We start from the raw sequence: 224,839 nt of genomic DNA on the forward strand, positions 1-224,839 counted from the left end.
CGCAGCAGCCGCCAGAGACTGTCGGCCGGCAGCGGGCAGCCGTGCAGGCGCAGCGCCTCGCTCAGGGTGATTCCGGGGATGTACTCCGTGGCGAACCACGGCGGTTGCACGACGCGGTCACTGGCGAGCAGCCGCGCGCTGACCCCGGCGGGCAGCCGCGCCAGGTTGTCGAGCTCGTGCCCGAAGTGGCGCAGGAAGTCGTGGTCCTCGGCGAGGGCGGGCAGCACCTGCTTGACCGCGGCGTACTGCCCCGCCGCCGTACCGAGGTAGACCCGGCCCATGCCGCCCGAGCCGAGGACGCCGAGAAGGGCGAACGAGCCGATCCGCCGCGGATCCGACGGCTCGAGAGGCTTCGCCCCGCTGGCGCTCACATCAGAGTGATCTTCTAATCCCCCGTGCATGGCCGACAGGCTAGCGGAGAGCGGACCGGTCTCCGCATCCTCCTCAGGAGTCGGGACGGGCCGGCCGGCGCCGCCCCAGCGCCACGGCGACGACGAGGTACGGCACGGCCAGCAGCGCGAAGACCACACCGTGCGACGCGCGCGGCGACAGCGCCGCGTAGGCGCCGTAGGCGGCCAGGGAGGCCAGGCTCGTGCCCAGGCCGGTCAGCGAGGTGACCGTCGCGCGGCTCGGCCCGGTGATCGCCGCCTGGAGGCGTACGTCGGCGAGCACGTCCGCCAGTTGGAAGACGAGGAACGCGGCACCGACCAGCACGAAACCGGAGGGCCTGCCCGACAGGGCGCCCGCCGCGAGCGCGCACGCCGCGGCGGCGACCAGCGTGCCGAGCGCACGTGGGGAGAGCCGTTCGCCTGCCGTCACCAGCAGCGAGCCGAGCGTCACGCCGACCCACGCCACCAGCACGAGCAGTGGAACGGTCTCGGTCGCGACCCCCGTGGAGGCGGCGAGCAGCGGCAGGTACTCGTCGAGCGCTCCCCACAGCGAGGTGATCACGACGGCGAGCAGCATCGCGTGCCGGACGGGCCGGCTGCCGCGCACCTCGGACAGGCCGGCCCGCAGCGTCGCCAGGTAGCCGGGCTCCTCCGCGCCCTCGGGGCGGGTGCGGTCCCGGTGCTCGGGCAGCGTCGCGCCGACCGCCGCGCACAGCACGCAGGCGGCGATGCTCACGCCCCACACCAGGGCGTGCCCGCCGACGACGAGGGCGGGGGCGGCGGCCGCGGTGGCGGTGGCCGCCGCGGCCATGCTCACGGCGGCCGCCCTGCCCATGAGCCGGCCGTACCGGTCGGCGGCGCCGAGCCGTTCGAGCTCGTCGTGGACCAGGGCCTCCATCGAGCCCGAGCGCAGGGATCCGCCGACGGCCCAGAGCGTGAAGCCGGCGGCGTACGCGGCGTACGACGGGGTGACGGCCCACAGCGCGAAGCCGGCGGCGGACAGCAGCGGACCGGCGACCATCATGGCCCGGCGCGAGACGGCGTCGGCCCAGACGCCCGACGGGACCTCCACCAGCAGGCCGACGACGCACCAGACGGCGAACAGGGACGAGATCTCGGCGGTGGTCAGGCCGTTCTCGGCGAACAGCAGCGCGTACAGCGGGTAGAGCAGGACGAAGTCCTCGAGGCCCGCGTAGGCGTAGAGCCTGCGCGCGAGGGCGCGGACGCGGGGGTCGGGGGAGCCGGAGGAGACCGGCCGGCCGGACGGGCACGGCGAAGCGGTGAGCATGGTGTGTGGTCCTTCTGCGGAACGGACGGGGACGCCGGGTGCTCACCCGCGCGGCGGCCCGCGACAGCCCGTTCCGGGACCTGCTGCCGTGGATCAATGTCGTCGTCGGCTCATACGGTCGAGGGTACGCCGCTGCGTGTCCGGCGGCTCCCCGTTTTCGCGTCCCGCGGCATCTGCCGTGATGCGGCCGGGAGTTGACTCTTCCCCGGGATCCAGCAAGATCGTCACCCGGCATCACTCACCGCAGGGAGGAATCCGGCGTGACCTTCGGGGGACAGAATCCGTACGGCCCGACGTGGCAGCCGAACGGGGGCCCGCCGCCGCCCACCGTGCCGCCGCCGTATGTGCCGCCGCACCCCTGCGTGCCGCCGCCGTACGTGCCGCCTCCCTCGCCGTACGGACCACCGCCGTACCGGCCGCCCGCCACCACGCTGTGGCAGCGGTTCCGCGAGGACGAGTGGCCGCCGCTGCGGGAGGTGATGAGCCGTCTCCCGGTTCCCGGCTGTGCGTGGGTCGCGATCCTCTTCTGCGTCTGGCCGGTGCTCTTCATGGTGATCTGCTACCCGGTCGCCCGCTCGGCGCGGCGGACGGCCCGCTCGGTCTTCCCCGTGCACAGCCACCGCCGCATCCAGGACCCGGACGCCCTGCGGGTGCAGAAGATCCGCGCCTGGATCGCGCTCGCCGCGTCCTTCGCCATCCTGGTCGCGTACGGCACCGAGGCGGACTGGTCGCAGGCGCAGGACCAGGCGCTCTTCCGGCTCGCGGTCACGCCCTGGCTGCTGCTGCTCACCGCCCCCGTCGTGATCGCCGTCCTGTTCCGCCTCGCGCCCGCCCACGCGCGGGCGGCGATGCGCGCGCGGGTGCGGCCCGCCGTCCGCCTGGCGCTGCGGTACTTCGGCGCCTTCACGGCGGTGCCGATCCTGTTCGCCGGGGTCATGTTCCTCAGCCGGGCCCTGCCCGACGGCGTGCTCAGCACGCTGCTCACCTTCGCGCTGCTCCTGCCCGTCCTGTGGGTGCTGTTCTTCGTCGCCTTCGCTTCGTCGACGGTCGTCCGGGGCGCGTTCGACACCGCCGAGATCCATGCCGCGCTCCCCGCCCTGCTGACGGGCGTGCTGGTGTGGGAGCTCGCGGCGATCAACCTGGTGACGGCCGGCATGCCGCCCGGCCCGCCGCTCGTCCAGATCTGTGCCGTGATCGGCGGCCCGGCGTCGGTGTCGGCGGTGGCGTGGTGGGAGATCGACCGCCTGCGCACCCGGTACGGAGTGACGCTGCGGGGGCAGGGTGCGTGAGGCGCGATGATTTTCGAACGGCCCGGCAGTCTCTTCTGCCGTACCCACCACAGTGAGGAACAGGAGCGAGTCCCGTGCGCATAGTGACAGTTGAGTTCATGAGCCTGGACGGCGTCGTGCAGGCGCCTGGCGGTCAGGGTGAGGACACCGACGGCGGCTTCGCGCACGGAGGTTGGACGCATCCGTTCTTCGACCCGGAGGTCGTGGGCGGCACCTTCGACGACGCGCTGTCCAAGGCCGAGGCGCTGCTGTTCGGGCGCCGCACGTGGCGGACGATGGCCGCGGCGTGGCCCGACCGCGCCGGTGACCCGTTCGCCGACCGGATGAACTCCCTCCCGAAGTACGTCGTCTCGCGCACGCTCGGCGACGACGAGCTGACGTGGGACAACACCACGCGCATCCCCGGCGACGAGGCCGTGGCCCGGATCCGGAAGCTGCGCGAGGCCGACGGCGGCGACCTGCTGGTCATGGGGAGCTCCGAACTGGCGCGCACCCTCCTGGGCGAGGGTCTGGTCGACGAGCTCCGGCTCATGATCATGCCGGTGCTCCTCGGCGGCGGGAAGAAGATCTTCCCCGACGACGGTGCGCTGCGGACGCTGGAACTGGTCTCCACGGTCACCAGCGGTACGGGCGTGAACGTGTGCACCTACCGGCCGGTGGCGAAGGCGTAGTCCGGGCGGGCCCGTTCGAGGGGGAAGGGACCCGGCTTCACGCGCGGGTGAAGCCGCCCGGTTCACTCGCGGGTGAAGGTGCCCAGGCCGTTCGTGTCGAGGCTTTCCACCTTCACCCGCGACGCCTGTCCGTCGTCGCCGACGGTGAACGTGACGCCCGTGCGGCCGACCGCGTTCTCACCCACTGTCTCGAAGCTGAACGTGTCACCGCTGTAGTGGGTGAGCGCGAACCGCAGGGGCTTCCGCCCCAGATGCAGTGACAGCGCGCCGTCGTCGGCGGTGACCGTCAGCGGGCCGTAGTAGTCGTTGCGGTACGTCCCGGTGTACACGTCGTCGGCCCTCGCGTCGGCGGCGCCCGACGGCGGCTTCGTGTAGTCGGTGGGGGAGCGGCCCGCCTGCTCCTCCTTCTCGTAGACCTGGCCGATCAGGGACAGCCAGTCCTGCGTCGGCCCGCCCTGCTGTGCCGTGTCGAAGAAGTTGAAGGCGACGGAGTCGGCGAGACCCACCGGGCTGCCGTTGGTGAGGACGACGATGCCGAGCTGCTCGGCAGGCAGCATCGTCACGCTGGTGTTCGCGCCGAGCCCGAACGCGCCCGAGTGGCTCAGGCGCAGACGGCCCTGGTCGTCGTAACTGACGTTCCAGCCGAGGCCGTAGAAGCCGGCCCGGTCCGTCGGGGGCGCGGGCGGCTGGGAGACGATCTCCGGAAGGTGGGTGCGCTGCAACTGCTCGGCGGGGACGATCTGCTCGCCCGCGAGCTTGCCGTTCGCGAGTTGCAGGCGGAGCCACCGCGTCATGTCACGGGCCGTGGAACTGACCCCGCCGGCCGGGGACTGGGCGTCGGCGTCGCGGACGAACTTCGCCTCCCAGTGGCCCTGCGCGTTCTCGACGTGGGTGACCGCCTTGTTCGCGGCCTTCTCGTAGTCGGCGAAGGACGAACTGGTCGCCGTCATGCGGGCCGGCCGGTACAGCGAGTCCTCGGCCAGCTTCTCCCACGTCGTGTCCTTCGCGTCGGCGACCGCCTCGGCCGCCGCGGTGAAACCGAAATTGGTGTACGCGTAGCTCGCGCGGAATGGCGACAGAGGTTCGAACCGCAGGTGGCCGAGGATGTACTGCTGGTCGTAGCCGAGGTCTTCGAGCAGGTCACCCGCGTGGTCGGGCAGCCCGCTGCGGTGGGACATCAGATCGGCGACCGTCACGTGCCGCGTCACCCACGCGTCCTTGAGCGCGAAGTCGGGCAGATGCCGGGTCACGGGGGTGCCCCAGTCAAGGGCCTTGTCGCCCACCGCGTCGGCGACGACGGTCGAGGCGACCGGCTTCGACAGGCTGGCGAGCTGGAACACCGTGTCCGGGGACACGGCGCCCGCCTTGCCGACCTCACGCTCGCCGAAACCCTTCAGGTACACGACCTTGTCCTTGTGGACGACGGCGACGGCGACACCCGGTACGCCGGTCTTCTCCATGCCCGCCCGGATCTGCCCGCCGAGCTTCGCGACGGCGTCGGCCACCTGCTTGTCCGTGATCATCGGGGCGACGGCCCGGGGGGCGGCAGCGGAGCGGGGCGGCGGGCCGGCCGCGGCCGTCGTCGCCGTCGTGGCGTACGTCGCCGCCAGGACAGAGGCCAGACCTGCCGCGACGTACACGCGTGGCCTGCCCCTGCGGTGCCTTCCGTACCGTCGGACACCCATGCGTTCCATTCAACGCCCGGCGGCTGCCTCTGTCGCGCGGGGCGGTTCCGGGTACGCCGTGAGGGGAGGGCGCTGGTCCGGGCGGCGGGCCCACAGCAGCGCGCCCGCGCACAGGACCGCGCCGCCCAGGAGCCACGCGGGCGGGCCGGCCGGCAGGGCGCCCGCGACCACACCCGCCAGCGCGCCGACCGACTGGAGCGCGAGGGACCGCACGGACAGGGCCGTGGCGCGGACTGCGCTGTCGACGCGGTGGTGCAGCAGGTCGTTCTCGTTGGGTCCCGCCGAGCCGAGGCCCAGGTAGATCAGGCCGTAGCCGAGGGCGGCGAGCGCGAGGGCCACCGGTCCGTCCGACGCGGCGGTCGCGCCGAGCAGGATCAGACCGGCGGCGCTCAGCCCGATGCTCGCGAGCACCGCGTGTTCGCCGCTGCCCGTCACCCGGGCCGCAAGGGGCGCGAAGTGGCTGCCGATCGCGGTGCAGACGAACCCCGCGCAGGCCAGGGCCGCGAACAGCACGGCACCGGACTCGGGCGCGCCCGTCAGGCCGGCGGCGCGGCCCGGGGTGAGCAGTTCGACGGTGGCCAGGCCGGCACCGGCCGCGCCCGCCGTCATCAGGAGACGCCGGACCAGGGCGTCCCCCGCCCCCAGACGCAGTCCGCCGAGCACGGTGGCGGGTACGCCGCGGAGCACGGCGCGCAGCGTGGTGCGGGGCCGGGGCGGCTCGGGGAGGGCGAGCAGCACGTACGCGACGTAGCCGGCGCCGAGGGCCGCGCCGAGCAGGGCCGGGGCGGAGAGCGGCAGCAGCACGCCGCCGGTGGCCGCGCCGAGGTCGGGGCCGAGGCGGAGGAGGAGCGGCAGCCCGCCGCCGACGAGGGTTCCGGCGGCCAGCGCGGCGGCGGAGGCGGTGCCCGCGCGGGCGAGCCCGGTGCGCAGTTCGGCGCCCGGACCGGAGTGGGCCTGGACCGTGTCGACGTACCACGCCTCCGCGGGGCCGCTGGACAGGGCGCGGCCCGAGCCCATCAGGAGCATGGCGACGGCGAGCGTCCAGACGGTGGTGCCGAGCGCGAGCACGGTGAGGGCGGCGGCGTTGAGCAGCCCGGCGGTGGCGAGGACGGGCCGGCGGCCGACGACGTCGGCGAGGCCGCCGGTGGGCAGCTCCATGACGGAGACGGTGACCGAGTGGACGGCGAAGAGCGCGGCGACGACGGCGAGGCTCATGCCGCGCTCGGTCATCAGCAGGACCTGGGAGGGGATGTAGAGGCCGACCGGGAGCCAGAAGAGCCCGGTGGCGGCGACGAAGCGACGGCGTGCGGAACGGGGGTCGAGAACCGTCACGGGTGCTCCTCCCCGGCGAGGGGCAGGGCCCGCCGGCGCCGCTCCCGGCCGTTGCGGCTGCCGGCCTCGTCGATGAAGGCCTGCTGGGCGAGGACGCGCAGGTGGTAGCTGGTCGACGCGGACGACTCGCCGGTGCGCAGGGCGAGTTCGCCGGCGGCGGCGGGGTCGTCCTGCCGCAGCATCCCGGGCAGCCGGATGGGCAGCGGGTGCGTGAGCACCTTGAGGGCGGGGCCGTCCTGCCGGGGGTCGAGGACGCGGCGGCGGAGCGGTATGTCGTCGGGCACGGGGTGAGAGTAGTTCGCTACGCGAGCCCGGTTGCGGGGCTCTGCCCCGGACCCCGCTCCTCAAGCGCCGGAGGGGCTGCGATGGGCGCGGACCGGTCCGCCAGCGCCGCGCGCAGGTGGCCGTTCGAGCGGGTCAGCAAGGCGGACGCCGTGCCCGCGTCGACTCCCCCCAGAATCACCAGGATCGCGTTCTTCACCTCTCCTCCCGTCGCCTCGAGCGCCGCCTCGATCTCCTCGTCCGCCGCCCCCGTCGCCAGCGACACGATCCGCCGGGACCTCGCCCGCAGCTTGTCGTTCGACGCGCGCACGTCCCACCATCAGGTTTCCGTACGTCTTGCCGAGGCGGATCATCGTGATCGTCGAGATCATGTTGAGGACCAGCTTCTGCGCCGTGCCCGCCTTCAACCGCGTCGAGCCCGTGAGCAGTTCGGGACCGACCACGACCTCGACGGCGTGGTCCGCCGCCGCGCCCAGCGCGCTCGCCGCGTTGCAGGACAGGCCGATCGTCAGCGCGCCCAGCGATCGCGCGTGCTCCACCGCGCCGATCGCGTACGGCGTGCGGCCCGACGCGGAGATGCCGACCACCGTGTCGTCCTCGGTCACCTTCAGCGCGTCCAGGTCCGCCGCCGCCAGCTCCTTGCTGTCCTCCGCACCCTCGACCGCCGTGAACATCGCCGTCGGGCCGCCCGCGATCAGGCCCGTGACCTCCGACGGGTCCGTGTTGAACGTCGGCGGGCACTCGCTGGCGTCCAGGACACCGAGGCGACCCGCCGTGCCCGCCCCCGCGTAGATCAGCCGGCCGCCTCGGGACATGCGCTCGGCCGTGGCGTCGATCGCGGCGGCGATGACGGGCAGTTGGGCGGCGACGGCGGCGGGGACGGTCTCGTCCTCGCCGTTCATGAGGCGCGCGATCTCCAGCGTCGGCAGCCGGTCGATGTCGGAGAGCTCGGGACGGAACGCCTCCGTCGTGAGCGTGGCGAGCTGGGCGCGGAGTTCACCGTAGGTGGGGGTCATGAGGAGCGGCTCTGCTTTCTCGGGACGTACGGCGTGTGGGGGGTCAGCGGGTGCGCGGGCTGTGGCGGTGCGCGAGAGCCTCGTACGACGCGGCGAGGGCAGGCGCCGCCGACTCGTACGTGCGCTGTGCCACGCCGATGAACAGGCAGTCGACGACCAGTAGTTGGCTGGTGCGGGAGGACATCGCGGCCGGGCGCAGTTCGCTCTCGCGCGCGGTGGAGGTCGTGAGGATGTGGTCGGCGTACTGCGACACGGGGCCGTCCGGGCGGCCGGTGATCGCGATCGTCGTGGCGCCCCGGTCGAACGCCACCCGCAGCGGCTCGATCACGTCCCCCGTCGAGCCGGAGTGCGTGATGGCGACGGCGACGTCGCCGGAGCGCAGCTGCACGGCGTTGGTCACCGCGAGGTGCGGGTCGCTGTGCGCGTGCGCGATCAGGCCGATGCGCAGCAGCTTCTGGGCGAGGTCCATGCCGACGAGGGAGGAGGCGCCGACGCCGTAGATGTCGATGCGGCGGGCCGTGGCCGCGGCGGCCACGGCCGCGCCGAGCTGCACGGTGTCGAGGCCGGCGGCGGTGTCGGCGAGCGTCTGCTGCTCGTCGTACGCGAGCTTGGCGACGACGTCCCCGATCGGGTCGTCGACGGCGATGTCGGTGGTGAGGGCGGGCGCGCGGCCCGACTCCTGGTGGGCGGCGAGACCGGCGAGCGCGAGGCGCAGATCGCGGTAGCCGGGGTAGCCGAGGAGGCGGGCGGTGCGGACGACGGTCGCCTCGCTGGTGCCCGTGAGCTCGGCGAGTCCGGTGACCGTGAGGGCGGCGCAGCCTGCCGGATCGTCGGCGACGGCTTCGGCGACCCGCTGCATGGAGCGGGTCATGGACGGCGAGAGCGTGCGCACCTTCGCCGCGAGGGCGGCGGGAGGGGGAACCTCCCGTGTGCCGGGAGCGGCGGGGAAGGGTGCCTCACCGCTGAAAATTTCCTTCACTGGATTGGTCACATCTGAAAGATATTTTCGTATTTCGGGTGCCGTCAAGACCCGGAGACAATGGGGACATGGATCGGACGAACCCACTGGAACAGGCACTGCACGCCGCCCGCGCGCTGGTGCTCGCCGACCTCGCCGCCCGCGACGTGGCCGACGCCGGTGTCGTGTCGCTGGTCGAGGAGGCGGTGTCGCACCGCCGGTGGTGGGCCGAGCAGTGGCCCGAGGGCGTCGCGTACGTCGCGGGGCTCGTCGCCCAGGACGTCCAGGACGCTCTGCTGGAACGGCACGGCCGCTGGCCGCTGTGCCCTGTCTGCGACGCGGGCGACCCGCACGCGCTGGAGATCGAGCCCGAACTGGGGGCGGACCCGCACTGGGTGTGCGGCAAGGCCGGGGTCGTGGTGGCGCCGGTGGGCGGCCTGCGGTGACGGTCTACATCGACCCGCCGAGCTGGCCGGGCCACGGCCGCATGTGGTCGCACATGGTCAGCGACGTGTCCTTCGACGAACTGCACGCGTTCGCCGAGTCGATCGGCTGCCCGCGCCGCGCGTTCGAACGCGACCACTACGACGTGCCCTCGCACCGGTACGCGGACGCGGTGGCGGCGGGGGCGGTCGAGATCGGTTCCAAGGAGCTCGTACGCCGCCTGACCGACGCGGGCCTGCGCAGGCCCAAGAACCGCCCGTCCGCCTAGGGCCTGTCGTCAGGCGTGCTCGGTCAGGGCCGCCGCGCCCCGCGGGTCCGCGGCCGAGCCCGTCACCAGACGGGACCTGCTGTGCAGCCGCAGCGACACGGCGACGAGCGCGATCGCCACGACGGTCATCGCCGCGCCCGCCCACGCCGTCGACGCGAAGCCGAGGTCCGCGTCGATGACCGTGCCGCCGAGCCACGGGCCGCCCGCGTTGCCCCTCACGACGCGGCCAGCAGTTCCAGCTCCACCGTGAGGTTGTGGCGGGCGGGCTCCTCCCACTCGCGCGCGCCGTACGGGGTGTGGAACAGGCGCGGCAGCCGCAGCAACTGGCGCAGCACCGCCGCCCGCCCGTCGCGGAACGCCTCCTCGGGGACGAACGCGTACTCCTCGCGCACCGCCGCCGCATAGGCCGCGTACGCCTCCGGGGCCGCGGCCAGGATCGCCAGATCGGCGTCGCACAGGACCTGGCCGTTGCGGTCGTCGCCGGCCGGGTCGTGCGTGACGGTGAGGCGGACGAGCCGGGCGACCTCGGCGGTGGCACCGGCGCTCACCCCTGCCTCGGGAAGGGCACGCTCGGCGAGCCGGGCGGAGCGCTCCTCGTTCTCGGAACGGTCCGGCAGGTACACCGCGTCGTGGAACCAGGCCGCGAGACGCACGAGGTCGGGGTCGGCGGCGTGGGAGGCCAGGGTGTCGACATGGTCCAGCACCGCGATGAGATGCGCCGTGGTGTGGTAGCGCCGCTGCGGTTCGGCCCAGCGGCCGAGGAGGTTGTCGGCGTAGGGCACGGGATCGGGCCCGTCCGCCCCTTTGCGGACGGCGATGAGGGCCTGGGTCCAGCGGGCACGGAGATCGGCGGCGGCGTCGCTCATGTGCCGACTCTAGAGTGGCTCCCGCGCGGAGCGGCACGGGCGGGGCCCCGACCCGGCTGACGTACGGACGCCCATGCGGTTGGCTGGGCGGCATGGAATGCGTACGAGACGCCGAACTGCCCGGGCTTCTGCTGCGCACCGAGCGCGACGCCCTGACCAGGGCCCGGAAGACGGTGCCGCTGCTGGCCCTGCTCGACGGGCGCGACGAGCCCCTCGTCCTCGGCGCCGACAGCCCGCAGCCCGCCCGCTACACCGGCGACGCGGCCACCCTGATCAGGCTGTACGCAGGGAGGCCGCTCACCGGGACGCGGTACGGACTGACGGGTGCGACGGAGCGGGAGCTCCTCATCTTCGACTGAGGGGGAGGGGCTTCACCCGGCCGCCTTGAAGCTGCGGAGTCGGAGGGAGTTGCCGACGACGAACACGGAGGAGAAGGCCATCGCGGCTCCGGCGATCATCGGGTTGAGGAGGCCGGCGGCGGCGAGGGGGAGGGCCGCGACGTTGTAGGCGAAGGCCCAGAACAGGTTGGACTTGATGGTCCCGAGCGTCTTGCGGGAGAGACGGATGGCGTCGGCGGCGGCGTTGAGGTCGCCCCGTACGAGGGTGAGGTCGCCGGCCTCGATGGCGGCGTCGGTGCCGGTGCCCATGGCGAGTCCGAGGTCGGCCTGGGCGAGTGCGGCGGCGTCGTTGACGCCGTCGCCGACCATGGCGACGCTGCGGCCCTCGGCCTGGAGGCGCTTGACGACGTTCACCTTGTCCTCGGGCATGACCTCGGCGACGACCTCGTCGATGCCGACCTCCTTCGCCACGGTCTCGGCGACGGCCTTGTTGTCGCCGGTGAGCAGGATCGGGGTGAGGCCGAGGGCGCGCAGCCGCCGGATGGCTTCGGCGCTGGTGTCCTTGACGGCGTCGGCGACCTCCAGGACGGCGCGGGCCTCGCCGTCCCAGGCGACCGCGATCGCCGTGCGGCCGGCGGCCTCGGCCTCGTGCTGGGCGCGGGCCAGGTCGGCGGGCAGTTCCATGGCCCACTCGGCGAGGAGCTTGGTCCGGCCGACGAGGACGGCGTGGCCGTCGACGATGCCCTGGACTCCGAGGCCGGGGATGTTGGCGAAGTCCTCGGGGGTGGGCAGGGGGCCGACCTGGTCCAACGCCCCGGTCGCGACGGCCTGGGCGATGGGGTGCTCGGAGGCGTGTTCCAACGCGCCCGCCAGCCGCAGGACTTCGGTCTCGGTGGTGGTGCCGGCGGTGTGGACGGTGAGCAGGGTCATCCTGCCGGTGGTGACGGTGCCGGTCTTGTCGAGGACGATGGTGTCCACCTTGCGGGTGGTCTCCAGCACCTCGGGTCCCTTGATCAGGATGCCCAGCTGGGCGCCGCGGCCGGTGCCGACCATGAGCGCGGTCGGCGTGGCCAGGCCCAGGGCGCAGGGGCAGGCGATGATCAGGACGGCGACGGCGGCGGTGAAGGCGGCGGTCCAGCCCGCGCCGTTGCCGAGCCAGAAGCCGAGTGTCGCGAGGGCGAGGCCGATGACGACGGGGACGAAGACGGCGGAGATCCTGTCGGCGAGCCGCTGGGCGGCGGCCTTGCCGTTCTGCGCGTCCTCCACCAGCTTGGCCATGCGGGCGAGCTGGGTGTCGGCGCCGACGCGGGTGGCCTCGACGACCAGGCGGCCGCCGGCGTTCAGGGTCGCGCCGGTGACGCCGTCGCCGACGGTGACCTCCACGGGAACGGACTCGCCGGTGAGCATAGAGGCGTCGACGGCGGAGGCGCCCTCGACGACGGTGCCGTCGGTGGCGATCTTCTCCCCGGGACGCACCAGGAACCGGTCCCCCACCTGGAGTCCGGCCGTGGGGATCGTCTCCTCCCGGCCGCCGCGCAGGACCGTGACCTCCTTGGCGCCCAGTTCCAGCAGCGCCTTGAGGGCGGCCCCCGCCTTGCGCTTGGAGCGGGCCTCGAAGTACCGCCCGGCCAGGATGAACGCGGTGACCCCGGCGGCCGCCTCCAGGTAGATGTTCCCGGCGCCGTCGCTGCGGCCGATCGTCAGCTCGAAGGGGTGCGTCATGCCGGGCGTGCCGGCGGTCCCGAAGAACAGGGCCCACAGCGACCACAGGAACGCTGCCGAGGTGCCGACCGAGATCAGGGTGTCCATGGTGGCCGCGCCGTGGCGGGCGTTGGTGAACGCGGCGCGGTGGAAGGGCCAGGCGGCGTAGGTGACGACCGGGGCGGCGAGGGTGAGGCTGAGCCACTGCCAGTACTCGATCTGCAGGGCCGGGACCATCGCCATCGCGATGACGGGCACGGAGAGCACCACGGCCGTGATCAGGCGCTGGCGCAGGGGTGCCAGTGCGTCGCTCTCCGGTGCTTCACCACTCTCCTCGGGAGTGACCCGGGGCGGGGCGGGCTCGTGGGCGGTGTAGCCGGTGGCCTCGACGGTCACGATCAGGTCCGCGACCTCGGTGCCGTCGGCGAAGGTGACCTTCGCCTTCTCGGTCGCGTAGTTCACGGTCGCCTCGACGCCGTCCATGCGGTTCAGCTTCTTCTCGATACGCGCCGCGCACGAGGCGCAGGTCATCCCGCCGATGGCGAGTTCGACCTCGCGTGCTGCGGTGGTGGCCGGGTGGGCGGCTGCGGTCGGCATTCCTGCTCCTCATCGACGGGGTGATACCCCAGGGGGGTATCTTCGGCTCACCTCTTGTATACCCCCTGCCCGTAAGAGGCGCAAGGGGTGAGGGTCGGCGTGACCGGGGAACCCGGGTGCCGGAGTGCGGTGTGCGGCTGCCGTGAGGGTGCGATGGGTACTAGGCTGGGATATTGGACTAGACCTCTCGGCCCGAAGGGGCCGGGTACCGCCGCAGCCGTCTCTCCTGGAGGAATGGGCCCATGAGCAACCGTGCACTCCTGGAGGTGATCGCCCTCGACGCGGAGGACGCGGTCGCAGCGCGTTCCGGAGGGGCCGACCGGCTGGAGCTGGTCGCCGACATGGCGGCCGACGGTCTGACCCCGGCGAGAGAGACCTTCGCCCGCGTCCGGGCGGCCGTGGACATCCCGGTGCGCGTCATGCTCCGCCTGACGGACGGGTTCTCGGCGGGCGGTCCGGAAGACGTCGACGCGCTGGTCCGGGCGGCGGAGGGGCTGCGGGCGGAGGGCGCGGACGAGTTCGTGTTCGGCTTCCTGGACGACCACGGCCACCCGGACCTCGTGACCGTCGAACGGCTGGTGGCGGTGCTGGGCGGCTGCCGCTGGACGTTCCACCGGGCGATCGACCGCGCGGCGGACCGCGACGCGCTGCGCAAGCAGCTGGCGGACGTGCCGGGCCTGGACACGTACCTGACGGCGGGGTCCCCGGAGGGCGTCGACGACGGGCTGCCGACGCTGCTCGCGGAGGCGGCGCGGCGGGGCGAAGCCGGCTACGAGGCGGCGCTCCTCGTCGGAGGCGGCCTGCGCCTCGCCCACGTTCCGCAGCTGCGGGCGGCGGGAGTCCGGGCGTTCCACATCGGCGGCGCGTCCCGCCCGGCGGGCTGGTCCCGCCCGGTGTCACCCGAGGCGGTCGCGGAGTGGCGCGAGGCGCTGGACGTGTAGGGGTGTGGCCGGGGGCGCATGACGCCCCCAGGGAGTCGGCCAGTGGCTGAGGGGTACCGGTCCGCTCTACAGCACGTCCGCGGTGTGCAGCGCCGCGTAGGCCGGGATGATCAGGGCGCAGGCGAGCCACCAGGAGATCAGGCGGTAGCCGACCGACAGGCGGAAACCGGCGATGGCGACGGCCCCCCACGCCAAGGACATCAACAGGGAGGGAATCGCGTCCTGGAACCTTTCCGCGGTCGTCCGCTCACCGAACCCCCACCCGGCGAAACTTGCCGCGACTACGGACGCGAACAAAAAAAACCCCAGAAAGGCCAGTCCCAGCACCCAGCGAATGATCCGTATGCCGACCTTCTGTTGCTCGTTCATGTCATCTTTCCTGTGTGGTGACCGGCCGTGGACCGGCGCGGGACCTTCGGCCGAAGCCGCAGGCCGGCGCCGGTCCACGGCGCATTCGGCATTTTCTCAGCGGGTGTACTGGTACTGCTGTGCCGAGCAGCCGCCCATCCAGCCCGCGAGGCACTTCGGGTCTTCCAGCGCGTGATCGAAGACCAGATTCAGGTAAGAGGTCCCGTCGGAGTACTGGTCGTAACGGTAGAACTGGTGATTCGGCATCTTGTCATGGGCACCGTAGATCCAGTGCGAACCGTTCTGATAGAGGTCCTGCTGGTTGTCGTAGCTGATATCGGCGATCCCGGTGCAGTACGGGTTGCCGACATTGTGCTCGATCACCGTGCGGGCATACCGGCCGTCGTTCTGCAGCGGCCGGATGACGAAGCCGTCGCCGCCGGCCGTGCGCTGGGAGTCGTAGTAGTAGGTGCTTCCCACCTTCCGGTAGCGCTTGGTGGGGCTGACGCCCTTCGACGTCCAGGTCGAGGCACTGGTCCAGTAGTGGTTGGACGCGGCCTTGGTGCGGTTCTTCCCGGTGTCGTAGCCGGTGCTCCGGCCGTCGCCGGAGAACCAGGGGGCGTTGTCGTCGGCCGACTCGCAGGGGAAGCCGAAGCCCCAGCTCTCCCCCTGCAGGTAGCTCATGGGGATGTACGTCTCGTACGTCGTACGGGACGTCGTCAGGGTGCGGACGTTCGCGGGCAGCGTGTCGCCGGGCCGGGCATCGCTGGGGGTCTGCGACACGTCCGTGGTCGCCGGGGTCACCTCGACGCCGTAGGTGGAACGAGTGACGGTGTCCTCGGCGATCTCCTCGGCGGGCCGGACCAGCTCGGCGTCGATCGTGTACTCGGCGTTCTCGCCCAGCGCCGTCTCGGTCTGCAGCTGGGTGACGGCGGTCGTGGTGAGCTTCGTGCCGTCGGCCGTGACCTCGTAGTCGGCCGCGTCCGGCAGGGCGCCCCAGCCGACGGTGGTGCCGGTGGCGGTGGTGACGGCGGTGAGGGGGGTCAGGCCCGAGGCCGCGTCGGGGACGGTGGCCAGCGCCTTGGCGACCAGGCGCGGGCCCTGCTCGGTCAGCGCGACGACGAGGACGGAGACGGAGGTCGGGGCCTGGACGGGAAGCGTGGCGGCGGTCTGCCCGCCGCGCCAGAGCACTTCGTGTGCCCGGTCGTCGATGACGAGGTAAGCGGTGGCGCCGGAGACGGAGGACCAGCTCAGCTCGACGCTGTCGTCGGTGACGGAGACGGCCGCCGGGGCCGCCGAGGTGGCGGCCTGCGTCGGCATCGCGCCACCGAGCAGCAGGCCGGCGGCGAGCACCGGCGCGAGGAAGGCCCGGCGCAGCCGCCGGGCGGGGTGGGGTCTCATGATGTCGCTCTTCTCACTTTCGTTCAGGCCGTGGTGCGGGAGAGGACCTCGCCGGTGCGGGCGTCGATCTCGACTCGGTCCGCGTCCGGGACGCGGGCCTCGGACCAGCCCGTCGGGGCACGGTCGAAGGTGACCGTCCAGCGGCTGGCGTTCCAGGTGTCGGCCACCACCGTGGCGGCCGTGGTGCGGTCGCCGGTCAGCTCGCGGGCCGTGGCCTCGGCCTGCTCCGCGGTCACCGGGAAGGCGGCGCTGTCGGCCGTGCCCCGGGCGGCGGAGAAGCTGACGACCGCGCCGGTGCGCCGGTCCAGCTCCACCGTCACCTCGCGCGCGGCGTCCCGGCCGTCGGCGACGGTCCGCCAGCGCAGCAGCCGCACCGCGTCGCCTTCGATGTGGCTGGTGGTCTCGTCGGTGACCAGCCGCCAGTCCGCGCCGAAGCCGGGGACGTTGGCCTTCGCGAAGTCCTGGGCGGCGGTACGGGCCTCGGCGGCGGAGAGGGTCACCTCGCCCTCGGTCGACGCAGTGCCCACGGCGTCCAGGACGGTGCCGTCCTGCCGCTGCCGGTACTGGACGCCCTCGGCAGTCGTCACATCCGTCAGCTCGGCGCCGTCCGGGCCCTCGGCGGTGGTGGACGCGGTGGGGGTGAGCCGGCTGAAGGTGGTGAAGGGGAGGGTGGCGAGCGGCTGGCTGTTCAGCGGCTCACCGTTCCCGGCGGGCTTGAGCCGGACGTCGGCCGGGTTGCCGACGGCGCCCCGGATCACGTAGTTGTTCCAGCCCCCGGCGCTGCCCTCCTTGGCCACCAGGTCGGTACGGGCCCGGTACAGCGCGGTGCTGATCGTCACGCCGGTCTTGGTGTGGTAGCCGAAGCGGTCCCAGAAGTAGTTGCCCGAGTAGTTGGTCAGGCTGATCGACGTTCCGGAGGTGGTCGCCGGGAAGTAGACAAGGCCGCTGAAGCTGATGACCGAGTCGACGCCCCGGGACACGGCGGCGTCGTTGAAGTTGCCCCACGGGCCGTTCAGCGAGGTGTAGCAGCCCGCCAGCACCATCAGCCGCATGTCGTCGACCTCGACGTACGGGAAGTACTCGGAGACGAAGCGGAGGTTGGCGTACGGGCTGACCACGTCGGTGGCCGTACCGGCGGCCAGGATCGCGTCCTCGGCGTCGGTGGGGCCCTCGTCGGTCTGGAAGATCCCGGCGTTGGCGTGGCCGAACAAGCCGAGGACGGCGGCCCCCGTGCCGTCGTTGAAGGTGTTGGTCGCGCTGCGGCCGCCCGTGTGGCCGAGGGTGTCGTAGCCCATCGCGTTCGCGGCGCTGGTGAAGCTGGTGACGCTGTAGCGGCTGTCCAGGCCGTCGTTGTAGCGCTGCCCGATGTTCACGCCGGACGCGGCCTGGGACGGGGACGACAGCAGAGTCGCCGACGCCACAACTGCCAGCGTGAGGGCGAGCCCGCCGCGCAGGGCGCGCGTCACGCCGTCGCTGCCCCCTCCGGTTCTGCTGTGAGCCACTGAGTGACCTCTCCTTCGCAGCTGTTGCCACTGCTGGTGGCACTGTCAGCCGCTCTACGGGGAGAGGCGGGGCTTGCGTCGCACGGATTCGCGATTTATTCGGTGGCCTCTTCGACGGCTCGTGGAAGGGTGGTGCCAGTGGCCTCGGCGGACGCCGCCGAAGCCGCGTCCCCGGCGCCCAGAACGTCCGGCTCCGGCAGGGCGGGCTCTGTGACCTCCGGCAGCCTGGGCGCACCCGGCAACGCCGGACCGGCCACCTCCGGCAGCCTGGGCGCACCCGGCAACGCCGGACCGGCCACCTCCGGCAGTCCCGGCGCTTCCGGCAGCCCCGGGCCGCCCGGCTCCCCCTGCGTTCCCGGTGCCCCCGGAGTGCCCGTCCCGTTGTCGCCCGGACCAGGTAGCGCGCCGCCGTAGGGCAGCCCCGCACCGGGGTCGGCCGCCGGGGTGGCCGGACCCTTCGGCGCCCCCCGCTCCAGGACCGTCTGTGCCGTCCGGCTGCCCGGCTCGGCCGACCCCGGCACCGGGCGCCCCGGACCGCTCCCCGGCGCGGGGGCGGCCGCACCTGGGGCGAGCAGGGTCAGCCCGGCGACCGTCAGCGCCACGGTGGCCGTCATCAGCGGCGCCGCTCCGGCCGGTACGCCACCGCCCACCGAGGTCGAACGGCTGCCCCGCCACGGCCACAGCAGAACGGCCAGGGTCCCGGCCAGCACACCGCGCAGCGTCTTGCGGGCGCGGGCCAGCAACGACTGAACGGCCCGATAGCTGAGCCCCATCCGCTGCGCGATCTGCCCCAGCTCCAAGCCCTGCGCCTGCAGACCGAGCGCCTCGGCCTGCCGCCCGGGCAACTCCTCCCGGCCGCGCCGGGTGAGCCAGTGCGCCTCGGCCCGGTCGCACACCCGGTCCTCGACGGTGACGTACCCGGGCAGCCCCCACGCCGCCCGCCGGTGCACCTCCGCCTCCCGGACGACCTGACGGTGCCGGTCGACGCACAGCCGCATCGTCACCGTGGTCAGCCAGCCGCCGAGCCGTTCGTCGTCCAGCTCCGGCCGCTCCATGGCCCGCACCATCGCCTCGTGCACGGCGTCCTCGGCGTCCTCCAGGCTCGCCGACCGCCGCCGGGCCACCCGCAGCAGCGCCTCCCGGTGCCCCCAGATCCGCTGCCACCTCTCGGCCCGCTCCTGTTCCCCCGCCGCCCCGGCCTTGCCGTACGTGATCACGGGCCCCGCTCCCTTCCGCCGCGCGTCGGCACTCGGCCGTCCGTACTTCCGCACGGAACCTAACCAGCCGGAAGTGGATCAGAAGGGCCGGGGCCCGGTGAGCGTCGTCCGGATGGCGACCGAAGCAGCGCTTCCCTGTCACACCCTCGACCGGGCCCGCGCCGCGCCGACCCTCCCCGTCAGCCCAACTGCACCGGCAGCGGCTGGGCGTGCAGGACCGTCAGGCCCGAGACCGCCCTCGTCAGCGCCACGTACAGGCGGCGCAGGCCCGTGCGTTCGTCCGGTTCGGCCGAGACCACCGCGGCCGGCTCGTCCAGGACCACGTAGTCGTACTCCAGGCCCTTCGCCAGCGACGCCGGCACCAGCGTCAGGCGGGTGTCGGGGGTCGTCTCCTCGCCCGGGGACAGGTACGGCAGGCCGGCCGACGCCAGTGCCGCGGCCAGTGCCGGCACGCGGGCGTCCGAGGCGATCAGGCCGATCGAGCCCTCCCGGGTCAGGGACTCCAGGCAGGCCGAGACGACCGCCGCGTCCAGGTCCGACACGGCGCGGACCGCCAGAGAGCCCGGGTTCTCGCGCACCGAGGAGACCGGGGCCAGGCCCGGGGACATGTGGGGGAGGAGGCGGGAGGCGTACGCGATCACCTCGCGCGGCACGCGGAAGCCCGCCGTCAGCTCCTCGACCGCCGCCTCCGGCTTGCCGAGGTGGGACAGCGCCTCCGCCCACGACGCCGTCGCCCACGGCGTCGTCCCCTGGGCCAGGTCGCCCAGCACCGTCGCCGAACCCGTCGAGCAGCGGCGGCCCACGGCCCGGTACTGCATCGGCGACAGGTCCTGCGCCTCGTCGAGCACGACGTGCCCGAGCGAGTGCGTGCGCTGCACCAGGTCCGTCGCCTCGTCGATCAGCACCGCGTCGGCGGGGGACCACTGCGCGGACTTCACGCTGCGGGGCGGCTTCGGGAACAGGATCGTGGCCTGCTCCTCGGCGGTGAGGATCCCGTCGGCGTGCGCGGCGAGGAACTCCCCGTCGGACAGCAGGCGCAGGACGAGCTTGGCCGGGTCCACCGGCGGCCAGATCGCCTTGACCGCCGCCTTCACCGCCGCGTTGCGCGCCACGGCGTCCTGGACGCGGTCGTCCGGGGCCTCACCCGCCTGTTCCATGCGGACCAGCACCGCGTGCGCGATCCGCTGGGGCAGCGCGTCGCGCGCCGCGCCGTACCGCACGTTCCGGTCCAGCAACTCGCGGACGATCTCCACCAGTTCGTACGCCGGGATACGCCAGCGTCGCGACCCGCGCACGACCATCAGCGGCTCGGTCGGCAGCGTGACGTGCGAGCGGACCGCGCGGCGCAGCACCTCGGCCATCCGCGCGTCCCCCTTCACGACCGCCGCCGCTGCCGTGTCCTCGCCGCGCACCTCCACATGGGCGACGAGGTCGTCGACGGTGGACTGCCTGACCTCCAACTCACCCAGCGCCGGGAGCACCTGCTCGATGTAGTGGAGGAAGGAGCGGTTCGGCCCGATGACGAGGGTGCCGGTGCGGGCCAATCGTTCCCGGTGGGCGTAGAGGAGGTACGCGACACGGTGCAGGCCCACGGCCGTCTTGCCGGTGCCGGGCCCGCCCTGGACGCACACCGTGCCGGACAGGCCGCTGCGGACGATCTCGTCCTGCTCGGGCTGGATCGTCGCCACGATGTCCCGCATCGGGCCGACGCGCGGCCGCTCGATCTCCGCCTGGAGGAGCTTGGAGGTCTGCTCGGCCTCCGAAGGGTCGGTGAGGTGCTCGTCCTCGTACGCGGTGAGCTCGCCGCCCGTGTAACCGAAGCGCCGCCGCAGGCCCACGTCCTGCGGGTCCTTGCGCGAGGCGCGGTAGAACGGCTGGGAGACGGGGGCGCGCCAGTCGATGACCATCGGGTCGCCGACGGCGTCGTGCACGTGCCGGCGGCCGATGTAGAAGCGCTGCCCTTCCTGCGCGGTGTGCAGGTAGTCGAGGCGGCCGAAGAACAGCGGGGTGTGCGACAGGTCGGCCAGCGCCTTGATGCGCTCCTCGATCTGGGCTTCCAGGACGACCGCGTTGACCCAGTTCGCGGTCACGTCCTTGATGTCGAGCGACTCGACGTCCTCGCGCATCGCGCGCAACGCGGCGCGTGAGGCGGCCAGATGGGCCCGCTCGCGTCCGAGCGGATCGCCGTCGGCCGTGGGCGCCGCCGTGGCGGAAGTGACGTCGGGTACTGGGGCGTGCGCGGGCACGGGTTGCCTCCGGGCTGATGCTGTGTGGTCACGACATGGCAGACCGGCCGGTTTCCGTCCGGGCGGTGGCGCTCCTCGGGGGGAGGCGGGAGAGGCCCCGACCGCGTCGGGGGCAAGCCCGCGATTGTAGTCAGGGCCCCGAAGGGAGGCGAACGGTTTTTCCGGGGGGCGGTCCTCCCCGTAGGGGACGCTGTCGGTCGGGAGCAGGAGGCGCCCCGGTGCGCGGTTCAGCCCGCAGAGCGATGCTCCGGACGGGTGACGAGGCCACCATGGAGACATGAGCACAGCGACTTTCGCCCCAGGCACCACGCCCCCCGGCGGCGCCACCGCCACGGGCGCCGTCCACCACTCGTCCCACCGCGTCGGCAACGCCCTGCGCGCGATCAAGGTCTTCGCCGAGGCCGTGTTCTCCGTGGCCGTCCTCGGCGAGTACGCGGAGGAGGCGGGCGTCCGCCGTCGGTGACCCAGCCCGGCCGTGGCTGACCAGGGCAGGGGCCGTTGGTGGTCGCTGCCGGGGGTGGTTTCCTCGGGCTCGGCCGAACCCGGCGGCGGACGCCCTCGACGCCCGCCCTCAGTGGACCGGGTCCGCTGGGCCCTCCGCCTCGCCCGCCAGGAGTTCGTCCGCGTCCACGATCCGGTACGCGTAGCCCTGCTCGGCCAGGAACCGCTGGCGGTGCGCCGCGAAGTCCTGGTCGATCGTGTCCCTCGCCACCACCGAGTAGAAGTGCGCCTTGTGGCCGTCCGCCTTCGGGCGCAGGACGCGGCCGAGGCGCTGCGCCTCCTCCTGGCGCGAACCGAACGTGCCCGACACCTGGATCGCGATCGTCGCCTCCGGGAGGTCGATCGAGAAGTTCGCGACCTTGGAGACGACCAGCACGCTGATCTCGCCGTTGCGGAAGGCGTCGAAGAGTTTCTCGCGCTGCGCGTTCGACGTCTCGCCCTTGATCACCGGGGCGTCCAGGTGCTCGCCCAGCTCGTCGAGCTGGTCGATGTACTGGCCGATGACCAGGATCTGCTGCCCCGCGTGCTTGCGGACCAGCTGTTCCGCCACCTTCCGCTTCGTCGCCGTCGTCGCGCAGAAGCGGTACTTCTCCTCCGTCTCGGCGGTCGCGTACGCGAGCCGCTCCGAGTCGGTGAGGTTGACCCGTACCTCCACGCAGTCGGCGGGCGCGATGTAGCCCTGCGCCTCGATCTCCTTCCAGGGAGCGTCGAACCGCTTCGGCCCGATCAGCGAGAAGACGTCCGACTCCCGGCCGTCCTCGCGCACGAGGGTCGCGGTCAGGCCGAGGCGGCGGCGCGCCTGGAGGTCGGCGGTGAACTTGAAGACCGGCGCGGGCAGCAGGTGCACCTCGTCGTAGAGGATCAGACCCCAGTCGCGGGAGTCGAACAGCTCCAGGTGCGGGTAGACGCCCTTCCGCTTGGTCGTCAGCACCTGGTAGGTGGCGATGGTGACCGGGCGGATCTCCTTCCTCGTGCCGCTGTACTCGCCGATCTCGTCCTCGGTCAGCGAGGTCCGCCGCACCAGCTCGTGCTTCCACTGCCGGGCGGAGACGGTGTTGGTGACCAGGATCAGCGTCGTGGCCTTGGCCTGCGCCATCGCCCCCGCCCCGACCAGCGTCTTGCCGGCGCCGCAGGGCAGGACGACGACACCGGAGCCGCCGTGCCAGAAGCCCTCGACGGCCTGCTTCTGGTACGGGCGCAGCGCCCAGTCCGTCTCGTCGAGGTCGATGCGGTGCGCCTCGCCGTCGACGTAGCCCGCGAGGTCCTCCGCCGGCCAGCCCAGCTTCAGCAGCGTCTGCTTGATCTGCCCGCGCTCGGAGGGGTGCACGGCCACCGTGTCCGGGTCGATCCGGGAGCCGACGAGCGGCTGGATCTTCCTCGACCGCAGGATCTCCTCCAGCACCGGCCGGTCGGTGGTCGTCAGGACGAGCCCGTGGGTGGGGTGCTTGGTGAGGGTGAGCCGGCCGTAGCGGGCCATCGTCTCGGCGACGTCGACGAGCAGGGCGTGCGGGACCGGGTACCGGGAGAACTCGACCAGCGCGTCCACGACCTGCTCGGCGTCGTGCCCGGCGGCGCGCGCGTTCCACAGACCGAGCGGGGTGACCCGGTAGGTGTGGATGTGCTCGGGCGCCCGCTCCAGCTCCGCGAACGGCGCGATGGCGCGACGGCAGGCGTCCGCCAGCTCGTGGTCGACTTCGAGAAGGAGGGTCTTGTCGCTCTGGACGATGAGGGGACCGTTCACACCTGCGCCCTTTCGGTAAGGCTCGGGGCCGCTTGAGGCCGGTGAGGCCAAACCTCAAGTGTGCCGCATGCCGGCAGAGACGGGCTCAGGCCGAGTCGTCGGCCAGTTCCGCCACGCCCGTGATGCGGTGCAGCGGATACGTGCGCACCTCGTCCGCCGTGTGGTCGTACGCCGTCACGAAGCCGCCCTCCACCCGGACCGGGGCGATCACGCGCTGGCTGGCCGCGCCGTCCGCGTTGACGTAGCCGATCCAGACCGCCGAGCCGGTCATGGCCGCCGCCTGCACGGTGGCCAGGGTCTCGGCGGGGGTGGTGCGGGGCATCTCGCCGTCGGGGACGGGCACGGCGGCCTCGGCGACCGGCTTGCGTTCCACCGTGGCCGCGAGGTCGCCGGCCCGGATCGCCTTCACCGCCGCGCCGAGCAGCGTGGCGTCGGGCACCGGCGGCCCGTCCGGGACCGGGGCCGGTGCCGTGCGCGGCGGGGTGCGGCGGGCGTGGGCGCGGGTGATCACGACATCGCCCTCGGCCGACTCGGCGGCCGGCGCGTACCCCATCGCCCGCAGCCCGTCGAGCAGTGCCGCCGGGTCCGCCTGGGCGGCCAGGACCGTGGGCGCGAGGCGGCGCAGACGCAGGCCCTGCGAGCGCTTGTCCGCGAGGATCTCGGCGAGGAGCGCGTCGTCGTCGCAGCGCACGTACGCGGAGGCGGCGCCGACGCGCAGGTGGCCGTGGCGGCGGGCGACGTCGTCGATGAGGTAGGCCAGCGGCTGCGGCACGGGCGTACGGGAGTGCCTGGTCAGGAACGTGTGCAGGTCGGCCGCGGCCCGCCCGGCGTCGAGCGCGCGGCGCACGGAGGCGGGCGTGAAGCGGTAGACGGTCGCGCCGCCCTTGGACTCCACGTCGGCGAGGACGGCGAGCGTCTCGGCCAGCGGCCGCTCCAGCGGGCCCGGGGCGACGGCCGTCAGGTCGGCCTGGAGGAGGACGTGGTCCAGCGGCTCGGGCAGGAGCGGGGCGAGGAGGGCGACGGCACGGGCCCGGCGCGCGGCGGCGCAGGAGTCGGAGGCGCCGGAGTCGGAGGCGCCGTCGGCCGCGGCACGGTAGGCGACGGGCCTGGGGCGCGGCACGTCGGACCCCGCTGTCCCGTCGCCCGCGCCGTCCGGGTCCGGCAGGTCGAGCAGCGCGCGGGCGTGGGAGGCGAGAGCACCGCGACCCGTCACGCCCAGCAGCTCCGCCTCCGTGAGCGTCCAGGTCGCCATGCGCGCCCGCAAGGTCTGGCCGCCGCTCACCGAGTCGCCCCGCTCGCCCCGCAACGGCCGCTCCCAGCGCAGCCGGTCCAGCAGCGTCTCCGGGTCCGGGACCGTGCCCGCCGGGAGGGACGCCATCAGCTCCAGCACCCGCAGCCGGACGGCGGGCGCGGCCGAACGGTCCAGGTCGGGGCCGAGAGCGGAGAGTGTGCGGCCCTTGGAGTCCTGGCCGCCGACGAGCCCCGGCGCACGCGTGGCCGACAGCCAGGCGACCGCGAGCTGCGCCCACCGCTGCGCCGGGGGCAGCTCCAGCCACTCGTCGTACGCGGGCGTCGGGGCGTACCGCTCGTCGGCCTCGCCGTCGGATGCCAGCAGACCGGCCGCGTAGGCCAGTTCGGCCCAGAACGCGGCCAGCTGCTCGGTCGTGTCAAGCGCTGCGGCCGTCCGCTTGAGGTCGCGTACGGACAGACCGCCCGCGCGCAGTACCGGGCGGGCCGCCCTCGTGCCAGTCCTTCAGCAGGTCCTCGACCGTCGTCAGCGCCGTGAACGCCTGCCCGGCCGCCGCACTGTCCACAACCTGTGGACGGCGCTCCGCCGCCTGCGCCACCGACGGCGGCACCGGCTCCGGCACCCGGTGCGCCCGGCCCGCCCGCAGATGCAGCGCCGCCTCCCTGGGCAGCACCACCGTGCGCGGCGACGCGGGCAGCAGCAGCCCGCGGTCCCGCAGCCACTGCACGGGCGGCGCGGGGGAGGACGTCACCTCCCCGTACGGCGGACCCCACACCAGCCGGTCCAGCACCGCCAGCGCCTGCGGCGGAGCCGTGTCCAGCAGCAGCGCCATCCGGCGCCGGTCCGTGAACAGCGCCGTCAGCGCCGCCACCGCGGACACCGGGTCGTGCGTCGGCGGCAGTCCGGCCGCCGCGAGGATCTCCTGCAGCCTGCCCGGCGACATGCCCGCCGTCGCCTCGGCGACGGACGGGCCGAGACCGGTGGGCGAGGGGCGTGTGGGGGACGGCGCGAGCAGTTCGCGGGCGGTGCGCACCAGCCGCAGCCGGTCGTCAGCGCCCCACACCAGGGCCTGCGTGCGCAGGACGCCCAGCGCACCGGGCAGCGCCGCCTCGACCTCCGGGTCGCCCTCGTCGCCGGCCATCAGCGCGAGCAGGCTCTCGTACGGGGCGGGGTCCGGTGCCACGGCCAGCGCCTCGGCGGTCTGCAGCGCGAACCGGTCGAGCCGCTCCAGGGCACGGACGACGGAGGCGCGGGTACCGGCCCGGGTCGCGAGCTGGCTGACGTCGGTCGGCACCGGGCTCAGCAGATCGGGCCGGGCACGCAGCAGCGCGGCCAGTTCCTCGTCGGTGCGGGCGCGCAGCGCTTCCGCCAGCGTGCGCGGGGCGGCGCCGCCGCTTGGTTCGGGCTTGGTCCCCATCCGCCCCACGGTAGCCCCTGGAGCGCTACCGTCGGGGACAGGGCGGGCCCGGGGAAGGGGCCGTGATTCGTGGGATACGCCGGGAGCGCAGGGGAACGTCCGTGGGGATCGAGAGCGATCAGCTGGTCTACGACTACCTGAGCCGGGTCGGGGACCTGGCCCAGCAGGCCCAGCTTCCGTCGGGCGCCAGGATGCGGCTCGTGTCGTCGCTGCGGGGCGAGATCGACAAGCAGAGGTCGCGGTCCGGCGGAGACAGCCCTGCGGCGGTACGCCGGATCCTCGGGCGCCTCGGTGCGCCGGAGGCCCTCGTGGCCGCGGCGGCGGAGGAGGCCGTGCCCTCGCCGCCTCCCGGCGCGCCTTCGTCCGCGCCTTCGTCCGCGCCTTCCGCTCCGCCGTCGCCGTCGCCTTCGCCGGACACCGGTGGTCGGCGGCCGGCGATGCCGCGGCAGCGGGGGTGGCGCCGCATCCCGCGCCCGCGCACGGACTCCGCGCCCCGGGAGACGGCCGCGTCGCCGCCGCACCTGGCCGGGATGGACGAGCTCGGCCCCTCGGGCTCCGAGCCGGACTGGTGGCGGATCGAACCGGGGCCGTTCGGGGCGGGAGAGCGGGTGGCCGGGTTCGTGGGCGGCGTGGAGGTCCCCGAGATACTGAAGCCGCCGCCGGAGGAGGCCGACACCGAGCCCGACGGCGAGTCCGATGGCGATCCGGCTCCCGGCGAGGACGAGGCGGCGGATGAGGCCGTGCCGGTGCGGCGGCGGTGGCTGCCGCGACGGGAGCGGGGCGGGCCCGCCGACCTGGTGCTGCTGCTGGCCGCCGCGCTGTTGCTGGTCGGCGCGGCCCTCGGCTCGCTGCTCGCCCTGGCGGGCGGCTGGCTCCTCGCGTACGGCTCACGCCGCCTGTCCACCGCCCAGTCGAAACTGGCGGTCGCGGGCCTCCCGGGGGCGGCCGCGGCGGCCGGAGCCGTATGGCTGTGGGGCCGCATCAACGGCCACTGGGGCCCGCCGATCCCGGACGACGGCATGCGGGAGGCGCTGACGGGGACGTGGCCGTGGGTGCTGCGGGGGGCGGCGGTGGCGTCGGCGCTGTACCTGCTGTGGCGGCGGAGGAGGGCGCGGGCGTAGCGCGTGTGTGGCGCTGCCACCGGACCCCCGCGCCTCAAACGCCGGCGGGGCGGATTTCGCTGCGCGAAATCAGCCCGTCCGGCGCTTGAGGACACCGCGCGAAGCGCGGTACGGGGTCCGGGGCTTGCCCCGGTTACGGGAAGGGGCGGGCAGGGGAACGGCTCCGCGCAGCGGCACTCCCCCGTCACCTCACTTCGTCAGATCCGCCTGCAGCTCGTCCAGGATCTTCGCCGCCGCCGTGTACCCGATGCCCTGGATCCACAGCTCGTCCTCCACGGCGAACACCTTGTCGTTCTTCACCGCCGACATGCCCTTCCACAGCGCACTGTCCAGCGTCTGCGTCTGCTTCGCCTTCTTCGGGTCGCCGTACGTCGAGTGGAAGACCACGTCCGCGTCCGCCAGGTCGATCTTCTCCGGGCTCACGTCGTACGAGAAGCCGTCCTTGGCCTTGTCCGTCACGGCCGGGCGGCCGAGGCCGACGTCCGCGAGGATCGTGGAGATGTAGTTCTGCTTGCCGTAGATGCGGATGTCCGCGCCCTCGACGAAGCGGACCACGTTCACCTCGGTCGCCGCCGCCTTCTCCTTGCCGCCGAGCGCGTCGGTGACCTTCTTCGCGTGGGCCTCGTACTCCGCGACGGCCTTCCCGGCCTCGGCCTTCTTGCCGAGCGCGTCCGCGTGGAGCTGGAAGTTCTCCTTCCAGGGGTAGCCGGTCGTCTCCGTCATCACCGTCGGGGCGATCTTCTTCAGCTCGGCGTACTGCGCGCCGTGCCGGACCTTGGACGTCAGGATCAGGTCGGGCTTCAGCGCCGCGATCGCCTCCAGGTTCGGCGTCATCATCTCGCCGACGTCCTTGATCCCCGCGACCTTGTCCTTCGGCAGGTAGGGCAGGAAGCCGGACGTGCCGTCGGCGTGCGTCGCGCCGACCGGCTCGACGCCCAGCGTGATAGCGGAGTCCAGCTCGGCGGTGTCGAGCACGACGACGCGCTTCGGGGCGTCGGGGACCTCGACGTCTCCCATGGCCGTCTTCACCGTGTGCGTGCCGCTGCCCGCGGACGGGTCCGCGGAGCCGGACTTCGAGGACGAGTCAGACGACCCGCACGCGGTGAGCGTCATCGCGGCGGCCAGTGCGAGGGAACCGGCGGCGAGGCCGTGGCGGCGGAGGGACGTGGTCATGAGGAGGAGACCCTTTCGGTCGGGGGGACGGGGGGTGTCTGCGCGGGGGTGTAGGGCGCGGCGGGTACGACGAGCGGCGAGCCGGTCACCGGGTCGGGGACGACCACGGACTCCATTCCGAAGACGTCGCGGACGAGTTCGGCGGTGACGACGTCCCCCGGCCGGCCCTCGGCCACGATCCGGCCCGCCTTCATGGCGACGAGATGGTCGGCGTAACGGGCGGCCTGATTGAGGTCGTGCAGGACGGCGACGACGGTGCGGCCGCGCTCGTGGTTCAACTGGCGTACGAGATCGAGCACCTCGACCTGGTGGGCGATGTCGAGGTACGTCGTCGGCTCGTCCAGCAGCAGCAGATCCGTCTCCTGTGCGAGCGCCATCGCGATCCACACGCGCTGGCGCTGGCCGCCGGAGAGCTCGTCGACCGGGCGGTCGGCCAGGGCGGTGACGTCGGTGCGTGCCATCGCGTCGGTGACCGCGCGCTCGTCCTCGTCGGACCACTGCTTCCACCACGCCTGGTGCGGCTGGCGGCCGCGCGAGACGAGGTCGGCGACGGTGATGGCCTCCGGTGCGACGGGCGACTGCGGCAGCAGCCCGATCGCCTGCGCGATCCGTTTCGTCGGGATCCTCGCGAGCTCCTGGCCGTCGAGCAGCACCGCGCCGCCCTTCGGCTTCAGCAGCCGCCCAAGGGCCCGCAGTGTCGTCGACTTGCCGCAGGCGTTGGGGCCGACGATGACGGTGACCTGGCCGTCGGGCACGGCGAGATCGAGGTCGTGCACGACCGTGCGGTCCTCGTAGGCGAGCGTCAGCTCGCGCGCCGTCAGCCTGCTCACGAATTGCCTCCAGCGGTACGACCGGTGTGGCTGCGGACGATCAGCCAGATCAGATACGGGGCGCCGACGGCGGCCGTGAGCACGCCCACGGGAAGCTCGGTCGGCGAGAACAGCCGCCGGGCCAGCAGGTCGGCGAGGACGACGATCACCGCGCCCATCAGGGCGGAGCAGAACAGCGGGATCTGCGCGGTGCGGGTCATGCGGCGGGCGATCTGCGGCGCGAGCAGGGCGACGAAGTCGACGGGTCCTGCGGCGCCGGTGGCGACGGACGCGAGGACGACACCGAGGAGCACCAGCCCGAGCCGTACGCGCCCCAGCCGCACGCCGAGCGCGGTCGCCGTGTCGTCGTCCATCGCGACGGTGCGCTGCGCGCGGGCCGCCCACAGCACGGCGGGCAGCAGGACGAGCAGCGTCCAGCCGAGCGGCGCGGCTTCTTCCCAGCCGCGGCCGTTGAGGGAGCCGGTCATCCAGATCTGGGCCTGCTGGGCGACGAGATAGTCGCCCTTGGTCATCACCAGGGTGGTGACGGAGCGCAGCGCGATCGCGAAGCCGATGCCGATGAGGACGAAGCGGGTGGCGTGCAGGCCGCCGCGCCAGGCGAAGACGTACACGAGCGCGGCCGCGACGATGCCGCCGGTGACGGAGAGGTACGGCAGTGCCGTGTACGAGGTGACGCCGAAGGTCAGCGCGGTGACCGTGAGCGCGCTCGCGCCCTGGCTGATGCCGATGATGTCGGGACTGGCGAGCGGATTGCGCGCGACGGTCTGGATGAGCGCGCCGGCGACCCCGAAGGCGGCGCCGACGAGCAGCCCGACGACGAGCCGGGGCAGCCGGAGGGTGCCGACGACCAGCTCGTCGGGGGACGGCTGCCCGAGCAGCACCTTCAGCACCTCGGCGGGCGCGACGAAGCTCTCGCCGACGCTGAGGTAGGCGACGCAGGCGGCGGCGAGCGCGGCGGTGAGCCCGACGGCGGTGAGCGCGGCGCGCCGGTGCAGCAGGAAGCTGGCGCGCCCGGCGCGGGCGAGGGCGTAACCGGCGGGGCGGACGGGGGTGAGGGTCTCAGCGGTCATGCGTCCTCCTCGTGCGCGGGGCCGGGTCCGGGGCCGAGCCCCCACGCGGCGGAGCCGCGCATCGACACTGCGGGGAGGGGCGGGTAGGGGGAGACGTCACGCCGGCACCGCCTTGCGGCGGACCAGCGTCACCAGGAACGGCACGCCGATCAGCGCCGTCATCACGCCTGCCGGTATCTCGCTCGGCGGGAACACCACGCGGCCCACCGCGTCGGACACCAGCAGCATCACCGGGCCGATCAGCGCGGCCATGGGCAGGACCCAGCGGTGGTCGCTGCCCACGATCGCGCGGGCGATGTGCGGGACCGCGAGGCCGATGAACGCGATCGGGCCCGCCGCCGCCACGCCCACGCCCGTCAGCACCGTCGCGCCGACGCCGCCCACGATCCGTACCGTCGCCACGTTCTGGCCGAGGCCCTTCGCGACGTCCTCGCCGAGGGCCAGCGCGTCCAGGCCGCGGGCCACCGCGACCACCAGCACCGTGCCCACCAGCAGGAAGGGCCAGACCTGGTGCACGATCTCCGCGTCGCGTCCGGCCACCGAGCCGACCTGCCAGAAGCGGAACTCGTCCAGCGCCGCCGCCTTCGTCGTCAGGACGCCCATCGTCACCGACACCAGCAGCGCGTTGATCGCCGCGCCGCCCAGCGCCAGTTTCACCGGTGTCGCACCGCCGCGGCCGCTGGAGGCGATCGCGTACACCGCGACCGACGCGAGGGCCGCGCCCGCGAACGCGAACCAGACGTACCCCGTGAGCGTGTGGATGCCGGCGAACGCGATGGCCAGCACCACGCCCACCGACGCGCCCTGGCTGATGCCGAGGATGCCCGGGTCGGCGATCGGGTTGCGCGTGATGCCCTGCAGGGCCGTGCCCGCGATAGCCAGCGCCGCGCCGACCATCAGACCGATCAGGGTGCGCGGTACGCGCAGCTCCCGGACGACCTCGGCGTCCGGGCCGCTTCCGTCGCGCAGCAGGGCGTCGAGCACCGCCGACGGCGCGACCGCGCGCGCCCCGACGGCGAGGCTGAGCAGGACCGCCAGCAGCAGAGCCGCCACGGCCGCCGCCGTCCAGCCGATACGGCGGACGGCCTGAGCGCGTCTGGCTGACATGAACACCTATCGCAGAGAGGACCCAGGGTTGGTAAGGCTTGGCTAAGTCTATGCGTCCGGAATTCGCCGCCCCCGAGGGGGCCGCAAGCCCCGGGCACAATGGCCGGCATGGCCATTCACAGCGCACCGCAGCCGCCCACCGTCGGGTTCGACCTCGACATGACCCTCGTCGACTCGCGCCCCGGCATCCACGCCGCCTTCCGGGCGCTGTCCGCCGAGACCGGGGTGTGGATCGACGCGGACCTGGCGATCACCCGTCTCGGGCCGCCGCTGGAGCAGGAGTTGGCGCACTGGTTCCCGGACGAGCTGATCCAGGAGATGGGCGACCGCTACCGGGAGATCTACCCGGAGTACGCGATAGCGCCGAGCCTCGCGCTGCCCGGCGCCCGCGAGGCCGTCGAGGCGGTCCAGGAGCTCGGCGGACGCGCGATCGTCGTCACCGCCAAGCACGAACCCAACGCCAAGCTGCACCTCGCCCACCTCGGCATCGCCCCGGACGAGGTCGTCGGCTGGCTGTGGGCGGAGGCCAAGGCGGAGGCGCTGCGCGAGCACGGCGCGAGTGTGTACGTCGGTGACCACATCGGCGACGTACGCGGCGCGCGGGTCGCCGGCGCGCTCTCGGTGGCCGTGCCGACCGGGCCCTGCGACGCGGACGAACTGCGCGGGGCGGGCGCGGACGTGATCCTGGACGACCTCACCGCGTTCCCGGACTGGCTGCGGAGCCGCGCCCGGTCCTGACACCACCGCACCGCCGCGCCGGGGTCGCCCCCGCCCCCGTAAACCGAATGCTGTTGCGGTCGTTACCGCGACCGAGCGGATTTGGCCTGACGCCGCTGCGCCGCGACCGACCGCAGCACCCCGGCCGCGGCGATCAGGAATCCGACGCCCATCAGCATGCTCACGGCGTACGCCACCGTCGGGAAGGGCTCGGTGCCCAGGAACAGCGGGGCGACGGTGACGAGAGTGGCGACGGCGCCGACGACGAAGACGATGCCGCCGACGCGCACCAGCACGTCACCCGGGGCGGGAGCGGCTGCGGGAGGAGTAGCAGTCATTCGGCCAGGGTAGTTCCCTTGCGCGTAGGAACCGATCGGGGACGTCTTGTCAGCAGCCTCTGGACCATTAGCCTTGGGGGTGGCGGGTCAGGCGACCCGCTGTAGTGCTATCCAGAGCCGTTTTTTCGGCGCCCGCCCGCGGTGCCCACAGCGCCCGACGAGTACGAGGACGAGGACAGACGTGCCCACCGGCAAAGTCAAGTGGTTCAACAGCGAGAAGGGCTTCGGCTTTCTCTCACGCGATGACGGCGGCGACGTCTTCGTGCACTCCTCCGTGCTCCCTTCCGGCGTGGATGTTCTCAAGCCGGGCCAGCGCGTCGAGTTCGGCGTGGTGGCGGGCCAGCGCGGCGACCAGGCGCTGTCGGTGACGCTGCTCGACCCGACCCCCTCCGTGGCGGCCGCCCAGCGGCGCAAGCCGGACGAGCTGGCGTCCATCGTGCAGGACCTGACGACCCTTCTGGAGAACATCACGCCGATGCTGGAGCGCGGCCGCTACCCCGACAAGGTGCAGGGCAAGAAGATCGCCGGCCTGTTGCGGGCGGTCGCGGACCAGCTGGACGTGTGACGCCCGGCGCTCAGACGAACGACAGCGCATTCCGGCCGAGGGGCGGTACGAGCCCCTCGGCCGCCGCGCGTGTCAGCAGGCCGCGCACGGCCGCATAGCCGTCGTCGCCCAGGTTGTGGGTGAACTCGTTCACGTACAGCCCGATGTGCTGGTCCGCGACGGCCGGGTCCATCTCCTGGGCGTGCTCCAGCACGTACGGCCGGGACGCGTCGGGGTCGTCCCAGGCCATGCGGACGGACGTCCGCGCGGCGTCGGCCAGCCGGTGCAGCATCTCGGGTCCCAGCGAGCGCTTGGCGATGATCGCGCCGAGCGGGATGGGCAGCCCCGTCGTCCGCTCCCAGTGCTCGCCCATGTCCGCGAGCGCGTGGAGCCCGTACTGCTGGTAGGTGAAGCGGGCCTCGTGGATGACGAGCCCGGCGTCCACCTTGCCGTCGCGTACGGCGGGCATGATCTCGTGGAACGGCATCACGACCACGTCGCCGACCCCGGCCGGGACGACGTCGGCGGCCCAGAGCCGGAACAGCAGGTACGCGGTCGAGCGCTCGCTCGGCACCGCGACCGTCCTGCCCTCCAGGGCGGTGCCCGGTTCGCGGGTCAGCACGAGCGGGCCGCAGCCGCGGCCGAGAGCGCCGCCGCACGGGAGGAGCGCGTACTCGTCGAGGACCCACGGAAGCACCGCGTACGACACCTTCAGGACGTCGAACTCGCCACGCTCGGCCATGCCGTTCGTGATGTCGATGTCCGCGAACGTCACGTCCAGTTCGGGCGCGCCCGGGATGCGTCCGTGCGCCCAGGCGTCGAAGACGAACGTGTCGTTCGGGCAGGGCGAGTAGGCGATCTGCAGGGTCACGGTTGCTCCTGGAGGACGGGGGCGAGCTGCTGGAACGCACCGCGCAGCGCGCCGAGCGCCTCGCCGATGCGCCAGGCGGCGCGGTCGCGGGGCCCCACGGCGTTGGAGACGGCGCGGATCTCGACCACCGGCACGCCGTGGGCGGCGGCGGCCTCGGCGACCCCGAAGCCCTCCATGGCCTCCGCGGCGGCGCGGGGGTGACGTGCGGTCAGCTCGTCGGCGCGGGCCGCGGTGCCGGTCACCGTGGAGACGGTGAGGACGGGCGCGTGCACGGCGCCGACCGCTTTGGCGATGCGCGCGGACAGCCGGGCGGGCGGCAGGTGGACGGTGCGGCCGAAGCCGAGCGCGTCGACGGGGAGGAAGCCGTCGGGGGTGTCGGCGCCGAGGTCGGCGGCGACGATCGCGTCGGAGACGACGAGAGAACCAACCGGGCAGTGCGCCGCGAAGCCGCCGCCGATGCCGGCGGAGACGACGAGGCCGTACGGCTCGGGCGCGGCCGTCAGCGCGGTGGCGGTGGCCGCGGCGGCGGCGGCCGGTCCGACGCCGGCGACGAGGACGTCGAGCGAGGGCGTACGGGTGAGGGCGTAGCCGCCGGGGAGGACGCCGGGGTCCCCCGTGGCGACGGCTTCGGCCTCCGCCGCCACGGCGGTCACGACAAGGACGCGCACGAGGGTGCCCTCCGGGTCCTGCGGGTCCTTTGGGTCAGGAGGCCTTCTCGAACTGGAAGCGGTAGATGCCGATGACCTTCTTGCCCTTCGTCTCCATGATGTTGACGTCGGCCTTGCTGGTCGGCTCGCCGGTCTGCGACGAGAAGAAGGCGTTGCCCGGGATGGTCCGGTACGACTTCTTGTACGGCTCCTGCTCGACGGGCTGCACGCCGAAGAGCAGCGTCCAGCCGTTGTCGGCGATCTCCGGGTCGACGCCGAGGCGGACCTTGTCGTCGACGGCGAACTTGATCTTGGTGGGAGTGCCCTTGGTGAGGCACTTCTGGATCTCGGACTCCTTGAGCGCCTCGCCGTCGTTGTAGCAGGTCGCTTCGGTGTGGACCGAGTCCGATCCGACCGTCACGGTCGCGAGCGGGGTCGGCTTGTCACCACAGGCGGAGAGGACGAGGAGCCCGGCGGAGACAGCGCCGAGAGCGGCAGCGGTCCGGCGGTGCTTGCCGGAGAAGAACGCAACGGTCATGGCCCGAAGGCTATCGGGCGCGACGGGCACGGCGGCGCGGGGGTACGGCGCGGCGGCCTTTTCAGCCCGGTGGCCTTCGCCGGCGGGCTGCTTCCGCCCCGACCGGGCGCACCCGGGTGCGCTGCGCACGTGGGGCGTGTGGTTCCAGCCCGTCTGGGGCCCTGCCCACGGCCGCCAGGCCGTGGGGGGAGATCGAGGACATGCCTACGAGGGCATGCCGTGCCACCGGGTGGTGGCCGGGTTCGATACCTCGGCCGGGTTGCCGGGGCCGCTGCCCCGGACCCCGCGCCTCAAGTGCCGACGGGGCTGGATTTGCCGGGTCCGCGAGCGTGGCGGAGCCCTGCGGGGGCCGGACGGGTCCGGCGGCGCGGCGCACCCGCGGGGCTCTGCCGCGGAGCTCGCGCCTCAAGCGCCGACGGGGCTGGATCGGGCCGGTCCGCAGGCGCAGCCCCCGGCGGGGCTGGAGTCCGCCGGGCCCGTCGGTGCAGCGCACCCGCGGGGCCGGAATGGCCCGGTCCGCGAGCGCGGCCGGGTGGGTCACGCCACGCGGGGGCGGGGGGCGTCGGTGCGGCGGGCGGCCGAGAACAGGCCGGGGCCCGCCGACACCGCACCCGCCGCCACGATCGCCGCCGCCACCGACATCCCCAGCGAGCCGTTCAGCGGCAGCGAGATGCCGATCGCCCCGCCCAGCACCCACGACATCTGCAGCAGCGTCTCCGAGCGCGCGAACGCCGACGTACGGACCTGTTCCGGCACGTCCCGCTGGATCAGCGCGTCCAGTGACAGCTTCGACAGCGCCTGCGTGAAGCCCGCCGCCGCGCCCAGGATCGCCACCATGCCCGCGCCGAAGAACACCGCCGCCAGGATCGCCGCGGTCAGCACCAGCGCCAGCATCGTCGCGATGATCAGCTCAGGGCCGCGCGCCTTCAGCCACGCGCCCACCGCCGTGCCCAGCGCGTTGCCCACGCCCGCCGCCACGCCCACCATGCCCAGCGACACCGCGGCCGACTGGCCGCCCAGGGGATGGTCGCGCAGCAGGAACGCCAGGAAGAAGATCAGGAACCCGGACAGCGCGCGGTGCGCCGCGTTCGCCTGGAGGCCGTGCAGCACCGAGGGCCCCACCGTGCGCAGGCTCGGCTTCTTCTCGCCGTGCGTCAGCATGTGCGCCTTGCGCTCACCCTTCGCCGAGTCCACCTTGGGCGGCATCGTGAAGGCCCAGTAGGTGCCCAGCAGGAACAGCGCGCACGCCCCGTACAGCGGCCACTGCGGCCCGATCTGCTGCAGTCCCACCCCGGCGGGCGCGGCGATGCCCGTGGCGAGCAGGCCGGCGAGCGTGACCCGGGAGTTCGCCTTCACCAGCGAGAACCCCGGTGGCAGCAGTCGGGGCACGACGGCGCTGCGCACCACGCCGTACGCCTTGGACGACACGAGTACGCCCAGCGCGGCCGGATACAGCTCCAGGTCACCGGTCGCGACCGCGCCCGACAGCAGCAACGCCAGCAGCGCGCGGGCGAGCATCGCGCCCGCCATCGCCGCACGCCGCCCGTGCGGGAGGTGATCGAGCAGCGGGCCGATGACGGGAGCGAGCAGCGTGAAGGGCGCCATCGTGACGGCGAGGTAGAGCGCGACCCGGCCGCGGGCCTCGTCCGTCGGCACGGAGAAGAACACGGTGGACGCGAGCGCGACGGTGATCAGGACGTCACCCGCGCCGTTGACCGCGTGCAGTTCGATCAGTTTTCCGAGGCCCGACTCGCCCGCCCCATGCGCGTGGGTCGCCTTGCGGATGCCGCGCGCGGTGCCGGTGAACGGCAGGTGCAGGGCACGCCCGACCTTCCGGCCCGCTCGTCGGAGCGGCCCGGACGTCTCGGACGACCTCGCGGCTGCCACCTCGTCATAGTGCCCCAAGCCCCCTCGGCGCGAACCGTGCTCCGCGCCGACGGGCCGCGTGTTGGCCGCCGATCGCGTCCGCGATGCGGACAGCGCGGCCCGTCGGTTCGTCCCGTGTTGCGACGGGCAGGTGGGCGGGGAGCTGCGAAGGGGGTAGCGTGCGTAGCGCGCCACCGGCGGTTGTTCTCGGCCGCGCGCCTCTTCGGCATCCCGCAGAATGGATGACGTCAGGTGTGCCCGAAAACGGATCGGTCCGGGCGTGGACGTCGATGCGGCCCTCTGGTCCGCTCCGCCCACGGCCTCGTACCTGTCGGCCTGGCAGGCGCACCCGTGAGACGGCGTAGGAGAGAAGCGAGACCTGTGAGTGCGACGACGCGAAGCCGTACCCCCGACCGTCTGTGCGCCGAGGCGGTAGACCTCGCCCGGGAGGCGGCCGAGGAGGCCGCAGCACCGGGAGTGGTGGGCGAGCATGTCTCCCTCGTCTCCGAGGGAGACCGGGTCGTCACCCACTTCTTCGAGTGCAAGGAACCGGGCTACCGGGGCTGGCGCTGGGCCGTCACGGTCGCCCGCGCGTCCCGCGCCAAGGTGGTCACGCTCGACGAAACCGTCCTGCTGCCCGGTCCCGACGCACTCCTCGCGCCGGAATGGGTGCCGTGGAGCGAGCGGCTGCGGCCGGGCGACATGGGGCCAGGGGACCTGCTGCCCACGGAGGCGGACGACCTGCGGCTGGAGCCCGGCTACACGGGGGAGGACGAGCCCCCGCCGAACTCGGTGCTCGCCGAGCATCCGCCCTCGCACGACCTGGCCGAGCGGGTCGACGCCGAGGACGCCGAGCTCACCGACCGCAGGCCGGCGATCGAGGCGACCGACAACACCGGGCGCGGCCAGATCGCGGCGCTCGCCGAGGAGCTCGGCATGCGCCGGGCCCGGGTGCTGTCCCGGTACGGGCTGCACACGGCGGCGGACCGCTGGGACGAGGCCTTCGGCCCGAAGACCGCGATGGCGCAGGCGGCGCCGGCGGCGTGCGTGACGTGCGGTTTCCTGGTGCCGATCGCGGGGTCGCTGCGGCAGGCGTTCGGCGTGTGCGCGAACGAGTTCTCGCCGGCGGACGGACGCGTGGTGTCGCTGGCGTACGGCTGCGGTGGTCACTCGGAGGCGGCCGTGATGCCGAAGCCGCCGGTGCCGCCGCCGCCGGTGCTCGACTCGATGGCGGCGGACGAGTTCCCGCTGCGGCCGGCGCGCGACAGCGGGTCGGTTTCGCCGGAGACGGACGCGGAGTCGGAGGACCTGGGCCACTCCTAGCCTCTCCGGCCGGCAGGTCCGCCCTCACGGGGTCCCACCCGCGGGGCGCTGCGATCAAGCGCGCTGCGCCCGCGGGGGCCGGGCGATTTCAGCCTTGGCGGCGCTGAGCCCTGCGGGCCGAGGCAACTCCAGCCCGCGGTCTGCGTTGCGCGTGGGGGTGGGGCTGTCGGCCGGTCAGGGCACGCCCTGTGGGCGTGTCCTCCATTTCCCCGTACGGCCTGGCGGCCGTGGGTGGGGGCCCCGGCGAAGCCAGGGGGAGTGCCCCTAGCCGGGTGGGAGCAAGCCCCGCGGGGCGACGTCTGTGGCGCGGGTGCAGCTCAGCCTTGGCGGGTGCTGCGCCCTGCGGGCCGGGCGATTTCAGCCTCGTCGGCGTTTGAGGCGCGGGGCTCGGGGCGGAGCCCCGCGAGGGGGTTGCGCCGTCGGGCACGGCTGCCGACCGGTGGGCAGGGCATTCCCCCCACACCCGCCAGGGCCCCGCCAGGGCGTAGGGGGAATGTCCTCCATCGCCGGACGGGCTGAAAGGCACGCCCCCGCAGCGGCCCGCCACGTTAGGGAACTCCCGTACGCGGTACCTTCGGCCCCAGCAACCACACACAGGCCGCCGCAGGCATGCGGCACCGGCAGGGCGGAGTCACAGCGTGAGCGTCAGGACGACCGAGTGGGCCGACCCGTTCGGGACGGCGCGGCTGCGGCGCGGTGTGCTCGACGCGTGGGCGGCCAGCCCGGCCCGCTTCCGGGAGGACGCCAACGCCGAGGAGGACCTCGCGCTCGGCGGCTACCGGGACCGGCTCGTCGTCGAGCTCGCGCAGAACGCCGCCGACGCCGCCGCCCGCGCCCAGGTGCGCGGACGGCTGCGCCTCACGCTGCGGCCGGGCACGGGCGGCGAGCCCGCCGTGCTGGCCGCCGCGAACACCGGCGCGCCGCTCGACGCGACCGGCGTCGAGTCGCTGAGCACCCTGCGCGCCTCCGCCAAGCGCGAGGGCCACGAGACGTCCGTCGGCCGCTTCGGCGTCGGCTTCGCCGCCGTGCTCGCGGTCAGCGACGAGCCCGCCGTCGTCGGCCGCCACGGGGGTGTGCGCTGGTCCCTGGCCGAGGCGCGGGAGCTCGCCTGGCAGGCGGCCGGGGCCAGCCCGGGGCTCGGCGACGAGCTGCGCCGCCGTGACGGCCATGTACCGCTGCTGCGGCTGCCGCTGCCCGCCGAGGGCAGCGCGCCCGAGGGGTACGACACGGTCGTGGTGCTGCCGTTGCGGGACGGGGCCGCGGTCGATCTCGTGGAGCGGCTGCTCGCAGGGATCGACGACGCGCTCCTGCTGACGCTTCCGGGACTCGCCGAGGTCGTGGTCGAGACGCCGGACGGCGTACGGGAGTTGCGGCGCAGCACGCACGGCGCGTACGTGCGGGTCGAGGACAGTGCGCGCGGCGAACGGCGCTGGCGGGTGGTGAGCCACGCCGGGCCGGTCGAGCCCGCGCTGCTCGCCGACCGGCCCGTCGAGGAGCGGCTGCGCCCGCACTGGTCCGTCACCTGGGCCGTGCCCGTCGAGGTTGACGGCGCCCCGGCCCGCCCGGGCACCGCGCCCGTCGTCCACGCGCCGACGCCCACCGACGAACCCCTGGGCGTACCCGCGCTGCTGATCGCCTCGCTGCCGCTGGACGCGACGCGCCGGCACCCGGCGCCCGGACCGCTGACCGACTTCCTCGTGGAGCGTGCGGCCGACGCGTACGCCGAACTGCTCGGCGAGTGGCAGCCGGTGAGCACCGGCACGATCGATCTGGTGCCCGGCCCGCTCGGCAAGGGTGAGCTGGACGGGGCGCTGCGGGCGGCGATCCTCACGCGGCTTCCGCGTACGGCGTTCCTGGAGGCCGCCGCGCCGCGGGAGCAGGCGGACGACGACTCCGGTCTGCCCGGCCGCGAGGCGCCCCGGGCGCTGCGGCCCATGGAGGCGGAGGTGCTGGAGGGCGCGGGCGCGGAGACCGTACGCGTCATGGCCGACGTGCTGCCGAGCCTGCTGCCCGCCGGTCTCGAGCGCCGGGTCGAGCTGCGCACGCTCGGTGTCGCGCGGGTGCCGCTGACGGAGGCGATCGACCGGCTCGCCGGTCTGGAACGCGAACCGGGCTGGTGGCGCAGGCTCTACGACAGCCTCGCGGGCGTCGACCCGGACCGGCTGTCGGGTCTGCCCGTGCCGCTGGCTGGGGGCACTCCCCCTGGCTTCGCCGGGGGGACCCCCACCCAGGCCGGAGGCTCTGGGGGAAACAGGACGACCATCGGCCCCCGCCAGACGCTGCTCCCTCTCGCGGACACCCCGCCCCACCTGGCCCGTCTCGGGCTGAAGGTCGTCCACCCGGACGCCGCTCACCCCCTGCTGGAGAAGCTGGGCGCGTTGCCCGCGACCCCGCGTGCCGTGCTGACGACGCCGCAGGTGCGGGCGGCGGTGGCGGCGTCGCTCGACGAGGGCGAGATCTGGGACGAGGAAGCGGACACCCTCGACGCCGAGGAACTGGCGGAGACGGTCCTCGCGCTCGTACGGGACGCGGAGCTGGAGCCCGGTGACGAGCCGTGGCTGGGCGCGCTGGCGCTGACGGACGAGGACGGGGAGCTCGCGCCCGCGGGCGAACTCGTGCTGCCCGGCAGCCCGTTCGCCTCGGTCATGCGCGAGGGCGAACTCGCGCTGTGCGACGCCGAACTGGCCGAACGCTGGGGCGAGCAGCCGCTCGCCGCCTGCGGCGTCCTGGCGAACTTCTCCCTCGTCCGGGCCACGGACGTCGTCCTCGACCCCGACGAACTCGAGCCCCGCGAGGGCGACTTCGCCGAGCCCGACGACGCAGGGCTGCTCGACGCGGTCGACGTGTGGTGCGAGGACGTGCTCGACCGGCTGCCCGACACGCCGGTGCCGCCGGTCGCCACGGAGATCGTCGCGGTGCGCGACCTGGACCTGGTGGACGACGACCGCTGGCCGCAGGCCCTCGCCCTGCTGGCGCAGCCGCCGCTGCGGGACGCGCTGACGCAGCCCGTACGCATCCTGCTGCCCGACGGCACGACGGAGACGGTGCGGCCGTACACGGCGTGGTGGCTGCGCGACCATCCGGTGCTCGACGGCCGCCGCCCCGCCGGCCTGCGCGCGGCGGGCGCGGACCCGCTGCTGGAGGGCCTGTACGAGTCGGCCGACACGACGGGTTTCGAGGACGCGCAGGTGCTGCACGCCCTCGGCGTACGGACGTCCGTCGCGGCGCTGCTCGACGAGCCGGGCGGCGCGGCGGAGCTGCTCGCCCGCCTCGCCGACCCCGGCCGCCAGGTGCGCGCCGACCGGCTGCACGCCCTGTACACGGCGCTGGCCGACCTCGACCCGGAGCAGGTCACGCTCCCCGACGAGCTGCGCGCCGTGGTGGACGGCGAGGTGGTGGTCGTGGACGCGGGGGACGCGGTCGTGGCGGACACCCCGGACCTGCTGCCGCTCACCGCCGGGCTGCCCCTGCTCCCGGTGGCGCCCTCGCGCGCCGCGGACCTGGCCGACCTGTTCCAGGTACGCCGCCTGAGCGAGGCGGTCACGGCGGAGGTCACGACCGAGGGCGAGGTGCACGAGGTCCCCGAGTCCGTACGGACCCTGCTGGGCCCCTCCACGCCCGCGACGTACGTCGAACACGAGGAGCTGATGGCGGGCGGCGTCGAGCTCGACTGGCGCCGCACCCCGGACGGCGTGCTGCACGCGGCGACGCTGGAGGGCGTGGCGGCTGCCCTGGCGTGGTCGACGGCCCAGTGGCCGCGCCGCTTCGAGGTGGCGGCGCTGCTGGAGGACGCGTCCCGGACGACGGAGCTGGAACGGGCGCGCTGGTTCGACGCGTAGCGGCTGCCGCCGGGGCGGACTCGCCACCAACGTGTCAGGATGCGCTGGTGGACGATCTCATACGTGCCTGGGAACGCATCGAGACCTGGCTTGGGGAGCACCAGTGCACCAGTGCTCTGTCCGAGCTGCACCCGCCTGCCTCCGAAGAGGCCATCCAGTCTCTCCGGGACGCCATCCCGTACCCGCTCCACCCGCATCTCGTGCAGTGGCTCGGAATCCACGACGGCGCCCCCCTGTACGACGCTCCCATCTGGCCGGGCGGCTATGTCCCGTACGGCATTGACGGACTCGAGGGCGGGCCGGAGTACATGGAGGAGATGCTCGAAGAGTTCAACGAGCAGCGGGACGAGGATCCCGCGCACTGGATTCTGGATCCGTGGGCGGACCCGCTGTGGCTCCCCATTGCCGGTACGAACACGGGGGAGAGCCTCCTCATCGACCACCGGCCCGGCGACACCTACGGCAACATCATCGAGATCGACTATGAGGGCAACGAGGTCACCGCAGTCCGCTGGAAGAATCTGGGGGAGATGATCGGGCTGATGGCCGAGTCCCTGGAGTCCGGATCCCCTATGCCGTACTCGCGCCGGTACGCGCTCGTTCCTCAACTGGACGAAGGCCCACCCAGGCACCTCACCTGGAAGTTGGAGAAGGCCTAGTAGTGCTTGGTCAGGTTGGTATCGCTGTGGGTATGTCGCGGTGACAGGTGGGGCAGGCGCCGGTCCAGACCGCGAGGAGTATCTGCATCTCGCGGACGACCTGGTAGAGGCTCAGGCCGGCGCCGTCTCTTTTGGGGTCCGGGCCAGTCGCTGGAGCGTGCAGAAGGCGTGGGCGGCGGAGACGAGGGTGACGTGGTGGTGCCAGCCGTTCCAGGTGCGGCCCTCGAAGTGGGCCAGGCCCAGGGCTTGCTTCATCTCGCGGTAGTCGTGCTCGATGCGCCAGCGGAGCTTGGCCAGCCGCACCAGCGTGGTGAGTGGAGTGTCGTCGGGCAGGTTGGAGAGCCAGAACTGCACCGGCTCCGGCTCGGCGGCGGGCCATTCGGCCAGCAGCCAGCACGCGGGCAACTCGGCTCCCCCGACGGCCTTGCGGATCTCGCGTCCGGCGGGCCTGATCCGCAGTGCCACGAACCGCGAGTACATCCGCTTGAACCCGCTGCGGCCGCTGCCTGGGCGGGAGCCCTCCCGCCACTGCACCGGCCGGGCCGCCTGCTTCCCCGCAGCGATGATCAGCTCCTTCACGCTCTTCGGCGCCTCGGGGTAAGCCGGCTGGGGCGGGCGCCCGCGACCACTGTGGGGCGGGATGTGAAGCGTCGCGTCGTGTGGGTGGGCAGTGACGGTGGTCGAGCTGCCCACTACGTAGTGCAGCCCGCGTTCCTCCAGGCCGAGCCGGAAGGCCGCAGTGTCCCCGTAGCCGCCGTCGGCCACGACCAGGGGCACATCGATGCCCCAGGACCGGGTCTCGTCGATCATGTCCAGGGCCAGCTGCCACTTCTCGACATGGCCCACATCCGGCGGGATGCCGCACCGCTCGCGACGGGCCACCTTGCCCGGGTCGGCCTGCGGCGAGGCGGGATCCCAGCTCTTGGGCAGGAACAAGCGCCAGTCGATTGCCGCCGAGGCGGTGTCCGAGGCCAGGTGCAAGGACACGCCCGCCTGGCAGTTGGTGACCTTGCCTGCGGTGCCGGTGTACTGCCGAGACACACAGGCCGAGGCGTCACCGTCCTTGAGGAAGCCTGTGTCATCGATGATCAGCGCGGTCGGGTTAATCGCTGGAGCCATCTTCCATGCGAGTCGGGCTCGGACATGCGCCGCCTCCCACGGGCTGGTGGTGATGAAGTGGGCCAGGGCCTGCCGGTTGCCGTCCTCACCCAGCCGGGCGGCCATCGGTTCCACCGATTTGCGCTGCCCGTCCAGCAGCAGTCCCCGCAGATAGACCCCGCCCCACCGACGCTGATCCGCCCGCGCGAACGGCTCGAACACATCCGCCGCGAAGTCCTCCAGACGGCACCGGACTTCATCCAACTCCTCAGGTGTCACACCCGGTCAACGACGCAGCCCCTCAACGGGACACGCCACCGACGAATGAACCTGACCAAGCACTACTAGCACCAAGGACGTGAGAAGACCCCCTCCCGCCGACCGGTAGGAGGGGGCTTCTTTCTGTCTACTTGCTACGGCCTGACCAGACCGGGGACATCGATGAAGTAGGCGTCATTGTCCAGCATTCGGTTCTTGGTGTAGAAGCCCGAGAGGCGGGAGCCGGCACGCTCGTTCTGGGCACCGGCCATGGTGGCGCGGGCGCACTTCTCCTTGTACGTGGGTGCCGTGTTCGGCGCCCTCAGGTCGTCGTAGAGACGCCACTTGCCGTCAGCGTCCTTACGGGCATACGCCTGGAGACACTGTGAACCGTTGGTGACACCCGCCTGCGATCCACCGCTCTCCTTGGAGGCCGCGAAGGCATACTCGTCGCACTGAGTCGCCTTCTTGTCACCGGTCGCCAGCGGGTGCAGGACCAGCGCGTACTGACCACTGTCCGGGCAGACGACAGCGCGGTTCGCGTCTCGCCTGGCCGGGTCGAACTCGCGGTGCAGCGGACTGTTGTGTGCCTTGCTGCCGGGGTGCCAGTCGAGCTTGTCGCGCATCTCCATGTAGTACAGCGCGGCACCTTCGGCGTACTTGTGCTTCAGCTCGAACGTCGGCGTGTACTTGGGGAACACACAGCCGACGGACGCCGCGTTCGGCATCATCTGGTCACAGCGGATCTGGTCCCAGAACACCCAGCTCGGCTCGGTGACCTTCACCGCGCCAGGAGCAGCGGACGCCTTGAAACCGAGGAAGCTGCCTCGGTCGAACTCCTGGGACTTGCCAAGGGCAGCCGTCTTCCAGGTGAACTTGCGCGTCTGGACGGTCTGCTCGGTCACCGGCGAGGTGGTGGTCCAGGAAGTCGGTCCGGTGAATTCGGGGCCGACGAACGCCCGATCGCAGACGGTGTCACCGCCACACGTGGCGTCCCAGTAGTCGAGGGTCACCGTTCCCAGCGCACCGTCGATGGACAGCGGAGCGATGAAGTTCCGCTGGTGCCAGGCACCCGTGTTGTCCAGTTTCATCTCTTCGCGGACGAGGAAGATGGCGGTGCCGATGTGCTTGGGCGGCTGGTTGTTGCTGATCTGCCACCAGTCGGCCACGACACCGACCTTGTGGCAGCCTTCACGGCGGGTGAGCGTGTATCCGCCGATCGCCGGGTCACTGCACCAGGAGACGAGAGGATCGGTGGGCGCCGGCAGTGCCATCGCCGCCCTTGCGATCCCGGCGTCGTACTGACGACTCTGGCACATCTCGATCTCGGGGTTGTCGGTCGTGTAGCAGTTGTCCCGGCTTCCGGGCTCCGGAGGAGCGCCATGCGGGCTCGGCTGCTTCTCGGGAGTGTCCTCCGCCTCGTAGGGCTCCTCGTCCGGGATGGGGTCGGGGTCGGCGCCGCCGTCCGGGACGGCGGTGTCGCCGCTGATCGGCGCCTTGCCGGTGCCGTAGTCGTAGACCTTCTGCGATCCCTTGTTGTCGGCCCGGTCGACGGCACGGCCCTCGGTACGGTTCATGCCCCGCTCGTCCGGTGTGCCCGTCACCGTGGTGGGCTGACCGGCCACGGCGGGCTTCTCCGCAGTCCAGGCACCACCGTTGGTACGGCTCTCGATGCCTCGGACATCGTCACCGGCCGGAGGTGTGATCTGGAAACTGCCGGCGCCCTTGTTCGGCGTCCACGCGCCCTCGGGGTAGTCGGTCGAGGCGATCTTCGCCGGGGCCACCGGTGCGGTGGTGTCGACGACGAACTGGGTCCACGGCGACCAGTTCAGGTTGTAGTGCGTGCCGTCGTAGGCGTTGGTGCGGAACTTGTAGGTCCGGCCGTCCTTGAGCTGCCCGGCGGGCACCGTCACGCTCACCGGCTTGCCCTGGTCCCCGTACGGGGACAGGAGCAGGCCCTCGCCGAGCGGCGTGGTGATGGGCGTGTTGGTCGCGGCGTCGTAGACCTGGAAGGTGCCGTTGACCTGGTCGCCGTCCGGGTCGGTGAACGTGTCGCGCAGGATCGGGGTGGTGGTGTTGACCGCCCAGACACCGGCGTAGGACTTGAACGGGGCGCCGGCCTGGCGGGCCGTGCCGTCCGAGGGACGGTAGTTGTACGTCACCGACAGCTTGGGCTGGTTGGCCGCGTTGTTGGCCGAGTTGACCCGCTTCCACGCCCGGGTGTCGTCCGTCGCGGCGCGCAGGCCCATGTGACCGCGGGTGGCCTTGGCGGACGCCCAGGTCTGGACGAGGGCGTCGACGTCGGCGTTGACCCAGCCGTCGGCGCCGCAGGACGGGTTGCCCTTGGTCTCGGTGGAGGAGTGGTACTGCTGGTTCCACGCGGGCTGGCTGGTCCAGCGGGACGCGGTGGACGGGGCACTGGTGTCCCACACGGTCCAGCTCTGCGCGGTGCAGTCGGTGTTGCCCGAGTGGAAGTTGTACAGCGACAGGTTGGTGTCGACGATCAGTGCGTCGGCGATGGCCGAGGTGTTCCAGGTGATGAAGGAACGGGCCGTGCGGTAGGTGCCGTCGGCGTTCTTGGTGCCGGGGTTGCCGAAGTCCAGCTCGGTGTCGGCCGACCAGTCGACGGTCTCGCCCTGCTGGACGTAGGTGTCGAAGGTGTTCGACAGCGCCGAGGTCGACGGGTCGACGGTGACCGGGTACACGGTCTTCAGGTCGGCGAGGAACGCCGGGTCGGGGGTGACGACGAGGTCGATCAGGCCCTTGCCCTTGTCGACGACCTTCATTCCGACCCGGGCCCGGTTCTCGTGCTTCCCGGACCGCTTGTCGACCGATGCGTCCCACATGACCGGGGCGGGCATGGTGGCTCGTGCGGCGCCGGTCTTCGCGTCGGCGAAGGTGACCGAACCATCCTTGTGGGCCTTGGCCTTGAGGCCCTTGGCCCGGACCGGGAGGGTGTACGAGTAGCCGCCGGCGGCAGGCCGCTCGCGTATCTCGACGAACTGCTCGAAGCCGGTGCGGGTCGCCTCGACGATCACGTCGGCGCCCGGCACGGCCTCGCGGTACCGGGCCGTGGTGCCGTCGATCGCCGGGGCGGGCAGTCCGCCCTTCCACTGCAGGGTCACGCTCTCGTCGCCCTGGCCGAGGGTGACGAGGTCGCGCGGGGCGGCGTCCTTGGCGGCGTGTAAGGAGGTGGCCCTGGTGCCGCCCTTGCCGCCGAGGCGCAGGCCCTTGGGGTGGTTCTTCGCCTGGACGCTGCCGCCCGCGCCGCGCGCGAGGGTGACGTCGACCTTCTGCCACGTGCCGCCGCGCCGGACGCGTTCGGGCCCGGAGGTGAACTCGGTGGTCAGGGTGCCGTCGGGGTTGGCGACGGTGTACGAGGTCTCGGTCGTCTCGTCGGTGACGACGACCTTCTCGCCGGTCTTCTCCGCCTCCAGGATCGCCCACGCCTTGGAGCCCTTGGCGTGACGGGCGGCCCACGCCATGTCGGAGGCGAGGATCTCGTCCTGGGACGGCTGATGGCTCTGGAGCAGTGCTTCCTTCGGCTGGGGCGTCGCCGCGACGGCCGTACCGCCGGCGACGAACGCGGCCTCGGCGACGAGCAGCAGCGCTGCCGCGGCCGCCGTGCGGGACATCCGTCTGCGCCGTCCGTGCCCGGAGATCTGTGTGTCAGGAGACACGAAGTGATGCCTTCCTCTTGGAAATTCAAACACATGTGCTGGGCGCACTGGTGAAGGACGCTATGCGCGTCAAGAGGAGGGCAGAAGGGCACTTCTGGCCGTCCGGGCGGCTTCGGATCGCGCAGGCCGTGGCGGCGTTGGTCCTGCAGAGGGGCGGTGTCTCAAACATCGGATTGATCACATGGCGCCGCGGGACGGGGTTGTCCTCAGCGTCCTGCCGGTGGCCGATTCACGGGCGATCAGTGAGCGCCCCGAGAGCGAACCGTGGATGTCTGACGAATCGCAGCCAAAGCCTCAGATGTCGCCAAGTCGCCGTGTGCCGTGGGGAATTCTGACGCGAAATAGGCGTCCGGGCTCAGTGCCCGCCGCGCGGCTCCATGCAGCCGCCTTCCACGTAGTGGCCGTGCGTCTCGACGGTCACCGGGTCGCGCAGACGCAGCGAGGCGGGGACGGCGATGGCGTCGGGGTCCGCGGCCTGCGCAGGCACGGGCCCGGGGTCGAGGGCCGGCGGCACGGCGCGTACGGGGGCCGGGAACGCCGCCGCCTCGACCGGCGCCGGTGCCGGGGCCTGAGGTCGTCTGATGGAGGCCGCCACGCCCACGGTGACCGCGCTGCCTCGGTGCTGCGCCCGGGCGTTGGCGAGCACGGTGCAGTCGGCCGTGAGGCGGTGCGGACGTGGATCACGCCAGAGGCCGGAGTTCCGACGGGGGCGCGCAGGGGCGCGTTGGACTGCCGTTCAGCCATCGGGAGGGTGTCTCCTCCTGATGGGTGAGGCCCCTCGATCGGGATTGCCGTCCCGGCCGGGGGCCGTCATAGGTCTGGGTTTGTTGCGGACGCAACCGCCGACTTCCCACCCCCGGCAAGCCAGTCGCTCGTCCGGGTGACGGAGGGGAGGGGAGGGGGCAGGTGGTTCTTTCCCCAGGTTCTTTGGGGGAGTTCGTGGCCCACCGCCCCCTCGCGAGCGAGGTCCCGGCGGCTCGGCAGGACCGGTGTGCCGACCGGGTCCCGCTCCGCTCAGTCCCGGTCGGCGGCCTTCAACTCACCTATGAACGCCGCCCAGGACGCGGTCGCGAAGGTGATCGACGGGCCGTGCGGGGCCTTGCTGTCACGTACCGGAACCACGCCGGGGATTGCGTCCGCCACCTCGACGCAGTTGCCGCCCTCCTGATTGCTGTAGCTGCTCTTTCGCCAGGCGGCGTCGTGCGGACCGGGAAGGGAGATTCGCGCCACGGTAGTCGTCCTCCATCGCGGATCGGATCATGTCGAGCGACATGAACGGGGGCAGCGCCGCGGCCCCCAGCCGATCGTAGGTCAACGCGAGATGCCCGACCTCGGCCGGATCCTCGAAGAGCTGGCCGTGGTGCGCGCCTTCCGTGTAGGCCACTTCGGTGCCGTTCGGCAGGGTCAGCACGGTGAGGGAGCCGCCGAGCATGTCGTGCGCGCCCGCTGCGAACGGGAGGACCTGCACGGTGACGTTCGGCTTGGCGGCCGCCCTCGCCAGATGGGCGAGCTGGCGTCGCATGACGTCGTCGCCGCCGACCGGCCGCCGCAGTACCGACTCGTCGAGGATCACCAGGAGGTCCGGCCGTTCCGGAGACAGGAGCCGCTTCTGCCGCTCGAGGCGGGCGGACAGCCTCTCCTCCAACTGCTCCTCGCTCTTGAGGGAGAGGCCGACGCTCAGGACGGCGCGCGCGTACTCCTCGGTCTGCAACAGGCCGGGCACGACATGGCACGCGTACTCGCGAATCGCGGCGGCCTGCGCCGAGTACGCCATGAACGTCCGCGACCAGTCCGGGAAGGACTCCCGGTAGACGTGCGGCCACAGGTCCACCAGTAACCCGTCCGCACCGAGCGCCGCATCGAGCGCCCGCGCGAGCTCCAGCGTCGGCTTGGCGCCGGACGACCGCTCGACCTGGGTGATCCGGGTGCTGACGACGTGGGTCCTCGCACCGAGTTGGGCCTGCGTCAGACCGGCGGCCGTGCGCAGTCTGCGGACCTGTGAGCCGAAGAGGGCGGCCATCGAGGCCTCGGGCTCAATTGCTTTGGCCATGGGCTTACTTCCGTTCCTTACGGCCTGCGGTGTAATGCTGCATGCCCTTCCGAGCGTAGGTCCGCCCGACGACTCTTGAACACGGAACGTCACCATCCGTACACGACGGATGGTGCCCCGAGACGAGAGACCGAACGGGATGGGCGACGCGGTGCTGAAGACCACGACCACATCGGGCGAGAGTCCCGACCAGAAGGCTGCGGCAGAGGAACGGCTCGGCGAGAGCGCGGAGTTCGCGGCGCTGTTCGCCTCGACACCCCGGGGTGCGCGGCTCGCCCGTCGGGTCGCCGTGCGGCACTTGGCCGAATGGGGCCATCCCTCCGACTCGGACCTCTCGTGCACCGTCGCCCTGCTGGTGGCCGAACTCGCCGGCAACGCCGTACGTCACGGGCGCGTGCCCGGCCGGGACTTCAAGCTCCGGTTGACCCTGGACGCACGGCGGGTGCGTGTCGAGATCTCGGACGCGTCCTCGGTGCGTCCGCCGACCGTCGTGCACGCTCCCGCTGCCGACGACGTGTCGGGCCGCGGCCTGGTCCTCGTGGACGTCCTGGCGGACCGCTGGGGTGTGGAGCCTCGTCCTGCCGTCGGGAAAACCGTCTGGGCGGAAGTGGCGGCCGAGGTGACCCGAGGGCGCTGAGCCGGCGATGGGCCCCACGCCCGCGCCGCCGGGATCGATGGCACGGGCGGGCACCGAGGCCAGGGCACCGTCGTGCGGCGACCGTGACAATCCGGTACGGCGCGCGGACCCCACGCGCGGCCAGGCGACCGGAAGTCGATTGCCGAGCACGAGGCGGGCGGCTGGCGTCGGGGACGTGACTGCCGGGTCGGCCATGGGCCACGCACGAGTGGGGCGCCCGGCCTCGGCGTGAGCACGGGGCGGGCCAGAGCCCCGCCGTTGCCTCTCCGTCTCCGATCTGTCCCTTGAGGAACCCGGACCTGGAGAGTCACGGCTCGGCGGCCGGGGCGCGTACTTCGACGACCCGTCCGGCCACAACATGGAGATGATGACCCGGCCCTACGCCCGCCCGTAGCGGGCGAAGCAGAAGGCCCCGCAGCCTGCCGGATCCTGGCGGACCGCGGGGTCACGCCGGCACCCGCCGCCCCACCACACGCCACGCGAACTCCAGCAGCGCCGCGCCGCCCGCCGCGATCGCCACCGCCGTCCACGGCATCGTCACGCCGACCAGCTTCAGCGCGAAGAAGTCCTGGAGCCACGGGACGACCAGCACCAGCAGGAAGCCCGCGCCCATCGCCGCCACCAGGCCGATCCGCCACCATGTGTAGGGCCGGGCGATGATCGCCAGGACCCACATCGCGACCAGGAACAGCGTCAGCGTCGCCGCGCTCGTCTCCGCGTCCAGCGCGCCCGGGCCGCTGTAGTGCGAGCGCGCCAGCAGGTACGTGGAGAACGTCGTCGACGCCGCGATCAGGCCCGCCGGGATCGCGTAGCGCATGACCCGCCGTACGAAGTGGGACTTCGCCCGCTCCTTGTTGGGCGCCAGGGCGAGGAAGAAGGCCGGGACGCCGATGGTGAGCGTGGACAGCAGCGTCAGATGCCGGGGGAGGAACGGGTACTCCACCTGGGAGCAGACCACGAGGATCGCGAGGAGGACGGAGTACACCGTCTTCGTCAGGAAGAGCGTGGCCACGCGCGTGATGTTGCCGATCACCCGGCGGCCCTCGGCCACCACGGACGGCAGCGTCGCGAAACTGTTGTTGAGCAGGACGATCTGCGCCACCGCGCGCGTGGCCTCCGAGCCGGAGCCCATCGAGACGCCGATGTCCGCGTCCTTCAGCGCGAGGACGTCGTTGACGCCGTCGCCGGTCATCGCGACCGTGTGGCCGCGGGACTGGAGCGCGCCCACCATGTCGCGCTTCTGCCGCGGGCTGACCCGGCCGAAGACCGCGTTCGCGTCGATCTCCGCGCCCATCGCCGACCGATCGGCCGGCAGCCGGCGGGCGTCGACCGTGCGGTCCGAGCCCGGCAGCCCCAGCTTGTCCGCGACCGCGCCGACCGCGACCGCGTTGTCCCCGGAGACGACCTTCGCCGCGACGTTCTGGTCCGCGAAGTAGCGCAGGGTCGCAGGCGCGTCCGGGCGCAGCCGCTGTTCGAGGACGATCAGGGCCGCCGGTTTCGCGCCGTCGGCCGGGGACGGCGCGTCGAGTTCCTCGGCGGCCTTGGTGAGCAGCAGTACCCGCAGGCCCTGCTGGTTGAGGGCGTCGGTCTCGTCGAGGACCGGGTCGTCGTCCGGCAGCAGGACGTCGGGCGCGCCCAGCAGCCATGTGGACGTCTCCCCGTTGCCCTCGCTGAAGCTCGCCCCGCTGTACTTGCGCGCCGAGGAGAACGGCAGCGACTCCGTGCAGCGCCACTCCTCGCTGTCCGGATACGCCTCGATGATCGCCTGCAGCGAGGCGTTCGGCCGGGGATCGGACTCCCCGAGTGCACCGAGCACCTGCCGTACGTACGCCTCGTCCGTCCCGCCCAGCGGCCGCACCTCCGTGACGTCCATCCCGCCCTCGGTGAGCGTGCCCGTCTTGTCGAGGCAGACGACGTCGACGCGGGCCAGGCCCTCGATCGCGGGAAGCTCCTGGACGAGGCACTGTTTGCGGCCGAGGCGGATCACGCCGATCGCGAAGGCGACGGACGTCAGCAGCACGAGCCCCTCGGGGATCATCGGCACGATGCCGCCGACGGTGCGGGCGATCGAGTCCTTGAGGTCGGTGTCCTCGGCGACGAGCTGGCTGATGATCAGGCCGATCGCGGTCGGGACCATCATCCAGGTCACGTACTTGAGGATCGTGGAGATACCGGAGCGCAGCTCGGAGTGGACGAGCGTGAACCGCGACGCCTCCTCCGCGAGCTGGGCCGCGTAAGCCTCCCGGCCCACCTTCGTCGCCGTGAACGCGCCGCCGCCGGCCACGACGAAGCTGCCGGACATCACCTGGTCGCCCGGCTGCTTGAGCACCGGGTCGGCCTCGCCGGTCAGCAGCGACTCGTCGATCTCCAGGTTGTCGGCCTCGGCGAGCTCGCCGTCGACGACGACCTTGTCCCCCGGCCCGAGTTCGACGAGGTCGCCGAGCACGATGCCGGACGTCGAGACGGTGGAGGCGACCCCGTCGCGCCGTACGCGCGGTTTCGCCTCGCCGATGACGGCGAGGGAGTCGAGGGTCCTCTTGGCGCGCAGTTCCTGGACGATGCCGATGCCGGTGTTGGCGACGATCACGAAGCCGAAGAGGCTGTCCTGGATCGGCGCGACGAAGAACATGATCACCCACAGCACGCCGATGATCGCGTTGAAGCGGGTGAAGACGTTGGCGCGGACGATGTCGACGGCCGAGCGCGAGCTGCGCACCGGCACGTCGTTGACCTCGCCGCGGGCCACGCGCTCGGCGACCTGGTCCGTGGTCAGCCCGGTCGCGGGCGCGGTGGCCGAGGTCTTGGGGCGCGGTGGCTGCCGGGGGTGTACGGGGTCGAGTTCGGCACCCGCGTCGATGACGGGTCTGCGGGGCTCCTGGCCGTCCATGTCGATCTCCGCCCGCTGCGTCATGGTTTCGACGGTACGGCGGGCGCGGCCGCTTCACCCCCCGGGCGGGCGGAGGACCGGACCGGGGAGGACGTGAAGGGGCCTGGGGTACTACGGGCCGGGTCGTTCGACGGGGTCCGCGGGCGGGCCTGCGGCCGCTCGCGGACCGGGGTCGTCGCGTCAGGCCTGCCCGGCCTCCCGCGGCCCGGCCGCTTCGGCCTCCCGTGCCGCCCGGTCCCGCTTGATCGCCGCGTCCCGGCGGCGTACGTACCAGATGCCGATCAGGCCGAGGCCGCCGCCGGCCAGGCAGGTCCACACCCACCAGGTCAGGTCGCGGTCGGCGAACCAGCCGTAGAAGGGGACCTGGACGAGGAACATGACGAACCACAGGATCGTGCCGCCGGTGATGGTGGCGACGACCGGCCCCTCAAGGGGCTCGGGTGCCTCGTGCCTGGGGGTCCATTTCGCCATGCGCACAGTGTAGGTCCGGGGGTGGAGGCGGCTGCGAGGGCTGGTCCCGCAGGGGTCTACGCGCGGAGATACCGATCTTCAACTTTATATGTTCATACTGAACGGGTTTGCGTCAGACCGGTTTCCTCCGTACGAACCTCCGTACGAGCCCCCCACGGAGCCGGGTGAGAAAGGTCCCGCATGTCCCCCACAGCCACCGCCGAGGTCGCTTCCCCCGGCCTGCCTCCCACGCCCCCGCAGCCCGTCGGCGGGCTGGACCGCTTCTTCAAGATCTCGGAGCGCGGCTCCACGGTCGCGCGCGAGGTCCGCGGAGGGTTCGCCACCTTCTTCGCGATGGCCTACATCCTCGTGCTGAACCCGATCATCCTCGGCAGCGCCAAGGACATGTACGGTCACCAGCTCGACGGCGGCCAGCTCGTCACCGCCACCGTCGTCACGGCGGCGTTCTCCACGCTCCTCATGGGCGTCATCGGCAACGTCCCGATCGCGCTCGCCGCCGGACTCGGCGTGAACACGGTCGTCGCCCTCCAGCTCGCGCCCCAGATGGCGTGGGCCGACGCGATGGGCATGGTGGTGCTCGCCGGCTTCGTGGTGATGCTGCTGGTGGCCACCGGCCTGCGCGAACGCGTGATGAACGCGGTGCCGCTCGGGCTCCGCAAGGCGATCGCCATCGGCATCGGCCTGTTCATCATGCTCATCGGTCTCGTCGACTCCGGGTTCGTCACCCGCATCCCCGACGCCGCCCACACCACCGTGCCGCTCCAGCTGGGCACCGGCGGTCACCTGCTCGGCTGGCCGGTCCTGGTCTTCGCCCTCGGCACGCTGCTCACGCTCGCGCTGATCATCCGCAAGGTGCCGGGCGCCATCCTCATCTCGATCGTCGTGATGACCGTCCTCGCGGTGATCGTCAACGCCGTGGCGGACGTCGCGTCCTGGGGTCTGACCACGCCCGAGTGGCCCGGCAACCCGGTCTCGACGCCCGACTTCGGGCTGCTCGGCCAGGTCAGCCTGTTCGGCGGCTTCGAGAAGGTCGGTGTGCTGACCGGTGTCCTGTTCGTCTTCACCGTGCTGCTGTCGTGCTTCTTCGACGCGATGGGCACGATCCTCGCCGTCGGCGACGAGGCCGAGCTGATGGACGAGGACGGCAACTACCCCGGTATCAACAAGGTGCTGGTCGTCGACGGCCTCGCCGTCGCCGCGGGCGGCGCCGCCTCCTGCTCCGCCAACACCTGCTTCGTGGAGTCCACGGCCGGTGTCGGCGAGGGCGCCCGTACGGGACTCGCGTCCGTCGTGTCGGGTCTGCTGTTCTCGCTGGCGCTGTTCCTCACGCCGCTCGCGACGATGGTCCCGTCCCAGGCGGCGACGCCCGCGCTGGTGGCGGTCGGTTTCCTGATCCTGGCCGGTTCGGTCAAGGACATCGACTGGAGCGACTTCACGATCGCCGCGCCCGCGTTCCTGGCGATGGTGATGATGCCGTTCACCTACTCGATCACGCACGGCATCGGCCTCGGCTTCATCGCGTTCAGCGTGCTGCGGCTGGCGACGGGGCGCGGGCGCGAGGTGCCCGTCGCGATGTACGCGGTGTCGGCCGTGTTCGTCTTCTTCTACGCGATGCCGGCGCTCGGTCTGACGTGAGCCGGGGCCGTCAGGCCATCCCGTAGAACTTCTCCGTCTCGTCGACGGCCGCCTTGAAGCGCTCGTCGAAGTCGTCGCGAATGAGCGTCCGGACCACATAGTCCTGGACGCTCATTTGTCGTTTGGCGGCGTGCTGCCGGAGCCGGTCGAGCAGCTCACCGTCGATCCGCAGGCTGAGCACTGTCGATCCCATGCGAGCCAGGGTCGCCGCACCGCCGGAGCCCGCGCGTCACTTTCGGACTCCCTCTCACCCATATGGGTGATACATCGATCACAGTCGTGACCGGTGGAGTAGAAGGGGACTGGTCTTTAGCGAGGGTAATGAGTTACGCTAATGAACATGCCTGACCTGTCCCACGGCACTGACGCCGACGTCGCCGCCGTGAACTCCCTGCGCTCCGCCGTCATGCGGCTGGGCCGGCGCCTGAAGCACCAGCGCGTCGACGAATCGCTGAGCCCGACCGAGATGTCCGTGCTCGGCACCCTGGCCCGCTGCGGCTCGGCCACCCCTGGTGAGCTGGCCCGCAAGGAGCACGTCCAGCCGCCGTCGATGACCCGGATCGTCGCGCTGCTGGAGGCCAAGGGACTGGTCCGGCTGGAGCCGCACCCCGAGGACCGCCGGCAGAAGGTGGTCAGCCAGACCGAGCAGGCCGAGGCCATGCTCGAAGAGAGCCGCCGCAAGCGGAACGCCTGGCTGGCGTCCCTCGCCGAGGGCCTCGACGAGGACGAGTGGGCCACGCTGCGCGCCGCCGCCCCCGTACTGGAGAAGCTCGCACATCTGCCGTGACCGCCGACGCCGAGGAGGCGAACCCCTTTGAGTACGGGATCCGGAGCAGACTCCGCCCCCGCACCGACCGCCAACGACTCCACAACCGACCGACCCGACCGCAAGCAGACCATGTTCAGCTCGCTGAGGATCCGTAACTACCGGCTCTTCGCGACCGGACAGGTGGTCTCCAACACCGGCACCTGGATGCAGCGCATCGCCCAGGACTGGCTGGTACTGAGCCTGACCGGATCCGCCTCCGCCGTCGGCATCACCATCGCGCTGCAGTTCCTTCCCATGCTTCTGTTCGGCCTGTACGGCGGCGTGATCGCGGACCGGATGCCCAAGCGGCGGCTGCTCCTCGTCACCCAGGCCGCCATGGGCCTCACCGGCCTGGCGCTCGCCGTGCTCACGCTCAGCGGCCACGTCCAGGTCTGGCACGTCTACCTCACGGCGTTCCTGCTCGGCCTCGTCACCGTCGTCGACAACCCGGCACGGCAGTCGTTCGTCGCCGAGATGGTCGGCCCCGACCAGCTGCGCAACGCCGTCTCGCTGAACTCCGCGAACTTCCAGTCCGCGCGGCTGGTGGGCCCCGCCGTCGCCGGTGTACTGATCACCGCCGTCGGCAGCGGCTACGCCTTCCTGCTCAACGGGCTGTCCTTCGTCGCGCCTGTCGCCGGCCTGCTGATGATGCGGCCCTGCGAGCTCCACAAGGTGGAGCGCGCGCCGCGCGGCAAGGGCCAGCTGCGCGAGGGCCTGCGCTACGTCGCGGGCCGGCCCGAGCTGATCTGGCCGATCGTGCTCGTCGGCTTCATCGGCACCTTCGGCTTCAACTTCCCGATCTGGCTGTCGGCCTTCGTCGACGACGTCTACCACTCCGGCGCCGGCACCTACGGCCTGCTGAACACCCTGATGGCGGCCGGTTCGCTGGCGGGCGCCCTGCTCGCCGCCCGGCGCGGCACGTCCCGGTTGCGGATGCTCGTGGGCGCGGCGGTGCTGTTCGGTGCGCTGGAGGTCGTGACGGCGTTCGCCCCGGCCTTCTGGATCTTCGCGGCGCTGATGGTCCCCATCGGCATGTTCGGCCTGACGGTCAACGTCACGGCGAACTCGAGCATCCAGATGGCGACGGATCCGCTGATGCGGGGCCGCGTGATGAGCCTGTTCATGATGGTGTTCACGGGCGGTACGCCGGTGGGCGCGCCGCTGGTGGGCTGGGTCACCGACACGTACGGCGCGCGCGTCGGCTTCGCGGCGGGCGGCGCGGTGGCGGCGCTCGCGGCGGCGGGCGTCGGCGTGATGCTGGCACGGGTCGGCGGCCTGCGCCTCTCGGTGGGCTGGCACCGCGGCCACCCGCAGGTGCGCTTCGTGGAACGGGAGCGCCTGGCGACTGCGGCGTAGGCGGCCCGGGGGCCGCGGGTACGGGGGCGTTTTCCCCGACCCCGCCCCTTCCCGAAACCGGGGCGTCGCCCCGGGCCCCGTACCGCGCTTCGCGCGGTGTCCTCAATCGCCGGACGGGCTGGATTTCGCTGCGCGAAATCAGCCTCGCCGGCGATTGAGGCGCGGGGGCCACGGGGGCGGAGCCCCCGCGTGGGGGGACGCGGCACACTGGGCGCATGAGACTCTTCGCCGCCGTCCTCCCGCCCGCCCCCGCCGTCGACGAACTCGGGCTCGCCGTCGACCGGTTGAGCAGCTTGGCCGGGGCCGACCGGCTGCGGTGGACCGGGCGGGAGGGGTGGCACTTCACGCTCGCGTTCATGGGGGAGGTCGGCGGCGACCTCGTGCCCGAGCTGCGGGAGCGCCTCGCGCGGGCCGCGCACCGGACCGAGGCGTTCCCCCTGCGCCTGCACCGCGGCGGGCGCTTCGGGCGGCGCGCCCTGTGGGCCGGAGCCGCCGGCGGGCTGGACACGATGCGGCTGCTCGCCGAGCGCGCCGACGCGGCCGCCCGCCGCTCGGGCATCGACATGAACGAGCACCGCAGCTACCACGCCCACCTGACCATCGCCCGCGCCCGTGAGGACACGGACCTGCGCCCCTACGTCGAGGCGCTCGACGACTTCGAGGGCTCCCCCTGGCACGTGGAGGAGCTCTCGCTGGTCCGCAGCAACCTGCCGGGCGGCGGCGTGCCGGGCGCGGGGCCCCGTTACGAGGTGGTCGATTCCTGGCCGCTGAAGCCCGCGGGTTAACCTCGACGGGTGAACCCGAAGACCCGGAACCAGATCATGGCCGCCGTTCTGGTGCTGATGTTCGTGATCGTCGCGGTGGCGGCCCTGGCCGGCAAGTAGCCCGGCCACGGCCGCCATGGCGCGGTGGCGGCGTCACCAGGCGAAGGCCTCCGGTGACGGCCCCGGTCCCGGGAAGATCTCGTCCAGGGACGTGAGGACCTCCTCGGACAGCTCCAGTTCGACCGCCCGCAGCGCGGACTCCAGCTGGCCGGCCGTGCGCGGGCCGACGATCGGGCCGGTCACGCCGGGGCGCGTCAGCAGCCACGCCAGCGCCGCCTCGCCCGGCTCCAGACCGTGCTTGTCGAGCAGGTCCTCGTACGCCTGCACCTTCTCGCGCACGGCCGAGTTCGCCAGCGCGTCGGCCGAGCGGCCGCTCGTGCGCCGGGCCCCCTCGTTCTCCTTCTTGATCACGCCGCCGAGCAGCCCGCCGTGCAGCGGCGACCAGGGGATGACCCCGAGGCCGTACTCCTGTGCGGCCGGGATGACCTCCATCTCGGCGCGGCGCTCCGCGAGGTTGTACAGGCACTGCTCGCTGACCAGCCCGTACGAGCCGAGCCTGCGCGCGGTCTCGTTGGTCTGGGCGATCTTCCAGCCGGGGAAGTTGGAGGAGCCGGCGTAGAGGATCTTGCCCTGCCCGATCAGGACGTCGATCGCCTGCCAGATCTCCTCGACGGGGGTGCGGCGGTCGATGTGGTGGAACTGGTACAGGTCGATGTAGTCGGTCCGCAGCCGCTTCAGCGAAGCGTCCACGGCGCGGCGGATGTTGAGGGCGGAGAGCCGGTCGTGGTTGGGCCACGGGTCGCCGTCGGCGGCCATGTTCCCGTAGACCTTGGTCGCGAGCACGACCTTGTCGCGGCGGTCGCCGCCCTTGGCGAACCAGTTGCCGATGATCTCCTCGGTGCGGCCCTTGTTCTCGCCCCAGCCGTAGACGTTGGCGGTGTCGAAGAAGTTCAGGCCCGCGTCGAGTGCGGCGTCCATGATGGTGTGGCTGGTGGTCTCGTCGGTCTGGGGCCCGAAGTTCATCGTTCCCAGGACGAGTCGGCTGACCTTGAGTCCGGTGCGTCCGAGCTGCGTGTACCTCATGTGTCCCAAGCCAACTGCTTCGAGTCCACTCCAGGCAAGGGCGCGCGGCCCGGTGTCACGGGTGGCGGCGGCCGGTGTCCGCGTCCGCGCAGTGCAGTCGGGCCGTGGTGCCGTCCTTGCTCCGGGACAGGAACAGCACCCGGTCGCTGCCGAGGGGGACAGGGGTGTTGCTCCACAGGTTCGTGGGCGCGACCCAGCGGACCTCGCCGTCGACGACGCCCGCGACCGCCTCTTTCCCGCCGACGAACAGGTGCCCCGGTCCGGCGGCCGGCTCGGACGGACTGCGCAGCGTCCGGCCGTCCGGCGCCGTGAGCGGGACGGAACGCAGTCCGCGGCGGCCGCCGCTCGCGTCGGCCTCGTAGAGCCGGTCGCGCCAGGTGACGGCGTACAGCCGGTCGCCGACGCAGGCGGCGGGGCTGTTGAAGGACGTGAAGCGCCACCAGCCGAGGTGCGGGCTCGCGAGTGGTTCGGCGGTGTCCCGACCCGCGTACGCGTACAGCAGGGCCCCGCGCTTCAGGGACGCGGAGAACAGGGCGCGGCCCCCGTCGAGGAGTACGGGGTCGTAGGCGAAGCGCTGCACGGTCCGCTTCGGGAAGCGGGTGCGGGACACGCGGCGTCCAGGGCGGTGAACGCGCTGCGCTCAAAGTCCCGTTGGACGGGCAGCACGATCGTGTCGTTTGCCCGTGCCAGGGCGTGGGAGCGGGGATCGGTGAGCTGCCTGCTGCACCACAGGAGGTGGCCGCTGTTCGCGTCCAGGGCGGCGATGCGGCCCCCCGTCAGGGGTACGTAGACGGCGCCGCCCGCGACGACGGGCCCGAGCAGCGTCCCGGCCGGGGCCCGCAGGGTCCACAGGCGGCCGCCGTCCTGGGAGGTGACGGTCAACTGCGGTATGTCATCGGCCACGTGGGACTCCATCGGACGCGGGACGGCGGAGACGTGCGTGGGGGATGCTGTCTGCGGAGGGTAACGCCCGAGTCGGGAGGAGCCCCAGCCTCCGCTATTCGCGGGGGAATTCGGAGGTGGTGAGGGTGAGGCCGACGGGGGTGTGGGTGAGGTCGACGTCGGTGCCGAAGGCGACGGTGGTCTCGGTGGTGTAGTCGCCGTCCTTGGGATCGGTGTAGAGGTGAACCTTGCCCTGGTACGGGTCGGCGATCAGGAGGACGGGAACTTGGGCGACGGCGTACGCGGCCTTCTTGGGGCCGTAGTCGTTGTGGCCGGTGCCCTTGGAGATCACCTCGGCGACGAACTCGACGTCCTGATAGCGCCAGCGGCCTTCGGGTGTCTTGTTCGCGCCCTCCGCCATGACGGTCACGTCGCTGGCGAATCCGTTGAGGTGGCCTGGGTAGTCGACGCGCACGTCGGACTTCACGCGCTTGCGCGGATACTTGGTCCGCAACTGCTCGTAGATATCCGCGATGATCTCCCAGTGGTTGTCCCGCTGTGGCGACATGAAGACGGCCCCCTCGACAACCTCGACCTTGAATCCTTCGGGGGCGGATTCGAGCCACCTGAACATCTCGTCCAAGGTTCGCTCGTCGTTGTCTTCGGCCATGTCGATCCTGTCGGTCTCTGCGACATCTGCGACGGTCATCGTGGCGCTCCTCCCCGGCTGCCGCTCGAACGCATGCAGCCGCGCAGTGCAACGATACGCACGGTGACTGGGTTACGTCTTTGATTGCCGTCGCACCTCTGCCGTCATGCGCCGCCCAGCCAGCCCGCCGCGTCCAGGGGAAGCTCTCCGGCCCGGTCACGGTGCGCAGGGCGTCCTCCAGGTCGCGCAGGCGGTCGGCGCCCATCGAAGCCGCCCACTCCGCGCGCAGTTCGTCGAAGATCGCGGCCGAGCGGGCCAGGGCGTCCAGGCCGTGCGGGGTGAGGCGGATCAGCTTGCGGCGGGCGTCGGCGGGGTCGTCGGCGCGTTCCGCGTAGCCGAGAGTGACCAGGCGGTCGACGGTCTTGCCGGCCGCCGTCGCCCGGCTCGCCACCTCGCCCCACCTGCTCGACGGCTTCCTGACGCTCAGCGCCGCCTTCGAGCGGACCACGCTCGAACCGTTCGCCCGCGAGACCGTCGTCATGACCGTCGCCGTACGCAACGACTGCCACGTCTGCATCGCCATGCACACCGGCAAGCTGCGGGCGCTCGGCGCGGACCGCGAGCTGATCGCGGCGCTGCGCGAACAGCGCCCACTGCCCGACGAACGACTCGAAGGCGTACGGCAGTTCGCGCTGGAGGTGCTGCGCACGGCGGGCGCGGTCGGCGACGCCGAGCTGCGCGCCTTCCTCGCCCACGGGTTCACCCCGCAGAACGCCCTGGAGGTGGTCATGGGCATCGGCACGTACACGATGTCGACGCTCGCCAACCGGCTGGTGCGGGCCTAGCCGCTCCTGTGGCAGGGGGGCGGATTCCGGCCGTTGTCGGGGCGCGCGGGAGTGCGCCCCTTCCCTTCTCCGGAGCTCCGTGCCGCAATGACGTCCGCCAGCCCGTGACCCCCACACGAAGGCGGGATCCCCCATGAAACACAGCACCCTGCTCCTCACCGCCCTGCTCGCCACCGGCACGCTCGCGACCGCGACCACGGCATACGCCGCGCCTCGGGTGACGCCGGAGACGGCGACGCTGTCGTTCGACTGCGGTTCCTACGGCTCCGGTACGGCGACGCTCAAGGCCACGCAGGACGGCACGGCCGCGACGATCGAGGTCTCGACGGAGGCGATCAAGGCGCCCATCGCCCTCTCGGAGAACTCGGTCGAGTCCACGCTCACCCTCACCAGGAACGGCTCCGGCACGACGACGTTCACCGGCAACGCCAACCCGGCGATCCCGGCCGGCGGCGCGGTCTCGACGGGCCCGCTGAACGGCACGGTCGCCTCGGGCGACAGCCTGGAGGCGACGTCCCTGACGGTGGTGGTCTTCGGCGTCACGGCGCAGTGCACGGCGACGTCACCGCAGAACCCGGGGCCGTTCGTCTTCTGACGCCTCGCCCGCACCCGTCCGCCGTGCCCCGTTCGGCGGACGGGCGCCCGCAGGCGTCACCGCGCCGCCCCGGGCGCGGTGACGCGAGCCGGGCGCCCGTGTCCCGGACGCGGAAGCCTGCTTCGGTGTCAGCCCGGCAGTTTCAGGTCCGTGCAGCCGTGTTGCTCCGCCGAGCGCTCGGCGAACGCGGTGAGCGCCGACCGGGCGAAGCCGGGGACCTCCTCGTGCGCGTACTGGGCGGCGGAGATCGTGAAGAGCGCGCGGGCGCTGGTGCCGGGGCACTTGGCGGTGGCCCAGGAGAAGTCGTTTCCGGACCGGCCCGCGTCCCGGGTGGACTCGTAGTCCGGGTACTGGGCCTGCGCGAAGGGGCCGAAGAAGGCGCTGATCTGGAACATTTCCACCGATGAGGCCCCCGTCTCGCCCAGCACGCAGGTCTCCAGCAGGGAGGAGTCCGTCGTCGGTGTCTCCTTGATCCAGTGGATGCTGTCCAGGTCGCGCATCGGGATGCCCGCGCACGTTCCCTTCGCCTCGAAGCGGGACTTCTCCTCCGGCTCCGCGGGGACGTCCGGGATCGGGCCTCCGGTCTCGGCCTCGCAGTTCCAGTGTTCGGCCGCCCTGACCGCGGTGGCCGCGACGAGCTCGGCGGTGCCACGGCCCGCCACCGCGTCTCCGATACCGGACGAGTTCACGACGACGGAGGCGTCCTGGTTGCCGCAGTCCAGTACGACGGCGGTGCTCTTGAGGTTGGTGTAACCGTGCCAACCGCCGCCCAGCGCCATCGGCAGCGTGCCCGTCCTCTCCGGGCGCAGATCGTCGAACACGCCCCGGCGTCCGTCGTCGTCGCGGGCCGTTTCGGGGATGCGGGCGATGGTGAGCGCGGTCTTGCCGACCCAGCAGAACTCGTAGCCGTCGGACCCACCGATGTGCAGGTCCTTCGGCAGGCCCTCCTGCGTGTCGTAGTCGGTGAAGACCGCCGACTCCTCCGGCGGGATCAGCCCCTCGCAGTACGAGGCCAACGCCTCCTCGTAGCGCCAGCGCTTGCCCGTGTCGCTGAACTGGTACCAGGCGTAGCCCGCGACGGCGACGAGCGCCAGCGGCAGTGCCACGTACTGCGCCAGGCGGCGTATGACGGTCATCTGCTTGCTCTCCCCGGTTTCGCGGTGTCCCGCCGCACCGTATCCCTCAGGCGGCGGCCCGGTACGGCCGGCCCAGTCCCCACGCCTGGTGCATCGCGTCGGCGAACGCGGCCGCCAGTTTGTGCTCGCCGGTCGGGCCCGGGTGGGTGCCGTCGTAGGTGTCGCGGTGGATGTCGTACGACGGCGGGCGCGAGGCCAGCAGGATCGGGGACGCCGGTGTGTCCAGGTCCGCGACCGCCTTCGCGAGGAGCACGTTGAAGCGGTCGCACTCGCCGGCGAACGGGGCGTCGGACTCGGCGCGGACGTTGGGGATGACCGGCAGCAGGACCATGCGCACGTGCGGGTCGGCCTCGCGGGCCCGGGCGATGAACTCCCGGGCGTTCGCGGCCGTCTGGTCGCTGTTGGTGTAGAAGCCGAGGTCTATCAGGCCGAGGGAGACGAGGAGGACCTCGGCTCGGCAGGCGGCGACCGTCTCCCCGATGACGGGGGCCATGTGGAGCCAGCCCTCGCCCCAGCCCGCCAGGTGGCGGCGGGCCTCCGCGGGGAAGGACGGGTCGGCGTACGCCGTCGACAGGGGGGCGTTCGCCCCGGTGTCGTACAGCGTGGTGCGCGGGCCGACGATCTCGTACGGCTCGCCGAGGGACGTGAGGTGCTGCCACATCCGGTAGCGCCAGCTGTAGTCGCCGGCGCGTCCGATGGTCATGGAGTCGCCGACGAACAGGAAACGCATGGGCGTCATCATCGCCGAACCCGTCGGTAACCCGTCAGTGGTCCGCGATGTGAGGCTGGACACGGCCCCGCCCCGCAGGGGCAGGATGGGGCGATGGCGACCGACACCGTGGTGCACCGGCTCGATCTCGGCTACTTCGTCCGCTCGGCTGCCGAGGCGGGCGGCCCGCATCCGCGGGTCGAGCCCGTGCTCGCGTATCTGGTGCGCACCGACGGCGAGTTGATCCTCTTCGACACAGGGGTCGGTGCGGGACACGACGGGGTCGAGGCGCGGTACCGGCCGCGGCGCAGGCCGCTCGTCGAGGCGCTGGGCGCAGTCGGGGTGCGACCGGAGGAGGTCTCGCTCGTCGTCAACTGTCACCTGCACTTCGACCACTGCGGCGGCAACCCGCTGTTCGCCGGGGTGCCGCTGCTGGTGCAGCGGGTCGAGCTGGCGACGGCCCGGCGCGGCGACTACACGCTCGACCACCTGGTCGACTTCCCCGGCGCCCGCTACGAGGAGCTGGACGGCGAGGCCGAGATCCGGCCGGGGGTGCGGGTCGTGCCCACGCCGGGGCACACCGACGGGCACCAGTCCCTGGTGGTCGAGCGTCCCGGCGGGGCATACGTGCTGGCCGGACAGGCGTATGACACCGCGGCTGATTTCGGTGCGGCCGACCTCGCGCGGCGGGCCGCCCGCGACGGCGTGGCGCAGCCGCTCCCGCCGTACCCCGCCTGGGTGGAGCGGCTGGCCGGCTTCGACCCGGCGCGGGTGCTGTTCGCGCACGACTGCGCCGTGTGGGAGCCGTCGGGCCACTGACGGGTCGCTGAACGGTCACTGACGGATCAGCAGCGGCACCAGTCGTTCGACCTGCTCGCGCGGGTCCGGCGCGCCGGGCCACGTGGTCATCAGCAGGTGGTGGACCGTGCCCACCAGGGCGAGCGCCGCGGCCGCCGTGTCCAGACCGGCGGGGACGCGGCCGAGGGACCGCTCGGCGTCCAGGTAGCGGGTGACGGACTCCTGGATCGCGGCGAAGCCCGGCGCTCCGGACGCCATCGCGTCGCGGAAGCGTTCGGCGGCGCCGGGGCGGGTGAGGGCGAGGCCCGAGACGTCCGGCCCGGTGGCGGTGAGCAGGGCGGTGGCGACGCCGGAGAGGTTGGCCGCGACCGTGTCCGTGCCCGCGCGGGCCGGGAGGTCCGCCGCGAGCGCGGCCGTGCGGGCGAGGCGGTCCAGGACCAGTTCCGCGACGAACTCGTCCAGTCCGCCCGCGAAGTGCGCGTGCAGCAGGCCCTTGGAGCAGCCCGCCTCGTCCGTTACCGCCCTGCTGGTCAGGGCGCCGGGGCCAGCCGCGGCGACGACGCGTTCGGCGGCGGCGAACAGCCGCTCGCGGGCGTTGGGTACGGCGACTCCGCGCGGTGACATCCGGATCCCTTCCAGGGGCATGGACAGTATGGGCGTTTGCCCATACTGTTTGGGCGTACGCCCATACTAGTCGGGAGGCACTGTCGTGCAGAACGTCGTCAACACCGAGCAGGAGCAGGCGTGGAACGGTGACGAAGGCGCCCACTGGGCCCGCCACCAGGACCGCTGGGACGCCGTCAACGAGGGGTTCAACGAGCCCCTGCTCGCCGCCGCCGCCATCCGCGCCGAGGACACCGTCCTCGACATCGGCTGCGGCGCGGGGGCCACCACACGCCTCGCCGCCCGGCGCGCGGTCCGGGCCACGGGCCTGGACCTGTCGGCCCCGATGCTGGAGCGCGCCCGCGCCTCCGCCCGCGCCGAGAACCTCGGCAACGTGGTCTTCGAGCGCGGCGACGCCCAGTTGCATCCGCTGGAGGGCCGTGCCTTCGACGTGGCCATCAGCCGCTACGGCGTCATGTTCTTCGCCGACCCCGTCGCCGCCTTCGCCAACATCCGCGCCGGCCTGCGCCCCGGCGGCCGAGCGGCGTTCGTCGTGGCCGCGGACGGCGGGGACAACGAGTGGCTCCAGGCCCTCGCCCGGCTGCGTGGCCTGCTGCCCCTGGGCGGCTTCGGGGCGACCGGCGGGCCGGGCATGTTCTCGCTCGCCGACCCCGACCACATCCACGAGGTGCTGTCGGGGGCCGGCTTCGACGGGATCGCGGCCGAGTGGGTGGAGGCGTACGGGAGGTGGGGGAGCGACGCCGAGGACGCCACCGCGTTCCTGCTGAGCTCGGGACCCGGGCGGCATCTGCTCGCCCAGGTCGACGAGGCCACGGGCGAGCGGGCCCGGCGCGAACTCGCGGACGTCCTGCGCGCGTACGAGAAGGACGGCGCGGTCCGGCTGCGCAGCACGGCCTGGCTGGTCACCGCCGTACGCCCGTAGCGACGCGGGGCGGAGGTGGCAGGCTGGGGGCATGCGTTCGCTTCCGTACGTCACCGGCCTCGCCGCCGCGCTCGTCCTCGCCGCCGCCGTGCCCGCCGCGGCGGACGACGACGGGTTCACCATCGAGGACCCGAGGATCACCGAGTCCAGCGGGCTCGCGGCGAGCCGGGCGCACCCCGGGATCTACTGGACGCACAACGACCAGGACGAGCCCCGCGTCTTCGCCGTCGACTCGGCGACGGGCGAGACGGTGGCGACGATCACCCTGCGAGGCGTGGGCACGCCGCGGGACATGGAGGCGATCTCCGTCGGCGCGGACGGGAACGTCTACGTCGGTGACATCGGCGACAACCTCGACGGCGGCTGGGACCACGTGTGGATCTACCGCTTCCGCGAGCCGTCGCGGCTGCGCGACCAGACGGTGGACGCCACGCAGTTCGTCGTGAAGTACGCCGACGGGCCGCGTAACGCCGAGGCGCTGATGGTGCATCCGAGGACCGGCCGCGTGTACATCGCCTCGAAGAACGAGGACGGGGGCGGGCTCTACGAGGGCCCGGCGACGCTCAGCGCGTCGGGGACCAACACCTTCCGGAGGATCGGCGAGGTGCCGTGGGTGACCGACGGCGCGTTCTCCCCCGACGGCGAGGAGCTGGTGCTGCGCTCGTACTTCAGCGCCCGCGGCTACGCCTGGGAGGACGGCCGCCTCGGTGCCGACCACCGGGTGCGCGCTCCGATCCAGGGGCAGGCGGAGTCGGTGACGTACACGCTCGACGGCAAGGCGCTGCTGTTCGGCACGGAGGGCGAACGGAGCCGCGTCGAGCGGGTGGAGACGCCGACGCGTGACGAGGGCGGTTCCGGCGGCGGTGGCACGGCACGGCCCAGTGGCGACGACGCGGCCGGCGCCGGCGGCGGGGGCGAGGAGGCCGGCGCGACGACGTACGGTCTGCTCCTGCTCGGCGGCGGGGCGCTGCTGGTGTTCGCCCTGCGCCGCCGGAAGCGTGGCTAGGTCCCGGCCGTTCGCCTGCCGCTCGCGGTCCGGCGCTTCCAGCGGCTCAGTCGGTGACGGGTTCGTCCGGCGTCCGGCGCTGTCCCGCCTTCAGCAGCTCGGCCGCGTCGAGCTTCACCTCGGCGCCGATGGAGGCGGGAAGGGTGATCTGCTGGCCGGGGGCGTAGACCTCGTGGCTGTCGTATCCGTCGGGGAGGGGGGCGGTCAGGACGTGCACGCGGGTGTGCTTGCGGTCGACGATCACATAGACCGGGATCTTGGCCCGGGCGTAGGCGACGACCTTGTTCCGCAGGTCGTTGCGGTAGTTGCTGGATGTGACCTCGACGACGAGCCGGAAGACGGCGGGGTCGTAGCAGTTGTTCCGGATCAGGTGCTCGTCGATGTCGGCATCCACGATGGCCATGTCGGGGATGGCGTAGTCCTCGGGGCCGTCCGGAAGCCACAACCCCACGCCCTGGAGTACTTCGGTTTCCCCGCCGTCCAGTCCGGCCAGCATGAATGGACGCATGATCCTGGTGAGCGCCCTGGCATGCGCGCTGTCCCGAGAGGGCGTCACGGTGAGGATGCCTCCGATGATCTCGACTCGGTGGCCGGGAAGCAGCTCCATGAGGCGGTTGGCCTCTTCGAGCAGCGTCGGCGGCTCGCCGTCACAGGGGTCGCAGGGGTGCTCGACTGCTGCGGCAGACATGCGGGCCTCCTGGTGGCTGGTGTCGAGAGCATCATCGTAGGGCGCGGGGCCGTCAGGTGTCCGGTAGGCAGATCGTCATACCTTCGAGTGATCATCGCGCCGCTGCCGCTGACCTGGGGTCTTTCTCCCGTCTCGACCCCTCGCGCCACCGGGTCGAGACTGGAGAGGAGGCCGGGGAACCCGGTGCCGGGACCGCGTTCGGCAGTGGAGGAAACATGACGGCAGCCACCCGCGAGGACACCCCTGTAGCCATCGAAGGCGGTGGCGTGGAACTCCGTATGACGGAGGTCGGCGGTGACATGACGGCCGCGTTCGTCCGCTTCCCCAAGGGCACCGACATGACCGAGGCGGTCAAGGGCCTGCCCGGTGACATGTGCCAGTGCCCGCACTGGGGATATCTCTTCTCCGGGCGGCTGAAGATGCGCACCGCCTCCGGCGACGAGATCTACGAGGCGGGCCAGGCCTTCTACTGGCCGGCCGGGCACGTGCCGGAGGCGCTGGAGGACTGCGAGTACCTGGACTTCTCGCCGACCAAGGAGTTCAACGAGGTCATCGACCACGTCAAGGCGCACATGGGATGAGGGCCGGCGGGGGCGCGGGCGACGCGAAGGGCCCGGCGGTGTTCGGCGACGCTGCGTCGTGTTCGGCCGCCGGGCCCTTCGTCGTACAGTCCGCCGTTACAGCTTCTCGATCACGTAGTCGATGCATGCCGTCAGCGCCTCGACGTCCGCCGGGTCGACCGCCGGGAACATCGCGATGCGCAGCTGGTTGCGGCCCAGCTTGCGGTACGGCTCGGTGTCCACGATGCCGTTCGCGCGCAGCGCCTTCGCCACCGCCGACGCGTCGATCTCGTCCGCGAAGTCGATCGTGCCGATGACCTGCGAGCGCTTCGCCGGGTCCACGACGAACGGGGTCGCGTACTTCGACGCCTCGGCCCAGCCGTAGAGCGTGCGCGACGACGTGGCCGTGCGGCGCACCGACCAGTCGAGGCCGCCCTGGCCGTTGATCCACTTCAGCTGCTCGTTCAGCAGGAAGAGGGTGGCCAGCGCCGGGGTGTTGTACGTCTGGTTCTTGCGGGAGTTGTCGATCGCCGTCGGCAGGCTGAAGAACTCCGGCACGTGGCGGCCGGACGCGTGGACGCGCTCGGCGCGCTCGATCGCGGCCGGGGAGAACACGGCGAGCCACAGTCCGCCGTCGGCGGCGAAGGACTTCTGCGGGGCGAAGTAGTAGACGTCCGACTCGGCGATGTCGACCGGCAGACCGCCCGCGCCCGAGGTGGCGTCGACCAGGACCAGCGCGCCCTCGTCGGCGCCGGCGACCCGCTTGACCGGGGCCGCGACACCGGTCGAGGTCTCGTTGTGGGTCAGGGCGTAGACGTCGACGCCCGCCTCGGCCTGCGCCTCGGGGTGCGTGCCGGGGTCGGAGGAGATCACCGTCGGCTCGGCCAGCCACGGCGCCAGCTTCGAGGCCTTGGCGAACTTGGACGAGAACTCGCCGAAGGACAGGTGCTGGGACTTGTTCTCGATCAGCCCGTACGTCGCGATGTCCCAGAAGGCGGTGGAGCCGCCGTTGCCCAGGATCACCTCGTAGCCCTCGGGCAGGGAGAACAGCTCGCGCACACCGTCGCGCACCTCACCGACCAGGTTCTTGACCGGAGCCTGGCGGTGGGAGGTGCCGAGCAGGGAGCTGCCGGTGGCGGCCAGGGCGTCCAGCGCCTCCGTACGCACCTTGGAGGGGCCCGCGCCGAAACGGCCGTCGGCGGGCTTGATGTCAGCGGGAATCTGGATATCAGCCACGAGCCGGAGCGTATCCCCTCAGGCCGCCCGACGCCGACCCGGTCCGGAGCATGAGACGGGCCATGAGACGGGCCATGAGGCCGACGGCACGGCCCTGAGCTGCGGGATCAGCCGGCGAGCTCCTTGAGGTGCTTGAGCAGGGCGATCAGGACGAACTTGCTGGAGGAGTGGTCCCGGGCGTCGAACTCGACGAGGGGGACGTCCGGCCCGAGGGTCAGCTCCCCGCGGATCTCGTCCTCCGATCGGAAGGGACCGCCGAAGTCGTTGACGGCGACGATGAACGGCGTGTCGCGGCCCTCCAGGCAGTCGATCGCGTACCGGGCGCCGTCGAGCGCGCGGGTGTCGACGAGGACGACGGCGCCGGTCGTGCCGTCCAGGAGCGGGTCCCACAGAAAGCGGAACCGGTCCTGCCCGGGCATGCCGAAGAGGTGGAGCACCGTGCGCTCGTCGAGAGTGAGACGCCCGAAGTCGAGCGCGACCGTCGTCACCGTCCGGCCCGGCACGGCGGCGGGGACGCTGATCGGCTCCTCCGTGTGCAGGGGGCGGATCTCGCTGACGGACCGCACCATCGTCGTGCTTCCCGTGCCGGAACCACCGGCCACCACGATCTTCATCGCGCTGAGCTGTGCCCCGGCGCAGGTCATCGTTTCTCGTCGGTGCCGGTCATCGAACGGTGCCTTCCGGGGATGCGGTGGGGAGTGTCGAAGCCGCTGCATGCTGATCAAGTGGAGGTCACTATAGGAGAGTTGGCGATCACTTGGGCAAGGGGTCCGGCGCGTCTCTTTCCGTTCTCCGCCGGACTCCGTGCGCGACCGTGACCGGCTCGCCGGAGGAGACGCAGGTGTGAGGCGTGCAGTGCGGGTCATCCTGGGAGACATGACAGGGGATACGCACGACGTGGCGCGGGCGCTCACAGCCGCCGTGCGCGGCGACGTCGACTTCGGCGCCACGGCACGGGCCCTGACGACCATGGACGCCTCCAACTACCGGCGGGTCCCCGACGGCGTGGTGGCGCCGCGCGACGCGGACGACGTGGCGGCGGCGCTGGCGGTGTGCCGCGAGCACGGGGTGCCGGTGGTGGCGCGCGGCGCCGGTACGTCGATCGCCGGCCAGGCCACGGGCGTCGGCGTCGTCCTGGACTTCACGCGCCACATGAACGCGATCGTCTCCGTCGACCCCGGGGCCCGTACGGCCGTCGTGCAGCCGGGAGCGGTGCTGGACACGCTCCAGGCGGCGGTGCGGGCGCACGGCCTCGCCTTCGGGCCGGACCCGTCGACGCACAGCAGGTGCACGATCGGCGGGATGGTGGGGAACAACTCGTGCGGCGCCCACTCCGTGCGCTGGGGCACCACGGCGGACAACATCCGCAGCCTGAAGGCCGTCACCTCGACGGGTGCCCCCGTCACCCTCGGCCGGGGCAGCGGCCCCACCGGCGTCCCGCCCGGCCTCGACGACCTCGTCCGCGCCAACCTGGCGCTCCTGCGCACCGGTTATCCCGACGGCCTGCCGCGCCGGATCTCCGGCTACGCCCTCGACGCGCTGCTTCCCGAGAAGGGCGCCGACCTCGCCCGCGCCTTCTGCGGCAGCGAAGGCACCCTCGCCGTCCTGACCGAGGTGACCGTCGGCCTGGTCGAGACCCCGGCCGCCCGCGCCCTCGCCGTGCTCGGCTACCCCGACGAGAGCGCCGCCGCCGAGGCCGCCCCCGGCCTCCTGCCCCACCGGCCGCTGACCGTCGAGGGCATGGCCGACGACCTCGTACCGGACGCGGCGGGCCTGCCGCGCGGCGCGGCCTGGCTGTTCGTCGAGACCGGCGGCGACACGGCCGCCGAGGCGCGTTCGCGCGCGGCGCGGATCGTACGGGCCGCCGACGCGCTCGACGGCACGGTCGTCGACGACCCGGCCGGCATGCGGGCGCTGTGGCGCGTTCGCGAGGACGCGGCCGGCACCGCGACCCGGACGCCGGACGGCGGCGAGGCGTGGCCCGGCTGGGAGGACTGCGCCGTCCCGCCGGTGCGGCTCGGGCCGTACCTGCGCGACTTCCGCGCCCTGCTCGCCGCGCACGGCCTGCGCGGCACCCCCTACGGGCACTTCGGCGACGGCTGCGTCCACGTCCGCATCGACTTCGACCTGATGAGCCGGGAGGGGGTGGCGCGCTTTAGGGCATTCTCCGAACAGGTGGCGGACCTCGTCGTCGCGCACGGCGGGTCGCTGTCCGGCGAACACGGCGACGGCCGGGCGCGCGCGGAGCTGCTGCCACGGATGTACGGGCCCGAACTCGTGGGCGTCTTCGGCGCCTTCAAGGACCTGTGGGATCCCGACGGCCTGCTGAACCCGGGCGTGCTCGTCCGCCCCGGCCCGCTCGACACCGACCTCCGCTTCGACGTGCTGCCCAGGCGGCCGGTCGATGTCGCGTTCGGCTACCCGCACGACGGCGGCGACTTCGCGGGCGCGGTGCGGCGCTGTGTCGGCGTCGCCAAGTGCCGTACGGAGCAGCCCGCGGCCGGCGGCGGCGTGATGTGCCCCTCGTACCGGGCGACCGGCGAGGAGCGGCACTCGACGCGGGGGCGGGCCCGGCTACTGCACGAGATGCTGGCGGGCGAGATCGTCACGGACGGCTGGCGGTCGGCGGAGGTGCTGGACGCGCTCGACCTGTGTCTGTCGTGCAAGGGCTGCCGCAGCGACTGCCCGGTGGGCGTGGACATGGCCACGTACAAGGCGGAGTTCCTGCACCACCACTACGCGGGCCGCCGCAGGCCCGCCGCGCACTACGCGATGGGCCGGCTGCCGGAGTGGCTGCGGCTCGCCGGGCCGTTCGCGCCGGCCGTCAACGCGCTCGCCCGCTTCGGCCCGGCGGCCGCGCTGGCCAAGCGGATGTGCGGGATCGCGCCGGAGCGGCGGCTGCCGGTCCTCGCGCCCCGTCCGCTGAGCCGCCTGCTGCGGGACCGTCTGCGGGAGCGCACGGGGGTGTTCGCGAGGAGCCGTACGACGGTGCTGTGGCCGGACACCTTCACCGACCGGCTGTCGCCGTCCGTGGGCATGGCGGCGGTACGGGTCCTGGAGGCGGCGGACGTCGGGATCGTGGTGCCGCCCGGCCGGGTCTGCTGCGGGCTGACGTACGTCTCCACGGGCCAGCTGGACCGGGCACGCTCGGTCATGCGGCGCACCCTGGACACGGTGGAGCCGCTGCTCGAACTGGGCGCGCCCGTCACGGTACTGGAGCCGAGCTGCGCCGCGACGCTGAAGACGGACCTGCCGGAACTGCTGGGCGGTGATCCGCGGGCGGCCCGGCTCGCGGCCTCGGTGCGGACGTTCGCGCAGACCCTCGGGCAGTGCGCCCCGGACTGGAGCCCGCCGCGTCTGGACCGCCCGGTGGCGGGCCAGACGCACTGCCACCAGCATGCGGTGCTGGGCGACGCGGCCGAGCGGGCGCTGCGCGAGAAGGCCGGGCTGAGCGGGGAGCTGAGCGGCGGCTGCTGCGGCCTGGCCGGCAACTTCGGTTTCGAGGCGGGCCATTACGAGGTGTCGGTGGCGTGTGCGCAGGAGCAGCTGCTCCCGGCGGTGCGGGCGGCGTCGCAGGAGACGGTGCTGCTGGCGGACGGCTTCTCCTGCCGGACCCAGCTGGACCAGCTGACCGACCGCCGGGCGCGGCACCTGGCGGAGGTCCTGGCGGACGGTCTGTGAGCGTTTCCCCTTCGAGGGCCTGCGCGCCGTGCGCCTTGGCGGGCGCGGGCTGCGGGGCTGCGCCCGCACACCGCCTCCAAGCGGACCAGCCAGTCGCCCACAGGCCGGGCGCAGGTAAGGGCCGCAGGATCCCGTCAGTGGGGCGAGGTCGCCACCTGGCGGGCCAGGTGCAGCAGGGCGGTGATCGCCGGGTGCGGTGACGTGGCGCGCCAGGCGAGCAGGACCGGGACCGGCGGGGCGTCGGTCAGCGGGCGGTAGGCGACGCCGGGGTTGGCGTGCAGCTCGGCTGTGGAGGCGGCCGAGACGCCCGCGCCGCGGCCGGCCGCGATGGCGGTCAGCCAGTCGTCGGTGTTGCCGACGGTGAGCGTGTCGGCGGGCCGGGCGTCGGGCGGCCACAGATCGGGGGTGGTCATGCCGGAGACGGTGTTCAGGACGACGGGCCCGGTGGCCACGTCGGCGAGCGTGAGCGTGGTGCGCGCCGCGAGCGGACCGTCCGCCGTGACCGCGGCGACGCGCGCCTCGGTGAACAGCAGCGCCGTGACCAGGCCCGGCGTGTCGACGGGACCGCGCAGGACGGCGGCGTCGACCCGGCCGCTGGTCAGCCCGGCCGTGCGGTCGTCGATACGGAGCAGTTCGAGCGGTGTCTCCGGGTGCTCGCGCCCCCAGCGGCGCAGCAGCGGCGTGGTGTACGGGCCGAGAGCGGCCCAGGCGTGGCCGAGCCGCAGCGGTGTGCGCAGCAGCCGGCCCGCGTCGAGGGCCTCGTCGAAGGCGGCGACGGTGGCGGCCGCCTTGTCGCGGAACGCCCGCCCCTCGGCGGTCAGCGCGAGGTGGTGCGTGGAGCGGTCGACGAGCCGGGTGCCGAGGTGCCTCTCGAGGGCGGCGAGCGAGCGGGAGACGCTGGGCTGGGTGAGGTTCAGCCGGGCGGCGGCCCTGGTCACGCTCGACTCCTCGGCGATGGCGAGGAAACAGCGGAGGTGACGCAGCTCGATGCTCATACGTCCCGAGCATAAGCGCAGCGAGATCCGCATTTCACGGGGCACGTGCGGGTCCGTAGCGTGGAGGGGATGGTCGTGGGACGAGGTGAGCAGGGAGGCCGGGCGGTGAACGAGGCGGGGTCCGCGCACGGACGTACGGGCGTACCCACGGGGGCGCGCGGTCCGGCGGGGACGGGCGATACGGCGGGTGCGGGCGGGCCCGGCGCCGCCGGGGCCGTCGTCGTGCTGCCCGAGGGGGCCGGGCCCGTGGCCGAGGCACAGGCGGGACGGTCGCGGCGGAAGCTCGGGCCCGTGTCCCTCGTCGTGGCGGGCGCGCTGTCCGTACAGTTCGGCGCCGCGATCGCCGTGATGCTGATGCCGCGCACGGGCCCGCTCGGCGTGGTCACGCTGCGGCTCGTGCTCGCCGCGCTTGTGCTGCTCGTCGTGTGCCGGCCGCGCCTGCGCGGGCATTCGCGCGCCGACTGGGGCACGGTCGTCGCCTTCGGCGCCGCGATGGCCGCGATGAACGTCCTCTTCTACCAGGCCGCCCACCGCATCCCGCTGGGCGCCGCCGTCACCCTGGAGGTGCTCGGCCCGCTCGTCATGTCCGTGATCGCCTCGCGCAGGCTCGTCAACCTGCTGTGGGCGGGGCTCGCGCTCGCGGGCGTGTTCCTGCTGGGCGGCGGCGGTTTCGACCGGCTCGACCCCGTGGGCGCGCTGTTCGCCCTGGGCGCGGGCGCGATGTGGGCGGCGTACATCGTCTTCAGCGCCCGCACCGGGCGGCGCTTCCCACAGGCGGACGGGCTCGCGCTGGCGATGGCCGTGGGCGCGCTGCTCAGTCTGCCGCTGGGCCTGATGGAGGCCGGGTCGAAGCTGGTGGTGCCCTCCACGCTGGGGCTCGGCCTCGCGGTGGCGCTGTTGTCGTCGGTCCTCCCGTACACCCTCGAACTGCTGGCGCTGCGCAGGCTGCCCGCGGCGACGTTCGCCGTGCTGATGAGCCTGGAGCCAGCGATCGCGGCGACGGCTGGATTCCTCGTCCTGGGGCAGGGCCTGGTGCCTGCCGAGGTGGTGGCGATCGCGCTGGTCGTGGTGGCGAGCATGGGTGCGGTACGCGGGAGCCGGGTTCGTCCCTGACCAGGGCGGGGGTCGTTGATGGTGCCGGAAGGGCCCGGATGGCCGCCAAAAAAATCAAAGCAAGCACGCTTGCTTGTTTTCTGGAACGCTGCCATGCTCCGGGGCACGAACCGTCGTGCCCACCAGGGAGCGTTACGTGTCCGATCCGACTGCCGTGCTCGACGACCTGCGCGACGAAAGCGATGAACTCGACCGACTGGTCGCCGGCCTGGCCCCCGGAGCGTGGGCCGCGGCGACCCCCGCCGAGGGCTGGAGCGTCGCCCACCAGATCGCCCACCTCGCCTGGACGGACCGGGCCGCGCTGACGGCGGTCACCGATCCGGACTCCTTCGCCGCGGAGGTCGCCAAGGCGCTCGCCGCGCCGCACGCGTTCGTCGACGACGGCGCGGCCGAAGGCGTGGCCCTGCCACCCGCCGACCTGATGCACCGGTGGCGCGAGGGCCGCGAACTGCTGCTGACAGCCCTGCGCGAGGCCCCGCCCGGCACCCGGTTCCCCTGGTACGGACCCCCGATGAGCGCCGCGACGATGGCGACCGCGCGCCTGATGGAGACGTGGGCGCACGGCCAGGACGTTGCCGACGCGCTCGGCGTCGTACGGAAGCCGACGGCGCGGCTCGCCCAGATCGCGCGCATCGGCGTGCGGACGCGGGACTTCGCCTACCGGGTGCACGGGCTGACCCCGCCGGCCGAGCCGTTCCGCGTCGAACTGACCGGACCCGGCGGCGAACTGTGGACGTACGGCCCCGAGGACGCGGCTGGGGTTCCCCATGCCGAAGGCCTGGAGAAGGTGACCGGCCCCGCGCTGGACTTCTGCCTCCTGGTCACGCAGCGGGCGCACCGCGCGGACCTGTCGCTGCACGCGACGGGCCCGGACGCCGACCAATGGCTCGACATCGCCCAGGCATTCGCGGGCCCGCCCGGCAAGGGACGCCGGCCGGGGGCCCACAGGGCGGCCGGGCACAGCGGCACATCCACCGACCCGGCCGGCGGGCCCGAGCCCGGCGGCAACACCCGTGGCGGCACCGGCGGGGGACGCCGATGAACCCGGCCCCGACCGGCGGCGAGGCCCCCCGCGGCAGCAGCGCGCCGCTGCGCGTCGGGAACGCCTCCGGGTTCTACGGCGACCGGTTCGACGCCGTGCGCGAGATGCTCACCGGCGGGCCCCTCGACGTGCTCACCGGCGACTACCTCGCCGAGCTGACCATGCTCATCCTCGGCCGCGACCGCCTCAAGGACCCGCGCCTGGGCTACGCCAAGACCTTCCTGAGGCAACTGGAGGACACCCTCGGCCTCGCCCACGAACGCGGCGTCCGCATCGTCACGAACGCGGGCGGGCTCAACCCCGCCGGACTCGCCGACGCCGTCCGCGCCCTCGCCGCACGGACCGGCGTCCCCGTCCGCGTCGCCCACGTCGAGGGCGACGACCTGTCCGCCCGCTTCCCCGACGCGCTGACCGCCAACGCCTACCTCGGCGGCGCCGGCATCGCCGCCTGCCTGCGTGCCGGCGCGGACGTCGTCGTCACCGGCCGCGTCACCGACGCCGCCCTCGTCACCGGCCCCGCCGCCGCCCACTTCGGCTGGGGACCGCAGGAGTACGACAGGCTCGCGGGCGTGGTCGTCGCCGGGCACGTCCTCGAATGCGGCACCCAGGCCACCGGCGGCAACTACGCGTTCTTCACCGGTCACGACGTGCGCCGCCCCGGCTTCCCCCTGGCCGAGATCCACGCCGACGGCACCTGCGTCGTCACCAAGCACGACGGCACCGGCGGCCTGGTCGACGTCGGCACCGTCACCGCGCAGTTGCTGTACGAGACGGGCGGCGCCCGGTACGCGGGACCGGATGTGACCGCCCGGCTCGACACCGTACGCCTGGAGGAGGACGGCACGGACCGGGTGCGGATCTCCGGCGTGCGCGGCGAGGCCCCGCCGCCCGCCCTCAAGGTGGGGCTCAACCGCATCGGCGGCTGGCGCAACGAGGTCGTGTTCGTGCTGACCGGGCTCGACGTCGAGGCCAAGGCCCGCCTGGTGCGGGACCAGTTGGAGGACGCGCTCGGCAAGCAGCGGCCCGCCGAGGTGCGCTGGGAGCTGGCCCGCACCGACGCGGCCGACGCCGACACCGAGGAACGCGCCAGCGCCTACCTCCGGCTCGTGGTGCGCGACCCGGACGCCGAACGCGTCGGACGCGCGGTGAGCAGCGCCGCGATCGAGCTCGCGCTCGGCAGCTACCCCGGCTTCCACGTGACGGCCCCCCCGGGCAAGGGCGCGCCGTACGGGGTGTTCGGCGCGGCGTACGTCCCGGCCGCCACGGTCCCGCACACGGCCGTGCTGCCGGACGGGGAGCGCGTGGACATCCCGTCCGCCGCCGGCGCTGCACCGGACGGCGACGTGCCCCCCGGCGCTGCACCGGACGGCGGCGTGCCCCCCGGCGCGCTGCCCGAACCCCTGCCGCCCGGCCCGACCCGTCGCGCCCCCCTCGGTCTCGTCCTGGGCGCCCGCAGCGGCGACAAGGGCGGCGACGCCAACATCGGCGTCTGGGCCCGCACCGACGACGCCTGGCGCTGGCTCGCCCACGAGCTGACCACCGAGCGGCTGCGCGTCCTGCTCCCGGAGACCGCCCGGCTGTCCGTCGCCCGGCACGTGCTGCCCAACCTGCGCGCCCTGAACTTCGTCGTCGAGGGGATTCTCGGCGAAGGGGTCGCCGCGCAGGCCCGTTTCGACCCGCAGGCCAAGGCGCTGGGCGAATGGCTGCGCGCCCGCTACGCCGACATCCCGGAGGCATTGCTGTGACCGTCCTCGGCTCGGCCCTCGATGTGACGGGCCCCGAACACGCCGCCCACCGCGAGGCGATGCTCGCCCGTCTCGCCGACCTGGAGGCGGAGCACGCCAAGGCGCTCGCGGGCGGCGGCGAGAAGTACGTCGCCCGGCACCGGAAGCGGGGCAAGCTGCTCGCGCGCGAGCGGATCGAGCTGCTGCTCGACCCCGACACCCCCTTCCTGGAGCTGTCACCGCTCGCCGCGTGGGGCAGCGACTATCCCGTGGGCGCGTCGATCGTCACCGGCATCGGCGTCGTCGAGGGCGTCGAGTGCCTGATCACCGCCAACGACCCGACGGTGCGCGGCGGCGCGTCCAACCCGTGGACGCTCAAGAAGGCCCTGCGCGCCAACGAGATCGCGTACGCCAACCGGCTGCCGTGCATCGCGCTCGTCGAGTCGGGCGGCGCGGACCTGCCCTCCCAGAAGGAGATCTTCATCCCCGGCGGGGCGCTGTTCCGCGACATCACCCGGCTCTCGGCGGCCGGCATCCCGACGATCGCGGTCGTGTTCGGCAACTCGACGGCCGGCGGGGCGTACGTCCCCGGCATGTCCGACCACACCGTGATGATCAAGGAGCGGTCGAAGGTCTTCCTCGGCGGGCCGCCGCTGGTGAAGATGGCGACCGGTGAGGAGAGCGACGACGAGTCGCTGGGCGGTGCCGAGATGCACGCACGGACCTCCGGCCTCGCGGACCACTACGCGCTCGACGAGCAGGACGCGCTGCGCCAGGCGCGGCGGATCGTCGCCCGCCTCAACTGGCGCAAGGCGCACGCGGATCCCCTTCCGGCGGAGCCTCCGAAGTACGCGGCCGACGAGCTGCTCGGCATCGTGCCGGAGGACCTGAAGACGCCGTTCGACCCGCGGGAGGTCATCGCCCGGATCGTGGACGGCTCGGACTTCGACGAGTTCAAGCCGCTGTACGGGCCGAGCCTGGTGACCGGGTGGGCGCGGCTGCACGGCTACCCCGTCGGGATCCTCGCCAACGCGCAGGGCGTGCTGTTCAGCGCCGAGTCGCAGAAGGCGGCCCAGTTCATCCAGCTCGCCAACCAGCGCGACATCCCTCTGGTCTTCCTGCACAACACGACCGGCTACATGGTCGGCAAGGAGTACGAGCAGGGCGGCATCATCAAGCACGGCGCGATGATGATCAACGCGGTGTCCAACTCCCGCGTACCCCACCTGTCGGTGCTGATGGGCGCCTCGTACGGGGCCGGGCACTACGGAATGTGCGGACGGGCGTACGACCCGCGGTTCCTGTTCGCCTGGCCGAGCGCCAAGTCGGCGGTGATGGGCCCGCAGCAGCTCGCCGGCGTGCTGTCGATCGTGGCCCGCGCGTCGGCGGCGGCGAAGGGACAGCCGTACGACAACGAGGCGGACGCCGGGCTGCGGGCGATGGTCGAGCAGCAGATCGAGGCCGAGTCGCTGCCGGTGTTCCTGTCGGGGCGGCTCTACGACGACGGGGTCATCGATCCCCGCGACACGCGGACGGTGCTCGGCCTGTGCCTGTCCGCGATCCACACGGCACCGGTCGAGGGCGCCCGCGGCGGCTTCGGCGTCTTCCGGATGTGAGGACCCTTCCGTGATTGCTTCTGTCCTGGTCGCGAACCGCGGCGAGATCGCCTGCCGCGTCTTCCGCACCTGCCGTGACCTCGGGATCGCGACGGTCGCGGTCCACTCCGACCCCGACGCCTCGGCCCTGCACGTGCGCGAGGCGGACGCGGCGGTACGGCTGCCGGGCGCCGCGCCCGCGGAGACGTACCTGCGCGGCGAACTGATCGTGAAGGCGGCGCTGGCGGCCGGCGCGGACGCGGTGCACCCGGGGTACGGATTCCTGTCCGAGAACGCGGACTTCGCGCGCGCGGTGCTGGACGCCGGCCTGATCTGGATCGGCCCGCCTCCCGAGGCCATCGAGGCGATGGCGTCGAAGACGCGGGCCAAGGAGCTGATGGGCCTCACGCCCCTGGATGCCGGCACGCTCACCGAGGCCGATCTCCCCGTCCTCGTGAAGGCGGCGGCCGGCGGCGGCGGCCGGGGGATGCGGATCGTCCGTTCCCTGTTCGCGCTGCCGGGCGAACTGGAGGCGGCGAGCTCGGAGGCGGCGTCCGCGTTCGGCGACGGAGAGGTGTTCGTCGAGCCGTACGTGGAGGACGGCCGTCACGTGGAGGTCCAGATCCTCGCCGACACGCACGGCACGGTGTGGGCGCTGGGCACGCGGGACTGCTCGCTGCAGCGCCGCCACCAGAAGGTGATCGAGGAGTCACCGGCGCCCGGACTGCCGGACGGGCTCGTCGACGCGCTGCACGGGCAGGCCGTGCGGGCGGCGCGGGCCGTGGGCTACACGGGCGCGGGCACCGTCGAGTTCCTGGTGGGCCGGGACGGCCGGGCCCACTTCCTGGAGATGAACACCCGCCTCCAGGTCGAACACCCGGTCACCGAGGCCGTCTTCGGCATCGACCTGGTCGCCCTCCAGCTCGCCGTGGCCGAGGGGGCGGCCCTGCCGCCGGCCCCGCCCGAGGCCGCGGGCCACGCCGTGGAGGCCCGCCTGTACGCGGAGGATCCGGCCTCCGGCTGGACCCCGCAGACCGGGGTGCTGCACGCCTTCGACGTACCCGGCGGCCCCCCGGCCGTCCGCGTCGACTCCGGCTACGCGGCCGGAGACACCATCGGCGTCCACTACGACCCCATGATCGCGAAGGTCGTCGCCTGGGCGCCCACCCGCGCCGAGGCCGTCCGCAGGCTCGCGCACGCCCTGCGGCGGGCCCGGCTGCACGGGCCCGTCACCAACCGGGACCTGCTCGTGCGGTCCCTGGAACACCCCGACTTCGCCGGGGCCCGCCTCGACACCGGGTTCTACGAGCGCCACCTCGGCGACCTCACCGCCCCCCGGCCCGGCGAGGCGCACGCCGCCGTCGCGGCCGCGCTCGCGGACGCCGCCGCGCGCGGGGGCCGGTTCGGCGGCGCCTGGCGCAACCTCGCCTCCCAGGACCAGGCCAAGACCTACAACGGCCACGAGGTCCGCTACCGGCCCGCCCGCGACGGGGGCTACGAACTCCCCGGCACCCCCGGCGTACGCGCCGTCGAGGCGACCTTGTCCCGCGTGCGGCTGGAGACCGACGGGGTCGTACGGGCCTACGACGTCGCCGTCCACGGCGACACCGTGTACGTCGACAGTCCCGCCGGCGCCCACACCCTCACCGCGCACCCCCGGTTCACCGACCCCGCCGCCCGGGCCGAGCCCGGCTCGCTCCTCGCTCCCATGCCCGGGACCGTCGTGCGCGTCGGGGACGGCGTCCACGAGGGCGCCCGGGTCGTCCAGGGGCAGCCGCTCGTCTGGCTGGAGGCCATGAAGATGGAGCACAGGATCGTCTCGCCCGCCTCCGGCACGCTCACCGCACTCCACGCCCACCCCGGCCGCCAGGTCGAGGTCGGCGCCCTGCTCGCCGTCGTACAGGACGTACCGGAAGCCCAGGAGGACATCGCGTCATGACCGTCATCGAGAGCCAGGACCACCGGGATCTGCGCGCCGCCGTCGCCGCCCTCGGCAGGCGGCACGGCCAGTCCTACGACCGCGCCACGCTGTGGGCCGAGGCCGGCAAGCTGGGCTACCTCGGCGTGAACCTTCCCGAGGAGTACGGCGGCGGAGGAGGCGGCATCAGCGAACTGTCCATCGTGCTCGAGGAGTCCGGCGCGGCCGGCTGCCCCCTGCTCATGATGATCGTCTCGCCCGCGATCTGCGCCACCGTCATCGCACGGTTCGGCACCGAGGAGCAGAAGCGCACCTGGCTGCCCGGTCTCGCCGACGGCAGTCTGAGCATGGCGTTCGGCATCACCGAGCCCGACGCCGGATCAAACGCGCACCGCATCACCACCACCGCCCGCCGGACCGCCGACGGCTGGTCGCTGACCGGCCGCAAGGTCTTCGTCTCCGGGGTCGACATCGCGGACGCCACCCTGATCGTCGGGCGCACCGAGACTGCATCTTCTCGGGGGGCCGCACCGGCGCTGAAGCCCTGCCTGTTCATCGTCCCCCGCGACGCCGAGGGCTTCCACCGCTCGGCCATCGACATGGAACTGCAGGCGCAGGAGAAGCAGTTCGAGCTCGTGCTCGACGACGTGCGGCTGCCCGCCGACGCGCTCGTGGGCGAGGAGGACGCCGGCTTGCTCCAGCTGTTCGCGGGGCTCAACCCCGAGCGCATCATGACCGCCGCCTTCGCCATCGGCATGGGCCGGTACGCCCTCACCAAGGCCGTCGACTACGCCAAGGAACGCCAGGTCTGGAAGGACCCCATCGGCGCCCACCAGGCCATCGCCCACCCCCTCGCCCAGGCCCACATCGAGCTGGAGCTCGCCCGGCTGATGATGCAGAAGGCCGCCGCCCTGTACGACGCGGGCGACGACGTCGGCGCGGGAGAGGCCGCGAACATGGCCAAGTACGCGGCCGGCGAGGCGTGCGTGAAGGCCGTCGACCAGGCCGTGCACACCCTCGGCGGCAACGGGCTCACCCGCGAGTACGGTCTTGCGAAGCTGGTGACCGCGGCCCGGGTGGCCCGTATCGCCCCGGTCAGCCGCGAGATGATCCTGAACTACGTGTCCCACCAGTCCCTGGGTCTCCCCAAGTCGTACTGACAGACGACATCCTGGCCGTCCGTACCCACCCGCCGAGGGGGCCGTCATGGTGTTCCGCAGCAGCTACGCAGATGTCCCGGCCGTCGTCGAACCCATCCACGAGGCCGTGCTGGGCCGCGCCGCCGAGTACGGCGACACGGTCGCCCTCGTCGACGGTGCGAACGGCGCCACCGTCACCTACCGGCAGCTCGACCTGTTCCACCGCAGAATCGCCGCGGCCCTCGCCGACGCCGGCCTCGTCAAGGGCGACGTACTGGCCCTGCACAGTCCCAACACGGTCGCCTACCCGGCGGTGTTCTACGGGGCGACGCGGGCCGGTGCGTCGGTGACCACCGTCCATCCGCTCTCCACGGCGGAGGAGTTCGCGAAGCAGCTGCGCGACTCCCGCGCCCGCTGGATCGTCACCGTCTCCCCGCTGCTGGAGGCCGCCCGCCGCGCCGCCGAACTCGCCGCCGGGATCGAGGAGATCTTCGTCTGCGACCGCGCCGACGGACATGCCAGCGTCCTCGACATGCTCGGCTCCACCGCCCCCGAGCCCCAGGTGGTGATCGACCCGTCCGAGGACGTCGCGGTCCTGCCGTACTCGTCGGGCACGACCGGCGTGCCCAAGGGCGTGATGCTCACGCACCGGTCCATCGCCACCAACCTGGCGCAGCTGGAGCCCTTCATCCCGATGGGCCCCGGCGACCGCATCCTGGCCGTTCTGCCCTTTTTCCACATCTACGGGCTGACCGCCCTGATGAACGCCCCGCTGCGGCAGGGCGCGACCGTCGTCGTGCTGTCCCGCTTCGAGCTCGACCCGTTCCTGTCCGCGATCCAGGAACACCGCATCAGCGGCCTGTACGTCGCCCCGCCGATCGTCCTCGCGCTCGCCAAGCACCCGGCCGTCGCGAAGTACGACCTGTCGTCCCTGCGGTACATCGTCAGCGCGGCCGCCCCGCTGGACGCCCGGCTCGCCGAGGCCTGCTCGCGCCGCCTCGGCCTGCCGCCGGTGCGGCAGGCCTACGGAATGACCGAACTCTCCCCGGGCACCCACGTCGTGCCGCTCGCCGCGCAGAACCCTCCGCCGGGCGCTGTGGGGCTGCTCCTGCCGAGCACCGAGATGCGCGTCCTCGCCCTCGACGGCTCCGGCGAGGACGCGGGCGCCGGCCAGGAGGGCGAGATCGCCATCCGCGGACCCCAGGTGATGAAGGGCTACCTCGGCCGGCCCGACGCCACCGCCGCCATGATCGACGCCGACGGCTGGGTGCACACCGGCGACATCGGGCGCGTCGACGAGGACGGCTGGCTCTTCGTCGTCGACCGCGTCAAGGAACTGATCAAGTACAACGGCTTCCAGGTCGCCCCCGCCGAGCTGGAGGCGCTGCTGCTCACCCACGCGTCCGTCGCCGACGCCGCGGTGATCGGCGTACCGGACGAGGACGGCAACGAGGTCCCGAAGGCGTACGTCGTACGGCAGCCGGACGCCGAGGAACTGACCGAGGCCGATGTCCTCGCGTTCGTCGCCGAGCGCGTCGCGCCGTACAAGAAAGTGCGCCGCGTCGAGTTCACCGCCGGCATCCCGCGCGCCGCGTCGGGGAAGATCCTCCGGCGAGAGCTCAGGGACCGCGAGAACCGTTCCAAGGAGTAGACCCCCATGACGATCCGCACCGACCGCGACCGCGGCATCACCACCCTGACGCTCGACGGCCCGGACAGCCGCAACGCGCTGTCCGCGCGGCTCGTCGGCGAGCTGGCCGAGGCGCTCGCCCGGTGCGGCGAGGACGAGACCGTACGGGCCGTGGTGCTCACGCACACCGGCACCACGTTCAGCGCCGGCGCCGACCTGAAGGCGCCGCCGAGCCCGTACGCGTTCGTCGCCCTGCTGCGGCAGATCGTGACGCTGCCCAAACCGGTCGTGGCGCGGATCGCGGGCCACGCACGGGCCGGCGGGCTCGGTCTGGTCGGGGCGTGCGACATCGCCGCCGCGACGGACACGTCGGACTTCGCGTTCACCGAGGTGCGGATCGGGGTGGCGCCCGCGATGATCTCGCTGCCGCTGCTGCCCCGGATGGACCCCCGCGCCGCCGAGCGCTACTACCTCACCGGGGAACGGTTCGACGCCGCCGAGGCCGCCCGGACCGGACTGCTCACGCTCGCCGCCGCCGATGTGGACGAGGCACTGGCGCCGCTGGTCGAGGGGCTGCGCAGGGCGTCCCCGCAGGGGCTGGCCGCGTCCAAGGCGCTGCTCACGGCTAGGGTGCTGGAGACCTTCGACCGGGACGCCGAAGACCTGGTCCGGCGTTCGGCGTCGCTCTTCGCGTCGCCCGAGGCGCGCGAGGGGATGACAGCCTTTCTCGAACGACGGGATCCCGCATGGGTGTTGTGACGCCGCCCCCGGCGGCGAAGGCCCCGAAGCAGGACCGCAGCCGGGCGACCCGGCAGCGGCTGCTGGAGGCCGCCGTGGCCTGCCTGGCCGAGGTCGGCTGGGCCGGCTCGACCGTGTCGGTGGTCGCCGAGCGCGCCGGGGTCTCCCGCGGCGCGGCGCAGCACCACTTCCCGACGCGCGAGGACCTGTTCACGGCCGCGGTCGAGTACGTCGCCGAGGAACGCTCGCAGGCCCTGCGGGACCTGCCCGTCCAGGACCGTGCGTCGGTCGTCGCGGCCCTGGTCGACCTGTACACGGGCCCGCTGTTCCGGGCCGCGCTCCAGCTGTGGGTGGCCGCCTCCAACGAGGAGCAGCTGCGTCCGCGCGTGACCGAGCTGGAGGCGAGGGTCGGCCGCGAGACCCACCGCATCGCGGTCCGCCTGCTGGACGCCGACGAGTCACGCCCCGGCGTGCGCGAGACGGTCCAGGGCCTGCTCGACATGGCCCGCGGCCTCGGCCTCGCCAACCTCCTCACCGACGACGCGGCCCGGCGCGAGCGGGTGGTGGCGCAGTGGGCGGCGCTGGTGGAGGAGGGGCTGGGCTGAACGTATCCCCTGTGCGGGGCCGGGTCCGGCTCATCGGCGTCTGACGTACGTACGCGTACGGCGCCGCCCCTGGTGGGCGGCGCCGTACGCGTATGCGCGCGTCAGCCGGCGATGTCCTCCCAGCCCGCGATCTCGCGCGGGCTGCGCGCGCCCGGGCCCACGTAGCGCGCCGACGGGCGCACCAGGCGGCCCGTGCGCTTCTGCTCCAGGATGTGCGCCGACCAGCCCGCCGTACGGGCACAGGTGAACATGGACGTGAACATGTGCGCCGGGACCTCGGCGAAGTCCAGCATGATCGCCGCCCAGAACTCGACGTTCGTCGCCAGCACCCGGTCCGGACGGCGGTTGTGCAGCTCCTCCAGCGCCGCCTTCTCCAGCGCCTCCGCCACCTCGAAGCGCGGCGCGCCCAGCTCCTTCGCCGTACGGCGCAGCACGCGCGCCCGCGGGTCCTCGGCCCGGTAGACACGGTGACCGAAGCCCATCAGACGCTCGCCCTTGTCGAGGGCCTGCCGGACGTACGCGCTCGCGTCGCCGGTGCGCTCGATCTCCTCGATCATGCCGAGCACGCGCGAGGGTGCGCCGCCGTGCAGCGGTCCCGACATCGCGCCCACGGCACCGGACAGGGCCGCCGCCACGTCGGCGCCGGTGGAGGCGATGACGCGCGCGGTGAACGTCGAGGCGTTCATGCCGTGCTCGGCGGCGGAGGTCCAGTACGCGTCGACCGCCTTGACGTGCTTGGGGTCCGGCTCGCCGCGCCAGCGGATCATGAAGCGCTCGACGACCGACTCGGCCTTGTCGATCTCCCGCTGCGGCACCATCGGCAGGCCCTGGCCACGCGCCGACTGGGCGACGTACGACAGCGCCATCACGGCCGCGCGGGCCAGGTCGTCGCGAGCCTGCGCCTCGTCGATGTCCAGGAGCGGTTGGAGACCCCACACCGGAGCGAGCATCGCGAGCGCGGACTGGACGTCGACGCGGATGTCACCCGAGTGCACCGGGATCGGGAACGGCTCGGCGGGCGGCAGACCGGGGTTGAAGGCGCCGTCGACGAGCAGACCCCACACATTGCCGAAGGAGACGTGCCCGACCAGGTCTTCGATGTCGACGCCCCGGTAGCGGAGCGAGCCGCCCTCCTTGTCCGGTTCGGCGATCTCCGTCTCGAACGCGACGACTCCTTCGAGTCCAGGTACGAAGTCGGACATCAGGCGGCTCCTCGAGATGTGTACGACATGGTGTGCACGGGTGGTGTGCGTGTGCCGTATGGACGGCGGGGGCGGTCCCCCCGGTGATGCCCCGTGCGGCCGGTGGTCATCCAACCGCCGGGAGGCAGGCACGATATCCCCTGCTGTAGGGAGGTCACAGCGGCCCGACCCAAGATTTTGGCCGGTCCGTCCGATGCGGGGAAGCGTGACATCCGGCACACTGCCCCGATTCGCCCAGGGAGGATTGGCGGCACTCCGTGCCGGGCAAACTGGGGCCTGCGGCAGGATGTCTCCGTGACCGACCACGCCGCCCACGATGCCGCCGGCCCGCGCCGCCCGGGCCGGGACCACGCCGCGCCGGACGTGACCGTCTCCGGCCTCCCCCTGCCGGACCCGGCCGAGACCGAGCTCGTCGTCCCGGACCCCGCCGTCATGCGCGAGCAGTACCGCTCCACGCCGCTGAACGAGTCGGCACTGGCCACCGGGCCCATGGAGCAGTTCTCCCGCTGGTTCGCCGAGGCCGCGGCGGCGGCGCTGCACGAGCCCAACGCCATGATCCTCGCCACGGCCACACCCGACGCCCGGCCCTCCTCGCGGACGGTGCTGCTCAAGCAGTACGACGAGCGCGGCTTCGTGTTCTTCACGAACTACGACTCCCGCAAGGGCCGGGAGATCGACTCCAACCCGTACGTCTCGCTGCTCTTCCCCTGGCACCCGCTCGAGCGCCAGATCATCGTCACCGGCACCGCGTCCCGCATCGGCCGCGACGAGACCGCCGCGTACTTCCGCACCCGCCCGCACGGCTCGCAGCTCGGCGCCTGGGCGAGCGACCAGTCGTCGGTGATCTCCTCGCGCGCCGAACTGCTGCGCCGCTACGAGGAGCTGGCCGCACGCTACCCCGAGGGCGAGCAGGTCCCCGCCCCCGCGCACTGGGGCGGCATCCGGGTCGTGCCGGACGAGGTCGAGTTCTGGCAGGGCCACGAGAACCGGCTGCACGACCGCCTGCGCTACGTGCGCACCGACGGCGCCTGGCGCGTGGAACGCCTCGCGCCCTGAGGCCCGGCGCTCCGCGGCGGCGGCGGCGGCGCGGGCGCGGCGTCCTGCGCCCGTCCCGAGCCGCTGCGCGGACGCCCGGAAACGCAGACGACCCGTGGGCCTTGGTCCCTCCGTCCGGACGGAGGGAGCCGGCCGGACTTACCGGCGGCCCACGGGTCGGGTGACTGCTTGGGTTTCGGCAGGCGGCCTGCCGAGGTGCACAGAGTGCGACGGCAGGCCGTTAGCCCGCAGTCACCTCGCTTGTCCGGTAAGAAATCACTTCCGGATCACCTCCTTTCTGAGCGTGCCCCCAACCTAGGCAGCTCCATAGCCCGGATCAACCCAATTTCCGTGCCTCTTGCCCGAGGGTGTACGCGTACCCGTCCGCCCGTTGTACGAGCTGCACGTTCCGGTACGACACGTTGAACCGGCCGGACGGCGTGCTGAGACTGTGGTGACCCGTGGACCGGACGGCGATGCGGCCGGACCAGATCCCCCGCCGACGGCCCGTCGGGACGATCGCACGGACGAGGTCGCCCGTCGCGAAGCCGTAATGCCGCTTGCCACGTGGTCGCCTCAGGCGGGGGAAGCCGAACCGGTCCGGCGTCGTGCCGGCGTACGCCCCACGGCCCACTGCCTTGACGATGTGGACCTGCTCGCACACCCGGACGACAGCGGCCCCGTGCTCATGGTCCAGATGTCCGACCGAGAGCGCGTCGGCGGTATGCGACTTGATCAGCCCCATGGCCTCGCGATTCCACTTCGTACGGGCTCCGGTCCAGAGGTGCACCGGTGGTCCCAGGCGCCCGAGGGCACTGATCAGCTCCCTTCGGGTGGCGTTCATCGCCGCCGCGTCCCGCAGAGGGGTCCGCGCCTGCCGGCGAATCCTTGTCAGGCGCTCGGGGGCACCGGCAAGGAAGTTCTCCACGAGCGAGGCGCCTTTGGCCTGATTGCAGGGGACGCAGGCGAGTGTCAGGTTCGACAGCCGGTCCGACCCGCGACTGCGGGATCGGATGTGGTCGATGTCGAGCGGGACCCCCGTCGCATCGCAGTAGGCACAGGCCCGCCCCCAGGCGGCCAGCAGGTACTCACGGACTTCGGTTCCCGCGAGCGTGCCCTTGCGGTACTCGACCGCATTGAGGCTTCTGCCCTCGCTCATCGCATGGGTGTCGAAGGCGGCGGCCTCGATGTGGATCTCGGTGACGGGGGCGTACCGGCACAGGCGGTCCGCCACCGAGGCCGTGGAGCCGACGTGATGCCTGAGCGAGGGAGCCAGCCAGCCCTTCCTGCGGACCCGGTTCCTGTACCGGGGCGCTCGATAGCGGCAGTTCGCGGAGCGACGCCTGCGCCGGTATCCCGCGCGCTGGGTCATCGCCTTGCGGATCTGTTCGCCCCGGTGCCGGATCTCGAGAGAGACAAGGCCAGCTGTGACGGTGCGTCCGTCCGGCGCGCTCTCCTGCTTCGTGTCGGTGATCGCCATGCCAGTGCCCTTCGATCCGGGATCGATGCGCAACTGCACGCCGGCGACGTCGGACGCGGCGCGCGTGCGGTCCTTGAGCCGGATGGTGAACGGGGCGTGGCGCGCGACGACGGCGCGTGACCTCGTCAGTAGTCGGCGAGCGCGCGCCGGGTGACAGGGCATGAGCGGAGTGCCGTCCTTGGCGAGGACGAACACCCGCCCCGAGCCGGTACCGCCGTTGTACGCCCTGTTCTGTGCAGGAGCGTCACCGCTCCCCTTCTCTGCCTGTTCGGCGTGACGCCGCCGGGATCCGGTGCAGCTCCCGGCGGTCTCCCCTCGCCCATGTTCCCTGCCGGTGCCCGCGGGGTGGCGGGGAGTCCGTGAGCCGTTTCGTCCCTGCTCCCAGGGGTGTCTGCTCCCACGGATTCCAGTGCAGGCTGCTGAGGAAGCACAGCCGGGTGGGTCTGCTCGCCCACAGGAAACGTAGTCATCACGTGCACCGTTCTCGATCTTGCGATCACGACGACTGGGGCTGGTCACTCGGAACGCGCTCCGAGGGGCCTCGGGCACGCCGGGAGCGAGTGACCTCACGAGTCCGAAATCACCGTCACCGTAGCCACCGCATGAGCGGGCGTTGTGCCGACCTTGTGGCCGGTTCGCACGACCGTGTGATGTCGCTCCATGTACCGCCCACGCGGCGGAGACCCTTGATAGGGGTCCCAGGCGTGGCGTGTCGGAACAGATGCTCCATCGCTTTCCCGCCGATTCCCGGTCGGGGGCGATTTCGGGGAACGGTGTGTGTCCTGTGTCACGTTGAAGTTCAATGGGCCTAGGTGCGTCAGTACACGTGGACACGTCCTGCAAGGGGTGCCGGGATGAGTGCTTCCAGGAGTGAGATCACCGACGCGCTCGGGTCCGGGGAGCCGGAGCCCGGGGCCGGGGCCACGGGGCCGCCCGATGCCGACCTGCTCGCGGCGTTGCTCGACGGGATGGACGCGGCGTTGTGCGCGTTCGACGCCGAAGGGACCGTCACGCACTGGAACCGCGAGGCGGAGCGCATTCTGGGCTGGACCGCCGAGGAGGCCGTGGGGCGGCGCGGGTTCGCCGGGTGGGCGGTCCGCCGGGCCGACGCGGACGAGGTGCAGGAGCGGCTGATGGCCGCGATGGCCGTGCCGGGGCGGCAGGTGCACGAGTTCGCGCTGCTGCGCAAGGACGGGGGCCGGGTGCTGGTGCGCACGCAGTCCGCGCGGGTGCTCGGTGCCGACGGGAAGCCCGCCGGGGTGTACTGCGCGTTCAGCGAGGTCCATGCCCAGATCGATCTGGAGCGGTCCATCGCGCTGAGCGAGGCGCTGTTCGACGACGCGTCCTGGGGTGTCGTCATGGTCGATGTGGATCTGCGTCCGGCCGTGGTCAACAGCGAGGCCGCGCGGGTGCTCGGCGCCGGCCGGGCGAACGTGCTGGGCCGCCCGCTCGGGGAGCTCGTCTCCCAGGGTGTCGAGGAGCTGGAGGGCGCGCTGCACCACGTGCTGGCGGAGGGCGCGCCGCGCGGTCTCGTGGACCTGTGGGTGAGCGTCGCGACGCCGGAGGGCGAGCGCAGGCGCTGCTGGCGCAGCGGGTTCCTGCGGCTGGCCTCGCCGCTCGCTGAGGAGCCGGTGCCGCTCGGGGTGGGCTGGGTGTTCCACGACGTGACGGACGTGAAGCTGGCGGAGCAGGAAGCGGACCGGCTGCGGTTCCGTTCGGGGCAGCTGCACCGGGCGGGGCGGGTGGCCGCGGAGTGCGAGGACCCGTTGGAGGCGGCGGCCGTGCAGCTGGACTTCGCGCTGGCCGGATTCGCCGATCACGCGCTGCTCGACCTGGCGGAGGACGACGGGCAGCGCCTGGTGCGGGCGGCGGCCTCGCCTTCGGGCGTGTCGGGTCCTTCGGCGCAGGCCGCGGGCGGCGGGCTTCCGGTGCGGTACGAGCCGGGGCATCCGGTGTTCCAGGCGATCGAGCGTACGGGGTCGGTGCGGGCGAGCGCGGGGAAGGAGGCGACGCCGGGCGGCTGGGCGGAGCGCCGTCAGTGGCCCGGGGACGCGGCCCACGCGCTGTGCACGTCGTTGCGCAGCCGGGGCCGGACGGTGGGCGTGCTGACGTTCCTGCGCACCGCGAGCCGTCCCGCGTTCGAGCGCCCGGACGCGGTGTACGCGGAGAGTGTGGCGGTCCTGGTGGCGGCCTCGCTGGATCTGGCGCGGGTGACGGAGCAGTCGGAGCAGACGGAGCAGGAAGAGCCGCCGCGCTAGCGGGGCCGCGCCGAGCAGGGGGCGGCGTGCCGTACGCGGGCGCCGCCCCCGGGCTGGGCGTCGGCAGGGCGAACGCGGTTGTGCGGCGCGGCCCCTCAGTGACGGAAGAAGATCCGGTCGCGGTACTCCGTCATCACCCGGCCGTTCCACTCGTGTCCGCCGTCCACGTTGCCCGAGCGCAGCAGCGGGGGCTCGATGCCGCGGGCGACCAGGTGCTCGACGGCGGCGGCCGTCATGGCCTGTATCAGTGCGCTGGTCACGACCGTCGACGCGGGCGCGAACGGCGCCTCGATGCCTTCGTGCGTCAGCTCCGCGTCACCGACCGCGATCTTGGAGTCGAGGACGATGTCGCAGTGGTCTTTGAGGAAGGTGCCGGAGGCGTGGCGGGAGGTGGTCTCCTCGGCGTACGCCACGGACGTCACGCCGATGACGGTGAGTCCGAGGGCGCGGGCGTTCATCGCCATTTCGACGGGCAGGGCGTTGCGCCCGGACAGGGAGACGATCACGAGGACGTCGCCTGCCGTGGCGGGGCTGGAGTCGAGGACCGCCGCGGCGAGGCCGTCGACGCGCTCCAGGGCGGAGCCGAGTGTGGCGGGCATGACGTCGACGCCGACGGTGCCGGGCACGGCCAGCAGGTTCATCAGGGCCAGGCCGCCGGCCCGGTAGACGACGTCCTGGGCGGCGAGGGAGGAGTGGCCGGCGCCGAAGGTGAACAGCCGGCCGCCCGCGGCGACGGCGTCGGCGACGGCCGAGCCGGCGGCGGCGATGTTCGCCGACTCCTCGTCGCGTGCGCGCTGCAGCAGACCGATCGCGGCGTCGAAGAACTGACCGGCCAGCTTGCTCTCGCTCATCGCCGAGCCCTTTCCGGAGGGTGGGAGGTGGGTAGGAACCGTACGAGTGCGTGACGGCCCGGGAACAACCGTGCCGCCGATCACGTTGCGGTCTGGACCATTGCGCTGTCAATACGGGCTTCACCCGCCGCGGCACAGTTGTCGGTGGGATGCGTAAGAATTGAGCCGGGGCCGCAGCGCACGATTTCTTCGAGGGGCACGTATGTCCGGACTGATCGACACGACGGAGATGTATCTCCGCACCATCCTCGAGCTCGAAGAGGAAGGTGTGGTGCCCATGCGGGCTCGTATCGCGGAGCGGCTCGACCAGAGCGGTCCCACGGTCAGCCAGACCGTGGCCCGCATGGAGCGGGACGGCCTGGTGACGGTGGCGGGCGACCGGCACCTGGAGCTGACCGGCGAGGGCAGGCAGCTGGCGACGCGCGTGATGCGCAAGCACCGGCTCGCCGAGTGCCTGCTGGTCGACGTGATCGGCCTGGAGTGGGAGCAGGTCCACGCCGAGGCGTGCCGCTGGGAGCACGTGATGAGCGAGGCGGTGGAGCGCCGCGTGCTGGAGCTGCTGCGTCACCCGACCGAGTCGCCGTACGGGAATCCGATCCCGGGCCTGGAGGAGCTGGGCGAGAAGGCGGAGGCGGACCCGTTCCTGGACGACAGCATGGTCTCGCTGGCCGAGCTCGACCCGGGCACGGACGGCAAGACGGTGGTCGTGCGGAGGATCGGCGAGCCGATCCAGACCGACGCGCAGCTGATGTACACGCTGCGCAGGGCGGGCGTGCAGCCCGGCTCGGTGGTGAGCGTGACGGAGTCGCCGGGTGGCGTGCTGGTGGGCAGCAGCGGGGAGGCGGCGGAGCTGCAGGCGGAGATCGCCTCGCACGTCTTCGTGGCGAAGCGCTGAGGCCGCGCCCGGGTGACCGGGCGGTGAACGATGTCGGGCGGCCCCGGAGTCCTGTGCTCCGGGGCCGCCCGACGTGTGTCGCCGGCGCGGGTCGCCCGGCACCCGGCGCCCTGCTGGACTTTCGCCGTGCTGAAACCGTTTTGCGCCCGGAATGGCAGCGGCCGGGCGGATCGCGTGCCACTCTGAAGCCGAGGCATATGACCACGGTTCGGGGAGGGGAGCCAGGGTGATGCGCCGTCTGCCGTGCGTTTCGCACGTCCCGCACGTCCTGACATGGAGGAGTCCCGACGCCCGAGGGCGCCGGGACCTGTCCTCCCCGGTGCTGACCCGGAGCCCCGAGCTCCCAGGGTCAATCCCGTCGGACCGTTTTCCCCGAGCGGCCCGCCTCCCGCAGGGAATCTCCCCTCGGCTGCGCCGTCCAATCCCCGGGCCTGGTCACTCGAACGAGGGGTGTTGCGCGGCAGAGCCGCGTTTTCGAATGCAGGTTCGATAGTCTGGCGTCATCTCGCACGAGCCACTCGACTCGACACGAGCCACTCGATCCGGGGGAGACAAGGGGGTGCCAGGCCAGATGGTGCGGCGCATCGATGTGACCGGAGCCGGCGGCGTGCGCCTGGCCGCCTGGGAGTTCGCGGATCCGCCGAAAGGGCGCGAGGAGCACGAGAGTGCGCCGGGGGTCTTACTGCTGCACGGGCTGATGGGCCGCGCCTCGCACTGGGCGCCCACGGCGCGGTGGCTGGCCGAGAGGCACCGCGCGGTCGCCCTCGACCAGCGCGGCCACGGCCGCAGCGAGAAGCCGGTCGACGGGCCGTTCACCCGCGAGGCGTATGTGGCGGACGCGGAGGCGGCCGTCGAGCAACTGGGGCTGGCCCCGGTGACCTTGATCGGTCACTCCATGGGGGCGCTCACGGCCTGGCAGCTCGCGGCCAGGCGTCCCGACCTCGTGCGCGCGCTCATCATCTGCGACATGCGGGCGTCGGCGCTCGGGGCGGCGTCCCAGCGCGAATGGGAGGACTGGTTCCGCTCCTGGCCGGTGCCGTTCGCGACGCTGGCGGATGTCCGCAAGTGGTTCGGTGAGGACGACCCCCGGCTGGAGCGTCCGAATCCGGCGCGGGGCGAGTTCTTCGCCGAGGCGATGGCCGAGCGGGCGGACGGCTGGCGCCCGGTGTTCTCCCGCCGCCAGATGCTCACGTCCCGCGAGACATGGGTCTTCGACGCGCACTGGGAGGAGCTGGCCCAGGTCCGCTGCCCGACGCTGGTGGTGCGCGGACTCGACGGCGAACTGGGCCGCGCGGAGGCCCAGGAGATGGTCCGCGTGCTCCCTCTCGGGCAGTACGGGGAGGTCCCCGACGCCGGCCACCTCGTCCACTACGACCACCCGGACGGCTGGCGCGCGGCGATCGAGCCCTTCCTGGGCGGGGTCCTGACACCGTGACGGCCCCCCGCCGGAGGCGGTCGGCCAGGGCGCGACCACCACGGAGCCCGGCGGCCTGTGCGGCGCGCCCTGGCGCACGGTGTCCGGAAGGGGAGCCGCTGGCGGGGGCGTTGAGGGTCGCGGGTCCGACGTGGTGGTCACAGCGGTGAGTTGAGGCGTATGACGGACGAGTACGGCGCGTTGCAGATCCACACCGTGGAGCCGGTCGATGCGCGCACTGCCGTGTGCGTCGTGCGGTGCGTCGGCGGCGTGGTCCGGCCGGGGCAGGTGTACGACGGGGGACGGCTGCGCCTGGAGGCGATCGACCGGTACGGGCGGGGCGTCGACCTCGTGGACCCGCCGCACAGCGCGAAGGTGCGGCTCTCGGGTGACGGTGTGGCGCGGCTGCGTGCCCGGAGCGTCATCGCGACCCACGGGCCCCGCCGCTACGGATACGTGGGTCCTCCGGACATCCGGCGCGCCGCCCAGGGCGCCCCGGTCGGGCGGGCGGTGCGGACGGCCGGCGACTTCGCGGCCTGGGTCGGGGAGCAGGATCCGCGCGACCTGGCCGAGCCGTTCACGTACGTCGTCGACGGCGAGGGATTCCTGCGGCTGGCGCCCCGGCGCAGCGAGCACGTCGCCTGTGCCGGAGGCGCCGCCGTCGCCGGGGCCGGGGAAGTCGCCTTCCGGCGGACCGGCGACGGCCGCTGGCGGGCCGGTTACGTCAGCAACCAGTCCACGGGCTACTGCCCCGACCCCGACTCGTGGCCCGCGGTCGCCGCCGCCCTCGACCGGGCAGGCCTCGCCCGGCCCGGCGACGGCTTCACGCACGAGGTCGTCTTCCGCCACTGCGGCGCCTGCGCCGAACTCAACGTGGTGCACGAGGGCCACTTCGTGTGCGTCTTCTGCGACGCGGATCTTCCGGTCGCGTGACGCGTGACGGCCCCGGGGCCCTCAGCCCTTGCTCACCGCCGTCAGGATCTCGGGCAGCCGGTCCGCCGTCCGGGGCGCGGACAGGCGCAGGCCCGCCCACGTGAGCAGCGCTCCGTACGCCGTGCCCACCGGCAGCAGCAGCCACAGCGCGGCCGACTCCGAGGCGTGCAGCCAGATCGTCAGCGCCAGCAGCGGCGTGCACAGGAGCGCCGAGAAGAGCATGCCGCCGAAGATCGAGATCCAGGCGATGCCGCCCTGCCCCGGTGCGACGTTCTTGTACGCGCTGTCCTGCGGGATCGAGTACGGGAAGTGCGCCGAGGCCACCGCCCCCGTCGCCATCATCGCGCCCAGCAGCGCGAACGACAGGCCCAGCGTCTCCGGCAGGTCCTGCCACCGGCCGAGCAGGCCCACCGTGACCACGGCCACCAGCGTCATGTACGGCACGGTGATCAGAAGCAACGCGAGGGCGCGGGCGCGCATTTCGGCGTACGCGTCCCGTGCGGACGAGATCGTCAGCGCGACCGTCCAGAAGGCCGACGTGTCCTGGCCGAACTGGTTGTACATCAGCAGGCCCAGCATGCTCGCCGCGAAGCACACGAGATAGATCGAGCCGGTGCCCTGGAGCGCGTTGAAGACCGGCACGATCAGGCCGACCGCCAGCGACGTCACCCACGCCGCCTTGGTCTTGGGGTCGCGCCACACGTATCGCAGGCTGCGCTGCATCACCGTGCCCGTACGGCCCTGGGGCAGCAGCCGGTGCAGGCCGGTCGACATCCCCCTGCGGGTCGGCTCCGAGGCCGCCGCCAGCGTCGAGCCGTCGGGGGTCGTCATCAGCTTCGTCAGGCTGCGCTGCCACCACCACAGCAGGGCTGCCAGGGCCAGGGCCGCGAGGGCGAGTTGGACGAGCGCGGTCCCGTACGCGCCGTCGCCCGCCGAGCCGACCGCGCCGAGCGCGGACGCGGGCGGCACCCAGCGCACGACGTCGGCCACCGGCTCCAGCGTGGCGAGCCCGCCCGCCTCGCCGATGCGCTGCGCGCCGAAGTTCACGAGCTGGAAGCCCACCGCGATCACCAGTCCGCTGAGCACGGCCAGGTCGCGGCCCTTGCGCGAGGTCAGCAGCCGGATGTTGGCCGCGGCGACCGCCCTGGCCAGCGCCACGCACACGAGCAGCGTCAGCGGCACGGCGAGCACCGACACCAGGACCGCACCCGCCCCGTGCGCCACGGCGATCGCCGAACCGACCGCCAGGCACAGCGTGAACAGCGGCCCGATGCCCACCACGGACGCGCCGAGCAGGGCTGTCACCAGTGGCCGCGGCCGCAGCGGCAGCATCACCAGCCGGGTCGGGTCCAGCGTCTCGTCGCCGCTGGGGAAGAACAGCGGCATCACGGCCCAGCCGAGGGCCAGCACACCCGCGAGCAGCACGACGAGCGAGGCGGCGTGCGCCTCGCCGCGGAGCAGGATCAGGCCCGCGAGCTGCGCGGCCGCGAGCAGCAGCGCGCACACGAGCGAGACGATGTACGCGGCCTTGCGGCCGGACGACTGGCGCAGCCCGTTGCGCAGCAGCGACAGCTTCAGTCCGACGAAGACCCGGGTCAGCGACGCGGTGCTCAACGCGCACCGCCGCCGAGCCAGTCCAGGGAGTCCCCGGTGTCCCGGTCCCGCGCGCCCACGAGTTCCAGGAAGGCGCTCTGCAGCGTCGGCGCGTCGCCCCGCACGTCGGCGAGCGGTCCCTGCGCGCGGATGCGGCCCGCGGCCATCACCGCGACCCAGTCGCACAGCGACTCGACGAGTTCCATGACATGGCTGGAGAAGACGACGGTCGCGCCGGACGCGGTGTAGCGCTCCAGCACGCCGCGGATCGTCTGCGCGGACACCGGGTCGACGCCCTCGAACGGCTCGTCCAGGAAGAGCACTTCGGGGTTGTGCAGCAGCGCGGCCGCGAGCCCGATCTTCTTGCGCATGCCGGTCGAGTAGTCGACGACGAGCTTGTGCTGCGAGCCGGCGAGGTCGAGGACGTCGAGAAGCTGGGCCGCGCGCTTGTCGACCTCGTCGCCCGGCAGGCCGCGCAACCGGCCGTTGTACGCGAGCAGTTCGCGGCCCGACAGGCGTTCGAACAGCCGCAGCCCCTCCGGTAGGACGCCGATGCGGGACTTCACCTCGACCGGGTCGCGCCATACGTCGTGACCGCCGACCAGCACCCGGCCCTGGTCGGGCCGGAGCAGCCCGGTGACCATGGAGAGTGTGGTCGTCTTGCCCGCGCCGTTCGGTCCGACCAGGCCGATGAACCTGCCCGCCGGAAGCGTCAGATCGATGCCCTCGACGGCGACCTGGTCGCCGAACCGTTTCCACAGGCCTTCCACCCGCACCGCGGGCGGTGCCGCGCCCCCGTCCGTGCCGCCCGCTCCGCCAACTGTCTGTTCCGGCATGGTCACTGCCTCTCGCTGTCCCCGTGGTCCCCGTTGGTACGGGCACAGCCTACGGACGGCCGCGCACGGGGCGCAGGTGTGATCCGGGCAGCAACTCGCTGGTCAGCGTTGCCGGGATCGTGCGGCGGCGGTCTGACTGCCGCAGGCGTAGGCGAGCGGGCTGATCAGCTCGTCGGCGTCCGGGAGCCATCGGTTCGCGGGGGTGGGGCGGCGCGCCCACTGCACGGCGCCCCGGCCGCCGATGCGGGTCGGCGGCGCGGCGACGTAATGGCCCTCGCCGCGGGCGGCGAGATCGAGGGAGGAGGGCGCCCAGCCCAGTTCGCGGATCAGCTCGGGGACCTTGAGACAGGCGCCGGGGAGCACGAAGAAGAGCATGCGGCGGTCGGGGGTGCAGGTCACCGGGCCGAGGGGAAGATCCATCCGCTCCAGCCGTGCCAGGGCGAGGAACCCGGCGGACTCCGGAACGTCGATCGCGTCGAAGGTGCGGCCCGTCGGCAGCAGGATCGACGCCTTGGGCTGGTCGTCCCACAGCCGCCTGACGGCCGTGGCGCTGCCCGTCGCGTGGTTCGCCCAGTCCGGCGTGGCCGGGTGGGCGCCGGGCGTCGCGCAGCCGGCGTCTTTGCAGGAGCAGCGCTCCGTTCCGTCCACGGCCTCCAGCCAGGTGCCGGGGAGCACGTCCCAGTGCCGCTCTTCCGCGTACCGCACGGCGTTGTCCAGCATCTGCTCGCCTCGTTGCTGGGGGATCCATGCGGATTGACTGACTGACATGGTCTCTTCCACGACACACTCAACTACCGCTCCCACCTCGGGTTACGGGGCCTCTCGCGGTGGACGGTGGAGCATCGATCCTGCACACGGGGCGCACGGGTGCACGGCCGGGGGCGCGCAGGGGGCAGCGCCCGCAGGGACGGGTAGCCAGAGCGGGACACGTACGGGACGCCTACGGGACGCGTGCGAGAAAGGCGGGGAACGGGGCCCGTGCGACGACGAATCGGAACCAACCCGACCAACTCTGCATTCTCCGTATATCAGCCGGGCAGTGATCAATTCATCGATCACCGCGGCATCAGGGGGTAGTTCATGGCAGCCAGGCCTCTCGTCGCCCGACAGCCGAACGAACGGTTGCAGGCGCTCATCCAGGAAGCCGGGTGCTCGAACGCCGGTCTCGCCCGGCGCGTCAACGTGGTCGGCACCGAACGGGGCCTGGACCTGCGTTACGACAAGACGTCGGTGGCCCGCTGGCTGCGCGGCCAGCAGCCGCGCGGCCGCGCGCCCGGCATCATCGCCGAGGCGCTGGGCCGCAAGCTCGGGCGCACGGTCACGATCGACGAGATCGGCATGGCGAACGGCAAGAACCTGGCGACCGGTGTCGGCCTGCAGTTCTCCCCGACCGTGGTGGGCGCGATCGAGCAGGTCTGCGAGCTGTGGCGGTCCGACGTGGGCCGCCGCGAGTTCCTGTCCGGTTCCGCCGTCGCCGCCTCCGCGCTCGTCGAGCCCAGCCGCGACTGGCTGATCACCGGCGCGGACGCCCAGGTGGCGCGGACGGCGGGGGCGCGCGTCGGCGTCTCGGACGTCGAGGCGGTACGGGCCATGACCGCGGCCCTGACCGAGCTGGACCACCGCTTCGGAAGCGGACACGTGCGGCCCGTCCTCGCGCACTACCTCAACAGCGTGGTCTCCGGCCTGCTCTCGGGGTCCTACCGGGAAGCGGTCGGCCGCGAGCTGTTCGCGGCCGTCGCCCGGCTGACCGAGCTCGCCGGCTACATGGCCGTGGACACCGGTCAGCCGGGGCTCGCCCAGCGCTACTACATCCAGGCGCTGCGGCTCGCGCAGGCGGCCGGGGACCGCGGCTACGGAGGCTATGTGCTCGCCGCGTCCATGAGCCACCTCGCCGCCGAGCTCGGCAACCCGCGCGAGATCGCGCAACTGGCCAGGGCCGCGCAGGAAGGGGCGCGCGGGCAGGTCACGCCACGGGTCGAGGCCATGTTCCACGCGGCCGAGGCCCGCGGACACGCGCTGCTCGGCGACTCCCGCACCTGCCACGAGGCCGCGGCGAGGGCGGTGGCCGCGCTGGAGCGGGCCGAGCCGGACGCGGGCGACGATCCGGTGTGGATCACCCACTTCGACGAGGCGTACCTCGCGGACGAGCTGGCGCACTGCCACCGTGACCTCGGCGAGGCGGGGGAGGCCGCCCGGCAGGCGGAGGACGCGCTCGCCGGCCACCCGGCCTCCCGGGCGCGGCGGCGGGCGATCGGGCTGGTGCTGCTGGCGACGGCCCAGGTCCAGCAGCGAGAGGTGGAGCACGCCTGCCATACGGCCGCCCGCGCCGTCGACCTGCTGGACACGCTGCGCTCCAGCCGGGGAGCGGAGTACCTGGACGACCTCCAGCTCCGGCTCGAGCCGTACGCGGCCGAGCCGGCGGTGCGGGAGCTGGGCGCGCGCCTGGAGATGCGGGCGGCGTGAGGGGCCCGCGGGGGCCGGCGTGCCGGAAGGGCTCTCTCCCCTGCTCGGGCAGGGCATGAACAGCGTCCTGTGTCCGCATCTTGTCACTGCTCCGGCACGTGTGTGCGGAGCGCTCCGGGCACCCGGTAGCGTGAACCGACGATTCCGTAGGTCCACACGTAGGAGTCCCGGTGACGCACAGCGGACAGGGTGACGAGCAGCGGCTGCCGGCCGCGCGGCCCGCGTACGAAGGCGTCGTGCTGCCCGCCGACGGCAGTGAGCCCCTCATACCCGGATCCCCGGGAGCGCAGGCGGCCCCTGCGGGCGGTCAGCCGTGGGGCGCGCCCTGGGGACCGCAGCAGCCACCTGAGCCACAGGCGCCGGGCGGCGTGCCCGGTACGTCGGCGCCGCAGCCGGGCTACGGCGCCCCGGCCCCGCAGGGGCAGCCCGGTTACGGCTACCCAGGTGCGCCGATGCCGCAGGCGGGTGGTCCCGGTCACCCCGGTGCTCCCGGGCAGGGGCAGGCGAACAGCTACGGCGCCCCGGCCCCGCAGGGGCAGCCGGGCTACGGATATCCCGGCGCGGCCCCGGCTCCGCAGGGCGCCGCCGCGCCCGCGTCGCAGGGGCAGCCCGGCTACGGATATCCCGGTGCGCCGATGCCGCAGGCGAGTGGTCCCGGTCACCCCGGTGCTCCCGGGCAGGGGCAGGCGAACAGCTACGGCGCCCCGGCCCCGCAGGGGCAGCCCGGCTACGGATATCCCGGTGCGCCGATGCCGCAGGCGAGTGGTCCCGGTCACCCCGGTGCTCCCGGGCAGGGCCAGACGAACGGCTACGCCGCCCCGGCTCCGCAGGCCCCCGCCGCGCCCGCGCGGCAGCGTGTCACGTCGCAGCCGCTGCCGCCGCAGGACGCTCCCGGGCAGGAGGAGCGCACCCAGATGCTGCCGCCCCAGAGCGGCCCCGGCTCTGTCGGGGCGTCCGACCCCACGCAGTACATCCAGCCCGTCGCCGGCGGCTCCGCCACGCCGCCCGGGGCTCTGCCGCCCGGGGCTCTGCCGCCCGAGGCGCCCGCCGAGTCGACGACGTTCCTCGGGACCGTGCGCGCGGGCGGGGGCGACTTTGAGGCCACGCAGTACATCGCGCCCGTGCCGTCCGCTCCCACCGCGGCGCCCTTCGGCATCCGGCCCGGTGCGCCGGGGGACCGGCAGCCCCCGGCCGAGTTCGACAGCCTGTTCCGTTCGGACGCTCCCCAGGCCCGGCCCGCCGACTCCACCCAGCAGCTGCCCCGGTTCGACGCCCGGCAGGGCGCCCAGCCGTCCGCGTACCAGGAGCCGGGGCGCGCGCCTCGCTACGACGACGAGCCCGTGACGCGCAGGCGCTCCATCGTGCCCGTGGTGGCCGCGCTCGTGATCGGCTGCGCCGTGCTCGGGCTGGGGGTCGGGGCCGTGATGTCCGGCGGGGACGACGAGGAGGACCCGGCGCCGGACAAGAACGTCGCCGCCACCACCCCCGCGCCGAGCCAGAGCGCGTCCACCCAGGCCGCCGACCCCGCCGAGCCGCAGGCGAAGGCGCTCGACAAGCTGCTCGCGGACAGCAACAACAGCCGTGCCGCGGTGATCCGTTCGGTCGAGAACATCAAGGTCTGCAAGAACCTCGACCAGGCCGTCACGGACCTGAAGGGCGCGGCCGCCCAGCGGCGCAGCCTGGTGACCCGGCTCGGCGGCCTGACCGTGGACAAGCTTCCGGACAACGCCGCGCTGACCGCCGCCCTGACCAAGGCGTGGCAGGCGTCGGCGTCGGCCGACGACCACTACGCGGCGTGGGCGCAGCAGGTCAAGGGCAAGAAGGGGTGCAAGGGCGGGAAGGCCCGCGTCACCTCGCAGACCGCGCAGGGCAACCGGGCCAGTGGCGAGGCGACGAAGGCGAAGAACGAGGCCGCGCCGCTGTGGAACACGATCGCCCGCACGTACGGCCTGACCGAGCGGCGCGGCGAGCAGCTGTGAGGCGGACGGCGGGGGCGGTGAACCCGGTTCACCCGCCTCCGCCGAGGAGCCGCCCGCGGAACGCTCAGGCCGCGTCCATCAGCGTCGTGCCCACGTCCACGAAGTCCTTGCCCTGGGCCACCAGCCGTCCGTCCCGCACCACTTGGAACGTCACGCTGCTGTTGACGATCCGCGGATAGCCGGGGGCGCCGAGCATGTTCTCGTAGCCCCACCGCAGCGGCGGCGTCAGGCCGTCGGTCGTCACCTCCAGGCCCTGGTCGAGGGCGTGGGAGATACGGCCAGGGGTGATCGCGTCGCTGTCGAGCGCGCGGATCACCCGCTCCAGCACCGTGTACGCGATCCAGGTGGTCTGCACGCCGGCGTCGGCCGGGTCGATGCGGTCGTCGTTGAAGGCGTGCTCGGTGACCACCTTGCGCATCCCGTCCCAGCGTTCGTCGTTCGCGTCCGGGTACCAGCCGGTGATGTAGGCGCCCTCGAAGGGGCCCTTGCGGCCGCCGGTGCGGTCGACGAGGGGCTGGCCGACGCTGCCGATGACGGACGAGATGCGGATGCGCCGGCCGTCCTCGGGCAGTCGCCGGAAGGAGTCGAAGAAGGTCTCCGTGCGGTCGCCGAGCGCGGCGGTGACGCAGCCGGGCCGGGTGCCGGAGGAGGCGGTCGACGTCCAGGTGGGCTCCGCGGCCCGCCTGCGGGCCTGCTCGGCCTGCTCGGTGTACTCGGTGGCGTCGTCGGCCGCGAGGATGTCGGCCGAGGGGATGTCCCGACTTCCTTCCTCCAGACCGGAGTTGAGCAGCTGGACGAGGTCGTCGCCGTTGATGCTGTCGGGGCGTACGAGGGAGACGCCGGCGCAGTAGTCGGCGAGCTGCCTGCCGTTGCCGGCGACCAGGGCGGGCTGGCCGCCGTTGACCGGGTAGGAGAGGTAGCTGGTGAACTCCTCCCCGGACATGCCGTATCCGCCGATGAAGGGGATGCCGGCCGCCTCGAGGGGCGCCATGAAGGAGCCGTACTGGCTGTAGGAGCCGACGACCGCGGCCGCGCCCTCCCTGACGGCCCGGCGTGCGCAGTCGGCCGCGCCCTGGGGGGTGTTGCCCTCGTTGCAGGTGATGACGCGCAGGTCGTGTCCGTCGATGCCGCCGCGCGCGTCGGCCCAGCGTTCGTAGGCCTTGGCCATCGCCATCATGCCGGGCATGTTGGTGGCCTTCGTGTCCTCGGGGGCGAACGTCATGACGGTGACGGGCTCTCTCGAGCCACTGGCCTCTCCCGGGAGGACACCGCAGCCGGCGACGAGGGACACTCCTGCCACCACGGCCGAGGTGCACGCGGCCCGGCGACGGGTCTTGGAGGGGCGGGGGGTGGAGGAACGACGCCAACCGGTCATGACTCCACACGCTTCCTCCTTCCGGGGAACGGCACAGTGAGCATTGTTCAACGCAAGGTGACCGGAACGTGAATTGCAGGGGCGGGTCCAGGTGATCGAAAAGGGAACGTACGATCGAAGGCGTGCAGCAAGGTTCGGTCAACCCTTCCCGTCGCGGCCGTCGCTCCTCCACCATGGGCGGCATGCCGCTCAACGACATGCCCTGGTGGCGCTGGCGCAGCAACGTGCGCTCGGCGCTGCACATGCTTTCCGACCCCGTTTTCCACCAGGAGTGCTGGCTGGCCGGGCGCGAGGGGTACGGCGACGTCACGGACGCCGTGTACCGCCTGGTCGAGGACACCTGGCTGGACAACTGGTCGGCCGAGAAGTACGTCGGCACGATCTTCCGCGACTCGGGCGAGGCCGCGCTGGTGGACGTCGCCGTGCTGCGGGTGCTGCGCATCATGCACCAGGTCGGCGCGGACGCCCCGGTGTCGGCGTACCTGGAGCACCACGGCTGGCCCGAGGCCGTCCGTGCGGCCCGTGACGCGCACGTGCGCCTCGCGTCGAACGACGGCGAGGACCCGGACGCGCCGCCGCGCTCGCTGGACGTGCTGCGGATCATGACCCGGTCGGTGTGAGCCGGCTGTCCATGACCGCGTCCGCTGGACGGACGCCGGACGGGCTCGCCGCCCGTTTGTGGCACGCTACAAGGATGACTGACCAGTACGTCCTCACGCTTTCCTGCCCGGACAAACAGGGCATTGTGCACGCCGTGTCGAGTTATCTCTTCATCACCGGCTGCAACATCGAGGACAGCCAGCAGTTCGGAGACCGGGACACGGGCCTGTTCTTCATGCGGGTGCACTTCTCCGCCGAGGCTCCGGTGACCGTCGACAAGCTGCGCGCCGGCTTCGCCGCCGTCGGCGACGCCTTCGACATGGACTGGCAGATCCACCAGGCCGACGAGCGCATGCGGATCATCCTGATGGTCAGCAAGTTCGGCCACTGCCTCAACGACCTCCTCTTCCGCTCCCGGACCGGCGCCCTGCCGGTGGAGATCGCGGCGGTCGTCTCCAACCACTCGGACTTCGCCGAGCTGGTCGGCTCGTACGGCATCCCCTTCCACCACATCCCGGTGACGAAGGACACCAAGGCCGACGCCGAGGCGCGGCTGCTGGACCTCGTGCACGACGAGCGGGTCGAGCTGGTCGTCCTCGCCCGCTACATGCAGGTGCTCTCCGACGACCTGTGCAAGCAGCTCAGCGGCCGGATCATCAACATCCACCACTCCTTCCTGCCGAGCTTCAAGGGCGCCAAGCCCTACCACCAGGCGCACGCGCGGGGCGTGAAGCTGATCGGCGCGACCGCGCACTACGTGACGGCCGACCTCGACGAGGGCCCGATCATCGAGCAGGAGGTCGAGCGCGTCGGCCACGAGGTCACGCCCGAGCAGCTGGTGGCCGTGGGCCGGGACGTGGAGTGCCAGGCGCTTGCCCGCGCCGTGAAGTGGCACGCCGAACACCGCATCCTGCTCAACGGGCGCCGCACCGTCGTCTTCGCCTGAGCCGGCGGGAGCGGTCCGGGAGCCGGGAGAGCGGGGACGCGTCCCTACGACGTGCCCGCGTCCTGCGACCCGGCCACCGGGTTGTCGCAGAGGTCGTCCAGGACGAACGCCCCCTCCTCCTCTTCCTCCTTCTCCCGCTGGAGCGCGGTCTCCGCGTCCAGTCGTTCGAGCAGGCGGGTCAGCAGCGCCGGGTCCTCCGGGTCGCCGACGAACTCCAGCACGGCCCGGTAGAACGCGTCGCGCAGCGTCGGCGGCATCGTGTCCGAGGCGTCCATGCAGATCCGGCCCGCCGAGTCGAACAGCTCCTGCACCGCCCGCGTCCCCGGCGACGGCGCCTCGGAGGCGAACGTGCCGCCCGGGAAGAACGGCCGCTCACCGGACTTCGCCGCGTCCGCCCAGTCCTTGCGGGCGGGTGCCGAGGTGAGCCGGCCCAGCAGGTCCCAGGCGGCGGCGCTCGGCCGGAAGACCGCGGCCATGTCGCCGGACACCTCGAAGACGCCGCCGCCCTCCTCGGCGGAGGCGGCCCCGCCGAGATGGCGGGCCGTCGGGGTCGGCCGCACATCGTCGCCGTAGTGCCTGCGGATGAACGAACCCTGGTGCTCGTGGGTGCAGTCGCCGCGGTTCAGCAGCCCGTAGCGGCCGTCGTCGAGCAGCTCGAAGGAGTCCGTGAGCGCGTCCGGCGCGGGGGAGCGCCCGTTCGCGGTGAGCATCCGCGCCCACTCCTCCCACACCGGGCGCGTGCTCTTCCACGACGTCGTGCCGGTCGCCCAGCGCTCGTACGCGTCCGGGCCCCGGCGCTGAAGGATCAGGTCCTCGATCCAGTCCGTGCCCGGCCAGCCGGAGGTGGCGCCGGAGTTCAGGCCGAGACACCACACGGGCTCGTTCTCCCCGACGCCCGCACGGCTCCACACCAGCGACTTCAGGTCGACGCGCACCGGCGCCCAGAAGACGTGCGTCCTGGCCGCGCCGCCCGTGCCGGGGACGGTCACCGGCGGCGCCCACGGCGGGATGGCCGCCCCGGCGACCTTCTCCGGCAGCGGATGGGCGTCGCCCGAGCGCGCGTACTGGGCCAGCTCGCCGGGGCTGTTGAGGATCGCCAGGTCCGGGGGCGCACCGGCCTGGAGCTGGGCGACCAGGGTCTCGCGCAGCGAGCGCGTGCCCTTGTAGACGTACCGGTGGCCCGTCTTGTCGCCGATGCTCTTCAAGGCCGCCACGAACGGGGCCTCCTCGCCGTCCGTCCACGGGCCGAGGACGACGAGCGTCCGCTCCTCGGGGGCGCTCGCGCAACCGCCCGCCGAGGCGGCGGACACGGCCAGCAGACAGGCCGCCAGGGCGAGCCTCAGGCGCTTCATGCGTCCGCGTCCTTTCGCCGGGTGAAGTGCGGCGGATACGGCCGGGCGTACAGGTAGAGCGTGACGCCGCAGGCGAGCGCGGCCAGACCGGTCACGGGCACGGCGACGCCCGCGGTCAGCGCCCAGCCGTCCGGGTGGGCCGACCCCATCCGGGCCGCAGCCCCGCCCGCCACGCTCTCGATCTCGCGCCCGACCCCGGACACCGCCGTGACGTACTCCAGCTGGGCGACCGCCTCGTGCACGTCCTCCTGGGCGGCGTGCTCCTGGGCGCCGCCGACGGTCAGCAGCACCGGCGTCAGCAGCACGGGAACCGACGCCGCGACGATCTGGAGGCTCACCAGGCGCAGCCGGTCCCGCAGGAACACCGACGTGCCCACGACCGCGAAGGCGAACAGGGCGGCCACCAGCGCGGCCGCGGCCGCCGCCGCCTGGTTGAGGGGGCTCCAGTCGGCCAGGTCGCCGCTCTCGTCGAGGAGTTGCTCCTCCAGGACCTCGATGCGGTCCAGCACGGTGGTGGGGTGCTGCTCGCCGCCTGCCGGCTGCGGGCTGCGCAGCATCCCGGCCGCGTACGCCACCCCCGCCTGCCGCAGCACCCGGCTCGTGCGGTTGCGGTCCGCCCAGGCGATCTTGTCCCCGTACGCGACGACGAGACCGGACACCACCCGCAGCTCCTGCTCCTCGGCCTTGCTCAGGGCTCCGGACTGGGCGACCCGGTTCAGGCTATGGGTCGCCTCGGCCAGGTGTGAACGGTAGGTCTCGCCGAGTTCGACGAGCCCGGCGTGCTCGGGGTTCAGCAGGCGTAACTCGGCCTGGGCCTGGGCGAGTCCGAGGGAGGTCCGCGCCTGGGCGAGCCCCACGAGTGCCGGAACGGACCGGTCCCGCAGCTCCTCGGAGCGCCGGTGCACGTCGTTGTAGGCGGCGGTGCTCAGCGCCAGGGCGATCAGCGCGAGGGCGGGCAGCACCAGCATCCTGCGCCGCAGGAACGCGGCGGTCGGCCGCCCGGTGCCGGGGGACCGGCCGGTGGCCCGCACCCACAGGGCGGGCGGGACGCGCCGGGCCTGCCGCCAGGCGCGGCCGCCGAGCCGGCGGGCGAGGGCGGCGAGCCGCCGCAGCGTCGCGGTGCGGGAGGTCCCGCCGTCGTGGGGGGCACCACCGCCGTCCCCCGCTGCCGGACGTGACGGTCCGTCGTCGCGGGGCGGCGCCGTGGCGGGCGACGCGTCCGTGCCGCCGGCCGTCATGCGGACTCCTCCCCGTCCCGGAGCAGGACGCGCCGGGCCCACCGGGGCCAGGGCGCCGAGCGGACGCGGCCCCGGACGTGGCGGACGCCCAGCGGGCGGGTGCGGAACGCCCGGTCCAGCAGCGCCTCCGCCAGCGCCGCGTCCTCCGGCCGGTCCGTGCGGGGAACCTGCTTCGCCAGCCGGCGGTAGCTCGCCGACAGTTCGTCCCGCAGCTGCCGCTCCGTCCTCGGGACCTGCTTCTCCGAGAAGCCGGCCGCCTCCAGCCGCTCCAGGGGGCCGCCGGAACCGGGCTCCTCGCCCGACGCCTCGACCAGGCCGAGCAGCATCGACAGCAGCTCCGTCCTGATCCGGTCCTGCGCCTGCCCGTCCGTGAGCCCCTCGTCGTTGGTCAGCCGGTGCAGCGCGGCGTAGGCGTCCGCCGGCGAGCGCCGGTTCACGTGGATGCGCACGACGGCCGTGCGCGCGGCCGTGCGGTGCCGCGAGTCCGGCGGCACGCTGTCCAGGTACGCGCACGCCTTCTGCCACTCGTCCTCCGCGAGGTGGATACGGGCGAGCCCGAACGCCGCCGAGCCCATCGCGTGGTTGCGCTGGAGCACCGCCTCGTAGAACTTCTTGGCCTGCGCCACGTTCCCCTCCCGGTCGGCCGGGGGCCGTGGCAGCTCCGACGGCGCGTCCTCCCCGGGCGGCGCGGCGGCCAGCTTCTCGTGGCAGTAGCCGAGCGCGAGCTTGGGCGCGTACTCGCCGGGGATCGCCCGGTACACCGCGTCGAAGCCGCGCCAGGCGTCCGCCGTGCGGCCGGACGCGAGGTCGATGAGCCCCTGGTGCCAGTCCAGCCGCCAGTCGTACCGGGACCTGTCGCCCAGCCGCTCCTCGGCCATCCCCCGTTCCGTTCCGGCCGCCGCCACGTCCCCGAGCTGGAGATGGAGCCGGCAGCGCAGCAGATGCAGTTCCGGCGAGCGCTCCCACTCGCGGCTGAGCTGCAACAGACCGGCCGGGTCGTCGTACGACGTGCGTTGCAGCTCCTTCCAGTTGGGGTCCCGCACGTCCGGCTTGGGCTTCGGCAGCGCCACCGCCGCCTCCGCCGGATCCGGGATGCGCGCGCCGAGGCGGTCCGGCGCGCGGTCCGTACGCCAGCGCTCCAGCGGCGGCGCCTTGCCGAGCTGGCCGTCGAGCGCGGCGGCCGGCGGGTCGAACAGGGTCGACGGCTGGTAGGTCTCCTCGCCCAGCCGCAGCGACCGGAGCTCGCGCAGCACACCGCGCAGTTGCACGGCCATCTCGTCGGCGGAGGCGTACCGCAGCTCCGGCTCCTGGGCCATGGCCCTCTCCAGCGCCCGGTTCAGCGACTCCTCGCCGATGTCGGCGGACGGCTCGGGATCCCGGGACAGCAGCTCGCGCAGCACGGCGCCGACCGTGTAGAGGTCGCCGGCGGTCGTCATCTCGCCCATCGGCCCGGAGCGCGGCGGCTTGTGGGTGACCGGCCCCGGCTCGCCGGGCTTGCGCACGCCGGCGACGTCGATCAGCTTGATGCCGTCGCCGCAGTGCAGGACGTTCGTGAGCGACAGGTCGCCGTAGACGAGCCCCTCCTTGTGCAGATGGCTCAGCGCGTCCAGGATCAGCAGCCCGTACGTGACGACGAACTCGCGGACCCGCGGCCCGGTGAACGGCGCTCTGCGCTCGGTGATGCGGTCCGCGACCCATGACAGCGGCGCCCCGTCGGCGAACTCCATCACGATGAACTCGTCCGGTGCCGACGGATGCCGCGCGTAGTTGACCACGCGGATGATGGACGGATGGTTGAGCCGTACCAGCCGCAGCCGCTCCTGGTGCGCCTGGCGGACGGCTACCGGGTTGTCGGGGTCGAGGACCCCCTTGAGCGCCACCGGCCGCTTCTCCAGCAGCAGATCGCGGGCCAGGTAGACCTGCCCGTGGCTGCCCCGGCCGATCGGCCCCACCACCTCGTACTGCTGATGCAGCAGGTCGCCGGCCGCCAGCTTCGCGCCGGAGCGGGCGGTGACCAGCGCGTCCGGCGCGCCGACGGCGACGACCGGCAGATCCGTCAGTCCCTCGCCCGGCGGCCCGGCCACGAACTCGGGCGGGCCCGCCGTCCGGTGCAGGATCTCCTCCCTGTTCTCGGCCTCCAGCAGCGCCGCCTCGATGTCGACGGCGATGCGGAACATGGCGTACGGCAGGGTCCGGCTGTCGTACGACAGGCCGCCGGGGCGCAGTTGTCCGAGCTTCGCCCGTAACCGCTCGGCGTGCGCATGCCGCTTTGCCGCGTCCTTCGGCCGGGCGGGGTGTTCGCGGATGCGCCGCTCGCACACGGCGAGCCGGTCGAGCCGTGGTCGCAGCCGGACGGCACGGCGGTCCGGCCAGTCGGGCTCCATCAGGTCGGCGCCCACCCGGTCGAGCAGAGGCGAACTGCGTTCGCCGAAGACGAGGAGGAGGCGTGTCCCGCCGCCGGCGCGCAGGGCGCGCAGCAGGTCCATGATCTCGTCGTCGGAGGACGCGGACCGGTCGACGGCGAGGAACGCGATGTTCAGCGGCGGGCTCTCCTCGGCGATGCGCCGCAGCAGGGTCTCAAGGGGCTCCGGTCCGGCTTCCTCCGCCGGCACCGGCACGTCGAGTCCGATACGGTCCGCAGCCTGGCGTGCCAGCTCCTTGGCCGTGCGGTTCGTCGCGTCCACCGCGATGTCGATGCTGCCCAGCTGCGGCTCGCCTGCCGAAGCGGGCATCGCCGACGGCGTCGGCGGGCTCTGCTCGCGGTCCGCCAGCGTCAGCACCGACCGGATCGTGTACCGGAGGTCGTGCTCACCGGCTCCGGCGAAGACGGGCTCCACCGGGTCGGTGTCCGGCTCGCCGTCCAGCCAGCGGGTCAGCCGCCGTTGCAGTCCCGGCACCCGCCCCGAGACCGTCCGGTCCGGGGCGACCGCCACGTCCCGGGACACGGCCCGCAGTCCGGTGATCTTCAGCCCGAGCCGCTCCAGCCGCTCCCGCCGCAGGTGCCTCAGCACCGTCTCCGTCGGGATCATGTACGCGTGGTCCCGGCGCACGCGGGCCTCGGGGGTGCCGAACTGGTGCACCAGGATGCCGATGACGCGGCGGGAGCGGCTGTGCACGACCCCGCAGCCGCTGTAGCCGTGCCGCACCACGTACGGCGAGTCCCGGGTGTCGAGCTGCACCCACTCCGGTGTCGGCGCGGGCCCGCCGCGCCCCATCAGCCGGGCGTGCAGGTGTTCGCCGCCCGGCAGGTCGTCCGGGTAGCCCGTGAAGTGGACCGGCTCGCCGGTGGCCGGGATCTGCCGGTGCAGCACCGCGGCCGGAACGTCGTGCGGCAGACCGGGCCGGTCGTCCAGTTCGAGCAGGGCGATGTCGCCGCCGAAGTCGGGGGTGGGCTCGACGAAGAACTTGGGGACCACGCGGGCGCGCACCGGCGTCGCCGGGCCGCCGGACGGCGCGGGGCGCACCACGTCGATGTACACCGTGTCCAGCCTGGCACGGGCGCCCGACCGGTCGGGCGGCGAGAGGACCGTGTGCGCGCAGGTCAGCACCCAGGAGCGGGACAGGAGGACTCCGGCGCCCAGCGGGGTGCTGCCGCGATCCGGCGTGCGCAGCAGACGGACCCGCCAACTCTCCTCGTAGGCAGAGGAGTTGGATGTGCGATACGCATCGCTCATACTGGCCAACGATAACTACGGAAAGCGGGGGGCGCGATGGCCGAGCGTGACGAAACCGCGGTGGCGGGGCTGGCCGAGGTGATCGGCCAGGTCCGCGACGAGCTGGAGCGGGCCCAGCGCGCCGGCTCGGGCCGCGATCTGCGGTTCAGCGTGGAGAGCGTGCAGCTGGAGTTCGCCGTGCAGGTCAGGCGCGAGGCCACCGGGAGCGGCGAGCTGCGGATCGGCGTGCTGACGGCGGGCGGGGGCGGCACGAAGGGCCACGACCGCACCCACACCATCCAGATCCAGCTCAAGCCGCACGGACGCGACGGCAACCCGAACATCAGCGTCGGCGGCCTCGGGCCGCGGTAGCGGCTGCCCGCTGCCTCACAGCCGGCTCAGCGAGGCCGCCGCGAACAGCACGTCCCGGATCGCCTCCCGGTCACCGTCCTGGCCCGCCGCGGCCTCCTCCGGCGACACGTGCCCGGCGACGAGCCGGCAGAACTCGACGCCGTCGAGCGCCACCTGGGCCACCGAACGGTCGGGCGATCCGACGGCGGCCGGCGAGTCCAGGGCGATGTACCAGTTGCCCCCGCCGGACCCCTCGACCTCCAGGTGCAGCGAGCGTCCCGGTGCCCCGGCCGCCACCAGGTCGCGTACGGGCCCTGCGAGACCCGCGCGGCGCCGTTCGGCGAGGGCGGCCGGCAGCAGGCGCGCGGCGAGGTCGATCATCCGGTTGAGATGGGCGCCGCTCGGCGGCGCGTAGGGGTAGTCGACCGCGTCGGCGATGTCCTCGGCGTGGATCCAGCACTCGAAGGCCCGGTCGAGGAGCGAGTCGCGCAGCGGCAGGGCGAACGCCCCGTACGAGACGGACAGTTCGGTGACGTCCCGGCTCGCGAACGACACGGTGCGGATGAGGGCGTGGCTCTGGTCGCGCCAGGGCACGCGGATCGTGCGCGTGGGCGGCAGCTCGGCGCTGCTCCAGAACGCCTCCGTCCGCTCGGCGGGCCGCACGGGCGCGGCCCGGCCCAGCGGGTCGTCCAGACCGAGCGCGCCGGAGACCAGGCCGTCCACGCTCATCAGGTGGCCGATGACCCCGGCGACGGTCGTGCGCCGGTTGACCTGCCGGCCGCCCTCGAACCACTTCAGCCGCACGGGCGCGTGCCACTCGGACTCGCCGATGTCGCGCAGCAGCGCATCCAGCCGGGCGGTCTCGGCGTCGTACGGGTCGGCCCAGTCGGGCACGGGGATACGGGCGGGCCTGCGGCCCAGGCAGTTCTCCAGGACCTGGAAGCGCAGCAGCGGATCGAGGTCCAGGTCCCGATCGGTGTGCAGCAGGCCGACGGCGTCGCGCAGCCGCAGCGCCTCGTCGGCGCAGGGGGCGCACTCGCCGAGATGCTCCTCGACGGCGGCGGTCTCCTCCGCGGAACAGGCGGACAGGGCCCACGCGCCCAGCAGCGACTTGAGCACGCTGTGCGACACGGGGCCTTCGAGCGCCGCCGGCGCGGTGCCGTGCGCGGGTCCGGGCGCCGCGTCGTCGTTCGCCGCCCCGTCCGCGTCGGGCGCCTCGGCATCCGCGCCGGAGCCGGCTGCGGTGCGGTCGCCCGCGGGCTGCGCGCCGGGGACTGCCCTGGTCGGTGCGGGGCCCGGGGCCTGCGCGTCGGGATCTGCGCCTGCCCCGGACGCCCCCGGCGTCGAGCCCGTGTCCGCGTCGGACGGGAGCACGGGGCCGTCGTCGGCAGACTCCACGCCGTGCGTGTCATCGGGCGCGGCCGCGCCCGAGGTGTCCGCGGTGCCGGAGTCCTCGCGCGGCTCCGGCGGCGGACGGTACGCCTGCGGCGACAGGTCGTCCGCGGCCGGCCTGGGGGACGGTATGCGGGGAACGCCTCGCATCCCGTCCCCTCCCCGGTCGCGATCGCGTCCGTCGCCGCCGCCGTCGAGTGGCCCGCTCACAGTGCGCGTCCGTATCCGGGCGGTGACGACCCCTCCAGCGGGCGCGTGTGCGCGGTGGACAGCAGTTGCAGCCCCAGCCGCAGCCTGCGCCGCGCCTCGTCCTCCGTCACCCCGAGGTCGGCCGCGGTCTGCCGGTAGTCCCGGCGCTGGAAGTACGCCAGCTCCAGCGCCGCCCGCAGCGGAGCGGGCATCGACGTCACGATGTAGTCGGCGCGGGCGGCGACCGCCGCGCGCCGCACCTTCTGCTCGAGCTCCTCGGCGGTGCCTGCGCCGCCCCGGGCCAGGGCCGCGGCCTCGCTCTGGCGCAGCCGGTGCACGGCCTGCTTGTTGGTGAGCCGCGCCACCCAGGAGCGCATCGAGCCCTGTTTGGGGTCGAAGGCGTCCGGGTTCTCCCAGATGTAGCCGAAGACCTCGCGGGTGACCTGGTCGGCCGCCTCCTCGTCCTCCAGCACCCGGTGGGCCTGGCTGTGCACGAGCGCGGCGAACCGGTCGTACAGCTCCCCGAGCGCCGCGGCCTCGCCCCGCGCGAGCCGCTGCTGCATCTTGCGGTCCCAGCGCGGTGGTGCGTCCTTCGCCATGCGGCCCCCAGCCGTGTCGCCCTCGCAGTCCCCGGTCCGTGCCTCATTCGAATGTAGTGCGCCCCCTGACGTACGCACCCCTCTTTGCACCGAGTACGCCCCCGGTCGCGGCCGTGGATGGTAGGAGCCCGCCGGGCAGGGGCGCGGACACACGGGCCGGAGGGCGGAACTCCGGGTGAGATGCGTCGCGTTTCAGGGAGGGACGGCAGGGCAGTGGCCAGTGGAAGGACGGCTTCCGGTCTCCGGGCCGGCCGGTTCGACGAGAGGTCCGTACGTGATGATGCTCAAGGTGGCCGAGACCCGGCAGGGCGCGTGGACCGTGCTGCACGTCTGCGGCGAGCTCGATCTCGTGTCCTCGCCCGTGGTCCGCCAGCGGGTCCACGACGCGGTCGCGGCAGGCGACCGCGATGTGGTGCTCGATCTCTCCGAGGTCTTCTTCTGTGACTCCAGCGGCGTGGGGGTGCTCGTCGCCGCCCGCCGGCTGATGCGCTCCTGCCAGGGCAGGCTCCGGCTGATACTTCCCGCGCGCGGCGCCGAGGAGGGCTCGCACGTCAACAGGGTGCTGAGCGCGCTCGGCGTGCGCCGCCTGTTCGAGGTGTACGCGGACGCGCTCTCGGCGACGGACGACGACGCGCGGCCCCTCTCGGCGTGAGCCCGCGCGACGCGACCCCGTTCGGTCACCGGCGCGTCTTCCCGAAGTCGCCGCCCGGTAATTCACCGGGTGTGTACACGCGTCAGCGCCCGGGGCTCTACGCTCCCGCCATGGACAGCGCAGAGTACGAGCGGAAGATCGCTTCCCGCTTCGCCGCTTTCGATCAGGACGGCAACGGCTCCATCGACCGCGAGGACTTCAGCAAGGCCGCGGCCTCGGTCCTCGCCGAGTTCTCCGTGACGGCACGCTCCGTCAAGGGGCAGGCCCTCTACAGCGGCGCCGAGGCGTTCTGGCAGGGCATGGCCGGGATCGCCGACGTGGACGGGGACCAGCGGGTCAGCCGGCAGGAGTTCGTGACCGGCGCGGTGAAGCGGCTGCGCGACAACCCCCAGCGGTTCGGCGAGATCGCCCGCCCGTTCCTGCACGCCGTCGTCGCCGTCGCCGAGGAGGACGGCGCCGGTGTCACCCCCGCGTCGGCCGCCCGCGTGATGCGCGCCCTCGGCGTCGACGCGCCGGTCGCGGAGCAGGCCGCGGCGGCGCTGGACACGGACGGCGACGGCAGGATCTCCGAGGAGGAGATCCTGACGGCGTTCGCCGCGTACTGCGTCACCCCCGAGCAGCCCAGGTGACAAGACGGTCCCGGGCCGCCGGGCGCACTGGGCGGCCCCACCCCGCGCCGGTCAGGCGTAGCGCTCCCTGAGCCTGTACTTGAGCACCTTCCGCAGCGTCTCGTTGCGGGGGAGTGCGTCCACCACCTCCAGTTGTTCCGGCAGTTTGTGCACCGCCAGGCCCGATGACCGCAGGTGGGAACGGAGTTCCCCGAGCGTGGGGTCGTCCGCGCCCCGGGCACGTTCGACCACCGCGCAGACACGCTCGCCGCGTTCCGCGTCGGGCAGTCCGATCACCGCGGCGTCGCCCACCGCCGGATGCGTGTGCAGCAGGTCCTCGATCTCCTGGGCCGAGATGTTCTCTCCCTTGCGGATGATCACGTCCTTGGCCCGGCCGGTGAGCACGAGGTGGCCGCTGTCGGTGAGGTGGCCGAGGTCGCCCGTCCGCAGGAAGCCCTCGGAGTCGAACGGGCTCTCCGCGGCTCCCAGATAGCCCCGGCAGACGGCCTCGCCGCGGAGCCGGATCTCGCCGTCGATGATGCGGATCTCCATCCCGGCGGGCGGCCGGCCCTCGGTGCGGGCGAGGTTCTCGGGGGTGTCGTCGGGTGCGTTCATGGTGATCATGGGGACCTCGGTCATGCCGTAGCCGTGGGTGAGCGCGCAGCCCAGCTCGCTGACGACGGCGTGGTACAGCTCCGGCGGCTTGGGCGCGCCGCCGCCCGCGAGCAGCCGCAGGGTCGGGATGAGCTTCTCGCCGGGCCGCTTGCGCTGTTCGGCGAGGAACATCGCGTAGAACGCGGTGGAGCCGCCGGCCGTCGTGACGCCGTGCCTGCGGTACTCGGCCAGCGCGTCGGGCAGCGCGAACCGCTCGAAGAGGACCGCCGGGAACCCGTACAGCAGCAGCATCACGAGGTAGTCCAGGCCCCCGATGTGCGCGAAGGGAAAGGCGATCGAGCCGACGTCGTCGAGGGTCAGGCGCAGCGCGTGGGCGAGACACGAGCCACCCGCGATCAGGGAGCGGTCCGTGTGCAGGACGCCCTTCGGGTCGGACGTGGTGCCGGAGGTCCAGTAGATCCAGCGCACGCCGGTCCCCGACGAGGGCGGCTCGGGCAGCACGGCCGGGTCGCCGTCGGGCAGTGTCCCGTACGCCTCGAAGACGCCGCGCGCCCCGAGCCGTCCGGCCATCGCCGTGTGGTCGAAGCCCCGCCACTCACCGGGCACGGCGAAGAACTCCGCCTTGGACTCGCGCAGCGCGAAACCGGTCTCGCGGTCCCGGTAGAAGGGGATCACGGGGCTCTGCACGGCGCCGATCCTGGCGAGGGCGACGGTCAGCAGCACGGTCTCGATGCGGGTGGGCAGCTGCCAGGCGACGACCGTGCCGGGGCGTACGCCCATGCCGTACAGCCCGGCCCGCGACCCGCTCGGCGCGCTCGCGCAGCCCGCCGAAGCTGAGGGTGCGCTCCTCCTGGAGAAGGACGGGGCGGCCCGGGGTGAGCGCGGCGCGCCGGTCGACGAGCTCCCACAGGGTGCGTGACGCGCCGAGTGCGTGTGCGGTCTCGTTCATCGCCGGACCTCCGTAACTGACGGGTAGTCAGATGGTGCGCAGAGCGTAGGGCTCCGCGCCTTGTCGGTCCAGGGGTGCGGGACTAGCCTGGGAGCTGACGAACCGTCAGAAACGGTCGAACCCGTCCGCAGCGGAGGCCCCGGTGGAACAGGAACTGCCCCGGATCGTGAGCGTCGACGACCATGTGATCGAGCCCGCGCACCTCTTCGAGACCTGGCTGCCGGCCCGGTACCGCGACCGCGGGCCCAAGCCCCTGACCGCGGGGATCGGCGAGCTCGCCTACGTGGGCGGCAAATACCGCATCACGATGGACCCGGACGGGCCGCCGGCCGACTGGTGGATCTACGAGGACCTGAAGTTCCCGTACAAACGCAACATCGCCGCCGTCGGCTTCGACCGCGACGACATGACGCTGGAGGGGATCACACGCGCGGAGATGCGCCCCGGGTGCTGGGACCCGACGGAACGGCTCAAGGACATGGATCTCAACCATGTCGAGGCGTCCCTGTGCTTTCCCACCTTCCCCCGCTTCTGCGGGCAGACCTTCGCCGAGGCCCACGACAAGGAGGTCGCCCTCGCCTGCGTGCGCGCCTACAACGACTGGATGGTCGAGGAGTGGTGCGGCGACAGCGGCGGCCGGCTCGTCCCCCTGTGCATCGTCCCGCTGTGGGACGTCGGCCTCGCGGTGGCGGAGATCGGGCGGAACGCCGCGCGGGGCGTGAGGGCGGTGACCTTCTCCGAGATCCCGACCCACCTCGGGCTCCCGTCCATCCACTCAGGGTACTGGGACCCCTTCTTCGCCGCCTGCCAGGACACCGGCACGGTCGTCAACATGCACATCGGGTCCAGCTCCCAGATGCCCGCCGCGTCCCCCGACGCCCCGCCCGCCGTCCAGGCGTCGCTCAGCTTCAACAACGCCATGGCCTCGATGACGGACTTCCTCTTCAGCGGCGTCCTGGTGAGGTTCCCCCGGCTCACGCTCGCCTACAGCGAGGGGCAGATGGGCTGGATCCCGTACGCCCTCGAACGGGCCGACGACGTGTGGGAGGAGCACCGCGCCTGGGGCGGTGTGCGCGACCTGATCCCCGAACCGCCCTCCACCTACTACTACCGGCAGATCTTCTGCTGCTTCTTCCGCGACAAGCACGGCATCGCCTCGATCGACACCGTCGGCCGCGACAACGCCACCTTCGAGACCGACTACCCGCACGTCGACTCGACCTTCCCGCACACCAAGGAGGTCGCGCTCGACCACGTGAAGGACCTCGACGACGAGACGGTGTACAAGCTCATGCGGGGCAACGCGATCCGCATGCTCGGCCTGGACCTCGTCTGATGGACCTGGGCAGTACGGCCGAGGAGGAGGAGTTCCGGGCCCGGCTGCGCGCCTGGCTCGCCGTCGCCCTCCCGAAGCTCCCGCCGAAGCCGCCGCCGGAGGACTGGCCGGCCCGGCGCGCGTACGACACCGCCTGGCAGCGCGCGCTGTACGACGCCGGGTACGGGGACGTGCACACGAACGCCCCGCCCGCCCTGCGGCTGGTCTTCCTGGAGGAGACGGAGCTCGCCGGCGCCCCCTACGTCGGCGCCAACTTCGTCGGACTGCTCCACGCCGGGCCCACCATCGCCGCCGAGGGCACCCCCGGACAGCGGGAGCGCTGGCTGACGCCGATCCTGCGCGGCGACGAGATCTGGTGCCAGGGCTTCAGCGAACCGGACGCCGGCTCCGACCTCGCCGCGCTGCGCACCCGCGCCGTCCGCGACGGCGACGACTACGTCGTGACCGGCTCCAAGATCTGGACCTCGCACGCGGAGGTCGCCGACTGGTGCGAACTCCTCGTCCGCACCGGCTCCGACACCCGCGGACACCGCGGCATCACCTGGCTCGCGATGCCGATGGACGCCCCCGGCATCACCGTGCGGCCGCTGCGCACCCTTGCCGGATCGGCCGAGTTCGCCGAGGTGTTCCTCGACGAGGTGCGGGTGCCGGCGGCCAACCGGGTGGGCGAGGAGAACGACGGCTGGCGGGTCACCATGATCACGCTCTCCTTCGAGCGCGGCACCGCCTTCGCCGGAGAGGTCGTCGCCTGCCGCCGCACCCTGGCCCGTCTGGCCCGCGCGGCCCGCGACAACGGCCGCTGGGACGACACCGTGCTGCGTCGCAGACTGGGCAGGCTGCACGCCGAGTTCGCCGCTCTGTGGCGGCTCGTGCAGTGGAACGTGAGCGAGGCCGCCGCCACCGGCGGCGTCCCCGGCACCGGCGGCTCCGTCTTCAAGCTCCGCTACTCGCACGCCCGTCAGGAGCTGTACGACGCGGCCGCCGACGTCCTCGGCCCCGACGCGTTCGACCTCGGCCACGACTGGACGCGCGACCGGCTCTCCTCCCTGTCGTACACGATCGCCGCCGGCACCTCGCAGATCCAGCGGAACATCGTCGCCGAGCGGATACTCGGCCTGCCGAAGGGGCGCTGATGGACTTCCGGCTCACCGACGACCAGCGGGCCCTGCGCGCGGGCGTGCGTGCCCTGCTGTCCGCCCGCTTCGACGGCGATGCGCTGCGCGCCGCTGTGGCGGAGCCCCGGCTCGACCGCGGGCTGTGGCGGGAGTTGGGGGCCGCCGGATTCTTCTCCCTGCGGCTTCCGGAGGCGGACGGCGGCGTCGGACTGGGCCTCCCGGAGGCGGTTCTCGCCTTCGAGGAGGCCGGCCGGGCCCTGCTGCCGGGCCCGTTGGTCGCCACGCACCTCGCGGCGGGCCGGATCCCCGGCGCCGCCACCGGCGAGACGGTCGTCACCGCGTCCGACGGCGCGCTCGTGCCCTGGCTGGACGCCGCCGACGCCGTTCTCGGGGAGCTCACCGAACCCTTGCCCGTACGGTCCCTCGACCCGCTGACGCCCCTGCACCGGGACACCGGCGGGCGCGGCGGGCCGCCCGACCCCGTCGCGGTGCTGCTCACCGCCGCCGAACAGCTCGGTTCGGCGGTCAGGACGACGGACACGGCCGCGCGATACGCCCGCGAGCGCACCCAGTTCGGCCGGCCCATCGGCTCCTTCCAGGCCGTGGCGCACCTGTGCGCCGGCATGCTCGTCCGCACGGAACTCGCCCGCTGCGCCGTCTACGCCGCGGCCGTCACCGCCGACCCCGTCGACATCGGCGGGGCCAAACTCCTCGCCGACGACGCGGCCGTGCAGGGAGCGCGGGACTGTCTCCAGGTCTTCGGCGGGACGGGCTTCACCTGGGAGTCGGACGTCCATCTCCATCTCAAGCGCGCCTGGTTGCGGGCCGGGACGTGGCTCACGGCGGCGGAGGCGCAGGAGACGCAGGCACAGGCATTGGCCTCAGCACTGTGAAGAGTCACCGAGCGTCGATATCGGGTTGTGTCCTTCGGGCGACTCGTCACGGCCCGGAGTCGTCATGCCGCTCCGGTACGCTCCATCAGATGCGAGTCGCTGCGAGGACGAGGCGTCACGGTGCGGCCGGTCCGGCCGGTCCGGGCCTGCCGATGCGCGCTGATCGGCCGGTGCGTGTGCGGACTGCGAGCCTGTGTTCGACTCCCCGCGAGGTGCGTCGCACAGTATGCACCATGGGTACTCCGTCACGCTGGAATATGCCCGAAGCGCTTGTTGTGGTGACAGAACGTCAACCATGCTGTCCTGCAAGGGAATCACGTTCCGTGATGACTGTGAGGCGCAAGGCGATGTGTCCGCCGGTTCGGATGGTGTGAGCGGTGCAGGTGCTTCAGGTGCAGTTGGAGGTCGGGCCCGATCCCGCGGAGGTGGGGCGGGCGCGCAGGTGGGCCCGTTCACGCCTCGTGCGGTCAGGGGTGGGTGACGACGAGGCGCTGGCCGAGACGTTGATCCTGCTGATCTCGGAGCTCGTGACCAACGCCGTGGTGCACACGGGGTGTCCGGCGGTGCTGCGGATGCTGTTCGGCGGGAGTCCCGCGGAGGTGGGGACCGTGCGGGTCGAGGTCGCCGACAGCAGCGCCTGCCCGCCTCTGCGCCGGCGCGCGGAGGGCGAGGACACGAACGGCCGCGGGCTCGAACTCGTCGACGGGCTCGCGGATCGCTGGGGCTGGCGTGCGGAGGGCGCGGGCAAGTCCATCTGGTGCGAGGTGGACCGATGTCCCCGTCCCGTACGGGAGGCGCCGCACGCGGGGCCGCGCGTGCACGAGGTGACGTACGGGATCGGGTCGTACGGCACGCTGCGCGCGACGGCGCGCGGTGCCTGACGCCTGAGGCCCCGTCTAGAGGACGGCCACCGGAGCGACGGGCGTGCCGGTGCCGCCGACGAACGGTTCCGGCATGGCGCACAGCAGGAAGGCGTGACGCCCCAGTTCCGCGCAGGCCGCGGACAGCTCCTCCAGGTTCCAGTTCTGACCCTGGAGCAGGCCCATCTCCACCAGGTGGAGCGCGTGCACGGGCAGCCAGAGGTTCTCGATCTCCGGCGGGAAGATCTCGAAGGCGAGCGTGTCGTTGGCGACGGCCGCGACGTCACGGGTGTGGAACCACTCGGGTGTGCGGACGGACAGGCCGGGCGAGGGATAACCGTAGCCGTGCCTGTCCCCCTCCAGCAGGCGTCGCATCTGCCCCGTCCGTACGAGGACGAGGTCACCGGACCGGACCGTGACCCGGCCGAACTCCGCGGCCTCGTCCAGGTCCTCGGGCGTGACGGCGTGGTCGCCGGGCAGCGCGTCCATGCCCTTCGCGCGGGCGACGTCGAGCAGGACGCCCCGTGAGACGACCGGCGGGACGGTGCCGATGCCGCTGAAGCCGGCGCCGCCGTGGGGGGTGATGGAGGCGGCGGGGCGGCCGTTGTAGAGCACGCCCGAGTGCGAGGCGTGGGGGAGCGCGTCCCAGTGCGTCGCGCACTGCAGCCCCATCGTCACCACGTCGTCGCTGGTGGCGACGGTGCCGGGGCCGAAAAGCTCCTGGTTGATCTGCACCATGGTGTGCAGGGGGTTGACGCGCCCCGGAATGACGCCGGTCTGGACGCCGTCCTGCCGGAGCGGGAGCGCGAGCGGGACGCGCAGCCCCTGCGTGACGGTGGCGACGGCGTCCCGCACGGCGGCCGGGGTGATCAGGTTCAGTGTGCCGATCTCGTCGTCGGCCCCCCACCGCCCCCAGTTGTTGACACGTTTGGCGATCTCGTGGAACTCGGCCGGCAGGGACATGGCGCCTCCTGGGGCTTGTGCTCGGCTGTCCGACGGGCCAAGAATCTAACGGTCCGTCAGATTTCTCGGGAAGGGGCCGGGCGTGGGGAACTTCTTGGCAGACAAGGTGGTTGCCGTGACCGGCGCGGGACGCGGCATCGGACGCGCGGTCGCCCGCGCCGCCGCGGCCGAGGGCGCGAAGGTCGTCGTCAACGACTACGGCGTCTCCGTCGCGGGAGGCGAACCGACGAGCGAGATAGCGGCGGGCGTCGTCAAGGAGATCGAGGCGGCGGGCGGCGACGCGGTCGGGGTCGCCGACGACATCTCCACGATGGCGGGCGGGCAGCGGGTCGTCGACGTCGCGCTGGAGCGGTACGGGCGGCTCGACGGGGTCGTGTGCGTGGCCGGGATCCTGCGCGAGCGGATGCTGTTCAACATGACCGAGGAGGAGTGGGACCCGGTCGTCGCCACCCATCTCAAGGGCACGTTCACCGTCTTCCGGGCGGCGTCCGCGGTGATGCGGCGGCAGGGAGCGGGCACGCTGATCGGCTTCACCAGCGGCAACCACCAGGGATCGGTGTCCCAGGCCAACTACGCGGCGGCGAAGGGCGGCGTCATCTCGCTGGTCCGCAGCGCGGCGCTCGGCCTCCACAAGTACGGCGTCACGGCGAACGCGGTGGCCCCCGTCGCCCGCACCCGCATGTCGGCGAACGTCCCCGTGGAACTGACCGGGATCGGCGACCCGGAGGACGTGGCGGCGCTCGTGGTCTACCTGCTCTCCGCCGCCGCGCACGCGGAGGGCATCACGGGCCAGGTGTACACGGTGGCCGGCCCCAAGATCGCGGTCTGGGCCCAGCCGAGAGAGCTCCGCGCGGCGTACGCGGAGGGCGGCGCCTGGACGCCGGAACGCATCGCCCGCACCCTCCCGGGCACGGTGGGCACGGACCCGATGCCGCTGCTGTCGCATGTCGCCGCCATGTCCGCAGCGGCGGCCCAGGGCGCCCGCCCGAACGCGTGACAGGAGCACCCCATGAACGTCGACGTCGTCAGCGGTGACCCCGCCTTCCGGGCCGCCGGCACCGTCCACGGCGGCTCGCACGAGATCCGGCGCACCGTCGTCGCCGAGCACGCGCTCGGCCTTCCCAAGGAGCCGAGGCCATGAGAGGCGTGGTGTTCGACGGCACGCGGGCGCAGGTCGTCGACGACCTGGAGGTACGCGATCCCGGTCCCGGCGAGGTCCTCGTCGCGATCGCCGCCGCCGGGCTGTGCCACAGCGACCTGTCGGTGATCGACGGAACGATCCCCTTCCCTTCCCCGGTCGTCCTCGGCCACGAGGGCGCGGGGATCGTCGAGGCGGTCGGCCCCGGTGTCGGCCATGTCGCGCCCGGCGACCACGTCTGCCTGTCGACCCTCGCGAACTGCGGGACGTGCGCCGACTGCGACCGGGGGCGCCCGACGATGTGCCGGCGTGCGATCGGCCGCCCCGGCCGGCCGTTCTCGCGCGGCGGCACGCCGGTGTTCCAGTTCGCCGCCAACTCCGCCTTCGCCGAGCGCACGGTCGTCAAGGCCGTGCAGGCGGTGAGCATCCCCGCCGACATCCCCCTCGCCTCCGCCGCGCTCATCGGCTGCGCGGCCCTCACCGGCGTCGGCGCCGTACTGAACCGGGCCGGGACCGGACGCGGCGAGACCGTCGTCGTGATCGGCGCCGGCGGCATCGGGCTCAATGTCGTCCAGGGCGCCCGTATCGCGGGCGCGTCCGCGATCGTCGCGGTCGACGCCAACCCGGCGAAGGAGGCGATGGCGCGCCGGTTCGGCGCGACGGACTTCCTCACCTCCGCCGGCGCCGTGCGGGACGTCCTGCCGACCGGCGCCGACCACGTCTTCGAGTGCGTCGGAAGCCCCGCGCTGGTCAGGCAGGCGATCGACCTCCTCGACCGGCGCGGGCAGGCGGTCCTGCTGGGCATGACCCCACCCGCGGCGGAGGCCACGTTCCTGCCGGCGTCGCTGTTCCTGGACAAGTCGGTCCTCGGCTGCCGTTACGGGTCGTCGCGGCCGCAGCACGACATCGCGCTCTACGCCGAGCTGTACCGGCGGGGCGAGCTGCTGCTCGACGAACTCGTCACCGAGACCTACCCGGTCGAGGACTTCGCGAAGGCGGCGGACGACGCGCACCACGGGCGGGTGGCGCGCGGGGTGCTGACCTTCTGAGCCGGGCGCACCCCCGCCGTACGGCGCACCCCCGCCGTACGGCGCACCCCCGCCGTACGGCGCACCCCCGCCGTACGGCGCACCCCCGCCGTACGGCGCGCAGGCGCCGCCCGGCGGCGGGTGCCGAACCCCGGGGACGGCCCGGTCAGTTGCTTCCCGCCGCCGCGCGGAACGTCCGGCGGTAGACCGTCGGAGGCACCCCCAGCGCCGACTGCAGGTGCTGGCGCATCGACTGGGCCGTGCCGAAGCCCGCGTCCCGCGCGACCTGGTCCACCGACAGGTCCGTGGACTCCAGCAGGTGCCGGGCCCGCTCCACGCGCTGCTGGGTGATCCACTGGCCGGGGCTGACGCCGGCCTCCTCGCGGAAGCGCCGCGTGAAGGTCCGTACGGACATCGACTCCTGCGCGGCCATGTCGCGCAGCTGGATCGGCTCGTGGAGGCGGGCGAGCGCCCAGGCGCGGGCCGCGGTGGTGGTCGCCATCTGCGGTTCGGGGAGGGGGCGGTGGATGAACTGGGCCTGGCCGCCGTCCCGGTGCGGCGGGACCACCGTGCGGCGCGCGACCTCGTTGGCGACGGCCGTGCCGTGGTCGCGGCGCACGATGTGCAGGCACAGGTCGATCCCGGCCGCGACGCCCGCCGAGGTGAGCACGTCGCCGTCGTCGATGAACAGGACGTCGGCGTCGACCCGTACGGACGGGAACAGCCGCTGGAAGTGCTCGGCCGACGACCAGTGCGTGGTGGCGGGCCGGCCGTCGAGGTAGCCCGCCGCGGCGAGGACGTAGCCGCCGGTGCAGATCGAGACCATGCGGGTGCCCGGCCGGAGGTACGCGAGGGCCGCGGCCAGCTCGTCGGTGAGGCGTCCCTCCTCGTAGACGGGCCCGAGCTCGTACGAGGCGGGGACCACGACCGTGTCGGCGGTGGCCAGCACCTCGGGGCCGTGCCCGACGGTCACCGCGAAGTCGGCGTCCGTCCGGACCGGGCCCGCGGTGAGAGCACACGTGAGGATCTCGTACAGGAGACGGCCCTCGGCGTCTTTGGCGCGGCCGAAGATGCGGTGCGGAATGCCCAGCTCGAAGGGGAGCAGCCCGGTCAGCGCCAGGACCACCACCCGATGCCTTCTCACCTCGGTCATGGCCCGATCCTAGCGAATGCTGTCCTTCGGGCCACTCGTTGTGCGCGGTACGAACGCCGAAGCTGTGTGACGTGACCCAGACAACCGCCCCGCACACCGGCTCCCAGCAGCCCCTTCGCCGTCCTCCTCGTGTCCACCGCGCGTGGTTCGTCGCCGCCGTCACCTTCGTGACGATCATCGGCGCCGCCGCCTTCGCCTCCCTGCCGGGCCTGCTGATCGAGCCGCTGCACTCGGAGTTCGACTGGTCGCGCGGGACGATCGGGTTCGCCGTCTCGGTGAACCTCGCGCTGTACGGGCTCACCGCGCCGTTCGCCGCGGCGCTCATGGACCGGTTCGGTATCCGCCGGGTCGTCGCGGTCGCCCTCTCCGTGATCGCGGCGGGCTCCGTCCTCACGGTGTGGATGACCGAGCCGTGGCAGTTCGTCCTGTACTGGGGCATCCTCGTCGGCCTCGGCTCCGGCTCGATGGCGCTCGCGTTCGCCGCGACCGTCACCAACCGCTGGTTCGTCAAGCGCCGGGGCCTGGTCACCGGCATCCTCACCGCGGCGGGCGCGTCCGGGCAGCTCGTCTTCCTGCCCCTGCTGTCCTGGCTGGTGGAGCACCACGAGTGGCGGCCCGCAGCGGTCACCGTCGCGCTCGCGGCGGTCGCCGTCGTCCCGTTCGTATGGCTGCTGCTGCGCGACCACCCGGCCGACGTGGGCCTCGCGGCATACGGCGCCGAGGGCTTCACGCCCAAGCCCGACCCCGTGCCGGGGGCGGCCCGCCGCGCGCTCACCGTCCTGTTCAAGGCGGCTCGCACCGGCCCGTTCTGGCTGCTCGCCGGCACCTTCGCGATCTGCGGCGCCTCGACGAACGGCCTGGTCAAGACTCACTTCGTGCCGGCGGCCCACGACCACGGCATGCCGATCACGGCGGCCGCGTCGCTGCTCGCCGTCATCGGCGTCTTCGACGTCGTCGGCACCATCGCGTCCGGCTGGTTCACGGACCGCTTCGAGGCGCGCAGGCTGCTCGCGGTCTACTACGCGCTGCGTGGCGTCTCGCTCCTCTTCCTGCCGATGCTGCTTGCGCCGTCCGTGCAGCCGCCGATGATCTTCTTCATCGTCTTCTACGGCCTGGACTGGGTGGCCACGGTTCCGCCGACCATCGCCCTGTGCCGCGAGCACTACGGCGAGGACAGCGCGATCGTCTTCGGCTGGGTCCTCGCCTCCCACCAGGTGGGCGCGGCGGTGGTGGCGTTCGCCGGGGGTGTGGCGCGCGACGTGTTCGGCTCGTACGACGTGGTCTGGTACGCCTCGGGGGCGCTGTGCGCGGCGGCGGCGCTGATGGCCCTCGTCATCCGCCGCAGGCCGCTGCCGAAGGTGACGCCGGCGGCCGTGTAGGAAACCCCGCCGGGCCCCGGGTATCTGCTGCGCACGGACACGGGCCGGCCCCCTGCCGGAGCAGACCCCGCCCGAGCGGCGCGATCCGCGCCGGCCTGGTGACGGCGTCCGCTCAGCGGCGGCGGACCTCGACCATGAAGCAGCCGAACTCCACGGCGCGCACGTGGACCAGCGCCACGGCCGGGCCGGCGAACACGTCCCGCAGCATGCCGTCCGCCTCGGCGGCCCGCTCCCTGGGCACCTCGCACGAGCGTGCCGCCGAGGATGCGCCCGTCGGCGCCGTAGGCGCGCAACACCCGGCGCGCACCGTGCGGTTCGGCCGGGTAGCCGGGGCCGGACGCCTGCCCCGCACATTCCTCGGCGTGCACGAATACGGGCCCGACCTCGTCGTACGGGCCCGGCTCGGCGCCCGTCGCGGCCGCCCAGCGGCGCAGCGGCGCGTACGCGACGAGGGCGATGCGCTCCCGGGCCTCGCTGTGCCGCAGGCAGCAGCGCAGCGGGGCGCCGCCCTCCGGGTCGGTGTACGGGCGCGGGACGGGCCCGGCGTCGTCGCGCTCGCGCAGCTGCTTCAGTACGACGGGGGCGATGGCGAGAGCCTCGTAGCTGGTGTCCATGCGCCCAGCATCGGGCGCGGCCCGCCCGTCTTTGGCGGGATTCAGACGTCGAGCCGACCGAACCGCCCCCGGTGGAACAACAGCGGCATGGCGTCGTCCCGGGCGTCCAGGGCCTCGACCCGGCCCACCACGACGAGGTGGTCCCCACCGGTGTGGACGGCCTGGACCGTGCAGTCGATCCACGCCGCCACGCCGTCCAGCAGCGGGGACCCGGTCACCGGGGCGGGTCCGTGTCCGACGCCCGCGAACTTGTCGGCGCCGCTCACCGCGAAGCCCCGGCACAGCGCCCCCTGGTCCTCGGCGAGGACGTTGACGCAGAAGACCCCGGCGCGGGCGATGCGCGGCCAGGTCGTGGAGGTGCGCCCGACCATGAAGACGACGAGCGGCGGGTCGAGCGACAGCGAGGCGAAGGACTGGCACGCGAACCCGATGGGCCCGTCCGCGTCGCGCGCCGTGACGACGGTGACGCCGCTCGCGAAGTTCCCGAGCACCCGCCGGAACTCACGCCCGTCGACGCCGGCCCGCTCGTCCTCCCCGACGGCCCGCAACCGCGGCCGCGGCGTCACCTCGTACGCCCCGGGCGAGGCGGTCGCGGCCCCGACGGATCGGAGGTAGCGGACGGCGGTGGCGGCCATGGCCGCGTGTCCCATCATGCTCCCCATTGAACCTGACGGAACGTCAGATGAGAACGGTCAGTGGCCTCTTCGCGGGGTGGCCCGCCTCCATCGTGCCGGCCCGTCCCTACCGGCCCTCGAACCCCGGCGTCCGCCGCTCCCTGAAGCTCGTCACGCCCTCCGCCGCGTCCCGCGTCGTCATGGTGATCTCCTGGGCCCACGCCTCCGCCGCGAACGACGTCGCCCGGTCCGTGTCCAGCGAGGCGTTCACCAGCTGCTTCGTCAGGGCCAGCGCCCGCGTCGGGCCCGACGCCAGGCGGTTCGCCCAGGTGCGGGCCGTCTGCTCCAGGGCGTCCGGCGGTACCACCCGGTTCACCAGGCCGAGGCGCTCCGCGTCGTGCGCCGGGAGCGCGTCGCCGAAGAACATCAGCTCCTTCGTGCGCTGCGGGCCGATCAGGCGGGGGAGGAGGTAGGCCCCGCCGCCGTCGGGCACGAGCCCCCGCCGGACGAACACCTCGACGAAGCGCGCGTCCTGTGACGCCAGCACCAGGTCGCACGCGAACGCCAGATGCGCCCCGATACCGGCCGCCGTCCCGCTCACCGCCGCGATCACCGGCTTCTCGCAGTCCAGTACGGCCCCGATCAGCCGCTGCGCGCCCAGCCGGATCATCCGGGCCACGTCGCCCGGCAGCCGGTCGCCGGCCGTCGCGGCCGACGGGCCGCGCAGGTCCGCCCCCGCGCAGAAGCCCCGCCCCGTGGCCGTCAGCACCACGGCCCGTACGGCCGGATCCTCGGACGCCGAGGCCAGCAGGCCGATGATCCGCTCCCGCTGCTCCCACGTGACCGCGTTCATCGCCTCGGGCCGGTTCAGCGTGATCCACGAGACGCCGTCGCCGCGCGCGTGCAGCACGTCCGGCGTCACCGGCACACCGCCAGTGCGTCCAGCGCCACCGCGCCCTGGCCCCGTGGCAGGACCATCAGCGGATTGATGTCCAGCTCGGACAGCACCCCGCCCAGTTCGAGCGCCATCCGCTGCACCCGCAGCACCACCTCCACGAGCGCGTCCACATCCACCGGCGGCCCGCCGCGCACCCCCTCCAGCAGCGCACGGCCGCGCAGTTCGGCGAGCATCGCGCGCGCCTGGTCCTCGCCGAACGGAGGGACGCGTACGGCCACGTCGTTCAGCACCTCCACCAGCACGCCCCCCAGTCCCGCCGTCACCGTGGGCCCGAACACCTCGTCCTGGGTGACGCCGACGACCATCTCCACTCCCCGCTCGACCATCTGGCACACCAGCACCCCGTCGAGCCCGATGCCCTCGTAGCGGGCGATGTCGGTCAGCTCCCGGTACGCGTCGCGCACCTGGCTCGCCGAGGTGAGCCCGATCCTGACCAGACCCAGCTCGGTCTTGTGCGCGAGGCGCGGCGCGGACGCCTTCATCACGACCGGGTACCCGACCAGACCCGCCGCCCGCACCGCCGCGGCCGCGCTCGTCACCAGCTGCTCGCGCGGCACCCGGATCCCGTACGCCCGCAGCAGCTGCTTGGCCGCGTGCTCGCTCAGCTGCTCGCCCGGCCGCATCAGCGCCTGCGCCTTGCGGAAGGACGGGGAGGGGATGCGCGGTGCCTCGTCGAACGGCGAGACGTACGCGGCGGTGAAGCGGTGGTGCGCCAGGTGGGCCCGTACGGCCGTGATGCAGTTGGCGAACGTGCGGAACGTCGCCACGCGTGAGGACCCGAGCAGGGTCGACCGGTACGCCTCCTCCGTCCCGACCGGCGACCCCCACACCACGCACACCAGCTTGTCCGTGGTCTCCGCGGCGTCCACCAGGTCCTGCGCGAGCCGGTCGCTCATCGGCGGGAACGGGCCGGTGATCGGACAGATCAGCACCCCGATCGCGGGGTCGGCGAGGATCGCGTCGATGATCTTCCGGCCCCGTTCGTCACCGACGGGGTGGCCGCCGTTGTCGACCGGGTTCGCCACGTTCAGATACGGCGGTATCCACTGGTGCAGCTCGGCCTGCCGGGCCTCGGAGAGCCGCGGGATGCGCAGCCCCGCGGCCGTCGCCAGATCCGCGAAGTGCGCGCCCGTGCCGCCGGATATCGCGTACACGGCGACCCCGTCGGCGAGCGGGGTGCGGGCACGCGCCAGCAGGGCGGCGGTGTCCTGGAGTTCGTCGAGCCCGTCGACCCGGATCACTCCGTACTGGCGCATCGCCGCGTCCACCACCGCGTCCGTCCCGGTGAGCTTGCCGGTGTGCGAGGCGGCCGTGCGCGCGCCCGCCTCGGTGCGGCCCACCTTGACCGCGACCACCGGCACCTTGCGGCGCGCGGCGCGGTCGGCGGCGAGCAGGAAGGAACGCCCGTCCTTCAGCCCCTCCAGGTAGCACGCGATGGCCCCGACCTCCGGCTGCTCGGCGAAGTACGAGAGGAAGTCCGCGCTCTCCAGGTCCGCCTCGTTCCCGGTGGGCGCCCAGTGCGAGAGGCGTACGCCGAGTTCCTGGAGGGCGAACACGGGCCGGCCCTGGTGCCCGGACTGGGTGATCAGCGCGACGGCCGGTCCTTCGAGGTCGTCGCGGAAGCGCTCGAAGGCGTTGAGGTTGGTGTTGGGTCCGAGCAGCCGGACGCCGGCCCGCTCGGCGGCCCCGGCGAGCCGCGCCTGGGCGGCCGCGCCCTCGGGACCGGTCTCGGCGTATCCGGACGCGAAGGCCACGGCGAACCGCACCTTGGCCTCGGCCAGCTCCTCGATCACGGGCAGCGGGTCGGAGACCAGGAGGACGGCCAGGTCGACCGGGGCGGGCAGATCCCGTACGGTCCGCACGCAGGCGCGCCCGAAGACGGACGCGCGCGACGGGTGGACGGGGTGCAGCCGCGCCCCGACGCGCTCGGCCCACGCGACGAGTTGGCGGGTGATGCCGGCGTTCGGGCGGCCCTCGGTGTCGGACGCGCCGACGACGGCGACGGACGCGGGCCGGAAGAACCGGTCGAGGTCGGGCACGGGCGCGTACAACGGCCGTCCGCTGACGTCGGTTTCGCCTGCCGCCACGGTGACGGCGGCGGTTTCGTGGACGGCGTCCCCGGTCTGCTCGCCGCAGGCGACGACGCGCGCGCGGAGGTCGGAGGTGAGGGTGCCGTGAGTTGATCCGAGCATCGCAGGTCCCCGCTCCCGCTCGACGGTGCGGGCCGACTGGCCCCATAACTGACACACAGTCAGGTTAGCGAACTGACGGAGCGTCAGGAACAGCCCGTGCGGAAAGAGTGCCGATCCGCCGCGCCGGCCCCGCCACGGCGTCGCCGCCGATGCGCGACGACGCGTGCACCCCGGCCGCCGGCAGGCCCCGCGGCGCCGTGTTCAGGCCGTCGAACGGTCCGAGGGCTCCGCGTGCAGGTCGCCGGCCACGTCCCCCATCGGCCCCGGCACCCCGTGGTCAGGCCGTCGGCCTGGCGTGTGTGCGGGCCACCGCTCTCGCGATCCGTTCCGCGTCCTTCGCCAGCTCCCGCAGCATCCCGCTGATCGGGTTCGTGAAGCCCGTGAAGTACAGGCCGGGTGCCCCCGCCGGGCAGCGTCCGCCGCGCACCAGCGGGCGGCCGACGGCGTCCAGTACGCCGAGATGGCCGACCAGGCCCTCCAGGCCGCGCCGGTAGCCCGTCGCGGCGATCACCGCGTCCGCGGTCAGCCGGGTGCCGTCCGTGAGGACCACCTTGCGGTCGTCGAACGACTCCACCGCCGCGACCACTTCGACCCGGCCCGAACGCACCGCGTCGGTCAGCCCCATGTCCAGGACCGGGGTCGCGCCGGCCCGCGCCCGCGCGTGCAGGCCGGTGTCCGGGCGCGGCAGGCCGTGTTCCGCCAGGTCGGGCAGGGTCAGCCGGCGCAGCAGCGCGGTCGAGGGGTCCGTCAGCCACGCCGGCAGGCGGCGTACGAGGATGCCTGTGCGCTGGACGGGCCAGCCGGCCACGGAGCGGGGCACGATGTGCGGGACCGTACGGATCGCGAGGCGGACGCGCGCCGCCCCGCCCTCCGCGAGGTCGACCGCGATCTCCGCGCCGGTGTTGCCCGCGCCCACGACCAGGACGTCCTTGCCCGCGTAGGGCGCGGCGTCGCGGTACCGCGAGGCGTGGACCAGCCCGTCCCCGTACCCCTCCAGGCCCGGCCAGGCGGGCAGGTGCGGGGTGTGGTTGCAGCCGGTGGCCACCACGACCGCGCGGCCGGTCAGTTCACGGCCGCCGCTCGCCCGCAGCAGCCAGCCCGCGTCCGCCCGCTCGATGCGGGACGCCTCGACCCCCGTGACGATCTCCAGCTCGTGGTGCTCGGCGTACTTCTCCAGGTAGCGGATGACGTCGTCGCGCGCGACCCAGCGCCCGAACGAGCGCGGCATCGCAAGGCCCGGCAGCCCGGACAGGGTGCGGGTGGTGTGCAGGCGCAGCCGGTCGTAGTGGCCGCGCCAGGAGGCGCCGACGGAGCCGGACCTCTCCAGCACCACGGCCCGTACGCCGCGCTTGCGCAGAGCGGCCGCGGCGGCGAGTCCGCCCGGGCCCCCGCCGACGACGTAGACGGGCCGGTCGTCCGTGCGGTCGATGCCCTTGATCCTGCCCATTTCGTCGGCCATGAACGGTGAGCGTAAAACTTCCGTTTTATTGATGGGTCTCGGTCAAGACCTTGTTCGGTTGCGAATGGGTCACGCCTGTGGAGGTCTTGCGCCCAGCGGCCCGATCCGCTCAACTGACGTATCGTCAGATTCCACTTGGGGAGAGGGCCGGCCATGAGGACCGTCTGGCTCACCGGCGCCGAATGGGCCGCCGTCCTGCGCATCGGTCTCGGCCTGTGGTGGCTGGAGAGCTGGCGTCACAAGGACCGGAAGGGCTGGCTCGAGCGCGGCACCGGCATCGCCTGGGCCGCCGGCGTCGCGCGGGAGCACCGCTGGCAGGCCGTGCGCACCGGCTTCGAGAAGGTGGTCGCCCCGCGTCCCAGGCTGATGGCGTACATCGTCGTGTATGCCGAACTCGCCCTCGGCCTGGGGCTGGTGACGGGCCTGCTCACCCCGGTCGCCCTGGTCGGCGGGCTGCTCCTCAACCTGCTCTATCTCGTGCTGATGATCCACGACTGGGCGGAACAGGGGCAGAACGCCATGATGGCGCTCGTCTCCGTCGTCGCCCTGTTCGCCATGTCCTGGCAGACCTGGTCCCTCGACCGCGCGATCGGACTCCTCCCGTGACCGCCACCCCCGAAGCCGACGACTTCACCCGCCCCTTCTGGGACGCGGCCGCGGCCGGGGCCCTGCTGATCCGCCGCTGCGACGACTGCGGCAGGGCGCACCACTACCCGCGCGAGTTCTGCCCGCACTGCTGGAGCGAGAACGTCGCCTGGGAGCGGGCGAGCGGGCGGGCCGTGCTCCACACCTGGTCCGTCGTCCACCGCAACGACCTGCCGCCGTTCGGCGACCGGGTCCCGTACACGGCCGCCGTCGTGGAACTCGCCGAAGGGCCGCGGATGATGACCGAGGTCGTCGCCTGCGCGGTGGCGGACCTCGCCGTCGGAATGCGGCTGGTCGTGGCGTTCCGCAGGGGGGAGGGCGACGGTGTCACGATCCCGGTCTTCCGGCCGGCGTGAGGGTCAAGGCCAGAGCAGCTCCCGCTCCCAGCCGTCCTCGGTGCGCCGGTACCGCAGCCGTACGTGCCTGCGCCGGGAGTCCCCCTGGAAGAACTCGACCTCGCGCGGCCGGAGCACGTACAGCGTCCAGGTCGGCACGGGCGCGTCCGGCTCCGCCTCGGCCCGCTCCCACGCGGCCTCCGACGCCCGCGCCAGCTCGGCCCGCGAGGACAGCACCTCACTCTGGCGCCCGGTGAGCGCGGCGGCGAGCGCTCCCGTCGAGCGGGCGTGCAGATCGGCCTGCCCCTCCGTCGCCGTGCCCATGGTGACCGTGCCGCGCACCCTCACCTGGCGGCCCTGCGCGGCCCAGTAGAAGCCGAGCGCGGCCTCCGGACGGGCGGCGAGCTGCCGGCCCTTGGCACTCGTGGAGTGCGAGGCGAAGTGCCAGCCGCGCGCGTCGGCGTCGTGCAGCATCAGCGTCCGCAGGTCGGGGCGGCCCTGGTCGTCCACGGTCGCGAGCGTCATCGTGTGCGGTTCGCACTGCCCGGCCGCGGCGGCCTCGGCGAACCAGTGGTGGAACAGTTCCAGCGGTGTGTCCGGTGCCGCGTCCGGGTCGAAGGAGGGCAGGGACGGCACGTCCCACACACGCTGGGCGCGCAGGAGAGCCCGGAACGTCTCCTGGCGGGCGGTCTGGTTCTCGCTCATGGGGGTCATTCAACGCCCCCACGGCGCGGGCCGTGTCCACGGGCCCGGCGACCCGCGCCCCGCGGGTCGGGGGCATCTCACCCCCGCCCCAGCACCACCGTCCCCGACGCGCAGAACCAGCCCCCGGTCCCCGACGCCACCGCCAGCCGGGGCGCCGTCCCTCCCGCGCCACGGACCTGGTGCGCCCCTGCCTCGCCGCGCAGCTGGCGCACCGCCTCCACCAGCAGGAACAGGCCCCGCATTCCGGGGTGGCACGCCGACAGCCCGCCGCCGTCCGTGTTCACCGGAAGCCCCCCGTCCCGCAGCAGCCGGCCCTTCTCCACGAACGCGCCGCCCTCGCCCTTCGCGCAGAAGCCCAGGTCCTCCAGCGTCACCAGCGTCATGTACGTGAAGGCGTCGTAGATCTCGGCGATGTCGATCTCGTCGGGCCGCACCCCGGCCCGTTCGAAGGCGAGCCGGCCGCTCACCGCCGCCGGCGAGACGGTGAAGTCGTCCCACTCCGACATCGTGGTGTGCGAGACGTGCTCACCGGTGCCGAGGATCCACACCGGCTCCTTCGCCGTGTCCGGCACGTACTCCTCCGCGGCCAGCAGCACCGCGCAGCCTCCGTCGCTGCGGATGCAGCAGTGCAGCTTGGTGAACGGGTCCGCGATCACCGGTCCGCCCAGCACGTCGTCCACGGTGATCGGGTCGCGGAACATGGCGTCCGGGTTCGCGCCGGCGTTCGCACGGGCCTGGACGGCGACCTCGGCGAGCTGCTCCAGGGTCGTGCCGTACCGGTGCATGTGGCGGCGCGCGGCCATCGCGTACTTGGCGACCAGCGTGTGCCCGTACGGCACCTCGAACTGCAGCGGGCCGCGGGCCCCGAAGGAGAGATTGGAGGTCCGGCGGCCCGCCCTGATGTCGGCACGGGCGGTCGATCCGTAGACGAGGAGGACCGCGTTCGCGTGCCCCGCGGCGATCGCATCGGCCGCGTGCGCGGCCATGACCTCCCAGGTCGCGCCGCCGACCGCCGTGGAGTCCACCCAGGTCGGGCGCAGGCCGAGGTATTCCGCGACGTCGATCGGGGCCAGCGTGCCGAGGCCGGCCGAGCACAGGCCGTCGACGGCGGACCGGTCGAGGCCGGAGTCGGCGAGCGCGCGCCGCGCGGCCTGGGCGTGGAGGGTGTAGGGGGTGGGGCCGTCGACGCGTCCGCAGTCCGAGAGGGCTATGCCGACGACGGCGGCCTTGCGCGGTGGGGAAGGCATGTTTCTGACGGTACATCAGAAAATGCTCTGGGCATCCAGCGGCGCCGCCTCTCATATGACGGTCCCTCAGGTCAGGTCCGTGGGAGGAGCTCCGGATGGACGCCGATGTCCCCGCCTTCACCGCCTTCACCGCCTTCACCGCCTTCACCGATGAGCAGGACGGGATCCGCCGCACCCTGCGCGACCTGCTGGCCGAGCGGTCCACCCCCGAGGACGTCCGGTCCGCCGTGCGCACGGCCGCCGGATACGACACCGAGCTGTGGGGGCGGCTCGTCGGCCGCCTCGGCCTGCCCGGCCTCGCGCTGCCCGCCGCGTACGGGGGCGCGGGCCGCACCCTCACCGAGCTCGCCCTCGCCTGCGAGGAGGCCGGCCGGGTGCTGCTGCCGTCCCCTCTGCCCGCCACCGCGGGGATCGCGCCGCCGCTGATCGACGCGCTCGGCACCCCCGACCAGCGTCAGCGGCTGCTGCACATCGCCGACGGCTCGCTGACCTGCACCCTCGCCGCCCCCGGCGGTGCCCTCGCCGGGCAGCTGCACGACGGCATCGGCTTCACGTGGGAGCGCGAGGCGCATCTCTACGTCAAGCGGGCGGCGGCCGACGAGCTGCTCTTCGGGCCGGTCCACCTGCTGCGTGAGGCCGCGGCCGAACGCGCGGGTCTCTTCGCGCCGTGCCCGGCCGGCGGGTGAGCGGGGAGCAGGGGCGGAACGCGCGACGGCGGTCACCTCGTGGGTGACCGCCGTCGGCGTGACAGGACTTCGGGTGGTGCTGGGGCGACGCTACTTCGTCGGCTTCTTGCCGGTGATGCCCAGGTGCACCAACAGCGCCAGGTTCGGCTTCAGTTCGGCCTGCTTCACGCCCCAAGTGGTGAAGCCCTTCTGGTGCGAGGCCACCGCGGCGAGCATCGCCACGAGTGATCCGGCCATGGCCGCGGGGCTCACGTCCTTGTCGACCTTGCCCTTGGACTGGAGCTCCTGCACCGCTTCGGTAAGGGAGTTGGTGACGGAGTTCAGGATCTTCATGCGGATCTTGTAGAACCGCTTGTCGCCCTCCGCCGCGCCGAGGTCGACCACGCGCAGGATCGCGTCGTTGCGGCGCCAGAAGTCGAGGAAACCCTCGACCAGTTCCTCCGAGGACTGCCAGCCGGCCTTGCCGACCCAGGAGCGCCCGGAGACCAGATCGGTCAACGATGCGCCTTCCTTGGCCATTTCCTCGGCGATCTCGAGGACGGCGCCCTCCACGTCCGGGAAGTACTGATAGAACGTCGCGGGCGAAGTGCCCGCTTTCCGGGCCACGTCGATGACCTTGACGTCCCGGTACGGCGAGGAGCTGAGCATCTCGCTGAGGCAGTCGAGCAGCTTCTGCCGCGTCGCCTGGCCGCGTCGCCCGGCCACTCGGCCGTCGACGGTGCGTACTTGTCCTGTCATGCCGTCAGCTTACCGAGGGGTGATCGGCGCGCGATTCGGCCGACTGCAAATGGGGTGCGGGTGCGCGACGGCAATAGTGTTATCAACAGCCTGTGGACAACTTCGGTGGACAACTCACCGAGACGGGTCGTCGCGGACCGTGACGCCTGGCCGTCACCTCCGCCTTTGAGGTGTTTGTTCGATTTCCTTCCGCGCGCACCGGGTGCTGCGACGTTAGCTTGATGTGACGGGCACCACACGGAAGGGACCGGTCCATGGCCGTATTCACAGAGGGCACGCCCTGCTGGGTGGACGCGTCCCTTCCCGACGTCGAGGCGGGCAAGCGCTTCTACGGGGAGCTCTTCGGATGGACCTTCACCGAGGGCGGCGGGGATCCGCTCCCCGGCGGCGGCACGCGCGGCCGGTACGCCGACGCCTACAGCGACGGCCGTCTCGTCGCCTCCCTCACCCCCAAGCGCGACGGCCGCATGCCCACCGTATGGAACGTGTACCTGGCCACCCCCGACGCCGCCGGGCTCGCGCGCCGCATCGCCGCGGGCGGCGGCCAGGTGATCAACGACCCGCTGCCCGTGGGCCGGGCGGGCACGGCCGCCGTCGTGGCGGACCCCGGCGGCGCGGTCTTCGGGCTGTGGCAGGCGGGGGAGCGCGCGGGCTTCGAGAAGCACGGCGAGCCCGGCTCGTTCTGCTGGACCGAGGTGTACACGCGGGACAAGGAGAGGGGCGATGCCTTCTACGAGGGGGTCCTCGGCTTCCAGGGCACCGACCTGCCCGCCATCACGTCCGAGGACTTCCGCATGTGGTCGCCCGCGGGCACGGAACCGGGCGAGAGCACGGCCGTCGGCGGGCGCAGCGTGATCGACGACTCCCTGCCGGCGGAGATGCCGGGCCATTTCCTCGTCTACTTCCGCGTCGAGGACTGCGACGCGGCGGCGGAGACGGTCGTCCGGCTCGGCGGCCGGATGCGGACGGCGCCGTCCGACATCCCGTACGGCCGTATCGCGGTCCTCACGGACGACCAGGGCGCGACGTTCGCGATCCTGGCGGAGCCCGCGCCCCCCGGGCCCGTCCTCCCGGAAGGCCCCCTGGCCCACCGCGCCCCGGAACCGACCACGTCGCCGGGCCCCCGCCTGGACCCCGAACTCCATCCCGACACGGAGTGGGACCGCGTGCGGGGCGCGGAACCCGAGCAACGAGAGCCGGGGCCCGCCCACGAGCCGGAGTCCGCCGACGAGCCGGGTCGCACCCGCAAGCCGGGTCGCACCCGCAGGCCGGGGCGCGCCCGCAAGCGGGGGGCCGGTCCTGAGCCGGGCCCCCGGCCTGAGCCGCCGGCCGGGCCCGAGCCGGATGCAGAGCCACGGCCTGGCGGGGCCGGCGCCTCGGGGAGCGGCGGCGCCACCGGCGAGTGAGCGCGGTGGCTCCGCCCCGGGGCCCAGGCGGTGGCCCCGTCCGGGGCGGTGGGTCCATGCACGCAAGGGCGGCCGGGCCTTCGGGGACGGTCGGGGTGAGCAAGCCGCGCTCTCACCGGAGCCGGGACACCGGGCGAGCGGGGTCCTGCCCGCGAACAGGCCCCGGGGCCCGGGCCGGCGGGCCGCGTCTGCGGGGGCGCCGCCCCAAGTGAGGCGGTGCCTCCAGCGCGACCGACAGTCGCCGCTCCAGCTGCGCGCAGGCGCAGTCGGCGGCCCTCCCCGAGGGGGTGCCTCACGGCGGCGAACGCGCCGGGCCGCCGACGCAGCGCGCCCGGACCGGGCGGTGGCCCCTGCGCGACAGGCGGCTCCGGGCGGTGGGCAAACCGCGGGAGGGGCCAGGCGTCCCCACGAGGCGTGCGGCCCGGGTGTCCGACGTGTCCGAAACCGGGTGAGACACCCCGATCCGCCCCCGGGTTCGCAACCGTCGCCCCGGACAGGAAGAATCAGGGTGCTCACCGCAGAGGGGCTTGAGGGTGAGACCCTGCACGGGGCTGTAGATGACGGGCTCCTTCAGACGGAGCCCGTACGGGGAGGTGGCACGCAAGTATGGAGCAGCTGACGCAGCACGACCCGAGACGGATCGGTCCGTTCGAGGTGCTGGGCCGGCTCGGTGCCGGCGGCATGGGACTGGTCTATCTCGCCCGGTCGGCGTCCGGCCGCCGGGTCGCGATCAAGACCGTGCGCACCGAGCTCGCCGAGGACCAGCTGTTCCGCGTCCGCTTCACGCGCGAGGTGGAGGCCGCCCGCGCGGTCAGCGGCTTCTACACGGCCGCCGTCGTGGACGCCGACCCGCGCGCCGCCGTGCCCTGGCTCGCCACCGCCTACGTGCCCGCGCCTTCCCTCGAGGAGATCGTCAACGAGTGCGGGCCGCTGCCCGCGCAGGCGGTGCGCTGGCTCGCGGCCGGGATCGCGGAGGCCCTCCAGTCCATCCACGGCGCGGGCCTCGTCCATCGCGACCTCAAGCCGTCCAACGTCCTCGTCGTCGAGGACGGCCCCCGCGTCATCGACTTCGGTATCGCGTCCGGCGTCTCCAACACCCGCCTGACCATGACCAACGTCGCCGTCGGCACGCCCGCCTACATGTCGCCCGAGCAGGCCCGCGACTCGCGCAGCGTCACCGGCGCCAGCGACGTGTTCTCCCTCGGCTCCACCCTCGTCTTCGCCGCCACCGGCCACGCCCCCTTCCACGGCGCGAACCCGGTGGAGACCGTCTTCATGCTGCTGCGCGAGGGCCCTGACCTGGAGGGCCTCCCCGACGAACTGCGGCCGCTGATCGACTCGTGCATGCAGATGGAGGCCGGGCTGCGGCCGACCCCCGAGGACCTGCAGGCCCAGCTCGCCCCGCACCTGTTCTCCGCCGGCGGCGACGACAGCGGCACCGCCTCCGCGTGGCTGCCCGGCCTCGCCACCGCCATGATCGAGACCCGCCGCGGCGGCGGCCGCGCCCCCGTGCCGCGCCCTGCCGAGCCCTCCCGGCCCGCACCCCACGCGCCCCCGCCGCCTTCCGTGCCGCCCGCTCCCGACCGTGAGCCCGCCTGGCACGGCGCGAGCGACCCCCGTACCGGCCCCACCCCCGCCCACTCCGGCGCCGGACCCGTGCGGCTGGCGGGCGCCGCCGTGCCCATCGGCCCCGGGCTGCGCGCGGTCGGCGCCGGCCACGCCCCGGTCGCCGACGCCGGCCCGGCCACCGGCTGGATCCGCCCGCCCGGCGGACTGAACGGTTCCGATGCCGCCACCAGCGCCGTCCCCGCGCCGGCGCCCGCCCCTGCCCCGCCTCCGCCGGAGACCGGCCCCGGGCACTGGCGCCCGTGGCGTTTCCGCATGTCGAACGACGTGTGGGGGACGCCGGTCGTCTCCGGCGATCTGCTGTACGTGACCTCGTTCGAGGTCCACGCGCTCGACGTCGGCACCGGCCGCCGACAGTTCAAGACCCGCGACGTCGCCTGGTCCATGGCCGTGGCGGGCGGCCGTATCCACGCCTCCGACGGGCCGACGCTGTACGCGCTCGACGCCGCGAGCGGCGGCGAGCGCTGGCGGCTGCAGACCGATGCCTGGGTGTACTCCCTCATGGTGGACCGCGGCACCGTCCTCACCGGCACCCGCGGCGGCGGCGTGCAGGCATGGGAGGCGTCCAGCGGCGAGAAGCTGTGGGAGATCACCGGTGCCCAGACGGACTTCGAGACGCCCGAGGCGGGGCCGGCGATCTTCGGCGACACCGTCTACGTGTGGAAGGACGCCCGCCTGCGGGCGCTGGAGGCCCGCACCGGCGAGGAGCGCTGGTCCTACCCCGTGGGCGACGCCGCGTCCTGCGGCAACGTGCCCGTGCGCGTACAGCCGGCGCCCGACGGCTACGTCTACGTCTCCGCCGGCACGCGCGTCCTCGCCGTGGACATCGCCTCCGGTCTGGTGCGCTGGCACTTCGAGGCGCCGGCCGTCTTCCTCTCGCCGCCCGCCTTCGCGCCGGGCCCGGCCGTGACGGGCGGCGGCGTGTACCTCACCGACTACCTCGGCACCGTGTACGCGCTGGACGCCACCACCGGCAAGGACCGCTGGCGCATCGCCACCGAGTCCCGCCAGTCCATCGAGCCCGTGCTCGTCGCCGCCGGCAACATCCACGTCGGCAGCGGCAGTGCGCTCTACACCCTCGACGCCGTGACCGGGACGCCGATGTGGCGTTTCGCTGCGGGCGGCGAGGTCGTCGGCACACCGGTCGTCGCCGACGGCCGCGTGCACTTCGGTTCGGCCGACCACGTGCTCTACACCCTCGACGCGAGCGGCGGCCAGCTGCGCTGGAAGCTCGCCACGGGCGGCGAGATCACCGGCTCCCCGGTCGCCCAGAACGGTGTCGTGTACGCGTGCAGCAAGGACCGCTGCGTCTACGCGCTCGACGCGGAGAAGGGCACGGCCACGGGCCGCGGCCCGCGGTAGGACGCGGGCCCGCACCCGCGCCCGGCCCAGGTCCCGTACGTCCGGCGGAGGCGTACGACGCGCATGGCGGGGTACCCGCGTCGGGCGTAGCGTCATGACCGGGAGCGGTCACGACCGGAGCGGCTGACTCAAGGAGGCGGGCGATGATCCGCAACGTCATCGGCTCGATTCTCGCTCTCGCCGGAGCGACGGCCGCCGTATGGAGCCCCTTCCGTGACTGGTACGACGGCCGTCACGGGCGCGACTACCGCGTCCAGGACCTCTTCCTCGGCATCACCGGCAGTGGCGGCCCGCTTCTGACGTCGGTCCTGCTGCCGCTCGCCTTCGGCGCGCTGATCGCGCTGCTCGGCGTGCTGCTGCGCTCCCGCCTGCTCGTCGCCCTGTCCGGACTGGTCGTGCTCGGCTTCACCGTCCTGTGGATGGTCCGCCAGGGCCAGGCGGCCGGCAGCCTGACCGTCGGCGGTGACGGGGCCGGGCTCGGTACCGGCGTCGCGCTCGCGGCGGGCGGCGGCGTCCTGCTGCTCGTCGCCGCCGTGGTCATGAGCGGACGCCGGCGCAGGGATGAGCTCGACGAGCACCCCCCGCAGGAGGAGGACTGGGGGCCGTACGGGTCCGACCCCGGCGGACCCGTCCCGTACCGCGACAGCCCCTACCGGCTGGGCCCCCACGACGACGGTCACGGCCCGGAGGGCCCGCCCACGCGTCCCGGGCCGGGGCAGCGCGACGAGCGCTGATGCGGTCGCGCGCGGCGGGTGAGCGGGACGAGCGGGGTCCCGAGCGCTGCTAGGGTGACGTGCGCTCGTCAAACGAGCCCATCTGCCGACACTTTCAACGGGGGTTGAAACGTGAAGATCCGTCATGTCCGCGCGCTCGCCGTCTTCGGGATCGCGCTCGTCGCCCTGACCGGAGCCCGTGGTTCCGGAGGCGGCGGCTGCGACAACCACAGCAGCTCCGGCTCCAGCAGCGGCGGCAGCAGCCACCGCGACGACGACAGCTCCGGCAGCAGTGGCGGTTCGCTGCCCGGCGGCGGTTCCAGCGCCGACAAGGCCGCGCGCGACATCACCATCGACGAGTGCAAGTACGACACCGCGACCAAGAACCTCACCGCGAGGATCACCGTCACCAACAGCGGTGCGCTGGACTACGACTACGACGTCACCATGAAGTTCATCGGTGCCGCCGGCGGCTCCGCCGTCCCGGCGACCGCGACCAAGACGGACATCGCCGTCGCCGCGGGCGCCTCCGAGAGCGCCGTGCTCACCACCCCGTACACCGGTTCCGGTGACGGCTCCGAGTACACCAAGTGCGAGGTCTCCCGCGCGTCCCGCAGCTGAACGGGCCGAACCGCCGCGCCTCAGCGCAGTCCGAAGCCGGCCCGGCCCCGCCCGTCCCCGCTCCGCCCCTGCGTGAACAGCTCGGCCTGCCGCTCCGGCGGCAGGTTCCCGAGCACGACCAGGTGCGGGGCAAGGGCGAGCGCCCCCGCTCGCGCCGACTCCGTCGCCGACCAGACCGCCCGTACGGTGCCCTGCACCGCCTCCGGCGGGTACGAGGCGATCACCGCGGCGGCCCGCAGCGCCGCCGCGACGGCCCCGCCCGGCTCGGTCAGCTCCGAGACCAGACCGGTCTCGTACGCGCGCCGGGCCGACAGCCGCTCCGCCGTCCCCATCAGCGCCATCCGCGCCACCTCGCCCGGCGGCATCCGCAGCGCCATGTACGCCGACTCGTACGCGCTGACCATCCCGTACGACGTGTGCGGATCGAAGAACGTCGCCTCGCGCGAGGCCACCACGAACTCGCTCTCCCCGAGCAGGTAGAACGCCCCTCCGCAGGCCATGCCCTCCACCGCCGAGACGACCGGCTTCCACAGGTCGTTGGCCTTGGGGCCGATCCGCAGCAGCGGATCGGCCACCGAGAACGGGGACGAGGGCTGCGGCACCTCGGCCGAGCGGTCGATGCCCGTGCAGAACGCCGCGGCGCCCGCGCCCGTCACGACCGCCGCGCGCACCGTGTCGTCGAAGCGGAACCGCCGCCAGACAGCGGCCAGTTCACCGGCCATGGCGAGGTCGATCGCGTTGTGCCTCGCCGGCCGGTCGAGGGTGACGAGCGCGACGCCCGTGTCCTCGTCCGTGTCCACCCGGATGCTCACGGCCGCTCCAGGAGCCAGCGGGGAAGGCCGGTGCGGTCGAACACGGCCCTCACCGATGCCCCGATCCGCAGCCGCGCGGGGTCGAGCGAGTTCAGCGGGGCGTCGGGAGAGGTGACGACATTGCCGACGAGGCGGATGCGGGGGGCGTCGGCGAGCTCGACGACGACCACGTTGTACGGGGCCTGGGCGGCGTAGTCGGGCAGCAGCGGCGGGTGGGGGACCACGTACGACCAGACGCGCCCGCGACCGGACATCAGGCGCCACTCGCTGTCGAAGGACCCGCAGTGCGGACAGCACGGGCGGGGCGGGAAGCGCGGCTCACCGCAGGCGGGCAGGGCGCAGCACTGGACGCGGAGCTCTCCGCGGGAGGCGTACTCCCAGAAGGGGGCGCCGTCGTCGTCGACCACCGGTACGAGCATCTGAACTCCTCACGTACGCAGCAGAAGGGCCGATGTGGGCACGCCCTCGCCCGCGGTGACCAGGCACGTCGCCGCGCCCGCCACCTGGGCCGTCGACGTGCCGCGCAGTTGCTTCACGCCCTCGTTGATCAGGTTGAAGCCGTGCACGTACGCCTCGCTCAGCCCGCCCCCGCCGGTGTTGAGCGGCAGTCGTCCGCCGACCTCCAGTGCCCCGCCCTCCGTGAAGGCGCCGCCCTCCCCCCTCTTGCAGAAGCCGTAGCCCTCCAGGGACAACGGGACGAGCGGCGTGAACGCGTCGTAGATCTGGGCCACGTCGACGTCCTCGGGGCCGAAGTCGGCGTGCTTCCACAGCTGCCGGGCCGCCGTCCACGCCGGGCCGGTGAGCGGGTCGTCGTTCCAGTAGTTGACCATGCCGTGGTGCTGGGCGGGCAGACCCTGGGCGGCTGAGTGGACGTAGACGGGCCGCCGGCGGCAGTCGCGGGCCCGTTCGGCGGAGACGACCACGCAGGCGAGGGCGCCGTCGGTCTCCAGGCAGTTGTCGAACAGGCACAGCGGTTCGCTGATCCAGCGGGCCGTCATGTACATCTCGCGGGTCAGCGGCCGGTCGTACATGATCGCGGCCGGGTTCTGGTTGGCCCTGTTCCTGCATGCCAGCGCGACGTTGAAGAAGTGGTCGCGGGTCGCGCCGTACTCGTGCATGTAGCGGCGGGCGAGCATGCCGATCTCGTCGGCCGGCCGCAGCAGCCCGAAGGGGCGTGTCCACTGGGCGGGGGTGGGCAGTTGGGCCGTCGTGTTCCTCCAGGGGCGCGGGCCCGAGCCGCGCTTGCGGGAGCGCCAGGCGACGCCGACGGTCGCCTGTCCGGTGGCTATCGCGGTGGCGAGGTGCGCGACGGTGGCGCAGGAGCCCCCACCGCCGAAGCCCACCCGGGAGAGGAACGTGACGTCCCCGGCGCCGATCGCCTTCGCGAGCTCGACCTCGTCCGTCTCCTCCATCGTGTACGAGGCGAAGGCGTCGACCTCCGAGGGTGCGATGCCGGCGTCGTCGAGTGCGGCAAGCACCGCCCGGCAGGCCAGGGCCTTCTCGGATTCCGGCAGGTGTTTCGCGAAGGCGGTCTGTCCTGTGCCGGCTATCGCCGCCCGGTCCTTGAGGGTCGCCATGCCCGGCAGCGTACAGCTAATCTGACGTATCGTCAGCTAACGAGAGGGGCTTGCGATGCGACGCGGCGACCTGGAGTGGGGCTCCGTCCCGGGGCTGGTGCGGGACGCGGCCGAGCGGTACGGGCAACGGGAGGCCGTCGTCGACGGCCGCACCCGCGTCACCTACGCCGAACTCGGCGCACGCGTCGAACGCGCCGCCGCCGCGTGCATCGCCTCCGGCGTCGCCAAGGGCGACCGGGTCGCGATCTGGGCGCCCAACACCCTCGACTGGATCGTCTCCTCGCTCGGCGCGGTCACCGCGGGCGCCGTCCTCGTTCCCCTCAACACCCGCTTCAAGGGAGCCGAGGCCGCCGACGTCCTGCGGCGCTCCCGCACCCGGCTCCTGTTCGTCACCGGCACCTTCCTCGGCACCTCGTACGTCGCCTCGCTGCGCCGCGCCGACGGGGAACTGCCCGACCTGGAACAGATCGTGGTCCTCGCCGACAGCGCGCCCGACGACCCCCACTACCGCACCTGGAAGGACTTCCTCGCGGGCGGCGACCTGGTCACCGCCGGCGAGGTCCGGGCCCGGGCGGACACCGTCACCAGTGCCGACCCGTCCGACATCGTGTACACGTCGGGCACCACCGGCCGCCCCAAGGGCGCGGTCATCACCCACGCCCAGACGCTGCGCTGCTACGACCTGTGGAGCGAACTCGCCGGGCTGCGCGCGGGCGACCGCTATCTGATCGTGAACCCGTTCTTCCACACCTTCGGCTACAAGGCGGGCGTGATCGCCTGCCTCACCCGCGGCGCGACGATGGTGCCGCAGCCCGTCTTCAACGTGGACACGGTCCTCGCCAACATCGCCGCCGAACGGATCTCGGTCCTGCCCGGACCGCCGACCCTGCACCAGTCGCTGCTCGACCATCCCGCCCGGGACCGGCACGACCTGTCGGCGCTGCGCCTCGTGGTGACCGGGGCCGCGGTCGTGCCCCTCCGCCTCGTCGAACGCCTCCGCGGCGAACTCGGCGTCCCCACCGTGCTGACCGCCTACGGCCTCTCCGAGGCGAGTGGCATCGTCACCATGTGCCGCCGCGGCGACGCCCCGTCGGTGATCTCCGCGACCTCGGGCCGCGCGATCCCCGGCACGGAGGTGAAGGTCCTCGCCGCGCCCGGCGAACCGGGCGAGATCCTGGTCCGCGGGCACAACGTGATGACGGGCTACTTCGAGGACCCGGCCGAGACGTCCCGGGCCCTCACCCCGGACGGCTGGCTGCACACGGGCGACGTGGGCGTCCTCGACGCGGACGGCAACCTGCGCATCACGGACCGGATCAAGGACATGTTCATCGTCGGCGGCTTCAACGCCTACCCGGCGGAGATCGAGCAACTGCTCGGCCTGCACCCCGACATCGCGGACGTCGCGGTGATCGGCATCCCGGATCCCCGCCTCGGTGAGGCCGGCAAGGCGTACGCGGTCCGCCGCCCGGACGCGACGCTCACGGCCGACGACCTGATCGCCTGGTCGAGGCGGGAGATGGCGAACTACAAGGTGCCGCGGCAGGTGGAGTTCGTGGACGCACTGCCGCGGAACGCGAGCGGGAAGGTGCTGAAGGGGGAGCTCAGGGCGCGGCACGGCAGGTGACCGGCAGTCCTAGCGTTTGTGCTGCCTCGACGAGCCGCTTGTCGTGCGCGACCAAGGCGATGAGCGAGCGGCCCAGCATTCGCCGCCGTAGATGCCGGAGTACTTGTCCGCTCAGGCAATCTTGACTCCGTTCTGCAGGTACCGAGGCACACCGTCCTCAAGTACCTTCAGCGCCGCCTTGTACCTGCGGCCGAGCCCGTCGCGCAGGATCTCGCCCGCTTCCTCGGGAGGAGCGAACCGCAGAGCGGAGAGCTCGTGGTCGTGTGGCCGGAGCCCTGTGGCGACGGCGTCGCCCAGGGTTCCGCCGTCGAAGATGAAGGAGATCTGGTCGTCCCACGGGCCGTGCGGCGCCACCCAGTCGACGATCAACAGTCGGTGGAGCGTGACGTCGAGCCCAATTTCCTCCCTCAGCTCACGCCGTGCCGCATCGTCTGGAGATTCATTGGCCTCGGCCATCCCGCCGGGAAGGTCCCAGCCCGGCTTGTACGTGGGTTTCACCAGCAGGATGTGCCCGGCGACGTCGCGCAGTATGACATCGGCTGCGACGCGCTTGCGGGCCTGGGTGGCGTTGCCCTCTGCGAGGTAGGCGTTCCAGGCGTCAGGGTCTGCGGGGGTGGGCCTCATGGCGCGGTGCCTTTGTCTGTCGTCGGGATGATGTCTGCGAGCAGCAGCATTCTGGTCCGTCCCGCCTCGTCGAATCGGGTCAGGAGATCCCGAACCGGGGGATGGCCTCGATGTGGGCGGAGGAGCTGGCGCAGACCATCGAGCTGGTGGATGACGCGGACAGAGCCGAGGGCGGGGTCGGCGGCGAGCAATTCGTGGCCGATGTCCACAGCGGCGTCCAGCTCCTGACAGCGGATGTGGATGCGGACCAGCGTGATGCGACTCAGGGCCAGCGACCGCGCCCGGCCGGATTCCCGCAGGGCGATCGCTTGCTCGGCGTGGATCAAGGCGTCGCCGTATCGCGCCGAATCGGTCAGGACGAGAGCCGATTCGCTGGCCAAGGCAGCCCGGTCGAACGGGCTGAGCCAGGGATGGTCCGCCTCGGGTAACTCAGCGAGTACCCGGTGAGCCGTGTCGAGCGCGCGATCGGCTGCGGTCGGCTGAGAGGCGGCGGCCAGGGCCCGAGCCGCCATCGTGTGCAAACGGGCTGTGAGCGCGGGGATGTGTGGTGCCTGGCCCGTCAGGTCGAGGCCGGTACGAGCCCAGTGGACTGCCGCCGCTGGGTCGCCGTTCTGGAGGGCGAGATGGCTGTTGCTGGCAGCAATGTTGGCTGCCAGCGGGACATCGCCGGAGGCACGTGCCAGGGGGAGTGCCCTGGTGAAGTGGCGGAATGCGAGATCGTTGCGGCCTGAGTCGTGGGCCATCCACCCGGCCATCTCGCTCAGTGCAGCCGCCGCCGCGAAGATCTGAGGGTTACTGCTGGCATCGACGAGACGCGGGCCGACGTTGTGACTCAGGTGCCGGACGACGGCGCCGTACAGACGGCCGCCGCCGGCCTGTCGGTCCGCGTTGCGGAAGGCGTCCATCGCGGACAGGTCGTCATCGTCAGGCGATAGGTCTTGGCCGATCGGCGTCGGCTGGGTGGGAGCAGGCTCCCAGGGGCGTCTGGCGAGACCGAGAAGCTGTCCAGGAATGTGGAACGCGTCCGCGATCTGCTCGAAGATGACGAGCTTCTCGACCCGGCTCTTGCTCCTCATGTAGTCGTAAAGGCGTCCCTGGGTGATGTCGACAGCGGCTGCGATGCGGCGGGTGCTGATTCCGCGGTGGTTGAGCAGTCGGAACAGTGCTCCCATGTCGCGCCGTGCGCAGGCGCCGAGTAGCCGCTCGTCGCTGAGCAGCCCGGCGACGACGTCGCGCGGTTCCGGCTGGGCACGATCCATCGATGTCTCCCCGTACGGCGTGTTCCGAGACTATGCCCAACGATGCTGAGATGACTCCGTCTTGGGGTCACCTGGCGGAGTCTCGCGGATGACATGAATGCCCGTTGACTGAGCTCCGTCGTCCGAGGTCGCAGCAGGAATTGTGGTGCCGGCCCGTACGGCGTGATCGCGGCTCCGTCTGCCCGCTCGATGCGGATCGGAGCCATTCCGTACCAGTCCGAGGAGCCGTCCTCATGACCAGACGCCGAGCCCGAATCGTCGTTCCTGGAGAGATGTCCGCCGTCACCTTCGCTCGCAAACGCGTTCTCGCGTACGTCACCGGCTGGGGTGTACCGATGGCCGCCGACGAACGGGAGGCGGTGAAGCTGGTCGCCTCAGAACTGATCACAAATGCCGTCGTGCACAGCGACGGCCTGGTCGTCGTCGGTCTCTACTATCACCTGGGAGAAGGTCGGCTCCTTCTCGTCGTCCACGACCATTGCCCCGAGCCGCCTTGTCGACAGCACGCTGCGGATGACGACGAGGGCGGTCGTGGCCTCGCCCTGGTGGATTCCGTGGCCGCTCGGAACGGCTGGGAGCCGACTCGGCGTGGCAAGAGGGTCTGGGCCGAGTTCGATGTCCCGGTCTGTGTGCCGAATCCTGGAGACAGGGCGCTGTTGCGGTCGCGGTTGCAAGCCATCGCGTCGCACCAGCACGTCCGCCACCCTCAGTCCCCGCTGGTGAAGGCGGCCGTGCTGTGAGTGGCGCTCGCCACGACGCCCTGCCCGAGCGGATTGAGTTGCCAGGTATCCGACTCGTCTTGGCTGCGACTGGCCTCTGGCTCATCCCGCCGCTCGTCATTCTCCACATTCACGGAGACGATCGGCTTGATCCGACTCCATTCATGGCGAACGCCGTTCCGGACTTCGTATCCCTGCATGAGGAGGAGGCGTGATCACATCCATCCGTCCGTTCGGGCGTCTTGCCGCTGCCCCCAGTGCGGTGATCATGCAGCCAACGACACTCTGCCAGCCGCTCGACTGCCGGTACTGCTATCTGCCATTTCGCAAGGACAAGCACCTCATGCCCCTGGAGGTCGCCCATGCCGTGGCGGAGTCGACCAACGCCTGGGCCTTGGCGGATCCACAGTTCGAGGTGGTCTGGCACGGTGGTGAACCGCTTTCGGCCGGCCACGAGCATCTGGCTCGCCTCATGGCACCCTTCACCGCAGGCAAGCACACCGTGCAGACGAACGCCGTCCTGGTGGACGACGCTTGGTGCGAGTTCCTGCTGGAGCGGGACGTCGGCGTGGGTGTCAGCATCGACGGCCCGGAGCACATGAACACGAACCGCGTCACCCGAGCCGGTCACCCTGCCCATCGCGTCATTCTGCGAGGTATCCAGCGCCTCAAGGCCCACGGGATTCCGTATTCGGCCATCGCCGTCGTCACCGACCCCGACCCGAGTCGCGCGGCGGAGTTCTACGAGTTCTTCGTCGAGCTCGGCTGCCATTCCCTGGGCGTCAATGTCGAGGAGCAGGAGGGCGTCAACACCTCGGCGCACGAGCCCGACCTCGGTCAGGTCGTTGAGTTCTGGGCAGCACTCACCTCGGCGTGGGAGGCCAGCCCCGTCATACAACTGCGCGAAGTTTCACGGGTGCTGGCGTTCGCGGGCGCGGTGCTTCGGCATGAATCTCCAGCAGGGCCGACGTCAGCGCCGTGGGATCCGCTGCCGACCATTGCCTACGACGGGAGCGTGGTTCTCCTCTCCCCGGAGCTGGCCGGCTTCACCGATCCGCGCTTCGGCGACTTCACCACAGGCAACGTTCTGCATCACAGCCTCCACCGCCTCGTGGCCGAGGCCGAAGAGCGCACGCCCTGGCTTTCGGAATTCTGGCGTGGCGTGGACGCCTGCGAGTCCACCTGCTCCTACTTCGGCTTCTGTGGCGGGGGCCACCCGGCCAACCGCTACTTCGAGCACGGCGGCCGTATGGACGGCACCCGCACTCACTACTGCTCAACAGCAAAGATCGCGCTCTTGAAAGGAGTCACCCAGCATGCCCACGAACACCGCAGCTGAACTCGTCATCGAATCTGCCGACCGGTTGCGTGCCCTCATCCAGGCCGGCGGATCATCACCTACGGCGAAGTTCGACAACCGCCCCACATGGGCCAACAACACGCCGAAGTTCGACAACCGTCCGACCTGGGACAACTGGAACAAGAAGAAGTAGCCTCGGCCGACCCCGACCCCCTCAGAGATGGAGTACGACCGTGGACAGCCGCACCTTCGGCAGCGTCACGCTGACCCTGCCCGCCCTCGACGAGCCGGGCCTGTATCTGTCCAGTGTTGAGTCCCTCGAAGGGGGCCGGGGCATCGTTCAGGACTTCCAGTACGTCGATGCCCGCCTGCGCTCGCTCGATCTCATCGAGGCCCAGCTCGTGAGCGGTCGCATCACCGGCCTACGGACCGCCCGCGCCCACTTGCAGCAGATGCGGCTGAACTCGGTCGAGTTCGACGGCTGCGATCTCGGCTCCGTCACCTGGCGTGACAGCAAGCTTTCCCGAGTCGTCTTCCGCAACTGCAAGATCATGGGCGCCGGGATGGATGAGCTGGTTCTCGAGGACGTTCTGTTCGAGCACTGCCAGCTCAGCTACGCAGCCTTCGACAAAGTCCGGGCCACCGGACCGGTCGCCTTCTCCAAGTGCGTACTCACCGAAGCATCGTTCACAGACTGCGATCTCACCGCGGCAGTACTCAACACCTGCACCCTGCGGGCGACCGAGTTCGGGAAGGGGCGCTATCAAGACCTCGACCTGCGCGCCAACGATCTCTCTGCTGTACGGGGTGTCGCCCACCTTTCCAAGGTCATCATCAATCGCGCCCAGGAGCTTGAGCTTGCCCAGGCTCTTCTCGCGGAACTCAATGTGACGTACGGCGAAGACCTTGACCCCGATCGCTGACTTCGAAGGACTCCATCATGACGTTGAGCATCGCAGCCACCGACATCACTGCCTTACGCGAACGATGTGGGGTGGCCGTCCTACGCACCGTGCGCGCCGACCCCGCCTATGAGAACGGAGCCGTCCTTCCCACCGGTCCCTGGACGAGCATTACCGACGACACCGCACAGGACCTCGTCGCCTCCTCGCCGATCGGGGACAGCACCCTGGTCGAACTGGTGAAACCGCCCGTGCCCGCCGAGGCCCTCAGCTCCTTGATTCAGCGTCTGGGAGATCCCGAGGCGATTCACCTGGGTCAGGCCCGTGCACCGATGGACGTGCTCACCACCACCCGTAACCACGAGAACGACGGATACCGAATCGGCCTGCACGTCGACAACTGGGACAGGCTTCCCTACGCCACCAAACACACTGGCCGCCGCCGGATCTGCATCAACCTCGGTCCAGGCACCCGCTATCTCCTCCTCGCAGACCTGGATATCCGCACCATCTGCCGGGCGCTCTACCAGGATTACGCGGACCGGTACCCACACACGGACGACCTGAGGAGGTATGTCGGATCCGGCCACACCGTGCTCTGCTACCGGATCCGCCTGGAGCCCGGCGAGGGCTACATCGCCCCCACGGAACTGTTCCCGCACGACGGCTCCACGGAGGGACTGCTGGAGCCCTCCACCGCCGCGTTCTGGCTGGGCCACTGGCCGCGTGGGGTGCTTCCGTCCCTCATCTAGGCCAGGATTCCGCGCTGGCCTCGTCCGGGTGGACGCAGCAGCCCTGACACAGTCCAGCCGCGTTCGCACGCAGACGGTGCAGCTCTACGCGTACACGGTCGGCTGGGGGAGCTGGGCAGGGAGCTGAAGTCCGGCCGAGGATCCAGGGTGAGGCGCTCGGCGGTCGGTCTAGGTGGCGATTGGCTTTTTGTTTGCTCGGCACCGAAACCAGGGGGCCGAGAAGGACTCGACCCCCTGATGGGCTTAATGCGCCGCCCGAGGTTACGGGATGTGGTTGTCGAGGGGTGCCACCGGGATGTGGTTGTCGGCCATGGCGGTGCCGGCGGTTCCGAGGCCAAGGGCCATCGCGAAGGCGGCTGCACCGCAGCCTTCGTCGTGCGGGTCATGCAACTCCCCTATGGGGTGAGTTGCATGGGCTCCATGACACTATCGAGATACGGTCATGCGTTCGACGCTAGGGCGCGATCACGCCATCAAATGGCCTGATCAAATGGCACGCAAACCGGCCGCGGCGGCTCCCCCTCCGCGCCGCCGCGGCCGTTTCCCCGTCGTGAGTGGCTCAGTCGGTCGGCCGCACCGGCTTCAGCGGCTCGGACGTCGCATGCGTGTCCATGGGACGGATGTCACCGCCGGTCGCGTGGGTGTCCAGCGTGCGGATGTCGCCACCGGTCGCATGGGTGTCCATGGGACGGACGTCACCGCCTGTGGCGTGCGTGTCCTGCGTGGTCACCGTGTCCTCGCCGGCACCCGTGGCGTGGGTGTCCTGTGGCTTGAGGATCGGGTCCTTCTGCGCGTCAGCCATGTGTGCTGCCCTCCCGTTGGTGGTTCGGTAGTGCTTGGTTGGACGAGACCCGCCCGGCCGTTCCCCCGAGGACTTCCGGACGGGCCTCTCAGGGCGGCTCACCCTAACGGTGGTGCCGCAGGTGTCCCCCGTCTGCCCCCCGACGCGACGGATCGACAGGAACGAGGATGCCCGTCCGCGATAAACGAACGATGAACGACCCGGCAGAAGGCTATGCGGCCGTGGCCGGCGACAACAGCGCCTGGACGTCGGCGGACTCGGGCGATCCGAGTTCCTCGTAAATCGCCAGCGCCTCGCGCCAGCACACTTCTGCCCTGCCGGTCTGGCCCAGCCCGTTGAGGGCTTTGCCCAGCACGGTCAGCACATTGCCGCGGCGCCATTCCCCGCCGATGCCGCGCAGCACGGTGAGCGCCATCTCCGCGTTGGAGGCGGCCTGCGCGATCCGGCGGCCGGCGATGTCCGCCTCGGCCAGGCGGAACAGGGTCATCCCCTCCCACAGCCGCTGCCGGCTGTCGTGGAAGACGTCCAACGCCTCCAGCAGCCGCGCCGTCGCCTCCGGGATCTGGCCGCTGCGGGTGAGCGCCATGCCCAGCGCGTAGCGGGCGTTGGCGCCGCGCAGGGCGTGGCCCATCGCGTCGTATATGTCGAGACCCTGCTGCGCCAAGGCCACCGCGCTGGCCGTGCGTCCCATCGCCAGATGGATGCGGGACAGATTGCACAGGGCGGACGCCTCGCCGGGAAGGTTCTCGCCCGCTCGGAAGTCCGCGATCGCCCGCTCCAAATGCTGCTCGCCGTCCGCCTGACGGTTCTGGTAGATCGCGATGACCCCCCGGTGATTGGACGCCCAGCAGCCGGTCAGGGGATCGTCGACGACGTGGGACAGCGACAGCGCCTGCTGCGCCTCGTCGTCGGCCTGGTCGAAGCGGCCGGCCACGAGGTGGGCATTGCTCAGGGTGACGAGGGAGCGGCCTTCTGCGCGGGCGTCACCGCAAGCACGTGCCGCATCCAGCATGGCGGCGGCCGCGGCCTCGTACTGCTTGGAGTTCGCGCCGGATTCACCGAGGTCCAGGGCCGCCCACAGCAGATCGACCGCACGCCGCAGGGTGCTCGGGCCGGACGACTGCCGGACGCAGGCGAGCAGTGCGTTCGCCTCCGCGTACAGCCAGTCCTGCGCCTCGTGCCGGTCCTTGAACGACAGCCCCGCGCCCCCCGTCGGCTCCAGATGGTCCACGAGCCGGTCCCCCGGACGCTCGATCGCGTACACCCGCGCCGCCGTCCCCAGATAGAAGTCCAGCAGCCGCGACAGCGCCGCCTCCCCTTCCGACGGCGGCTGTTCGTCCCGCTCCGCGCATGCACGCGCGTAGAGCCTCACCAGGTCGTGGTAGCGGTAGCGCCCCGGCGCCGCCGACTCCAGCAGGGACGTGTCGACCAGGGCCTCCAGCAGGTCCTCCGTCTCGTGGAGGGGGAGCGCCAGCAACGCCGCGGCAGCCGACAGCGACATGTCCGGGCCGTCCGCCAGGCCCAGCAGGCGGAAGGCGCGGGCCTGGGCCGGCTCGAGCTGGCCGTAGCCCAGCTCGAACGTGGCCTTCACCGCCAGGTCGCCCGCCTGGAGCTCGTCCAGCCTGCGGCGTTCGTCCGCGAGCTTGGCCGCCAGGACCGAGACGGTCCAGGTCCGGCGCGACGCGAGGCGGGAGGCGGCGATACGGATCGCCAGCGGCAGGAACCCGCACGCCGCGACCACGTCCAGCGCCGACTCCCGCTCCGCGCGCACCCGTTCCTCGCCCACGATCCGCGTGAAGAGCTGCAGCGCCTCCTCCGGCGACATCACGTCCAGGTCCACCAGGTGCGCGCCCGCGAGGTCCACCATCCGCACCCGGCTGGTGATCAGCGCCGCGCACCCGGCCGTGCCCGGCAGCAGGGGCCGGATCTGGGCCGCGTCGCGTGCGTTGTCCAGCAGGACGAGCACCCGGCGCCCGTCCAGCATCGAGCGGTACAGCGCGGCCCGCTCGTCCAGGGTGTCCGGGATCGCGGAGTCCGCCGCGCCCAGGGCGCGCAGGAACGCGCCGAGCACGGTCTCCGGCTCGGCGGCCCGGTTGCCCGCGCCCTGGAGGTCCACGTACAGCTGCCCGTCGGGGAAGTGCTTGCGCGCCTGGTGGGCGACGTGCACCGCCAGCGTCGTCTTGCCGACGCCGCCGATGCCCGCGAGGGCGGAGACCGCCATCACCGAGCCCTCGGCGGTGGCGAGCTGGTCGCCCAGCTCCCGTACGAAGGAGGACCGGCCGGTGAAGTCCGGGACGGTGGCGGGAAGTTGCGCGGGGCGCGTGACCTGCGGTGCGGGTGTCGGCTCCTCGACCGGCCGCGCCAGCTCCGCGTCCGCCTGGAGGATGCGCTGCTGGAGGCGGGCCAGCTCGGGCCGCGGGTCGACGCCCAGTTCGTCGGCGAGCAGACGCCGCGTGTCGGCGTACACGGCCAGGGCCTCCGCCTGCCGTCCGCTGCGGTACAGCGCGAGCATCAGCAGTTCCCGCAGCCGCTCGCGCAGCGGATGCGCGGCGGTGAGCGCGGTCAGTTCCGAGACGGCCTCGGCGTGGCAGCCGAGCTCCAGGTCCAGGTCGAGGCGGGTCTCCAGCAGTTGCAGCCGCCACTCCTCCAGCCGGGCGCGCTGGTTCTCCGCGTACGGCCCGGGGACGTTGGCCAGCGGCTCGCCGTCCCACAGGCCGAGCGACTTGTTGATCAGGGTCCGGGCCTGGGAGCGGCCGCCGGCGGAGCGCGCCTTGTCCGCCTCCGCGGCGAGTTCCTGCGCCACGGCGAGGTCGAGCGCGTCGCGCCCCACCCGCAGGGCGTAACCGCCGGATTCGGTCACGAGCGCGGCGGCGGGCAGGGACTTGCGCAGCCGGGAGGCGTACGTGCGAACGGCGGCGAGGGCCTGCGAGGGCGGTTCCTCGCCCCAGATCGCGTCGATCAGCTCCGACGCCGTCGCGGTCCGGCCGTCGCGCAGCAACAGCGCGGCGAGCAGGGCGCGTTGCTGCGGCGAGCCGGGCGGCAGGGTCTCCGCGCCCCGCCTGACCCGGACCGGCCCGAGCACGCTGAAGTGGAGCTGGGCCGCGTCGTCCGCTCCGCTGTGCAGCGGAGCGCGCTGATTCGGTACGCGTGGCCCGCTGTCACGGTCCATTGGCTGCCCCCTGCCCGTACTGCCGGAAATCGCCCTCGACAGTCTGCCCTGTAGGGGGCGGCCCCGTCAGCAGCGGGGCACCTCCGTCTCCCGCCTGCCCGTGTGAGCCTCGTCCCACACCTGATCAGGGACGATAGACCGTTCCGGGCTGCGGTTCGGCGGGCGCGAGGAGCTCGGGGACCGTGACGAAGGTGTAACCGCGTTTCTTCAGCTCCTCGATGATGCCGGGGACGGCGGGCACCGTTCCGTCGTAGATGTCGTGGAGCAGGATGATTCCGTCAGGCGCGGAGTGTCCTTGCCGGGGCCCGCGTCGAAGGTCACGGCGATGCACTTGGCCTTCTCGCAGTCCACGGCCGGTCGGGCCTCCGCCCCGACGCCCTTGCCGCTGCCGGGCTGCTTGCCGTCGGAGAGCGCCGCCCCGTCGGCGCGGGCGTCCGCGCGCGCGTCGGCGGGCGAGGTGGCGTCCGCCGAGCAGCCGGCGAGGACGAGCGCGAGCGAGGCGGCGGCGAGGGCCGAGACAACCCGCGCCCTGCGTATGTGCGTCTTGACGGGCATGACGGTGTTCCCCCTGTGTGGTGGTCGCGGCGCGCGGCGGTGTGCGCGGTGGTCTGCCGCGTGCGTGAGCGCACTATACACAGAGCGTATACGTGGAGTTCATAGCGACTTCGGAGTAGTCACCACTAGCTGACGAACCGTCAGATCGGGGCTACCGTGAGAGACATGGAGACCTTCCCCAAGATCATCTCGGTGGACGACCACACGGTCGAGCCCCCCCATGTCTGGCGGGACCGGCTCCCGTCGAAGTACCGCGACACCGGCCCGCGCGTCGTCAGGGCCCCGCTGAAGGACATGACCTTCCTCGGCGGAAAGTTCTCCCCGGTCATGGGGGCGCCCGGCGACGACGGCCCGATCGGCGACTGGTGGGTGTACGAGGACCTGCACCGCCCCCTGACCCGGCTCGACACGGCCGTCGGGTACGACAGGGACGAGATCAAGCTGGAGATCATCACCTACGAGCAGATGCGCCCGGGGTCGTACTCCGTGCCCGACCGGCTCGCCGACATGGACGTCAACCACGTCCAGTCCGCGCTCTGCTTCCCGACCTTCCCCCGCTTCTGCGGCCAGACCTTCACCGAGGCCGCCGACCGGGAGCTCGGCCTGCTGGGCGTGCGGGCGTACAACGACTGGATGGTGGAGGAGTGGTGCGGCCCCGAGGCCCGCGGCCGGCTGATCCCGCTCACCCTCGTCCCGCTGTGGGACGCCCGCCTCGCCGCCGACGAGGTCCGGCGCAACGCGGCACGCGGAGTGCGCGCGGTCGCCTTCTCCGAGATACCTCCGCACCTCGGACTGCCGTCCATCCACACCGACGCGTGGGACCCGTTCCTCGCGGCGTGCGACGAGACCGGCACGGTCGTCGCCATGCACATCGGCTCGTCCTCGAGGATGCCCTCGACGTCGGCGGACGCCCCGCCGGCCGTGGGATCGACCATCACCTTCGCCAACTGCTGCTTCTCGATGGTGGACTGGCTGATGAGCGGCAAGTTCGAACGCTTCCCGAACCTGCGGATCATGTACGCCGAGGGCCAGATCGGCTGGATCCCCTACATCCTGGAACGGGCCGACGTGGTCTGGGAGGAGAACCGCGCCTGGGGCGGCGTCGCCGACAAGGTCACCCGCCCGCCCTCCGAGCTGTTCGCCGAGCACGTGTACGGCTGCTTCTTCGACGACGCCTTCGGCCTGCGGAACCTGCACGCGATCGGCGCGGGCAACGTGCTGTACGAGACGGACTACCCGCACTCGGACTCGACGTGGCCGAAGTCCAAGGAGGTCGGCGAGTCCCAGACGGCCCACCTCCCCCCGGACGTGGTGAACCGCATCGTGCGCGGCAACGCGATCGACCTGCTGGGCCTGACGGAGGACGGGTTGTGGGCGGGGGCGTAGCGCTGGACCGGGCCGGCCCGGGCCTGGTTCCAGGCGTCAGCCTTCGCTGGGCGCCTGGAATCCCGTCGTGTCGAGGTGACAGTCGAACGGAGCGGGGATGTGGATCTTCTCGCCGAAGGGCACGGTGAGGTGGGAGGCGTACCCCTTGGCGGTCGGCGACCAGAAGACGGTGGCACTGTCCTCCTGCATGTCGAGCAGGAGATAGACAGGAACGCCGGCCTTGCCGTAGCGCTCGGCCTTGTCGGTGAGATCGTCGTCTCGCGTCGAGGGTGAGGTCAACTCGGCGACGAAGGAGAGCCCTTCCCCGTCCAGGTGGCGGCTTGTCGTCCGGCGGGTCTGACGGTGAGCCGCGTGGACGTCCGGTCCGTACGCCCGCTCCACGCCGGGGAACACGTAGAGGGCGGGAGCCGAGCTGATCCGGTGTCCCTCCGGAAGGCGGGGGCGCAACTGATCGCAGACCAGATCCATGACGTCGAGGTAGTACGCCTTCGACCACGGCGACACGACGATGTTCCCCCTGATGATCTCGGCGTTGAAGCCGTCGGGCACATTCAGCTCGTCGAGGGCTTCGCAGAGCTCCTCGAAGCGGCGGGGGTCGGCGCCGTCTGTCGTCGGACGTTCCAGCATCACTGTCATGATGCGCCTCCCTCGCGGTGCGGACCAGTCGATACTCGGCGTAGCCCCGCGTCGACACGAGTGGCCGAATCCGTCGGTGGAGGAGCCCTTGTCCCCCCGGGGCCGCTACCCCGGGGCCCGCTACCCCGCGGCCCCCGTTCGCGGCACCATGCTCCGCATGACGCTCTCCCTCGCCGAAGCCGACAAGATCCTCTCCGACAACTTCGCGCCCTGGGTGCTCGACCTCGGGCTGACCGTCCACGAGGCGGGCGAGCTGCGCGCGGTGCTGCGCCTGCCGTGGTCCGAGCGGCTCGCGCGGGAGGGCGGGGCCCTGTCCGGGCAGGCGCTGATGGCCGCGGCCGACACCGCCACCGTGATCGCCGTGTCGTCGGCGCGCGGCGGCTTCGTCCCCATGACGACGGTCCAGCAGTCCACCAGCCTCCTGCGCGCCGTCACGGGCGCGGACGTCCTCGTCGACGCGCGGATCACCAAGCTGGGCCGGCGCATGGCGTTCGCCGACATCACCATGACGCCCGAGGGCGAGGACGCTCCCGCGGCCCGCGCCTCCACGGTGTACGCGCTGCTGGGGTAGGCGGCGCAGGGGCCTTGCCTCATGGACCGCGGGACAAGACCATGGGCGGGCCATCGTTCATGACGGTCCGTCAGATACGAGGAGTCCTCCCATGGTCGCGTACGGGATGCAGCTCCCGGTCCAGTCCCAGAGCGCCCTCTACGCCGAGTCCTGGGAGGCCGACGCCGGGCCGGGCGCGCTCGTCGAGATCGCCCGCGCCGCCGACCGCGCCGGTTTCGCGTACATCGCCGTCTGCGACCACGTCGCGATCCCGCGCCGTCTCGCCGATGCCATGTCCACCGTCTGGTACGACCCCGTCGCCACGCTCTCCCACCTCGCGGCAGTCACCGAACGCGTCCGCCTCCTGAGTCACGTCGCCGTCGTCGGACTGCGGCACCCTCTGCTGACCGCCAAGCAGTACGCGACCCTCGACCACCTCTCCGGCGGGCGGCTGATCCTCGGGGTCGGTGCGGGGCATGTGCGCGAGGAGTTCGACGCGCTCGGCGTCGGCTTCGACCACCGCGGGCCCGTGCTGGACGAGACCGTCGACGCGCTGCGGGCGGCGCTCGGCCCGGAGGAGTTCCCCGAGTTCACCGGGGAGCGGTACTCCTTCAAGGATCTGGGGCAACGGCCCCGGCCCGCCCAGGAGCGCGTACCGCTCTGGATCGGCGGCTCCTCGCCCGCCGCCGTCCGCCGCGCCGCGCTCAAGGGTGACGGCTGGCTGCCGCAGGGCGACCCGCGCGACCGGCTGCCCGCGCAGATCGCCCGTATCAGGGCACTGCGCGAGAAGGCCGGGATCGAGGCGCCCTGCGTGATCGGCGCCATCACCGAACCGCTCTACGTCGGCGAACCCGCCTGGCGCACCGGCCGCAGGACCCTCACCGGCGGGCCGCAGGCCCTCGCCGATGCGCTGCGCGCCTACGCGGCGATGGGCGTGGACCAGATCCAGGTCCGTTTCCGCAGCCGCGGCGTGGCCGAACTGACGGACCAGATGGCGGCGTTCGCCGCCGAGGTGGCTCCCCAGCTCGGATGACCCTCGAACCATCCTCGAACGACCAGGGAGACTCGGCATGGGCAAGCTGGACGGACGCGTCGTGTTCATCACCGGTGCGGCACGCGGGCAAGGCGAGGCGGAGGCCCGGCTCTTCACGGCGGAGGGCGCACACGTGGTCCTCGCCGACGTCCTCGACGAGCAGGGCGGGAAGCTCGCCGAGGAACTGGGAGCCCTGTACGTCCACCTGGACGTGAGCCGGGAGGACGACTGGACCGCCGCGGTCGCCGCTGCGAAGGACGCCTTCGGGCGCGTCGACGGCCTGGTCAACAACGCGGGCATCCTGCGCTTCAACGAGCTGGTCGGCACGCCGCTGGAGGAGTTCCAGCTGATCACCCAGGTGAACCAGGTCGGCGCGTTCCTCGGGATCAAGACGCTCGCCCCCGAGATCGAGGCCGCCGGCGGCGGGACGATCGTCAACACCGCCTCGTACACGGCCCTGACCGGCATGGCGTACGTCGGCGCGTACACCGCCTCCAAGCATGCCGTCCTCGGCCTGACCAGGGTCGCCGCGCTGGAGCTCGCCGGGCGGGGGATCCGGGTCAACGCCGTGTGCCCGGGTGCGGTGGACACCCCGATGAGCAATCCGGAGGGCGCGGACCCCGGCACGGTCGAGGAGCTGTACCGCACGCTCGTGCCGCTCGGCCGGGTCGGGCGGCCGGAGGAGGTCGCGCGGCTCGCGCTCTTCCTGACCGGTGAGGACTCCTCGTACATCACGGGTCAGCCGTTCGTCATCGACGGGGGATGGCTCGCCGGGGTCAGCGTGCTGTGACACGGCAGCGGCCCCGACTGACGAACTGTCAGGTATTGCGTTCCCGTCCGGGCGGTGGAACAGTCGGAGCCATCCTGATCTGACGAAGCGTCAGAAAAGATTGGGCGGTGAACCCCCGTGGAATTCGGCATCTTCGTACAGGGATACCTCGGCAAGCGCGCCGCGACCGACCCGCTCGCCGAGCACAAGGCGCTCATGGAGGAGACCGAGTACGTCATCCAGGCGGACCGGTCCGGGTTCAAGTACGCCTGGGCCTCCGAACACCACTTCCTGGAGGAGTACTCCCACCTGTCGGCCAACGACGTCTTCCTCGGCTACCTCGCGCACGCGACGGAACGGATCCACCTGGGATCGGGGATCTTCAACCCTCTCGCACCCGTCAACCACCCCGTCAAGGTCGCCGAGAAGGTCGCGATGCTCGACCACCTGTCGAAGGGCCGCTTCGAGTTCGGCTCGGGCCGCGGCGCGGGATCGCACGAGATCCTCGGATTCATGCCGGGCATCACGGACATGAACCACACCAAGGAGATCTGGGAAGAGACGATCGCCGAGTTCCCGAGGATGTGGCTCCAGGACGAGTACGCGGGCTTCCAGGGCAAGCACTGGTCCCTTCCGCCGCGGAAGGTCCTCCCCAAGCCGTACGGGAAGGCCCACCCCGCCATGTGGTACGCGGCCGGCTCCCCGTCCTCGTACGCGATGGCGGGCCGGAAGGGCCTTGGCGTGCTGGGCTTCAGCGTGCAGAAGGTCTCCGACATGGAATGGGTCGTCGAGTCGTACAAGACGGCGGTGAAGGAGGCGAAGGCGGTCGGCGCGTTCGTCAACGACAACGTGATGGTGACGTCGACGGCGATCTGTGCGGAGACGCACGAGAAGGCGGTCGAGATCGCGGCCGGCGGCGGACTGAACTACCTCCAGTCGCTGCTCTTCCGCTACCACGACACCTTCCCGCGGCCGGAGGGGATCCCGGAGTGGCCCGAGCTGCTGCCCGAGTACACGGCGGAGATCATCGAGCTGCTGATAGCGGAGGAACTGATGATCTGCGGCGACCCGGGGGAGGTGCTGCAGCAGTGCAAGAGGTGGGAGCAGGCGGGGGCGGACCAGTTGTCGTTCGGGCTGCCGACCGGGGTGTCGTACGAGGACACGATGACGACGATCCGGCTGATCGGTGAGCACGTGATCCCCCACATCGACACGGACCCGATCCACCGCACGACGCGCTTCCGGGAGTCGGCGGGCTGAGGGGTGGCGCCTGCGGCGCTGTGTTCCCCACCCCGCCCTCCCCCTACGGTCTGGCGGCCGTGGGAGGGGCCCCTACCTACGCCCTGTGGGCGTGGGGGGACCCCAGCGCCTCAAGCGCCGGCGGGGCTGGATTTCGCTGCGCGAAGTCAGCCCGTCCGGTGGCACCACCCACGGCCGCCAGGCCGTAGGGGAGCTTGAGGACACCGCGCGAAGCGCGGTACGGGGCCTGGGGCGAAGCCCCAGTTCGGGATGGGGCGGGGTGGGGAAAGGCCCGCCCCGGACGCCACCCGCCCTCGCCCCCTCCCCCACCACGCGGGTGGCGTCTTCCCGGACCGCCACCCGTACCGGCCCGGCCGGCGTGCGCCCGTTCGCGGCCGAACGCGGCGCCCCCCGGCCGGGCCACACACCGCCCACGCGCAGGCGACCACCCATCCGCACGAGAAGGGACGCCCCATGCTCGACCACCTCATACGGCGCGCGACCGTCGTCGACGGCAGCGGCGGGCCCGCCTTCGCCGCCGACGTCGGCATCCGCGACGGCCGCATCGCCGTCATCGCCCCGCCGGGCAGCGTCACCCAGGACACCCGCACCGCCGAGGACGCCACCGGTCTCGTTCTCGCGCCCGGCTTCGTCGACCCGCACACCCACTACGACGCCCAGCTGTTCTGGGACCCGTACGCCACGCCCTCCCTCAACCACGGCGTCACCACCGTCGCGGGCGGCAACTGCGGCTTCACCCTCGCCCCGCTGAACCCCGGCCGGCCCGAGGACGCCGACTACACGCGGCGCATGATGTCCAAGGTCGAGGGCATGTCGCTGGTCGCTCTGGAACAGGGGGCTCCCTGGACCTGGCACACCTTCGGCGAGTACCTGGACGCGCTCGACGGCCGGACGGCCGTCAACGCCGGGTTCATGGTCGGGCACTGTGCCCTGCGCCGCCATGTCATGGGGCCGGACGCCGTCGGCGGGCAGCCCACGCCCGCGCAGCTCCGGCGAATGACCGGCCTCCTCCACGACGCCATGGACGCGGGCGCCTGGGGCCTGTCCACGACCCAGTCGTCGACGCACTCCGACGGCGACGGGCGGCCCGTCGCCTCGCGGCACGCCCGGCCCGAGGAGCTGATCGCCCTGTCGAGGGCCGTGGGCGAGCACGAGGGCACCCAGCTCGAAGCCATCGTCGCGGGCTGCCTCGACCGGTTCGCGGACGAGGAGATCGACCTGCTCGTCGCGATGAGCGCCGCCGCCGGGCGGCCCCTCAACTGGAACGTCCTCACCATCGACGCCGCGGTTCCCGAGCGCGTGCCGCGCCAGCTCGTACCGAGCGAGCGCGCCCGGAGGGCCGGCGGCCGGATCGTCGCCCTCACCATGCCGATCCTGACCCCCATGAACATGTCGCTCGGCACGTTCTGCGCGCTCAACCTGATCCCCGGCTGGGGCGAGATCCTCGCCCTCCCGGTCCCCGAGCGGATCGCGAAGCTCCGTGCCCCGGGGGTCCGGGCGGAGATGCTGCGCCGCGCGGAGGCGAAGGAGGCAGGCGTCTTCCGCCGCCTCGCCGACTTCGGCCGGTACGTCATAGGCGACACGTACGCGAAGGAGAACGAGGGCCTGACCGGACGGGTCGTGCGCGACATCGCCGCCGAGCGCGGCCAGGACCCCTTCGGGTGCCTCGTCGAGATCTGCGCCGAGGACGAGCTGCGGACGGTCCTGTGGCCCATGCCCACCGACAACGACCCGGCGTCCTGGGCGCTGCGGGCCGAGACGTGGCAGCACGAGGACGTCATGCTCGGGGGCTCCGACGCGGGCGCGCACCTGGACCGCATGTGCGGGGCGCCGTACACGACGCGGTTCCTCGGGGACTGCCTGCGCGGCCGCGCGCTGGTCGGCCTGGAACAGGCGGTCAGGATGCTCACGGACGAGCCGGCTCGGCTGTTCGGCCTCCGCGAGCGCGGACGGGTCCAGGAGGGCTGGCACGCGGACCTGGTGCTGTTCGACCCGGAGCGGATCGACGCCGGCCCCGCGCGGCTGGTGCACGACCTGCCCGGTGACAGCCCCCGCCTGGACGCGCCGGCGATCGGCGTCGTCTCCGTCCGTGTCAACGGCGTCGAGACGATCAGGGACGACCGGGTCACCGGGGCCGTGCCGGGCGTCGTGCTGCGCTCGGGACGGGACACGAGGAAGGTGTCGACCCGATGAGGCCGCAGAAGCTGTTCATCGGCGGCGCGTGGGTCGAGCCGGACCTCGGCCACTACGAGGTGGTCGACCCGGCCACGGAGGAGGTCGTCGGGCTCGCGCCCGAGGCGAGCCGCGCCCAGGTGCACCAGGCGGCCGCGGCGGCCCGGGAGGCGTTCGCGGCCTGGTCGCGTACGAAACCGGAGGAGCGGGCGGCGATCCTGGACCGGGCCGCGGACCTCGTCCAGCGGGACGCGGAGGCCCACACCGCGCTCGCCCGCGCCGAGACGGGCGCGACCACCGCCACCGCCCGCGGCATGCAGGTCGCCGTCGGCGCGGCCCGCTTCCGCCGTTACGCCCGGGGCGCGCTGGAACCCGTCGAGCAGGCGGTGCCCCCGCAGATCAACGCGGCGGGCCCCATGGGGAGGGCGGGCGTGTTCGGTGCGGTCGCCGTGCGCCGCCCGGTCGGTGTCGTCACCTGCATCACCTCGTACAACAACCCGTGGGCCAATGCGGCCGGCAAGGTCGCGCCCGCACTGGCGGCGGGCAACACGGTCGTCGTCAAGCCCGCCCCGCAGGACCCGCTGTCGGTCTACCGGATGGCCGAGGCGCTTCATGAGGCCGGTGCCCCGCCCGGCACGGTGAACGTCGTGACGGGTTCCGCGTCCGCGGCGGGGGAGGCAGCCGTCGACTCGCCGGACGTCGACATGGTGAGCTTCACCGGCTCGACGGCGGTCGGACAGCGCATCGCCGAGGTGTGCGGCCGTTCGATGAAACGCCAGCTGATGGAGCTCGGCGGCAAGGGGGCGGCGCTCGTCTACGACGACGCGGATGTGGAATCCGCAGTGCGCGGGATCGGGACGACGTTCTCCTTCTACAGCGGCCAGATCTGTACGGCGCCGACGCGCGTGCTCGCGCAGCGTGGCGTCTACGAGCGGGTGGTGGCGGGCCTCGCCGCGTACGCCGGGCGGCTGCGGGTCGGCGATCCGGCCGACCCGGCGACGGTGGTCGGCCCGCTGATCTCGGCCGCGCAGCGCGACCGGGTCGAGTCGTACGTGGAGCTGGGCCGCAAGGAGGGGGCGCGGCTGGTGGCGGGCGGTGAGCGCCCGGCGTTCGAGCGGGGCTCCTACGTCGCGCCGGCGCTGTTCGCGGACTGCACCAACGACATGCGCGTGGTGCGGGAGGAGATCTTCGGGCCGGTGGTGGTCGTGGTTCCGTTCGACGACGAGGAGGAGGGTGTGGCGCTCGCGAACGACAGCGACTACGGCCTGATCGACTACGTCTGGTCGGGCGATGTGGCCCGCGCGTTCCGGGTGGCGGGAGAGCTGCGGGCGGGCGGGGTCGGGGTGAACACGGTCGGCCGGAACATGGAGGCGCCGTTCGGCGGGTTCAAGCGGAGCGGGGTGGGACGGGACGTCGGGTCGTATGCGCTGTATGCGTACAGCGAGCTCCAGGCGGTGGTGTGGCCGGGGTGAGGACGGCCGCCGAACCTGCGGGAAAAGGTGTCCGAAAATCGCCGTGGGAAATTTTGAAACCGGACAAATCGGTCATGGCTGCGGTTATCGCAATCGAGAGCGGGTCGGCTGCGGCCTGGTAAAGCTGGCCTGGTGGTCCCTGTATGTCTTCCAATCATGAACCAATCGGCCGATGTGACCTTCGAATCCAAAGGGCAGTATTCGGACTTCGATCTTCCGGATGTGGAAACCGCAGGACTTAACGTCCTGTTCATGACCCAGATCGATGCGCGGCCGCAGGCCGGAGATGCAGTACGGGGCGCGGCCGCCCCCGAAGACGCCGGAGGCGTCCGCGAGAAAGGCCTCGGCGGAAACTCCGTCGGCCTGATGGGCGGAGCCGTCATCGGCGTCTCGACGGTTGCCCCCGTCTACTGCCTGACCTCGACACTCGGACCCACCGTCGGGGAGGTCGGCCTCCAGATGCCGGCGATCTTCCTGGCCGGCTTCCTCCCGATGCTCCTCGTCGCCTTCGCCTACCGCGAGCTCAACAAGGCGGTCCCGGACTGCGGCACCTCCTTCACCTGGACGGTGAAGGCCTTCGGCCCGCGGATCGGCTGGATGTGCGGCTGGGGTCTGCTGGTGGCCACCGTCGTCGTCCTCTCGAACCTCGCCGGAGTGGCCACGTCCTTCTTCTGGCTCACCGCCGGAGAGATCAGCGGCAGCGAGAGCGTCGCCGCGCTCGACGGCAACAAGGCCGTCCACATCCTCACCACGCTCGCCTTCATCGGCGTCGCCACGGCGATCAGCTACCGCGGCATCACCGCGACCAAGTGGGTCCAGTACGCCCTGGTCGGTCTCCAGCTCACCGTCCTCGCGATCTTCGCCGTCATGGCCATCGCCAAGGCGGACCAGGTCGCCGGCTCCCTGGACTTCTCCCTGTCCTGGATGAACCCGCTCGGTGTCGAGTCCTTCTCCGCCTTCACCGCCGGACTCTCCCTGTCGATCTTCATCTACTGGGGCTGGGACGCCTGCCTGTCCATCAACGAGGAGAGCGTCGGCAGCACCCGCACCCCCGGCCGCTCCGCCATGCTCGCCATGGTGATCATCGTCGTCTCGTACCTGATGGTCGCCATCGCCGTGCAGATGTACGCCGGCATCGGCGAGAAGGGCACCGGCCTCGGCAACCCGGACACCTCCGACAACGTGTTCGCGGTCCTGGCCGACCCGATCATGGGCTCGGGCCTCGGCATCCTGCTCTTCGTCGCCGTCCTGGCCTCCGCCGCGGCGAGCCTCCAGACGACCTTCATCCCCGTCGCCCGCACCGCCCTCGCGATGAGCTCGTACGAGGCCATGCCCAAGGCGTTCGCGAAGGTCCACCCCCGCTTCAAGACCCCCGGTCTCGCCACCGTCGCCGCGGGCGTCGCCACCGGCCTCTTCTACACGGTGATGAGCCTCGTCAGCGAGAACGTCCTGGTCGACACCATCTACGCGCTCGGCCTGATGATCTGCTTCTACTACTCGATCACGGCCTTCGCCTGCGTCTGGTTCTTCCGCAAGGAGCTCTCGCGCTCGGCGGCCAACCTGATGATCAAGGGAGTGCTCCCCGGCGTCGGCGGCCTGATGCTCACCGCCGTCTTCGCCAAGACCCTCTACGACATGTGGGACCCGGCCTACGGCTCGGGCTCCTCCGTCCTCGGCATGGGGTCGGTGTTCGTGATCGGCGTCGGCCTGCTGCTCCTCGGCGTCGTGCTGATGCTCGTGATGCAGCGCCGCAGTCCGGCGTTCTTCCGCGGCGAGGTGCTGACGAAGGAGACGCCGGCCCTGGTGATGGCCGACTGACGGACACCGTCACACGGCGGCGGGGCGCAGCCGCAGATGGGTCACGGAGGGTGAGTCGATCACCCGGGTCGTCTCGAACTCGACCGTCCGGTCACCCTCTTCGGTGAACAGCCGCACCCCGCCGCCGAGCAGCACCGGCACCAGATGCAGCTGGAGCTCGTCGAGCAGCCCGGCCGCCAGCACGCCGCGGATCAGCTGCCCGCCGCCGGCGAGGGCCACGTCCTTGTCCCCGGCGGCGCGGCGGGCTCGTTCGACGGCCTCCCCGACTCCGCCCGTGACGAAGGCGAACGTCGTCCCGCCCTGCTTCACCAGCGGCTCACGCTCCTCGTGCGTGACGACGAACACCTGGGCGTGGAACGGCGGCTCGTCCCCCCACGGCTCCTCGCCGCAGTCGAACATCCGCCGGCCCATGACGTAGGCCCCGGCACGCCGCACCGTCTCCTCGACCAGGTCGGCGTCGGGCCCCGTGGCTCCCCCCTCGAGACCGTGCATCTCCCGCCAGCTCGCGAGCGGATACACCCACTCGTGCAGGCGCTCGCCCCGGTCGCCGAGCGGGTTTCCGGGGCCGTCGTTCGGTCCGGCGATGAATCCGTCCAGCGACACGGAGATGTCGGCGACGACCTTGCTCATGACGTGCTCCTTCGGTCGGTGTCCGGCACCGACTCTGCCGCCGCCGGCCGCGTGAGTGTCGGCGCCTCGCCGACTGCCGCCTCCAGCGGTGCACGCCGTGCGCCGATGACCCGCTGTGGGGCGCGGTCCTGAGGTTGTCGGACCCGGCCCGTACAGTCGCCCGCATGACGAAGCCGTTGATCCGGGCGAGCGAGGCGGGCGGGAAGTCGATCGACGACCCCACCTACGTCGAAGTGCACGACCTGCTCGCCGACATGAACCTCTCCTACCCGTACGTGATCGTCGAACGGCGCGACAGGGAGCCGGTGGACCAGCACTACATGCAGGTGTGTCTCAACGACGACCTCAGCTACCAGGTCGAGTACCGCGAGGGCCGCGAGGAGCTGCACTTCCAGGCCCATGTGCCCTCGCAGGGCCCCGTGATCGGCCCCGAGCCGGTGGCGAAGGTCATCGACGACTGGATGCGCGACGGCGAGGCATGGCGCACCGCGCTGCCGTGGACCCCGCTGTTCCCGCAGAAGCGCTAGTCGCGCGCGGCGGGCTCGAGCTCGGCCATCTCGTTCCAGCCCTGGCCCGGCACCTCGACGTTGATGATCTCGGGCTTGGTCGCGATCGCGGTGGCCATCGCCTCCATGCCGGCCTTGAAGTGGTCGGACGCGACGTGGGCCGCACCCGCCTCCGCGTCGGCGAAGGCCTCCAGCAGCGTGAACTTGCGCGGATCGTCGACGCTGCGCGACCAGTCGTAGAAGAGGTTCCCGGGCTCGGCGCGGGTGGCGCGCGTGAAGTCGTCGACGATGTCGAGCCAGCGGTCGCTGTACTCGGGGCGGACGGTGAACCTGACGGCGATGAAGATCATGCCTCCAGGGTCGGCCGCGCGGCGGACCGGCACCACTGGAGCGGCCCCGCATTCCGACGCCGTCGGAAACCGAGTCCGGCGTACGGTCAGCCGGCCGGTGACAGATGCCGTGCCGTGCGGACCAGCGCCGCCCGCAGCTCGCCGTGCCGGCGCCGGAAGTCCGCCGTCGGCAGCGACAACGACAACGCGTGCACCACACCGTCCGCGCCCTGCTCCGGAAGGGCCGCCGCGAGGCAGGTGTACGCCGGGTCGGCCTCGCCCACGGACACCGCGTACCCCCGGCCCCGCACCCGCTCGACCTCCGCCTCGAAGCGTTCCGCGCCGGTGATCGTACGGTCGGTGAAGCGGGCCATCCCGTACTCGGCCAGGTACCGCCGACGCGCCGCCCTCGGCAGCGCGGCGAGCAGCACCTTGCCGTGCGCGGTCGCGTGCGCCCGCGTCTCGGGGCCGGGCACGAAGGGGTGCTCGCTGTCCGTGACCGGCACCGTGCTGTCGAGCATGACGATCCGGCCGTCCCGGTACGCCGTGACGTACGCCTCCGCGCCGGTCGCCCGCCGCAGCCGCGGCAGCAGTCCGGCGAGCTGCGGCCCGAGCCCGAGATGCCGCTGGAGCGACCGGTGCAGGACGGCCACGCGCGGTCCCGGTGCGTACCCGTCGCCGGTCCTGACCAGATGCCCGCGCGCGGTGAGCGGCCCCAGCAGGTGGTACACGGTCGACAGCGAGCACCCCAGCCGCCGCGCGAGCGCCTTGGCCCCGAGGGGGCCGGGCGCGTCGGCGACGGCGTCGAGGATCTCCAGCGCGCGGTCGACGGACTGCGGCCCGGAGGCGAGGCTGGGCATGATCACGTTCCTTCCAGGTCTCTCGGGTTCCCCCGAGCGTACGCGGCCGGAACGCCCGGTCAGCCGCCCAGGAAGATCGGATTGGTGAAGGCGGCCAGCGGCCCCGGCAGCCCGGGGACGACCGGCGCGTGCCGCACCTCGGCGCGTACGTACGTGGCGTACTGCGCCGTCGTACGCCACTCCACCGTGCCCGCCCCGGAGGCCGGGACCGCCGCCGTGTGCAGGACGCCCTGGTCGGTGACGATGCGGACCGTGCAGCCGGGCACGCCCGCCACCTCCACCCGTACGGTCACCGGGTCGTCGTCGTCCACGGGCAGCCGCCCGCCCATCCCCGCGTGCTGCCCGCGCCCGCCGGCCGCCGAGAAGGCCACGGTCACGTCCTTGTTCTCGGCGACATAGCTGCGCCCGGCCCTGATCCCCCCGAGGATCGCCTCGCGCGTCAGATCGTCGGCGAGGACGACCGTCTGCGGAGTGCCGATCGGGTCGGGGTGGCGGTGGGCGTCGCTGTTGCCCATGGCCGGGGTCCAGCGCTTCCCGGTGCGCGCGGCGACGGCCAGCGCGCTGTCCCAGTCGGCGAGGGACACCTCGTCGTCGGGGGTGTAGGGCCCGTTCCAGACCTCCACCGCGTCCGCGTCGCCGAAGCCGAACTTCCAGTTGCAGCCGATGCAGGTGGCGTGCGGGTGGGCCGGGACGACGAGGCCGCCGGCCCGGCGGATCGCGCGGGCGTAGTGCCCGAAGCGGTTGTCGCGGGCGCGGTAGCGCCAGTCGACGAACGTCCCCGGGTCGGTGCCGAGCGCCACCACGTGCCCGTTGCGCGTCGTGACCTCCTCCCCGAGCAGGATCAGCAGGTCGTCACCGGCCTGGTCGGCCCAGTGGGCATGTGCCGCATGGGTGTTGTGCTCCGAGGAGTTGATGAAGTCGAGCCCGGCGGCGCGGGCGAGGGCGGCGATCTCGGCGGGGGTGCGCCTGCCGTCCGAGTACCACGAGTGCAGGTGGCAGTCGCCCCGGTACCAGGCGCGCCCGCGCCCCTTGGCCCGCTCCGGCGGGTACACTGCCGGGCGGGGCTCGGCCTGCTCCCCGTAGGTCAGCGTGACGCGGACCTCGTACGTCAGGCCCTGCGGCGCGACGGTGTACGGCCCGAGGGCGATGTGCCACAGGCCGGGCCGGACGGGCCCGGGGATGTAGCCCGGAGTCGCGTCGTCCGCCTGGATGAAGAACTCCGTCCTGGCGCCGCCCGACCAGCCGCGGAACCCCTTGCCGCCGAGGGCGGTTCCGCGCTCGTCGAAGACGCCGATGTCGAGGGCGTTGCCCGCGGTGCCGGCGGGCTGGGGCGGCTTCTCGTAGCTGTACGAGACGTGGATCCGGCTGACGCCCGCCGGGATCTCCACGGGGAGGTACACGAAGTCGGGTGCGCCGGGCGGCAGCGTGCCGCGTACGACCTCCGTCGCCCCTTCGCCGGTGCGTGGTGCCGCGTTCGCGAAGCTCACGGTGCCCAAGGTAAGGGCGGCGGCGGCTCCCGTCACGAGGAGACCGCGTCTGCCCAGGGCGTGTTCGTCGTCGTTGCACATGCCGTCGGCTCCCGGGATGTCGAGGGGACAGGAGAGGTGCGGTGGTGCGTCGATGCAGTCGAACCCTGGTATTGAGCCGTGAACGCGGATGCAAGGGAAGGGGGTTGGCAGAGGATCGGCGGATGACGCGGCCATGACGGCGACGCGGCCCGTCGTTCGGGCCTACCTTGTCCCCATGCGGATCGCGACCACGATCTTCCTCACCGACGAGACGATCACCCCCGTGCGGCTGGCCCGCGAACTCGAACAGCGCGGCTACGCCGGGCTCTACCTCCCCGAACACACCCATATCCCGGTGGCGCGGACCACCCCGTACGGCGCGGGCGGTGAACTCCCGCCCGAGTACGGCCGCATGCTGGACCCCTTCGTGGCGCTGGCCCAGGCGGCGGCGGTCACGTCGACCCTGCGGCTGGGCACGGGCGTGACGCTGGTGGCCCAGCACGACCCGATCGCCCTGGCGAAACGGATCGCGACCCTGGACCACATGTCCGGGGGCCGGTTCACGCTGGGCGTCGGCTTCGGCTGGAACGTCGAGGAGGCGGCGGACCACGGCGTCGATTGGTCGACGCGCCGGGAACTGGTCCGGGACAGGATGCGCCTGATGCGGGCACTGTGGTCGCCGGAGCCGCGCGCCTTCGAGGGCGAACACGCGTCGGTCAGCGCCTCGTTCGCCCACCCCAAACCACGGGGCGGAGCCCCGCGCACACTGGTGGGCGGCGCCGCGGGCCCGAAGCTGTTCGCGCACATCGCGGAGTACGCGGACGGCTGGATGCCGATCGGCGGCCGCGGCATGGGGGAGTCGGTCCCGAAGCTGCGCGACGCGTGGACGGCGGCGGGCCGCGACCCGAAGTCCCTGGAGGTGGTCCCGTACGCGGTCCGCCCGTCACCGGGCAAGCTGGCGCACTACGCGGACCAGGGCGTGACGGAGGTGGTGCTGCAACTGCCGCCGGGGAGCGAGCTGGAGGTGCTGCGGGCGCTGGACGAGTACGCGCAGTATCTGTGAGCCGGTGGGGCGTTGGTTACCGGCCCACGGGGCGGGCGACGCGCGTGCTCCGCACGGGTGACGCGGACGTACGAGACGGATGCGCGGTCCCGTACGCCTCGACTGGCCGTTCCGGCCGCGGCGCTGATCGTGGCGGAGCGCACCGTGAAGGCGGTCACGCATGGCCGCGTCACGAGCCGGGACTTCGAACTGTGCCTGCGGCTGACGGAGGCGACGCTGCGCATCGAGATCTCGGAAGCGAATGAGTCTGGTCGCACGCCGGCCGCCGGTCTGGGGATGCGGCGGGCCGTGGTGATTTGTGCGGTCGGACTATTGCGCGCCTACGGAAGCCTGGGGATCAAGGACAACCACTCGGTGATGTCCTCCTGAATCGGATCCTCTTCATGCAAAAGGTCGTGGATCGCCGCCAACGGTGTAAGCATGTTCTTGATACGCCTCAAGTGAAGTACCTGCTCACGTGGAGCGCCCCGCCACTCTGAAGCCAGTTGAAGCGCTTCTTCACGCGTCATACCGAGATGCGTCTCCACATGCGCGCAGAGCTCGCCAATCCGCCGGGCTTCGTCTTCCTCGCTCTCACCAAACGCTTGGATCATGAAGGAGCGCACATGAGCTGACTCGGTCACCGACTTCATCGGATCCTCAAGGGGCGGCGCGTACTTGCCGGCGATGGCAGCCAAAGCGAGGTGTGCCCATCGGATCCGGATTTCCCGGGGGTATGCGGCAGATTGCATCCTGCCCACACTCAGTTCGCGAATCCGTTCCCAGTTCTCCGCCCCGCCTACGGCACCACGTCCGTGGACGCGCCGCTCCAGATCTTCCAGCGAGTATCCCGAGAAGCCTTCCACGTCACTCCGCCGCCACTGGATCTGCTTGCCGAGTGCCCGGAACAGATGTGCTGTCCCGTCCACTTCGGCCGGCCTCTCGGGTCGCTCTTCCAGCCCCCCGTTTCCCCTGCCGTACCGCCCTTGAGCGCGCCAGTCGGTCACGGCTGACATCCGTACAGCGAACCAACCGCAGCCGTACGGTCACTGTGAAATCCATGTGGAAAGTATATCTGCGAATTCATCGTCCGTGATCATACTCCCTCCAAAATTGAATCCCTGTCAGACGTGGGCTCTCTGGAGTGCGTCCAATGGAATTCCGAATGCGCCTCGAAATGCAGCGATGAATGATACTGGCCCGAAAGCTGGGCCCAATGATTTCTCGGCCAGCTTGCCCAGTTCGATTGTGCTTAGCCCCTGATTCCTCCCTGCTTGGAGTTCGTTAATCGTCTTCTGCAGGAACTCCTGGCTCATGCATTTCTTTTCCTGTGCCGCTCGGTGGAATCTAACCTCGGGGGCGACTGAAGATCACTCCGACGCGGGCCGGGGACTGGGCGTGGTCGAGCAGCCCGGGCCGATCACCACGTCAGTTGATCGGCTGCCGAATCTCTTCCCGGACCTTCACGACCTGTTGTGCGATCGCGTCGAGGTCGACCGAGTCGGGGTCCTGCGCGGCGTCCGCCGGGGTCAGGAAGGCGACGTAGGCGGCCGTGTTCTCGTCGCCCCAGGCGCACACCGGGACGGTGGCGGTGCCGTCCTCGTCCTTCGACAGCATCACGGTGCACTCGAGGTCGACGTCGGAGCCCGGGGGCGTGATGGTCTTCGCCGGCTTGGGCTCGCTCATGCCGTCCCCCTTCCGCAGCCCGTCCAGGAGACTGTCGCGGGGCTGCGCCGGATTCCTGAACTGCCCGTACATGCCGATGAGTACGAGTCCACTGTTGCCGGTGGCGCTGGTGCCGTTGTAGGAGCCGCGGACCGCCTTGATGTTGCGGGCGTCCGGCCCGGGTCCGTAGCCGCTCTTCTCCATGTCGGCGTTCGCCTCGGCGGAGCCGTCCTTGATCAGCTCGTACTCGCCGTCCAGCAGCGTCTTCGGCACCGTCAGCCGGTACTCGGCCGCGGGGAACGGATTCGCGGCCTCTCTGGCGGCTTCGTCGGCGGCGTCACTGCCCCGGTTGCCGAAGTAGACCAGGGCGAGGAGGGCGGCCATCGAGCCGAAGCAAATGCCGAGGACGAGACCGGTCCGGTTCTTGCGCGGCGGCGGTCCTGACGGCGGCTGCCCCCAGGGCCCGGGGGCTCCGGGATACGCCGGGTACGGCTGCGGAGGCGCGGACGGCTGCCCGTAATAAGGCTGGGGATGACTCTGCGGATACGGCTGCCCGTACGGGTTCGGCTGGGTCGGCGGCGATCCGTACGGCCCGGCCGGCTGCTGAGGAGGAGGCATGGTCATGATCACACGCTACGTCAGCGTGCAGTGGCTCAGATCGGAAACCAGTCGCGGGCACAGGCCGCACGGGCGTGCCCCGGCCCGCCGTCCGACCCTCACGCCCCCGCCCCGAGTGCCGGCGGCACCAGCTCCGTCTCCACGTCCCCCTCCTCACCCGCCGGCGCGTACGCGCACTCCATGTGCACGCCCCCCAAGAAGCGGCCGCCCTCCGACATCCACTCGTAGACCTGGCGTTCACCGTTGCCACGTTCCGTGCGCAGGATCCAGTCCTCGGACGCCTGTTGCTGCTCGTACGACGTGATGTCCCAGCCGCCCGCCTGCAGCCGGTCCCGCAGCCGGGCCAGCGCCGTCAGCGCCTCGTCGCGCGGGACGTCGTTCAGCTGCCAGCTGTGGGAGAGCGCGTAGGCGTTCTCCACCGGGGTGTCCGCCACGCCCTCCAGGCCACCGGGGTAGCACGAGCCTGCGGAGTAGCCGTTGTACCGGCCCGCCGGCAGCACCGTGTCGAAGCCCGCCACCTCGTACGCCTCCCGGGAGCGTGCCGCCGCTCGCTCCGCCATCTCCTGCGGGGCCACGTCCGGGTAGTCCTCCGGGGTCGCGCTCTCGATCCCGTACGTCACGAACAGGCCCAGCACGAACAGCACCGGCGCGCCGATCACGAGGGCCAGGGTGATCCCCAGCCACCGGAGCAGGGGGGCGCGAGGGCGTTCGAGGTCGTCGATCATGGTCCGGACGCTACGCGCGCCCCGCACCCGCGCGTATCCGTGGACGACCTCAGGCCGAACAGGCGCTGGTACTCAGCCGCCCCGGCCGGCCCGCGAGCCCGCGCTCGTATGCTCGCAGCATGACCGATCACCAGGGCGGACACGACGCGGGACGGCCCACCGCGAACGCCATGCGGCGCGCGCTCAAGCGGGCCAGGGACGGGGTGGCCCTCGACGTCGCCGAAGCCGCCGTGCTGTTGCAGGCCCGGGGGAGCGACCTGGAGGAACTGGCCGCCTCGGCCGGGCGTGTGCGGGACGCGGGGCTCGAAGCCGCCGGACGCTCCGGGGTCATCACGTACTCGAAGAGCGTCTTCGTCCCGCTGACCCGCCTCTGCCGCGACAAGTGCCACTACTGCACCTTCGCCACCGTCCCCGGCAAGCTCCGCCGCGCAGGCCACGGGATGTTCATGTCGCCGGACGAGGTCCTGGAGATCGCCCGGCGCGGGGCCGAACTCGGCTGCAAGGAGGCGCTGATCACCCTCGGGGACAAGCCCGAGGACCGCTGGCCCGAGGCCCGGGAGTGGCTGGACGCCCACGGGTACGACGACACGATCGCGTACGTGCGCGCCATGTCGATCCGGATCCTGGAGGAGACCGGGCTGCTGCCCCATCTCAACCCCGGGGTCATGTCCTGGACCGACTTCCAGCGGCTCAAGCCCGTCGCCCCCTCCATGGGCATGATGCTGGAGACGACGGCCACCCGCCTGTGGTCGGAGCCGGGCGGGCCCCACCACGGCTCCCCGGACAAGGAGCCCGCCGTGCGGCTGCGCGTCCTGGAGGACGCCGGCCGGTCGAACGTGCCGTTCACCAGCGGCCTGCTCATCGGCATCGGCGAGACGTACGAGGAGCGGGCCGAGTCGCTGTTCGCGCTGCGCCGCGTCTCCCGTGCCTACCACGGCATCCAGGAGCTCATCCTGCAGAACTTCCGCGCCAAGCCGGACACGGCCATGCGCGGGATGCCCGACGCCGAGCTGGACGAGCTCGTCGCCACCGTCGCCGTCGCCCGGCACATCATGGGGCCGTCCGCCTGCCTGCAGGCTCCGCCGAACCTGGTGGACGCCGAGTACGCACGGCTCATCCGCGCCGGCATCGACGACTGGGGCGGGGTGTCCCCGCTGACACCGGACCACGTCAACCCGGAGCGGCCCTGGCCACAGATCGACGAGCTTGCGCAGAAGTCGGCGGGCGAAGGGTTCGAGCTGCGTGAACGGCTCTGCGTGTACCCGGAGTTCGTGCAGCGCGGCGAGCCGTGGCTCGACCCCCGGTTGTTCCCGCACGTCCAGGCGCTGGCGGACCCCCGCACCGGGCTCGCGCGCGAGGACGCGATCCCCGCCGGCCTGCCCTGGCAGGAGCCCGACGAAGGGTTCACCGCCACCGGGCGCACGGACCTGCACCGGACCATCGACTCCGAGGGCCGCACGCACGACCGGCGCGACGACTTCGACCACGTCTACGGGGACTGGGACGCGCTGCGCGAGGCCGCGGCGCCCGGCATGGCGCCGCAGCGCGTCGACACGGATGTGCGCCGGGCACTGAGCCGGGCCGCGGACGATCCGACGAAGCTCACCGACGACGAGGCACTCGCCCTCCTCCACGCCGACGGGCCCGCTCTCGACGCGCTCACCCGCATCGCCGACGAACTGCGCCGGGACGTCGTCGGGGACGAGGTGACGTACATCGTCACCAGGAACATCAACTTCACCAACGTCTGCTACACCGGCTGCCGCTTCTGCGCCTTCGCCCAGCGGCGCACGGACGCCGACGCGTACACCCTCTCCCTGTCCCAGGTCGCCGACCGCGCCGCGCAGGCGTGGGACGTCGGCGCGGTCGAGGTCTGCATGCAGGGAGGCATCCACCCGGACCTGCCGGGCACGGCGTACTTCGACATCGCGCGGGCGGTGAAGGAGCGCGTGCCCGGCATCCACGTGCACGCCTTCTCGCCCATGGAGGTCGTCAACGGCGCCAGCCGGACGGGCATGTCGATACGGGAATGGCTGACGGCCGCGAAGGAGGCGGGCCTCGACTCCCTCCCCGGCACCGCCGCCGAGATCCTCGACGACGAGGTCCGCTGGGTGCTGACCAAGGGCAAGCTGCCCGCCGCCACCTGGATCGAGGTCGTGAGGACCGCGCACGAACTGGGCATCCGGTCGAGTTCCACGATGATGTACGGCCACGTGGACCAGCCCCGGCACTGGCTGGGCCACCTCCGTACCCTCGCCCGCATCCAGCAGGAGACCGGCGGCTTCACGGAGTTCGTGACGCTGCCGTTCATCCACACCAACGCGCCCGTGTACCTCGCGGGGATCGCCCGGCCCGGCCCGACGGACCGCGACAACCGGGCCGTCACCGCCATGGCCCGGCTCCTGCTGCACCCGCACATCACCAACATCCAGACCAGCTGGGTCAAACTGGGCACGGAGGGCGCCGCCGAGATGCTGCGCTCCGGTGCGAACGACCTCGGCGGCACGCTGATGGAGGAGACCATCTCCCGGATGGCGGGCTCCGGTTACGGCTCGTACCGGTCCGTGCGCGACCTCACCGCGATCGCCGAGGCGGCGGGCCGGCCGGCGAAGCCGCGGACCACCCTGTACGGGGAGGTGCCGCAGGAGCGGCAGGAGGCGGCCGCGGCGTCCGACGGACACCTTCCGGAGCTGCTGCCGCTCCTGCCGGACTGACCGGCATGAGCGGCGGCCGGGGGACGGGCCGGCTGCCCCGTCGGAGCCGTTCGCCCTGCCTGCCTGCCTGCCTGCCTGCCTGCCTGCCTGCCGGCCCGGTGTGCCGGGCCGGGCGGCGGTGACCCGGGCGGCTCCTCGCAACCCGCCCCGCACGGTCAAAAGCGACACCCGACAGGTTTGGTCACATACCTGCGCGATCCTCTGCGCGTCCCCGGGCACCCGGTTCCCGTTCGATTACAGTGCTGCGCCGGGCAGTGTTCGTTCGACGTCGTGGAGGGCACGGTGAGTGCAGCAGCCGCGGCCGTGTGGGGCCGGGCCGAGCAGCAGGACTTCCGTGCCCGCGTACGCGGCGCGCTCCTCGGCGGTGCGATCGGTGACGCGCTCGGCGCGGGGGCCGCGGGAGAGGGCCTCGACGCGTTGCGCGCGGCCCACGGGCCGGAGGGGCTCGTCGACTTCGTGCCGGTGGGCGGGCGGCGGGGGATGGTGACCGCCGCCACCCAGATGACCCTGTTCTCCGTCGACGGGCTGATCCGCGCCCAGGTACGGCGGGACACCGGAGCCTGGCATCCGCCGACCGACCTGCACCGCGCGTACCTGCGGTGGGCCGCGACCCAGCGCGACTGGGGACCGGACGAGCGCCGCAAGGACAACGGCTGGCTGGCGCGCGAGGAATGGCTCTACGCCCGCCGCGGCCCTTCGCGCGAATGCCTGACCGGTCTCGGCGACGAGACCATGGGCACGCTGCAGGCGCCCAAGAACCCCACCGCCCGCGACGCGGGCGCGCTGGTGCGGTCGGCGCCTTTCGGGCTGCTGGTGGGCTGGGAGCCGCAGCTCGTGTGCCAGCTCGCGGTGGAGTGCGCGGCGCAGACCCACGGGCACCCGACCGCGTACCTGTCCGCCGGGGCGTTCGCCGTGATCGTGCACGGGCTCGCCCGCGGCGAGACCCTCGACGGCGCGGTGCAGCGCGCCCTCGCGCAGCTGGCGGCCCGCCCCGGCCACCAGCCCGTCACGGACGCGCTCAAGCAGGCGCTGGGCTCTGTGCGCCAGGGCATCCCGAGTCCGACCCGTGTCGCGGCGCTCGGCGAGAACGGGCACGCGGAGGAGGTGCTGGCGATCGCGGTGTACTGCGCGCTCGTCGGCGAGGACATTCGCCACGGCCTGCGCCTCGCGGTGAACCACGACGGCCCGTCGGAGGCGACGGGCGCGGTGTGCGGGGCGCTGCTGGGCGCGCTCCACGGGGAGACGGCGCTGCCGCCGACGTGGCTGTGCGAGCTGGAGGGGCGGGGGACGCTGCTGGAGATCGCGGACGACTTCGCGATGGAGATGACGCAGGGGCCGGCGCTGCACAGCCCGACGTCCACGGCGCCGGGCTGGCTCGCGCGCTATCCACGCGCGACGACACCGGAACTGGCCTGAGGCCGTCCGCACGCAGGTGTCGGGGCAATCGTCCCGCAGGGCGGGCACGGCCACGGGCGTGCAGCCGCCCCCATACGCCCGGCGGCGCCGGCGGGGGCGGGCACATCGTCGCCGCCCGTGTCAGTCCGCCGTGGCTGCCGGCGTCGGGACCGGGCCCGCCTCCGAGCCACCCGCCCCCGACGGACCGTCCGAGTTGATCCTCGACAGGACCTCGTCCCGCTCCGGCGTCGCCTCCGGCTTGATCCAGCCGACCATGACGTAGAGCACCAGCGACACCACGAGCGGCACCGAGACCTGGTACTGCAGCGGCACTCCGCCCTCGACGTTCCAGCTGATCGGGTAGTTGACCAGCCAGAAGGCGACCAGGCCGACGCCCCAGCCGAGCAGCGCCGCCGTGGGGCCGCTCTTGCGGAACCACGGGAGCAGACCCAGCATCAGCGGGATCGCGATCGGGCCCATCAGCCCGGCGACCCACTTGATGACGACGGTGATGATGTCGCCGAAGAAGGGCGAGTTGACCTGCGTCGCGATCGCCATCGACAGGCCGAGGAAGAGCAGCGTCGTCCAACGGGCGGCGAGGAGCCCGGCACGGGTGTCCCACTCGCGGACCCGGCGGGAGACGGCCGGCATGATGTCACGGGTGACGACCGCCGCGATCGCGTTCGCGTCCGACGAGCACATGGCCATCGTGTGGGAGAAGAAGCCGACGATGACGAGGCCGAGCAGGCCGTGCGGCAGCAGCTGTTCGGCCATCAGCGCGTAGCTGTCCGCAGGCACGTCGGTCTCGATGATCAGCGGTGCGACCCACATCGGGAAGAACAGCACCAGCGGCCACACCAGCCACAGCACCGCGGACAGGACACCCGAGCGCTGTGCGGACTTCGCGGTGTCGGTGGCCATGTAGCGCTGGGCCTGGTTCCACATGCCGCCGTTGTACTCGAAGGTCTTGATGAACAGGTACGCGATCAGGAAGACCATCATGTAGGGGCCGGCCAGTGGCTCTGCGTGCCCCGCGAGCTTCGGCTCGTCCCACACCGTCCACAGGCTGCTGAAGCCGCCGAGTTCGGCCATGACGGCGACCAGCATCGCGATACCGGCGACGAACTGGATGACGAACTGGCCGAGTTCGGTGAGGGCGTCCGCCCACAGGCCGCCGACCGTGCAGTAGACGGCGGTGACCGCGCCGGTGACCAGAATGCCGGTGTTGAGAGAGGCACCGGTGAAGACGGACAGCAGCGTGGCGATGGCCGCCCACTTCGCGCCCACGTCGACGATCTTCAGCAGCACGCCGGACCAGGCGAGAGCCTGCTGTGTGGGCAGGTTGTAGCGGTTCTTCAGGTACTCGAGCGGCGAGGCGACATGCAGCCGCGAGCGCACCCGGTTGAGCCGGGGCGCGAAGAGCCGTGCACCGATCGCGATGCCGATGGCGATGGGGAAGGACCAGGTGACGTACGAGGTGATGCCGTACGTGTACGCGATGGCCGCGTAGCCGGTGAACATGACGGCGCTGTAGCCCGACATGTGGTGCGAGATGCCCGAGAGCCACCACGGCATCTTTCCGCCCGCGGTGAAGTAGTCGCTGACGTCGTCCACGCGCTTGTGGGACCAGACGCCGATCGCGACCATCACGCCGAAGTAGCCGATGAGCACGGCCCAGTCGAGACTGTTCATGCCCCCTCCAGGGGTCCGGTCCGCCTTGTGAACGCCGTTCATGGTGTGGTGATCCCCGGTGGGGCGACAACGCATCGGAGGGTCAAGAGCGAGCAAAATCGTTCGGATTATTGACCTGTGTTCATATGCATGACCGACAGAAGGGTCAAAAAGTGACCGCACGGGGCGCGTGCCCGTGCGGCCGGAGGAGGCGGGCGCGAGTTCTAGCGCATCAGCTCGCCCGCGTTGACGAGCAGTGACTGACCGGTGATGGCCCGCGCCCGCTCGGAGGCGAGAAAGGCCACGGCCTCGGCCACGTCGGCGTCGGTCGCCGGCTCCGGCAGCGCCATCCGGCCGGTGAGCCGCCCGAGCACCTCGTCCTCCGGGACTCCCTCCGTGTGAGCGGTCATGCGGACGTACGCCTGGACCGGCGGTCCCCACATCCAGCCCGGCAGCACGGTGTTCACCCGGATCCGGTGCGGGCCGAGCTCGCGCGCCAGCGAGTACATCGCCGAGGTCAGCGCGCCCTTGGACGCGGCGTACGCCGCCTGGCGCACCTGCGAGGGTGCGGCGACGGACGACTGCGTACCGATGACGACGACCGAACCTCCCCGCCGCTTCAGTGCCGGCAGGCAGGCGCGTGTCATCCGCAGGGTGCCCAGCAGGTTCACGTCGATGACCTGCTGCCAGGTCGTGAAGTCGGCGTCCTCCAGTCCGCCGAAGCAGCTGTCCCGGGCGGCGACATGAACGACCGCGTCGATCCGGCCGAAGCGCTCCAGCGCGAGCGCCGCCAGCGCCTCGCACTGCGCCTCGTCGGTGATGTCGGTGGCGCGGTAGGCGGTGCGCGTGCCACCGGGGTCGATCCCGCGCGCCGCGGCGGCCAGGTTCGCCTCCGTGCGCGCGCCCAGCACCGCGTGACCCCCGTCGCGGACGACGGTCGCCGCGACCTGGCGCCCGAGCCCCGCGCCGACGCCGGACACGATGACGGTCCTGTCCCGCAGCGGCATCCCGGCGCCTCCCGACTCTGGCCAATCATCTGACGGAGCGTCAGAGTAGGTCGGTCCGACGGAGGAGGGAAGGGAGCGGTCACGGTGAACGAGGAGACGCACAGCGAGGTGTACGCGGAGCTGGCGGGCGTCGGCCCGTACGGGGTGCGCCCCGGCCACGCCCTGATCACCATGGTCGAGCCGCATCCCGGCCATGAGTACGCGTACAACCGCTGGTACGAGGACGACCACTACTACGCGGGCGCGATGGCGATGCCCTGGATGTACGCCGGGCGGCGCTGGGTGGCGCCCCGCGACCTGCAACTGCTGCGCTATCCCGAGAAGTCCGCCGTCGCGCAGCCCGTGACGGCCGGGTGCTATCTCTCGGCGTACTGGATCACCGAGGGCCGGTACGCCGACCACATGAAGTGGACCGTCGCCATCAACAAGCGTCTCCACCGCGACGGACGGGTCCATCAGCGGCGGACGCACGTCTTCACGGCCTTCCAGGACCACGAGGCCACCGTCTACCGCGACGGAGCCGCGGGGCCGCGGGACCATCACGCACTGGACCACCCGTACGCCGGGCTCGTCCTGGAAGTCGTCGACGCGCAGAGCACAGAACAACGCGGGGAGCTGCTGGAGTGGCTGTGCTCGCGGCATCTGCCGAAGCGGCTGGCCGGTTCGCGGGCGGCGATGGTGACCGTCTTCCGGCCGATGCCGCTGCCCGGCGACCGGATGACCTATGTGAAGCAGGTGGAGGGTGTGGAAACCCGGCTCACTCTGCTGTGGTTCCTGGAGGCGGACCCCAGGGAGTGCTGGGAGCCGACGTTCCGCGGGCTCGACGGGGAGGTCGAGAAGGCTGGGCTCGGCCGCGTGGAACTGGTCGCTCCCTTCGTCCCGACAATCCCCGGGACGGACCGCTACGTCGATCTCCTCCGCTAGGGACCGAGGAGAACGCCGAGCCCCCTCGGCCGGGACGGCGGACCAGTCGAGAGGGCTCCTGTCGGTGCTGCCCGGTTGTGGCTGGAACTCGTTGGTGATGCGTGGCGGCGCGCTCAGTCGCGACCGAACGCGCTCTGCGCCACTTCGTTCACGAACGCATTCCACGAGTCGGGCACGAAGGTGATCGTCGGGCCGGCCGTGACCTTCGAGTCGCGCACGGAAATCGCGTCGACCACCGGGGACTTGACCTCTACGCAAGCACCGTTACCCGTGGAGTACGAGGACTTCGTCCAGGTCTCCGTGGCGCCCTGAATGATTGCCATGATCGCTCCGCTTCGGCAAGTGATGTGATGTGCGCCAACGTTCTTGCTGGCGTGATCGACGCTACTCGCCGCGCCGGGAGCGCGAGACAGGCATTCACTCGACCGGATGGCATATACCAGGCGACTCTTCCGTCACACCGGTCCGGTGGTGTACCGTGCGGCGCTTTCAGTCGTCGAAGCGTCCCGCGGTCTCCCGTGCGTAGTCCTTCGCGATCGTCTCGATGAACTGCCGTGTCTGCTCCACGTTCAGTGCCTGGGCCCGCAGGTGCTCGTACATGACGCTGTACTTCTGCACATCGTTGGCCTTCTCCAGATACAGGTCGCTGGTGACGCCCTCGATGTAGACGACGCTCGAGTCCGAGGCGTCGGGGAACTCGAGGATCGCGTACTGCCCGTTGATGCCCGGATGCGCGCCCATGTCGAACGGCAGGACCTGCACGGTGACGTGCGGCTGGTGCGAGAGCTCCACCAGATGCTCCAACTGCTCGCGCATGAGCTGCCGGTCGCCGACCCGGCGTCGCAGCGCTGCCTCGTCGATGACCGCCCACAGCCGCAGCGGGTGCTCGGCGTCCTTGATGCGCTCCTGACGGCGCAGCCGGACGCTGACCCGCTTCTCGATGTCCGTGACCCCGCTCTCCGGCAGGGCGCCGGCGATCAGCGCCTCGGCGTACTGCCGTGTCTGCAGCAGTCCCGGCACGACCTGCGGTTCGTACACCCGAAGGCTCGCCGCGTCCGTCTCCAGGCCGATGTAGACGCTGTACGGGATGTCGCCGAACGCGTGCCACCAGCCCTGCTGCCGCGAGTCCTTGGCCATCTGCATCAGTGAGTCGACGATGCGGTGGTCCTCGACCTCGTACACGCCGCACAGGTCACGGACGTCGCGCTGGCTGATGGAACGGCGGCCGTTCTCCAGCCTGCTGATCTTGGACTGGGACACGAGCAGGCGCTCCGCGACCTCCTCGGCCGTCATGCCCTTCAGCTCCCGGAGCCGGCGCAGCTCCTGACCCAATCGGCGTCTCCGGACAGTGGGATTGACGTTGGACGCCACGGAAACTGCACCTCCGACCGCGTTGCTCTGCGTATCTACTGTTCAGCAGACTGCCACCAATCGGCCTTCCTGCGCTGCCAAATGGGCACACACGCGAACACGCGGGGCAGCAAGGATGCTGCCCCGCGCGTTCTGCGGCTCCCGAACCGGGTCTTGGGGACGTCGGTGCGGCGTGGTGCGGATGGTGCGTGTGCCCGAGCGGTGGTGCTGCGGTACGCGGTGCGGCGGCGCGCTCAGTGCGCGGCGACGCGAGCCATGCCGCTGCGGCGTGGCTGCATCGGTACCGGACCCGGCTGACGGCTGACGCCGCTCGCCGGCTGGCTACGGCGCGGCTGGGCGGCCACACCGTTCTGGACGTCCATGACGGCGTGCGCCACGAGACCGCCCATCGGGTCGTGCCGGATGAGGTCCCGCAGCCGGGACCTCGAGGAACGCCCTTCGTTCCCGGGGTACAGGTGCTTGCCGAGACCGACCGCGTGGGCCAGCGCGGCGAGCGCCGCGGTCCGCGGGTCCGGTGGTACACCGGTGCGGATCGCACTGTCCAGCCGGGACCTGATGTCCCGGCTGATCGCCGTGTCCGTCGCCTGGTAGCGAGTCGTCGGCAGTACTCCGCACATCTGGCCCGCCACGGCATGCACCATGCCGCACCGCTCCAGATGCGAGAGGTAAATCTGGCGCAGCCCCAGTCGGGGCCCGCCGATCCAGTGGACCGCCCGTACCGGACTGCCGCGTCGGCGCAGCAGTTCCAGTGCGGAGTCCAGAGTCGGATCTCCGGTCGGCCGTGGCATCACCACGGCGATACGATCCCCGTCTGGGGCTATCCGTCCTGCCAGAGCCAGCTCTACTAGCTGTGCCCCGGCCAGGCCGAGGTCGAGCGACTGCGGCTGCGCTGTGGTACCCGTGGCCGGGTCCAGAGCGAGTAGCAGTAGCTCCTCCGGAAGTGTTCTGCGGCTCCTGCCCATCCATGCCTCCCCGCGTGGATGAATGACAGGGTGACCCCTCTCACATTGGTCTGTCGAGAGCGCCTGGGTGCTTTGTTAGGGAACCGATAGGTATGTCGTTCTCGTCTAGCACCGGAACCAAGCGCTCACACAGGACACTGGTAGATGGTTCGGACACGGCGGGTGCTCGGTGTTCTCGGGGCTCGTCGTCACATTCGTAGTGCCGTACGCGGCTGCGCGTACGGCACTAGGTATACGCATGGCGCATGGCAATGACTCATGAAGGAGGCACGGTGGCGGGCGAGTCCCCCGACAGGTCGGAGCAGCGGAAGTCGTCGGGGGCGACGACGGGGAGCGAACGCGACCCGCGGCTCGCCGTGCTCCGCGAGGGTTCCCCGGCCTCTTCCGAGCCGTCCGAGCCGTCCGCGTCGGCCGCCGAGCCGCCGCTGGACGAGCGGACGACGGTCTTCCGGGCGCTGCCCCCTCGGGGGGCTGCCGAGGCCGCCGAGGCGGAGAACGCCGTGTCCGAGGACGCCTCGACCGAGGCGGACGTGCCCCATGAGGCTGCCGCCCAGGGTGGCGCGGACGCCGCCGAGGAGGCTGTTGCCGAGGCGGACGCCGCTGCTGAGGCTCCGGCGCGGCGGTCAGAGGCGGACGACGAGGACGAGGCCGTTGCCGAGTCCGGCACGGGCGCGGATGACGCGGCTGCCGACGCCGACGAGGCGTCGGCCCGTACGCCGTCCGGACAGGGCGACGCGTCGCACTCGACGCAGGACGGCGCGGGCTCGGCGGACGCGGAGGACGGCGACCGTGAGACGGCGGCCGCCTCCCGGACCGGGGCCGTCCCGGCGGACGGCGCAGCCGCGGCTTCGGGCGGGCCCCGTGCGTCAGGCCCCTCGGCCTCCCCGGCCGAGGCGACGGACGCCGTGGACGACGACTCCGACTCCGACGCCGACGACGCCAACAACTCCGACGCCGACGACGCCGACGACGCCGACGCGCCCGAGGCCTCCGAGCCGCCGCCGAGCGAGCGGACGGCGGTCTTCCGGACGCTGCCCGCCCGCGGGGCGTCCGACGCGGCTCAGGCGGCCCCGGAGGCGGCCGAGGGCGACGGCGACGCTGAGCCGAGCGGTAAGGATGCGCGGCTGCGCGCCGCGGTGGCCGCCTGGGTGGGGAAGACCGACGACGCGGAGTCCTCCGCGAGCCCGGCCCCGTCCGACGCCCCGGCGGAGAAAGCCTCCGCTGAGGCCGCTGTCGACGACGGCTCCGAAGCCGACTCCTCCGCATCTGCGAACGCCGGCGCCGACGCGAAGGCGAACACGAAGTCGCACGCGAAGGCAGGCGCGGAGGCAGGCGCGGCCAACGACGACGGCCCGGCCGAGCGGCCCCCCGTCGACCAGCCGACCACCACGTTCAAGGCGCTGCGCCGCCCTGCCGTCGACCAGCCCACGACCGCGCTCAAGCTGCCGCCGCTGCCCAAGCCGGCCACCGCGTCGGAGCCGGCGACCGGGTCCGCGAAAGAGCCGGCGGTCGACGCCGGGCGTTCGAGCACCTTCGTGCCCCTGCGGCGCGACGACGCACACGCCGCAGCTCCCCAGAAGCCGCAGGCCGCGGCCGCCCCGCTGCCTCCCGCCTCGCTCACCGAGGCCGAGCGGACCAAGCAGCAGCCCATGCCGCCGCTGCCCCCGCTCGACCTGCTCGCCGAGCTGACGAACACTCCGCCGCCGCCGGAGACCCCGGTCCGTACGGTCGTGCGGCGCATCAAGATCTGGACCCCGCTGGTCCTGCTCCTGCTGATCGTCTTTGCGGTCGCGCAGATGGTCCGTCCGCTCCCGGACCCGGAGTTGGCGCTCACCGCCGAAGCGGAGGTCGCCTTCGACGGGGGCAGGCCCGCGCTCCCGTGGCCGGGCGAGGGCCAGGGACAGATCGCGGTGTCCGGGCTGGGAGTCGTCGGCGAGTTCGGCGAGGAGAAGCCCGTGCCGATCGCCAGCGTGACCAAGACGATGACCGCGTACATCATCATGCGCGACCACCCCTTCAAGCGGGGCGAGGACGGCGCTTCCATCCCCGTCGACGCCCTGGCCGAGAAGGAGGGCGGCTACGACCGGACCAACGACGAGTCGACCCTCAACACCATCAAGGAGGGCGACACGATCTCCCAGCGCGACGCCCTCAGCGCGGTCATGATCCCGTCCGCGAACAACGTCGCCCGGCTGCTCGCCCGCTGGGACGCCGGTTCCGAGAAGGCATTCGTCAAGAAGATGAACGACACCGCCAAGGAACTCGGCATGACGAACACGACGTACACCGACCCCTCGGGCCTCGACGCCACCACCGTCTCCACGGCGGCCGACCAGGTGAAGCTGGGTCAGGCCCTGGTGAAGAACAAGGCCATGGTGGACATCACCCGTCAGCAGGAGTGGTACGACCCGTCCGGCAAGCGGCACAGCAACTACAACACGCTGATGCCGCGCAACGGCGCGATCGGCATCAAGACCGGGTCGACCACCAAGGCCGGCGGCAACCTGCTGTTCGCCGCGTACAGGGACATCGGCGGCACGACGCAGACGATCGTCGGCGCGGTCCTCGGCCAGCACAAGCCGTCCATCCTCGAGACGGTCAACCGCGTCAGCGAGGAGGTGCTGGTCGCGACCCGTGAGGCGCTGAAGGCGAAGACCGTGGTCAAGAAGGGTGACGTCGTCGGCCACGTCGACGACGGGCTCGGCGGGTACACCCCGGTCGTGGCAACCAAGGACATGACGGTGGTCGGCTGGTCGGGCCTGAAGGTCGAGCTCGGCATGACCGACGGCGGCAAGAAGCTGCCGCACACGGCGAAGGCGGGCACGGTCGTCGGCAGCATCACCGCCGGTTCCGGCGCGGGCACCGTCAGCGTGCCCGTCGCACTCCAAAAGGATCTCGCGGAACCGGGCTTCGGCGCCAAGCTGACCCGTATCGGCTGAGGGCCGGAGGGCCATGCGGCACACGTGGGCGTCCCGGGCGACCGGGGCGCCCACGTGTTAGCGTCCCCGGGCAACTGAGGGCGCGGGGACGGCGTCCTCTCGTACGGACGGCACACGACGGAGCCGGCAGGCCCGGGGGACGACGGCACACAGGACAGAGGGACAGACGGGGAGAGCCGCAGTGACCACCGCTGAGCCGAGACGGGTGGACGGCAGCAGCACGTGCACGTCCGACGGCAGCGGCGCGGACCCGGAGCGGCGCCGCGGGCCGCGAATACAGTCCGCCGCACCGGCCCTGCTCGACGAGGTCCCGCACGTCGACGAGGCCCCTGAGAACCGGCACGGCGACCGGCCCCCGGCGTCGCGCCTCCGCCACCTCGCCGCCCGCCTCGCGCGCCACCCCGTCGCTCTCGCCACGGCGCTGGCCGCCTTCGTGCACCTGCTCTGGTTCCTCTTCGTCGCCAACAGCGGCGGCGACATCGCGGCCCAGGACGCCTGGGCGGAGTTCGTCGGCCGGCACCCCGACTCCGCGTACAACCTCGCCTGGTACGGCGGGATGCACCCCGTCTCGTACAGCGTGGTCTCGCCGTACCTGATGTCCGTGCTCGGCGTGCGGACGACGATGATCCTCGCGGGGACGGTCTCGTCCGCCCTGACGGCCCAGATGCTCGTGCGGGTGCGGGCCGTCCGGAACCCGGCCGCGTGCGCGCTCGCGGGCGTGTTCGCGTTCCTGTGCAACGCGCTGTCGGGGCGGGTCACTTTCGGGCTCGGCATGATGTTCGCGCTCGGCGCGGTCGGCGCGGTCTTCTGCTGGCCGCACCGCTGGCGGCGCAACCGCTGGGCGAAGGCGGCCGTCGCCGCCCCGCTCGCCGGGCTCGCCACCGCGGCCAGCCCGGTCGCGGGCCTCTTCCTCGGCGTCGTGGCCGCCGCCCTGTTCCTGAACGGCCGCCGTCCGGGCGCGTACGCGGTCGGCCTCGCGCCGGTCGTGGTCGTGGCGCTCTCCGCCTGGCTGTTCCCGTTCTCCGGCACGCAGCCGATGTCGCTCCCGTCGACGTCACTGCCTTTCGCGTTCGGCGTCCTCGTCTTCGTCCTCGTGCCGACGGAGTGGCGCACGGTCCGCACCGGCGCGGCCGTGTACGCGCTCGGCACGCTGCTGACGTGGGTGATCGACTCTCAGATCGGGTCGAACGTGTCCCGGCTGCCGATGCTGTTCGCGGGCGTGGTGCTGCTCGCCGCGCTGCCGTACACGGTGCCGCGGTCGCGCAAGTGGTACGCCCTCCTGCTCGCCTTCGCGGGCCTGAACGCCTGGATCGGGTTCAAGAGCGTCGACGACATCGTCCGCACCGCTCCCGCCGCGTCGTGGAACAGGGAGCTCGCGCCGCTCGTCGACCGGCTGCAGAGGGTGGGCGCGGAGCGCGGCCGGGTGGAGGTGGTCCCGGCGAGCAGCCATCGCGAGGCGTCCGCGCTCGCCCCGTACGTCAACCTCGCGCGCGGCTGGAACCGCCAGGCGGACATGAAGCGCAATCCGCTCTTCTACGACGAGGAGAACCTCCTCACCCCGGCCACCTACCGTGCCTGGCTGGACCGTTGGGCCGTGCACTACGTCGTACTGCCCAAGGACCGTCCGGATTCCAGCGGTGCGCTGCGCGAGGCGGAGCTGGTCAGCAAGGGGCAGCCGTATCTGACCCGGGTGTGGGGGGACGCGAACTGGCAGCTGTTCGCGGTGAAGGACCCGATGCCGATCGCGGACCCGCCGGCGACGGTCGAACACGCGGGCGCGGGGGAGCTGACGATCCGTGTGCGGTCGGCGGGCCGTGTGCTGATCCGTGTCCCGTACTCGCCGTGGCTCGGCCTCGTCGACGAGGAGGGCAGGAGTGTGCCCGGGCCGCAGGAGACGGAGGAGTCGAAGCTGCGGGCGGACGGGCCGCGGAGTTTCGACAACCCGCACGGCTGTCTGCTGAAGGCGGAGGAGGACCCGCAGGGCGACGAGTGGACCGAACTGCTCGCACCGCGCGCGGGCGTCTACCGGCTCGCGGCGCCCTATCGGCTCCCGCGGGGTACGCCGTGTCCCGAGGAGTTCCGGTAGGCCCGCAGCCTTACCCGCGTTAACACTTATGCGCCCGGTCGCGCTCGTGCATAGTGGACGCGTTTTGACATACCGATCAGTCGGTCTACGGGGTTCGGTGCGACATGACGTGCGAACGATGCGGCAGCGACGGCGCGGGAACGAGGGCGGCACGGCCGCACCGTGCGGCAAGGCGGCTGATGACGGGCGTGGTCGCCCTGACGGCACTGGCCCTGGCCCTCACGGCGTGCGGCCCCTTCGGGGGTGACACGGAGCCGGTCGGCGCGCAGGCGTCGGGGCCGGACGAGGATCTCGACGAACTCGGCGGCGCCCCGCAGCGGATCCAGCCGTCCGACACGCCGAGTCCCGCACCCTCACCGTCCCCTTCCCTGGGCCGCCCGAAGCCGAAGCCGCCGCAGAAGACGAAACCCCCGCGCTCCACCAAGGGCCCCTCCTACGCGGCCTGGGCCGGGCCCGGCTGCAACGGCGGCGGGCGCTACGAGGAGAACGGGCGCTACGGCGGCGGCGACGACGGCTGGTACACCGTGCGCTCGGGCGGCCACCGCGGCGACGGCTGCGACGGCCGCTTCACGGCCATCCCCATGTCCGGCTCCCCGGTCAAGGACATTGGGAACAGCGCGACATGGTCCTGGTACGTGGGCAGCGGCTACACGACCTGCTCCGTGGCGGTCGTCGTCCCCGAGAGCGACCGCGCCCAGGACGTGGCGGGAAGGCCGTCCACGTATCTCGTACTGAAGGACCCCGACGATCCGGGCAGCGCGGTCAAGACGTTCGAGATCGATCAGACGTCGCTGCGCGGCAGGGGCCTGGTCATCGAGAAGGTCCCGGTGCACGACCAGCGGCTGACGGTGCGACTCGTCGACCGCGGCCAGGACTGGGGCCGCGACGGTCGCGACGGCGCGCACCACGCGGCGGCGCAGATGCGCGCGGAGTGCCGCGCCTGAGAACTGGGGCCCGGCGTGCTCCTCCGCGTCGAACGCGGGGATGCATGACACGCAGCAGCGGTGCAGCGTGCTTCGGGGACACAGCGGTTAAATTCGGCGCTCCACGGCATTTTGTGGGGAATTACCCGACGAGAGGGAGCCGATGCCGCTCTATCTATCGAGGTTCAGCTACACGCCGGAGACGTGGGCCAGGCTCATCGGCAACCCGGAGGACCGCAGACAGGCCGCTCAGACGTACATCGAGTCGGTCGGCGGAAAGCTGCACGGATTCTGGTACGCCTTCGGCCGGCACGACGGCTGCACCCTGTGGGAGGCCCCCGACAACGTCTCCATGGCGGCGGTCGCGCTGGCGATCACGGGAGGCGGTGCGCTCAGCTCGTTGGAGACGACGGTTCTCCTGACGGTCGACGAAACGCTGGACGCCCTGCGCAGGGCCGAGGAAGTCCAGTACCGCGCGCCGGGCACCTAGTCGACCCGCCCTGACCAGGCCAAAAGCCCCGGACCACGACCGGTCCGGGGCTTGTGCCGGCGCCCCGGCAGGAAGGCAACCGCTCGACTCGTGACGCGCAGAGTGAGATGCAGATGGTATTAGCGTTTTCCCGCGCCAGGGTCACCCATTTGCCACGCATCTGGAGGAGAGGGAGCGGCGTTAGTCGGGATATGACGAAAGCAAGGTTCCACGGCTTGCCTCAGCGCGGCGCGAGGAAGGATAATCTGCCTGCGATCCGTGATGTGACAGCGGGAAAATACACTTACACGCCTGGTGTGGCACAGTCGGCGCTTGATGCGCGTGGCACCTTGCACGGGGACGGCGCGCGGGTCCAACTCCAGGTCACTGATTCACTGCTCCGCGAGTTCCTCGCACTGCTGGAGGCGGCTCAGGCGGAACTCAACCAGCGGTGGAACGGTCAGGGGAACTCTGGCTGCCACGCGGAACGCGCGTGACGGGGGCGGATTTTCATGAATCGCGACTATGCGGACCCCTCCTTTGTGCGGCATGAATGGTATTCCGACCCGTACACCTATGGGTCGGGTACCGGCTGGCTCGGCAGTCATGTCGATGGCCTGCCCTCAGGGACTGCCTTGGTGCCCCCGGACTCGGGCTGGGACCCCGTTGAGGAACTTGCCTATCTCTTGCAGGAGGCAGTTCCGGCAGAGCAGGCGGCCACGGTGCCGCCGCCTCGCGGCGATGCGCCATCCGGCGTCGGCTTCATCGGCCCGATGGAGAACCTGACAAAGATCACCGCTCAGTTGCCGCGCATCCGACGTTCTCCTGCCGGGCACCGGAAGATCCGAGTCCGAAAGCCCCGACTCAAGTGGTTGCAGACCGGCAGCTTCGTCATCGTCGCATTCGTTGCCGTCATCGTGGCGATGGTGAGCGTATTCGGCGGCATTGTGGCCTACGGGCCTCTGCAGAACGTCATGTCCGATGCGAGGAGCTGGATGATTCCGTGGTGGCCTCTTCTCGTGTACGGACCCTGGATGGTGGCCTCGCTCTCCATCCTGCGAACTGCCTTGCATCGGCGCCGGGCTTTGCACTCGTGGTTCATCGTTCTGCTGTTTTCCTCGGTCGCGGTGATGCTGTGCGTAGCTCAGGCCGAAAGGACCTTCACGGGCATCGCCGCAGCCGTCCTGCCACCCGTCGCGTCCCTGGCTTGCTTCCAGCAACTCGTCCGACAAATCACCTTGACTCTGCCACCGCGACAGAGCACGCCCCGCCATCGCCAGTAGCGTCACTTCTGAAGTAGGCGTGTGTGCCCTCTGTGCGCTGCGAGTGCGAGCGCGCTATGAAACGGCCCCTGATCTGCCGAAAGGTGGATCTGGGGCCGTCGTCGTTCCTGGACCGCGCGTGGCGTTCCGCCGGATCCGGCCGGACCGCACCGCGACGTATGTCCGAGCGCTCAGCCGTCGCTCCTCGGCGGTCGATGCGTCACTGATCTGCACGAATAGGGGGCCATGAGGTCTGAAGAGGTCTTCTGGGCTGTTGACCTTCGGTTCTCGCAGGGGGAGACCTCAACCGCCGGCGATACGGACAGTAGTCGCGGTTGCGCGCTGAGTCAGCATGGGTTCTTTGGATCTCAAGCGCTCCATCCGGAGCGGCTCGTCTCATCTCGCATCAGAGCGCATTGAGGAGAAGCACGAGATGATATCTGCCAAGATCCGCGGCTCCATCATGGCCGTCACCGCGGCGGTCGCCGCCGCCACCATGTTCGCGGCCCCCACCGTCTCGGCCGAGACGAAGCACGCCCCGTCCGCCGTGGCAGTCACGGACAAGGACGAGGACAAGGACAAGGACAAGGGCGACGAAAAGAAGAACTGCAGGCTGCTTCTCACACAGCTGAACGGCCGGCTGGAGCTGGGGCTCGATTCGTTCGACGGCACGACTCCGGACTTCGACACCGCACGCACCGCTCTGTCGCAGGCCGACCGCAGGCTGACGGCACTGGAGGACGGCAAGTGCGTGTGCGTGGCGCAGATCGACTGGCTGAGGGAGCGGCTGGACGCCGCGATCGGCTTCCTCAACACCACCCCGGAGAGGGTGCCCGAGGCGCGGGAGGCCCTGGTTCACCTGCTCCTGGTGATCGAGGTGCTCCAGGCCGGGACGACGTGCGACGACGGAAAGTGCGGCGGCGACGACATGTCCGTCGAGTGAGCACGCTGTGAGCTGTCGGACACCCCCTCAGAAGATCATGTCCGAGGGGGTGTCCGACACTCCGACGCACGTCAGAAGCTGTGCCACCGGCAGGATTCGAACCTGCCGGCATCCAGCATTTCGCCCCGAGCGCGGTGGTCCTCCGTCATCGGATGGAGCTCCGACCCGATCGCCGGGACCAACGCACAGGGCGAGTCGAACACATCAGTCGGCTGCGTTGACCCGCTACGTGCTCGGCATCACGGGCCGTGGGCTGGAGGCACCGTACGGGGCGGTGCTGCTGGTGCGCTGCCGTTGGACATCGCGCCCTGTGGTGCGTCGCCGACCGCGGGGCTGCCCCCGGGGCCGGAGCTCTCATCCCCAGCGGCTTCGCTGGATTGCGCCGCTGTCGCCGTCCAAGCGGCGCAGTACAGCAGCAGCCTGGCCATGAGGTTGATCCACAGGACGACGGCGACTGGCACAGCGAAGGCGCCGTACATGCTCTTCGCCGCGACACCCTGCAAGTAGCCGGTCAGCAGAAGCTTGAGCAGTTCGAAGCCGACGGCACCGATCAGGGCAGCGACCACGACCGCACGTCGGCCAGGATGGACCCGCGGCAGCCGGGTGAGCAGGTAGATCAGCAGCAGGAAGTCGACGAGCAGGGCGATGGCAAGGCCGGCCACGAACAGCAGCGCCCGTCCTGCCCCGCCCTCGATCCCGACCTTGTCGGCGGCCCAGCCGACCGCAGCGTTCGCGAACACCGAACTGCCGATCGCGACCAGCCCGACCGCGCCGAGCCCGACCAGGACACTGGCGTCCTTGAGCTTGAGCAGGAACGGATTTCCCGGGTCCTGCTCCTCCTCCCATACCGCGCGCAGGCACCCGCGCAGGGAGCCGACCCAGTTGATGCCGATCACGAGCAGCAGCGCGCCCGCGATGAGCCCGACGGTTCCGGCGTGAGCGACGAGGCTGTCCAGGTCCAGCAGGTCGGAAAGGCCCGGCGCCTGGTCGGCGATCTTGTCCTGGAGTTTCCCGAGCTGGTCGTCGCTCAGCAGCTTGGCGCCGATCGCCGCCCCGACGGTTATCAGGGGGAAAAGCGCGAGGAAACTGGTGAAGGTGATGGCGGCGGCGAGCTGGGCCCAGTGGACCGTGGCCAGCCGCTCGTACGATCGCCACGCGTGCGTGCGCATCAGCCGTGCGATCACCGGAAGCCTTGTCAGCCATTCCATGATGAACACCCGCTCTCAGCGTATCCGTGGCGGGAAGAGGCATCCACCCCTCGCACCGATCGAAGGTCCCGCAGGTCCGCTCGGCCGGGCGCTGCTGTGGTCACCGAACCGCGTGCCTGAGCCGCAGCGCAGGAATCGCTGCGATCTTGTCGATGCCGGCGATCCGCGTGACGTGCCGGTTGCGCTGGTGTCCGGCGTTGAGAAGGCCACGCATTTCCTTGTTCTTCTCCGCCATCTTCCGGCTGCCGAAGATGGTGTCTGCCTTGTCCACCAGCAGGGTGGGCGGTGCGTCGGTGATCGAGCGGAAGACCGCCGCCGGCGTGGTGTTGATGGTGAGCATCGGCTCGTGGACCGTCTCGGGGTGAGCACGTCCAGGAGGCGTGACGTGCCGCACCGCTTGGCAGGTCCGACCACTGCCAGGCGCGGGGCGTGCTGCCACGCGGGCTGCAGATGCCTCGCCGCCGCCCACAGCGTGACCGCGTCCAGCGCCTATTTGGCGCGCAGTTCGTCCAGCAGCCCGAGCCGTACGTCGGCTCTGGGTCCGGCACCGCTTCTTCGGCGGGCTGATCCTCGTGATGGTCCGGACTCCGGAGCACACCGGTCTCTTCCTCGACCACATTTCGGAGGATCGGCTGTATGCGCTCTTCCGCTTGGTCGCGTTCCGCGGCCTGCGGCGCGGTGAGGCGTGTGGTCGGAGGTGGACCGACACCCCTGGGTCTGGCGACCCGTCCGCTCACGCACCTCTCGCGCAAACGGCCACGTGGCTGCGGGGCACCGCGAGCATGGGCGCCGCACGTGGCTGCCGGTTGTCACTGCTGTCCGTCGTCGTTGATGTCAACGTTGGATGTCAGCGGAACAGCTCCGGCACCGGGCAGACCTCCAATGGCTCGTCCGGCCGGTCAGCCCAGCCCCACCAAACATGCCGACCGGCGCACTTCCACAGCGACCGACAGGCCCGTAGGCCATCGCCCTCCCGCACGGAGAGAACGAAGCCGCCGACCTTCATGGGCTGGCTGCACTCGGGACAGGCAGGCGCTTCGTCGGTCATGCGGCGCACCCTAACCGAGCGACCGCTTCCTCCCGAAGCAACTTGGGCCGGTGCCTGTACTCGGGATGCTGTGCTTGTCACCTGCGCTGATGGTCCGCTGACGTCCGCGCTCGTTCGCTGCTGTGCGTCGGCGTTGTCACGCATTCAGACACTCATCCATCGCTGCCGCTCCTCACCCGACGCTTGAGGTCCTCACCGACAGCACCGGCGAGATGCTGACCACGTGGGCTGGAGAAATCAGACTCCGATCACGATCGGGAGCGCGTCGGGTCGGCCGTAGGTGAGGATGCGTGTGAGTGCCTCTGTCATGCGAGCTATGTCCTCGACTGGAGCATGCAGGACTGCCTCAACTACCGGATCGTCCAAGTACAGGTCTTCCAGGTAAGCGGGGTCGAATGTGACCCGCAGGACATTCCCTTCCAGCTCCACCGTGCGCAGGCATCCGTACGCGGTGTTCTGGTCGGGAGTGACAACGCAGTACGAGTCACAGCCGTTGCGGATGTCCTGTTCGTCTGGTTCCTCGAAGCCACCTTGGAACTCGAGCGCGAAGCTCTCCTCGTCTTCTGACTCGGCGACTACGGCAGTCGGGACGTAGATGTCCGGCGGCCGCTTCTCCTGCCACCCATAGGCGATGTTCGCAATGAATCTGTAGGTCACACCCGTGTTCTACCAGGGCCTGCTGCGGCTGATGACGTGAGCGGTGGAGTCTCATGGTCGAGTCAAGCGCGGCCGGTCTGCTCTGGGGCACGAGTTCGGAAGACGCCGTATGCGGATGTCTGCTGAGCTGGGAGTTCGTTGACCTGCGGGGGAGTCACTTGGTGTCCGCGATTCCCCGTGGTTCCCCGCTCGTCTCCTGCTGATCGGGCACGCAGGGGGCACGCCGTTGGGGGAACGTGGCTGCGCCTACGATGTCGAGCCGTCAGGTTGTCGGCTTGCCGTGGATGTGGGGGCGGCGTGAAGGTTCCAGTGGCCTTGATCGGCTCTCGGGCGGAGCGCACGTCATTTGATCAGCAGGTGCGGTTGAGCCTGTGTGCCCTTGATCCGGATGAGGGGTACCGGCTGGATGCTGAGCTGGTAGTGGAGACGCCGTTCCTGTTCCGGGACGCTGCTGGCGAGTGGCACGAGCTGGACCCCGGCACAGGTGTGAGCCTCGCACCTGTGCTGGCGCTCTACGGCCAGTCGGTCACTTCGGTCGACGTGCGTGACCGTGGGACGTTGGTCGTCGACTTCCACGATGGCGCAGGACTCTGGGTCGGCCCGGACCCGCAGTTTGAGTCCTGGCATCTGACCGGACACGGAATCGACCCAATCATGGTCGGCCCTGGTGGCGAGGACGAGTGGGTGCGCTGACCGACGCCAGCATGGATGGGGCGGGTGACCTTCGTCACGAGGTCGGTGCGAATCGGGCAGTCTGTGGACCTGCCCGCTCAAGCCCGATGTGGGCCCCGATCTTCGAGGCTCGCCCCATGGTGGCTGCCTAAAGCCGTGGAACCGACCGCCTCAGCCACAGCGGGCCCCTCCACCGACAACCTTTCGCCGTTTCGGCGTGCGGCCCGAGTCGCCGGGCCGCGCGACGCCGCGCTGTGCGCGGCGGATGCGCCTTGATGGAGTAGGGAAACTCTTACCGCGCTACTGCCCCGAGGCAGCAAGGGCGTCCCGGTTGCTGCCGAAGCACGCTGTCAAGTCGGTCAACGCGCACTCGATCCGCGCATTGCTGATCGGGGCGAAGTCCGTTACCTCTGGGGCTGTGGCGACGTAGTTCGAGGGCTCGATGCCCCAACCTTCGATCGAGCTCCAACCGGCCTGGACCTCGGCGGTCCGTCCGTCTACGGACGATACGCGTAGCCAGGCGGTGCACTGATCCGAGAAGTCGTAGGGCAGGTATGCGGTGCCTCCTGTCCCCTTGAGTGCATCGACCTGGGTGCTCCATTGCTCCAGCAGACGCGCCAAGTTCGCCCCAAGACTGCGGGCAGCAGTCGGGGACTCGTCGATCGCGAGGTAGTACGAATCGCAGGAATGGCGGTACGAGCCGATACGCAACCGGAGATCCCTGTGGTCGCCCCGCACCGCGAGGCGCTCGAACTGAAGAGCAACGTCCGCTGTCACCATGATGGGCCTTTTAGCGTGAGTGTGCGGCCAGATGCCGGCCGTCGTGGCTGCGGACGTGAGGGCCTTGACCGTCCAGTGCATCGAGCAGGCGCACCGCGTAGACCTCGGCCATCCGCTCCCGGACCTCCTCCGGCGTGAGCCATCCAACTGCCGTTGACTCGGCATACGTTCGCTCAACGCTACCGGCGGCCGGTGAGGAGCGCGCCGAGGCGGTCGCCGATTACGGAGACACCAGGGCGGGGCTCGTTCGCGTAGTACCAGGGCTTGCGTCGGCGTAGCAGCGCCTCACCGTGCTCGCTCCAGGTGAATCCGGGCTTCCGCAGCAGCTTCCGGAACACCGCGTCGGCTGTCTCCGGGTGCGCGTCGGCCAGTCGGCGGATCGGCAGTGGCGCAATCGACCCCTCGCGCAGGTACGTGCGCAACAGGTCCTGATGCTGCCCACGGCTCGCGCGCACCGGGTCCGCGAAGAGGTCTCGCAACATCCCGTAGTCCGCGTAGAAGTTGAGCCCGTCGACCTGGTCATAGATGACGCCGATGGTGTGCGAATCCGCGAGTTCTCGCGGCAGCTCGAAGAACGGCAGGTCCAGGTCGGACAGCCGCCTGCCCCGGGCACGGGCGGGCTGTCCGGCGACGGCTGCCTCTTGGCGGTGGCGGTAGTAGGCGTTGAGGAGGTCCTCGGCTTCGGCAGGCGGAAGGACCAGTTCATCGCCGCCGCAGAACTCGACGAACGCGGCCCGGTCCTCCCGCATCCGCTGCCATCCCTGCTCGAGCTTCTCGGGGTTGCGGAAGACCAGTTCGGGTTGGCTGGTGGCCAGGTGGAGAGCGGCCTGGGCGATCTCGGTGGCACTGGACTTGGGGTAGCTCGTCATCGCCCCGGATACCAGCCACGCCCCGCCGGCCGAGTGAACGGGTACCAGGCAGGTGTGGAGGAATCCTCCTTTGGACATGCCACGGAACGCCGCCCGCCCAACATTCGAGTACGTGCGGTACTCCAGGTCGTCGACCAGGTTCAGCAGGACGACGGCGTCCTTTTCCTTGCGCTGGATCTCGAAGATTCCCTCGACGGGGTCGCTCCAGCCGAGCAGCATCTCCCGGTCGACCGCGGTCAAGTCCTTCCGTCCGGCGACGAACCAGTCCACCACGGTCGAACCGTCCGGCAGGCGGTACCGCAGGATGAAGTGGTCGATGACCCGGATCGCCTCGCCCTCGTCCAACTGCCGCTCAGGCCCTGCGGCCTCAAGCAGGAGGGGCGTCAGCCACCGGTCAAAGCGGGTGCTCTGCCCGAAGGCGACCAGCTGCCCTTTCAACTCGGCACTGCGCTCAATGAGTTCGGTCAGCGACGGTTCGCCAGCGCCCTGCTGCGTGCCATGTACGGCGTCAGCCACGGTCAGCCCTCCCAGACAAGCCGGTTCCGCGTGGGGTGTGAGGTGCCCGACCTCAACCGGCCCAGTGACGGTACGCCTCGATCCACTCCGCACCCTCGGGCGCCGGGCTGGGCAACGGCAGCTCCAGCATTCCGATCGATTGCCGCATGCCGCCGCGAGAGCACAGGGCGACGATCCGTCCGTCCGGTGTGAGGTCGATACCGTCCACGGTTACCTCGACGCCGAGAACCGCGGTGGTGAAGGGCAGGCAGAGGTATTCCTCAAGCATGGTGAACAGACCGGTCAGCTGCTCGTCCTCGTTGTAGGCATCGACAGTCGCCTCTTCGATCATGGCCTCAAGCTCGGCCGTGTCCAACACACCCATGGGGCAACACTAGCGACCCTCGGGCTGACACCGGGCGGCCTTGACAGTGCTGGTATCCCAACTCCGGGACGACGAGGGCGAATGGTGGCCTGCGGCACCGGCCGACACCAACCTCGTCGCGGCACTCACCACGGTCTGGGCGTAACGCTTCAGTCACCGACCTGTGTGACCGCCACCGTGAGTCGCCAAGTGAACCATCCGGACCAGGGAGCCGGGAGGCGCAAGTTCACGTCGGTCATGAACTGACCGAGGCAGAAAGTGGCCTTGACCGGAGACTCGATGTGGATCACGCCGTTCGCGTCGTGCGCCTTCCGTCCTCGTTCCGCCGGAGCTGCTCTGCTCGCGGCCGTTCTGACCGCCTGCACAGGCGCTTCCGGCAACGGCACCACCGGCTCGGAGACTTCTCCTTCCGCGGACGGACAGCTGTACGTCGCCACGCACGAGGGCGACATCGCCGTGGCGGACGACGGCTCCTCCCAGCGGGTCAGCGACACCGCCGACTACATGGGCTTCACCATCGCCGGCCCCAAGACGTTCCTCGGCAGCGGTCACCCCGCCGAAGGCAGCGGCGACCACGCCAACCGCGGCCTGATCAAGAGCACCGACGCAGGCAAGACCTGGAAGACCCTCTCCCTCGACGGCGAAGTCGACTTCCATGCCCTGGACTACCCCACAACACCATCTACGGCTACGACAGCACCGGTGGCCTCCTGCGCGTCAGCAAGGACGGCAAGACCTGGGACAAGCGCGCCGAACTCGCCGCCCTCGACATCGCTGTCAGCCCCAATGACCCGGACATCGTGCTGGCCACCACTCAAAACGGCATCGCTAAGAGCACAAACGGCGGCAAGAGCTTCAGCCGCGGCGCCGGGCCGGTGATGGCCTGCCTCTCGTGGACCAAGCCGGACGCGCTGTACGGCATCGACCCCACCGGTGCACTGCACCGCAGCACCGACGGCGGCGCCACACCTGGAAGAAGACCGCCACCGTCCCCGGCGGTCAGCCCCAAGCCTTGACCGCCGTCGACGCCAACCGAGTCCTCATCGCAACCCAGGACGGCGTCTACGAATCCCGCGACGGCGGCAAGACCTTCACCCAACGCTTGCCGGTCCCCCCACACCACCGACTGATCATCGGCCCGACGAGGAACAGCTCCCAGGGAGTTGAGCCAGTGGCCCTTTTCGCAGGTCAGTAGAGTGGGAATGAGCGTGAACTGAGGCTCTCCGGGACGCCGGTAATGGTGGAGGTCATGTTCCCGGTACAGGGGCGGTGACTGCGACCGGGTCAGTCGCCGTGGTAGACGCGAACTGGATCGATCAGCTGGATGGCGGGGTCGTTCTCGGCGAGGTGGCGCAGTTCGTCGGTGAAGCCGGTGCCGCTGTAGCACTGCAGCCGGGTGACGTCGGTGGCGGTGCCGCGCGCGGTGAGGAGAGCACGGATGTGCTGGAGACGTTCGAGGTGGCCCTTTCCCATGACGTCGTTCCATTTGGCTTCGCCGATGGCGAGTAGTGTTTCGCGGCCGCTGTCGGTCTCGCCATGGACCGCGATGTCGACTTCGTGGCTGGTCTTCGCGGCAGGATCGTTGACGGTGCCGCTGGCGACTCTTGTGACCTGCCCACCGTGGGTTGCGGGGGACGCGTGCCAGCGGGCCCATTCGCGGCAGACCTGTTCGAAGTGCGGGCCGACAACCTTGCTGCGGAAGGTGGACTGGGCGCGGCGCCAGACGGCGGGGGCGCGTCCGGGGCGTTCCAGATCGCCCCAGGCGGGGCGCATGACCGCGTGGTAGAAGGCGATGAGAGGTTCGGCGATGCGGTAGGCGGAGCGGTTGCGGCGGAAGGCGTCGGCCTCGTGGGTGATCATGCCGACGTCCTGGAGGACGCTGAGCGGGTGGGCGAGGTCGGTGGACTTGCGGCCGAGGTAGTCGGCGATGCCGCCGCGTGCGGCGTTTCCGGCGGCGATGGCGGCCAGGACGGAGTGGTAGAGCGCGGTGTCGTGGAGTTCGGGTTCCTCTGCGAGCAGGTAGCGGGCCTCGCGGAAGAGCGGACGGGCGGGATTGAGGACGGCGCGGGTGACCCAGGCGTCGAAGTCGTGGGGCCCGGCGGGGGCGTCGCCCTGGGTGAACTCGCGGCGGTAGGCGGGGGTGCCGCCGACGATGGCGTGGGTGAGCAGTGCGGTGCGCGGGTCGGTGATCTCCCAGAACTCGGCGGCGAGGCGGAAGTCCAGGGTGGGGACGACGAGTTCCAGGCCGGCGCGGCCGCGCAGCGGGGCGTTGCCGGCGAGGAGTCCGCCCATGAAGGACAGGGCGGAGCCGCACAGGAGGAGCCGTACGGGGGTGTTGGTGTGCTGGGCGGCGGGGTCGAGGGCGCGCTGGATGATCGAGGGGAGGGCGGGGGAGGCCTTGGCGAGGAAGGGGAACTCGTCGATGACCGCGATGGTGGGGCCGCCCCTGTCGGCGATGCGCATGAGCTCGGTGACGGCCTCGTCCCAGTGAGTGAAGCGGAACGGGGTGGGCTGGTCGCGGTGGCGGGCGAGGGCTTCGCCGAACTGGCGCAGGGCGTCGGTTTCGGTGGTCTCGGTGGCGGTGAACATGAAGCCGCCGCTTGCCCGCGTGACGGCGTCCAGGAGGAAGGTCTTGCCCTGGCGGCGGCGGCCGGAGACCACGCCGAGGGTGGCGCGCGGGCCGGGCAGGGCGGCGAAGCGGGTCAGCTCGGCCCACTCGAAGTCGCGGTCGAACATCTCGGCAGGTTTGTCCACGGCACACCTCTGCATGGATAGGTGTGCTTATTATATCTGGACTTATTCAAGAGTCTTTCATTCGTGCGTCCGTGCCCGGCGTTGGCCCCGGACGGTGGCGAGGGCAGGGATCGGGGCGGGGTGGGCGGGGCTGGTGGGCGGTGGTCACCGCGATCGCGGATCACCGTGGAGGCCGCCTTGCACCTTTGAAGTGCCAAACCGCCAGCGTTCGAACCGGCATCGCTGTCTCGCTGGTCGCGAACGTCGCCAGCCGTTCCCTGCAGTCAGCTCACGGCGGTCAGGTGATGCGCCCCGGCCGCCAGCCGCCCACCCCGCAGAAAGGGATCCGCCGCAGCCGCCGAACCCGGACGCGGCGTCGAAGGCCCGTTCCTGCTCCGCCCGGGCACGTTGCCGCGTATCGCGCTGCTTCTTCTTCGCACGCCGTCGTTCCTGGTTGCGTTTGCCCACTGCGGTACCTCGTGCTCGCAGAGGTGTTGCCGTCTCCGCACCGAGCGTAGTGGCCAGGGCCGCCCGCTCGCCCACTCTCCCGGGGGTGCGCTTGAATGACCGCATGGCTGTGGTCATGGAACGAGGGGACGGTGTATGCGTTCGCCGACGACACCGAGGTCACCGAGGGGCGGACCCTGCTCGCCGACGGTGCGGTGATCGAGGCGGAGAGCGAGCCCCGCGGCATCGGCGGCCTGGTGCGGGACGGCTCGGGCGCCGCTCGCGGTGTATGGGTGCAGGTCGTAGGTCGGGAACTGACGGCGGAATGCGACGGCCCGTGCGCCCTGGCGTCAGGACGCTTGTGCCGGCATGCCGTGGCACTCGCCCTGCACGCCGTCGAACGGCGCCTGCCCTGGCACGCCGCACCCGTCGACGACACCCCCTGTGCCCCCGGCGAAGCCCTGGACGCACTCACCGCCGTGGAGAAGGCCGCGGTGCTGGACCGGCTGCTGGATGCTCGGCCCGAACTGCGCGCAGAAGCAGACCAGTTGGCCGTCCACTTGCTCGCCCCGCGTGCCCGCGTCGAACTGACCGCCCTTCAGGAGGGGACGGCGGCCGAGGTCGAGCAGGCCCTGCGCACCCTGGACAGCGACCATCTGAGCACCGGCTATCGCCCGGGCTTCGGGTACACCGGCGTATACGAGGCCGCGAGCCGTCTGATCGAGCCGATCATCGAGCAGTACGAGGCCGATGTCCGTCGCCGTCTGGCGCTGGGCATGCCTGACGCGGCCGAGGCCGTGGCCCTCGGCGTACTCGACGGCCTGGACGCCTGCGAAGGCGACTACGACGGCGACGAGGTGCTGTGCTACGCCGGGGAGGGTCTCGCCGAGGCCTACGGGTTCAAGATCCGTGAACTGATGCGCACCGCAGGCCGAGCCGTGGAGTAGACCCGGCCTATCCCTTCCCGTGTCTCACTGCACAGCCGAGGGCTTGGCGCGGTGGCGCATTGTTCCGGGACGCTTCCGGCCGACAAGCGACAGCGGAACGAGGAACCCGGTGAGATTCCGGCACGGTACCGCCACTGTGCAGGGGGGCGACTCTCCGCCATGGCCGCGGCCCCGTTCGGGACGGGATCGGGGAAGCGTTGATGCCGAGTCAGGGCACCCACGCCGTCGCACCTCGACGAACCGGGGCAGATTTCCCCGAGAACGGGCCGCGCCCCGGGCGGTCAAGACGTGGGTGGCCATCAGATCACTAAAGAATGTCCGAAGTGCGAATAATGTGCATTCCAATGTTCCCAGGGCGTTCCCATTGCACACCTGAAGGCCTTCCAGGGAGGTCCCCTGGAAGGCCTTCAGCGTGCTGACCTGCACTTTTGCTGTGCCCCCGGCAGGATTCGAACCTGCGACACCCGCTTTAGGAGAGCGGTGCTCTATCCCCTGAGCTACGAAGGCGGGGATCTGCGTGAGATCCGGCGCCTAGCCTAGCGGATAAGCTCTCCGGCCCGGTGGGTTTCCCCTTTCCCCAGCTCACGCCCGTGCCGTCGGCCCAGCTCGGCCTTGACGGGGTACAGGGCGCGGCATAGCGTCGCCGGCGTACTGAGCGAGCGCTTGGAGAGGGGCGAGCCGTGTCGCAGGCCGAGATGTCCGACGCCGTGCGCGACGGGCTCACCGCGCCCGGTGCGCCCTTCGCCGTCGTGCGGGGCGAGGACGGTGCGCTGCAGTACGCGGCCGGGCCGCGCACGCTGCGGGAGTTCGTCGAGGCCACGTGGGCCTACGGGGAGCGGCCGTTCCTGATCGCCGAGAGCCGGACGTACACGTACGGGGAGTTCTTCGCCGCCGCCTGCGCCCTCGCGCGCCGCTTCACCGACGTCTACGGGCTACGCCCCGGCGACCGGGCCGCCATCGCCATGCGCAACCACCCCGAGTGGCAGATCGCCTTCTGGGCCGCGCAGTTGGCCGGGCTCGTCGCCGTGCCGCTCAACGCCTGGTGGACCGAGGAGGAGCTCGCGTACGCGCTCGTCGACTGCACCCCCGCCGTGCTCCTCGTCGACGGCGAGCGGCTGCCCCGCGTGGAGGCGTGGCGGCGGGCGAACGGCGCCCCGACCGTCGTCTTCCACCACGACGGCGCGACCGCCGAAGGCGTCGAGCGGTACGAGGACTTCGACGCGCCCGACCCGCTCGCCGGGCCGCCGGCCGTGGACGTGGCGGCGGAGAGCGACGCCACCATCATCTACACGTCGGGGACCACCGGCCGTTCCAAGGGCGCCGTCGCCACGCATCTCGCGCAGGCCGGGGCCACTGTGCATCCGCGCTACCACGCCACGGCCGCCGCGCTCGGGCGCGGACTGGTGCCGGGGCAGGGGGCGGCCCCCGTCACCCTGATGACCTTCCCCTTCTTCCATGTCGCGGCGTTCACGACGCTCTACGCGATGATGGGCGTCGGCGGCGCTCTCGTCCTGATGCGCAAGTGGGACGCAGACAAGGCGCTCGCGCTCGTCGAGCGGCACCGCGTCACCCACTACTCCGGTGTGCCGACCACCGCGCTGCAACTCCTGGACGCGGCCGAGCAGGCCGGCTCCGGCCTGGAGACGCTCACCAATCTGAGCACCGGCGGGGCCGCTGCCCCGCCGGACCTGGTGGCGCGGCTGACCGCCGCGTACGGGCGGCGGATCGAGCCGCGCAACGGGTACGGGCTCACGGAGACCAGCGGGGGAGTACTGGCGAACTTCGGCGACGCCTACCGCGCGCACCCCGGCAGCGTCGGCCGCCCCGCGCCCGCCGTCGAGGTCCGCATCGCCGGGCCGGGCGGCGAGTCGCTGCCCGAGGGCGAGGTCGGCGAACTGTGGCTGCGGGGCCAGTGTGTCGTGCGGGGTTACTGGCGCGACGAGCCGGCGACCGCGGAGGCGTTCCGCGACGGCTGGTTCAGGACCGGAGACCTCGCGACCGTCCGCGACGGGCGCGTCAGTGTCGTCGACCGGATCAAGGACATGGTGATCCGCGGCGGCGAGAACGTGTACTGCGTCGAAGTCGAGGGCGTCCTGCACGACCATCCCGATGTCGCCGACGCTGCCGTTCTCGGGGTGCCGCATCCGGTGCTCGGGGAGGAGGTCGCGGCCGTCGTGCAGCTGCGGCCCGGTGCCACGGCCGACGCGGAGGAGCTGCGGGCGCACGTCGGCGAGGTGCTCGCCGCGTTCAAGGTGCCCGCGCATCTGGTGCTGCGCGACGAGCCGTTGCCGCGCAATCCGACGGGCAAGATCCTCAAGCGGGAGCTGAGGGCCGGGTTCGGCGCCACCTGAAGCACACGGAGGCCGGCTCAGGAGCGGGTGATCCGCACCCGGTACACGTCGTCCTTCTCCTTGCCCACCACCGAGATGCGCACCCCGTTCTCGGCGTCCCTGAAGGTCTGGCCCGGCCGGTAGGGCGCGTCGGACAGTTCCGCGTGGACGTTGGGGCTGCGGGTGCAGCCGCCGCTGCCGGACTGGCTGTCCACCACCGTCACCGGGCCCTGGCCCGTGTCCACGCTCGACCTGACCCGGTAGATCAGCACGCCCGGCTCGCACACGGCGTCGTCGTTGCCCGCCCGGGTCCGTACTTCCACCACGTAACCGCTGTCCTCGCCCAGCGGCACGACCGCCAGCTTGGAGCCGCCGGCGTTGGCCAGCGGCGTGAGCGCGTACTCCGTCGTGCCCCGCGCGGAGGCGCAGCGGACCTGGTCGTTGTCGAGCCAGCCCAGCTTCCACTTGTGCCAGCCCAGCAGGTCGTTGTTGGCGCCCCAGTCCTCGGACATGATGTCCCAGTGGCCGGCGGCGCCGCCGCCTCCCGCGGTGTAGAGGTCGGGCAGGCCGAAGACGTGGCCGTTCTCGTGCGGCAGGACCCGGTACCCGGTCCGGGCGTACGATCCCGAGCCGTCGTCCTGGCGGCTGTAGACGAAGGACGTGTTGGCCAGCGGCACCCCGTCCGCGTACGGAGCCTCGTCGTTGCCGGAGAAGGTCACGGACAGCACGGTGTCGATTGCGGACGGGCCGGCGTTGGGCGTGACAAGCACGTTGACCAGGTCGTACCGGCTGAAGTCGACTTTCGCGTCGGCGACCTTCACGAGGTCCTCGACGAGTTTGCGGTAGCCCGGCTCGTACGGTGACCCGCGGTCTATCCCGTACGCCGCGAACGGCAGCGGCATTCGCAGCCAGTCGCTCACCGGGGCGTGGGGGCGGTAGCTGAGCCGGCCGTACGAGCTGGTCCTGAACCACTCGGAGGTCTGGGGGAAGAACTCCGCCAGACGGTCGAGCGCCGACCCCTCGCCCACCGCGTCCGAGAAGTCGATCATGAGGTTGAGGGCGCTGACCTCGCCGGTGGAGCGGGTGTAGCCCGGTGGGGTAGGTATGCCCTCCGACATCTGCACGCCGGACACCGAGGGGATGCGGCAGGGCCCGAGCCCGGGAGCGTCCGGAGCGGCCACCGGTCCCGCCGACGCCTTGGAGGGCGCGGGAATCGTCGAACTCGCCGTGGCCAGCGCCGCGAGAGTGAGGGCGGCGAACGCGGCGAGCCCCCCGAGCCGGCGGTGGCTGCTCCGGGTGCGTATCCGGGGGCGGGGCTGCTGCATGCGTTCGCCTTCGGGTCCGCGGCAGCAGGCCGGACCCTGGCTGCGCTCTGTCCGTCAGCCTGTGTCGGCCTCCGGCCGACCGCGCGCCGGGTGGTCCGATCGTGGGTATTTCCGGGCGGCAGGTTCCATCCCGGAAAGAAGTGACTCAGGTCACATCCCGGTAGGGAAATAACCGGGGAACCTCTCCCCGTTTGCACCGGTGTCCCCGCGAAACGGGGAAGGGCTCCCCGCTTCGGCGAGGCCCGTCGAGGCTCATCGAGACCCGGCGAGGTCCGTCGAGCAAAAGGAGCCGGATCCACAGAGACCGGAAGGAAGGGGAGCCGTGAGCCCCGCCGCCACCGAAGTGCGCCGCATGTCGCGCCCGCGGGCCGACGCCCTGCGGAACCGTGAGCGGATCGTCTCGGCAGCGCGCGAGATGTTCGTCGAGTACGGGCCCGAGGTCCCGCTCGACGAGATCGCCCGTCGCGCCGGCGTCGGCAACGCCACGCTCTACCGTCACTTCCCGGACCGCGCGGTCCTCGTCCGCGAGGTCGTCCTCTTTGTGATGTCCCGCACCACCGAGCGGGCGACGACGGCGACGGCCGAGGAGGCCGACCCGTTCGCCGCCCTGCGCCGGTTCGTCCACGAGGCGGCCGACGAGCGCATCGGCGCGCTGTGCCCGATGCTCTCCGGAGCCTTCGACTCGGACCACCCGGATCTGCATGCCGGACGCGAGCTCCTGGAGGAGGCCGTGCGCGGCCTCGTCGAGCGGGCCCAGACGGCGGGCAGGATGCGCGGTGACGTCGCGGTCGGGGACCTGATGGTCGCCCTCTCCCAGCTCACCCGGCCCCTGCCGGGCACCGCGTGCCTGAACATGGACCGGTTCGTCCACCGCCATCTGCAGCTGTTCCTGGACGGCCTCGAAGCGCCCGCGCGCTCCGAGCTGCCGGGCGCCGCCGCCACCCTCGAAGACCTGCGGAGCAGCTCCTGACGCCGTAGCGCCGATGTCGGCATCGCCCTCGCCTCGCGGTCACCGCCGCCTGTCGACCCGTGGTGCCGGGCCGGGCCCGACCCGGCCGATGACTTCACCCCGCCTTCGGGGTCTCAACGCCGAGACCCCTTTGCCCGCGGGCCTTTTGACGCCATGACGCACCTCGCGTGACCTCTCGTACTCCTTAGGTGGCCAACCCATGCCGAAAACACCCGGAACACCTGACACATCCCTGCCGGATCCGAGCCGCTGGAAGGCTCTGGTCTTCATCGCCCTCGCCCAGCTGATGGTGGTCCTCGACGCGACGATCGTGAACATCGCGCTCCCCACCGCCCAGCAGGACCTGGGTATTTCCGACGCCAACCGGCAGTGGGTCATCACGGCCTACGCCCTCGCCTTCGGCGGTCTGCTGCTCTTCGGCGGCCGCATCGCCGACCTGTGGGGCCGCAAGCGGACCTTCGTCGTCGGCCTGCTCGGCTTCGCCGCCGCCTCCGCCCTCGGCGGCGCGGCGACCGGCGAGGCGATGATGCTCGGCGCCCGCGCCCTGCAGGGCGTGTTCGGCGCGCTGCTCGCGCCCGCCGCGCTCTCGCTGCTCGCGGTGATGTTCACCGACGCCAAGGAGCGCGCCAAGGCGTTCGGCATCTACGGTGCGATCGCCGGTGGCGGTGGCGCGGTCGGCCTCATCCTCGGCGGCTTCCTCACCGAGTACCTCGACTGGCGCTGGACGTTCTTCGTCAACATCCCGTTCGCGATCATCGCGGCCGTCGGCGCGTACCTCGTCATCCGCGAGCCGGAAGGCGCGCGCAACCGCTCGTCGCTGGACATCCCCGGCGTCGTCCTGTCGACCCTCGGTCTGGTCGCGCTGGTCTACGGCTTCACCCGCGCCGAGTCCGCCGGCTGGTCCGACGGGCTGACCGTGGCCATGTTCGTCGCCTCCGCGGTGCTGCTCGCCGCCTTCGTCGTCACGGAGGCGAAGGTCAGCTCCCCGCTGCTGCCGCTGCGCGTCCTGACCGAGCGCAACCGGGGCGGTGTCTACCTCTCGCTGGGCCTCGCGATCATCGCGATGTTCGGGCTGTTCCTCTTCCTGACGTTCTACCTGCAGGTCGTGAAGGGGTACTCCCCGGTCAGGACCGGCTTCGCCTTCCTGCCGATGATCGCGGGCATGATCACGGGCTCGACCCAGATCGGCGCCCGGCTGATGACCCGTGTGCCGCCGCGGCTGCTGATGGCCCCCGGCTTCGTCGTGGCCGCCATCGGCATGCTGATGCTGACGCAGCTGGAGATCGACAGCTCGTACGCGGGCCTGATCCTGCCGGCGCAGTTGCTGCTGGGCCTCGGTATGGGTACGGCGTTCATGCCGGCCATGTCCCTGTCCACGCACGGCGTGAATCCGGCCGACGCCGGTGTCGCCTCCGCGATGGTCAACACCTCGCAGCAGGTCGGCGGAGCGATCGGTACGGCGCTGCTGAACACGATCGCCGCGTCCGCCACGACCTCGTACATCACCGCGCACGCGGCCGGTGCGGCCGACCCGAAGCTCCTGGAGCTCCAGGGCATGGTGCACGGCTTCTCGTCCGCGATCTGGTGGGCGGTCGGCATCCTGGCGGTCTCGGCCACGATCGCCGCGACCTTCATCAACTCCGGGCGTCCGGGCGCCGGTTCGCCCACCGCGAGTTCGGGCGAGGGTGACGGAGTCGAGGACGAGGTCAGGATTCCCGTCGTCGCCCACTGAGGCGGATACGAGAGGCCGCGCGGCAGGGGCCCGGCCCGGGTGATCGACCCGGGCCGGGCCCCTGTCCGTGTGCGAGCGCGCGCGTTCCGGGCCGAGCTCGGGCGCCGGGTCCGCTCAGCGCAGCCAGGGCAGGTCCGCGCCCGTGTCCTGCGGCTGGAGTCCCTCGGCCATCACCTGCATGATCTCGCCCAGCTGCCGCACTTGTTCCGGCGTGAGCCGGTCGAACATCGCCTGGCGCACTGCCTCCACGTGCCCGGGCGCCGCCCGCTCGAGGACCTCGAAACCCTCGTCCGTGAGCACGGCGTTCTGGCCGCGCCGGTCGGAGGGGCAGTCCTCGCGGCGCACCCAGCCGTTCTTCTCCAGCCGGGCGATGGCGTGGGAGAGCCGGGAGCGGGTGATCTTCGCGTCGATCGCCAGCTCGGTCATCCTGCGGCGGCGGCGCGGTGCCTGGGAGAGCTGGACGAGCAGGCCGTAGTAGACGTGCGGCATGCCGGCGTCCCGCTGCAACTGGCGGTCGAGATGGTCCTCGAAGAGAGTGGTGGCATGCAGGTAGGAACGCCAGACGCGTTGTTCCGCCTCGGTCAGCCAGCGCGGCTCGGACTCGCTGTCGCCCATGGATGCCCTGTTCATGTATCCCACTGTACCGACCCGGTTCTTGAAAGTTGAACTAAATGGACCGCAGGAGTAGTGTCGTGAGACGAACTTGAAAGTTCAATGAGATCGGGAGTCAGCCGCCATGAACGCCAGCCCCGCCGCCGGGCGCATGCCCGCCCTCTACCTGTCCCACGGCGCGCCGCCCCTCGCCGACGACCCCGTCTGGCCCGGCGAGCTCGCGGCCTGGTCCGCCGGCCTGCCGCGCCCCAGGGCGATCCTCGTGGTCTCCGCGCATTGGGAGGAGGCTCCGCTCGCGCTCGGCGCGACCGTGACCGTCCCTCTCGTCTACGACTTCTGGGGCTTCCCCGAGCACTACTACCAGGTGCGCTACGAGGCTCCCGGGGCACCCGAACTCGCAGAGTCCGTACGTAAGTTGCTCCGCCGCGCCGGTACGCCGGTGCAGGACGTCCCCGACCGCGGCCTCGACCACGGCGCGTACGTCCCGCTCGTCGAGATGTTCCCCGGCGCGGACATCCCCGTGCTCCAGATCTCCATGCCGACGCTCGACCCCGGCAGGCTCCTGGAGATCGGGCGGCGGCTCGCCCCGCTCCGCGACGAGGGCGTACTGATCATCGGCAGCGGCTTCTTCACCCACAACCTGGCCGCGCTGCGGCACGCCGGGACGCCCGGCTGGTCGACGGAGTTCGACGACTGGGGCCGGCGGGCGCTGGCCGCCGCCGACGTGGACGCCCTGCTGGACTTCGAGAACAAGGCCCCCGCCGGCCGCATCGCCCACCCGCGCACCGAGCACTTCGCCCCGCTGTTCGTCACGCTGGGCGCGGCGCAGGACGAACTGGGGACCGGCCGGAGCGTGATCGACGGCTTCTGGATGGGGCTGGCCAAGCGCTCCGTGCAGTTCGGCTGAGGTGGCCGACACGGGGCCGTCGCCCTTCAGTTCAGGGGCTTCTCGAACCAGGCCACGTCCCAGTACCGGCCGAACTTGCGGCCCACCTGCTCGTACGTCCCGACGTGCCGGAAGCCGAAGCGGGCGTGGAGCCTGATGGAGGGCTCGTTCGTCCCCCTGCCTCCGGCGGAGGTGCCCCCGGCGATGCCCGCGTACGCCCGGTGCACGTCCTCGCCCTCGAGCGCCGCGAAGAGCTCCTTGTAGAGGAGTGTGCCGATGCCTCGGCCGGCGGCCTCGGGCGCGAGGTAGACGCTGACCTCGACCGAGGTCGAGTAGGCCGGCTTGGGGCGGAAGGGGCTGCTGGTGGCGTAGCCGAGGACGCCTCGGGCCGCGTCCTGCGCAACCAGGAGGCGGTGCGGGCCGTCTTCAGGGTGGGAGTGCAGCCACGGACGACGTTGTCCGGGGGTGAATTCGGTGGTGTCGAACGTGATGGCGGTCTCACGGACGTAGTGGTTGTAGATGTCGGTGAGCGCGACCAGATCGGCCTCAGTACCCGCCCTGACCTGCACGTCCCTGCGCTCCGGCGGCATCCGTCCTCCCCCTTCGTGGCGGCACAGGGTACTGCATGATCGCGGAAATCGATGCACCTGATGGGAATTCTGTCCGGATTCCAGTCGTTGTTTCCTTCGGATGCAGGGCACCCGTGAGGGTGTCGTGACCTACTCAGCAAGGGAGCTCGCATGGCAACCCGTGCCGTCGCCCGTCGCCAGTCCGACGCTGGGGACACCTCTCAGGTCTCCGGCTCCGGGGGTGGGACCGACAGGGCGAGCAGCGTTCGCGCCGTGGGCGGGGAGATCGCCGACCGCGACCTGGTCGGCATGTACCTCGACGAGATCGCGCGCACGCCACTGCTCGACGCCGCCAAGGAGGTCGAGCTGTCCCAGACCATCGAGGCGGGTGTCTACGCCCGCCAGATCCTCGACGGAGAGGTGGAGAGCAAGGCCGGCGGAGCCACGCGTGAGGAGCTGGAGGCGCTTGCCGCGGCCGGCGAGCGGGCGAAGGACGTCTTCATCCGGTCAAACCTGCGCCTCGTCGTGGCCGTCGCCCGGCGCTACCCGCGCAGCGGACTGCCCCTGCTCGACCTGATCCAGGAGGGGAACGCGGGCCTGGTCCGCGCGGTCGAGAAGTTCGACTACGCGAAGGGCTTCAAGTTCTCCACGTACGCGACCTGGTGGATCCGCCAGGCGATCACCCGTTCCATAGCCGACCAGTCCCGCACCATCCGGCTCCCCGTCCACCTGGTGGAGGAGCTCGGCCGCATCCGCCGTGTCCAGCGCGAGTTCAACAGGGAGAACGGCAGGGAGCCGGAGGCCGCCGAGATCGCGGAGGAGCTGGGCTCGACGCCGGAGCGCGTCACCGACGTCCTGGACTGGGCCCGTGACCCGGTCAGCCTGAACATGTCCGTGGACGACGCCGGGGAGACCCAGTTCGGCGATCTGCTGGAGGACACGTCGGCGGTGTCGCCGGAGCAGTCGGTGCTCACGCTGCTGCGCAGCGAGGAGCTCGACGACCTCATCGGCAGGCTCGACCACCGCACCGCCTCGATCATCCGTATGCGGTACGGCATCGAGGACGGCAGGGAGCGCACACTGACGGAGGTCGGCAAGGAGCACGGCCTGACGCGTGAGCGGATCCGTCAGATCGAGAAGCACGCGCTGCTGGAGCTGAAGCGCATGGCCCGCGACACGGGCTTCGACGCGGCGGCGTAGTCACCGACCGCCGGGTGCGGAAGAGGCATGTGGCGGACGATCCTGGCATCCACCAGGACCGTCCGCCGCCGCACGTCCGGGGCGGTCCGCTCCGCCCCTGAGCGTCCGCGTCGGGCCGTCCGCTCCCCAGGTACCGGGCCCGGACGGGCTGTCCGTTCCGCCCCTGGACGCCCGCGTCAGGCCGTGGACCTCGTCAGGCGGGTCGCCAGGTCCGTCACGTAATCCCGCAGCGGCTGCGGTCCGTGCACCGTGAACTCGCAGTCCACCAGCGCCAGTCGCAGCGCCAGCCACTCCACCGAGTCCGCCGCCCGGGTCCGCAGCCGGCACGTGTCCTCGCCCGTCGGGACGGGCGCGCCCAGGTGCTCGGGCAGCCGGGCCGCGACGAACGACGCCGGGGCGCGGAAGCTCACGTCGACGTCGTGCTCCTGCTGCTGCCGCGACATCGTGTGGCTCAGCAGCTCGGCCGCGTCCCCCACGGGAGCCTCCCGCGGAGTGAACCGCGACCCCGTGGCGAACGGCTCCGTCACCCGGTCCACGCGGAACGTGCGCCAGTCCTCGCGCTGGAGGTCGTATGCGACGAGGTACCACCGGCGCCCCGTCGACACGAGCCGGTACGGCTCGACCTGCCGGCGCGTCTCGGCGCCGTCACCCGCGCGGTAGGCGAAGCGCAGCCGCTCGCGCCCGGTGACGGCGCCCGCGATGACCGTCAGCGTCTGTGGATCGATCGTGGCGCCGTCGCCCCTGGTCAGGGGGAGCGTCGCCGCCTGGAGGGTGGTCACGCGGTGCCGCAGCCGGGACGGGAGCACCTGCTCCAGTTTGGCCAGGGCCCGCACCGAGGCCTCCTCGATGCCCTCGATGGCATGGCCCGCACCCGCCCGCAGGCCGACCGCGATGGCCACCGCCTCCTCGTCGTCCAGCAGGAGGGGCGGCATCGCGGCACCCGCGACCAGGCGGGTACCCACCGACCGCGCCCTTGGCCGCCTCCACCGGATAACCGAGGTCCCGCAGCCGGTCGATGTCGCGGCGGATCGTGCGCGGGCTGACGCCGAGGCGGTCCGCGAGCTCGCTGCCGGGCCATTCGCGCGGGGTCTGGAGAAGCGAGAGCAGATTGAGGAGTCGTGCCGGAGTGTCCGTCATGCTTTCCAGGATGGCGCTCATCTAGGACGTGATCTGACCTATATGCACTCCAGAATCCTCGTATGAGTTCACAGCAGCCCGCCGTAACGGGTACGGCATCGGACCGCAGGCGATGGATCGCTCTCGCCATTGTCATGACCGCGGCCTTCATGGACCTGGTCGACGTCACCATCGTCAACATCGCGATCCCCAGCATCGAGCGGGATCTCGGCGCCTCGTTCGGCGCGATCCAGTGGATCACCGCGGGGTACGCGCTCGCCTTCGCCGCCGGTCTGATCACGGGCGGCCGGCTCGGTGACATCTACGGCCGCAAGCGGCTGTTCCTGATCGGCATGACCGGATTCACGATCGCCTCCGCGCTCTGCGGGTTCGCCCCCAACGAGGAGATGCTGGTCGCCTCCCGCCTCCTGCAGGGCACCGCGGCGGCCATGATGGTGCCGCAGGTCCTCGCGATCGTGCACGTCACCTTCCCGGCGCACGAACGCGGCAAGGTCTTCGGCCTGTTCGGCGCGGTCGTGGGCCTCGGGGCGGTCTCCGGGCCGCTGCTCGGCGCGCTGCTGACCCAGTGGAACCTCTTCGGCCTCGAATGGCGCCCGATCTTCCTGATCAACCTTCCGGTCGGCATCGCCGGTCTGATCCTGGGACGGAAGTTCATCACCGAGTCCCGTGCCCCGAAGGCGCTCCGGCTCGACCTCGTGGGCGTCGCCCTGGTCACCCTCGGCCTGCTGATGCTGATCTACCCGCTCACCCGCGGCCGCGAGCTGGACTGGCCGCTGTGGGGCCACCTGTGCATGGCGGCCAGCCCGTTGGTGTTCGCCGTGTTCGTGGCGTACGAGAAGTACAAGACCCGCAAGGACGGCTCCCCGCTGGTCGAGCTGTCGCTCTTCAAGGTGAAGAGCTTCGCCGCGGGCATCGCCGTGCAGCTGACGTTCGGTGTCGTGCTGGGCATCTTCTTCCTGGTCTGGACGCTGTACATGCAGATCGGGCTCGGCTGGAGCCCGCTGAAGGCCGGTCTGACCGGCGTGCCGTTCTCGATCGCCGTCTCGGCGGCGGCAGGGATGTCGGTGCAGCTGCTGGTGCCGCGCTTCGGGCGGAAGGTGCTGCAGGCGGGCGCGGTGACGATGGCCGCCGGCCTGCTGATCTACATCTGGGAGGCCGACCGGTACGGCACGGCGATCGCCCCCTGGCAGATGATCCTGCCCCTGGTCGTCATGGGCGCCGGGATGGGCTTGATCGTCGCGCCGCTCACGGACGCGGTGCTCTCGGAGGTGCCGCGCGAGCACGCGGGTTCGGCGTCCGGCCTGATCAACACGACCGCCCAGATGGGCAACGCGCTCGGCCTCGGCCTGGTGTCGGTGGTCTTCTTCGGCACGATCGACGAGGAGAGGCCGGCGCCGGGCGCGGCGGGCAGGGTGTTCGCCGAGGCCTTCCAGCACTCGCTGTGGTGGGTGGCGGCGGTGCTCGGCGCGATCTTCCTGGTGATGTTCGCGCTGCCGGCGCGGCCGAAGCAGCACCTGGAGGCGGGCGCGGCGGACGACGCCCCGGAGCCGGCCGGGAAGACGGCCGAGCAGGTGGAGGGTGCGCAGGAAGGCGAGCCGGAGCCGGTGCTCGCGCGCTGAGACCACCCGGCGCTCCCCGAACGAAGCCGGTGCCCCGATGCCCGCGCCACGACGTCGTGGCGCGGGCATCGGCCTGTCCGGATGTCATCCAGTTCGAATGCCCGAGTCTGTTTACTTTGGCGAAATCCGGGCGTAGCCTCATGGTGAAACCACAGGTTCGGGCATGGATCGGATGTAGAACCACATGTACGCAGCGGAGCGCCAGCAGGAGATCCTGCGGCTCGCCCGGGACGGCGGACGCGTCGACGTCCTGTCGCTCGCCGAGTCGTTCCAGGTGACCGCCGAGACCATCCGGCGCGACCTCAAGTCCCTGGACCGCGCCGGGCTGGTGCGGAGGGTGCACGGAGGTGCCATCCCGGCCGGGCGGCTGGACTTCGAGCCCGACCTCGCCGAGCGCGAGTCCACCGCCGCCGACGAGAAGGACCGCATCGCCCAGGCCGCCCTGGGAGAACTGCCCGAGGAGGGCAGCGTGATCCTCGACGCCGGATCCACCGTCGGCCGCCTCGCCTCGGCGTTCCCCCTGGACCGCTCGCTCACCGTCGTGACCCACGCCCTGCCCGTCGCCGCGCGTCTCGCCGACCACCCCGGCATCGACCTCCACCTGGTCGGCGGCCGCGTACGGCACCGTACGCGCGCCGCCGTCGACGCCTGGGCCCTGCGGGCGTACAGCGAGATCCACGCCGACGTCGTCTTCATCGGCGCGAACGGGTACTCGGCGGACGGCGGCCTGACCACCCCCGACCTGGCCGAGGCCGCCGTCAAGCGCGCCCAGATCGCCGCGGCGCGCCGCGTCGTCCTGCTCGCCGACTCGGCCAAGTACGGACAGGAGCACTTCGCGCGGTTCGGCGACCTCTCGGACGTCGACCTGCTCATCACGGACAGCGGGCTCGCCCCGAAGGACGCCGCGGCCATCGAGGCCGCGGGCACGGAAGTCGTACGCGCATGATTCTGACCGTCACCCCGAACCCGTCGCTGGACCGCACCTACGAGGTCCCGTCGCTGGACCGCGGCGAGGTGCTGCGCGCCACCGGCGAACGGATGGACCCGGGCGGCAAGGGCGTCAACGTGTCGCGGGCCGTCGCCGCGGCCGGGCACCGCACGGTCGCGGTCATGCCGCTCGGCGGAGCGCCCGGCGCGCTCGTCGCCGACCTGCTCGTGGGCCAGGGCATCGACGTCGTGTCCGTGCCGGTGATCGGGCACACCCGCTCGAACATCTCCGTGGCCGAACCGGACGGCACGCTCACCAAGATCAACGCCCCCGGTCCCGAGCTGAGCCCCGTCGAGTCGGCGCTGCTGCTCGCCGCGGTCCGGGAGCACTCCGAGTCCGCGGACTGGATCGCCTGCTGCGGCAGCCTGCCGCGCGGTCTCGGCCCCGACTGGTACGCCGAACTGGTCGTCCGTGCGCACGCCGCGGGCACGCGCGTCGCCCTCGACACGTCGGGGCCGTCGCTGATGGCGGCGCTGCCCGTGCGTCCCGACGTCGTCAAGCCGAACGCCGACGAACTCGCCGCGGCCGTGGGCCGCCCGCTGCTGACCGTCGGCGAAGCGGTCAAAGCGGCGGAGGAGCTGCTCGCGCTCGGCGCGCGCTCGGTGCTCGCCAGCCTGGGCGCCGACGGCCAGTTGCTCGTCTGCGAGGCGGGCACGTACTTCGGCTCGGCGGCCGTGAGCGCCGTGCGCAGCAACGTCGGCGCGGGGGACGCCTCCCTCGCCGGATTCCTCGCCGCAGGCGGGGAGGGCCGGGGCGCACTGGCGGCGGCGGTCGCCCACGGCGCGGCGGCGGTGCAGCTGCCGGGCAGCGTGATGCCCGCCCCCGCCGACCTCGACCCGTCCGCGGTCACCGTGACCGCGGACATCCCCCTGGACCGAGTCCTCACCGAACAAGGGAGCCCGCGATGAGCGACATGATCACCGCGGACCTGGTCGACCTCGACCTGGCCGCGACGACGAAGGAAGCGGCGGCCCGTTCGCTGGCCTCACGGATGAGGGAGCTCGGCCGGATCACCGACCTGGACGGCTTCCTCGCCGACGTGGCGGCGCGCGAGGCGCAGATGCCGACCGGCCTGGACGGCGGCATCGGCATCCCGCACTGCCGCAGCGAGCACGTCACCGAGCCGACGCTGGCCTTCGGCCGCAGCGCGGCGGGCATCGACTTCGGTGCGCCGGACGGGCCGGCGGACCTGATCTTCCTGATAGCGGCACCGGCGGGCGCGGACGACGCCCACCTGACGATCCTGTCGTCGCTGGCCCGCCGCCTGATGGACGAGTCCTTCACCGGCGCGCTGCGCACGTCGACGGACCGGTCGGCAACGGCGTCCCTGATCCGCGGCGACGCACCGTCGTCGGCAGAGGCGCCGGTCGCGGGAGAGGCCGGCGCCGCACCGTCGTCGGACGATGGCGCGGCCGCGGCTTCGGCCGCGGGCCCGTCAGACTCGGGCCCGGACGCGTCCGATGCCGGTACGAGCGGCGCGGGGGCGCCGGCGAGCACGGCGACGACGGCCCCGCAGAGCGGCGACGCCGCCGGACCGGGCGCGGGCACGGGGCGGACGGACGCCGCCGGCGCCACCGCCCCGGACGACGGTGCGGCCGCCGGCTCCGCGCCGCGCGGCCCGTTCCGTGTCGTTGCCGTCACCTCCTGTCCCACCGGCATCGCCCACACCTACATGGCGGCCGAGGCCCTGGAGAAGGCCGGCGGTGCCGCCGGTGTCGAGGTCGTCGTCGAGACGCAGGGCTCAGCCGGGTTCGCCCGGCTCGACCCCGCCGTCATCGACGCCGCCGACGGCGTGATCTTCGCGCACGACGTGCCCGTACGGGACAAGGAGCGCTTCGCCGGCAAGCCCACCGTGGACGTCGGCGTCAAGGCCGGCATCAGCCGGGCCGCCGAGCTGATCGCCGAGGTGCGCGGCAAGGCCGAGCGCGGCGAGGTCACCGCGGCGGCGCGGACGGCGGCCCCCGTGGACAGGGCGGGCGAACCCGGCGAGGGCTACGGCACCAAGCTCCGCAAGTGGCTCATGTCCGGCGTCAGTTACATGGTGCCGTTCGTCGCGGCGGGCGGTCTGCTCATCGCCCTCGGCTTCGCGATCGGCGGATACGAGATCTCCGACGCCAAGTCCGTTGCCGAGCACTTCGTGTGGGCCGACCACACGAGCTGGGCCGCGCTGCTGTTCCAGGTCGGCGGGCTGGCGTTCAGCTTCCTCGTGCCCGTGCTCGCCGGATACATCGCGTACGGCATGGCCGACCGCCCCGGCCTGGTCCCCGGTTTCGTCGGCGGTGCCATCTCGCTGACCATCAACGCCGGCTTCCTCGGCGGCCTGATCGCCGGTCTGCTCGCGGGCTTCACGGTCATGACCATCCAACGCCTCAAGGTGCCCAAGCCACTGCGCGGCATCATGCCGGTGGTCGTGATCCCGCTGATCTCCTCGATCGTGGTCGGTTTCCTGATGTTCCTCGTCGTCGGCAAGCCCGTCGCCGAGCTGCAGCAGGCGCTGACCGACTGGCTGTCCGGCCTGTCCGGGGCCAACGCCATCCTCCTTGGCGTCCTGCTCGGTCTGATGATGTGCTTCGACCTCGGCGGCCCGCTCAACAAGGTCGCGTACGCCTTCGCGGTCGGCGGACTCGCCAACCCGACCGAGGGCTCGCTCAAGGTCATGGCCGCGGTGATGGCCGCGGGCATGGTGCCGCCGCTCGCCATGGCGCTGGCGACGGTCGTGCGCGGCCGGTTGTTCACGAAGACCGAGCGGGAGAACGGCAAGGCAGCCTGGGTGCTGGGCGCCTCGTTCATCACCGAGGGCGCCATTCCGTTCGCCGCGGCCGACCCGCTGCGGGTCATCCCCTCCGCGATGGTGGGCGGCGCGGTCACCGGCGCACTGTCGATGCTCTTCGAGTGCACGCTGCGCGCCCCGCACGGCGGCATCTTCGTCGTGCCGCTGATCGGGAACCCGTTCCTCTACCTGCTCGCCATAGCCGCGGGAACGCTCGTCAGCACGGGCCTGGTGCTCCTGCTCAAGGGCGCACGCAAGCCGGATCAGGCCGCCGCTTCCGCCGAGGCGGCGTCGGCGGAGAAGGTGTCCGTCGCCGCCTGAGCCGGGCCGCTACCGCACCCGCGCGCGAAGCTCCATCGCTTCGCGCGCGGCGTGCTCCGCCTCGTAGACCTCGCACATGTGGCGGCCGTCGGGCGTCGCCGTGTGCTCGACCTCCCACAGGCTCGTCTCCGTGCCGTCCAGCAGCAGGAACGCGTGTTCGTACAGCGTGAAACCGGCGTCCTTGCCCGCCACCCGGAACTGCCGTCCGAAGACCTGCGTGATGTGGTGCGCGAACGCCGCCCGCAACCGACGCGCGGTCTCCTCGCCGGGCCGGTTCTCGTTCTCCGCGCGGCGCAGCACGCGGCGGGCGTGGTCGGCCGAGTCGTCGGGGACGTACATCGGCGGCGGCGGCGCCGGGGGCGGCGTCATCAGCGAGGCCAGGAGCTCCAGGTCGGTGTCCAGACAGAAGCCGGGACCGGGGGCGTCCGCGGCGAACCCGGGGAAGCCGGCCGGGAGGCGGGACGCGGCGAGCCGGGCCTCGGACTCGTCCGCGTAGAGCTCGTGCTGCTCCGTGTCACGGGCGCCGTCGCGCCCCGTGCCGCCGTCATTGCTGTTGCTGTGGACGAGCTCCCACAGGGTGAGGGAACTGCCGTCGCCGAGCAGGTACGTGTGGCGATAGGTCGCCCGGTGCAGCCCCGCCTCGTGGTGGGAGGAGTGCAGCGAACTGGCATGGGTCAGTGCCGATCCGAGCCGCTCGACCGTCGCGTCGGGCAGATCGAAGGAGTTGAGCGCCCGACCCAGGAGTCGCTCGAGGTGCGTCTCGGTTGTCTCGTACGGATCGATCGGATCGTTCAAGAGGGGTCTCCAGGCCGTCGCCACACGTCACTTGCTGATTGCTAAACGTAGCGCTTGGGTCTGACAACGCGTTCAGGGTTCCAGTAAAACGAAGGGCCGGGCGGCCGGAGTTCCCGTTTCGCACGGACGTTCCCAACTGGCCACGGGTGACATCATTCGGTGCCGTACAGCTCCCGGTACGAGGGGAAGACACCGCCGGGTCCGTCGACGCCGTCGGCCACCCGCACGGCCCTCACGATCGCCCGGGTCACCATGTCCGCTCCCGCGGCGAGGACGTCGTTGAGGGCGAGCGGGTCGGCCTTGTCCAGTCGCTTCGCGCCTGTGGCCAGGGCGAACACGGTGTCGCCGTCGTTGAGCAGGTGCACCGGCCGTACGGCGCGCGCGATGCCGTCGTGCGAGGTGCCGGCGAGCTTGTGGGCCTGGGCGCGGGTCAGGTCGGCGTCGGTGGCGACGACGGCGAGGGTGGTGTTCAGCGGCGCCGGCCCGTTCTTCTCGCGCACCTCGGCCAGCCGCGACTGGGCCGCCGCGTGCACGGCGGGCTCCGGTTCGTTGGTGCGTTCGGTGCCGTACGCGCCGTACAGTGCGCCCGTGCGCGGGTCGACCGCCGAGCCGACCGCGTTGGCGACGACCAGCGCCGCCACGGTGATTCCCGACTCCAGGACGCAACTCGCGGTCCCGACACCGCCTTTGAACCGGCCGATCACCGCACCCGTGCCCGCGCCCACCGCTCCCTCGGCGACCGGGGCGCCTTCCGCGCTCGCCGCCGCGGCCTCCACGGCGGCCCGTCCGGTCGAGGCGTCCGGCCGGGCGTGCCAGTCGCCGCCGCGGCCGAGGTCGAAGACGCACGCGGCCGGCACGACGGGAACGACCTGAGAGGGGTCCGGCCCCACCCGTACGCCCCGGCCCTGCTCCTCCAGCCACGCCATCACTCCGGCCGCGGACTCGAGCCCGAAGGCGCTGCCGCCCGTCAGCACGACGGCCTCGATGCGCTGGACGAGGTTGCGCGGATCCAGGGCGTCCGTCTCCCTGGTGCCGGGCCCGCCGCCGCGTACGTCCACGGCGGCGACCACGCCACCTGCCGGCGCGAGCACGACGGTGGTGCCGCTGAGCGCGCGCTCGCCCGGTACCTGCGCATGCCCGACGCGCAGACCGGCCACATCCGTCAGTCCGCCGCTGCCCGGGCCGGGGCCGGCCCCCGGTCCCGTGAGTTCGTCGACGCCCATGGCTCCCACCGTAGTTGGTCAACCGGCGGTCGCGGGATGCGGTGGGCGGGCAGCCAGCGTCACGCCGACCGCCACCGTCGCCGCCGCGGCCAGCCCGGCGGCGAACACCGCCCAGTGGCCCGCGAACGTGCACGCCAGGATCACCAGCGCGCCGGCCGGCAGCAGCAGCTGCTGCGCCACGCCACGCTTGAAGTAGCGGGCGTGCAGCAGCCACACCGTCATGAAGAACGTCGCGGCGGGGATGGTCACCGCCGCCGACGCGGCGGTGACCGACACGTGCGCCTTGCCGACCGTCTCCTCCACCGCGACCTCCAGCCCCGCGCCGACCGCGGCTGCCGAGGCGAAGATCATCAGGTGGCCGTAACCCCAGGGGATGGCCTGGCGGTTGGACCCCAGCCGCTCGTGCGCCGGGACGGCGAAGTAGATCCACCACGCGGAGAAGACGGTCAGCAGCCCGCCCGCGGCGATGGGCAGCAGCTCGCCGAGGGCGTCGTTCTCGTCGAGCGCGGACTGGACGGCCGTGGTGGCCGCGTGCATGGTCTCGCCGAGCACGATGAGCGTGAACAGCCCGTACCGCTCCACGATGTGATGCGGATGCCAGGCCGTCTGGTGATTGCGCTCCGCGATCACGGGGACGAGCAGCTCGCCCATCGCGACGATCAGGAACAGCCAGCGCCGCGAGCCCTCCGGAGCCGACAGCAGCGCGACCCACGCGGCCTGGCAGAGCATGAGCCCCACCGCGTACTGCACAGCGGTGCGCCGGGCGGGGCCGGAGGGCTCGGAGGCGGCAGCGCGCAGCCACTGGGCGGTCAGCGCCACGCGCATCACCAGATAGCCGACGACGGCGACGGTCCAGTCGTTGTCGACGAAGGCGCGCGGCACGCCCGCCGCGTAGACCAGGACACCGGAGATCTGCACGAGGGTGGCGATCCGGTACGGCACGTCGTCGCAGTCGTAGGCGGAGGCGAACCAGGTGAAGTTCATCCACGCCCACCAGACGCCGAAGAACACGTACAGGTAACCGACGACTCCCGTCGCCGCGTGGTTCTCGGCGACGGCGTGCACCAGTTGGAGCCCGGCCTGGGCGACGGCGACGACGAAGCACAGGTCGAAGAAGAGCTCCAGCGGGGTCGCGGTGCGGTGGCCCTCCTCCCGGCTGCGGGCCGTCATCCGCCGCAGCGGCCTGG

Annotated in this window: 195 protein-coding genes, 1 tRNA gene and 13 pseudogenes (2 of these 209 only partly in view); 101 read left to right on the plus strand and 108 right to left on the minus strand. The window is 72.1% G+C overall.

Going from position 1 to position 224,839, the window contains the following annotated elements; genetic code table 11:
- Positions 1-371 carry the 5' end (the start) of a serine/threonine-protein kinase gene (locus tag QFZ82_RS22300; RefSeq protein ID WP_307714827.1) on the minus strand. It extends 1,453 nt beyond the left edge of the window, so the window shows 371 of its 1,824 coding nt (coding positions 1-371); the start codon lies at positions 369-371; its stop codon lies off the left edge, out of view.
- A gap of 73 nt (positions 372-444) precedes the next feature.
- Positions 445-1,677, minus strand: a complete 1,233-nt coding sequence (locus QFZ82_RS22305; protein ID WP_307714828.1) for an MFS transporter — start codon at positions 1,675-1,677, stop codon at positions 445-447.
- 260 nt (positions 1,678-1,937) lie between these two features.
- On the opposite strand from QFZ82_RS22305, the gene QFZ82_RS22310 reads away from it, so the two are divergent.
- Both QFZ82_RS22310 and QFZ82_RS22315 read left to right on the plus strand, forming a co-directional pair.
- A complete protein-coding gene (locus tag QFZ82_RS22310) occupies positions 1,938-2,966 on the plus strand; it encodes a hypothetical protein (RefSeq protein WP_307714829.1) in 1,029 nt (342 codons plus the stop codon).
- A 74-nt stretch (positions 2,967-3,040) separates the two neighbouring features.
- Positions 3,041-3,637 (plus strand): dihydrofolate reductase family protein, encoded by a 597-nt coding sequence (locus tag QFZ82_RS22315; RefSeq protein ID WP_307714830.1) that lies wholly within the window; start codon positions 3,041-3,043, stop codon positions 3,635-3,637.
- Between the two features lie 62 nt (positions 3,638-3,699).
- Here QFZ82_RS22315 and QFZ82_RS22320 read toward each other — a convergent pair whose 3' ends face one another.
- From QFZ82_RS22320 to QFZ82_RS22340, 5 genes and pseudogenes are all read right to left on the minus strand, one after another.
- Entirely contained in the window at positions 3,700-5,322 is a 1,623-nt protein-coding gene (locus tag QFZ82_RS22320; RefSeq protein ID WP_307714831.1) for a serine hydrolase, read from the minus strand.
- Positions 5,323-5,331: 9 nt separating this feature from the next.
- Positions 5,332-6,654: an MFS transporter gene (locus tag QFZ82_RS22325; protein WP_307714832.1), complete on the minus strand. Its 1,323-nt coding sequence runs from the start codon at positions 6,652-6,654 to the stop codon at positions 5,332-5,334.
- 23 nt (positions 6,655-6,677) lie between these two features.
- Positions 6,678-6,938, minus strand: a pseudogene (locus tag QFZ82_RS22330) (winged helix-turn-helix domain-containing protein); the annotation flags it as partial.
- Between the two features lie 17 nt (positions 6,939-6,955).
- Positions 6,956-7,952: pseudogene (gene murQ / locus QFZ82_RS22335) on the minus strand (N-acetylmuramic acid 6-phosphate etherase).
- Positions 7,953-7,995: 43 nt separating this feature from the next.
- Positions 7,996-8,943 carry a MurR/RpiR family transcriptional regulator gene (locus tag QFZ82_RS22340; RefSeq protein WP_307714833.1) on the minus strand — a complete coding sequence of 316 codons (948 nt, stop codon included), beginning with the start codon at positions 8,941-8,943 and terminating at the stop codon, positions 7,996-7,998.
- Positions 8,944-8,999: 56 nt separating this feature from the next.
- On the opposite strand from QFZ82_RS22340, the gene QFZ82_RS22345 reads away from it, so the two are divergent.
- Both QFZ82_RS22345 and QFZ82_RS22350 read left to right on the plus strand, forming a co-directional pair.
- Positions 9,000-9,356 carry a hypothetical protein gene (locus QFZ82_RS22345; protein WP_307714834.1) on the plus strand — a complete coding sequence of 119 codons (357 nt, stop codon included), beginning with the start codon at positions 9,000-9,002 and terminating at the stop codon, positions 9,354-9,356.
- The gene (locus QFZ82_RS22350) at positions 9,353-9,622 is read left to right on the plus strand and encodes a DUF4031 domain-containing protein (RefSeq protein WP_177150310.1); all 270 of its coding nucleotides are present in this window, start codon (positions 9,353-9,355) and stop codon (positions 9,620-9,622) included. The genes QFZ82_RS22345 and QFZ82_RS22350 overlap by 4 nt, the downstream gene beginning before the upstream one ends.
- A gap of 9 nt (positions 9,623-9,631) precedes the next feature.
- Here the strand turns inward: QFZ82_RS22350 and QFZ82_RS22355 are convergent, their stop codons facing one another.
- Together QFZ82_RS22355 and QFZ82_RS22360 are read right to left on the minus strand one after the other, a co-directional pair.
- A complete protein-coding gene (locus tag QFZ82_RS22355) occupies positions 9,632-9,841 on the minus strand; it encodes a hypothetical protein (RefSeq protein ID WP_373429311.1) in 210 nt (69 codons plus the stop codon).
- A complete protein-coding gene (locus QFZ82_RS22360; RefSeq protein WP_307714835.1) occupies positions 9,838-10,488 on the minus strand; it encodes a hypothetical protein in 651 nt (216 codons plus the stop codon). Before QFZ82_RS22360 ends, QFZ82_RS22355 begins: the two co-directional genes overlap by 4 nt.
- Positions 10,489-10,580: 92 nt before the next feature.
- Here QFZ82_RS22360 and QFZ82_RS22365 point away from each other — a divergent pair, with 92 nt between their 5' ends.
- Positions 10,581-10,847 (plus strand): hypothetical protein, encoded by a 267-nt coding sequence (locus QFZ82_RS22365; RefSeq protein ID WP_307714836.1) that lies wholly within the window; start codon positions 10,581-10,583, stop codon positions 10,845-10,847.
- A 12-nt stretch (positions 10,848-10,859) separates the two neighbouring features.
- Here the strand turns inward: QFZ82_RS22365 and QFZ82_RS22370 are convergent, their stop codons facing one another.
- Positions 10,860-13,124: a cation-translocating P-type ATPase gene (locus QFZ82_RS22370; protein WP_307714837.1), complete on the minus strand. Its 2,265-nt coding sequence runs from the start codon at positions 13,122-13,124 to the stop codon at positions 10,860-10,862.
- Between the two features lie 242 nt (positions 13,125-13,366).
- On the opposite strand from QFZ82_RS22370, the gene QFZ82_RS22375 reads away from it, so the two are divergent.
- Positions 13,367-14,065, plus strand: coding sequence for a copper homeostasis protein CutC (locus QFZ82_RS22375; protein WP_307714838.1), 699 nt, complete (start codon positions 13,367-13,369; stop codon positions 14,063-14,065).
- A gap of 66 nt (positions 14,066-14,131) precedes the next feature.
- Here the strand turns inward: QFZ82_RS22375 and QFZ82_RS22380 are convergent, their stop codons facing one another.
- From QFZ82_RS22380 to QFZ82_RS22400, 5 genes are all read right to left on the minus strand, one after another.
- The gene (locus tag QFZ82_RS22380) at positions 14,132-14,434 is read right to left on the minus strand and encodes a hypothetical protein (RefSeq protein WP_307714839.1); all 303 of its coding nucleotides are present in this window, start codon (positions 14,432-14,434) and stop codon (positions 14,132-14,134) included.
- A gap of 96 nt (positions 14,435-14,530) precedes the next feature.
- Positions 14,531-15,814: a hypothetical protein gene (locus QFZ82_RS22385; protein WP_307714840.1), complete on the minus strand. Its 1,284-nt coding sequence runs from the start codon at positions 15,812-15,814 to the stop codon at positions 14,531-14,533.
- Positions 15,815-15,837: 23 nt separating this feature from the next.
- The gene (locus tag QFZ82_RS22390; RefSeq protein ID WP_307714841.1) at positions 15,838-17,316 is read right to left on the minus strand and encodes a PepSY domain-containing protein; all 1,479 of its coding nucleotides are present in this window, start codon (positions 17,314-17,316) and stop codon (positions 15,838-15,840) included.
- Between the two features lie 95 nt (positions 17,317-17,411).
- A complete protein-coding gene (locus tag QFZ82_RS22395) occupies positions 17,412-18,533 on the minus strand; it encodes an RNA polymerase sigma factor (protein WP_307714842.1) in 1,122 nt (373 codons plus the stop codon).
- A gap of 179 nt (positions 18,534-18,712) precedes the next feature.
- Positions 18,713-20,779 (minus strand): UvrD-helicase domain-containing protein, encoded by a 2,067-nt coding sequence (locus QFZ82_RS22400; RefSeq protein WP_373429312.1) that lies wholly within the window; start codon positions 20,777-20,779, stop codon positions 18,713-18,715.
- Between the two features lie 277 nt (positions 20,780-21,056).
- Here QFZ82_RS22400 and QFZ82_RS22405 point away from each other — a divergent pair, with 277 nt between their 5' ends.
- Entirely contained in the window at positions 21,057-21,242 is a 186-nt protein-coding gene (locus QFZ82_RS22405) for a hypothetical protein (protein WP_307714843.1), read from the plus strand.
- A 108-nt stretch (positions 21,243-21,350) separates the two neighbouring features.
- On the opposite strand, the gene QFZ82_RS22410 is transcribed toward QFZ82_RS22405, so the two are convergent.
- Together QFZ82_RS22410 and QFZ82_RS22415 are read right to left on the minus strand one after the other, a co-directional pair.
- Positions 21,351-23,021: a DNA repair helicase XPB gene (locus QFZ82_RS22410; protein WP_307714844.1), complete on the minus strand. Its 1,671-nt coding sequence runs from the start codon at positions 23,019-23,021 to the stop codon at positions 21,351-21,353.
- Positions 23,022-23,106: 85 nt separating this feature from the next.
- A pseudogene (locus QFZ82_RS22415) lies at positions 23,107-25,687 on the minus strand (helicase-associated domain-containing protein).
- A 101-nt stretch (positions 25,688-25,788) separates the two neighbouring features.
- On the opposite strand from QFZ82_RS22415, the gene QFZ82_RS22420 reads away from it, so the two are divergent.
- The gene (locus QFZ82_RS22420) at positions 25,789-26,808 is read left to right on the plus strand and encodes a hypothetical protein (RefSeq protein WP_307714845.1); all 1,020 of its coding nucleotides are present in this window, start codon (positions 25,789-25,791) and stop codon (positions 26,806-26,808) included.
- Between the two features lie 189 nt (positions 26,809-26,997).
- On the opposite strand, the gene QFZ82_RS22425 is transcribed toward QFZ82_RS22420, so the two are convergent.
- From QFZ82_RS22425 to QFZ82_RS22440, 4 genes are all read right to left on the minus strand, one after another.
- Complete coding sequence (locus QFZ82_RS22425; RefSeq protein ID WP_307714846.1) at positions 26,998-27,981, minus strand: ABC transporter substrate-binding protein; 984 nt, start codon at positions 27,979-27,981, stop codon at positions 26,998-27,000.
- The gene (locus QFZ82_RS22430) at positions 27,978-28,811 is read right to left on the minus strand and encodes an ABC transporter ATP-binding protein (RefSeq protein WP_307714847.1); all 834 of its coding nucleotides are present in this window, start codon (positions 28,809-28,811) and stop codon (positions 27,978-27,980) included. The genes QFZ82_RS22425 and QFZ82_RS22430 overlap by 4 nt, the downstream gene beginning before the upstream one ends.
- Positions 28,808-29,881, minus strand: coding sequence for an iron chelate uptake ABC transporter family permease subunit (locus tag QFZ82_RS22435; RefSeq protein WP_307714848.1), 1,074 nt, complete (start codon positions 29,879-29,881; stop codon positions 28,808-28,810). The genes QFZ82_RS22430 and QFZ82_RS22435 overlap by 4 nt, the downstream gene beginning before the upstream one ends.
- A 96-nt stretch (positions 29,882-29,977) precedes the next feature.
- The gene (locus tag QFZ82_RS22440) at positions 29,978-30,988 is read right to left on the minus strand and encodes an iron ABC transporter permease (protein WP_307714849.1); all 1,011 of its coding nucleotides are present in this window, start codon (positions 30,986-30,988) and stop codon (positions 29,978-29,980) included.
- 99 nt (positions 30,989-31,087) lie between these two features.
- Here QFZ82_RS22440 and QFZ82_RS22445 point away from each other — a divergent pair, with 99 nt between their 5' ends.
- Positions 31,088-31,726, plus strand: a complete 639-nt coding sequence (locus QFZ82_RS22445; RefSeq protein WP_307714850.1) for an HAD family hydrolase — start codon at positions 31,088-31,090, stop codon at positions 31,724-31,726.
- 62 nt (positions 31,727-31,788) lie between these two features.
- On the opposite strand, the gene QFZ82_RS22450 is transcribed toward QFZ82_RS22445, so the two are convergent.
- Positions 31,789-32,043: a hypothetical protein gene (locus QFZ82_RS22450; RefSeq protein WP_177150326.1), complete on the minus strand. Its 255-nt coding sequence runs from the start codon at positions 32,041-32,043 to the stop codon at positions 31,789-31,791.
- A gap of 181 nt (positions 32,044-32,224) precedes the next feature.
- Between QFZ82_RS22450 and QFZ82_RS22455 the strand changes: the two genes are divergently transcribed.
- Positions 32,225-32,608: a cold-shock protein gene (locus QFZ82_RS22455; protein ID WP_177150327.1), complete on the plus strand. Its 384-nt coding sequence runs from the start codon at positions 32,225-32,227 to the stop codon at positions 32,606-32,608.
- A gap of 10 nt (positions 32,609-32,618) precedes the next feature.
- Here the strand turns inward: QFZ82_RS22455 and QFZ82_RS22460 are convergent, their stop codons facing one another.
- The 4 genes from QFZ82_RS22460 to QFZ82_RS22475 all read right to left on the minus strand — a co-directional run bounded on the left by QFZ82_RS22460 (position 32,619) and on the right by QFZ82_RS22475 (position 36,530).
- The gene (locus tag QFZ82_RS22460) at positions 32,619-33,458 is read right to left on the minus strand and encodes a 1,4-dihydroxy-6-naphthoate synthase (protein ID WP_307714852.1); all 840 of its coding nucleotides are present in this window, start codon (positions 33,456-33,458) and stop codon (positions 32,619-32,621) included.
- Positions 33,455-34,126 (minus strand): futalosine hydrolase, encoded by a 672-nt coding sequence (locus QFZ82_RS22465; protein WP_307714853.1) that lies wholly within the window; start codon positions 34,124-34,126, stop codon positions 33,455-33,457. The genes QFZ82_RS22460 and QFZ82_RS22465 overlap by 4 nt, the downstream gene beginning before the upstream one ends.
- A gap of 34 nt (positions 34,127-34,160) precedes the next feature.
- Positions 34,161-34,643, minus strand: a complete 483-nt coding sequence (locus QFZ82_RS22470; protein WP_307714854.1) for a DUF2771 domain-containing protein — start codon at positions 34,641-34,643, stop codon at positions 34,161-34,163.
- A 537-nt stretch (positions 34,644-35,180) separates the two neighbouring features.
- Positions 35,181-36,530: an MFS transporter gene (locus tag QFZ82_RS22475; RefSeq protein WP_307714855.1), complete on the minus strand. Its 1,350-nt coding sequence runs from the start codon at positions 36,528-36,530 to the stop codon at positions 35,181-35,183.
- A gap of 360 nt (positions 36,531-36,890) precedes the next feature.
- On the opposite strand from QFZ82_RS22475, the gene QFZ82_RS22480 reads away from it, so the two are divergent.
- From QFZ82_RS22480 to QFZ82_RS22490, 3 genes are all read left to right on the plus strand, one after another.
- On the plus strand, positions 36,891-37,832 hold the full coding sequence (locus QFZ82_RS22480) for a DUF3027 domain-containing protein (RefSeq protein WP_307714856.1): 942 nt from the start codon (positions 36,891-36,893) through the stop codon (positions 37,830-37,832).
- A 638-nt stretch (positions 37,833-38,470) separates the two neighbouring features.
- Positions 38,471-41,671, plus strand: a complete 3,201-nt coding sequence (locus tag QFZ82_RS22485; protein WP_307714857.1) for a sacsin N-terminal ATP-binding-like domain-containing protein — start codon at positions 38,471-38,473, stop codon at positions 41,669-41,671.
- Between the two features lie 47 nt (positions 41,672-41,718).
- A complete protein-coding gene (locus tag QFZ82_RS22490; protein ID WP_307714858.1) occupies positions 41,719-42,330 on the plus strand; it encodes an SMI1/KNR4 family protein in 612 nt (203 codons plus the stop codon).
- A gap of 111 nt (positions 42,331-42,441) precedes the next feature.
- On the opposite strand, the gene QFZ82_RS22495 is transcribed toward QFZ82_RS22490, so the two are convergent.
- The 5 genes from QFZ82_RS22495 to QFZ82_RS22515 all read right to left on the minus strand — a co-directional run bounded on the left by QFZ82_RS22495 (position 42,442) and on the right by QFZ82_RS22515 (position 49,386).
- Positions 42,442-43,707: an IS701 family transposase gene (locus QFZ82_RS22495; protein WP_307712235.1), complete on the minus strand. Its 1,266-nt coding sequence runs from the start codon at positions 43,705-43,707 to the stop codon at positions 42,442-42,444.
- Positions 43,708-43,841: 134 nt separating this feature from the next.
- Positions 43,842-47,366, minus strand: a complete 3,525-nt coding sequence (locus QFZ82_RS22500; RefSeq protein WP_307714859.1) for a DNRLRE domain-containing protein — start codon at positions 47,364-47,366, stop codon at positions 43,842-43,844.
- A 355-nt stretch (positions 47,367-47,721) separates the two neighbouring features.
- A complete protein-coding gene (locus tag QFZ82_RS22505; protein WP_307717992.1) occupies positions 47,722-48,012 on the minus strand; it encodes a hypothetical protein in 291 nt (96 codons plus the stop codon).
- Positions 48,013-48,380: 368 nt separating this feature from the next.
- Positions 48,381-48,509 (minus strand): DUF397 domain-containing protein, encoded by a 129-nt coding sequence (locus tag QFZ82_RS22510; RefSeq protein WP_307714860.1) that lies wholly within the window; start codon positions 48,507-48,509, stop codon positions 48,381-48,383.
- Positions 48,472-49,386 (minus strand): helix-turn-helix transcriptional regulator, encoded by a 915-nt coding sequence (locus QFZ82_RS22515; RefSeq protein WP_307717805.1) that lies wholly within the window; start codon positions 49,384-49,386, stop codon positions 48,472-48,474. Before QFZ82_RS22515 ends, QFZ82_RS22510 begins: the two co-directional genes overlap by 38 nt.
- A gap of 169 nt (positions 49,387-49,555) precedes the next feature.
- Here QFZ82_RS22515 and QFZ82_RS22520 point away from each other — a divergent pair, with 169 nt between their 5' ends.
- Both QFZ82_RS22520 and QFZ82_RS22525 read left to right on the plus strand, forming a co-directional pair.
- Positions 49,556-50,053, plus strand: a complete 498-nt coding sequence (locus QFZ82_RS22520) for an ATP-binding protein (RefSeq protein WP_307714861.1) — start codon at positions 49,556-49,558, stop codon at positions 50,051-50,053.
- Positions 50,054-50,366: 313 nt separating this feature from the next.
- Positions 50,367-50,447, plus strand: a pseudogene (locus tag QFZ82_RS22525) (VOC family protein); the annotation flags it as partial.
- A gap of 51 nt (positions 50,448-50,498) precedes the next feature.
- Here the strand turns inward: QFZ82_RS22525 and QFZ82_RS22530 are convergent.
- Positions 50,499-52,964 carry an HAD-IC family P-type ATPase gene (locus QFZ82_RS22530; RefSeq protein WP_307714862.1) on the minus strand — a complete coding sequence of 822 codons (2,466 nt, stop codon included), beginning with the start codon at positions 52,962-52,964 and terminating at the stop codon, positions 50,499-50,501.
- Between the two features lie 156 nt (positions 52,965-53,120).
- On the minus strand, positions 53,121-53,411 hold the full coding sequence (locus QFZ82_RS22535) for a DUF2530 domain-containing protein (protein ID WP_307714863.1): 291 nt from the start codon (positions 53,409-53,411) through the stop codon (positions 53,121-53,123).
- Between the two features lie 180 nt (positions 53,412-53,591).
- On the opposite strand from QFZ82_RS22535, the gene QFZ82_RS22540 reads away from it, so the two are divergent.
- A complete protein-coding gene (locus tag QFZ82_RS22540) occupies positions 53,592-55,046 on the plus strand; it encodes an NCS2 family permease (protein WP_307714864.1) in 1,455 nt (484 codons plus the stop codon).
- A 10-nt stretch (positions 55,047-55,056) separates the two neighbouring features.
- Here the strand turns inward: QFZ82_RS22540 and QFZ82_RS22545 are convergent, their stop codons facing one another.
- The gene (locus QFZ82_RS22545; RefSeq protein ID WP_307714865.1) at positions 55,057-55,239 is read right to left on the minus strand and encodes a ribbon-helix-helix protein, CopG family; all 183 of its coding nucleotides are present in this window, start codon (positions 55,237-55,239) and stop codon (positions 55,057-55,059) included.
- A gap of 147 nt (positions 55,240-55,386) precedes the next feature.
- On the opposite strand from QFZ82_RS22545, the gene QFZ82_RS22550 reads away from it, so the two are divergent.
- The 3 genes from QFZ82_RS22550 (at position 55,387) to thpR (ending at position 57,995) form a co-directional block, all read left to right on the plus strand.
- Complete coding sequence (locus QFZ82_RS22550; RefSeq protein WP_307714866.1) at positions 55,387-55,833, plus strand: MarR family winged helix-turn-helix transcriptional regulator; 447 nt, start codon at positions 55,387-55,389, stop codon at positions 55,831-55,833.
- A 27-nt stretch (positions 55,834-55,860) separates the two neighbouring features.
- A complete protein-coding gene (locus tag QFZ82_RS22555; RefSeq protein ID WP_307714867.1) occupies positions 55,861-57,210 on the plus strand; it encodes an MFS transporter in 1,350 nt (449 codons plus the stop codon).
- Between the two features lie 215 nt (positions 57,211-57,425).
- Complete coding sequence (gene thpR / locus QFZ82_RS22560) at positions 57,426-57,995, plus strand: RNA 2',3'-cyclic phosphodiesterase (RefSeq protein ID WP_307714868.1); 570 nt, start codon at positions 57,426-57,428, stop codon at positions 57,993-57,995.
- A 132-nt stretch (positions 57,996-58,127) separates the two neighbouring features.
- Here the strand turns inward: thpR and QFZ82_RS22565 are convergent, their stop codons facing one another.
- The 5 genes and pseudogenes from QFZ82_RS22565 to QFZ82_RS22585 all read right to left on the minus strand — a co-directional run.
- Complete coding sequence (locus QFZ82_RS22565) at positions 58,128-59,117, minus strand: aldo/keto reductase (RefSeq protein ID WP_307714869.1); 990 nt, start codon at positions 59,115-59,117, stop codon at positions 58,128-58,130.
- A 55-nt stretch (positions 59,118-59,172) separates the two neighbouring features.
- Entirely contained in the window at positions 59,173-59,727 is a 555-nt protein-coding gene (locus tag QFZ82_RS22570; RefSeq protein ID WP_307714870.1) for a hypothetical protein, read from the minus strand.
- On the minus strand, positions 59,631-60,020 hold the full coding sequence (locus QFZ82_RS22575; RefSeq protein ID WP_307714871.1) for a PQQ-binding-like beta-propeller repeat protein: 390 nt from the start codon (positions 60,018-60,020) through the stop codon (positions 59,631-59,633). The genes QFZ82_RS22570 and QFZ82_RS22575 overlap by 97 nt, the downstream gene beginning before the upstream one ends.
- A gap of 94 nt (positions 60,021-60,114) precedes the next feature.
- Complete coding sequence (locus QFZ82_RS22580) at positions 60,115-60,708, minus strand: Uma2 family endonuclease (protein ID WP_307714872.1); 594 nt, start codon at positions 60,706-60,708, stop codon at positions 60,115-60,117.
- A gap of 104 nt (positions 60,709-60,812) precedes the next feature.
- A pseudogene (locus QFZ82_RS22585) lies at positions 60,813-61,081 on the minus strand (MarR family winged helix-turn-helix transcriptional regulator); the annotation flags it as partial.
- Here QFZ82_RS22585 and QFZ82_RS22590 point away from each other — a divergent pair.
- Together QFZ82_RS22590 and QFZ82_RS22595 are read left to right on the plus strand one after the other, a co-directional pair.
- Positions 61,050-61,493: a carboxymuconolactone decarboxylase family protein gene (locus QFZ82_RS22590; RefSeq protein WP_307714873.1), complete on the plus strand. Its 444-nt coding sequence runs from the start codon at positions 61,050-61,052 to the stop codon at positions 61,491-61,493. The pseudogene QFZ82_RS22585 and the gene QFZ82_RS22590 overlap by 32 nt on opposite strands.
- Before the next feature lie 133 nt (positions 61,494-61,626).
- Complete coding sequence (locus QFZ82_RS22595; protein ID WP_307714874.1) at positions 61,627-62,088, plus strand: hypothetical protein; 462 nt, start codon at positions 61,627-61,629, stop codon at positions 62,086-62,088.
- 128 nt (positions 62,089-62,216) lie between these two features.
- Here QFZ82_RS22595 and QFZ82_RS22600 read toward each other — a convergent pair whose 3' ends face one another.
- Both QFZ82_RS22600 and QFZ82_RS22605 read right to left on the minus strand, forming a co-directional pair.
- Entirely contained in the window at positions 62,217-63,224 is a 1,008-nt protein-coding gene (locus QFZ82_RS22600; protein WP_307714875.1) for a hypothetical protein, read from the minus strand.
- Positions 63,225-63,270: 46 nt separating this feature from the next.
- Positions 63,271-63,954 (minus strand): GDSL-type esterase/lipase family protein, encoded by a 684-nt coding sequence (locus QFZ82_RS22605; RefSeq protein WP_307714876.1) that lies wholly within the window; start codon positions 63,952-63,954, stop codon positions 63,271-63,273.
- Positions 63,955-64,047: 93 nt separating this feature from the next.
- Here QFZ82_RS22605 and QFZ82_RS22610 point away from each other — a divergent pair, with 93 nt between their 5' ends.
- On the plus strand, positions 64,048-64,752 hold the full coding sequence (locus QFZ82_RS22610; RefSeq protein WP_307714877.1) for an N-acyl homoserine lactonase family protein: 705 nt from the start codon (positions 64,048-64,050) through the stop codon (positions 64,750-64,752).
- A gap of 15 nt (positions 64,753-64,767) precedes the next feature.
- Here QFZ82_RS22610 and QFZ82_RS22615 read toward each other — a convergent pair whose 3' ends face one another.
- Positions 64,768-65,355, minus strand: coding sequence for a TetR family transcriptional regulator (locus tag QFZ82_RS22615; protein ID WP_307714878.1), 588 nt, complete (start codon positions 65,353-65,355; stop codon positions 64,768-64,770).
- Positions 65,356-65,440: 85 nt separating this feature from the next.
- On the opposite strand from QFZ82_RS22615, the gene QFZ82_RS22620 reads away from it, so the two are divergent.
- Entirely contained in the window at positions 65,441-66,277 is an 837-nt protein-coding gene (locus QFZ82_RS22620) for a class I SAM-dependent methyltransferase (RefSeq protein WP_307714879.1), read from the plus strand.
- A 31-nt stretch (positions 66,278-66,308) separates the two neighbouring features.
- Positions 66,309-67,283 carry a WD40 repeat domain-containing protein gene (locus tag QFZ82_RS22625; protein WP_307714880.1) on the plus strand — a complete coding sequence of 325 codons (975 nt, stop codon included), beginning with the start codon at positions 66,309-66,311 and terminating at the stop codon, positions 67,281-67,283.
- A gap of 46 nt (positions 67,284-67,329) precedes the next feature.
- Here the strand turns inward: QFZ82_RS22625 and QFZ82_RS22630 are convergent, their stop codons facing one another.
- Positions 67,330-67,971, minus strand: coding sequence for a Uma2 family endonuclease (locus tag QFZ82_RS22630; protein ID WP_307714881.1), 642 nt, complete (start codon positions 67,969-67,971; stop codon positions 67,330-67,332).
- A 215-nt stretch (positions 67,972-68,186) separates the two neighbouring features.
- Between QFZ82_RS22630 and QFZ82_RS22635 the strand changes: the two genes are divergently transcribed.
- Entirely contained in the window at positions 68,187-68,552 is a 366-nt protein-coding gene (locus QFZ82_RS22635; RefSeq protein ID WP_307714882.1) for a hypothetical protein, read from the plus strand.
- Between the two features lie 96 nt (positions 68,553-68,648).
- Here QFZ82_RS22635 and serC read toward each other — a convergent pair whose 3' ends face one another.
- The gene (gene serC, locus QFZ82_RS22640) at positions 68,649-69,767 is read right to left on the minus strand and encodes a phosphoserine transaminase (RefSeq protein WP_307714883.1); all 1,119 of its coding nucleotides are present in this window, start codon (positions 69,765-69,767) and stop codon (positions 68,649-68,651) included.
- A gap of 107 nt (positions 69,768-69,874) precedes the next feature.
- Entirely contained in the window at positions 69,875-70,411 is a 537-nt protein-coding gene (locus tag QFZ82_RS22645; protein ID WP_307714884.1) for an ATP/GTP-binding protein, read from the minus strand.
- Positions 70,412-70,643: 232 nt separating this feature from the next.
- On the opposite strand from QFZ82_RS22645, the gene QFZ82_RS22650 reads away from it, so the two are divergent.
- Entirely contained in the window at positions 70,644-73,448 is a 2,805-nt protein-coding gene (locus tag QFZ82_RS22650) for an FAD-binding and (Fe-S)-binding domain-containing protein (protein ID WP_307714885.1), read from the plus strand.
- 134 nt (positions 73,449-73,582) lie between these two features.
- Here the strand turns inward: QFZ82_RS22650 and QFZ82_RS22655 are convergent, their stop codons facing one another.
- On the minus strand, positions 73,583-74,443 hold the full coding sequence (locus tag QFZ82_RS22655; protein ID WP_307714886.1) for a LysR family transcriptional regulator: 861 nt from the start codon (positions 74,441-74,443) through the stop codon (positions 73,583-73,585).
- A gap of 69 nt (positions 74,444-74,512) precedes the next feature.
- Between QFZ82_RS22655 and QFZ82_RS22660 the strand changes: the two genes are divergently transcribed.
- The 9 genes from QFZ82_RS22660 to QFZ82_RS22700 all read left to right on the plus strand — a co-directional run bounded on the left by QFZ82_RS22660 (position 74,513) and on the right by QFZ82_RS22700 (position 85,947).
- Positions 74,513-75,556, plus strand: a complete 1,044-nt coding sequence (locus tag QFZ82_RS22660) for a DMT family transporter (protein ID WP_307714887.1) — start codon at positions 74,513-74,515, stop codon at positions 75,554-75,556.
- Between the two features lie 136 nt (positions 75,557-75,692).
- Positions 75,693-76,598 (plus strand): TIGR03084 family metal-binding protein, encoded by a 906-nt coding sequence (locus tag QFZ82_RS22665; RefSeq protein ID WP_307714888.1) that lies wholly within the window; start codon positions 75,693-75,695, stop codon positions 76,596-76,598.
- A complete protein-coding gene (locus QFZ82_RS22670; protein WP_307714889.1) occupies positions 76,595-78,343 on the plus strand; it encodes an acyclic terpene utilization AtuA family protein in 1,749 nt (582 codons plus the stop codon). Before QFZ82_RS22665 ends, QFZ82_RS22670 begins: the two co-directional genes overlap by 4 nt.
- On the plus strand, positions 78,340-79,938 hold the full coding sequence (locus QFZ82_RS22675; protein ID WP_307714890.1) for an acyl-CoA carboxylase subunit beta: 1,599 nt from the start codon (positions 78,340-78,342) through the stop codon (positions 79,936-79,938). The genes QFZ82_RS22670 and QFZ82_RS22675 overlap by 4 nt, the downstream gene beginning before the upstream one ends.
- 10 nt (positions 79,939-79,948) lie before the next feature.
- The gene (locus tag QFZ82_RS22680) at positions 79,949-81,856 is read left to right on the plus strand and encodes a biotin carboxylase N-terminal domain-containing protein (RefSeq protein WP_307714891.1); all 1,908 of its coding nucleotides are present in this window, start codon (positions 79,949-79,951) and stop codon (positions 81,854-81,856) included.
- Entirely contained in the window at positions 81,853-82,995 is a 1,143-nt protein-coding gene (locus tag QFZ82_RS22685; protein WP_307714892.1) for an acyl-CoA dehydrogenase family protein, read from the plus strand. Before QFZ82_RS22680 ends, QFZ82_RS22685 begins: the two co-directional genes overlap by 4 nt.
- A gap of 46 nt (positions 82,996-83,041) precedes the next feature.
- Positions 83,042-84,625, plus strand: a complete 1,584-nt coding sequence (locus tag QFZ82_RS22690) for a 4-coumarate--CoA ligase family protein (protein WP_307714893.1) — start codon at positions 83,042-83,044, stop codon at positions 84,623-84,625.
- A gap of 6 nt (positions 84,626-84,631) precedes the next feature.
- The gene (locus QFZ82_RS22695) at positions 84,632-85,363 is read left to right on the plus strand and encodes an enoyl-CoA hydratase family protein (protein ID WP_307714894.1); all 732 of its coding nucleotides are present in this window, start codon (positions 84,632-84,634) and stop codon (positions 85,361-85,363) included.
- The gene (locus tag QFZ82_RS22700) at positions 85,351-85,947 is read left to right on the plus strand and encodes a TetR/AcrR family transcriptional regulator (protein WP_307714895.1); all 597 of its coding nucleotides are present in this window, start codon (positions 85,351-85,353) and stop codon (positions 85,945-85,947) included. The genes QFZ82_RS22695 and QFZ82_RS22700 overlap by 13 nt, the downstream gene beginning before the upstream one ends.
- A 101-nt stretch (positions 85,948-86,048) precedes the next feature.
- On the opposite strand, the gene QFZ82_RS22705 is transcribed toward QFZ82_RS22700, so the two are convergent.
- Positions 86,049-87,149, minus strand: coding sequence for a citrate synthase 2 (locus QFZ82_RS22705; RefSeq protein WP_307714896.1), 1,101 nt, complete (start codon positions 87,147-87,149; stop codon positions 86,049-86,051).
- 432 nt (positions 87,150-87,581) lie between these two features.
- Here QFZ82_RS22705 and pdxH point away from each other — a divergent pair, with 432 nt between their 5' ends.
- Entirely contained in the window at positions 87,582-88,205 is a 624-nt protein-coding gene (gene pdxH, locus QFZ82_RS22710) for a pyridoxamine 5'-phosphate oxidase (protein WP_307717806.1), read from the plus strand.
- A gap of 316 nt (positions 88,206-88,521) precedes the next feature.
- Here pdxH and iscB read toward each other — a convergent pair whose 3' ends face one another.
- Entirely contained in the window at positions 88,522-89,859 is a 1,338-nt protein-coding gene (iscB, locus tag QFZ82_RS22715) for an RNA-guided endonuclease IscB (protein WP_307714897.1), read from the minus strand.
- 659 nt (positions 89,860-90,518) lie between these two features.
- Here iscB and QFZ82_RS22720 point away from each other — a divergent pair.
- Positions 90,519-91,922, plus strand: a complete 1,404-nt coding sequence (locus tag QFZ82_RS22720; protein WP_307714898.1) for a PAS domain-containing protein — start codon at positions 90,519-90,521, stop codon at positions 91,920-91,922.
- 95 nt (positions 91,923-92,017) lie between these two features.
- Here QFZ82_RS22720 and QFZ82_RS22725 read toward each other — a convergent pair whose 3' ends face one another.
- A complete protein-coding gene (locus QFZ82_RS22725) occupies positions 92,018-92,773 on the minus strand; it encodes an SIS domain-containing protein (RefSeq protein WP_307714899.1) in 756 nt (251 codons plus the stop codon).
- 202 nt (positions 92,774-92,975) lie between these two features.
- On the opposite strand from QFZ82_RS22725, the gene QFZ82_RS22730 reads away from it, so the two are divergent.
- From QFZ82_RS22730 to QFZ82_RS22740, 3 genes are all read left to right on the plus strand, one after another.
- A complete protein-coding gene (locus QFZ82_RS22730) occupies positions 92,976-93,668 on the plus strand; it encodes a metal-dependent transcriptional regulator (protein WP_307714900.1) in 693 nt (230 codons plus the stop codon).
- Positions 93,669-94,239: 571 nt separating this feature from the next.
- Entirely contained in the window at positions 94,240-95,103 is an 864-nt protein-coding gene (locus QFZ82_RS22735) for an alpha/beta fold hydrolase (protein ID WP_307717807.1), read from the plus strand.
- Positions 95,104-95,262: 159 nt separating this feature from the next.
- Complete coding sequence (locus QFZ82_RS22740) at positions 95,263-96,015, plus strand: hypothetical protein (protein ID WP_307714901.1); 753 nt, start codon at positions 95,263-95,265, stop codon at positions 96,013-96,015.
- A 21-nt stretch (positions 96,016-96,036) separates the two neighbouring features.
- On the opposite strand, the gene QFZ82_RS22745 is transcribed toward QFZ82_RS22740, so the two are convergent.
- The 3 genes from QFZ82_RS22745 to QFZ82_RS22755 form a co-directional block, all read right to left on the minus strand.
- A complete protein-coding gene (locus QFZ82_RS22745) occupies positions 96,037-97,650 on the minus strand; it encodes a transporter (protein WP_373429436.1) in 1,614 nt (537 codons plus the stop codon).
- Entirely contained in the window at positions 97,626-98,444 is an 819-nt protein-coding gene (locus QFZ82_RS22750) for an ABC transporter ATP-binding protein (protein WP_307714903.1), read from the minus strand. The genes QFZ82_RS22745 and QFZ82_RS22750 overlap by 25 nt, the downstream gene beginning before the upstream one ends.
- 102 nt (positions 98,445-98,546) lie before the next feature.
- Positions 98,547-99,212, minus strand: coding sequence for a bifunctional DNA primase/polymerase (locus QFZ82_RS22755; protein ID WP_307714904.1), 666 nt, complete (start codon positions 99,210-99,212; stop codon positions 98,547-98,549).
- A 312-nt stretch (positions 99,213-99,524) separates the two neighbouring features.
- Here QFZ82_RS22755 and QFZ82_RS22760 point away from each other — a divergent pair, with 312 nt between their 5' ends.
- Both QFZ82_RS22760 and QFZ82_RS22765 read left to right on the plus strand, forming a co-directional pair.
- Positions 99,525-100,907 (plus strand): transcriptional regulator, encoded by a 1,383-nt coding sequence (locus QFZ82_RS22760; RefSeq protein WP_307714905.1) that lies wholly within the window; start codon positions 99,525-99,527, stop codon positions 100,905-100,907.
- A 170-nt stretch (positions 100,908-101,077) separates the two neighbouring features.
- Positions 101,078-102,886 carry a hypothetical protein gene (locus QFZ82_RS22765; RefSeq protein ID WP_307714906.1) on the plus strand — a complete coding sequence of 603 codons (1,809 nt, stop codon included), beginning with the start codon at positions 101,078-101,080 and terminating at the stop codon, positions 102,884-102,886.
- Positions 102,887-102,950: 64 nt separating this feature from the next.
- Here QFZ82_RS22765 and QFZ82_RS22770 read toward each other — a convergent pair whose 3' ends face one another.
- Positions 102,951-104,261: an ABC transporter substrate-binding protein gene (locus QFZ82_RS22770; RefSeq protein ID WP_307714907.1), complete on the minus strand. Its 1,311-nt coding sequence runs from the start codon at positions 104,259-104,261 to the stop codon at positions 102,951-102,953.
- 173 nt (positions 104,262-104,434) lie between these two features.
- Here QFZ82_RS22770 and QFZ82_RS22775 point away from each other — a divergent pair, with 173 nt between their 5' ends.
- Positions 104,435-104,881, plus strand: coding sequence for a hypothetical protein (locus tag QFZ82_RS22775; protein WP_307717808.1), 447 nt, complete (start codon positions 104,435-104,437; stop codon positions 104,879-104,881).
- Positions 104,882-104,955: 74 nt separating this feature from the next.
- A complete protein-coding gene (purU, locus tag QFZ82_RS22780; protein ID WP_307714908.1) occupies positions 104,956-105,807 on the plus strand; it encodes a formyltetrahydrofolate deformylase in 852 nt (283 codons plus the stop codon).
- A gap of 44 nt (positions 105,808-105,851) precedes the next feature.
- Here the strand turns inward: purU and QFZ82_RS22785 are convergent, their stop codons facing one another.
- From QFZ82_RS22785 to QFZ82_RS22795, 3 genes are read right to left on the minus strand one after another with little or no spacing between them, the layout of a single operon-like run.
- Positions 105,852-107,159 carry an extracellular solute-binding protein gene (locus QFZ82_RS22785; protein ID WP_307714909.1) on the minus strand — a complete coding sequence of 436 codons (1,308 nt, stop codon included), beginning with the start codon at positions 107,157-107,159 and terminating at the stop codon, positions 105,852-105,854.
- Complete coding sequence (locus tag QFZ82_RS22790; protein WP_307714910.1) at positions 107,156-108,397, minus strand: hypothetical protein; 1,242 nt, start codon at positions 108,395-108,397, stop codon at positions 107,156-107,158. Before QFZ82_RS22790 ends, QFZ82_RS22785 begins: the two co-directional genes overlap by 4 nt.
- Positions 108,394-112,071 carry a tetratricopeptide repeat protein gene (locus tag QFZ82_RS22795; protein WP_307714911.1) on the minus strand — a complete coding sequence of 1,226 codons (3,678 nt, stop codon included), beginning with the start codon at positions 112,069-112,071 and terminating at the stop codon, positions 108,394-108,396. The genes QFZ82_RS22790 and QFZ82_RS22795 overlap by 4 nt, the downstream gene beginning before the upstream one ends.
- 36 nt (positions 112,072-112,107) lie before the next feature.
- Here QFZ82_RS22795 and QFZ82_RS22800 point away from each other — a divergent pair, with 36 nt between their 5' ends.
- On the plus strand, positions 112,108-112,422 hold the full coding sequence (locus QFZ82_RS22800) for a trypco2 family protein (RefSeq protein WP_307714912.1): 315 nt from the start codon (positions 112,108-112,110) through the stop codon (positions 112,420-112,422).
- A 15-nt stretch (positions 112,423-112,437) separates the two neighbouring features.
- On the opposite strand, the gene QFZ82_RS22805 is transcribed toward QFZ82_RS22800, so the two are convergent.
- The gene (locus tag QFZ82_RS22805) at positions 112,438-113,943 is read right to left on the minus strand and encodes a zf-HC2 domain-containing protein (protein WP_307714913.1); all 1,506 of its coding nucleotides are present in this window, start codon (positions 113,941-113,943) and stop codon (positions 112,438-112,440) included.
- A 56-nt stretch (positions 113,944-113,999) separates the two neighbouring features.
- Positions 114,000-114,581 (minus strand): RNA polymerase sigma factor, encoded by a 582-nt coding sequence (locus QFZ82_RS22810; RefSeq protein ID WP_307714914.1) that lies wholly within the window; start codon positions 114,579-114,581, stop codon positions 114,000-114,002.
- Between the two features lie 277 nt (positions 114,582-114,858).
- Between QFZ82_RS22810 and QFZ82_RS22815 the strand changes: the two genes are divergently transcribed.
- On the plus strand, positions 114,859-115,233 hold the full coding sequence (locus QFZ82_RS22815; RefSeq protein WP_307717809.1) for an STAS domain-containing protein: 375 nt from the start codon (positions 114,859-114,861) through the stop codon (positions 115,231-115,233).
- 110 nt (positions 115,234-115,343) lie between these two features.
- On the plus strand, positions 115,344-115,862 hold the full coding sequence (locus QFZ82_RS22820; RefSeq protein ID WP_307714915.1) for an EF-hand domain-containing protein: 519 nt from the start codon (positions 115,344-115,346) through the stop codon (positions 115,860-115,862).
- Between the two features lie 51 nt (positions 115,863-115,913).
- On the opposite strand, the pseudogene QFZ82_RS22825 reads toward QFZ82_RS22820, so the two are convergent.
- Positions 115,914-117,405, minus strand: a pseudogene (locus QFZ82_RS22825) (class I adenylate-forming enzyme family protein).
- Positions 117,406-117,547: 142 nt separating this feature from the next.
- Between QFZ82_RS22825 and QFZ82_RS22830 the strand changes: the two are divergent.
- From QFZ82_RS22830 to QFZ82_RS22845, 4 genes are all read left to right on the plus strand, one after another.
- Complete coding sequence (locus QFZ82_RS22830; protein ID WP_307714916.1) at positions 117,548-118,741, plus strand: amidohydrolase family protein; 1,194 nt, start codon at positions 117,548-117,550, stop codon at positions 118,739-118,741.
- Positions 118,741-119,874, plus strand: coding sequence for an acyl-CoA dehydrogenase family protein (locus QFZ82_RS22835; protein WP_307714917.1), 1,134 nt, complete (start codon positions 118,741-118,743; stop codon positions 119,872-119,874). Before QFZ82_RS22830 ends, QFZ82_RS22835 begins: the two co-directional genes overlap by 1 nt.
- The gene (locus QFZ82_RS22840) at positions 119,874-120,749 is read left to right on the plus strand and encodes an acyl-CoA dehydrogenase family protein (protein ID WP_307714918.1); all 876 of its coding nucleotides are present in this window, start codon (positions 119,874-119,876) and stop codon (positions 120,747-120,749) included. The genes QFZ82_RS22835 and QFZ82_RS22840 overlap by 1 nt, the downstream gene beginning before the upstream one ends.
- Before the next feature lie 377 nt (positions 120,750-121,126).
- On the plus strand, positions 121,127-121,630 hold the full coding sequence (locus QFZ82_RS22845; protein WP_307714919.1) for an ATP-binding protein: 504 nt from the start codon (positions 121,127-121,129) through the stop codon (positions 121,628-121,630).
- Positions 121,631-121,645: 15 nt separating this feature from the next.
- On the opposite strand, the gene QFZ82_RS22850 is transcribed toward QFZ82_RS22845, so the two are convergent.
- Entirely contained in the window at positions 121,646-122,572 is a 927-nt protein-coding gene (locus tag QFZ82_RS22850; protein ID WP_307714920.1) for a cyclase family protein, read from the minus strand.
- Between the two features lie 82 nt (positions 122,573-122,654).
- Between QFZ82_RS22850 and QFZ82_RS22855 the strand changes: the two genes are divergently transcribed.
- From QFZ82_RS22855 to QFZ82_RS22865, 3 genes are read left to right on the plus strand one after another with little or no spacing between them, the layout of a single operon-like run.
- Positions 122,655-123,569, plus strand: a complete 915-nt coding sequence (locus QFZ82_RS22855) for an SDR family NAD(P)-dependent oxidoreductase (RefSeq protein WP_307714921.1) — start codon at positions 122,655-122,657, stop codon at positions 123,567-123,569.
- 12 nt (positions 123,570-123,581) lie between these two features.
- The gene (locus QFZ82_RS22860) at positions 123,582-123,713 is read left to right on the plus strand and encodes a hypothetical protein (RefSeq protein WP_307714922.1); all 132 of its coding nucleotides are present in this window, start codon (positions 123,582-123,584) and stop codon (positions 123,711-123,713) included.
- Positions 123,710-124,759, plus strand: a complete 1,050-nt coding sequence (locus QFZ82_RS22865; RefSeq protein ID WP_307714923.1) for a Zn-dependent alcohol dehydrogenase — start codon at positions 123,710-123,712, stop codon at positions 124,757-124,759. Before QFZ82_RS22860 ends, QFZ82_RS22865 begins: the two co-directional genes overlap by 4 nt.
- 145 nt (positions 124,760-124,904) lie before the next feature.
- Here the strand turns inward: QFZ82_RS22865 and QFZ82_RS22870 are convergent, their stop codons facing one another.
- Positions 124,905-125,891 carry a GlxA family transcriptional regulator gene (locus QFZ82_RS22870; RefSeq protein WP_307714924.1) on the minus strand — a complete coding sequence of 329 codons (987 nt, stop codon included), beginning with the start codon at positions 125,889-125,891 and terminating at the stop codon, positions 124,905-124,907.
- Between the two features lie 71 nt (positions 125,892-125,962).
- On the opposite strand from QFZ82_RS22870, the gene QFZ82_RS22875 reads away from it, so the two are divergent.
- Complete coding sequence (locus QFZ82_RS22875; RefSeq protein ID WP_307714925.1) at positions 125,963-127,270, plus strand: MFS transporter; 1,308 nt, start codon at positions 125,963-125,965, stop codon at positions 127,268-127,270.
- Positions 127,271-127,382: 112 nt separating this feature from the next.
- Here the strand turns inward: QFZ82_RS22875 and QFZ82_RS22880 are convergent.
- The 5 genes and pseudogenes from QFZ82_RS22880 to QFZ82_RS22900 form a co-directional block, all read right to left on the minus strand.
- Positions 127,383-127,884 (minus strand): annotated as a pseudogene (locus QFZ82_RS22880) (DUF1203 domain-containing protein).
- A gap of 41 nt (positions 127,885-127,925) precedes the next feature.
- A complete protein-coding gene (locus QFZ82_RS22885) occupies positions 127,926-128,519 on the minus strand; it encodes a flavin reductase family protein (RefSeq protein ID WP_307717810.1) in 594 nt (197 codons plus the stop codon).
- Between the two features lie 106 nt (positions 128,520-128,625).
- Complete coding sequence (locus QFZ82_RS22890) at positions 128,626-129,426, minus strand: enoyl-CoA hydratase/isomerase family protein (protein WP_307714926.1); 801 nt, start codon at positions 129,424-129,426, stop codon at positions 128,626-128,628.
- Positions 129,417-131,648 (minus strand): acetate--CoA ligase family protein, encoded by a 2,232-nt coding sequence (locus QFZ82_RS22895; RefSeq protein ID WP_307714927.1) that lies wholly within the window; start codon positions 131,646-131,648, stop codon positions 129,417-129,419. The genes QFZ82_RS22890 and QFZ82_RS22895 overlap by 10 nt, the downstream gene beginning before the upstream one ends.
- Positions 131,649-131,925: 277 nt before the next feature.
- On the minus strand, positions 131,926-133,107 hold the full coding sequence (locus QFZ82_RS22900; protein WP_307714928.1) for an NAD(P)/FAD-dependent oxidoreductase: 1,182 nt from the start codon (positions 133,105-133,107) through the stop codon (positions 131,926-131,928).
- Positions 133,108-133,260: 153 nt separating this feature from the next.
- On the opposite strand from QFZ82_RS22900, the gene QFZ82_RS22905 reads away from it, so the two are divergent.
- Both QFZ82_RS22905 and QFZ82_RS22910 read left to right on the plus strand, forming a co-directional pair.
- Entirely contained in the window at positions 133,261-133,713 is a 453-nt protein-coding gene (locus QFZ82_RS22905; protein WP_307714929.1) for a DoxX family membrane protein, read from the plus strand.
- Complete coding sequence (locus tag QFZ82_RS22910) at positions 133,710-134,108, plus strand: Zn-ribbon domain-containing OB-fold protein (RefSeq protein ID WP_307714930.1); 399 nt, start codon at positions 133,710-133,712, stop codon at positions 134,106-134,108. The genes QFZ82_RS22905 and QFZ82_RS22910 overlap by 4 nt, the downstream gene beginning before the upstream one ends.
- Before the next feature lie 3 nt (positions 134,109-134,111).
- Here the strand turns inward: QFZ82_RS22910 and QFZ82_RS22915 are convergent, their stop codons facing one another.
- On the minus strand, positions 134,112-134,792 hold the full coding sequence (locus tag QFZ82_RS22915; RefSeq protein WP_307714931.1) for a pyridoxal 5'-phosphate synthase: 681 nt from the start codon (positions 134,790-134,792) through the stop codon (positions 134,112-134,114).
- Between the two features lie 77 nt (positions 134,793-134,869).
- Positions 134,870-136,039: an acetyl-CoA acetyltransferase gene (locus QFZ82_RS22920; protein ID WP_307714932.1), complete on the minus strand. Its 1,170-nt coding sequence runs from the start codon at positions 136,037-136,039 to the stop codon at positions 134,870-134,872.
- A 95-nt stretch (positions 136,040-136,134) separates the two neighbouring features.
- Between QFZ82_RS22920 and QFZ82_RS22925 the strand changes: the two genes are divergently transcribed.
- A complete protein-coding gene (locus QFZ82_RS22925; RefSeq protein ID WP_373429313.1) occupies positions 136,135-136,725 on the plus strand; it encodes an acyl-CoA dehydrogenase family protein in 591 nt (196 codons plus the stop codon).
- A 90-nt stretch (positions 136,726-136,815) separates the two neighbouring features.
- Here QFZ82_RS22925 and QFZ82_RS22930 read toward each other — a convergent pair whose 3' ends face one another.
- Entirely contained in the window at positions 136,816-137,463 is a 648-nt protein-coding gene (locus tag QFZ82_RS22930; protein ID WP_307714933.1) for a TetR family transcriptional regulator, read from the minus strand.
- Positions 137,464-137,717: 254 nt separating this feature from the next.
- Here QFZ82_RS22930 and QFZ82_RS22935 point away from each other — a divergent pair.
- The 4 genes and pseudogenes from QFZ82_RS22935 to QFZ82_RS22950 all read left to right on the plus strand — a co-directional run.
- A pseudogene (locus QFZ82_RS22935) lies at positions 137,718-138,527 on the plus strand (VOC family protein); the annotation flags it as partial.
- 948 nt (positions 138,528-139,475) lie between these two features.
- Complete coding sequence (locus QFZ82_RS22940) at positions 139,476-141,857, plus strand: PQQ-binding-like beta-propeller repeat protein (protein WP_307714934.1); 2,382 nt, start codon at positions 139,476-139,478, stop codon at positions 141,855-141,857.
- Positions 141,858-142,000: 143 nt separating this feature from the next.
- Complete coding sequence (locus QFZ82_RS22945; RefSeq protein WP_307714935.1) at positions 142,001-142,591, plus strand: hypothetical protein; 591 nt, start codon at positions 142,001-142,003, stop codon at positions 142,589-142,591.
- A gap of 111 nt (positions 142,592-142,702) precedes the next feature.
- On the plus strand, positions 142,703-143,191 hold the full coding sequence (locus QFZ82_RS22950) for a hypothetical protein (protein WP_307714936.1): 489 nt from the start codon (positions 142,703-142,705) through the stop codon (positions 143,189-143,191).
- Positions 143,192-143,211: 20 nt separating this feature from the next.
- Here QFZ82_RS22950 and QFZ82_RS22955 read toward each other — a convergent pair whose 3' ends face one another.
- From QFZ82_RS22955 to QFZ82_RS22965, 3 genes are read right to left on the minus strand one after another with little or no spacing between them, the layout of a single operon-like run.
- Positions 143,212-144,003 carry an enoyl-CoA hydratase/isomerase family protein gene (locus QFZ82_RS22955; RefSeq protein WP_307714937.1) on the minus strand — a complete coding sequence of 264 codons (792 nt, stop codon included), beginning with the start codon at positions 144,001-144,003 and terminating at the stop codon, positions 143,212-143,214.
- Positions 144,000-144,422 (minus strand): Zn-ribbon domain-containing OB-fold protein, encoded by a 423-nt coding sequence (locus tag QFZ82_RS22960; RefSeq protein ID WP_307714938.1) that lies wholly within the window; start codon positions 144,420-144,422, stop codon positions 144,000-144,002. Before QFZ82_RS22960 ends, QFZ82_RS22955 begins: the two co-directional genes overlap by 4 nt.
- A 9-nt stretch (positions 144,423-144,431) precedes the next feature.
- Positions 144,432-145,580, minus strand: coding sequence for a lipid-transfer protein (locus QFZ82_RS22965; RefSeq protein ID WP_307714939.1), 1,149 nt, complete (start codon positions 145,578-145,580; stop codon positions 144,432-144,434).
- 55 nt (positions 145,581-145,635) lie between these two features.
- Here QFZ82_RS22965 and QFZ82_RS22970 point away from each other — a divergent pair, with 55 nt between their 5' ends.
- The gene (locus QFZ82_RS22970; protein WP_307714940.1) at positions 145,636-147,207 is read left to right on the plus strand and encodes a FadD3 family acyl-CoA ligase; all 1,572 of its coding nucleotides are present in this window, start codon (positions 145,636-145,638) and stop codon (positions 147,205-147,207) included.
- Positions 147,208-147,318: 111 nt separating this feature from the next.
- Here the strand turns inward: QFZ82_RS22970 and QFZ82_RS22975 are convergent, their stop codons facing one another.
- Together QFZ82_RS22975 and QFZ82_RS22980 are read right to left on the minus strand one after the other, a co-directional pair.
- Complete coding sequence (locus tag QFZ82_RS22975) at positions 147,319-147,831, minus strand: NUDIX hydrolase (protein WP_307714941.1); 513 nt, start codon at positions 147,829-147,831, stop codon at positions 147,319-147,321.
- Complete coding sequence (locus QFZ82_RS22980; RefSeq protein ID WP_307714942.1) at positions 147,828-149,090, minus strand: XRE family transcriptional regulator; 1,263 nt, start codon at positions 149,088-149,090, stop codon at positions 147,828-147,830. Before QFZ82_RS22980 ends, QFZ82_RS22975 begins: the two co-directional genes overlap by 4 nt.
- Positions 149,091-149,323: 233 nt before the next feature.
- Here QFZ82_RS22980 and QFZ82_RS22985 point away from each other — a divergent pair, with 233 nt between their 5' ends.
- The 5 genes from QFZ82_RS22985 to QFZ82_RS23005 all read left to right on the plus strand — a co-directional run bounded on the left by QFZ82_RS22985 (position 149,324) and on the right by QFZ82_RS23005 (position 152,763).
- Positions 149,324-149,830, plus strand: coding sequence for an ATP-binding protein (locus tag QFZ82_RS22985; RefSeq protein WP_307714943.1), 507 nt, complete (start codon positions 149,324-149,326; stop codon positions 149,828-149,830).
- Between the two features lie 190 nt (positions 149,831-150,020).
- Entirely contained in the window at positions 150,021-151,148 is a 1,128-nt protein-coding gene (gene amcB / locus QFZ82_RS22990) for a cyclophane-forming radical SAM peptide maturase AmcB (protein ID WP_307714944.1), read from the plus strand.
- Positions 151,126-151,302, plus strand: a complete 177-nt coding sequence (amcA, locus tag QFZ82_RS22995; protein ID WP_307714945.1) for a multiple cyclophane-containing RiPP AmcA — start codon at positions 151,126-151,128, stop codon at positions 151,300-151,302. Before amcB ends, amcA begins: the two co-directional genes overlap by 23 nt.
- Before the next feature lie 40 nt (positions 151,303-151,342).
- On the plus strand, positions 151,343-152,032 hold the full coding sequence (locus QFZ82_RS23000; RefSeq protein ID WP_307714946.1) for a pentapeptide repeat-containing protein: 690 nt from the start codon (positions 151,343-151,345) through the stop codon (positions 152,030-152,032).
- A 17-nt stretch (positions 152,033-152,049) separates the two neighbouring features.
- Positions 152,050-152,763, plus strand: a complete 714-nt coding sequence (locus QFZ82_RS23005; RefSeq protein WP_307714947.1) for a hypothetical protein — start codon at positions 152,050-152,052, stop codon at positions 152,761-152,763.
- Between the two features lie 261 nt (positions 152,764-153,024).
- On the opposite strand, the gene QFZ82_RS23010 is transcribed toward QFZ82_RS23005, so the two are convergent.
- The 4 genes and pseudogenes from QFZ82_RS23010 to QFZ82_RS23025 form a co-directional block, all read right to left on the minus strand.
- Positions 153,025-153,153 carry a hypothetical protein gene (locus QFZ82_RS23010; RefSeq protein WP_307714949.1) on the minus strand — a complete coding sequence of 43 codons (129 nt, stop codon included), beginning with the start codon at positions 153,151-153,153 and terminating at the stop codon, positions 153,025-153,027.
- A 169-nt stretch (positions 153,154-153,322) separates the two neighbouring features.
- Positions 153,323-153,565, minus strand: coding sequence for a hypothetical protein (locus tag QFZ82_RS23015; protein WP_307714950.1), 243 nt, complete (start codon positions 153,563-153,565; stop codon positions 153,323-153,325).
- A gap of 211 nt (positions 153,566-153,776) precedes the next feature.
- The gene (locus QFZ82_RS23020) at positions 153,777-156,734 is read right to left on the minus strand and encodes a BTAD domain-containing putative transcriptional regulator (protein WP_307714951.1); all 2,958 of its coding nucleotides are present in this window, start codon (positions 156,732-156,734) and stop codon (positions 153,777-153,779) included.
- A gap of 124 nt (positions 156,735-156,858) precedes the next feature.
- Positions 156,859-157,289: pseudogene (locus QFZ82_RS23025) on the minus strand (hypothetical protein).
- A gap of 165 nt (positions 157,290-157,454) precedes the next feature.
- On the opposite strand from QFZ82_RS23025, the gene QFZ82_RS23030 reads away from it, so the two are divergent.
- Positions 157,455-158,675, plus strand: coding sequence for an amidohydrolase family protein (locus tag QFZ82_RS23030; RefSeq protein WP_307714952.1), 1,221 nt, complete (start codon positions 157,455-157,457; stop codon positions 158,673-158,675).
- A gap of 36 nt (positions 158,676-158,711) precedes the next feature.
- Here the strand turns inward: QFZ82_RS23030 and QFZ82_RS23035 are convergent, their stop codons facing one another.
- A complete protein-coding gene (locus QFZ82_RS23035; protein WP_307714953.1) occupies positions 158,712-159,311 on the minus strand; it encodes a Uma2 family endonuclease in 600 nt (199 codons plus the stop codon).
- 157 nt (positions 159,312-159,468) lie between these two features.
- On the opposite strand from QFZ82_RS23035, the gene QFZ82_RS23040 reads away from it, so the two are divergent.
- The 7 genes from QFZ82_RS23040 to QFZ82_RS23070 all read left to right on the plus strand — a co-directional run bounded on the left by QFZ82_RS23040 (position 159,469) and on the right by QFZ82_RS23070 (position 168,385).
- Positions 159,469-159,882, plus strand: coding sequence for a PaaI family thioesterase (locus QFZ82_RS23040; RefSeq protein WP_307714954.1), 414 nt, complete (start codon positions 159,469-159,471; stop codon positions 159,880-159,882).
- Between the two features lie 91 nt (positions 159,883-159,973).
- Positions 159,974-160,894, plus strand: coding sequence for an LLM class F420-dependent oxidoreductase (locus QFZ82_RS23045; RefSeq protein WP_307714955.1), 921 nt, complete (start codon positions 159,974-159,976; stop codon positions 160,892-160,894).
- 37 nt (positions 160,895-160,931) lie between these two features.
- On the plus strand, positions 160,932-161,684 hold the full coding sequence (locus tag QFZ82_RS23050; RefSeq protein ID WP_307714956.1) for an SDR family NAD(P)-dependent oxidoreductase: 753 nt from the start codon (positions 160,932-160,934) through the stop codon (positions 161,682-161,684).
- Between the two features lie 117 nt (positions 161,685-161,801).
- Entirely contained in the window at positions 161,802-162,923 is a 1,122-nt protein-coding gene (locus QFZ82_RS23055) for an LLM class flavin-dependent oxidoreductase (RefSeq protein ID WP_307714957.1), read from the plus strand.
- Between the two features lie 453 nt (positions 162,924-163,376).
- Positions 163,377-165,116, plus strand: a complete 1,740-nt coding sequence (locus QFZ82_RS23060) for an amidohydrolase family protein (RefSeq protein WP_307714958.1) — start codon at positions 163,377-163,379, stop codon at positions 165,114-165,116.
- Positions 165,113-166,567 (plus strand): aldehyde dehydrogenase family protein, encoded by a 1,455-nt coding sequence (locus QFZ82_RS23065; RefSeq protein ID WP_307714959.1) that lies wholly within the window; start codon positions 165,113-165,115, stop codon positions 166,565-166,567. Before QFZ82_RS23060 ends, QFZ82_RS23065 begins: the two co-directional genes overlap by 4 nt.
- 252 nt (positions 166,568-166,819) lie before the next feature.
- Positions 166,820-168,385: an APC family permease gene (locus tag QFZ82_RS23070; protein ID WP_307714960.1), complete on the plus strand. Its 1,566-nt coding sequence runs from the start codon at positions 166,820-166,822 to the stop codon at positions 168,383-168,385.
- Positions 168,386-168,394: 9 nt separating this feature from the next.
- On the opposite strand, the gene QFZ82_RS23075 is transcribed toward QFZ82_RS23070, so the two are convergent.
- A complete protein-coding gene (locus tag QFZ82_RS23075) occupies positions 168,395-169,015 on the minus strand; it encodes a dihydrofolate reductase family protein (RefSeq protein ID WP_307714961.1) in 621 nt (206 codons plus the stop codon).
- A gap of 164 nt (positions 169,016-169,179) precedes the next feature.
- Here QFZ82_RS23075 and QFZ82_RS23080 point away from each other — a divergent pair, with 164 nt between their 5' ends.
- Positions 169,180-169,542, plus strand: a complete 363-nt coding sequence (locus tag QFZ82_RS23080; RefSeq protein WP_307714962.1) for a hypothetical protein — start codon at positions 169,180-169,182, stop codon at positions 169,540-169,542.
- On the opposite strand, the gene QFZ82_RS23085 is transcribed toward QFZ82_RS23080, so the two are convergent.
- The 3 genes from QFZ82_RS23085 to QFZ82_RS23095 form a co-directional block, all read right to left on the minus strand.
- Complete coding sequence (locus QFZ82_RS23085) at positions 169,539-169,871, minus strand: putative quinol monooxygenase (RefSeq protein WP_307714963.1); 333 nt, start codon at positions 169,869-169,871, stop codon at positions 169,539-169,541. The two genes, QFZ82_RS23080 and QFZ82_RS23085, sit on opposite strands and share 4 nt — an antisense overlap.
- Before the next feature lie 86 nt (positions 169,872-169,957).
- Positions 169,958-170,710, minus strand: coding sequence for an IclR family transcriptional regulator (locus QFZ82_RS23090; RefSeq protein WP_307714964.1), 753 nt, complete (start codon positions 170,708-170,710; stop codon positions 169,958-169,960).
- Positions 170,711-170,769: 59 nt separating this feature from the next.
- Positions 170,770-172,278 (minus strand): CehA/McbA family metallohydrolase, encoded by a 1,509-nt coding sequence (locus tag QFZ82_RS23095; protein WP_307714965.1) that lies wholly within the window; start codon positions 172,276-172,278, stop codon positions 170,770-170,772.
- 175 nt (positions 172,279-172,453) lie between these two features.
- Between QFZ82_RS23095 and QFZ82_RS23100 the strand changes: the two genes are divergently transcribed.
- Both QFZ82_RS23100 and QFZ82_RS23105 read left to right on the plus strand, forming a co-directional pair.
- Positions 172,454-173,281 carry an LLM class F420-dependent oxidoreductase gene (locus tag QFZ82_RS23100; protein WP_307714966.1) on the plus strand — a complete coding sequence of 276 codons (828 nt, stop codon included), beginning with the start codon at positions 172,454-172,456 and terminating at the stop codon, positions 173,279-173,281.
- 129 nt (positions 173,282-173,410) lie between these two features.
- A complete protein-coding gene (locus tag QFZ82_RS23105) occupies positions 173,411-173,650 on the plus strand; it encodes a hypothetical protein (RefSeq protein WP_307714967.1) in 240 nt (79 codons plus the stop codon).
- Here QFZ82_RS23105 and QFZ82_RS23110 read toward each other — a convergent pair.
- From QFZ82_RS23110 to QFZ82_RS23120, 3 genes are all read right to left on the minus strand, one after another.
- Positions 173,602-174,267: a hypothetical protein gene (locus QFZ82_RS23110; RefSeq protein ID WP_307714968.1), complete on the minus strand. Its 666-nt coding sequence runs from the start codon at positions 174,265-174,267 to the stop codon at positions 173,602-173,604. The two genes, QFZ82_RS23105 and QFZ82_RS23110, sit on opposite strands and share 49 nt — an antisense overlap.
- Positions 174,268-174,688: 421 nt before the next feature.
- The gene (locus QFZ82_RS23115) at positions 174,689-175,549 is read right to left on the minus strand and encodes a hypothetical protein (RefSeq protein ID WP_307714969.1); all 861 of its coding nucleotides are present in this window, start codon (positions 175,547-175,549) and stop codon (positions 174,689-174,691) included.
- Between the two features lie 92 nt (positions 175,550-175,641).
- A complete protein-coding gene (locus QFZ82_RS23120; RefSeq protein ID WP_307714970.1) occupies positions 175,642-176,268 on the minus strand; it encodes a hypothetical protein in 627 nt (208 codons plus the stop codon).
- A 119-nt stretch (positions 176,269-176,387) separates the two neighbouring features.
- On the opposite strand from QFZ82_RS23120, the gene QFZ82_RS23125 reads away from it, so the two are divergent.
- Both QFZ82_RS23125 and QFZ82_RS23130 read left to right on the plus strand, forming a co-directional pair.
- Complete coding sequence (locus QFZ82_RS23125) at positions 176,388-178,982, plus strand: bifunctional FO biosynthesis protein CofGH (RefSeq protein WP_307714971.1); 2,595 nt, start codon at positions 176,388-176,390, stop codon at positions 178,980-178,982.
- A gap of 282 nt (positions 178,983-179,264) precedes the next feature.
- The gene (locus tag QFZ82_RS23130; RefSeq protein ID WP_307714972.1) at positions 179,265-180,398 is read left to right on the plus strand and encodes an ADP-ribosylglycohydrolase family protein; all 1,134 of its coding nucleotides are present in this window, start codon (positions 179,265-179,267) and stop codon (positions 180,396-180,398) included.
- 120 nt (positions 180,399-180,518) lie between these two features.
- Here the strand turns inward: QFZ82_RS23130 and QFZ82_RS23135 are convergent, their stop codons facing one another.
- Positions 180,519-182,069, minus strand: coding sequence for a sodium:solute symporter family protein (locus QFZ82_RS23135; protein WP_307714973.1), 1,551 nt, complete (start codon positions 182,067-182,069; stop codon positions 180,519-180,521).
- A 203-nt stretch (positions 182,070-182,272) separates the two neighbouring features.
- Positions 182,273-183,055, minus strand: coding sequence for an SDR family oxidoreductase (locus QFZ82_RS23140; RefSeq protein WP_307714974.1), 783 nt, complete (start codon positions 183,053-183,055; stop codon positions 182,273-182,275).
- A gap of 84 nt (positions 183,056-183,139) precedes the next feature.
- Between QFZ82_RS23140 and QFZ82_RS23145 the strand changes: the two genes are divergently transcribed.
- Positions 183,140-183,979: a hypothetical protein gene (locus tag QFZ82_RS23145; protein ID WP_307714975.1), complete on the plus strand. Its 840-nt coding sequence runs from the start codon at positions 183,140-183,142 to the stop codon at positions 183,977-183,979.
- Positions 183,980-184,092: 113 nt separating this feature from the next.
- On the opposite strand, the gene QFZ82_RS23150 is transcribed toward QFZ82_RS23145, so the two are convergent.
- From QFZ82_RS23150 to QFZ82_RS23160, 3 genes are all read right to left on the minus strand, one after another.
- The gene (locus QFZ82_RS23150) at positions 184,093-184,302 is read right to left on the minus strand and encodes a DUF397 domain-containing protein (RefSeq protein ID WP_307714976.1); all 210 of its coding nucleotides are present in this window, start codon (positions 184,300-184,302) and stop codon (positions 184,093-184,095) included.
- A 166-nt stretch (positions 184,303-184,468) separates the two neighbouring features.
- Entirely contained in the window at positions 184,469-185,350 is an 882-nt protein-coding gene (locus tag QFZ82_RS23155) for a helix-turn-helix transcriptional regulator (protein WP_307714977.1), read from the minus strand.
- Positions 185,351-185,583: 233 nt separating this feature from the next.
- Positions 185,584-186,312 carry a GPP34 family phosphoprotein gene (locus QFZ82_RS23160; protein WP_307714978.1) on the minus strand — a complete coding sequence of 243 codons (729 nt, stop codon included), beginning with the start codon at positions 186,310-186,312 and terminating at the stop codon, positions 185,584-185,586.
- 245 nt (positions 186,313-186,557) lie between these two features.
- Between QFZ82_RS23160 and QFZ82_RS23165 the strand changes: the two genes are divergently transcribed.
- The 6 genes from QFZ82_RS23165 to QFZ82_RS23190 all read left to right on the plus strand — a co-directional run bounded on the left by QFZ82_RS23165 (position 186,558) and on the right by QFZ82_RS23190 (position 194,934).
- Positions 186,558-189,251, plus strand: a complete 2,694-nt coding sequence (locus tag QFZ82_RS23165; protein ID WP_307714979.1) for a serine hydrolase — start codon at positions 186,558-186,560, stop codon at positions 189,249-189,251.
- A 181-nt stretch (positions 189,252-189,432) separates the two neighbouring features.
- The gene (locus tag QFZ82_RS23170; protein ID WP_307714980.1) at positions 189,433-191,337 is read left to right on the plus strand and encodes an MFS transporter; all 1,905 of its coding nucleotides are present in this window, start codon (positions 189,433-189,435) and stop codon (positions 191,335-191,337) included.
- 179 nt (positions 191,338-191,516) lie between these two features.
- The gene (locus QFZ82_RS23175; RefSeq protein ID WP_307714981.1) at positions 191,517-192,281 is read left to right on the plus strand and encodes an adhesin; all 765 of its coding nucleotides are present in this window, start codon (positions 191,517-191,519) and stop codon (positions 192,279-192,281) included.
- Positions 192,282-192,423: 142 nt separating this feature from the next.
- Positions 192,424-192,750 (plus strand): GYD domain-containing protein, encoded by a 327-nt coding sequence (locus tag QFZ82_RS23180; protein WP_307714982.1) that lies wholly within the window; start codon positions 192,424-192,426, stop codon positions 192,748-192,750.
- A 491-nt stretch (positions 192,751-193,241) separates the two neighbouring features.
- A complete protein-coding gene (locus QFZ82_RS23185) occupies positions 193,242-194,012 on the plus strand; it encodes a DUF2637 domain-containing protein (RefSeq protein WP_307714983.1) in 771 nt (256 codons plus the stop codon).
- Between the two features lie 412 nt (positions 194,013-194,424).
- Positions 194,425-194,934, plus strand: a complete 510-nt coding sequence (locus QFZ82_RS23190; RefSeq protein ID WP_307714984.1) for a hypothetical protein — start codon at positions 194,425-194,427, stop codon at positions 194,932-194,934.
- Between the two features lie 239 nt (positions 194,935-195,173).
- Here the strand turns inward: QFZ82_RS23190 and QFZ82_RS23195 are convergent, their stop codons facing one another.
- Positions 195,174-196,142: a YihY/virulence factor BrkB family protein gene (locus QFZ82_RS23195; protein WP_307714985.1), complete on the minus strand. Its 969-nt coding sequence runs from the start codon at positions 196,140-196,142 to the stop codon at positions 195,174-195,176.
- A 148-nt stretch (positions 196,143-196,290) separates the two neighbouring features.
- A pseudogene (locus tag QFZ82_RS23200) lies at positions 196,291-196,690 on the minus strand (hypothetical protein); the annotation flags it as partial.
- Between the two features lie 24 nt (positions 196,691-196,714).
- Between QFZ82_RS23200 and QFZ82_RS23205 the strand changes: the two are divergent.
- A pseudogene (locus QFZ82_RS23205) lies at positions 196,715-196,852 on the plus strand (site-specific integrase); the annotation flags it as partial.
- A gap of 137 nt (positions 196,853-196,989) precedes the next feature.
- Here QFZ82_RS23205 and QFZ82_RS23210 read toward each other — a convergent pair.
- Positions 196,990-197,190, minus strand: coding sequence for a dehydrogenase (locus QFZ82_RS23210; protein ID WP_307714986.1), 201 nt, complete (start codon positions 197,188-197,190; stop codon positions 196,990-196,992).
- 237 nt (positions 197,191-197,427) lie between these two features.
- Entirely contained in the window at positions 197,428-197,847 is a 420-nt protein-coding gene (locus tag QFZ82_RS23215; protein ID WP_307714988.1) for an Imm10 family immunity protein, read from the minus strand.
- Positions 197,848-198,144: 297 nt separating this feature from the next.
- Between QFZ82_RS23215 and QFZ82_RS23220 the strand changes: the two genes are divergently transcribed.
- Positions 198,145-198,540 (plus strand): DUF6188 family protein, encoded by a 396-nt coding sequence (locus tag QFZ82_RS23220; RefSeq protein WP_307714989.1) that lies wholly within the window; start codon positions 198,145-198,147, stop codon positions 198,538-198,540.
- Positions 198,541-198,819: 279 nt separating this feature from the next.
- Here the strand turns inward: QFZ82_RS23220 and QFZ82_RS23225 are convergent, their stop codons facing one another.
- From QFZ82_RS23225 to QFZ82_RS23240, 4 genes and pseudogenes are all read right to left on the minus strand, one after another.
- Positions 198,820-199,299 carry a hypothetical protein gene (locus QFZ82_RS23225; RefSeq protein ID WP_307714990.1) on the minus strand — a complete coding sequence of 160 codons (480 nt, stop codon included), beginning with the start codon at positions 199,297-199,299 and terminating at the stop codon, positions 198,820-198,822.
- 10 nt (positions 199,300-199,309) lie between these two features.
- Positions 199,310-199,486: pseudogene (locus QFZ82_RS23230) on the minus strand (NUDIX hydrolase); the annotation flags it as partial.
- Positions 199,479-200,684, minus strand: a complete 1,206-nt coding sequence (locus QFZ82_RS23235; RefSeq protein ID WP_307714991.1) for a hypothetical protein — start codon at positions 200,682-200,684, stop codon at positions 199,479-199,481. The pseudogene QFZ82_RS23230 and the gene QFZ82_RS23235, both read right to left, overlap by 8 nt.
- A 52-nt stretch (positions 200,685-200,736) precedes the next feature.
- Positions 200,737-201,048, minus strand: coding sequence for a hypothetical protein (locus QFZ82_RS23240; protein WP_307714992.1), 312 nt, complete (start codon positions 201,046-201,048; stop codon positions 200,737-200,739).
- 264 nt (positions 201,049-201,312) lie between these two features.
- Between QFZ82_RS23240 and QFZ82_RS23245 the strand changes: the two genes are divergently transcribed.
- Positions 201,313-201,927 carry a hypothetical protein gene (locus tag QFZ82_RS23245; RefSeq protein WP_307714993.1) on the plus strand — a complete coding sequence of 205 codons (615 nt, stop codon included), beginning with the start codon at positions 201,313-201,315 and terminating at the stop codon, positions 201,925-201,927.
- Between the two features lie 405 nt (positions 201,928-202,332).
- Here QFZ82_RS23245 and QFZ82_RS23250 read toward each other — a convergent pair whose 3' ends face one another.
- On the minus strand, positions 202,333-203,784 hold the full coding sequence (locus tag QFZ82_RS23250) for an ATP-binding protein (protein WP_373429437.1): 1,452 nt from the start codon (positions 203,782-203,784) through the stop codon (positions 202,333-202,335).
- 560 nt (positions 203,785-204,344) lie between these two features.
- Here QFZ82_RS23250 and QFZ82_RS23255 point away from each other — a divergent pair.
- Positions 204,345-205,175 carry a hypothetical protein gene (locus tag QFZ82_RS23255; RefSeq protein WP_307714995.1) on the plus strand — a complete coding sequence of 277 codons (831 nt, stop codon included), beginning with the start codon at positions 204,345-204,347 and terminating at the stop codon, positions 205,173-205,175.
- A gap of 434 nt (positions 205,176-205,609) precedes the next feature.
- Here the strand turns inward: QFZ82_RS23255 and QFZ82_RS23260 are convergent.
- Positions 205,610-205,682: transfer RNA gene (locus QFZ82_RS23260), tRNA-Arg, on the minus strand.
- A gap of 188 nt (positions 205,683-205,870) precedes the next feature.
- Here QFZ82_RS23260 and QFZ82_RS23265 point away from each other — a divergent pair.
- Positions 205,871-207,526, plus strand: coding sequence for a class I adenylate-forming enzyme family protein (locus QFZ82_RS23265; protein ID WP_307717811.1), 1,656 nt, complete (start codon positions 205,871-205,873; stop codon positions 207,524-207,526).
- 17 nt (positions 207,527-207,543) lie between these two features.
- Here the strand turns inward: QFZ82_RS23265 and QFZ82_RS23270 are convergent, their stop codons facing one another.
- On the minus strand, positions 207,544-208,830 hold the full coding sequence (locus QFZ82_RS23270; protein WP_307714996.1) for a M6 family metalloprotease domain-containing protein: 1,287 nt from the start codon (positions 208,828-208,830) through the stop codon (positions 207,544-207,546).
- 352 nt (positions 208,831-209,182) lie between these two features.
- On the opposite strand from QFZ82_RS23270, the gene QFZ82_RS23275 reads away from it, so the two are divergent.
- Both QFZ82_RS23275 and QFZ82_RS23280 read left to right on the plus strand, forming a co-directional pair.
- Positions 209,183-209,800 carry a TetR/AcrR family transcriptional regulator gene (locus QFZ82_RS23275; protein ID WP_307717812.1) on the plus strand — a complete coding sequence of 206 codons (618 nt, stop codon included), beginning with the start codon at positions 209,183-209,185 and terminating at the stop codon, positions 209,798-209,800.
- Between the two features lie 199 nt (positions 209,801-209,999).
- On the plus strand, positions 210,000-211,532 hold the full coding sequence (locus QFZ82_RS23280; protein ID WP_307714997.1) for an MFS transporter: 1,533 nt from the start codon (positions 210,000-210,002) through the stop codon (positions 211,530-211,532).
- Between the two features lie 114 nt (positions 211,533-211,646).
- Here QFZ82_RS23280 and QFZ82_RS23285 read toward each other — a convergent pair whose 3' ends face one another.
- The gene (locus tag QFZ82_RS23285) at positions 211,647-212,162 is read right to left on the minus strand and encodes a MarR family winged helix-turn-helix transcriptional regulator (RefSeq protein WP_307714998.1); all 516 of its coding nucleotides are present in this window, start codon (positions 212,160-212,162) and stop codon (positions 211,647-211,649) included.
- Positions 212,163-212,295: 133 nt separating this feature from the next.
- Between QFZ82_RS23285 and QFZ82_RS23290 the strand changes: the two genes are divergently transcribed.
- Complete coding sequence (locus QFZ82_RS23290) at positions 212,296-213,051, plus strand: dioxygenase (RefSeq protein ID WP_307717813.1); 756 nt, start codon at positions 212,296-212,298, stop codon at positions 213,049-213,051.
- A gap of 26 nt (positions 213,052-213,077) precedes the next feature.
- Here QFZ82_RS23290 and QFZ82_RS23295 read toward each other — a convergent pair whose 3' ends face one another.
- Positions 213,078-213,620, minus strand: coding sequence for a GNAT family N-acetyltransferase (locus tag QFZ82_RS23295; protein WP_307714999.1), 543 nt, complete (start codon positions 213,618-213,620; stop codon positions 213,078-213,080).
- Positions 213,621-213,770: 150 nt separating this feature from the next.
- On the opposite strand from QFZ82_RS23295, the gene QFZ82_RS23300 reads away from it, so the two are divergent.
- On the plus strand, positions 213,771-214,799 hold the full coding sequence (locus tag QFZ82_RS23300; protein ID WP_307715000.1) for an RNA polymerase sigma factor RpoD/SigA: 1,029 nt from the start codon (positions 213,771-213,773) through the stop codon (positions 214,797-214,799).
- A 176-nt stretch (positions 214,800-214,975) separates the two neighbouring features.
- Here the strand turns inward: QFZ82_RS23300 and QFZ82_RS23305 are convergent.
- A pseudogene (locus QFZ82_RS23305) lies at positions 214,976-215,936 on the minus strand (helix-turn-helix transcriptional regulator).
- 62 nt (positions 215,937-215,998) lie between these two features.
- Here QFZ82_RS23305 and QFZ82_RS23310 point away from each other — a divergent pair.
- The 4 genes from QFZ82_RS23310 to QFZ82_RS23325 all read left to right on the plus strand — a co-directional run bounded on the left by QFZ82_RS23310 (position 215,999) and on the right by QFZ82_RS23325 (position 221,634).
- The gene (locus QFZ82_RS23310) at positions 215,999-217,555 is read left to right on the plus strand and encodes an MFS transporter (protein ID WP_307715001.1); all 1,557 of its coding nucleotides are present in this window, start codon (positions 215,999-216,001) and stop codon (positions 217,553-217,555) included.
- 184 nt (positions 217,556-217,739) lie between these two features.
- Positions 217,740-218,501: a DeoR/GlpR family DNA-binding transcription regulator gene (locus QFZ82_RS23315; RefSeq protein WP_307715002.1), complete on the plus strand. Its 762-nt coding sequence runs from the start codon at positions 217,740-217,742 to the stop codon at positions 218,499-218,501.
- Positions 218,498-219,451, plus strand: a complete 954-nt coding sequence (pfkB, locus tag QFZ82_RS23320; protein ID WP_307715003.1) for a 1-phosphofructokinase — start codon at positions 218,498-218,500, stop codon at positions 219,449-219,451. Before QFZ82_RS23315 ends, pfkB begins: the two co-directional genes overlap by 4 nt.
- Positions 219,448-221,634 (plus strand): fructose-specific PTS transporter subunit EIIC, encoded by a 2,187-nt coding sequence (locus QFZ82_RS23325; protein ID WP_307715004.1) that lies wholly within the window; start codon positions 219,448-219,450, stop codon positions 221,632-221,634. The genes pfkB and QFZ82_RS23325 overlap by 4 nt, the downstream gene beginning before the upstream one ends.
- A 9-nt stretch (positions 221,635-221,643) precedes the next feature.
- Here QFZ82_RS23325 and QFZ82_RS23330 read toward each other — a convergent pair whose 3' ends face one another.
- The 3 genes from QFZ82_RS23330 to QFZ82_RS23340 form a co-directional block, all read right to left on the minus strand.
- Positions 221,644-222,429: a DUF6227 family protein gene (locus tag QFZ82_RS23330; protein ID WP_307715005.1), complete on the minus strand. Its 786-nt coding sequence runs from the start codon at positions 222,427-222,429 to the stop codon at positions 221,644-221,646.
- A gap of 152 nt (positions 222,430-222,581) precedes the next feature.
- Complete coding sequence (locus tag QFZ82_RS23335) at positions 222,582-223,652, minus strand: P1 family peptidase (RefSeq protein ID WP_307715006.1); 1,071 nt, start codon at positions 223,650-223,652, stop codon at positions 222,582-222,584.
- A gap of 18 nt (positions 223,653-223,670) precedes the next feature.
- Positions 223,671-224,839: the 3' portion of a low temperature requirement protein A gene (locus tag QFZ82_RS23340; protein ID WP_307717814.1), read on the minus strand. It continues 46 nt past the right edge of the window; 1,169 of the gene's 1,215 nt are visible here — the last part of the coding sequence; its start codon lies beyond the right edge, outside the window; the stop codon is at positions 223,671-223,673.

Origin of the sequence: Streptomyces sp. V4I23, assembly GCF_030817975.1 — a bacterium.
In the GTDB taxonomy this organism is placed as follows: domain Bacteria; phylum Actinomycetota; class Actinomycetes; order Streptomycetales; family Streptomycetaceae; genus Streptomyces.

Excerpts from the sequence above, each read along its gene's own strand:
- QFZ82_RS22305 (WP_307714828.1), bottom strand. The coding sequence starts at position 1,677 with ATGCTCACCGCTTCGCCGTGCCCGTCCGGCCGGCCGGTCTCCTCCGGC.
- QFZ82_RS22320 (WP_307714831.1), bottom strand. The coding sequence starts at position 5,322 with ATGGGTGTCCGACGGTACGGAAGGCACCGCAGGGGCAGGCCACGCGTG.
- QFZ82_RS22345 (WP_307714834.1), top strand. The coding sequence starts at position 9,000 with ATGGATCGGACGAACCCACTGGAACAGGCACTGCACGCCGCCCGCGCG.
- QFZ82_RS22360 (WP_307714835.1), bottom strand. The coding sequence starts at position 10,488 with ATGAGCGACGCCGCCGCCGATCTCCGTGCCCGCTGGACCCAGGCCCTC.
- QFZ82_RS22365 (WP_307714836.1), top strand. The coding sequence starts at position 10,581 with ATGGAATGCGTACGAGACGCCGAACTGCCCGGGCTTCTGCTGCGCACC.
- QFZ82_RS22370 (WP_307714837.1), bottom strand. The coding sequence starts at position 13,124 with ATGCCGACCGCAGCCGCCCACCCGGCCACCACCGCAGCACGCGAGGTC.
- QFZ82_RS22375 (WP_307714838.1), top strand. The coding sequence starts at position 13,367 with ATGAGCAACCGTGCACTCCTGGAGGTGATCGCCCTCGACGCGGAGGAC.
- QFZ82_RS22380 (WP_307714839.1), bottom strand. The coding sequence starts at position 14,434 with ATGAACGAGCAACAGAAGGTCGGCATACGGATCATTCGCTGGGTGCTG.
- QFZ82_RS22385 (WP_307714840.1), bottom strand. The coding sequence starts at position 15,814 with ATGAGACCCCACCCCGCCCGGCGGCTGCGCCGGGCCTTCCTCGCGCCG.
- QFZ82_RS22405 (WP_307714843.1), top strand. The coding sequence starts at position 21,057 with ATGAGCACAGCGACTTTCGCCCCAGGCACCACGCCCCCCGGCGGCGCC.
- QFZ82_RS22425 (WP_307714846.1), bottom strand. The coding sequence starts at position 27,981 with ATGACCACGTCCCTCCGCCGCCACGGCCTCGCCGCCGGTTCCCTCGCA.
- QFZ82_RS22435 (WP_307714848.1), bottom strand. The coding sequence starts at position 29,881 with ATGACCGCTGAGACCCTCACCCCCGTCCGCCCCGCCGGTTACGCCCTC.
- QFZ82_RS22440 (WP_307714849.1), bottom strand. The coding sequence starts at position 30,988 with ATGTCAGCCAGACGCGCTCAGGCCGTCCGCCGTATCGGCTGGACGGCG.
- QFZ82_RS22445 (WP_307714850.1), top strand. The coding sequence starts at position 31,088 with ATGGCCGGCATGGCCATTCACAGCGCACCGCAGCCGCCCACCGTCGGG.
- QFZ82_RS22450 (WP_177150326.1), bottom strand. The coding sequence starts at position 32,043 with ATGACTGCTACTCCTCCCGCAGCCGCTCCCGCCCCGGGTGACGTGCTG.
- QFZ82_RS22470 (WP_307714854.1), bottom strand. The coding sequence starts at position 34,643 with ATGACCGTTGCGTTCTTCTCCGGCAAGCACCGCCGGACCGCTGCCGCT.
- QFZ82_RS22515 (WP_307717805.1), bottom strand. The coding sequence starts at position 49,386 with ATGGCCGCCCTCTTCGGCTCACAGGTCCGCAGACTGCGCACGGCCGCC.
- QFZ82_RS22520 (WP_307714861.1), top strand. The coding sequence starts at position 49,556 with ATGGGCGACGCGGTGCTGAAGACCACGACCACATCGGGCGAGAGTCCC.
- QFZ82_RS22530 (WP_307714862.1), bottom strand. The coding sequence starts at position 52,964 with ATGACGCAGCGGGCGGAGATCGACATGGACGGCCAGGAGCCCCGCAGA.
- QFZ82_RS22535 (WP_307714863.1), bottom strand. The coding sequence starts at position 53,411 with ATGGCGAAATGGACCCCCAGGCACGAGGCACCCGAGCCCCTTGAGGGG.
- QFZ82_RS22540 (WP_307714864.1), top strand. The coding sequence starts at position 53,592 with ATGTCCCCCACAGCCACCGCCGAGGTCGCTTCCCCCGGCCTGCCTCCC.
- QFZ82_RS22545 (WP_307714865.1), bottom strand. The coding sequence starts at position 55,239 with ATGGGATCGACAGTGCTCAGCCTGCGGATCGACGGTGAGCTGCTCGAC.
- QFZ82_RS22550 (WP_307714866.1), top strand. The coding sequence starts at position 55,387 with ATGCCTGACCTGTCCCACGGCACTGACGCCGACGTCGCCGCCGTGAAC.
- thpR (WP_307714868.1), top strand. The coding sequence starts at position 57,426 with ATGAGACTCTTCGCCGCCGTCCTCCCGCCCGCCCCCGCCGTCGACGAA.
- QFZ82_RS22565 (WP_307714869.1), bottom strand. The coding sequence starts at position 59,117 with ATGAGGTACACGCAGCTCGGACGCACCGGACTCAAGGTCAGCCGACTC.
- QFZ82_RS22580 (WP_307714872.1), bottom strand. The coding sequence starts at position 60,708 with ATGACCGTCGCAGATGTCGCAGAGACCGACAGGATCGACATGGCCGAA.
- QFZ82_RS22595 (WP_307714874.1), top strand. The coding sequence starts at position 61,627 with ATGAAACACAGCACCCTGCTCCTCACCGCCCTGCTCGCCACCGGCACG.
- QFZ82_RS22600 (WP_307714875.1), bottom strand. The coding sequence starts at position 63,224 with ATGACCGTCATACGCCGCCTGGCGCAGTACGTGGCACTGCCGCTGGCG.
- QFZ82_RS22605 (WP_307714876.1), bottom strand. The coding sequence starts at position 63,954 with ATGCGTTTCCTGTTCGTCGGCGACTCCATGACCATCGGACGCGCCGGC.
- QFZ82_RS22610 (WP_307714877.1), top strand. The coding sequence starts at position 64,048 with ATGGCGACCGACACCGTGGTGCACCGGCTCGATCTCGGCTACTTCGTC.
- QFZ82_RS22615 (WP_307714878.1), bottom strand. The coding sequence starts at position 65,355 with ATGTCACCGCGCGGAGTCGCCGTACCCAACGCCCGCGAGCGGCTGTTC.
- QFZ82_RS22625 (WP_307714880.1), top strand. The coding sequence starts at position 66,309 with ATGCGTTCGCTTCCGTACGTCACCGGCCTCGCCGCCGCGCTCGTCCTC.
- QFZ82_RS22630 (WP_307714881.1), bottom strand. The coding sequence starts at position 67,971 with ATGTCTGCCGCAGCAGTCGAGCACCCCTGCGACCCCTGTGACGGCGAG.
- QFZ82_RS22635 (WP_307714882.1), top strand. The coding sequence starts at position 68,187 with ATGACGGCAGCCACCCGCGAGGACACCCCTGTAGCCATCGAAGGCGGT.
- QFZ82_RS22645 (WP_307714884.1), bottom strand. The coding sequence starts at position 70,411 with ATGACCTGCGCCGGGGCACAGCTCAGCGCGATGAAGATCGTGGTGGCC.
- QFZ82_RS22650 (WP_307714885.1), top strand. The coding sequence starts at position 70,644 with ATGACAGGGGATACGCACGACGTGGCGCGGGCGCTCACAGCCGCCGTG.
- QFZ82_RS22655 (WP_307714886.1), bottom strand. The coding sequence starts at position 74,443 with ATGAGCATCGAGCTGCGTCACCTCCGCTGTTTCCTCGCCATCGCCGAG.
- QFZ82_RS22660 (WP_307714887.1), top strand. The coding sequence starts at position 74,513 with ATGGTCGTGGGACGAGGTGAGCAGGGAGGCCGGGCGGTGAACGAGGCG.
- QFZ82_RS22670 (WP_307714889.1), top strand. The coding sequence starts at position 76,595 with ATGAACCCGGCCCCGACCGGCGGCGAGGCCCCCCGCGGCAGCAGCGCG.
- QFZ82_RS22685 (WP_307714892.1), top strand. The coding sequence starts at position 81,853 with ATGACCGTCATCGAGAGCCAGGACCACCGGGATCTGCGCGCCGCCGTC.
- QFZ82_RS22690 (WP_307714893.1), top strand. The coding sequence starts at position 83,042 with ATGGTGTTCCGCAGCAGCTACGCAGATGTCCCGGCCGTCGTCGAACCC.
- QFZ82_RS22695 (WP_307714894.1), top strand. The coding sequence starts at position 84,632 with ATGACGATCCGCACCGACCGCGACCGCGGCATCACCACCCTGACGCTC.
- QFZ82_RS22700 (WP_307714895.1), top strand. The coding sequence starts at position 85,351 with ATGGGTGTTGTGACGCCGCCCCCGGCGGCGAAGGCCCCGAAGCAGGAC.
- QFZ82_RS22705 (WP_307714896.1), bottom strand. The coding sequence starts at position 87,149 with ATGTCCGACTTCGTACCTGGACTCGAAGGAGTCGTCGCGTTCGAGACG.
- pdxH (WP_307717806.1), top strand. The coding sequence starts at position 87,582 with ATGCGCGAGCAGTACCGCTCCACGCCGCTGAACGAGTCGGCACTGGCC.
- QFZ82_RS22720 (WP_307714898.1), top strand. The coding sequence starts at position 90,519 with ATGAGTGCTTCCAGGAGTGAGATCACCGACGCGCTCGGGTCCGGGGAG.
- QFZ82_RS22725 (WP_307714899.1), bottom strand. The coding sequence starts at position 92,773 with ATGAGCGAGAGCAAGCTGGCCGGTCAGTTCTTCGACGCCGCGATCGGT.
- QFZ82_RS22730 (WP_307714900.1), top strand. The coding sequence starts at position 92,976 with ATGTCCGGACTGATCGACACGACGGAGATGTATCTCCGCACCATCCTC.
- QFZ82_RS22735 (WP_307717807.1), top strand. The coding sequence starts at position 94,240 with ATGGTGCGGCGCATCGATGTGACCGGAGCCGGCGGCGTGCGCCTGGCC.
- QFZ82_RS22740 (WP_307714901.1), top strand. The coding sequence starts at position 95,263 with ATGACGGACGAGTACGGCGCGTTGCAGATCCACACCGTGGAGCCGGTC.
- QFZ82_RS22750 (WP_307714903.1), bottom strand. The coding sequence starts at position 98,444 with ATGCCGGAACAGACAGTTGGCGGAGCGGGCGGCACGGACGGGGGCGCG.
- QFZ82_RS22755 (WP_307714904.1), bottom strand. The coding sequence starts at position 99,212 with ATGTCAGTCAGTCAATCCGCATGGATCCCCCAGCAACGAGGCGAGCAG.
- QFZ82_RS22760 (WP_307714905.1), top strand. The coding sequence starts at position 99,525 with ATGGCAGCCAGGCCTCTCGTCGCCCGACAGCCGAACGAACGGTTGCAG.
- QFZ82_RS22770 (WP_307714907.1), bottom strand. The coding sequence starts at position 104,261 with ATGACCGGTTGGCGTCGTTCCTCCACCCCCCGCCCCTCCAAGACCCGT.
- QFZ82_RS22775 (WP_307717808.1), top strand. The coding sequence starts at position 104,435 with ATGGGCGGCATGCCGCTCAACGACATGCCCTGGTGGCGCTGGCGCAGC.
- purU (WP_307714908.1), top strand. The coding sequence starts at position 104,956 with ATGACTGACCAGTACGTCCTCACGCTTTCCTGCCCGGACAAACAGGGC.
- QFZ82_RS22785 (WP_307714909.1), bottom strand. The coding sequence starts at position 107,159 with ATGAAGCGCCTGAGGCTCGCCCTGGCGGCCTGTCTGCTGGCCGTGTCC.
- QFZ82_RS22790 (WP_307714910.1), bottom strand. The coding sequence starts at position 108,397 with ATGACGGCCGGCGGCACGGACGCGTCGCCCGCCACGGCGCCGCCCCGC.
- QFZ82_RS22795 (WP_307714911.1), bottom strand. The coding sequence starts at position 112,071 with ATGAGCGATGCGTATCGCACATCCAACTCCTCTGCCTACGAGGAGAGT.
- QFZ82_RS22800 (WP_307714912.1), top strand. The coding sequence starts at position 112,108 with ATGGCCGAGCGTGACGAAACCGCGGTGGCGGGGCTGGCCGAGGTGATC.
- QFZ82_RS22805 (WP_307714913.1), bottom strand. The coding sequence starts at position 113,943 with ATGCGAGGCGTTCCCCGCATACCGTCCCCCAGGCCGGCCGCGGACGAC.
- QFZ82_RS22810 (WP_307714914.1), bottom strand. The coding sequence starts at position 114,581 with ATGGCGAAGGACGCACCACCGCGCTGGGACCGCAAGATGCAGCAGCGG.
- QFZ82_RS22815 (WP_307717809.1), top strand. The coding sequence starts at position 114,859 with ATGATGCTCAAGGTGGCCGAGACCCGGCAGGGCGCGTGGACCGTGCTG.
- QFZ82_RS22820 (WP_307714915.1), top strand. The coding sequence starts at position 115,344 with ATGGACAGCGCAGAGTACGAGCGGAAGATCGCTTCCCGCTTCGCCGCT.
- QFZ82_RS22835 (WP_307714917.1), top strand. The coding sequence starts at position 118,741 with ATGGACCTGGGCAGTACGGCCGAGGAGGAGGAGTTCCGGGCCCGGCTG.
- QFZ82_RS22840 (WP_307714918.1), top strand. The coding sequence starts at position 119,874 with ATGGACTTCCGGCTCACCGACGACCAGCGGGCCCTGCGCGCGGGCGTG.
- QFZ82_RS22850 (WP_307714920.1), bottom strand. The coding sequence starts at position 122,572 with ATGTCCCTGCCGGCCGAGTTCCACGAGATCGCCAAACGTGTCAACAAC.
- QFZ82_RS22860 (WP_307714922.1), top strand. The coding sequence starts at position 123,582 with ATGAACGTCGACGTCGTCAGCGGTGACCCCGCCTTCCGGGCCGCCGGC.
- QFZ82_RS22865 (WP_307714923.1), top strand. The coding sequence starts at position 123,710 with ATGAGAGGCGTGGTGTTCGACGGCACGCGGGCGCAGGTCGTCGACGAC.
- QFZ82_RS22870 (WP_307714924.1), bottom strand. The coding sequence starts at position 125,891 with ATGACCGAGGTGAGAAGGCATCGGGTGGTGGTCCTGGCGCTGACCGGG.
- QFZ82_RS22885 (WP_307717810.1), bottom strand. The coding sequence starts at position 128,519 with ATGGCCGCCACCGCCGTCCGCTACCTCCGATCCGTCGGGGCCGCGACC.
- QFZ82_RS22895 (WP_307714927.1), bottom strand. The coding sequence starts at position 131,648 with ATGCTCGGATCAACTCACGGCACCCTCACCTCCGACCTCCGCGCGCGC.
- QFZ82_RS22900 (WP_307714928.1), bottom strand. The coding sequence starts at position 133,107 with ATGGCCGACGAAATGGGCAGGATCAAGGGCATCGACCGCACGGACGAC.
- QFZ82_RS22905 (WP_307714929.1), top strand. The coding sequence starts at position 133,261 with ATGAGGACCGTCTGGCTCACCGGCGCCGAATGGGCCGCCGTCCTGCGC.
- QFZ82_RS22915 (WP_307714931.1), bottom strand. The coding sequence starts at position 134,792 with ATGAGCGAGAACCAGACCGCCCGCCAGGAGACGTTCCGGGCTCTCCTG.
- QFZ82_RS22920 (WP_307714932.1), bottom strand. The coding sequence starts at position 136,039 with ATGCCTTCCCCACCGCGCAAGGCCGCCGTCGTCGGCATAGCCCTCTCG.
- QFZ82_RS22925 (WP_373429313.1), top strand. The coding sequence starts at position 136,135 with ATGGACGCCGATGTCCCCGCCTTCACCGCCTTCACCGCCTTCACCGCC.
- QFZ82_RS22930 (WP_307714933.1), bottom strand. The coding sequence starts at position 137,463 with ATGACAGGACAAGTACGCACCGTCGACGGCCGAGTGGCCGGGCGACGC.
- QFZ82_RS22940 (WP_307714934.1), top strand. The coding sequence starts at position 139,476 with ATGGAGCAGCTGACGCAGCACGACCCGAGACGGATCGGTCCGTTCGAG.
- QFZ82_RS22945 (WP_307714935.1), top strand. The coding sequence starts at position 142,001 with ATGATCCGCAACGTCATCGGCTCGATTCTCGCTCTCGCCGGAGCGACG.
- QFZ82_RS22960 (WP_307714938.1), bottom strand. The coding sequence starts at position 144,422 with ATGCTCGTACCGGTGGTCGACGACGACGGCGCCCCCTTCTGGGAGTAC.
- QFZ82_RS22965 (WP_307714939.1), bottom strand. The coding sequence starts at position 145,580 with ATGGCGACCCTCAAGGACCGGGCGGCGATAGCCGGCACAGGACAGACC.
- QFZ82_RS22970 (WP_307714940.1), top strand. The coding sequence starts at position 145,636 with ATGCGACGCGGCGACCTGGAGTGGGGCTCCGTCCCGGGGCTGGTGCGG.
- QFZ82_RS22975 (WP_307714941.1), bottom strand. The coding sequence starts at position 147,831 with ATGAGGCCCACCCCCGCAGACCCTGACGCCTGGAACGCCTACCTCGCA.
- QFZ82_RS22980 (WP_307714942.1), bottom strand. The coding sequence starts at position 149,090 with ATGGATCGTGCCCAGCCGGAACCGCGCGACGTCGTCGCCGGGCTGCTC.
- QFZ82_RS22985 (WP_307714943.1), top strand. The coding sequence starts at position 149,324 with ATGACCAGACGCCGAGCCCGAATCGTCGTTCCTGGAGAGATGTCCGCC.
- amcA (WP_307714945.1), top strand. The coding sequence starts at position 151,126 with ATGCCCACGAACACCGCAGCTGAACTCGTCATCGAATCTGCCGACCGG.
- QFZ82_RS23005 (WP_307714947.1), top strand. The coding sequence starts at position 152,050 with ATGACGTTGAGCATCGCAGCCACCGACATCACTGCCTTACGCGAACGA.
- QFZ82_RS23015 (WP_307714950.1), bottom strand. The coding sequence starts at position 153,565 with ATGGCTGACGCGCAGAAGGACCCGATCCTCAAGCCACAGGACACCCAC.
- QFZ82_RS23020 (WP_307714951.1), bottom strand. The coding sequence starts at position 156,734 with ATGGACCGTGACAGCGGGCCACGCGTACCGAATCAGCGCGCTCCGCTG.
- QFZ82_RS23030 (WP_307714952.1), top strand. The coding sequence starts at position 157,455 with ATGGAGACCTTCCCCAAGATCATCTCGGTGGACGACCACACGGTCGAG.
- QFZ82_RS23035 (WP_307714953.1), bottom strand. The coding sequence starts at position 159,311 with ATGACAGTGATGCTGGAACGTCCGACGACAGACGGCGCCGACCCCCGC.
- QFZ82_RS23040 (WP_307714954.1), top strand. The coding sequence starts at position 159,469 with ATGACGCTCTCCCTCGCCGAAGCCGACAAGATCCTCTCCGACAACTTC.
- QFZ82_RS23045 (WP_307714955.1), top strand. The coding sequence starts at position 159,974 with ATGGTCGCGTACGGGATGCAGCTCCCGGTCCAGTCCCAGAGCGCCCTC.
- QFZ82_RS23050 (WP_307714956.1), top strand. The coding sequence starts at position 160,932 with ATGGGCAAGCTGGACGGACGCGTCGTGTTCATCACCGGTGCGGCACGC.
- QFZ82_RS23060 (WP_307714958.1), top strand. The coding sequence starts at position 163,377 with ATGCTCGACCACCTCATACGGCGCGCGACCGTCGTCGACGGCAGCGGC.
- QFZ82_RS23065 (WP_307714959.1), top strand. The coding sequence starts at position 165,113 with ATGAGGCCGCAGAAGCTGTTCATCGGCGGCGCGTGGGTCGAGCCGGAC.
- QFZ82_RS23070 (WP_307714960.1), top strand. The coding sequence starts at position 166,820 with ATGACCCAGATCGATGCGCGGCCGCAGGCCGGAGATGCAGTACGGGGC.
- QFZ82_RS23075 (WP_307714961.1), bottom strand. The coding sequence starts at position 169,015 with ATGAGCAAGGTCGTCGCCGACATCTCCGTGTCGCTGGACGGATTCATC.
- QFZ82_RS23080 (WP_307714962.1), top strand. The coding sequence starts at position 169,180 with ATGACGAAGCCGTTGATCCGGGCGAGCGAGGCGGGCGGGAAGTCGATC.
- QFZ82_RS23085 (WP_307714963.1), bottom strand. The coding sequence starts at position 169,871 with ATGATCTTCATCGCCGTCAGGTTCACCGTCCGCCCCGAGTACAGCGAC.
- QFZ82_RS23090 (WP_307714964.1), bottom strand. The coding sequence starts at position 170,710 with ATGCCCAGCCTCGCCTCCGGGCCGCAGTCCGTCGACCGCGCGCTGGAG.
- QFZ82_RS23095 (WP_307714965.1), bottom strand. The coding sequence starts at position 172,278 with ATGTGCAACGACGACGAACACGCCCTGGGCAGACGCGGTCTCCTCGTG.
- QFZ82_RS23100 (WP_307714966.1), top strand. The coding sequence starts at position 172,454 with ATGCGGATCGCGACCACGATCTTCCTCACCGACGAGACGATCACCCCC.
- QFZ82_RS23115 (WP_307714969.1), bottom strand. The coding sequence starts at position 175,549 with ATGACCATGCCTCCTCCTCAGCAGCCGGCCGGGCCGTACGGATCGCCG.
- QFZ82_RS23120 (WP_307714970.1), bottom strand. The coding sequence starts at position 176,268 with ATGATCGACGACCTCGAACGCCCTCGCGCCCCCCTGCTCCGGTGGCTG.
- QFZ82_RS23125 (WP_307714971.1), top strand. The coding sequence starts at position 176,388 with ATGACCGATCACCAGGGCGGACACGACGCGGGACGGCCCACCGCGAAC.
- QFZ82_RS23135 (WP_307714973.1), bottom strand. The coding sequence starts at position 182,069 with ATGAACAGTCTCGACTGGGCCGTGCTCATCGGCTACTTCGGCGTGATG.
- QFZ82_RS23140 (WP_307714974.1), bottom strand. The coding sequence starts at position 183,055 with ATGCCGCTGCGGGACAGGACCGTCATCGTGTCCGGCGTCGGCGCGGGG.
- QFZ82_RS23150 (WP_307714976.1), bottom strand. The coding sequence starts at position 184,302 with ATGGCAATCATTCAGGGCGCCACGGAGACCTGGACGAAGTCCTCGTAC.
- QFZ82_RS23160 (WP_307714978.1), bottom strand. The coding sequence starts at position 186,312 with ATGGGCAGGAGCCGCAGAACACTTCCGGAGGAGCTACTGCTACTCGCT.
- QFZ82_RS23165 (WP_307714979.1), top strand. The coding sequence starts at position 186,558 with ATGGCAATGACTCATGAAGGAGGCACGGTGGCGGGCGAGTCCCCCGAC.
- QFZ82_RS23175 (WP_307714981.1), top strand. The coding sequence starts at position 191,517 with ATGACGGGCGTGGTCGCCCTGACGGCACTGGCCCTGGCCCTCACGGCG.
- QFZ82_RS23180 (WP_307714982.1), top strand. The coding sequence starts at position 192,424 with ATGCCGCTCTATCTATCGAGGTTCAGCTACACGCCGGAGACGTGGGCC.
- QFZ82_RS23185 (WP_307714983.1), top strand. The coding sequence starts at position 193,242 with ATGAATCGCGACTATGCGGACCCCTCCTTTGTGCGGCATGAATGGTAT.
- QFZ82_RS23190 (WP_307714984.1), top strand. The coding sequence starts at position 194,425 with ATGATATCTGCCAAGATCCGCGGCTCCATCATGGCCGTCACCGCGGCG.
- QFZ82_RS23195 (WP_307714985.1), bottom strand. The coding sequence starts at position 196,142 with ATGGAATGGCTGACAAGGCTTCCGGTGATCGCACGGCTGATGCGCACG.
- QFZ82_RS23210 (WP_307714986.1), bottom strand. The coding sequence starts at position 197,190 with ATGACCGACGAAGCGCCTGCCTGTCCCGAGTGCAGCCAGCCCATGAAG.
- QFZ82_RS23225 (WP_307714990.1), bottom strand. The coding sequence starts at position 199,299 with ATGGTGACAGCGGACGTTGCTCTTCAGTTCGAGCGCCTCGCGGTGCGG.
- QFZ82_RS23240 (WP_307714992.1), bottom strand. The coding sequence starts at position 201,048 with ATGGGTGTGTTGGACACGGCCGAGCTTGAGGCCATGATCGAAGAGGCG.
- QFZ82_RS23250 (WP_373429437.1), bottom strand. The coding sequence starts at position 203,784 with ATGTTCGACCGCGACTTCGAGTGGGCCGAGCTGACCCGCTTCGCCGCC.
- QFZ82_RS23255 (WP_307714995.1), top strand. The coding sequence starts at position 204,345 with ATGACCGCATGGCTGTGGTCATGGAACGAGGGGACGGTGTATGCGTTC.
- QFZ82_RS23265 (WP_307717811.1), top strand. The coding sequence starts at position 205,871 with ATGTCCGACGCCGTGCGCGACGGGCTCACCGCGCCCGGTGCGCCCTTC.
- QFZ82_RS23270 (WP_307714996.1), bottom strand. The coding sequence starts at position 208,830 with ATGCAGCAGCCCCGCCCCCGGATACGCACCCGGAGCAGCCACCGCCGG.
- QFZ82_RS23275 (WP_307717812.1), top strand. The coding sequence starts at position 209,183 with ATGTCGCGCCCGCGGGCCGACGCCCTGCGGAACCGTGAGCGGATCGTC.
- QFZ82_RS23280 (WP_307714997.1), top strand. The coding sequence starts at position 210,000 with ATGCCGAAAACACCCGGAACACCTGACACATCCCTGCCGGATCCGAGC.
- QFZ82_RS23285 (WP_307714998.1), bottom strand. The coding sequence starts at position 212,162 with ATGAACAGGGCATCCATGGGCGACAGCGAGTCCGAGCCGCGCTGGCTG.
- QFZ82_RS23290 (WP_307717813.1), top strand. The coding sequence starts at position 212,296 with ATGCCCGCCCTCTACCTGTCCCACGGCGCGCCGCCCCTCGCCGACGAC.
- QFZ82_RS23295 (WP_307714999.1), bottom strand. The coding sequence starts at position 213,620 with ATGCCGCCGGAGCGCAGGGACGTGCAGGTCAGGGCGGGTACTGAGGCC.
- QFZ82_RS23300 (WP_307715000.1), top strand. The coding sequence starts at position 213,771 with ATGGCAACCCGTGCCGTCGCCCGTCGCCAGTCCGACGCTGGGGACACC.
- QFZ82_RS23310 (WP_307715001.1), top strand. The coding sequence starts at position 215,999 with ATGAGTTCACAGCAGCCCGCCGTAACGGGTACGGCATCGGACCGCAGG.
- QFZ82_RS23315 (WP_307715002.1), top strand. The coding sequence starts at position 217,740 with ATGTACGCAGCGGAGCGCCAGCAGGAGATCCTGCGGCTCGCCCGGGAC.
- pfkB (WP_307715003.1), top strand. The coding sequence starts at position 218,498 with ATGATTCTGACCGTCACCCCGAACCCGTCGCTGGACCGCACCTACGAG.
- QFZ82_RS23325 (WP_307715004.1), top strand. The coding sequence starts at position 219,448 with ATGAGCGACATGATCACCGCGGACCTGGTCGACCTCGACCTGGCCGCG.
- QFZ82_RS23335 (WP_307715006.1), bottom strand. The coding sequence starts at position 223,652 with ATGGGCGTCGACGAACTCACGGGACCGGGGGCCGGCCCCGGCCCGGGC.